This is a genomic window from Pseudomonas sp. S3_C06 (genome assembly GCF_054667675.1).
The window spans coordinates 518,413-749,098 of the sequence record NZ_CP162747.1; the positions used below are offsets into that span (position 1 = coordinate 518,413).

195 protein-coding genes and 11 pseudogenes (2 of these 206 running past the window's edge) are annotated in these 230,686 nt (G+C 53.5%); 117 read left to right on the forward strand and 89 right to left on the reverse strand.

All coding sequences use genetic code 11. The annotated features are described in order from the left end of the window. Window positions 1-532: the 5' portion of a mandelate racemase/muconate lactonizing enzyme family protein gene (locus tag AB4N44_RS02170; protein ID WP_053123197.1), read on the reverse strand. The gene continues 638 nt to the left of window position 1, outside the view; the window shows 532 of its 1,170 coding nt (coding positions 1-532); it begins with the start codon at window positions 530-532; the stop codon falls past the left edge of the window. Window positions 533-631: 99 nt separating this feature from the next. Between AB4N44_RS02170 and AB4N44_RS02175 the strand changes: the two genes are divergently transcribed. The 4 genes from AB4N44_RS02175 (at window position 632) to AB4N44_RS02190 (ending at window position 4,341) form a co-directional block, all read left to right on the forward strand. Continuing rightward, complete coding sequence (locus AB4N44_RS02175) at window positions 632-1,525, forward strand: LysR family transcriptional regulator (RefSeq protein ID WP_137217014.1); 894 nt, start codon at window positions 632-634, stop codon at window positions 1,523-1,525. Between the two features lie 1,508 nt (window positions 1,526-3,033). Further along, window positions 3,034-3,270, forward strand: coding sequence for a hypothetical protein (locus tag AB4N44_RS02180; RefSeq protein WP_150792786.1), 237 nt, complete (start codon window positions 3,034-3,036; stop codon window positions 3,268-3,270). Between the two features lie 295 nt (window positions 3,271-3,565). Next, entirely contained in the window at window positions 3,566-3,910 is a 345-nt protein-coding gene (locus AB4N44_RS02185) for a hypothetical protein (protein ID WP_150792785.1), read from the forward strand. A 35-nt stretch (window positions 3,911-3,945) separates the two neighbouring features. Then, complete coding sequence (locus AB4N44_RS02190) at window positions 3,946-4,341, forward strand: histone-like nucleoid-structuring protein, MvaT/MvaU family (protein ID WP_150792784.1); 396 nt, start codon at window positions 3,946-3,948, stop codon at window positions 4,339-4,341. Window positions 4,342-4,435: 94 nt separating this feature from the next. Here AB4N44_RS02190 and AB4N44_RS02195 read toward each other — a convergent pair whose 3' ends face one another. Continuing rightward, complete coding sequence (locus AB4N44_RS02195) at window positions 4,436-4,912, reverse strand: helix-turn-helix domain-containing protein (protein ID WP_191622600.1); 477 nt, start codon at window positions 4,910-4,912, stop codon at window positions 4,436-4,438. Window positions 4,913-5,255: 343 nt separating this feature from the next. On the opposite strand from AB4N44_RS02195, the gene AB4N44_RS02200 reads away from it, so the two are divergent. Both AB4N44_RS02200 and AB4N44_RS02205 read left to right on the forward strand, forming a co-directional pair. Further along, window positions 5,256-5,705 carry a hypothetical protein gene (locus AB4N44_RS02200; RefSeq protein WP_460110466.1) on the forward strand — a complete coding sequence of 150 codons (450 nt, stop codon included), beginning with the start codon at window positions 5,256-5,258 and terminating at the stop codon, window positions 5,703-5,705. A 21-nt stretch (window positions 5,706-5,726) separates the two neighbouring features. Then, entirely contained in the window at window positions 5,727-6,122 is a 396-nt protein-coding gene (locus AB4N44_RS02205; protein ID WP_460110464.1) for a DUF6957 family protein, read from the forward strand. A 1,115-nt stretch (window positions 6,123-7,237) separates the two neighbouring features. Here the strand turns inward: AB4N44_RS02205 and AB4N44_RS02210 are convergent. From AB4N44_RS02210 to AB4N44_RS02230, 5 genes are all read right to left on the reverse strand, one after another. Then, a complete protein-coding gene (locus AB4N44_RS02210) occupies window positions 7,238-9,526 on the reverse strand; it encodes a DEAD/DEAH box helicase (RefSeq protein WP_460110463.1) in 2,289 nt (762 codons plus the stop codon). After that, window positions 9,501-10,796: an ATP-binding protein gene (locus AB4N44_RS02215; RefSeq protein WP_460110462.1), complete on the reverse strand. Its 1,296-nt coding sequence runs from the start codon at window positions 10,794-10,796 to the stop codon at window positions 9,501-9,503. Before AB4N44_RS02215 ends, AB4N44_RS02210 begins: the two co-directional genes overlap by 26 nt. After that, complete coding sequence (locus AB4N44_RS02220) at window positions 10,793-13,231, reverse strand: tellurite resistance TerB family protein (RefSeq protein WP_460110460.1); 2,439 nt, start codon at window positions 13,229-13,231, stop codon at window positions 10,793-10,795. The genes AB4N44_RS02215 and AB4N44_RS02220 overlap by 4 nt, the downstream gene beginning before the upstream one ends. 364 nt (window positions 13,232-13,595) lie before the next feature. Continuing rightward, window positions 13,596-14,876 carry a translesion error-prone DNA polymerase V subunit UmuC gene (gene umuC, locus AB4N44_RS02225; protein WP_460110459.1) on the reverse strand — a complete coding sequence of 427 codons (1,281 nt, stop codon included), beginning with the start codon at window positions 14,874-14,876 and terminating at the stop codon, window positions 13,596-13,598. Beyond that, window positions 14,863-15,294, reverse strand: a complete 432-nt coding sequence (locus tag AB4N44_RS02230) for a LexA family protein (RefSeq protein ID WP_460110458.1) — start codon at window positions 15,292-15,294, stop codon at window positions 14,863-14,865. Before AB4N44_RS02230 ends, umuC (AB4N44_RS02225) begins: the two co-directional genes overlap by 14 nt. A gap of 128 nt (window positions 15,295-15,422) precedes the next feature. On the opposite strand from AB4N44_RS02230, the gene AB4N44_RS02235 reads away from it, so the two are divergent. Both AB4N44_RS02235 and AB4N44_RS02240 read left to right on the forward strand, forming a co-directional pair. Next, window positions 15,423-16,103 (forward strand): SOS response-associated peptidase family protein, encoded by a 681-nt coding sequence (locus AB4N44_RS02235; protein WP_460110456.1) that lies wholly within the window; start codon window positions 15,423-15,425, stop codon window positions 16,101-16,103. Window positions 16,104-16,281: 178 nt separating this feature from the next. After that, window positions 16,282-16,647 (forward strand): histone-like nucleoid-structuring protein, MvaT/MvaU family, encoded by a 366-nt coding sequence (locus tag AB4N44_RS02240; protein ID WP_460110454.1) that lies wholly within the window; start codon window positions 16,282-16,284, stop codon window positions 16,645-16,647. A gap of 121 nt (window positions 16,648-16,768) precedes the next feature. On the opposite strand, the gene AB4N44_RS02245 is transcribed toward AB4N44_RS02240, so the two are convergent. Continuing rightward, on the reverse strand, window positions 16,769-17,731 hold the full coding sequence (locus AB4N44_RS02245) for a GlxA family transcriptional regulator (protein ID WP_460110453.1): 963 nt from the start codon (window positions 17,729-17,731) through the stop codon (window positions 16,769-16,771). A gap of 381 nt (window positions 17,732-18,112) precedes the next feature. Here AB4N44_RS02245 and AB4N44_RS02250 point away from each other — a divergent pair, with 381 nt between their 5' ends. From AB4N44_RS02250 to AB4N44_RS02265, 4 genes and pseudogenes are all read left to right on the forward strand, one after another. Further along, window positions 18,113-18,520, forward strand: a complete 408-nt coding sequence (locus tag AB4N44_RS02250) for a hypothetical protein (RefSeq protein ID WP_460110451.1) — start codon at window positions 18,113-18,115, stop codon at window positions 18,518-18,520. Window positions 18,521-18,662: 142 nt separating this feature from the next. Beyond that, window positions 18,663-19,385: pseudogene (locus AB4N44_RS02255) on the forward strand (MCP four helix bundle domain-containing protein); the annotation flags it as partial. Window positions 19,386-19,691: 306 nt separating this feature from the next. Then, a pseudogene (locus tag AB4N44_RS02260) lies at window positions 19,692-20,291 on the forward strand (methyl-accepting chemotaxis protein); the annotation flags it as partial. 80 nt (window positions 20,292-20,371) lie between these two features. Next, window positions 20,372-22,510: a methyl-accepting chemotaxis protein gene (locus tag AB4N44_RS02265; protein ID WP_460158165.1), complete on the forward strand. Its 2,139-nt coding sequence runs from the start codon at window positions 20,372-20,374 to the stop codon at window positions 22,508-22,510. A gap of 132 nt (window positions 22,511-22,642) precedes the next feature. Here AB4N44_RS02265 and AB4N44_RS02270 read toward each other — a convergent pair whose 3' ends face one another. Further along, a complete protein-coding gene (locus tag AB4N44_RS02270; protein WP_460110448.1) occupies window positions 22,643-23,983 on the reverse strand; it encodes an aspartate aminotransferase family protein in 1,341 nt (446 codons plus the stop codon). Window positions 23,984-24,731: 748 nt separating this feature from the next. On the opposite strand from AB4N44_RS02270, the gene AB4N44_RS02275 reads away from it, so the two are divergent. Next, window positions 24,732-25,655, forward strand: coding sequence for a LysR family transcriptional regulator (locus AB4N44_RS02275; protein ID WP_460110447.1), 924 nt, complete (start codon window positions 24,732-24,734; stop codon window positions 25,653-25,655). Window positions 25,656-25,720: 65 nt separating this feature from the next. Here the strand turns inward: AB4N44_RS02275 and AB4N44_RS02280 are convergent, their stop codons facing one another. After that, entirely contained in the window at window positions 25,721-27,193 is a 1,473-nt protein-coding gene (locus tag AB4N44_RS02280; protein ID WP_460110445.1) for an aldehyde dehydrogenase family protein, read from the reverse strand. 128 nt (window positions 27,194-27,321) lie between these two features. Next, the gene (locus AB4N44_RS02285; RefSeq protein WP_460158166.1) at window positions 27,322-28,731 is read right to left on the reverse strand and encodes an APC family permease; all 1,410 of its coding nucleotides are present in this window, start codon (window positions 28,729-28,731) and stop codon (window positions 27,322-27,324) included. Between the two features lie 415 nt (window positions 28,732-29,146). Between AB4N44_RS02285 and AB4N44_RS02290 the strand changes: the two genes are divergently transcribed. Together AB4N44_RS02290 and pobA are read left to right on the forward strand one after the other, a co-directional pair. Then, on the forward strand, window positions 29,147-30,487 hold the full coding sequence (locus tag AB4N44_RS02290) for an alginate export family protein (RefSeq protein ID WP_460110442.1): 1,341 nt from the start codon (window positions 29,147-29,149) through the stop codon (window positions 30,485-30,487). Between the two features lie 122 nt (window positions 30,488-30,609). Then, complete coding sequence (gene pobA, locus AB4N44_RS02295) at window positions 30,610-31,794, forward strand: 4-hydroxybenzoate 3-monooxygenase (RefSeq protein WP_460110440.1); 1,185 nt, start codon at window positions 30,610-30,612, stop codon at window positions 31,792-31,794. 122 nt (window positions 31,795-31,916) lie between these two features. Here the strand turns inward: pobA and AB4N44_RS02300 are convergent, their stop codons facing one another. The 3 genes from AB4N44_RS02300 to AB4N44_RS02310 all read right to left on the reverse strand — a co-directional run bounded on the left by AB4N44_RS02300 (window position 31,917) and on the right by AB4N44_RS02310 (window position 34,551). Then, window positions 31,917-32,819, reverse strand: a complete 903-nt coding sequence (locus AB4N44_RS02300) for a DMT family transporter (RefSeq protein ID WP_460158167.1) — start codon at window positions 32,817-32,819, stop codon at window positions 31,917-31,919. Window positions 32,820-33,029: 210 nt separating this feature from the next. Then, window positions 33,030-33,572, reverse strand: a complete 543-nt coding sequence (locus tag AB4N44_RS02305) for a cysteine hydrolase family protein (RefSeq protein ID WP_460110439.1) — start codon at window positions 33,570-33,572, stop codon at window positions 33,030-33,032. A gap of 88 nt (window positions 33,573-33,660) precedes the next feature. Continuing rightward, a complete protein-coding gene (locus AB4N44_RS02310) occupies window positions 33,661-34,551 on the reverse strand; it encodes an MBL fold metallo-hydrolase (RefSeq protein ID WP_460110437.1) in 891 nt (296 codons plus the stop codon). Between the two features lie 186 nt (window positions 34,552-34,737). Here AB4N44_RS02310 and AB4N44_RS02315 point away from each other — a divergent pair, with 186 nt between their 5' ends. Next, on the forward strand, window positions 34,738-35,748 hold the full coding sequence (locus AB4N44_RS02315) for a GlxA family transcriptional regulator (RefSeq protein WP_460110436.1): 1,011 nt from the start codon (window positions 34,738-34,740) through the stop codon (window positions 35,746-35,748). 31 nt (window positions 35,749-35,779) lie between these two features. Here the strand turns inward: AB4N44_RS02315 and ydiJ are convergent. The 4 genes and pseudogenes from ydiJ to AB4N44_RS02335 all read right to left on the reverse strand — a co-directional run bounded on the left by ydiJ (window position 35,780) and on the right by AB4N44_RS02335 (window position 41,970). Further along, a pseudogene (ydiJ, locus tag AB4N44_RS02320) lies at window positions 35,780-38,832 on the reverse strand (D-2-hydroxyglutarate dehydrogenase YdiJ). 131 nt (window positions 38,833-38,963) lie between these two features. Further along, entirely contained in the window at window positions 38,964-39,602 is a 639-nt protein-coding gene (locus tag AB4N44_RS02325) for an RraA family protein (RefSeq protein WP_460110434.1), read from the reverse strand. Window positions 39,603-39,635: 33 nt separating this feature from the next. Continuing rightward, window positions 39,636-40,610 (reverse strand): hydroxyacid dehydrogenase, encoded by a 975-nt coding sequence (locus AB4N44_RS02330; RefSeq protein ID WP_258638187.1) that lies wholly within the window; start codon window positions 40,608-40,610, stop codon window positions 39,636-39,638. 10 nt (window positions 40,611-40,620) lie between these two features. Continuing rightward, the gene (locus tag AB4N44_RS02335) at window positions 40,621-41,970 is read right to left on the reverse strand and encodes an MFS transporter (RefSeq protein WP_460110432.1); all 1,350 of its coding nucleotides are present in this window, start codon (window positions 41,968-41,970) and stop codon (window positions 40,621-40,623) included. Between the two features lie 170 nt (window positions 41,971-42,140). On the opposite strand from AB4N44_RS02335, the pseudogene AB4N44_RS02340 reads away from it, so the two are divergent. Together AB4N44_RS02340 and AB4N44_RS02345 are read left to right on the forward strand one after the other, a co-directional pair. Further along, window positions 42,141-42,287: pseudogene (locus tag AB4N44_RS02340) on the forward strand (hypothetical protein); the annotation flags it as partial. Between the two features lie 159 nt (window positions 42,288-42,446). Beyond that, on the forward strand, window positions 42,447-43,685 hold the full coding sequence (locus AB4N44_RS02345; RefSeq protein ID WP_460111638.1) for an IclR family transcriptional regulator: 1,239 nt from the start codon (window positions 42,447-42,449) through the stop codon (window positions 43,683-43,685). Window positions 43,686-43,858: 173 nt separating this feature from the next. Here AB4N44_RS02345 and AB4N44_RS02350 read toward each other — a convergent pair whose 3' ends face one another. Then, window positions 43,859-44,890 carry a helix-turn-helix domain-containing protein gene (locus tag AB4N44_RS02350; RefSeq protein WP_460110431.1) on the reverse strand — a complete coding sequence of 344 codons (1,032 nt, stop codon included), beginning with the start codon at window positions 44,888-44,890 and terminating at the stop codon, window positions 43,859-43,861. Window positions 44,891-45,150: 260 nt separating this feature from the next. Here AB4N44_RS02350 and AB4N44_RS02355 point away from each other — a divergent pair, with 260 nt between their 5' ends. Next, window positions 45,151-46,464, forward strand: coding sequence for a methyl-accepting chemotaxis protein (locus tag AB4N44_RS02355; protein WP_258638183.1), 1,314 nt, complete (start codon window positions 45,151-45,153; stop codon window positions 46,462-46,464). A gap of 63 nt (window positions 46,465-46,527) precedes the next feature. Further along, window positions 46,528-46,785: a DUF1652 domain-containing protein gene (locus AB4N44_RS02360; protein WP_460110429.1), complete on the forward strand. Its 258-nt coding sequence runs from the start codon at window positions 46,528-46,530 to the stop codon at window positions 46,783-46,785. A 512-nt stretch (window positions 46,786-47,297) separates the two neighbouring features. Here AB4N44_RS02360 and AB4N44_RS02365 read toward each other — a convergent pair. The 5 genes and pseudogenes from AB4N44_RS02365 to AB4N44_RS02385 form a co-directional block, all read right to left on the reverse strand. Beyond that, window positions 47,298-47,534, reverse strand: a complete 237-nt coding sequence (locus AB4N44_RS02365) for a carboxymuconolactone decarboxylase family protein (RefSeq protein WP_460158168.1) — start codon at window positions 47,532-47,534, stop codon at window positions 47,298-47,300. A gap of 21 nt (window positions 47,535-47,555) precedes the next feature. Then, window positions 47,556-49,261 (reverse strand): annotated as a pseudogene (locus AB4N44_RS02370) (FUSC family protein). Further along, on the reverse strand, window positions 49,258-49,785 hold the full coding sequence (locus tag AB4N44_RS02375; protein WP_258638178.1) for an HlyD family efflux transporter periplasmic adaptor subunit: 528 nt from the start codon (window positions 49,783-49,785) through the stop codon (window positions 49,258-49,260). The pseudogene AB4N44_RS02370 and the gene AB4N44_RS02375 overlap by 4 nt, the downstream one beginning before the upstream one ends. 464 nt (window positions 49,786-50,249) lie before the next feature. Further along, entirely contained in the window at window positions 50,250-52,331 is a 2,082-nt protein-coding gene (locus tag AB4N44_RS02380; protein ID WP_258638176.1) for a TonB-dependent receptor, read from the reverse strand. A gap of 109 nt (window positions 52,332-52,440) precedes the next feature. Further along, complete coding sequence (locus AB4N44_RS02385) at window positions 52,441-52,830, reverse strand: DUF2946 domain-containing protein (RefSeq protein ID WP_258638175.1); 390 nt, start codon at window positions 52,828-52,830, stop codon at window positions 52,441-52,443. A 176-nt stretch (window positions 52,831-53,006) separates the two neighbouring features. Here AB4N44_RS02385 and AB4N44_RS02390 point away from each other — a divergent pair, with 176 nt between their 5' ends. From AB4N44_RS02390 to hutH, 10 genes are all read left to right on the forward strand, one after another. Next, window positions 53,007-53,891: a LysR family transcriptional regulator gene (locus tag AB4N44_RS02390; protein ID WP_258638174.1), complete on the forward strand. Its 885-nt coding sequence runs from the start codon at window positions 53,007-53,009 to the stop codon at window positions 53,889-53,891. Between the two features lie 94 nt (window positions 53,892-53,985). After that, on the forward strand, window positions 53,986-55,152 hold the full coding sequence (locus AB4N44_RS02395; RefSeq protein WP_460110425.1) for a pyridoxal phosphate-dependent aminotransferase: 1,167 nt from the start codon (window positions 53,986-53,988) through the stop codon (window positions 55,150-55,152). Continuing rightward, window positions 55,149-56,081 carry an AEC family transporter gene (locus AB4N44_RS02400; protein ID WP_460158169.1) on the forward strand — a complete coding sequence of 311 codons (933 nt, stop codon included), beginning with the start codon at window positions 55,149-55,151 and terminating at the stop codon, window positions 56,079-56,081. The genes AB4N44_RS02395 and AB4N44_RS02400 overlap by 4 nt, the downstream gene beginning before the upstream one ends. 547 nt (window positions 56,082-56,628) lie before the next feature. Next, window positions 56,629-57,411 carry a transporter substrate-binding domain-containing protein gene (locus AB4N44_RS02405; RefSeq protein WP_068933322.1) on the forward strand — a complete coding sequence of 261 codons (783 nt, stop codon included), beginning with the start codon at window positions 56,629-56,631 and terminating at the stop codon, window positions 57,409-57,411. A 55-nt stretch (window positions 57,412-57,466) separates the two neighbouring features. Continuing rightward, window positions 57,467-58,195: an ABC transporter permease gene (locus tag AB4N44_RS02410; RefSeq protein WP_068933320.1), complete on the forward strand. Its 729-nt coding sequence runs from the start codon at window positions 57,467-57,469 to the stop codon at window positions 58,193-58,195. After that, window positions 58,192-58,902 (forward strand): ABC transporter permease, encoded by a 711-nt coding sequence (locus tag AB4N44_RS02415; RefSeq protein ID WP_460110421.1) that lies wholly within the window; start codon window positions 58,192-58,194, stop codon window positions 58,900-58,902. The genes AB4N44_RS02410 and AB4N44_RS02415 overlap by 4 nt, the downstream gene beginning before the upstream one ends. A 16-nt stretch (window positions 58,903-58,918) precedes the next feature. Beyond that, window positions 58,919-59,683 (forward strand): ABC transporter ATP-binding protein, encoded by a 765-nt coding sequence (locus AB4N44_RS02420; RefSeq protein ID WP_460090903.1) that lies wholly within the window; start codon window positions 58,919-58,921, stop codon window positions 59,681-59,683. A 202-nt stretch (window positions 59,684-59,885) separates the two neighbouring features. Beyond that, window positions 59,886-60,554: a histidine utilization repressor gene (gene hutC / locus AB4N44_RS02425; RefSeq protein ID WP_194733394.1), complete on the forward strand. Its 669-nt coding sequence runs from the start codon at window positions 59,886-59,888 to the stop codon at window positions 60,552-60,554. A gap of 303 nt (window positions 60,555-60,857) precedes the next feature. Beyond that, window positions 60,858-62,549 carry a urocanate hydratase gene (gene hutU, locus AB4N44_RS02430; protein ID WP_460110420.1) on the forward strand — a complete coding sequence of 564 codons (1,692 nt, stop codon included), beginning with the start codon at window positions 60,858-60,860 and terminating at the stop codon, window positions 62,547-62,549. After that, window positions 62,546-64,078, forward strand: coding sequence for a histidine ammonia-lyase (gene hutH, locus AB4N44_RS02435; protein WP_192097912.1), 1,533 nt, complete (start codon window positions 62,546-62,548; stop codon window positions 64,076-64,078). The genes hutU and hutH overlap by 4 nt, the downstream gene beginning before the upstream one ends. Window positions 64,079-64,520: 442 nt before the next feature. On the opposite strand, the gene AB4N44_RS02440 is transcribed toward hutH, so the two are convergent. The 4 genes from AB4N44_RS02440 to AB4N44_RS02455 all read right to left on the reverse strand — a co-directional run bounded on the left by AB4N44_RS02440 (window position 64,521) and on the right by AB4N44_RS02455 (window position 67,146). Continuing rightward, the gene (locus AB4N44_RS02440) at window positions 64,521-64,754 is read right to left on the reverse strand and encodes a hypothetical protein (RefSeq protein ID WP_244653397.1); all 234 of its coding nucleotides are present in this window, start codon (window positions 64,752-64,754) and stop codon (window positions 64,521-64,523) included. A gap of 532 nt (window positions 64,755-65,286) precedes the next feature. Further along, the gene (hutC, locus tag AB4N44_RS02445) at window positions 65,287-66,024 is read right to left on the reverse strand and encodes a histidine utilization repressor (protein ID WP_460110418.1); all 738 of its coding nucleotides are present in this window, start codon (window positions 66,022-66,024) and stop codon (window positions 65,287-65,289) included. Further along, window positions 66,024-66,362, reverse strand: coding sequence for an aminotransferase class I/II-fold pyridoxal phosphate-dependent enzyme (locus tag AB4N44_RS02450; protein ID WP_460158170.1), 339 nt, complete (start codon window positions 66,360-66,362; stop codon window positions 66,024-66,026). The genes hutC (AB4N44_RS02445) and AB4N44_RS02450 overlap by 1 nt, the downstream gene beginning before the upstream one ends. 31 nt (window positions 66,363-66,393) lie before the next feature. Continuing rightward, window positions 66,394-67,146 carry an aminotransferase class I/II-fold pyridoxal phosphate-dependent enzyme gene (locus tag AB4N44_RS02455; protein ID WP_460158171.1) on the reverse strand — a complete coding sequence of 251 codons (753 nt, stop codon included), beginning with the start codon at window positions 67,144-67,146 and terminating at the stop codon, window positions 66,394-66,396. A 755-nt stretch (window positions 67,147-67,901) separates the two neighbouring features. On the opposite strand from AB4N44_RS02455, the gene AB4N44_RS02460 reads away from it, so the two are divergent. The 4 genes and pseudogenes from AB4N44_RS02460 to AB4N44_RS02475 all read left to right on the forward strand — a co-directional run bounded on the left by AB4N44_RS02460 (window position 67,902) and on the right by AB4N44_RS02475 (window position 71,652). Continuing rightward, window positions 67,902-68,249 carry a RidA family protein gene (locus AB4N44_RS02460; RefSeq protein ID WP_137201191.1) on the forward strand — a complete coding sequence of 116 codons (348 nt, stop codon included), beginning with the start codon at window positions 67,902-67,904 and terminating at the stop codon, window positions 68,247-68,249. A gap of 12 nt (window positions 68,250-68,261) precedes the next feature. Continuing rightward, complete coding sequence (locus AB4N44_RS02465) at window positions 68,262-69,497, forward strand: NAD(P)/FAD-dependent oxidoreductase (RefSeq protein WP_137201192.1); 1,236 nt, start codon at window positions 68,262-68,264, stop codon at window positions 69,495-69,497. 208 nt (window positions 69,498-69,705) lie between these two features. Continuing rightward, window positions 69,706-70,791 (forward strand): annotated as a pseudogene (locus AB4N44_RS02470) (cache domain-containing protein); the annotation flags it as partial. Between the two features lie 93 nt (window positions 70,792-70,884). Further along, on the forward strand, window positions 70,885-71,652 hold the full coding sequence (locus AB4N44_RS02475; protein ID WP_460158223.1) for a methyl-accepting chemotaxis protein: 768 nt from the start codon (window positions 70,885-70,887) through the stop codon (window positions 71,650-71,652). A 773-nt stretch (window positions 71,653-72,425) separates the two neighbouring features. Here AB4N44_RS02475 and AB4N44_RS02480 read toward each other — a convergent pair. From AB4N44_RS02480 to AB4N44_RS02490, 3 genes are all read right to left on the reverse strand, one after another. Continuing rightward, window positions 72,426-73,250 (reverse strand): inositol monophosphatase family protein, encoded by an 825-nt coding sequence (locus AB4N44_RS02480; protein WP_150792763.1) that lies wholly within the window; start codon window positions 73,248-73,250, stop codon window positions 72,426-72,428. 80 nt (window positions 73,251-73,330) lie between these two features. Continuing rightward, on the reverse strand, window positions 73,331-73,801 hold the full coding sequence (locus tag AB4N44_RS02485; RefSeq protein WP_460110415.1) for a hypothetical protein: 471 nt from the start codon (window positions 73,799-73,801) through the stop codon (window positions 73,331-73,333). 80 nt (window positions 73,802-73,881) lie between these two features. Beyond that, the gene (locus AB4N44_RS02490; RefSeq protein ID WP_224793206.1) at window positions 73,882-74,340 is read right to left on the reverse strand and encodes a helix-turn-helix domain-containing protein; all 459 of its coding nucleotides are present in this window, start codon (window positions 74,338-74,340) and stop codon (window positions 73,882-73,884) included. A 600-nt stretch (window positions 74,341-74,940) separates the two neighbouring features. On the opposite strand from AB4N44_RS02490, the gene AB4N44_RS02495 reads away from it, so the two are divergent. From AB4N44_RS02495 to AB4N44_RS02505, 3 genes are all read left to right on the forward strand, one after another. After that, complete coding sequence (locus AB4N44_RS02495) at window positions 74,941-75,159, forward strand: hypothetical protein (protein WP_460110413.1); 219 nt, start codon at window positions 74,941-74,943, stop codon at window positions 75,157-75,159. Between the two features lie 181 nt (window positions 75,160-75,340). Continuing rightward, entirely contained in the window at window positions 75,341-75,640 is a 300-nt protein-coding gene (locus tag AB4N44_RS02500) for a hypothetical protein (RefSeq protein WP_460110411.1), read from the forward strand. A gap of 68 nt (window positions 75,641-75,708) precedes the next feature. Continuing rightward, complete coding sequence (locus tag AB4N44_RS02505) at window positions 75,709-76,230, forward strand: hypothetical protein (RefSeq protein ID WP_460110409.1); 522 nt, start codon at window positions 75,709-75,711, stop codon at window positions 76,228-76,230. A 336-nt stretch (window positions 76,231-76,566) separates the two neighbouring features. Here the strand turns inward: AB4N44_RS02505 and AB4N44_RS02510 are convergent, their stop codons facing one another. The 3 genes from AB4N44_RS02510 to AB4N44_RS02520 all read right to left on the reverse strand — a co-directional run bounded on the left by AB4N44_RS02510 (window position 76,567) and on the right by AB4N44_RS02520 (window position 77,896). Continuing rightward, on the reverse strand, window positions 76,567-76,758 hold the full coding sequence (locus AB4N44_RS02510; protein ID WP_460110407.1) for a hypothetical protein: 192 nt from the start codon (window positions 76,756-76,758) through the stop codon (window positions 76,567-76,569). Window positions 76,759-76,979: 221 nt separating this feature from the next. Then, entirely contained in the window at window positions 76,980-77,579 is a 600-nt protein-coding gene (locus AB4N44_RS02515; protein ID WP_460110405.1) for a hypothetical protein, read from the reverse strand. After that, entirely contained in the window at window positions 77,576-77,896 is a 321-nt protein-coding gene (locus AB4N44_RS02520; RefSeq protein ID WP_150792756.1) for a hypothetical protein, read from the reverse strand. The genes AB4N44_RS02515 and AB4N44_RS02520 overlap by 4 nt, the downstream gene beginning before the upstream one ends. Before the next feature lie 198 nt (window positions 77,897-78,094). Between AB4N44_RS02520 and AB4N44_RS02525 the strand changes: the two genes are divergently transcribed. From AB4N44_RS02525 to AB4N44_RS02565, 9 genes are all read left to right on the forward strand, one after another. Beyond that, a complete protein-coding gene (locus AB4N44_RS02525) occupies window positions 78,095-79,261 on the forward strand; it encodes a restriction endonuclease (protein WP_150792755.1) in 1,167 nt (388 codons plus the stop codon). Between the two features lie 2,607 nt (window positions 79,262-81,868). Beyond that, on the forward strand, window positions 81,869-82,225 hold the full coding sequence (locus AB4N44_RS02530; protein ID WP_150792753.1) for a hypothetical protein: 357 nt from the start codon (window positions 81,869-81,871) through the stop codon (window positions 82,223-82,225). A gap of 340 nt (window positions 82,226-82,565) precedes the next feature. Beyond that, a complete protein-coding gene (locus AB4N44_RS02535; RefSeq protein ID WP_460110404.1) occupies window positions 82,566-84,293 on the forward strand; it encodes an ATP-binding protein in 1,728 nt (575 codons plus the stop codon). Window positions 84,294-85,143: 850 nt separating this feature from the next. Next, entirely contained in the window at window positions 85,144-85,698 is a 555-nt protein-coding gene (locus tag AB4N44_RS02540) for a hypothetical protein (RefSeq protein WP_186622317.1), read from the forward strand. Window positions 85,699-85,877: 179 nt separating this feature from the next. Further along, window positions 85,878-87,524 carry an ATP-dependent nuclease gene (locus AB4N44_RS02545; protein ID WP_186622319.1) on the forward strand — a complete coding sequence of 549 codons (1,647 nt, stop codon included), beginning with the start codon at window positions 85,878-85,880 and terminating at the stop codon, window positions 87,522-87,524. A gap of 1,378 nt (window positions 87,525-88,902) precedes the next feature. Further along, on the forward strand, window positions 88,903-91,125 hold the full coding sequence (locus AB4N44_RS02550; RefSeq protein WP_186622320.1) for an AAA family ATPase: 2,223 nt from the start codon (window positions 88,903-88,905) through the stop codon (window positions 91,123-91,125). Then, window positions 91,122-91,955 carry an HNH endonuclease family protein gene (locus AB4N44_RS02555; protein ID WP_186622322.1) on the forward strand — a complete coding sequence of 278 codons (834 nt, stop codon included), beginning with the start codon at window positions 91,122-91,124 and terminating at the stop codon, window positions 91,953-91,955. Before AB4N44_RS02550 ends, AB4N44_RS02555 begins: the two co-directional genes overlap by 4 nt. Window positions 91,956-93,498: 1,543 nt before the next feature. Beyond that, window positions 93,499-94,152, forward strand: coding sequence for an LLM class flavin-dependent oxidoreductase (locus AB4N44_RS02560; RefSeq protein ID WP_460110399.1), 654 nt, complete (start codon window positions 93,499-93,501; stop codon window positions 94,150-94,152). A 132-nt stretch (window positions 94,153-94,284) separates the two neighbouring features. Next, window positions 94,285-94,431: a hypothetical protein gene (locus AB4N44_RS02565; RefSeq protein WP_460110397.1), complete on the forward strand. Its 147-nt coding sequence runs from the start codon at window positions 94,285-94,287 to the stop codon at window positions 94,429-94,431. 15 nt (window positions 94,432-94,446) lie between these two features. Here the strand turns inward: AB4N44_RS02565 and AB4N44_RS02570 are convergent. Both AB4N44_RS02570 and AB4N44_RS02575 read right to left on the reverse strand, forming a co-directional pair. Then, a pseudogene (locus tag AB4N44_RS02570) lies at window positions 94,447-94,518 on the reverse strand (methyl-accepting chemotaxis protein); the annotation flags it as partial. 489 nt (window positions 94,519-95,007) lie between these two features. Further along, a pseudogene (locus AB4N44_RS02575) lies at window positions 95,008-95,671 on the reverse strand (DNA-binding protein); the annotation flags it as partial. Window positions 95,672-96,882: 1,211 nt separating this feature from the next. On the opposite strand from AB4N44_RS02575, the gene AB4N44_RS02580 reads away from it, so the two are divergent. The 22 genes from AB4N44_RS02580 to AB4N44_RS02685 all read left to right on the forward strand — a co-directional run bounded on the left by AB4N44_RS02580 (window position 96,883) and on the right by AB4N44_RS02685 (window position 116,042). Then, a complete protein-coding gene (locus tag AB4N44_RS02580) occupies window positions 96,883-97,137 on the forward strand; it encodes a hypothetical protein (protein ID WP_186622328.1) in 255 nt (84 codons plus the stop codon). A 53-nt stretch (window positions 97,138-97,190) separates the two neighbouring features. After that, the gene (locus tag AB4N44_RS02585) at window positions 97,191-98,144 is read left to right on the forward strand and encodes a LysR family transcriptional regulator (RefSeq protein WP_460110396.1); all 954 of its coding nucleotides are present in this window, start codon (window positions 97,191-97,193) and stop codon (window positions 98,142-98,144) included. Between the two features lie 217 nt (window positions 98,145-98,361). Beyond that, the gene (locus AB4N44_RS02590; RefSeq protein ID WP_460110395.1) at window positions 98,362-99,057 is read left to right on the forward strand and encodes a hypothetical protein; all 696 of its coding nucleotides are present in this window, start codon (window positions 98,362-98,364) and stop codon (window positions 99,055-99,057) included. A 110-nt stretch (window positions 99,058-99,167) separates the two neighbouring features. Then, a complete protein-coding gene (locus AB4N44_RS02595) occupies window positions 99,168-99,383 on the forward strand; it encodes an AlpA family transcriptional regulator (protein ID WP_460110393.1) in 216 nt (71 codons plus the stop codon). A gap of 8 nt (window positions 99,384-99,391) precedes the next feature. After that, on the forward strand, window positions 99,392-100,945 hold the full coding sequence (locus tag AB4N44_RS02600) for a ParB family protein (protein WP_460110391.1): 1,554 nt from the start codon (window positions 99,392-99,394) through the stop codon (window positions 100,943-100,945). Next, the gene (locus AB4N44_RS02605) at window positions 100,942-101,502 is read left to right on the forward strand and encodes a DUF2857 domain-containing protein (protein WP_110718416.1); all 561 of its coding nucleotides are present in this window, start codon (window positions 100,942-100,944) and stop codon (window positions 101,500-101,502) included. Before AB4N44_RS02600 ends, AB4N44_RS02605 begins: the two co-directional genes overlap by 4 nt. Next, the gene (locus AB4N44_RS02610; protein ID WP_460111634.1) at window positions 101,486-102,652 is read left to right on the forward strand and encodes an STY4528 family pathogenicity island replication protein; all 1,167 of its coding nucleotides are present in this window, start codon (window positions 101,486-101,488) and stop codon (window positions 102,650-102,652) included. Before AB4N44_RS02605 ends, AB4N44_RS02610 begins: the two co-directional genes overlap by 17 nt. A gap of 130 nt (window positions 102,653-102,782) precedes the next feature. Further along, window positions 102,783-103,574 (forward strand): PFL_4669 family integrating conjugative element protein, encoded by a 792-nt coding sequence (locus tag AB4N44_RS02615; RefSeq protein ID WP_460110389.1) that lies wholly within the window; start codon window positions 102,783-102,785, stop codon window positions 103,572-103,574. Continuing rightward, window positions 103,574-104,089 carry a DUF3158 family protein gene (locus AB4N44_RS02620; protein ID WP_460110387.1) on the forward strand — a complete coding sequence of 172 codons (516 nt, stop codon included), beginning with the start codon at window positions 103,574-103,576 and terminating at the stop codon, window positions 104,087-104,089. Before AB4N44_RS02615 ends, AB4N44_RS02620 begins: the two co-directional genes overlap by 1 nt. After that, on the forward strand, window positions 104,086-104,484 hold the full coding sequence (locus tag AB4N44_RS02625; RefSeq protein WP_460110385.1) for a single-stranded DNA-binding protein: 399 nt from the start codon (window positions 104,086-104,088) through the stop codon (window positions 104,482-104,484). Before AB4N44_RS02620 ends, AB4N44_RS02625 begins: the two co-directional genes overlap by 4 nt. A gap of 270 nt (window positions 104,485-104,754) precedes the next feature. Next, window positions 104,755-106,767, forward strand: a complete 2,013-nt coding sequence (locus tag AB4N44_RS02630) for a DNA topoisomerase III (RefSeq protein ID WP_460111631.1) — start codon at window positions 104,755-104,757, stop codon at window positions 106,765-106,767. Window positions 106,768-107,225: 458 nt separating this feature from the next. Continuing rightward, window positions 107,226-108,461, forward strand: coding sequence for a DNA cytosine methyltransferase (locus AB4N44_RS02635; RefSeq protein ID WP_460110383.1), 1,236 nt, complete (start codon window positions 107,226-107,228; stop codon window positions 108,459-108,461). Window positions 108,462-108,690: 229 nt separating this feature from the next. Then, window positions 108,691-109,098: a hypothetical protein gene (locus AB4N44_RS02640; RefSeq protein ID WP_191630180.1), complete on the forward strand. Its 408-nt coding sequence runs from the start codon at window positions 108,691-108,693 to the stop codon at window positions 109,096-109,098. A 105-nt stretch (window positions 109,099-109,203) separates the two neighbouring features. Continuing rightward, window positions 109,204-109,689: an STY4534 family ICE replication protein gene (locus AB4N44_RS02645; RefSeq protein ID WP_186622356.1), complete on the forward strand. Its 486-nt coding sequence runs from the start codon at window positions 109,204-109,206 to the stop codon at window positions 109,687-109,689. 130 nt (window positions 109,690-109,819) lie between these two features. Continuing rightward, window positions 109,820-110,122 carry a hypothetical protein gene (locus tag AB4N44_RS02650; protein WP_110718424.1) on the forward strand — a complete coding sequence of 101 codons (303 nt, stop codon included), beginning with the start codon at window positions 109,820-109,822 and terminating at the stop codon, window positions 110,120-110,122. A 165-nt stretch (window positions 110,123-110,287) separates the two neighbouring features. Beyond that, complete coding sequence (pilL2, locus tag AB4N44_RS02655) at window positions 110,288-110,815, forward strand: PFGI-1 class ICE element type IV pilus protein PilL2 (RefSeq protein WP_460158172.1); 528 nt, start codon at window positions 110,288-110,290, stop codon at window positions 110,813-110,815. Further along, window positions 110,812-111,450: a hypothetical protein gene (locus tag AB4N44_RS02660; protein ID WP_186622360.1), complete on the forward strand. Its 639-nt coding sequence runs from the start codon at window positions 110,812-110,814 to the stop codon at window positions 111,448-111,450. Before pilL2 ends, AB4N44_RS02660 begins: the two co-directional genes overlap by 4 nt. An 8-nt stretch (window positions 111,451-111,458) precedes the next feature. Beyond that, the gene (locus AB4N44_RS02665; protein ID WP_460110380.1) at window positions 111,459-112,178 is read left to right on the forward strand and encodes a TIGR03759 family integrating conjugative element protein; all 720 of its coding nucleotides are present in this window, start codon (window positions 111,459-111,461) and stop codon (window positions 112,176-112,178) included. Between the two features lie 38 nt (window positions 112,179-112,216). Next, a complete protein-coding gene (locus tag AB4N44_RS02670; RefSeq protein ID WP_258380080.1) occupies window positions 112,217-112,738 on the forward strand; it encodes a transglycosylase SLT domain-containing protein in 522 nt (173 codons plus the stop codon). Continuing rightward, window positions 112,735-113,163: an integrating conjugative element protein gene (locus AB4N44_RS02675; protein WP_460110377.1), complete on the forward strand. Its 429-nt coding sequence runs from the start codon at window positions 112,735-112,737 to the stop codon at window positions 113,161-113,163. Before AB4N44_RS02670 ends, AB4N44_RS02675 begins: the two co-directional genes overlap by 4 nt. Window positions 113,164-113,165: 2 nt before the next feature. After that, on the forward strand, window positions 113,166-115,289 hold the full coding sequence (gene traD, locus AB4N44_RS02680) for a type IV conjugative transfer system coupling protein TraD (protein ID WP_460110376.1): 2,124 nt from the start codon (window positions 113,166-113,168) through the stop codon (window positions 115,287-115,289). A gap of 3 nt (window positions 115,290-115,292) precedes the next feature. Continuing rightward, window positions 115,293-116,042, forward strand: a complete 750-nt coding sequence (locus AB4N44_RS02685; RefSeq protein WP_460110374.1) for a TIGR03747 family integrating conjugative element membrane protein — start codon at window positions 115,293-115,295, stop codon at window positions 116,040-116,042. A 29-nt stretch (window positions 116,043-116,071) separates the two neighbouring features. Here AB4N44_RS02685 and AB4N44_RS02690 read toward each other — a convergent pair whose 3' ends face one another. Then, window positions 116,072-116,830 carry a hypothetical protein gene (locus tag AB4N44_RS02690; RefSeq protein WP_460110372.1) on the reverse strand — a complete coding sequence of 253 codons (759 nt, stop codon included), beginning with the start codon at window positions 116,828-116,830 and terminating at the stop codon, window positions 116,072-116,074. Window positions 116,831-116,991: 161 nt separating this feature from the next. Here AB4N44_RS02690 and AB4N44_RS02695 point away from each other — a divergent pair, with 161 nt between their 5' ends. Genes AB4N44_RS02695 through AB4N44_RS02735 form a run of 9 tightly spaced genes read left to right on the forward strand, consistent with a single transcriptional unit; the run spans window position 116,992 to window position 124,586 of the window. Further along, window positions 116,992-117,330 carry an integrative conjugative element protein, RAQPRD family gene (locus AB4N44_RS02695; protein ID WP_460110370.1) on the forward strand — a complete coding sequence of 113 codons (339 nt, stop codon included), beginning with the start codon at window positions 116,992-116,994 and terminating at the stop codon, window positions 117,328-117,330. Then, entirely contained in the window at window positions 117,327-117,557 is a 231-nt protein-coding gene (locus AB4N44_RS02700) for a TIGR03758 family integrating conjugative element protein (protein ID WP_460110369.1), read from the forward strand. Before AB4N44_RS02695 ends, AB4N44_RS02700 begins: the two co-directional genes overlap by 4 nt. 19 nt (window positions 117,558-117,576) lie before the next feature. Continuing rightward, window positions 117,577-117,936 (forward strand): TIGR03745 family integrating conjugative element membrane protein, encoded by a 360-nt coding sequence (locus AB4N44_RS02705; protein ID WP_460110367.1) that lies wholly within the window; start codon window positions 117,577-117,579, stop codon window positions 117,934-117,936. A 12-nt stretch (window positions 117,937-117,948) separates the two neighbouring features. Next, window positions 117,949-118,347, forward strand: a complete 399-nt coding sequence (locus AB4N44_RS02710) for a TIGR03750 family conjugal transfer protein (protein WP_186622380.1) — start codon at window positions 117,949-117,951, stop codon at window positions 118,345-118,347. Next, window positions 118,344-119,027 (forward strand): PFL_4703 family integrating conjugative element protein, encoded by a 684-nt coding sequence (locus AB4N44_RS02715; protein ID WP_460110365.1) that lies wholly within the window; start codon window positions 118,344-118,346, stop codon window positions 119,025-119,027. Before AB4N44_RS02710 ends, AB4N44_RS02715 begins: the two co-directional genes overlap by 4 nt. Then, window positions 119,024-119,911 carry a TIGR03749 family integrating conjugative element protein gene (locus AB4N44_RS02720; protein WP_460110364.1) on the forward strand — a complete coding sequence of 296 codons (888 nt, stop codon included), beginning with the start codon at window positions 119,024-119,026 and terminating at the stop codon, window positions 119,909-119,911. The genes AB4N44_RS02715 and AB4N44_RS02720 overlap by 4 nt, the downstream gene beginning before the upstream one ends. Further along, a complete protein-coding gene (locus AB4N44_RS02725) occupies window positions 119,901-121,331 on the forward strand; it encodes a TIGR03752 family integrating conjugative element protein (protein WP_460110362.1) in 1,431 nt (476 codons plus the stop codon). The genes AB4N44_RS02720 and AB4N44_RS02725 overlap by 11 nt, the downstream gene beginning before the upstream one ends. After that, window positions 121,309-121,734, forward strand: coding sequence for a TIGR03751 family conjugal transfer lipoprotein (locus tag AB4N44_RS02730; protein WP_460110361.1), 426 nt, complete (start codon window positions 121,309-121,311; stop codon window positions 121,732-121,734). Before AB4N44_RS02725 ends, AB4N44_RS02730 begins: the two co-directional genes overlap by 23 nt. Beyond that, window positions 121,734-124,586, forward strand: a complete 2,853-nt coding sequence (locus AB4N44_RS02735; RefSeq protein ID WP_460110359.1) for a conjugative transfer ATPase — start codon at window positions 121,734-121,736, stop codon at window positions 124,584-124,586. The genes AB4N44_RS02730 and AB4N44_RS02735 overlap by 1 nt, the downstream gene beginning before the upstream one ends. A 141-nt stretch (window positions 124,587-124,727) precedes the next feature. Here the strand turns inward: AB4N44_RS02735 and AB4N44_RS02740 are convergent, their stop codons facing one another. Continuing rightward, entirely contained in the window at window positions 124,728-125,399 is a 672-nt protein-coding gene (locus AB4N44_RS02740) for a hypothetical protein (RefSeq protein ID WP_460110358.1), read from the reverse strand. Between the two features lie 466 nt (window positions 125,400-125,865). On the opposite strand from AB4N44_RS02740, the gene AB4N44_RS02745 reads away from it, so the two are divergent. The 7 genes and pseudogenes from AB4N44_RS02745 (at window position 125,866) to AB4N44_RS02775 (ending at window position 131,514) form a co-directional block, all read left to right on the forward strand. Further along, window positions 125,866-126,360 (forward strand): JAB domain-containing protein, encoded by a 495-nt coding sequence (locus AB4N44_RS02745; RefSeq protein WP_460110356.1) that lies wholly within the window; start codon window positions 125,866-125,868, stop codon window positions 126,358-126,360. A 133-nt stretch (window positions 126,361-126,493) separates the two neighbouring features. Next, the gene (locus AB4N44_RS02750) at window positions 126,494-126,787 is read left to right on the forward strand and encodes a hypothetical protein (protein WP_460110355.1); all 294 of its coding nucleotides are present in this window, start codon (window positions 126,494-126,496) and stop codon (window positions 126,785-126,787) included. After that, window positions 126,787-127,137 (forward strand): hypothetical protein, encoded by a 351-nt coding sequence (locus AB4N44_RS02755; RefSeq protein WP_460110353.1) that lies wholly within the window; start codon window positions 126,787-126,789, stop codon window positions 127,135-127,137. Before AB4N44_RS02750 ends, AB4N44_RS02755 begins: the two co-directional genes overlap by 1 nt. Before the next feature lie 163 nt (window positions 127,138-127,300). Then, complete coding sequence (locus AB4N44_RS02760) at window positions 127,301-128,254, forward strand: TIGR03756 family integrating conjugative element protein (protein WP_460110351.1); 954 nt, start codon at window positions 127,301-127,303, stop codon at window positions 128,252-128,254. After that, window positions 128,254-129,662, forward strand: a pseudogene (locus tag AB4N44_RS02765) (integrating conjugative element protein). Before AB4N44_RS02760 ends, AB4N44_RS02765 begins: the two are co-directional and overlap by 1 nt. Before the next feature lie 23 nt (window positions 129,663-129,685). Beyond that, entirely contained in the window at window positions 129,686-129,991 is a 306-nt protein-coding gene (locus tag AB4N44_RS02770; RefSeq protein ID WP_460110348.1) for a hypothetical protein, read from the forward strand. Window positions 129,992-130,008: 17 nt separating this feature from the next. Continuing rightward, window positions 130,009-131,514: a conjugal transfer protein TraG N-terminal domain-containing protein gene (locus AB4N44_RS02775; protein WP_460110347.1), complete on the forward strand. Its 1,506-nt coding sequence runs from the start codon at window positions 130,009-130,011 to the stop codon at window positions 131,512-131,514. A 1-nt stretch (window position 131,515) separates the two neighbouring features. Here the strand turns inward: AB4N44_RS02775 and AB4N44_RS02780 are convergent, their stop codons facing one another. Continuing rightward, the gene (locus AB4N44_RS02780; RefSeq protein WP_460110345.1) at window positions 131,516-131,869 is read right to left on the reverse strand and encodes a DUF3742 family protein; all 354 of its coding nucleotides are present in this window, start codon (window positions 131,867-131,869) and stop codon (window positions 131,516-131,518) included. Between the two features lie 197 nt (window positions 131,870-132,066). Between AB4N44_RS02780 and mobH the strand changes: the two genes are divergently transcribed. From mobH to AB4N44_RS02825, 9 genes are all read left to right on the forward strand, one after another. After that, window positions 132,067-133,908 carry a MobH family relaxase gene (gene mobH, locus AB4N44_RS02785; protein ID WP_460158173.1) on the forward strand — a complete coding sequence of 614 codons (1,842 nt, stop codon included), beginning with the start codon at window positions 132,067-132,069 and terminating at the stop codon, window positions 133,906-133,908. A gap of 252 nt (window positions 133,909-134,160) precedes the next feature. Beyond that, a complete protein-coding gene (locus AB4N44_RS02790) occupies window positions 134,161-134,412 on the forward strand; it encodes a hypothetical protein (protein ID WP_460110344.1) in 252 nt (83 codons plus the stop codon). Between the two features lie 613 nt (window positions 134,413-135,025). Next, window positions 135,026-135,556 carry a hypothetical protein gene (locus AB4N44_RS02795; RefSeq protein WP_460110343.1) on the forward strand — a complete coding sequence of 177 codons (531 nt, stop codon included), beginning with the start codon at window positions 135,026-135,028 and terminating at the stop codon, window positions 135,554-135,556. Beyond that, entirely contained in the window at window positions 135,553-136,806 is a 1,254-nt protein-coding gene (locus AB4N44_RS02800; RefSeq protein ID WP_460110341.1) for a DGQHR domain-containing protein, read from the forward strand. The genes AB4N44_RS02795 and AB4N44_RS02800 overlap by 4 nt, the downstream gene beginning before the upstream one ends. 26 nt (window positions 136,807-136,832) lie before the next feature. Further along, window positions 136,833-137,948: a hypothetical protein gene (locus AB4N44_RS02805; RefSeq protein ID WP_460110340.1), complete on the forward strand. Its 1,116-nt coding sequence runs from the start codon at window positions 136,833-136,835 to the stop codon at window positions 137,946-137,948. 468 nt (window positions 137,949-138,416) lie between these two features. Beyond that, window positions 138,417-139,460, forward strand: coding sequence for a DNA sulfur modification protein DndB (dndB, locus tag AB4N44_RS02810; protein WP_460158174.1), 1,044 nt, complete (start codon window positions 138,417-138,419; stop codon window positions 139,458-139,460). Continuing rightward, the gene (dndC, locus tag AB4N44_RS02815; RefSeq protein ID WP_460110337.1) at window positions 139,457-140,983 is read left to right on the forward strand and encodes a DNA phosphorothioation system sulfurtransferase DndC; all 1,527 of its coding nucleotides are present in this window, start codon (window positions 139,457-139,459) and stop codon (window positions 140,981-140,983) included. The genes dndB and dndC overlap by 4 nt, the downstream gene beginning before the upstream one ends. Further along, entirely contained in the window at window positions 140,980-142,992 is a 2,013-nt protein-coding gene (gene dndD / locus AB4N44_RS02820) for a DNA sulfur modification protein DndD (protein ID WP_460110335.1), read from the forward strand. The genes dndC and dndD overlap by 4 nt, the downstream gene beginning before the upstream one ends. 47 nt (window positions 142,993-143,039) lie before the next feature. Beyond that, the gene (locus AB4N44_RS02825) at window positions 143,040-143,354 is read left to right on the forward strand and encodes a DndE family protein (RefSeq protein WP_460158224.1); all 315 of its coding nucleotides are present in this window, start codon (window positions 143,040-143,042) and stop codon (window positions 143,352-143,354) included. 99 nt (window positions 143,355-143,453) lie between these two features. Here the strand turns inward: AB4N44_RS02825 and AB4N44_RS02830 are convergent, their stop codons facing one another. The 14 genes from AB4N44_RS02830 to AB4N44_RS02895 all read right to left on the reverse strand — a co-directional run bounded on the left by AB4N44_RS02830 (window position 143,454) and on the right by AB4N44_RS02895 (window position 160,198). Continuing rightward, window positions 143,454-144,053 (reverse strand): class I SAM-dependent methyltransferase, encoded by a 600-nt coding sequence (locus AB4N44_RS02830; RefSeq protein ID WP_460158175.1) that lies wholly within the window; start codon window positions 144,051-144,053, stop codon window positions 143,454-143,456. Continuing rightward, window positions 144,046-145,035, reverse strand: a complete 990-nt coding sequence (locus AB4N44_RS02835) for a hypothetical protein (protein ID WP_460110330.1) — start codon at window positions 145,033-145,035, stop codon at window positions 144,046-144,048. Before AB4N44_RS02835 ends, AB4N44_RS02830 begins: the two co-directional genes overlap by 8 nt. A gap of 485 nt (window positions 145,036-145,520) precedes the next feature. Next, entirely contained in the window at window positions 145,521-146,381 is an 861-nt protein-coding gene (locus tag AB4N44_RS02840; RefSeq protein WP_146232718.1) for a restriction endonuclease, read from the reverse strand. A 54-nt stretch (window positions 146,382-146,435) separates the two neighbouring features. Then, window positions 146,436-147,884 (reverse strand): DGQHR domain-containing protein, encoded by a 1,449-nt coding sequence (locus AB4N44_RS02845; RefSeq protein WP_110718461.1) that lies wholly within the window; start codon window positions 147,882-147,884, stop codon window positions 146,436-146,438. After that, window positions 147,881-148,393, reverse strand: coding sequence for a hypothetical protein (locus tag AB4N44_RS02850; RefSeq protein WP_110718462.1), 513 nt, complete (start codon window positions 148,391-148,393; stop codon window positions 147,881-147,883). Before AB4N44_RS02850 ends, AB4N44_RS02845 begins: the two co-directional genes overlap by 4 nt. A gap of 112 nt (window positions 148,394-148,505) precedes the next feature. Beyond that, window positions 148,506-151,871 carry a DEAD/DEAH box helicase gene (locus AB4N44_RS02855; RefSeq protein WP_460110326.1) on the reverse strand — a complete coding sequence of 1,122 codons (3,366 nt, stop codon included), beginning with the start codon at window positions 151,869-151,871 and terminating at the stop codon, window positions 148,506-148,508. Between the two features lie 4 nt (window positions 151,872-151,875). Further along, on the reverse strand, window positions 151,876-152,319 hold the full coding sequence (locus AB4N44_RS02860) for a hypothetical protein (RefSeq protein ID WP_460110324.1): 444 nt from the start codon (window positions 152,317-152,319) through the stop codon (window positions 151,876-151,878). After that, the gene (locus AB4N44_RS02865; protein ID WP_339508652.1) at window positions 152,316-152,852 is read right to left on the reverse strand and encodes a hypothetical protein; all 537 of its coding nucleotides are present in this window, start codon (window positions 152,850-152,852) and stop codon (window positions 152,316-152,318) included. Before AB4N44_RS02865 ends, AB4N44_RS02860 begins: the two co-directional genes overlap by 4 nt. Beyond that, window positions 152,849-153,919 carry a hypothetical protein gene (locus tag AB4N44_RS02870; RefSeq protein WP_460158176.1) on the reverse strand — a complete coding sequence of 357 codons (1,071 nt, stop codon included), beginning with the start codon at window positions 153,917-153,919 and terminating at the stop codon, window positions 152,849-152,851. The genes AB4N44_RS02865 and AB4N44_RS02870 overlap by 4 nt, the downstream gene beginning before the upstream one ends. Window positions 153,920-154,149: 230 nt before the next feature. Then, window positions 154,150-155,265: an HNH endonuclease gene (locus AB4N44_RS02875; protein ID WP_460110321.1), complete on the reverse strand. Its 1,116-nt coding sequence runs from the start codon at window positions 155,263-155,265 to the stop codon at window positions 154,150-154,152. 108 nt (window positions 155,266-155,373) lie between these two features. Continuing rightward, window positions 155,374-156,546 carry a PDDEXK-like family protein gene (locus tag AB4N44_RS02880; protein ID WP_460110319.1) on the reverse strand — a complete coding sequence of 391 codons (1,173 nt, stop codon included), beginning with the start codon at window positions 156,544-156,546 and terminating at the stop codon, window positions 155,374-155,376. 229 nt (window positions 156,547-156,775) lie between these two features. Then, complete coding sequence (locus AB4N44_RS02885) at window positions 156,776-157,741, reverse strand: HNH endonuclease (RefSeq protein WP_460110317.1); 966 nt, start codon at window positions 157,739-157,741, stop codon at window positions 156,776-156,778. Window positions 157,742-158,128: 387 nt separating this feature from the next. Further along, the gene (locus AB4N44_RS02890; RefSeq protein WP_460110315.1) at window positions 158,129-159,484 is read right to left on the reverse strand and encodes a hypothetical protein; all 1,356 of its coding nucleotides are present in this window, start codon (window positions 159,482-159,484) and stop codon (window positions 158,129-158,131) included. Window positions 159,485-159,832: 348 nt separating this feature from the next. Next, window positions 159,833-160,198, reverse strand: coding sequence for a histone-like nucleoid-structuring protein, MvaT/MvaU family (locus AB4N44_RS02895; protein WP_186623174.1), 366 nt, complete (start codon window positions 160,196-160,198; stop codon window positions 159,833-159,835). Between the two features lie 395 nt (window positions 160,199-160,593). On the opposite strand from AB4N44_RS02895, the gene AB4N44_RS02900 reads away from it, so the two are divergent. From AB4N44_RS02900 to AB4N44_RS02910, 3 genes are all read left to right on the forward strand, one after another. Then, the gene (locus AB4N44_RS02900; RefSeq protein WP_110718470.1) at window positions 160,594-160,770 is read left to right on the forward strand and encodes a DUF3606 domain-containing protein; all 177 of its coding nucleotides are present in this window, start codon (window positions 160,594-160,596) and stop codon (window positions 160,768-160,770) included. A gap of 84 nt (window positions 160,771-160,854) precedes the next feature. After that, a complete protein-coding gene (locus tag AB4N44_RS02905; RefSeq protein ID WP_460110313.1) occupies window positions 160,855-161,070 on the forward strand; it encodes a hypothetical protein in 216 nt (71 codons plus the stop codon). A gap of 314 nt (window positions 161,071-161,384) precedes the next feature. After that, complete coding sequence (locus AB4N44_RS02910) at window positions 161,385-162,956, forward strand: hypothetical protein (protein ID WP_460110311.1); 1,572 nt, start codon at window positions 161,385-161,387, stop codon at window positions 162,954-162,956. A gap of 99 nt (window positions 162,957-163,055) precedes the next feature. On the opposite strand, the gene AB4N44_RS02915 is transcribed toward AB4N44_RS02910, so the two are convergent. Beyond that, a complete protein-coding gene (locus tag AB4N44_RS02915; RefSeq protein ID WP_460110310.1) occupies window positions 163,056-163,916 on the reverse strand; it encodes a DNA/RNA non-specific endonuclease in 861 nt (286 codons plus the stop codon). Window positions 163,917-164,141: 225 nt separating this feature from the next. Here AB4N44_RS02915 and AB4N44_RS02920 point away from each other — a divergent pair, with 225 nt between their 5' ends. Then, a complete protein-coding gene (locus AB4N44_RS02920; RefSeq protein WP_460110308.1) occupies window positions 164,142-166,034 on the forward strand; it encodes a patatin-like phospholipase family protein in 1,893 nt (630 codons plus the stop codon). Between the two features lie 141 nt (window positions 166,035-166,175). Here the strand turns inward: AB4N44_RS02920 and AB4N44_RS02925 are convergent, their stop codons facing one another. From AB4N44_RS02925 to AB4N44_RS02960, 8 genes and pseudogenes are all read right to left on the reverse strand, one after another. Next, a complete protein-coding gene (locus AB4N44_RS02925) occupies window positions 166,176-166,430 on the reverse strand; it encodes an Imm32 family immunity protein (protein WP_460110307.1) in 255 nt (84 codons plus the stop codon). Next, the gene (locus AB4N44_RS02930) at window positions 166,427-170,980 is read right to left on the reverse strand and encodes an RHS repeat-associated core domain-containing protein (RefSeq protein WP_460110306.1); all 4,554 of its coding nucleotides are present in this window, start codon (window positions 170,978-170,980) and stop codon (window positions 166,427-166,429) included. The genes AB4N44_RS02925 and AB4N44_RS02930 overlap by 4 nt, the downstream gene beginning before the upstream one ends. 118 nt (window positions 170,981-171,098) lie before the next feature. Then, window positions 171,099-171,362, reverse strand: a complete 264-nt coding sequence (locus AB4N44_RS02935) for a PAAR domain-containing protein (RefSeq protein WP_130902052.1) — start codon at window positions 171,360-171,362, stop codon at window positions 171,099-171,101. An 85-nt stretch (window positions 171,363-171,447) separates the two neighbouring features. Beyond that, window positions 171,448-171,813, reverse strand: coding sequence for an immunity protein Imm33 domain-containing protein (locus AB4N44_RS02940; RefSeq protein WP_224794567.1), 366 nt, complete (start codon window positions 171,811-171,813; stop codon window positions 171,448-171,450). Between the two features lie 163 nt (window positions 171,814-171,976). Then, window positions 171,977-172,459: a DUF4265 domain-containing protein gene (locus AB4N44_RS02945; protein WP_110718478.1), complete on the reverse strand. Its 483-nt coding sequence runs from the start codon at window positions 172,457-172,459 to the stop codon at window positions 171,977-171,979. Continuing rightward, a pseudogene (locus AB4N44_RS02950) lies at window positions 172,449-177,133 on the reverse strand (RHS repeat-associated core domain-containing protein). The gene AB4N44_RS02945 and the pseudogene AB4N44_RS02950 overlap by 11 nt, the downstream one beginning before the upstream one ends. Beyond that, window positions 177,130-180,036 carry a type VI secretion system Vgr family protein gene (locus AB4N44_RS02955; protein ID WP_150774161.1) on the reverse strand — a complete coding sequence of 969 codons (2,907 nt, stop codon included), beginning with the start codon at window positions 180,034-180,036 and terminating at the stop codon, window positions 177,130-177,132. The pseudogene AB4N44_RS02950 and the gene AB4N44_RS02955 overlap by 4 nt, the downstream one beginning before the upstream one ends. A gap of 127 nt (window positions 180,037-180,163) precedes the next feature. Further along, entirely contained in the window at window positions 180,164-180,679 is a 516-nt protein-coding gene (locus AB4N44_RS02960; protein WP_007918282.1) for an Hcp family type VI secretion system effector, read from the reverse strand. Window positions 180,680-181,140: 461 nt separating this feature from the next. Between AB4N44_RS02960 and AB4N44_RS02965 the strand changes: the two genes are divergently transcribed. Beyond that, a complete protein-coding gene (locus AB4N44_RS02965; protein ID WP_110718481.1) occupies window positions 181,141-181,566 on the forward strand; it encodes a LexA family protein in 426 nt (141 codons plus the stop codon). Continuing rightward, window positions 181,559-182,836 (forward strand): translesion error-prone DNA polymerase V subunit UmuC, encoded by a 1,278-nt coding sequence (gene umuC, locus AB4N44_RS02970; RefSeq protein ID WP_150776175.1) that lies wholly within the window; start codon window positions 181,559-181,561, stop codon window positions 182,834-182,836. Before AB4N44_RS02965 ends, umuC (AB4N44_RS02970) begins: the two co-directional genes overlap by 8 nt. A gap of 79 nt (window positions 182,837-182,915) precedes the next feature. Here umuC (AB4N44_RS02970) and AB4N44_RS02975 read toward each other — a convergent pair whose 3' ends face one another. Next, window positions 182,916-183,572 carry a hypothetical protein gene (locus tag AB4N44_RS02975; RefSeq protein ID WP_150776174.1) on the reverse strand — a complete coding sequence of 219 codons (657 nt, stop codon included), beginning with the start codon at window positions 183,570-183,572 and terminating at the stop codon, window positions 182,916-182,918. 361 nt (window positions 183,573-183,933) lie between these two features. Between AB4N44_RS02975 and AB4N44_RS02980 the strand changes: the two genes are divergently transcribed. After that, window positions 183,934-184,119 (forward strand): hypothetical protein, encoded by a 186-nt coding sequence (locus tag AB4N44_RS02980; RefSeq protein ID WP_224794677.1) that lies wholly within the window; start codon window positions 183,934-183,936, stop codon window positions 184,117-184,119. A 139-nt stretch (window positions 184,120-184,258) separates the two neighbouring features. Here AB4N44_RS02980 and AB4N44_RS02985 read toward each other — a convergent pair whose 3' ends face one another. Beyond that, window positions 184,259-185,125, reverse strand: coding sequence for a LysR family transcriptional regulator (locus AB4N44_RS02985; protein WP_150776173.1), 867 nt, complete (start codon window positions 185,123-185,125; stop codon window positions 184,259-184,261). Between the two features lie 110 nt (window positions 185,126-185,235). Here AB4N44_RS02985 and AB4N44_RS02990 point away from each other — a divergent pair, with 110 nt between their 5' ends. Further along, complete coding sequence (locus AB4N44_RS02990) at window positions 185,236-185,628, forward strand: tautomerase family protein (RefSeq protein ID WP_460110303.1); 393 nt, start codon at window positions 185,236-185,238, stop codon at window positions 185,626-185,628. A gap of 147 nt (window positions 185,629-185,775) precedes the next feature. Here AB4N44_RS02990 and AB4N44_RS02995 read toward each other — a convergent pair whose 3' ends face one another. Together AB4N44_RS02995 and AB4N44_RS03000 are read right to left on the reverse strand one after the other, a co-directional pair. Beyond that, the gene (locus AB4N44_RS02995; protein WP_122843999.1) at window positions 185,776-186,675 is read right to left on the reverse strand and encodes an EamA family transporter; all 900 of its coding nucleotides are present in this window, start codon (window positions 186,673-186,675) and stop codon (window positions 185,776-185,778) included. 128 nt (window positions 186,676-186,803) lie between these two features. Beyond that, entirely contained in the window at window positions 186,804-187,883 is a 1,080-nt protein-coding gene (locus tag AB4N44_RS03000; RefSeq protein ID WP_460110301.1) for an SDR family oxidoreductase, read from the reverse strand. Window positions 187,884-187,957: 74 nt separating this feature from the next. Between AB4N44_RS03000 and AB4N44_RS03005 the strand changes: the two genes are divergently transcribed. Then, window positions 187,958-188,350: a MerR family transcriptional regulator gene (locus tag AB4N44_RS03005; protein WP_460110299.1), complete on the forward strand. Its 393-nt coding sequence runs from the start codon at window positions 187,958-187,960 to the stop codon at window positions 188,348-188,350. Between the two features lie 53 nt (window positions 188,351-188,403). Here AB4N44_RS03005 and AB4N44_RS03010 read toward each other — a convergent pair whose 3' ends face one another. Next, complete coding sequence (locus AB4N44_RS03010) at window positions 188,404-189,144, reverse strand: NAD-dependent epimerase/dehydratase family protein (RefSeq protein ID WP_460110298.1); 741 nt, start codon at window positions 189,142-189,144, stop codon at window positions 188,404-188,406. 152 nt (window positions 189,145-189,296) lie between these two features. Further along, a complete protein-coding gene (locus tag AB4N44_RS03015) occupies window positions 189,297-189,767 on the reverse strand; it encodes a MarR family winged helix-turn-helix transcriptional regulator (protein ID WP_007910265.1) in 471 nt (156 codons plus the stop codon). Between the two features lie 292 nt (window positions 189,768-190,059). On the opposite strand from AB4N44_RS03015, the gene AB4N44_RS03020 reads away from it, so the two are divergent. Next, window positions 190,060-191,013: a PDR/VanB family oxidoreductase gene (locus AB4N44_RS03020; RefSeq protein WP_460110296.1), complete on the forward strand. Its 954-nt coding sequence runs from the start codon at window positions 190,060-190,062 to the stop codon at window positions 191,011-191,013. A gap of 36 nt (window positions 191,014-191,049) precedes the next feature. After that, on the forward strand, window positions 191,050-192,123 hold the full coding sequence (locus AB4N44_RS03025; RefSeq protein WP_460110294.1) for a Rieske 2Fe-2S domain-containing protein: 1,074 nt from the start codon (window positions 191,050-191,052) through the stop codon (window positions 192,121-192,123). A 95-nt stretch (window positions 192,124-192,218) separates the two neighbouring features. On the opposite strand, the gene AB4N44_RS03030 is transcribed toward AB4N44_RS03025, so the two are convergent. From AB4N44_RS03030 to AB4N44_RS03085, 12 genes are all read right to left on the reverse strand, one after another. Further along, window positions 192,219-193,013 (reverse strand): cyclase family protein, encoded by a 795-nt coding sequence (locus tag AB4N44_RS03030; RefSeq protein ID WP_460110292.1) that lies wholly within the window; start codon window positions 193,011-193,013, stop codon window positions 192,219-192,221. Further along, the gene (locus AB4N44_RS03035) at window positions 192,991-193,992 is read right to left on the reverse strand and encodes an NAD-dependent epimerase/dehydratase family protein (protein WP_460110290.1); all 1,002 of its coding nucleotides are present in this window, start codon (window positions 193,990-193,992) and stop codon (window positions 192,991-192,993) included. Before AB4N44_RS03035 ends, AB4N44_RS03030 begins: the two co-directional genes overlap by 23 nt. A 9-nt stretch (window positions 193,993-194,001) precedes the next feature. Beyond that, window positions 194,002-194,985 carry a fumarylacetoacetate hydrolase family protein gene (locus tag AB4N44_RS03040; protein WP_460110289.1) on the reverse strand — a complete coding sequence of 328 codons (984 nt, stop codon included), beginning with the start codon at window positions 194,983-194,985 and terminating at the stop codon, window positions 194,002-194,004. Further along, on the reverse strand, window positions 194,982-195,563 hold the full coding sequence (locus AB4N44_RS03045) for a cupin domain-containing protein (RefSeq protein WP_460110287.1): 582 nt from the start codon (window positions 195,561-195,563) through the stop codon (window positions 194,982-194,984). Before AB4N44_RS03045 ends, AB4N44_RS03040 begins: the two co-directional genes overlap by 4 nt. Before the next feature lie 13 nt (window positions 195,564-195,576). Next, entirely contained in the window at window positions 195,577-196,824 is a 1,248-nt protein-coding gene (locus AB4N44_RS03050) for an MFS transporter (protein WP_460110286.1), read from the reverse strand. Further along, window positions 196,814-199,288: an efflux RND transporter permease subunit gene (locus AB4N44_RS03055; protein WP_460110285.1), complete on the reverse strand. Its 2,475-nt coding sequence runs from the start codon at window positions 199,286-199,288 to the stop codon at window positions 196,814-196,816. Before AB4N44_RS03055 ends, AB4N44_RS03050 begins: the two co-directional genes overlap by 11 nt. 4 nt (window positions 199,289-199,292) lie before the next feature. Next, window positions 199,293-200,396: a WD40/YVTN/BNR-like repeat-containing protein gene (locus AB4N44_RS03060; protein ID WP_460110283.1), complete on the reverse strand. Its 1,104-nt coding sequence runs from the start codon at window positions 200,394-200,396 to the stop codon at window positions 199,293-199,295. Window positions 200,397-200,455: 59 nt separating this feature from the next. Next, complete coding sequence (locus AB4N44_RS03065) at window positions 200,456-201,844, reverse strand: DUF1329 domain-containing protein (RefSeq protein ID WP_460110282.1); 1,389 nt, start codon at window positions 201,842-201,844, stop codon at window positions 200,456-200,458. Window positions 201,845-201,856: 12 nt separating this feature from the next. Continuing rightward, window positions 201,857-203,554, reverse strand: a complete 1,698-nt coding sequence (locus tag AB4N44_RS03070) for a DUF1302 domain-containing protein (RefSeq protein WP_460110281.1) — start codon at window positions 203,552-203,554, stop codon at window positions 201,857-201,859. Window positions 203,555-203,611: 57 nt separating this feature from the next. After that, a complete protein-coding gene (locus tag AB4N44_RS03075; protein ID WP_460110279.1) occupies window positions 203,612-204,748 on the reverse strand; it encodes an FAD-dependent oxidoreductase in 1,137 nt (378 codons plus the stop codon). A 134-nt stretch (window positions 204,749-204,882) separates the two neighbouring features. Next, window positions 204,883-205,245 (reverse strand): Rieske (2Fe-2S) protein, encoded by a 363-nt coding sequence (locus tag AB4N44_RS03080; protein WP_095049092.1) that lies wholly within the window; start codon window positions 205,243-205,245, stop codon window positions 204,883-204,885. A 14-nt stretch (window positions 205,246-205,259) separates the two neighbouring features. Further along, window positions 205,260-206,201, reverse strand: a complete 942-nt coding sequence (locus AB4N44_RS03085; RefSeq protein ID WP_460158177.1) for a VOC family protein — start codon at window positions 206,199-206,201, stop codon at window positions 205,260-205,262. A gap of 257 nt (window positions 206,202-206,458) precedes the next feature. Here AB4N44_RS03085 and AB4N44_RS03090 point away from each other — a divergent pair, with 257 nt between their 5' ends. The 4 genes from AB4N44_RS03090 (at window position 206,459) to AB4N44_RS03105 (ending at window position 210,635) form a co-directional block, all read left to right on the forward strand. Beyond that, entirely contained in the window at window positions 206,459-207,421 is a 963-nt protein-coding gene (locus AB4N44_RS03090) for a LysR family transcriptional regulator (RefSeq protein WP_127927701.1), read from the forward strand. Window positions 207,422-207,480: 59 nt separating this feature from the next. Further along, complete coding sequence (locus AB4N44_RS03095; RefSeq protein ID WP_460110277.1) at window positions 207,481-208,638, forward strand: alpha/beta hydrolase family protein; 1,158 nt, start codon at window positions 207,481-207,483, stop codon at window positions 208,636-208,638. Window positions 208,639-208,827: 189 nt separating this feature from the next. After that, window positions 208,828-210,177: a metal-dependent hydrolase family protein gene (locus AB4N44_RS03100; RefSeq protein ID WP_273914702.1), complete on the forward strand. Its 1,350-nt coding sequence runs from the start codon at window positions 208,828-208,830 to the stop codon at window positions 210,175-210,177. Between the two features lie 11 nt (window positions 210,178-210,188). Next, the gene (locus AB4N44_RS03105; RefSeq protein ID WP_460110275.1) at window positions 210,189-210,635 is read left to right on the forward strand and encodes a GlcG/HbpS family heme-binding protein; all 447 of its coding nucleotides are present in this window, start codon (window positions 210,189-210,191) and stop codon (window positions 210,633-210,635) included. On the opposite strand, the gene AB4N44_RS03110 is transcribed toward AB4N44_RS03105, so the two are convergent. Then, window positions 210,620-211,555, reverse strand: coding sequence for a LysR family transcriptional regulator (locus AB4N44_RS03110; protein ID WP_460111628.1), 936 nt, complete (start codon window positions 211,553-211,555; stop codon window positions 210,620-210,622). The two genes, AB4N44_RS03105 and AB4N44_RS03110, sit on opposite strands and share 16 nt — an antisense overlap. A gap of 421 nt (window positions 211,556-211,976) precedes the next feature. Between AB4N44_RS03110 and AB4N44_RS03115 the strand changes: the two genes are divergently transcribed. Both AB4N44_RS03115 and AB4N44_RS03120 read left to right on the forward strand, forming a co-directional pair. Next, window positions 211,977-212,291 carry a DUF6966 domain-containing protein gene (locus AB4N44_RS03115; RefSeq protein ID WP_108224652.1) on the forward strand — a complete coding sequence of 105 codons (315 nt, stop codon included), beginning with the start codon at window positions 211,977-211,979 and terminating at the stop codon, window positions 212,289-212,291. Between the two features lie 736 nt (window positions 212,292-213,027). Beyond that, entirely contained in the window at window positions 213,028-213,954 is a 927-nt protein-coding gene (locus AB4N44_RS03120) for an FRG domain-containing protein (protein WP_460110273.1), read from the forward strand. 734 nt (window positions 213,955-214,688) lie between these two features. On the opposite strand, the gene AB4N44_RS03125 is transcribed toward AB4N44_RS03120, so the two are convergent. From AB4N44_RS03125 to AB4N44_RS03140, 4 genes and pseudogenes are all read right to left on the reverse strand, one after another. Then, the gene (locus AB4N44_RS03125; RefSeq protein ID WP_218278926.1) at window positions 214,689-215,126 is read right to left on the reverse strand and encodes a GNAT family N-acetyltransferase; all 438 of its coding nucleotides are present in this window, start codon (window positions 215,124-215,126) and stop codon (window positions 214,689-214,691) included. A gap of 305 nt (window positions 215,127-215,431) precedes the next feature. Then, window positions 215,432-215,836: an acyl-CoA thioesterase gene (locus AB4N44_RS03130; protein WP_150776686.1), complete on the reverse strand. Its 405-nt coding sequence runs from the start codon at window positions 215,834-215,836 to the stop codon at window positions 215,432-215,434. A gap of 127 nt (window positions 215,837-215,963) precedes the next feature. After that, on the reverse strand, window positions 215,964-216,713 hold the full coding sequence (locus AB4N44_RS03135; protein ID WP_460110267.1) for a hydroxypyruvate isomerase family protein: 750 nt from the start codon (window positions 216,711-216,713) through the stop codon (window positions 215,964-215,966). 92 nt (window positions 216,714-216,805) lie between these two features. Continuing rightward, window positions 216,806-218,370, reverse strand: a pseudogene (locus AB4N44_RS03140) (carbohydrate porin). Between the two features lie 168 nt (window positions 218,371-218,538). Here AB4N44_RS03140 and AB4N44_RS03145 point away from each other — a divergent pair. The 6 genes from AB4N44_RS03145 (at window position 218,539) to AB4N44_RS03170 (ending at window position 225,376) form a co-directional block, all read left to right on the forward strand. Further along, window positions 218,539-219,813: an ABC transporter substrate-binding protein gene (locus AB4N44_RS03145; RefSeq protein WP_160040140.1), complete on the forward strand. Its 1,275-nt coding sequence runs from the start codon at window positions 218,539-218,541 to the stop codon at window positions 219,811-219,813. Window positions 219,814-219,834: 21 nt separating this feature from the next. Beyond that, window positions 219,835-220,797, forward strand: coding sequence for a carbohydrate ABC transporter permease (locus AB4N44_RS03150; RefSeq protein ID WP_460110265.1), 963 nt, complete (start codon window positions 219,835-219,837; stop codon window positions 220,795-220,797). Further along, window positions 220,794-221,636 carry a carbohydrate ABC transporter permease gene (locus AB4N44_RS03155; protein ID WP_160040144.1) on the forward strand — a complete coding sequence of 281 codons (843 nt, stop codon included), beginning with the start codon at window positions 220,794-220,796 and terminating at the stop codon, window positions 221,634-221,636. Before AB4N44_RS03150 ends, AB4N44_RS03155 begins: the two co-directional genes overlap by 4 nt. A 27-nt stretch (window positions 221,637-221,663) precedes the next feature. Beyond that, the gene (locus AB4N44_RS03160; protein WP_460110263.1) at window positions 221,664-222,809 is read left to right on the forward strand and encodes an ABC transporter ATP-binding protein; all 1,146 of its coding nucleotides are present in this window, start codon (window positions 221,664-221,666) and stop codon (window positions 222,807-222,809) included. Then, complete coding sequence (locus AB4N44_RS03165; protein WP_460110261.1) at window positions 222,806-224,308, forward strand: glycoside hydrolase family 32 protein; 1,503 nt, start codon at window positions 222,806-222,808, stop codon at window positions 224,306-224,308. The genes AB4N44_RS03160 and AB4N44_RS03165 overlap by 4 nt, the downstream gene beginning before the upstream one ends. A gap of 75 nt (window positions 224,309-224,383) precedes the next feature. Further along, window positions 224,384-225,376 (forward strand): LacI family DNA-binding transcriptional regulator, encoded by a 993-nt coding sequence (locus AB4N44_RS03170; RefSeq protein ID WP_150775974.1) that lies wholly within the window; start codon window positions 224,384-224,386, stop codon window positions 225,374-225,376. A 57-nt stretch (window positions 225,377-225,433) separates the two neighbouring features. Here the strand turns inward: AB4N44_RS03170 and AB4N44_RS03175 are convergent, their stop codons facing one another. The 4 genes from AB4N44_RS03175 to AB4N44_RS03190 form a co-directional block, all read right to left on the reverse strand. Beyond that, window positions 225,434-227,836, reverse strand: coding sequence for a TonB-dependent receptor (locus AB4N44_RS03175; protein WP_460110259.1), 2,403 nt, complete (start codon window positions 227,834-227,836; stop codon window positions 225,434-225,436). 67 nt (window positions 227,837-227,903) lie between these two features. After that, complete coding sequence (locus AB4N44_RS03180; protein ID WP_460110257.1) at window positions 227,904-228,851, reverse strand: FecR domain-containing protein; 948 nt, start codon at window positions 228,849-228,851, stop codon at window positions 227,904-227,906. After that, the gene (locus tag AB4N44_RS03185; RefSeq protein WP_038361341.1) at window positions 228,851-229,360 is read right to left on the reverse strand and encodes a sigma-70 family RNA polymerase sigma factor; all 510 of its coding nucleotides are present in this window, start codon (window positions 229,358-229,360) and stop codon (window positions 228,851-228,853) included. The genes AB4N44_RS03180 and AB4N44_RS03185 overlap by 1 nt, the downstream gene beginning before the upstream one ends. Before the next feature lie 87 nt (window positions 229,361-229,447). Further along, complete coding sequence (locus tag AB4N44_RS03190) at window positions 229,448-230,347, reverse strand: helix-turn-helix domain-containing protein (RefSeq protein ID WP_460110255.1); 900 nt, start codon at window positions 230,345-230,347, stop codon at window positions 229,448-229,450. A 162-nt stretch (window positions 230,348-230,509) separates the two neighbouring features. Here AB4N44_RS03190 and AB4N44_RS03195 point away from each other — a divergent pair, with 162 nt between their 5' ends. Further along, window positions 230,510-230,686, forward strand: partial view of a glutamine synthetase family protein gene (locus AB4N44_RS03195; RefSeq protein WP_460110254.1) — the start only. The gene runs 1,182 nt beyond the window's last position; only the first 177 of its 1,359 coding nucleotides appear in the window; its start codon is at window positions 230,510-230,512; its stop codon lies off the right edge, out of view.

Below are 230,686 nucleotides of genomic sequence, written 5' to 3' on the forward strand. Positions count from 1 at the left end.
CGTAGCCACGATCCAGGTAGCTCTGCATTTCTGCTTTGAGTTTGGTCTGGTCTTTACCTGGGTAGTAGTAGCCACCCGCCGCATAGACCCAGACCTTGTCATCGGCCACGCCGTTACGGTAACGATCAGCCAGCAGACGATAGAGAGGTTTGCCTTCGATCTTGGCGACGGCATCCCATACCGCCATGTCGATAGTGCCAACTGCTACTGAGCGCTCACCGTGACCGCCAGGCTTCTCGTTGGTCATCAGGGCTTTCCAGATGGCAAACGGATCCAGGTTATTGTTTTCATGGTCGACAAGCGTGTCTGGATCAGCTTCGGTGATACGCGCCAGGAAGCGATCACGCATCAGAGCGCCTTGGCCATAACGACCGTTGGAGTTGAAACCGTAGCCGATGACAGGTTTACCATCGCGAATCACATCCGTGATAACAGCGACGACCGAGCAGGTCATTTTGGAAAAATCGATATAGGCGTTGGCAATTGGGGAGGCAATGGAAACAGTTTTTTCACGGATGTCTACGATACGCATAACGGGTTCCTCTTGTTGTTTGTGGCCCCACGTTATGCTTTGCGATGTGACCCGCCCAATGCTATTAATGCCGCGCCCTATGCACAGGAGGCATTGCCCTTGGAACTCGTTTGGCTTGAGGATTTTTCAGCGCTTGCGGAATACGGCAGCTTTGTACGGGCGGCTGAAGCGCGCCACGTAACTCAGCCCGCATTCAGTCGCAGAGTCCGGTCTCTGGAGAACTGGATGGGCGTCGAATTGTTCGTGCGCACCCCCCAAGGAGCGACCCTGACCGAGGCTGGAAGACAGATTTTGCCTAGCGCTCAAGAGGCAGCCAGACGTTTGTACCGGATGCGATCTGAGGCTCAGGAAGTGGCGGGGATGGCCGCAAAAACACTGCAATTCGCAGCTACTCACTCCTTGTCATTCACCTTCTTCCCAAGATGGCTGAGAAGTGCAGAAAATGGCGCACCGATAGATGCGGTACGCCTGCATTCAGACAGCATGGCTGTTTGCGAACAGATGCTAATTCACGGCCAGGTTCAGTTTCTGCTTTGCCACCGCCACCCAGATGTGCCGCCTTTGCTAGCCCCTGATCAGTTCACTGGAAAGAAGATTGGCGAGGATGTACTCGTGCCACTGGCGAGTCCCTCTGCCAATTTTGGTTCCTCCCCTGAAACACTGCCTTACTTGGCCTATACGCACGAATCGGGTCTTGGCCGAATCGTCGCTCACCGACTCCACGGCAAAGAAGATTATCTTCATCTGAAACCTCTTTTCAGCAGCCATCTTGCTGCCGTCCTGATGTCTATGGCACTGGAGAGCAAAGGGGTTGCCTGGTTACCAAAAAGCCTGACTGAACAGGAAATGATTGATGGCCGTCTCGTTCGGGCGCTCGACGAAAGTTGGGATATTCCTCTGGAAATTCACCTCACGCGTCCGACTGCCCCCATTAGTCCGTCAGCAGAGGAATTCTGGGCCCGAGTGGGCAACGATAAACCGCGTTCTATATGACATGTTGCGTTGCTCAATAGAAATACGCGCGGCGAGGCAAAGACAGGTGCGGCAGCGAAGAACTTTCTGTGCACGCGATCTCCGGCCCAGGCAGCAGCCTGCGCGGTGTCCAGGATGAAATTGGGCCGCACACCTAGAGGTGGCTCGAGTTGTCTGGCGCGGCGAGGAGGGCGGTAGCATCGAGTTTCTGTTCGGAAGATTCGCTGTCTTCATGCAAATGCACGTGGCAGGTAAAAGGCGCTTGCCGCTGGTATCGGATAAACGCGGCGAGTTCGCTGGATCGAAAGCTGTAGTGCAGCTGAAATCGGCCCCTTGATGATGGAGTTCATGGGCCATCGCCAGCATTGGCGTAATGTCAATTCCGCCGCCAAACAACAGGTGGCGTTTGGCTGAGTCCGCGCACAGCGAATATTGTTGAGTGAGGCCGCAGGCAATGTGGATGTCGATGTGAGCAACGGCGTTGAACGGTGGTAACGGGCTACCGGTGCCAATTTGGCGCAGGTCATGGCGCATCAGCGGGGCAGCCGTGTGTATGAACCATCCCCGCCCAGTCCTTCTTTCTAGATTAATCCAATGCCCTACGGATCTGAGGGACAGAGGCTGGCAAGGATTCAAAGAATACCTGGAAAGCCCTGCATCGAGGTTGCGTGCCAATTTTCCGATCATGAACTCCTCATCGGATAAGGGCGCCGCCCAAAATGAGAAACTTCTGCAATTGGTGAAGAGGGTTCAGCGCTGGTATCAAGCTCATACCAGCGATCACCGGAGTAAGAGGCTTTCACGCAACTCACTGCGTTTTCTTCTAGGGATTTGGCTGCACCAAGCTGACACACCAAAACTGAGTCCTGGCATAGCGCGGACTTGTTTTCAGAGCCCGCTTAGACAGAGCCGCCCAAATGCTGGAAGACTGACCGCACCTGAAGCATCCATTGATACCGCGACACCTCGTGAGCTAGCGGTTGCTTATTGGCTAATGGGGGTTGCGTATGAGTTGATAACCCGTGAAGAGGCGGTGTTTATCCGCGAAACTATACGCACAGCCTTCTCACCTTTCCCTACGACTAAAATGCAGATTGCTGCGTCAACCACCGCCAATTACTTGGATGAAGGTTTGAGTCGCTTAATTCATGAAGCGAAAAGCGCTTTGACCTTAGACGAGTTTCGCGAAGTGTCCTGGGTACTTATCCGATTGATACAGTCTGAAAGTTGACGGAGCGTCGTGGTCATGCTTGAAATAAATCCTCAAAGTTATTGTCCTGAATAAAACATACCATCCTTTCAATTCTTCTGCTCTTGATAATACATACCGCTGCGGTTTGACTTGTGAAGCTCTGCCTTGGCAAAAACCTTGGTATTAAGTTGCTTGGTGTTAAGTTGTTTGCTGCTACTCTAGTTCCTTGAAAAGTTACTACTATGTAGCGCTCAGAATAAACCACTCTGCCTTGAGTCGAACCAAACCCGATCCCGGTTCGACTGCTGATTCGATGGATGCAGCAAGCGGAAGGGGCATGGATGATGATCACGCGATCGCGGAAGGAAAAAACCTTAGGCACCCTGCACGGCTAGCGCCTAGCGACGCCCATTACGTCTGCGGTTGGAATATTCCATATATTGACGATTTGGTGGGTCAAATAAGAATTTCTTGCAGGCAGGAAAAATCCAAAAACTGTTTTGGCATTTTGTCGAAAAATGCCGGTTTAGGCGCTTTTGAGCGGAGCGACGAGATCTCACGTAATTTAATCTGATCTGATTTAATGTGTAATTGACATGAGGATTCCGCGTATTTCTGATTGGGCTTTTTTCTGACCAATAGTCCCACGCTATCAACTATTTACCGCGATTCAGAGGTGGCTTACGGGTAACCGACCGTCTTCGCCCCTGGGAGAGTTTTGTTTGTAAGATTACCAACATCTCTAGGTTTTTGGCGCCACCATACGCTTGCTTACGAAGCGGTTGGCGGCAATAATTTTTGGTTTATTACTCTTTTCGCATGGGCTACACTCGGCACAGAAGCTCACTCGACGCGGCGTGGTGAATGACATGAGCAGACCCCATACCTTGGTAGAATTCCGCTTGGCGGAGTTTCAATTGGCCAAAACCTTACTAGCCTTGTCCAAGAAAAAAGACCAACCAGATTACGTCCTGGATGTTGAGTTCCATACGCAGCTTAAAGAGCTCCTTCAAGAGTTTGGATTAAATTCAAAGCAAGTTGTCAGTATTCTGTTAGCTAGAGAGAAGTTTTCATCTCACCATTTGAATCCACTCTTGGATTTAATCCCTGTGACTCGTAATGATCAGCCTCCATCCATTGGGAGCTCGTCGTCAGACGATAGAGCAATTGAATCCGCGGTTCGTCCTCGCGCTCGCGAAAGCACGCCGGCCTGATTCTTTCCTGCGCGGTGATGATACGGGAGGATAACTTGGAAAAATTTACTGAATTCCTCGCTGCGAATGATCGTATTGCCAATGATTGCAAGGCGGCTTTACCTCTGGCTCACGATCCAGAGGTCGTAAAAATATTTCAGTTTTTGAGTAGGCTAGATGTTCTCGCCAAAAAATATCAGTTTGAATCCAATGATATCATTTTACTTCTGGATCCCAGTTACGCTGCTGAAACACCCAAACAAGAAAGGAACAGCGCTACCACTTTGAAGCGAAAGCAACGGCAACTGAAGTGCTACCGAAATCCTCATACTGGCGAGTCAATAGAAACCAGAGGGGCTAATCATAAACTTCTAAAACAATGGAAAGAGGAATATGGAGCTGAAGTGGTAGAAAGTTGGCGCGACCCACTTTATTCGACTCATAAAAGATAGCTGTGCGGTCGAGACCTAGGGTCTATAGTGTGATCTGCACACGCTCTCATCCTTATTATTAGTCGTCTTCGTTGGTACCGGTAGCAGGCAGGTTTTACTCTAAATCTATTTTCCAGTTTCGGCTCACGGTCGCTGTTGAAAGACCGAGCTCCTTTGCCGTTTCTTTCTGATTCATGCCGCGCTGTCGACACGCTCTAATCGCCTGTATTTTGGGTAGGGGAGTTCTTCTCCCTGCCGGCATCCCGACTAGAAGGCCCTCGTGAAACTCGCCAGGCCATTGCTTCATGATGCCCAGTGCATCGAGCTCACTTCCTTCCTCACCGAGATGCTTGAGCAACTGGTCATGCGACTGTCCACGGTCAAGGCTCGCCGCCACAGTGAGCAGGGTGAGAAGGTCAATTCCAAGCGCCGAGGCCAATTCCTCTAGGGTGTCGAGAGTCACGCTGCTACGAGCATTCTCTAGGTTGTAGATATGCTTTTGATCAAGCACACCCTGGAGGTCATCCTTATTCAGGCCTCGCGACCTTCTCACGAGCCGCACCACGGCCGCTAATGACTGTTTCAGTGGCATGGAAGCTCCCCAAAGCTGAGGATAGAGCCACATTGATTAATTTCAATCCATGGAATATATTCCCTGCAAATGCAATTTCGGGTGCGTGACGCTCATCCATCGATGCAGCGCGACCTGAAAGGGCACTCCGCCAATTTACGAAAATGTTTAAGGCTGGGAAGTCGATCCTTAAGGGCTAGGCAGTCGCAGTGACTCGAATTTTCGAAATCTGTTTTGGCGGCTGACCTCCCTAGCGGCAGCCTCTCGTTGAATGAGGCTGCTGTAATGCTTACCGCCTGAAGCGGCAGACCATTCACTACAACCTCCAGTGCATTGCCTTCGCGATGGATACAACGAGAAACCGATGTTTAGAACAGACGATAATGATTTGGCAGGCGTTCCAGGAGTTTTCGGGGAGGGCCTTGCGCACTGGCATGCAGTTTCCAGGATGCTCAGGAAGCACTGGTTCCACCTCACCGTAAAAATGATCGTGAAGGGTAGGGCGCAAGAGTTTGAATTGATGGTCAATGACGAGCCAAAGCTTCAGCAAGTGCTCCAGTCACAAGACGATGAAGTCTTCGTCAAAGAGATTCAGATTGTCACCCCAGCCAACATGAATGGTGGCGACGCTTGGCGGATGGAGAAGGTCGAGAGCTTGGCTCTAGGGCACGATTCGGATGGTGACGCCGTCTGTGTAGTGACAGTTGAGGGTGGCGCGATCTACCACGACTCGTATCGTTCCAGCCTGGATGTGACGACGTTGACCAATATGCGACCTCTTTACGATCGCCGCGCTGGGAAGGGCGTGCACTGACTCGTCTGAGGAGTAGCGGGAATGGCTAGCACGGATGGTAACGAGCTGTTGAATGATGACCATACTTTTATAGACGGTGTATCGCTGAGCCTGGACGAGGCTTGTGCACTTGTGTCCGAGCGCTTTCCCAGGAAAGCTTATTGCGTGGTCGAGCAATGGACTCTTTTCCAGGCAGACGTATCCGCTGATGATCAGGCCAAGATTCACGCCGCTGGGCATCTTCCATTGGTGGTCTTTGCCCATCGAGTAATAGAAGATAGCCGTGGTCGCTTTCAGCTTGGTGATTGGGTGCGGTCGAGTATGTGCACATCATTCGACGGTAGCATCCTGGCTGAGACGAAGAACACCGTGTATGTGTTGGTCGGCCCCGGTCGACGCCAAACGGCAAGTCTCAAAACGATTTTCTCTTTTTTCTGATCGCGTATAGCAGTGGTCAGTCCATCTGGTAAGGACACTTAATGCCCGGCTCCATCGATGTAGATTTTCACAGCAAACAGCATTCTGACTTTGATCTCCAGTGCATAGCCGGAGCCGTTTCCCAAGGCTTCGCTGAACCGGTTACTGCATACCTCACTGAAGCGTTCATCAAGTCTCGGACATGTGTTGGAGTCATATTCGGACATCAACGGGACGACCCTCACGGAAGGTTCGAAGACGGCCGGGTTATACAAACCGGTGTTGTGGTGATGGCTCAGAAGGAAGGGGGTATTGGGTCTTATCAGATAAGGCGGGCAGCAGGTACGTGCTTGTTACATTTCGACCGGATGGTGGAAGCGAGAGTCTGCTGAATTACCTAAGAACGGCAGAACCGCAACCAGAGCTACCTTGCTGAGCTGAACATAAACGATATTCCCACGAACGGCCAGGCTCTACCTGAAATCGAGATTGAAGAGTTCAGAGCGCGTTATCCGCAGCTTTTCTCGGATCCTAGAGTGGATGAGATCTACTGCAATTTAGGCTGGCGCGGTCTTCTCTTTACTCTCTGCGATACGCTGCAGGCACATTTAACGCGGCATCCTGGTGTTGCGCCGGTGACTATCGGGCAGATCAAATCTAAGTTTGGCGAGCTCCATTTCTTTTACGACGGTGGTGAATCGTACTGTCGTGGAGCGGTAGATCTGGCGGAAAGGCTCTCTTTAAAAACTTGTGAGAGGTGCGGGGCTCCTGGCAGCCTTGTCGGAGGGCAGTGGGTTAACACTCTGTGTTCGACCCACGACGGTAGCAGTACTGAATAAAGCCGAAGGATCCGACTGATATAACTGGCGTGGCGTGCCGCTTTCGCGGACGGCTGTTGTAAACCGAGCCACTACGCGTCTCGGCCCTGCCGGGCTTCCATCCTCACGTCTTCGGCCGAAGGCCTACGCGCTCCGCTTGCGGGTAGATGAGCCACGCTCCGGTCAATGCTCCATGACGCGGAGTGCATTTTGATCAGACGGCTGAACCTCATTGGCCTGATCGACAGGTTTCGCCCTTGCTGACGACAGTATTCTGAATTCACGCGCGGACACGAACTCGGCTACGTGAACTCAGTGTCAATGGACGGTAGTGCTTTCAAAGGCGCCTCCACTGGGTAGCCACCGAGTAGTGAAGAACTTTGCAAACTCCACCGCTCCTTTGAAATTCAACTGAGATGACGCATAGGATTTCATGAGTAGTGAGCGGGGGAGCGTCCAATCCCATTTTTCCCTGATGAGATTCTCGACTCCTTCTAGTAAGGCTTCGATGTCGTCAGGGTCTAGCTCAGCGATCTTAGCGAGGGCGTCAGCGACATTTTTTTGTGACCCTCCGATGGACAACGCAAGGCCTGAGCTCTCACAACTCATTCCTACATGATTGAACATGAGTAACAGAGCGTCATTGGTTTGGTCACCACGCCAAGTCACTAGATGAGTTTTCGAGTCAGACCCATAGGTGAAGTTGTCTGCCAGTCCGAGTGATGAGAATGACTTTCGGGCTTCTCTGAGCAATTCCTGCGCTTTGCTATCAATGAACGGGCAGGGGGCTGTTTCGGTTAGCACCGCGCGCATTTCCTCTCTGACCTGGTCGTGCACCATAGCGCCCATTCCGTCGAACTGGGGTGGCTGGCCACCCTTCGCGGCAGTGACCACAATCACCTTTTTTTCGATATCAACATCCAGTACCCGCCAGCGGCGACCACCAAAGATAATCCGCTGGCCCTTCATCAAAGGTCGGCTTACCGGTATTGATCCAAGCGGCTTACCTTCTCGTACCAGTCTGAACTCTTCGTCGCTGGTGAAAGCACTGTAGAACTCGTAGTGGTTGATCAGCCGTTCCCCGAGTTCCCCTGGAAGCAACAAACCTGAGCTGTCTTGCACAATCAATTTCTTCTCGCCGAGACCTTTCAGTAGGGAGAAGAAATCAGTCTTGGAAATACTTTTGAATGTCCCGCTTCCAACAAGACCACCCCACAGTTGAGCAGCGCTGGCGCCTCCTTGCTGTGCAATCACTGACAGAATCTGTTGCACCAGAGTTGAAGCGTGTAAACCCTCAGCCCTAGGTGGCTCGAACCAGTTGCCAATCAGCAACCTGATCATCGCGATGGTTTGGACGAGGTTCTGGCGTAGCAGGTCTGACAACAGCGATTGGTCAGTTAGCTCTCGTTCCTGACAGTAGGCTCGGAGCGTGGCAGGTTCGTCGTTGCGGCGGCCTGACCTTCCCAGGCGTTGGCGCAGGCTTGCAACCGATGGAGGCGAACCTATCTGGACAACTGTCTTGATGTTGCCGATGTCTATGCCAAGCTCCAGGGTGGTGGTGCACACGGCGGTTGCTGGCGGTGTGCCTGCTTTGAGCGCACGCTCCGTGTCTTCTCGAAGGTCTTTCGAAAGGCTGCCGTGATGAGGCAGGAATTCGTTGGGCATACCGCTGACTTCACACAGGCGACGCAGGCGGTCTGCGTACCACTCCACCTCCTGCCGACTGTTTGGGAAAACCAAGTTGTTACTGCCGCGCAGCACCTTGTACATGTGTGCGGCGATGGCATGCCTGGAGCCGGACTCGTCTTCTTTCTCTTCTTCGTCAGGGTTCTGGTCAGGGTCGTGATTTGGTACTTCGACAGCACGCAACTTTTGCATCGGCGGCATCATATAGCCGCGCACTTGCACCTGAAGATTCTGGCCAGATGATTTCGACTCAATCACCTGCACCCGTTCTGGATGCCCGGGCCTGAGAAACTCGCTCGCCAGCGACATGTCTCCCAGCGTGGCGGACAAGCCGACTCTCGGCAGGGTTTTTCCGGCTACAAGCTCGACTCGCTGCATTAATGACTGGAGCTGCTTGCCACGCTCGCTGCCAATGAAGGCATGCAGCTCGTCGATGACGATGTAACGCAGGTACTGGAACAGCCCCATCAGGCTTGAACCTCTGTTGACGAACAGCGCCTCTAGCGACTCTGGGGTGATCAGCAACACACCCTTAGGAGACTTGAGAAACTTGTGTTTTTTGCTGGCAGACACATCCCCGTGCCAGGCGACGACGGGAAGATCCAGTTGCTCGCAGAGTTGGCCAAGCCTATCCCATTGATCGTTGATGAGTGCCTTTAGTGGGCTGATATAGAGGACGGCCCCAGCTGGGTCTTGGTGCTCCATCAGGTTAGTGAGGATGGGCAGGAATGCGGCCTCAGTTTTCCCGGCAGCTGTTGAGGCGGCGATAATCACATCCCGATCAGCATCGACCAGCGCGGAAATTGCCCATTCCTGAGCGTCCCTCAATGCTGTCCATCCCTGGGCCCAGACCCACTGCTGAACGTCGGGGTGCAGGCGCTCGAAAGACGAGGATTCAGAGTTTGAAACTTGTGAGCTCATCGTCCGCCTCGATGCTTAAATCATGCTTGCCACCATCATCCTGGGCAACCTGAACGGCGCCTACCAATGCACGCCAGTCCGCTCCAGGGTTCTGCTCCAGCACTGCGAGCAGATTGATGAAGGCCGTGATGGTTGTGCGTGGAGTGCGGAAGTAGGCTTCACCCAACCGTTGGTTACAGTGCGCCATGAACGCAGGGATTGCCTCATCAGGCATCAGGTATTTGCCCGGGTCACCGTAGGCATAAACGTTACGCAGCTTTTGAAGCAGTACGTAGAAGTCTTCTGGAGTCAGGCTGCTTAAGCGGATGACCGGCCCCGACAGGTCGATCAATCCAGATTTGGCAAATGTGTTTTCGGCAAGCCGAGATTGCAACGCGGGGTAGCTGTACAGTCCGCGCCGGGTGTCCATCAGAAACTCAGGCGTACCGCCTAGGACAAAACCAAGGCCCTCGGTCGAGCCTTGCAAGGAGTCATTCAGAATCCGCAAGATCTGCTCGTAGTTGGCGTTGCGTGCTTGAGTGTTAGCGAGCTTGTATAGATTCACGAGCTCGTCCAGGCAAATCATGAGGCCGCTAAACCCCGCCAGGCGTACAAACCGCGACAGCAACTTCAACTGATCGTAGACCGATGCGTCATCAATGATGGTTCGGACACCGAGCGCCGCACGTGCATCTGTCCTGGTAGTGAACTCGCCTCGAAGCCATCGGATGGCGTCCGCCTTGAGCTGCTCGTTGCCTTGTTCAAACCCTTGGCAATACTTGGCAATGACGTCAGCAAAGTCGTAGCCGTTCACCATCTCAGTGAGATCGGCCAAGAATTCCTGAATGACGACTTCACTCTCGACGGCCCGAGTTTTCGCTTCCGATTTTGCCTGAGAAATGAATTTTTCAACGATACCCAGCAGCGCGCCACCATCCGGTTTCGTCCGGGTGGACGTGTTTTTAGCAAGCTCTGCATAGAGGGAGCGTGCTTGTCCGCCTGAGGCATGCAGCCGGCGGTCTGGGTTTAAATCGGCGTGCATCGTGACCAGCTTTCGCTCCATCGCAATGCCCCGCACAAGGTTGAGGAAAAAGGTTTTCCCAGCCCCATATTCGCCTACAACGATCCTGAAGGCGGAGCCGCCGTCAGCGAGTCGATCTATATCTTTGAGAAGGGCGTCGAGCTCACCCGCTCGACCCACCTGGATAAGATGCTGGCCCGCACGAGGGACTACACCGGCTCGCAACGACTGAATGACCGCATCGCGATCCTTTGGGCGTATCGCGCTCATAGGGCTAACTCTTCCAGGATATCCGGGTTGATCTCGATGGGGTCATCCCCCTCAGAGACGGGCATGTCGAACCGCTCAAACGCCATGTCGTTGATGTGCTCAAGCGCGCCGTCGAGCATGAGCTCCATATCTGTGGCAACATCTTCCAGCTCTTGGCGGCTCCATTCTCGGCGTGACACGATCATTCGTAGAAACGCTGAGTGTTCTGTGTCGAGCCCATGTACCGTAGCCGCATGATCAGTTGGCTGATCCCGGATACTCACTTTTACGATAGGTGGTTCAGGAGACTCATCATTGAACACCTCTGCCAGCAGTGCTGACACCGCTGCCGTTTCGCGTTGAAGCTGCGCAATTTTGTCCATGTCCAAATTGAAGCCTCGGGAAGCGTCATTAATGCTTGGCGTACCACCGGCCTGGTTAGGACTAGATTCGGCACCAAGTGCGGGCGTAGAGGACAAGTCCCTAGGAGGGTTGATGGCCGCGCCGTGTAAGTCCCCGTAAAGCATCTGTGGATCCAGCTCAAGTGTTTTATATACACGTTCCAGCAGCCTGACTTCCTGAGGCGAAACGTGTCCGTCAGCTTGAGCGAGATGAACGAGGAATCCAGCTATGGTGCGTTTGGCATCGGCATTCAGAGGGCTTAACTTTTTCTTTAGACTCGCCAGAGTAGGCGGCTGCAGAGTTTGGATTTGCAGGTGGGCTTTGAGCCGTTTCCGATGAGATACGCAAAGATGACTCCAGGAATCGATATGCCGCCCTAGCTGGGTCATCTCATCGCTTGAGCTTTCACCATCTATGGCCGCAACAGCGCTTGCCAAATCCAGTGTTACCACAGCAGCGTGATAGTCCGAAGTTGTCCGCAGGCTTCCATCATCGTCACCCGTCGCGAACAAAACGATCGTGTCCGAATTTTTGGGAGTACGGCTACCGGATAGTACATCTGGCTCAAAGCCGATATTCAAAGATTCGAGGGCTCTTGCCAAGGCTACGGTTGTTCCGCGAGGCAAAGCTCCTGAAGATCCAAAGCGCCCTGCCAGATCCCCGAAAGTCATGACCAACTGCTCATCACCGACTTGGAGTTGCAATTCAGCGATTACATCCTTCGCCGCTGCCGGCCATAGGGCAACCGGCAGTTGCAGAATACCCTCCAGATTTGAGGCTCCCTCAGGGTTTCGACCCAGGTATCTGCTGTATGGGTCGAGCACTATCGTGCATTCATCCACTATAGCTTGCAGCTTGTTGCGCGTTGCTGACGTAGCGGAAACATCCGGTATATCACCCAACGCAATTTCGGGAGCGCTTAAGCGGGAAGAGGCGGAACGATAGGCGATCTTTAGTAGAGTCTTATTTTGGGTAAGCACAAGGCCGTTCGGATAGCGGGCGGAATATTGGGCCGCGAACAGTGAAGCAAACTGATCCGCGCATCTGCTCACGGCAGTGCGGCGGCTGATGTTAGGGTCTGAATGTACCCATGCCATTGCCCACGCCGCGTTCAAGGGATGTTTGTCCAGAGCCATTTGGCCTAATGCCAGTCGTAGCGCAATCGGCAGTTCAAAGCCATTCGACTCAAATCGAGGCGGTGCATTCAAGTACATCTGCGGTTCCACATCCATGAGCTGTATGTGGTTGAGCAGATTCGACGCGTAGTTTCGAAACGATGAGTTGTCCCCGTAGAGGTTTTTGAGACGCCCAATCTCATCAGCGATGGTCGGCAGTTCCGAGCGCGCGGCCTCATCTGTAATTGAATCAACGATTACCCGACGCTCGAGGCCGTAAAAGAAGATGAAGACATACCCTATATCCACACTGGGGGCACAGCGGCCCTCGGACAGCCATTGCAGGTACCCACGTCGTGCTGCAGGAGAAATTCCGCTGTAACTCGGCCAGTAGCCGGTGAGCTTTTCAGTAAGATCCACGTGCGTAATTTGCACGGGCAGTTGCCCGTCAATCAGCGAGGGCTCATGGTTGAATGTGCGATCTGTTTTCTCAGCAAAATAGACCATGCGAACCGTCAGAGCCTTACCACCGATATTGATGGTTTCGTCATTTCCAATCCATCGCGCTTTCGAGGATAGATTTTTAGGCTTGGGGATCGTGAATTGCTGCTCAGGCGAGCCAGCCCTGATCGTATGGAAATCTGAGTCAGAGCAGTGTCCGCTGATCACATCAAGGCTGATTTCAGATTTTTGCTCGTGATTTGACAAGGAGGCGGTCTGACCTATTGAGTCGGCAAGGATATTCGTTTTCAAGCGAGTAGGGCGCTTCAGTGACTCTACGGAAGACTTCTTGATCAGCCAGATGATGCCAGCGATCCCGACCAAAAAAGCAACCGTGAACCGCAGATTAGATGGAGCAGCTGCGATGGCCACGACCAATATCAGTATCAAGGTCACGACGGTCGAAATGCCAAGGCTGCTTTTTTGCTTCCGTGCCATCAAGTGCTCCATGAGGTTCGGCTGGCTTATTGGCAGTATCTGCATTTTTTCGATTGGCGCCAAGCGTGGCATACGCTGTCAGATCGCGCCGACGGAGGTTGAATTCCTCGGGCTACGGGCGTTTTCTGCCTCTCATGATGGGGCAAAGACTGCCAGTCCGAGATCCACCAAGACCTTTTCATCTCATTGGGTTTAGCTAGAAGCTCTCCGTGCTGATATTCCGACTAGCTTCTCCAACGAGCGATGCTTTCAATTTGCGGCTGACTGTTTCCGTTCTTGGGGCTGCCCGCAACGGCTGCTCATAACTGTAAGCAGCGGTCACGATATCCCGCTGTGCATATGAGCGTAAGCTTTTGCCAGCCTGCTACCTAGCCTTGACCGTCCACAACTGATCTACCTTCGTCGTGTAGCTTTGGCTCATTAGGTCTCGACGCATCGCCCATTCAGGCGCCGCAGGCACGCTAGCCAACCGGACGACTCCCTTTCCCCACCGGCCATTGATCTCATCCAGGACGCTCATGACCTTGTCCGCCATCACGGGCTGGGACTGCGCAAACAGGTCATCAGTGAATTCGCCAGGCTGTCGCAAATCCATCAGCAAAACCTCTGCCTTGCTGTATTTAAAGCCCGGTTGGAAGAGGCGATTGACGGCTTCGGTCGCAGCCTTGGTCATGAGTCGAACGTCGTTTGTCGGGTAAGGGAGTTCGACGAGTGCGCCGTTCGCGTACTTCGCTTCTTCGGGATTGAACATGCCCGTCCTGATACTCACGCGGATCTTCTTGCACAGCGAGTTTTGCGCTCTGAGCTTTTCCGCCGCGCGTTGCGTGTAGGTGGCGACGGCCTCCTTGATCGGCTCGATCTGCGTCAACCGGGTGCCGAACATCCTGCTACAGCAAATCTCTTGCTTGGGTGGGTCAGCTTCACCCAGTTCCAGACAGGAGGTGCCGGCAAGCTCGCGAGCAGTTTTCTCGATCACCACACTGAATTTCTGCCGAAGCATCCACGGATCGGCTTTTGCCAAGTCCATTGCGGTCTTGATGCCCATCGTTTCCAGGTGTGCCTTCATGCGCCTACCGATGCCCCAAACCTCGCCGACATCGGTGTTGCGCAGCGTCCAGTCTCGTTTGAACGGGTCGCACAGATCCACCATACCACCAGTGATATCTAACAGGCGCTTGGCGGTATGATTTGCGAGCTTCGCTAGGGTCTTGGTGCGGGCAATACCCACCCCGACTGGAATTCCCGTGCGCTTGAGAAGGGTGGTGCGCACGTGCCGTCCAAAAGCAGACACATCACCTGGGAGGCCCGTGAGATCGGCGAACGCCTCATCAATGCTGTAAACCTCTAACGCTGGCACCATCGATTCGATGATCGTCATGACGCGTTCGCTCATGTCGCCGTATAAAGCGTAATTACTGCTGAAGGCCACGATTCCATGCCGGCATAGATGATCTTTGATCTGGAAGTACGGCTGGCCCATTTTCACAAAAGGCTTGGCGTCGTAGCTGCGCGCAATCACACAGCCATCGTTGTTGGACAGCACCACGATAGGTGTCTTTGCTAGGTCGGGTCTAAAGACGCGCTCGCAGCTCGCGTAAAACGAGTTGCAGTCGATCAGGGCGAAGACAGGCTCACGTGTTGTCATGATCGCGCACGCTGTATTTCACAACGCCCCAGATCACAAGCTCATCGCCTTCCATGACATGTCTCGCCGGGTATTTTGGGTTCTCTGACACAAGCAACACGGCGTTCTCGCGCAGAAGCAGGCGCTTGCAGAAGGGCTCCGAATTCAACGCGGCGATAACGATATCGCCACTGACCGCTTCGATGCTTCGATCGACGATCACCACATCCCCGGAATAGATGCCCGCGCCCTGCATGCTATCCCCATCAATCCTCACCAGATAAACGTGCGGCGCCCTGATATCGAACAGCTCATCCAGGGAAATGTGCTTTTCGATGTGATCAGCCGCAGGAGAGGGGAAGCCCGCCGGTACCTTGGATGAATAAAGGGGCAGCTTCTTACCGCCGGTAGCGAGTGCGCCGAGGAGGGTGATGCTCATGATGCAAGCCTTAGAAGGTTAACTGTACATACATACAGTTAACGATTTGGTTGGCTTGCGGTCAATCTCATAGGCACGACAATTCGACGGGTGACAGCATGTGCGGACGCTAATCGATCTACGAGTCCATGGATCACTATCTTAAAGAGCTTGCGCCAAAGCAGTTGGTGATCAATGGCTATGACCTATGGCCAGTGGAGCGGTACAACGTCGCACCGTCGACGCGGGTAGAAATCATCCGGCCGGTTCGAGAGGGCTTGAGCATTGATAAGGTCAGATGGGGATGGGCGCCATTCTGGGCGAAGGGTAAGCGTCCTGATCCAATAAATGCGAGAGTCGAAACCGTCATCACCGGCAAATTTTTCAATCAGCTCTGGCCAAACGGACGCGTACTCGCGCCGACGAACGGCTGGTTCGAGTGGGTCAAGGACGAAGAAGATCCGAAGAAAAAACAGCCGTATTTCATTACGCTGAAAGAGCAAATTCCGATGTTCTTCGCGGGGTTGGCCGAGGTGCACGGAGGTATGGAGCCGGATGACCGCGACGGCTTTGTCATCATCACTGCTGCGAGTGATGAAGGCATGGTTGATATCCACGATCGCAAACCCTTGGTCTTATCGCCTGAGCACGCCCGTGAATGGGTCGATCCCGACACTTCACCTGAACGAGCTCGCGAACTCGCAATGAAGCACTGCAGGCCTGCTACGGATTTTCATTGGTACAAGGTTGGCAAGGATGTGGGGAATGTTCGTAATCAGGGTTCGCACCTGATTCAGCCACTATCTCTGGCTACGGATGTTGACGACTGACTAAAACCGAGAGTCGACAGTATTTGTCGGCGGAACGACGAGCTCTCCACAATTATTTGGAATTACGGCCGAGCCATAATTATCGCTAATTGATAATTTTCCCTAGCTCGTTTACGAAGCGGGCACGAAATGCAGAACTGCAATACACTCTTAGTTACCAATCTAATCGAGACCTGTCATGTCCAAACTCGCAGAATTTCGCCAGCTTGAAAAACACCTCGCCGAGCAGCTTCAGGCACTGGAAGCCCTCAAGGGCGATGCAGGCCTCAAGAAAGAAATTGAATTCGAAACGAAGCTGCGCGATTTGCTCGCAAAATACGGCTACAGCTTGAAGGACGTGATCAATCTGCTGGATCCGCAAGCTGGTCGTCGAGCTCCAGCTGTCGAGTCCAAAGCAGGCAGCCGCAAGCCTCGCCAATTGAAGGTTTATAAAAATCCTGAAACGGGCGAAGTCGTAGAGACCAAGGGCGGGAATCACAAAACGCTCAAGGAATGGAAAACAAAGCACGGCGCCGCGAAAGTTGAGTCTTGGCTGAGTAACTAATTACCTTCGAGAGAAGGCCCTTATAGGGCCTTTTTGCTCACCTTGATACGTGCGGAACAGCTTTATCGCTCGCTGGATAGTCAGAGTAGTCAGCCTGATACGGTTATAGAAGACCTGAAAATCAAATGGTTGACTTAAATCTTTGGCGATACTCATTTGGGGTCACGCCAAAAAACTTCCAAAATTTCCGTATCAAGCTTGCTTCATGTCCTAAACCGGTCAGGTACGCGATTTCCTTAAGAGGGCATTCCGTGCTCACAAGTAGGTGACGCACCGCATCAATTCTTAATTTTTCGACCATCTTGCTCGGAGTCTGGCCTGTAGTAGTCCTGTACCTTCTTACGAATGTACGCTCGCTCATGTTCATTCTCTTAGCGAGCGTCGGAATTGACAGATCTTCTACAAGATTTTCATTCATCCACGCGTGCAGATCTGAAAAAGTTGAGCTTCTGGTTTGCATATCTAAGCTAGAACTGAATTGATTTTGATCGCCGGGCCTCTTCAAGAAAACAACCAGGTGCTTGGCCACTTTCAGAGCAATGGCGTGCCCCAAATCAGCTTCAACGAGTGCTAATGCTAAGTCGATACCTGAGGTGACGCCGGCTGATGTCCAGATACGTCCGTCGTTGACAAATATTGGCCCACGATTGAGTAAAACATCGGGATGGTTTCGCTCAAGCTCATCATACGCAGACCAGTGCGTCGTCACCTCACAGCCTGAAAGCCCTCCCGCTGCCGCTAAGGCGAACACCCCGGTGCATACGGAGACCAGTCGTGTAGCTCTTCCAGCGTGTCTCTTAAATACCGTATCGAAGCGCGGATTTTTGCAGAAGTCATATATCCCTAACCCACCTGGGACAATCAATGTGTGCGGGGCGGGTGTGTTCTGATCTAAAGGTATCGAATGAATGTGCGTGCCAGGAAGGACAGTCGAGACACTATCGAGCGAAGCTATCGATAGATTGTAAGGCAGAGCTTTCGGATCCGAAAAATAGTTCGCTGTTAAAAATACTTCAAGGGGCCCTGCAAGGTCGATTAGGTTCGCATTAGAAAATGTCATCAACTGAACCGTTTTAGTCAGCATTCAGCGTCCCCTGCGCGCACCAATGTAGAGCATATGTATTCATTTTTGGCGTGAATCGTCAACCTATTGTCATTTATTTTAGACGAAATGATAGCGTAATATCATCACGTCGGCGATTTATCGATACCGATTAAACATCGGAATCTCTGATGGTTTTGACAGTGTCGATTCATTTTGGCATCCGCAGTCCTGGATCGAACGTAGGTATATCTCGGAAGCGAAGGAAACTAGGCAAAGCAGTTCTGGCTCAGCTTTAGTGTGCTCATCGTAATGGAATACAAAAACAATAATTCCATAACAGCTAACGAACATTGCTGGTCTACTATTATGTCAAAATTATATAATTATGTGGAAGCAACCAAGAGGTGCGAAGAGCTCACCATGCAAATGGTGGAAGATGTTGGCGGCATTGTTTTCTCAGTGAGAGCGCTGGAACACACCTTCTTGCTTGCTAACCTTGAGGTTGAAAAAGCCGCGCAAATTGATGTTAGTGACTCCGGTAAAGCTACATCTCTGCCGTCTTATATGCTTGCTAGGGAATTAAAAAAACTTAACTTTTCTCTAGAGGCTTTGAAGACCACAATCAAGCGTAACATTGGCGAAAGTCTCAGTTATCTAAACTCCGTCACAATTAGTCTCGAAATTGATATCCATGAAGATCCGAATGATCCTCTTTCAGAGGCGTTTTGTGAGTATAAGAGGGTGTTGATTAAAAGTATTCGTACTTTGAAGAGGCTTGATGATGAATTGTTCAATGCAGAGATTGGTCTCGTAGATAATAAGCAGTGATCAGTTTGTAGGCTTTATCCGTGTTGAGCAGATATCAGCTTTAGAAAAAGTTGTGCTTCGCATTACCAAATAATATTTCTATGAGAAGTCATCCACATCCTGAGTGCTTCACTCGCGATGAAAAACGACTGTCGGAGTCACTATGTATTTCAGAAATCTAAGTATTTCTAAAAAAGCTACTCTATGTTTTGGGATTATCACCGCTATTCTAATCGCGCTGGGTGGGTTTTCCTATATTCAGTTATCACATCTGCGGGCCGCTGGACAGCAGTTGGCAGAGAATGCGCTTCCAAGCACGCAAACTATTGATGATATCCAAATCTCTTTGCTAAATGCTCGCCTGGAAAGCATCAGAATGCTCGCGAATTCAACGAACGTAGCGGGAAAGCTAGCCGCAGAGTCTAAAGTCCAACATGCTGTGCAAACTTTGGAGGTTCGAAGTGAATATTATCGAAAGAACCTAATTTCCGACGATCAAGACTTGGCTCGTTTTGACGCCGCAGACCAAGCAATGAGGATTTACATTGCAGGACTCGAACAATTAACTAAGCTTGATTCATCTGAGCATGAGCGCGCGCTAGCTTTCGCCAATACTACTCAGGCGGATAATGCCAATTTTTTTCAGGATAAACTAAACGTAATAAGGCAGTCCAATGCAGAGCAAGCTAAAGCCCTGGGTGTCGAAGCTGGCGAGGTTTATGAAAAGAGTGTTGAAGTGCTTGCTGCTGTTGTTCTTGTATCTCTGTTGCTCACGGTCGTATTAGCTATAGGGTTGACACGTAGCATTGTAAGACCAATAGGAGATTCGCTCAGGCTGGCAGAAGAAATTGCATCAGGAGATCTTACCCGTCGCCTTGAGATTTCAGGATCGGATGAAGTGTCCAGACTTATGGTCGCACTCAATTTAATGTCAAAAAATCTCCAAGGGACAGTTTTGGAAATTTCGGAAGCCTCCATGCAGTTAAGTTCAGCCGCCGTCGAAATGACATCTATAACCGAGGCTGCGGATCGACTTCTTCAACAACAAAATAGCGAAATCGAACAGGCTGCTACGGCTGTCACAGAAATGACTTCAGCGGTGGAAGAAGTTGCTCGTAATGCCACCTCAACCTCACAAGCTGCCCAAGAGTCTAGTGAGTCGGCTAGGCGCGGTAACCTCCGTGTTTCTGAGACCTTGAGCGCCGTTGAAACCCTGACAGATCTCGTAGAAAGTTCGTCTTCTCAGGTGGTTAAGCTGGCAGGGCAGGCGGAAGATATAAGTCAGGTTGTGGGAGTTATCCGAAGTATAGCGGAGCAAACCAACTTATTGGCCTTGAATGCAGCTATCGAAGCCGCGCGCGCAGGCGAACAGGGGAGGGGGTTCGCTGTTGTCGCTGATGAAGTCAGAGCACTTGCTCATCGAACTCAAATTTCCACTTTGGAAATTGAAAAAATGATAGCAGCCATCCAGAGTGGGTCATCAATTACTGTCGAGTCTATCCGCAAAAGCACTGAGGAGGTTTATAACACCAAACGGACGGCTGAGGGCGCGGGCCAGTCTCTGCAGCAAATCACTGACTCCGTTCTTCAAATCAACGAGCGTAATTTGCAGATCGCGGTGGCGTCAGAGCAACAAGCTAATGTCGCTAGGGACGTTGATAGGAGTTTGATCAGCATTCGATCTTTAGCCATCCAAAGCAGCGAGGGTGCGAATCAAACAATCACCGCAAGTAATGAACTAAGTCGGCTTGCGGTTAACTTGAATAGCCTCGTTCAAAAATTCAAAGTTTGACATGAGTGCCGATAGATACATCAACCGGCCTTGGCTTCCCTTCACAGCTTGCTTTTTGTAATGCGCAGAGGATTGTACGGATGCTGATCAAAAATTCGATCAAGTCTCGCATGCTTCTAATGATGGGGGCGTGCCTTGGCTTGATAGTCGTATCTCTCGTTGCGATTGCTATTTATAGAGCTGACGCTAATACACGCTTAGTAAGCGCGGAGGCCCAAGGTCTTCTAAAGGACGCAGCCGACAAAATATTGGTAGCCGAAGCTGGGCTTCAAAGCGCAGCTGTTCAGAAATATTTCCAGGGCGCGTATCAGAGCGGGCTCGACATTTCGACCAGCGCGATTCAAGTCCGCAAAATGATAAGGGATGGAAGTCTGGAGTCGCTAACGGGAAGGATTGAACTGTTAAATTTAGTTTCGGATAATCTAAAATCGCATCCTGAACTGCTCAGTCTTTATATCATTTTCGAGCCTAACTCACTCGATGGGAATGACAAGTTATTTATGGGAAGGGATGACCTTGGGAGCAACGAGGTCGGTCGATTTTCGTTCTATGCGGCGCAGCAGGACGGACGCCTTGTTGTTCAGGCGACACCTGAGTCTGTTATCTCTGATACGGCCCTGACACTTGATGGTACTGAGTTCAATCGTTGGTATACCTGTCCCCAAACATCCGCTAATCCGTGTTTGTTATCTCCTTATTTTGACGACTCGTCGGGTCGGAAAACATTGATCACCACGCTTTCGTTTCCTCTTTTGGATGGTCAAAAGGAACTGGGAGTGGTTGGTATGGATATTAGCTTGGAGTCGGTGCAACAGTTGGTACAGGAAGGTAACACGAAGCTTTTCGGAGGAACGGGGCAAGTGAGTATATTCAGCCCAACCGGACTCTTGGCGGGCCACAGTGCAGATTCAAAAAAACTGGGATTGCCCTTAGTTAAGGCCGGCATTGATGATGCGATGGAGCTACTGAACTCCGTTAGGGGCGGCTCGACGTCTGTCTCTTTGCTGCATGGCAACCAGCGAGTGTCTCTCCCGGTGCAGCCTATACCAGACTCCGCTAATTGGGGCGTTGTGCTAGACGTTCCTACTCACGTTGTAATGCAGCCAGCCCATGCTTTGACGGCGAAATTGGATGAGCGCAATTTCTCTGATGCAGTTTGGTCAACATTTTATGGGGCTGTCGCTCTAAGTTTGGGATTATTGATAGTTTTCTTGATTGCTCGAAGAATCGTTACTCCGATCCACCAGGTTTCGGAAACGCTTAAAGATGTTGCAGGTAGGGGGGGCGATCTTACAAAACGACTGCACTATTCCCGTAAAGATGAACTAGGCGTTCTGGTGATGTGGTTCAACACATTCCTCGATAAGCTTCAGCCAATGATGTCCGATTTGAAGCGACTGGTATTGGAGGCGCACAGCAATGCCGATAGATCAGCAACCATCTCGGATAAAATCAGCGCTGAAATGCAGCAGCAATACCGGGAGATTGACCAAGCGGCTACCGCGTCGAATGAAATGAGCTCTTCAGCTCAAGAAGTAGCACATAGCGCAACCAGGGCAGCCAATGCTACAGGTGAAGCTGGAGTCGCAACGCAGGATGGGCAGCGAATTATCAAGGCGACATGTGACACGATTGAGGGGCTGGCGAAGGAAATATCGACGGCCATGTTAAAGATCGAAGGGCTAGCCGGCAGTAGCGATCGTATCGGCAGCGTACTTGAGGTGATCCAGGCAGTAGCTGAGCAGACTAACCTTCTCGCTTTGAATGCGGCTATTGAGGCTGCAAGGGCGGGAGAGGCGGGCCGGGGCTTCGCGGTCGTGGCTGAGGAGGTTCGCAACCTCGCGAGCAATACCAGTCATTCCATTGAAGAAATTCGCGACGTGATCCAGCAATTGCAGAGAATTACTCTCGAAACGGTCAGCGCGATGAAAAAGGGAGTAGCTCAGGCAGGCGTGGCTGTAAAATATGTAGGCCATGCCTCAGAAGCATTTGATCGGATCAATGAGTCTGTCGGGATAATTAACGACATGAATTTTCAGATCGCGGCTGCGGTTGAGGAGCAGAGCATAGAGGCGGGAGAGGTTAGCCAAAATGTGGTCACCATTCGGGATGTTACTGAATCGCTTTCAACGCATGCGCGAGAGTCCCAAGAAGTCAGCAGAGCAATTAATTCGTTGGCCATTCAGCAACAGGCACTGGCCAACCAGTTTCTTACGTAACTAGCTAGGGTGGCAACTAGCGACGCCGATAATGTTGTCGTTTCGTCTCACAATACAATTAGAACTGTCTCTTTTGATGCTAATAACAAGACGGCTTGCGTGTCTACACTGTTCACGCAAGCCGTTATTTTTTTAAGCGTAAATCAGACGAATGATGTCCTTGGTGGTTTCAATGTAGCCGTTGACGTCCTCGTCTGTCATCGGGAGTGTGAGACCCACTTGGCCCCGGTGTACCGGGTAGTAGCCCCGAGTCGCCATTTCGAGTGCGTAGATACCCATGCTGTTTTCATCGATTTTATGCCAATAGTCACGATGTGTGTTGATAGTCTGGCCAAGCTCTTTTGTGAATGCATATGCGAATACCGAAAAGGAGCCGAAAACGGTAAATGGATATTCGGACTCTTTGGCCCAATCATTCAGTTCGGATTTGATCTTCGCTGCCATTTCGTTGAGTCGTCGATAAGCATGCTCATCCATGGCTTTAAGGCAGGCAATGCCAGCAGCACAGGCCAATGGATGCCCATGGTGGGTGCCAGAAATCATAACCTGGTTTTCCTCGATAACGCGGAAGACCTCTTTGCTGCCGCCAACTGCCCCGATGGGTAGGCCACCACCGATCATTTTCCCAAGGACTGTCAAGTCCGGCTTGATTTGATACTCGCTTTGCAGCCCTTTCAAATTCGCACGGAGTGTAATCGTCTCATCAGCGATGAGCAGAATGCCCAGCTCTTTAGTAAGAGCCCTAAGCTTTTGTACGAAGTTTTTATCCAGCTCTACAATTCCGCCCGCGCATGTTTGTAATTCCATGATCAAACATGCAATTTCGTCCGCGTTGCCACGAAGGACTTTTTCGCAAGACTCAAAATCATTTTGGGTCAGAACGATGACGTTGTCGCTTTTGTACGCAGGAATCCCGTCGGAATCTGGAAGTGCTTTTGGATTTGAGTCGGGGCCGGGAAAATTATTTGGGTTGGGGTGGGCGGAAATGGCCAAGTCATCGGAAAAACCGTGATACCCACCCTCGAACTTGGCAATCTTTTTACGGGCTGTATAGCCTCTGGCGATACGAACGGCACTCAAACATGCCTCACTAGCGGAGCAAAAAAACTTTACCTGCTCAACTGAGTCGATGCGCTCACAAATCAGCTTGGCCAGATCGAGTTCGTGATTGGTAGGATTACCGAATGAGAAACCATTGGGTAGCGTTTCCTGAATCGCATTTATTATCGCTGGGTGATTATGGCCCAGTACATTGGTAGCAAAATTGTTATTGAGGTCGAGAAGTTTTTTACCTTCGATGGTATGAAGGTATTGAGCTTCGCCTTTCTCGACGAAAATCGCATGCGGGCCATAGCCAAATGTGCGCCTGCTAAAACCTCCTGGAATATATTCCTTTCCTTTCGAGGTTTCTTCCTTGGAAAGAGAAAAGGCTTCAGAGAAATTTTTTAGCGATTGCGGGTAATTAAGCTTCATGGCTTTTTCCAAATTTACTAAAATTATGGTTGTTTTAAATGCTTTTCAGACTTTGCCAATAGGTTATGCACATTACTATTTAGGACATCAACACCAGAATTGAAGGTCTTGAGCGTTCTTGGACTCCTCATTGATGCGGCTTCTGCATCTGTGCACTTGACGAAAGCTTAGGTCATAGTATTTTCACAATAAGTATGTGAGCAACGGAGATTTATAGATCGCTTAATCAGCTTTTGTGATCGCTGCTTGCTATGCAAAAACCAGCTGAATCTCTGGAGGTTGGCCGTTCAAATCCATCAGCCATTGGGATCCATTGTTCAGACTCAAATGGAATATCGCCGGCGAATGAAAAGTATGGCGCCATCGCGGGGGGAATAGCTCAGGGCTGGAATTGCAATTTTTTAAAGTGTTACCCCTCAGTACGATTTGTTACGGTCTGCTTCCTAGCTGCCCATACGGTGAACCAGCAAGGGAGCTTTCGTTGAAATCGCCAAGAAGTCGCAGTTAATGGATTATGAGCAAGACGTCGCTGGGTGCATTGTGAGGGGCGATTCAAGCTTCATCGAGATGCCTAATTAAGAGAAATTTTGAGCGAATGGCCCTGATTGGGTGCATTATTCGATTGGCAAAGCGACGCGGGGTTTCGCAGGTCGGGTAGAACTTCGCTGCTTTGCGCGAATGCAGTGATTTGCATGAATTTTGCTAGGGATAGCTCTCCACACGCTTCGTGAGTAGCAGGTACCCCGCAATGGACACAAGACAGCTTCTCTTAGCAACAAGGCTTGCTGAGACCCTCCATTTTGGTAAAGCAGCCGAGATCGAGAACATTGCGCAATCTGGCTTGAGCGCTCAGATCGCTAAGCTTGAGAGCGAGCTGGGCTTCAGATTATTTGAACGTACCAGTCATCGTGTTTCATTGACTGAGGCAGGTCAGGCTTTCATAGACCAAGCTCGCACGCTTCTAGGGAGCATGAACAATACGATCCTGGAATGCCGTGCCCTAGCTGAAAACAGTCGTGGTGTTCTAAAGTTAGGCTTTTTTGGTGATGCTGCGGGTGAACTCACCCACCTTATTTTTACACTCTTTCAGCAGAGCAATCCTGGTATCCGGTTGGTGTTTACTGAGCTGTCCATGACAAATCAGGTGCAAGCGCTCATCTCTGGTAAAGTTGATGCTGCGCTCGTTAGGCTACCGATTTGCGATCCGCGTCTTGAGCTCGATGTGATGTTTGATGAGCCGCGAGTCGCTGCCGTACCGGCCAATCATGAAATGGCACATGCCTCGATCCTTACTATTTCAGACTTGATCGAGCAACCATTCGCGGTAGCTGGTGAGGGAGCTCCCACCGAATGGGCTGCTTACTGGAGTTTGGGGTCGGAGCGGCATGAAGCCTGCCGGATTGGAGCTTATGTCCAATCGATTCCTGAGAGCTTGGCTGCTGTAGCCTATGGTGGGGCGTTTGATACGTTCCCTCTGACAGCCACACGCTTATTCAGCCACCCAGGCGTGCGTTACGTACCTCTGGCTGACGCTCCACGTAGCTCATTGGCTTTGGCAACACTTGCTGGTAACAGGTCGCCATCAGTTAGATCGCTTCGTCGCTGTGTTGCAGAGACTCTTGAAAGCTCTCTGTCCTGCATTCCTGAGGCTCGTCGCAGCGATGTGGCGTAATTGCTCCGAGCCCCAAGAGTGTATGCACCTATCCTCCAATCAGTTCGTAAACTGATGGAGCTTACTCAGAAGGGATAGTGGCGTGGTTCCCGCTGAACAGATACCCATTGAGTAGTTGTGAACTCATCAATTGCCCAGTCGCCATTGAATCTGCCTAGGCCTGAGTTCTTCTCCCCACCAAATGGGACGTTAGGTGCATCTGCAACCGGCATGTCGTTCACATGAGCCATACCGGAATGGATCCGTCGAGCAAATTGCACCCCGCGTTCGATGTCTCCCGAAAAGACCGCAGCTGAGAGTCCAAAACGTGTAGCGTTCGCCAGCTCCAGTGCGTGATCGGCATCCCGCGCACGCATTATCCCGGCGATAGGCCCGAAAATTTCTTCGTAGGCTAACTCCATGTCGGACGTCACTTCAGTGAAAACGTGCGGTGCAAATACGAGCCCTGCGGATTCGCCAGCGTACGCTAAGGTTGCGCCATCGGCTTTTGCCTGGTCGACCTTGTGAGCTAACCCGGCGAACTGTTTGCGGTTGATTACGGGCCCAACCGAGGTCGCCGGGTTCTTAGGATCACCCATGACCAGGTTACTAACGCGCTGAATGAACAGGGAAACAAATGAGTCGTAAATCGGCTCTTCCACAATGATTCTGTTGATAGCCATACAAATTTGGCCCTGATGCAGGAATTTGCCTACAACAGCCGCGTGAACAGCTTGCTTGAGATCCGCATCAGCTAGCACTACGAAAGGGTTGTTGCCGCCTAACTCCAACGCCACATGTTTCAAATAGTCGCCGCTACCAGCTTGGCGGGCGATGTTTTGCCCAATGGGGGTTGATCCTGTGAAGGAAATAAAGCTTGGTGCAGGATGGAGAACGAAGTCATCGCCGATCTCTGATCCCGCTCCTACCACCACGCTGAGAACTCCTTCTGGGAGCCCTGCTTCTTCGAAGATGCGCGCAAGCAGTAGGCCTCCGGTGACGGGAGTGTCACTGGCCGGTTTCACCACTACAGCGTTGCCGAGAGCCAATGCTGGTGCCAGAGATCGCTGGGTAAGATGGAAAGGGAAGTTCCAAGGACTGATTACCCCAACGACGCCAAGTGGGCGTCGATAAACGCGGCTTTCTTTATTGGGGACATCGGATTCCACGATGCGGCCATGAACCCTGCTTGGAAATGAAGCAGCCTCTAAAGTGATAGCTTTAGCTGATGCCCATTCGATCTCAGCTTTTATCCGCGTGCTCCCTGATTCAGAGATGATCCATTCAACCAATTCGTCATGGCGCTCATCAAAAATCTGAGCAGCTTGTAGAAGCACTGCCGCTCGTGTAGACGGGCCCTTTGCCGCCCAACCGGGTTGTGCCGCTGTGGCTTTAGCATAGGCTTCATTCAAGTCGTCCTTGTTAGCCAAGGCAATCTCAAGCAGCGTTTGCTGGGTAAACGGGTCGCTAACAGTCATGGAACGGCCCGTCCGGCCTTCGCGCCAAACTCCTCCGATCAACTGCAGATTTAGGTCGCTGTAAGGATGATTATTGTTCACGTTATTCTCCGAATTTGATGACGACCGTAGCTTTGGATTCTGGGTCGATTGCCTTACTAGGGTGGCCCCACAACTAGAGCACCACCCGTTGATATTTTTTCAATGTTGCTATTGGGGAGGTAGTCGCTTCAGGAAATCGCCGGTGTTACAGGGAAATCCCGTTTGGCTCGGAGTCCATTAATAACCCCTAGTAAAGCTGCTACGACAACCAGCCAGGGCAGAAGCGTTGCGATACCTTCCTTAGCACCGGTCAGTTCGTCGAAATTCGCTACGGCAAGAATAACGGCAGATGCCAGTCCACACCCCCCCAGAGTTGGAGCGATTACACCCTGCCATTTACTGCACTTTTGAGTCTTGAAAGTAAATCCAACGACAGCTGCAGCACCTAGCGTCTGTAGGGCCAGGACTGCGAGGGTGCCAAGCCCAACCATCCACAGATAGAGATGCTGTATCGGGTCTGCATTGGTGACCATGAAGACCCCGACCGCGATGACGGTCGTGACCGAAAGCACAACGCTTGCAACATGTGGGCTAGCGTGTTTCGGATGTACTTGGCTGAGCTTTCGCGGTAGGAAGCTGCTGCGAGCCAGTGCGAAAAGATAACGGCTCAGGGCATTGTGGAAAGAAAGTAAAACCGCGAATACGCTTGTGACTACCAAGATTTTCATGATTTCTGTGGAAAGGGCGCCGACATACTGCGTATTCGCACTGAATACGAAGTTGATCATGTCAGCGCCGGCGACACTCTGAACATCGCTATTCGCATATGCCAGGCCAAGGCACCACGTCGTAAGCGTGTAAAAAATACCAATGATGGCAATGGCTACGTATGTAGCAAGGGGAACGGTGCGACTTGGGTTCTTCGCTTCTTCCCCATAAATGGTTGTGGACTCAAACCCAACAAAGCAACAAAACGCGAACATCAATGCCACCCCGAGACCAGGTGTGAATATCTGAGAGGGCATGAAGCCATTCCATGAGAAATTCTTTGCATCCGTTTGGGCGATGACCGCAATGTCAAAGACAAGGAGGATTAGGATCTCGAAAATCATCAGCACGCCTAACACCTTGGCTGACACTTTTACGTCCATATATCCGAAGATCCCTACCAGTCCGATGATGAGAAGAGCTACCACGCGCCAGTCGACATGCAGTCCCGCCATAGACTGTGCAAGGTCTGCCCCGAAGGCAGCGAATTGACCGTAGATGCCGGTCAACATAGCGATATAGGCAAGTATCGCGATTCCGCCAGCCGCATTGCCTACTGCTCGGCCTAATCCGTGGGTAACAAGTTCCGCGAAACCACCAGCGCTGATCACATGGCGACTCATCGCTGCGAATCCAATTGCGAAAAGGAGCAGGACAAGCGATGCGATCAGATAGATACCCGGGGCACCTGCACCTCCCATAGCGAAAACTACAGGGCCGGCGCCAAGGGTAGCGCCGAGCGGGGCCGCAGCTGCAATTACGAAAAAGACGATGTCGGAGACACCTAACGATTTGGGCTTAAGCCCTGGTTGTGACGGCTCACTTTTCATACAGGCCTCCCCTACATCAAGACGGGATTTGAATTGTTATTGGTAGCCTGATTTTTCGCTCAGTGAATCGGGCTGGCAATCCGCAAACGCTGATCGTTCGATCTTAGTCGGTGATTGAACTGACGCTTGGTCGTAATCAAGTGTAGGTATGCATTGACCTTGGTTGCTCGGTTGGGCGATTGCATCATCGCGCTTTGATCTTAAGTTGAGATCATTCGATCAGCAAAACACCATTGCCAAATACACCTCAAGGCTTAAAAAATCAGTCCGCCTGATGCCGCATTTTTTTGGGGTGGTTGGGTTTGATTTTTGTGCACATGAAATCATTAGACCTTGCTGGAGAATGTCGGTTTTCGTTGTAACTAAATTCTGCCAAATTAATTCCTGATAAATATAATAAATAGAAGGGCGCATTATGCCGTTTAATTCTGAAAGTAAAAAATTTGGTTGTGCTTCGGTGGCATTGGCGATAGGCGCTTTAGCCTTGCCCATAGAGTCCCGAGCTTATGAATTATATAGTCAGGACGGTAATGTACTTAACTCCAAAGTCGAGGCGGTCTTCGCTGTGATGCACAGTGACGAAAATTACGCCACAACTGGTACGAAAGATTCAGGTTCTTCAAACTGGCGAGAGGGCTTCATCAAATATGGGCTGAATGGAAGCAGCAAATTTCAAAACCAATCGAGTCTATACGGTGCCTTTAGCCTCCTGAGTTCAGGGACGTGGGGTGATGGCGATGCAGCGGGCTTTACAAAAGGCTCCGAGCGGCGGACTGCAGTTGAAGATGCCTATCTTGGCTGGCGCTCTGGAAGCCTTTTTTCTAGTCTTGGCGAAAACGGTATTGAAATTTCAGCCGGTCGCCAAGAGGTAATCGTTGGGGATGGTTTTTTAATTAAAGGTGATGCGCTTAGTCTAGGCGATGTCGATCTTGGTAATAACTTTGATCGGGGCGGCGCTTATTATTTAGCTCCTCGCAAAGCATTTGATGGAACTGCCGTGCTCCGTATTGGTGGAGAAAAAGGGTGGAGGGGTGACCTGATGTGGCTGGGCTCAGATAATCGAGCTCAAGCCGAAACAAAGTTAGCTGTCGCTACTTTAGAGAATGTGGCCGATGAGGGGACTTTAGGCCTCACATATATTAAAGGCCTGGATGTAAATGAACGTTTTGCTACTCCATTCCAATCAGAGCGTGACGGTATGCAAACCGTTAGCCTACGAGGAGCAGGTTCTTTAGGAATCGAGAATTTGAATCTAGCTGTCGAGTACGCGACCCAAGACACAGACAGTGGTCGAGAAAATGCTTGGTATATGGAGGGCAGTTGGACTTTTGCATCTGTTCCATGGTCGCCCAAAGCCACATATCGTTATAGTCGCTTTTCTGAATCTTTTGACCCGCTGTTTTATGGCAATAGTCGAGGATATGGCACTTGGTTTCAGGGCGAAGTGGCATCTAATTATGCAGGCCCTTTCAATAGTAATACCCGTGTTCACCACGTCGGATTGAAGGTCACTCCACGCGAAAATCTCACAATAGGAGCGCTTTACTTCGACTTTGATCCAATTGATCGCAGCCTAGCTAACCTCGGTGGAAGAGAATTCGATATATATGCTGAGGTGGCGGTTTCGGATCATGTCTTCATCAGTCCTGTATTGGGGTTGTATAAGCCAGATAAAGCTGCGAGCCAGGGAGGTTCGCAGTTAGGTAGTGAAAATACTAATACTTACGTACAGCTCATCGTAGGAACTTCCTTCTAGATTGTCTCGTTCAAACGCGTCTAGCTTGATGAGTTGCTTTGTGTGAGTTCGGCATAAAGCATTCTACAGAACGGAAATAAGAAGAATCGCCATGGTGGCATTCACCCGCTTAGGACAAAAAAATGAGAACAAAAGTTGCAATTATCGGTGCTGGCCCTTCTGGTCTCTTGCTTGGTCAACTGCTCCTAAAGGCTGGCATTGATAATGTCATTATCGAACGGCAGAATCCTGACTATGTCCTGGGGCGTATCCGTGCGGGCGTGCTTGAGCAAGGGACTGTCGATTTGCTGCGACAAGCGGGTGTTGCCGAACGAATGGATCGCGAAGGTCTCGTTCATGACGGATTTGAATTAGCGTTCGATGGGCGTAGTGAGCATATAGACCTTAAAGGTTTGACCAATGGTAAAACTGTAATGGTTTACGGTCAGACCGAAGTTACTAGGGATCTAATGGAGGCTAGAAGCTCCAGCGCAGGCATTACTTACTACAACGCCACGAACGTACAGCCGAAAGATATAAAATCCACGGCGCCTTACATCACCTTCGATCATGATGGATCGACTGTTCGCTTGGACTGTGACTACATCGCAGGCTGCGATGGATTCCATGGTGTGTCGCGAAAGACTATCCCGGATGGGGTTCTTAAGGAGTTTGAGCGTGTCTATCCATTCGGCTGGTTAGGGGTGTTAGCGGATACACCTCCCGTGAGTGCTGAACTCATCTATGCCAGCCATGAACTCGGTTTCGCTTTATGCAGTATGCGGTCACCTACGCGCACCCGCTATTACATTCAGGTACCTAGCGATGAAAAAGTCGAAGCTTGGTCTGACGATCGTTTCTGGCAGGAGTTGAAAAAACGGCTCCCTGCAGAAACCGCTGACAGGCTCATAACTGGCCCGTCCATTGAAAAGAGTATCGCTCCACTTCGCAGTTTTGTCGTTGAGCCTATGCAGTACGGAGCCCTTTTTCTGCTGGGTGATGCGGCGCATATTGTGCCTCCAACCGGTGCAAAAGGCCTTAACCTTGCGGCCAGCGATGTGAGCACACTCAGCCGCATTCTTTTGAAGGTTTATCAAGAAGGCCGTACAGATCTTCTCGAACGCTATTCTGAAGTTTGTTTGCGTCGAATCTGGAAGGCTGTGCGTTTCTCATGGTGGATGACTTCAATACTGCATCGCTTCCCAGGTAATGATGATTTTGGGCAGCGAATTAAGCAGGCCGAGCTCGACTATTTTGTGCGCTCTGAAGCGGGGCGTCGGACTATCGCAGAAAACTACGTGGGACTCCCTTACGAGACGATTGAGTAAGTAAAGAAAGTCTGAGGTATCTCAAGTTACTCGCGTCATTTCTTGGGATAAGATGGGCGATCGCGAACTACCCTGGTGGGCTTGGAGTGTGTAAGGCATCAAAGTGAGTTGAGAATCGGTTCTCATTGCTTTTGACCAGATTCGCTGCGCTCACGTTTTGGCAGTAGCGCCATCGCGACACCCCCCAGTACGATGCCTGAGATCAACAATAGGTGCAGCGATATAGGCTCATTCAAAACCAGTATACCTCCAAGCGAAGCGATTATCGGAACGCTTAGCTGGAGAGTGGCGGCCTGTTGAGAGCTAATGTGCTTAATTGTGCTGTACCAGAGCGCATAACCGCAGCCTGATGCCAAGACACCTGAAGCAAGCGCATACATCACTCCAGGAGCGCTGATCTGAAGAGCGTTTCCGTACAACATGGCTGTACCAAGTATGAGCATGAATGGAAGACACCTCACAAAGTTGCCGGTGGTCTGGGCAAGTGGATTCGCAGCGCCGTTTCCGAGCAGCGAATAGGCACCCCATGCCACACCGGAAATTGTCATTAGCAGCGCACCATCCCAAGGAGGGGAGCTGGTGCCAGGTAGCAACAACATGAACAAGCCGGAAGAAGCAATCAGCATGCCGATCACCATCCTCTTATGAAAGCGTTCTCCTTGAACCCACGAGAAAATAAACATTGTTACCTGCACTGCACCGAACAAAATCAGAGCGCCCATGCCTGCACCTAGCTGAACGTAAGCGATTGAGAAGAGATAGGCATATACGAAAAGGAAAAGGCCTCCCTTCCAACTGCCACCGACAGTTAATCTGGAATTGCGAATCTTGGTTAGCATCAGCAAAAAAAGCCCACCGCTGAGCAATCGAATCATCGTAAATGACTCAGGGTCAATCTGCCCCTCCATCAACGCTTGTCTGCAGAATACTGAGTTTGCCGCGAATGCCACTAAGCACAATATCACTTGAATCACCAAGCGAGGATGACTTACACGGTCTTCTATTTTTTTTCTAGTTACTTTCATTGCGTCAGACCTGCACGACAGTAAATCGGAAATGACTTGGAATGCCATTAGATAGGGGGGTGAGCGCTGCGCAGTGTTAGAACTCGTTGCTTGCTCCATACGCGTCTGGGCCCATTCCAAAACCGATAGGGAGAGGATTCGTTTACTTTCACGCAATACTGTATGGAAACGACAAGGGGCCCTAGGGCCCCAAGACTTACAGTCGCTTAGTCAGGCCGATAGATACTCGTCCACAGACTGAACAGTGGCGTAGCCGAACTCGAACGCGGCCATTATTGCCGCATGCGCCTGAGTGGCAGGTACGGAAACACCACGAAAGGTGAGATCCAATGTGGCGCACGCATCATGCAACACAGTCACCGGATAACCCATGTCCGCTGCTGCACGTACCACGGCGTCAATGCACATGTGGCTCATTGCACCTATGACCACGATTTCATTGACATCAGCGGCTTCTAATTGCTGCTTCAGATTCGTTTCCCTGAATGCGTTGATATGTTTTTTTACGATTACGACTTCATTACCTTGCGGAACTGCGTCTGGTTGAGTTTCCGCACCACTCGATCCCTTTGCGAAGATCGGAGCATCTTCAGCGGACTCATGCCGAATGTGAAAAACAGGAACACCCGTATCGCGCGCGTGGCTGATGACCCGGATAGCATTCTCTACAGCTGCGTCGATGCCGGTTAAAGGCAACTTTCCGGTTGGTAGATATTCGTTTTGTAGGTCAACTACTACAAGACCTCGTTTCATGAGGGTCTCCCGTCGATTATCCAATGATTTGAATATTGAGCTGGGATCGCGCTTAAAGAGCTTTAATCCCGACCCAAGAAGGTTTAAGTCAAAATTCCAGTGAAGCGCCGTCCTCTGGAATATCTACGCGATTTTCGATTCCTTGCTCCTTGACGTAGGTTCGTAGTGCTTCACGTGTCAGCGAGGTATGGTTGATTGCATTCATATGCACGGCGACTATCTTCGCCATTGCCGCCGCCTGGGACGCATGCAGGACGTCGTCTTCACCCATGATGATCGCACTATCGAATCCATTCACCTTTGCTTTACCTGTATTGAGCACGATGACTTCTGGATGGTATTTCTGAATGGTCTGATCAACCTCCTTACGCCAAATGGTGTCACCGGCAAGGTAGACGGTCTTGTAGCCAGGGGCTTGAAAAACAACGCCCATGGCCTCACCCAAAAGCTTTGCGAGTGGGGGCACAGCATACATTTCGTCTGTACCGTGCTGTCCGCCTGCCTTGGTGAGTTTCACTCCACCGAATTCAGTTTCATCCTTCAGTACCTTCACATTTGTGAAGCCTTGGGAACGAACCAGCTTGGCATCGTCTTCGTGTTGCGTGAACAGCGGGATGTCTTTAGGCAGCGCTTTCTGCGCAGCTTCATCCCAATGATCGAGATGGGTATGGGTGAGGATGACCGCATCTACACCAGCGATAACTTCGGCTGGCGATTCGGTGAGATCGACCATTGGATTACGGAGATTGCTACGGTAGGTATTTTCAAATCCTGGGTAGGCTCCTTTTTTTGCAAGCATCGGATCGACTAGAAACGTGGTGTCCCCATAAGTGATTTTGACCGTTGCGTTACGAATTTGCTGCAAGTCCACTTTGTGGGCGGTGATTGGTGCTGACGAGACATCAGTATTGGCAAACGCCCATGTGCTGGCGGTAGCGCAAGCGAGGCTGAGGACAAGACGAAGTTTTCTTAAAGTCATTGGATTGATCCTATTAATGCATCGAGAGATTCATTCTTGCCGACTGCGTAGCACCACGACAGTGGCCTGAATGACATATTTCGATATAATTGGGCCAGCCGATCATTGTAGATGTGAGATACGGCGAATGAAGCCCTTGCTGCTCGAATGCGCGCTTATTTAGGCGATCAACCTGAGGCATATTTTATGCAATCCATACGCGTTGCCGTTCTGGCTTTTGAAGGCGTCAGTCTGTTTCATCTTTCCGTTCCTGGAATGGTGCTGGGGACTGCTCAATCCGCACCTGGCAAGCCTCAGTACGTAGTGAGTTATTTTGCAGAGAGCACGGGAATGGTGACTAGCGACCAAGGCATTGACCTCGCTGTCACTCATGGATTGGAACTGATGGAGGAATCTGACGTAATCGTCGTTCCCGCGTGGGGCGATCAATTAGAACCTGCATCCGCGCAACTGGTGACGGCGCTCCAGCGCGCCAATTCCCGAGGCAAGCTGATAGTCGGGTTATGTTTGGGCTCGTTCGTCCTTGGAGATGCTGGGTTGCTTGATGGCAAGGAAGCAACCACCCACTGGGCCGCCCGAGAAGAGTTTGCGCGACGGTTCCCTGAAGTGCGCTTTAGACCCGAGGTTCTATATGTCTGTGCCGGTAACATCATCACCTCGGCGGGTACTGTGGCGGCAATTGATTGTTGCCTTCACTTGGTACGCCAGCGTCTTGGCGCTGATGTTGCGAACCGCACCGCGAAAATGCTCGTAACGCCACCACACAGGCAAGGTGGGCAAGCGCAATATGTTGAACATCCTGTACCGCAGCTATCTAGCGAAACTTATCTGTCTGATGTAATGGCATGGGCTCGAGTAAACCTGACCAACGATCTGTCGCTGGATGTGCTTGCGGACATGGCGAAAATGAGCAGGCGCACATTTACGCGGCGATTCAAAGAGGCGACAGGGAGTACCGTTTCGAAATGGCTAAATGCGCAACGCGTTGCTAGAGCTCAAGAACTATTGGAAACAACTGACCTGCCAATCGAATGTGTTGCCGGGGAGGCGGGGTTCGGAACGCCTTTATCGCTGAGACAACAATTCGGCGTTCACCTAGGCACGTCGCCTTCTGAATATCGACGTACTTTTTTTCGCGAAGTGAATCCAAGCCGTAAGGCGGGCGTCAGCGAGACTAAAAGCCGAGCTGTCGACTAAATCTCCTGCCGAGGCTTAATGCTCTTGGCGTTCATGCAGCCGCACTCCTGACAAGATCCAGCAGCGCTTGCAATGGATGTAAAACGGTTACTCCGTCCTGTCGTTTCACTTGGCTTCGACATGAATATCCGTCTGCGAGTAATCGGCCAGAAGTATTATATTTTTTAACAAGAGGCGCCCAGGATTGCTTGTAGATCACTATAGAAGTGCCTGCGTTCTTCGTCTCATGCCCATAGGTGCCGGACATGCCGCAGCACCCGCTGGCTTGAACGCTCAGCTTGAGCCCCATTCGCTCATAGATTTGCTGCCAAAGGCAGATACTGCTCGGCTCATTTGTCTTTTCAGTACAGTGAGGAAGGAAGTAATACGGGGCAGCATCTTTGACGCTTTGAGCCTGTGGAAGCGCGCCGGCGAGCCACTCCTGAGGTAGTAATACGGTGGGTGTTTTGTCGCTGCCCAGCGTCTTCGAATATTCCTGGCGATACACCAGCGTCATCGCGGGATCGAGTCCTACAAGCGGTATTTCGTAGCGCTGAAGCTGACCAAGAGCTTCACTGCTGAAATGAGCGGCTTTTTCAAACGCTTTTATGAAACCTTGCACCTTCAGTGGTTTGCCATTGGGCGCGAAAGGGGCAATGTAAACTTGGTAGCCAAGCCTTGAGACCAGTTCGATCCAATCCGATAGCACAGGGGTTTCGAAGTAACGGGTAAAAGCATCTTGGACGAGGATTACGCTGCGAGCGCGCTGTTCTTTCTCCAGTGTCAATAGAAGCTCAGGGGTGGCGATTTCAACACCCCATCGACGGCATACAGCGTCAAAGTCGGTCATGCTGAGCAAAGGGGTATCGACCATTCCGGCCACATGCTCAAGGATGAAGCGAACGGGGCGAGCGCCCATGACAAAGTTGTATAGGCGTGGGACACGAGCGATGTAGGGAATCGTGTATTCCAACGAGCCGATCAGGTAGTCCTTGAGTGGACGAAGGTACCGACTGTGATACAGCTCCAGAAACCGGGAGCGGAACTCGGGCACGTTGACCTTGACCGGGCACTGCGCGGCGCAGGATTTACACGCCAGGCAGCCAGCCATTTCCTCATAGACTTCGTGGGAGAAGTCTTGCTGCCCCATTTTTTGGGCGACTGTGTTGATGGCACGTTTGGCGATGCTGGTGAAATTGTTGGTTGATCGTAGGTGATCACTGACCGCCACTACATCAACGTCTTGCTGGCCCTGCAGCCTAAGCCATTCGCGAATAAGCGACGCACGTCCTTTAGGTGAATGCACTCGATTCCGGGTGCCTTTCCAAGATGGACACATCGCGTCATCAGGATCGAAGTTATAGCAGGCTCCGTTTCCATTGCAGTGAAGTGCGGTGTTGTAGCTGCGCCAAACCCTTTCATCAATGGTGCGGTCGAGTTCACCGCGTAACGTAACCTCGTCAACCCGTGTCAGCCGAGTGTCAGGCCGCGTTTTCGGCGTTGCGATTTTACCGGGGTTGAGTTGATTCCACGGGTCGAACGCCGCCTTTAAATCCTGCAGTGCCGGGTAAAGCTCGCCGAAGTATTCAGGCACATATTGGGATCTCAATCCCTTCCCGTGCTCACCCCACAGCAAGCCGCCGTGTTTTGGGTCAAGGCGGCGACAGCGTCGGAAATAGGACGGATCAGTGCTGCCTGGGCCAGGTCTTTCATATCGAGGATCGGTCGAACATGCAGTACGCCTGCGTCGACATGGCCGAACATGCCGTACTGCAATTCATAGCTGTCCAGCAGCGCTCGAAACTCTTGAATGAAGTCAGCAAGATTTTCCGGCGGTACAGCAGTGTCCTCAACGAAGGGCTGCGGCCTGGCTTCGCCCTTGACGTTGCCCAACAACCCAACCGCGCGTTTACGCATCGCGTAAAAGCGCTTGAGTGCATCGACGCCAATGGCGAGCGTATGGCCCAGCCGCGCTACTGACGTATCGCGCTGCAGGTGCAAGACAAAGTCATGAACGCTCTGCTGGACGGCGGCTTCGTCGTCGCCACTGAACTCAATGAGGTTGATGCCCAAGGTCGGTGTGCCTGGATCTTCCGGGAAGTATTCAGCGACGCCGTGCCAGACAATGTCCTTCATCGCCAGCATCAGGACTTTTGAGTCCACTGTCTCAATCGACAAAGGCTTGAGAAGCATCAATGCCTTTGCATCACGCAAAGCGTCCATGAAGCCTGCATAGCGGACGTTGACCAAGATCGAATACTTCGGGATCGGCAAGACGCTGAGTTTGGCTTCAACAATGAAACCCAGAGACCCTTCGGAGCCGCACAGCACACTGTTGAGGTTGAACCGGTCACCCTGCTCGCGAAGATGTGCCAGGTCGTAGCCGGTAAGGCAACGATTCAATTTCGGAAAGGTTCGTTCGATCAGATCGGCCTGATTATCCGCAATGCCGACAGCGCATCGATAAACTTCACCGATCCGATCCTGACGCGCAGTTTCTTGCATCAGAGCGCTTTTACCCACCACGCCGCTGAGGAGTAAATCACCGCCAAGCAATACCGTAGAAAGCTCCAGCACGTGATCACGGGTTTTGCCGTAGGTGCAACTTCCTTGGCCGCTGGCATCGGTGTTAATCATGCCGCCAATCGTTGCGCGGTTGGAGGTGGACAGTTCCGGTGCGAAAAACAGTCCGTAAGGTTTCAGCGCGGCATTCAACTGATCCTTGACCACGCCACTCTGAACGCGCACCCAGCGCTCTTTAGCATTGATTTCAAGAATGCTGTTCATGTGACGTGACAGGTCGACGACGATCCCATCGGTCAACGACTGACCATTGGTTCCCGTTCCGCCACCTCGAGCGGTCAGGACGACAGCTCTATGCTCGGGATCAGCTGCAAGTTTCGCGAGAGTCTCGACGTCCTTAGCATCTACGGGGAATACTGCTGCTCGAGGTACACGTTGGTAAATCGAGTTGTCAGTTGCAAGTACCGTCCGCTGGCCATAGCTATAGGCGACTTCTCCTCGGAAGCCCGCTTTAGCGAGCTGCTTCACAAAATCGTCGTAGTTCACGTTTTGATTTTTGGACGGTAGCAACCGTGCGATCATGATAAAACTCCAACCGGCATGCGGCTACCTTGACCCGCCTTAAAGTGCGCATGCTCTTGACGGTCAGTTTGAATGTTTTAGCGTTACTCAGGGGACGTTAATAATACCGCCCTGGTAATCACCGACGACTCTCAGCGAATGCTCGCTCGTACTTTCTCTCTAAAACTATTCTCGATCCCATCTTGGATCTTGAGTTTCTCGGCGAGCGATGGAACCAAGTTGCGACTGATTACGATGATTCCGTCTTTGTCCCCCAAAATTGCGTCGCCCGGATTGCAAACAACATTGCCGCACGCGACAGGCGCACCGACCTGTCCAGGGCCGTACTTGGATGGGCCGGCTGGATTCACAGCGCGCGCATAGGTCGGCAGACCCATGACGCTCAGCTCCTCCACATCTCGAACTGCTCCGTCGATGACCACAGCTGAGACTTCGCGGGCTAGACAGACCTCACCCAGCAAATCACCAAAAACAGCACGGTTGGTTTCACCATTGCCATTGATCACGAGAACATCACCTGGCTTTGCATCATCCAATGCCCTGTGGATGGCCAAGTTGTCACCCTCCCAAGTGAGGATAGGCAGCACCGTTCCGTAGAACGAAGCTTTACCTGCCACATGGTGGATAGCGGAGGCCATCATTCCTAGGCGCTGCAAGACATCGCCGATCAATGCGACTGGGTAATGCGATATCTCTTCAATTTGTTTAAGGGACGCGCGCTCCCAATCTTCGCTCACGGTGATGCTTTCATCAGATACATTGATAAACATGGTGACCTCGGCGTGATTCCGTTTAAAGCGCTATTAGTTGAACGTCTTGGATGCAGGTTTGTTGACTGGGTGCAGTGGGGCTTCGCCGCGCAAAACTGCGGAGATCGCCTCTACCGCGCTCATACCAACGCGCAGCAACGACTCATTGGTTTGACCGGCAACATGGGGCGTCACGAGCAGGTTAGGTAAGTCGGAAACAGGGAATGTGTTGCAACTGAAAGGTGTGATCATGTCGATGTTTTCTGCAGCCAGCACGTCGACACCTGCACCACCCAGCTTGCCGCTGCGAAGCGCATCAGCAACCGCAGCTTCATCGATCACTCCACCACGGCTGGTGTTAACCAGGATGGCCCCGGTTTTCATTTTCTCGATTTCGGCACCGCCAATGAGGTTCTCAGTGCCTGCCTGCAGTGGAACGTGGAGGCTCACCACGTCTGCTTGAGCCAGCAAGGTATCGAGATCGACCAAGCGTTTATCGAAGCTCGAATCATAAGCAGGGTCAGTCGCCAGAACCTTCATTCCGAAAGCTTCAGCAACAGGCGCAACATGTCGACCAATGTCGCCAAATCCAATCAAGCCCAAAGTGCGACCCTCGAGCTCGATACCTGTAAGGGACAGTCGATCTGCCGCCCAAATATTGTCGCGTGTCTGATCTGTGGCCAGTTGAATCTTGCGACTAATACCCAGCAGCAGAGCAAATACGTGCTCCACAACACTTCTTCTGTTTGCGCCAGGCGTGTTGGTGACCCAGACCCCCAGCTCAGCTGCTGCTTTGTAGTCGACATTGTCATAGCCCGCGCCGTGCCGGGCGACGATCCGAAGCTTCGGGGAGTCGGCAATCATCTCCGCAGAGATGTGGCCACCGCGCAGAAATACGGCATCTACCTGTTGTTGGATGTCGGCATAGGAAACTGCATTCGGGCCGTAGCCGAGTCGAACTTCACCCAGAGGTGAAAGGGCTTCCAGTACGTCTGGATGGATCGGGCTTGTCACATAAATCAAAGGCATGATCATCACCTTAGGAGAATTGATGGGTGTTGGCGTCATCGCCCGCCGCCGGTGCATTTTTACGAACGGTCGAGATAACGATCAGCCCCAAGAGACCTGAAGCGCACAAAATGAATGCGGGCGTGGATTGATTACCGGTTGCGCCAATCAGCCAGGTGGCTAGGAACGGGCCCGAACCCCCGCCAATGACAGCGCCTACGCTGTGGCCAAATGCGACGCCGGTGTGGCGAATATGCATCGGGAAAAATTCCGGCATCACCGAATAGGTACCCGCCTGGCAAAATGCGTACGGGATCATGCCGAGGGCGAGACCTGCCATTGCCAGGTTTACCGAGCCTTGTTGCATCAGCATGAAGGACGGTATCGACAATACGGCGTAGGCCAGGTAGGAGTAACGCAGGATGGACTTACCGCCGCGATAAGAGCCGAGTTGGCCGGCGAGAGGAATCAGGAACGCGGCAAGAATCACGGCAATTAGAACGATGGTGGATGCTTCACCTTTCGAGTACCCCAGGATGGAGCTGAAGTAGGCGGCGATGAATACGGTACCGATGTAGGTACCGATATTCTGAACCATCGCGATCATGATCACTTTGATTAGTGGCTTGCGAAAGTCGCGGATCAGCTCAGCGAAAGGCTGGCCTTTCTTGACTTCAGCATCGTTTTTCTTGGACGCGAACTCAGGGCTGTCTTCAATGCTGAGTCGCATGTAAAGGCCGATGATTCCCAGCGGCAGAGCCAGCAGGAACGGAATACGCCAGCCCCACGAAAGCATCTCCGGATCTGTGAGTGTCGCCGCAGCCAGACCTGCAATTGCAGCTGCCAGGCCTTTACCGAACTGAGCAATCGAGGGCAGGAAGGAAATGTACAAGGCGCGACGTTTGGGCGGAGCCCACTCGCGGATGTAGCTTGCAGCGCCACCGATTTCGCCACCAGCGGAGAAGCCCTGCAACATGCGCAGCACGACCAGAAGACTCGGTGCCCAGACACCAATCTGCGCATAGCCGGGCAACAGGCCAATTAACGTGGCCGCAGCCCCCATCAAGGTGATGCTGGCGATAAGACTGAAGCGTCTGCCTACCTTGTCGCCGAGCCAGCCGAAGGCGATAGCGCCGAGCGGCCTCACCAAGAAAGCAGAGCCGAACACGAGGAAAGTGTTCAGCAGGCCGGTCGTTGCATCATCTGAAGGAAAGAAAACCATGGCGAGGGTTGCAGCGACATACCCGTAGACGCTGAAGTCGTAATACTCGACAAAGGTTCCAAATACAGCGGCCCTCGTGGCCTTCTTGGCTTTCCTCGTCTGCTCCGTCTCTTCAACGGTCTCAACGATAGGCTCGGCCATTACGTTATTGTTGTTCATGGGCACCTCGGGTTGGCGGACGTTCGCCTCCTCAAAAAATGGGACGACGTCCTGCTTTTGTTTTTTCTAGATTCTAGAAGCGGGACACGCTTGTCAACAGGCAGGTGCGATTTGCGGTTGGGCAGCTTTTGCCCCCAGAATGGGGCTCCAAAACCTCGATTTCTCTAAAGATGGCTCAAGCAAAACGCTCTATTACCTCATCTACGCCGGCGCACCCTGCATCGAGCCATACCAGGCTGATAGATGTAGTGGACGCACTTGTCAGGAGAACGGGCGGAGAGCCTTGGGGGGTTCGAGAGCTTGCGGCAGAGCTTTCGGAGAGTCGGAGTACCGTTAATCGGATTTTAGTCTCCTTGGTTGAAGTGGGCCTTGCGAGTGAGCTTGGAGTTGGTAAGTACGGCATAGGGCCTCGGATCGACGTCCTTACCAAGACGCTCAGTGATTCAAGTGTGCTTCTTGGACGGAGCGGAGGATTGTTGAGTGAGCTGGCAGATTCATCACAAGGCACTGCGCTCGTCTCGATCTACTGCCCCTCTAGTAACGGCTATTTCGTAGCTGCATGCCGCGAGGCTAAAGTTACTCTTACGTTCAAGCCAGAATTGGGTGTTGTATTTCCGCTTACATTCGGAGATATCGGTCGGCAGTTTGCTGAATTTATCGAAAGCAACTCTTCAGATTCAAATGTGCTGAGCAATTCACGAGAGTCTGACCATAGTGCGTGTCACCACCTTGGATTGCTATCTGAGGCCGAATTTCCCAGCGCGTTGTCGATTGCTACAAAGAGTCTTGCGAATGGATTAGTCGTGTCCATCTCCGTCCATTCTGTCGGTAGCGCCGGGGCAAAAAAGAATTCGAATATTGATTCAGATGTGCAACGAGTGGCTGAAGAAATACATGCGACTGTAAATTCTCGAATTTTGGGCAGCCTTCAGCGAGCGCCTAGCTTATTGATTGAGGAGACTAAGTCCACCGTTACTCGTCTCGAAAGACTCTTGCTACTGGCATGCGCTTTTCCGGACGGTCTGAAAAAATCTGCGGGATTGCCTGAGCAACTCTTGTGCAATGAGGTTACTGCCAAACGGCTGATACAGTCTGGAGTTCAAGCGGGGATTGTTACATTATCTGACTCCACTTTGTTCCCGGGTTCAAAGCTATATCGATGGGCCTCTAGGATCGGCAGCGACTTCCGCACATTTGCGGATCTCACTCGGTCAATTTTGTCAGATTTAGTCCAAGAAACTGGTGAGACAATCGCGTTCCTCGCCTACGACGACACATCTAAGAAAGCTGAGTTTCTTGATGTAATTCAAGGATGGCGCCCGATTCAATACAAGCTACAGGTAAATGTGGAAGTACCACTTTATGCCGGTGCAGCTGGTAAGGCGGTTTTGGCTTTTTGTGGAGAAGATTTAGCCGATTCGATTGAACTAATAAAAATCACTGAAGCAACTATTACTTCGCGTGAAGTTCTCAAGCAAGAGCTCAAGGTTATTCATGAAAGAGGCTGGGCCACTGGTGAGGGGGAGCGAGTGCTCGGAGCCTTCGGCTTGGCAGTACCATATTTTATCGATGGCAAAATTCGAGGGTCGGTTTCAGCCACTATTCCTCAATATCGCAAAAGTGAGCGTGACCTTCCTATGCTGACCTTATTGATGCGCGAGGCTACTAAAAAGATCGAGAGACTTCTTTCTTTAGGTCTCAACCTTGAGCGTTGATTAGTGCAGTGCTTGCGGGTCATAACTGGTCAAACTTTGGCAAGACCTACCAGGCGCCACGCGCTTTTATCAGCCGCAGTATAGCCCCGGGGCGAGCATCTTGTGCTTGCTGATCCTCCAGCCGTAACCAAAATGGTTCCCAACTTGCTGACTCCTTACGGAGCAATCTTGCTTCACGATTCTTTGCTGTAGACGGGCCGTCCTATGAACGAAGGATGAACGAAATATTTAAGGCTATAGTATTTACAGAAAGACTGGTAATTAGTAAAGCCACAGGCGTAAGCAATTTCTTTTGGTTTGAGCGTATTTTCTTCCATGCTGAGCAAACACCTTGCTTTTTCTAGCCTTTGCTCGCGCAAAAAAACAATAGGGGTCATGTTCTTGAACTGCCTAAAGCCCATTTGTAGAGAGCGAACGCTAAGGCCCGCATGGGCAGCGACTTCGCACACGGTTAAATGAGGATCTACACTGGATGCCATGTATTCCGCGGCCCTGTTGATTGAATGAGGGGTAGGCGTTATGCTCTTTTCGGGGGCGAGAATATTCATTGTATAATTATGGTGAAAGTTCGAAAGACAGAAGCCTATTAAACTCTCTTTTAAACTGTCAGCTACTTTTCTGACAAAAATCGGCGACCTCTCAGCAAAATCCATAATGGTTTCCACAAGCTTTTGAATGGAGTTAATTTGCCAGCGTTCGCAGAGTTTCTTGTCAAAAAATATGCGCGTTCTAGGCGGGTAGCCTAAAATTAAGGTAAGTTGTTTAACTATATCTGCATTGGAAAGATATATCGTTGTATAGCTTATGTCTGCGGCATAATTTGCAAAAAATATTTCTCTCTGATCAGCTACAACAATGGCCCCTCGTTCAGCCCTGTGAGTGCCGTTATAGTTTCGCCATTGCATAAAGCCGGAATGTGGCATTGTAATTAAGAAGCCGTCCATCTCGTTAGATGTCCTATATCCCCATCCAGACGGGCTATAAGAAAGGCTTACGAATGACGTACCCAATACACAAAACCTTTTTTCGTAATCTAGCATTCCGCTCGAGCCTGGAACTATCGACATGAAGTTGTCGTAGCTTTTGAAGTGCTCTGACGCCTCATCTATGTCATAAAAGTGTAGTTTTTGTGCCCCGTAGATATCCATGGTTTCGATCGTGATTGTGGGCGATGTGAGGATTATAGCTGTCGCTTCGTCAAGCATTCAACTACCTATTATTGCGTTTTTATTGACAATCCAAAAAAAACGCAGAGTTAAAGAAAAGCGCATGTTTATTTAGGCACGTTGCTGGTATTCATGAGGCAAGATAATTAATCTACTTGCGCACTGAAGGTAGCAATTCTGTTTTTATCACTTTGGTGTAGTGATGTGCACCCGCAGAGCGCATTTGAGACTAACAAATAATTTTTTAAGCCTGCATGGAATTAACCACCCATCTCGCTACGATCTTTCAAGGTGTGACCATGTTCAACAAAGCCCTTAAATTAAAATTAGCCGATATGGAAGCTCAAAACAGCGAGCTCAACGAGTTATTTGCGGTACTCGATCGATCAGCAGCTATCATCGAATTCAACCTAGCTAAGAAGGTGGTGCGCGCAAATAATAATATTTCGCGATTGCTAGGGTATAGTGTTAATGAAGTTCTTAATAAAACGCATAAAGACTTTTGTTCAGAAAGCTTTACTCAAAGTGCGGAGTATTCTTCCTTTTGGCAAAAGCTATCATTAGGAGAATCTATTTCTGGAACGTTTCCGAGAATCGCAAAAGGCGGCGAGGTGATATGGCTTGAAGCCACCTATAGCCCACTGATAAGTGCATCTGGTAAAGTGGAAAAAATAATTAAGTTTGCTTTTGATGTAACGGATAAAGTCACTCGGGATGCAGAGTTGCGAGCAAAGCTGCACGCTATCGATAGGGCAATGGCAATTATTGAATTCGATGTGCTAGGAAATATAATATGTGCGAATCAAAATTTTCTAGATGTTCTGGGCTATCAGTTTTCTGCTTTGTACGGAAAGCATCATAGTTTGCTTTGTGAGCCAGAGTTGGTAAGCAGTCAAGGATACAATGATTTTTGGCGACGCCTGAACGCAGGCGAATTTTTTAGTGGTCAGTTCAAAAGAATAAGCAAGGACGGAAAAACGGTATGGTTAGAAGCAAGTTATAATCCTGTTTACGATAATGGAGGGCAATTAATAAAAATCATAAAGTTTGCAAGCGACATCACCGCTCGTATTGAGAAAATTGACAAAGATGCTCAAGGCGCATTACGTGCATATCACATCTCAGCTGAAACTGAACGAGTAGCCCAGCAAGGTGCGCAAGTGATTCATGAGACAGCAACAGAGATGCGCTCAATAGCGGAGAGCATTGGAGAGTCTGCCCGATTAATTGGACAGTTAGGAGACAGATCCGAGCAAATAACGGCGATCGTAAATACTATTCGTGGCATTGCTGAACAGACCAATTTACTTGCGCTGAATGCTGCAATCGAGGCAGCACGCGCGGGCGATCAAGGCCGAGGTTTTGCGGTAGTAGCGGATGAGGTTAGACAGCTTGCGGGACGAACGAGTCGCTCAACAGCAGAAATTGCGGAAATGATTGGAAAAATCCTAACAGAGACGCGCGATGCGGTTGCGAGTATGGGAAAGACGCGCGACGGCGCACAGCGCGGTGTGATGCTGGCTGATCAAGCGGGAGAGGTTATATCCCAAATCCAAACGGGAACAAGCGATGCGGTTGAGGCGGTGAGCATGTTTGCTTCTAAATGTGACTGAAAGCAATCTATTCATAGGTTGAGTTTAGTAGACCCTCTGATAGGGCGTCTCCGGGTGTCAAAAATGCTAGCAGGAATTTCTGCGCTTCAGTTGCGAAAGGCTCTTGAGTTGGCTTTTCGACCACTTTCGTGCGATTGTACATTGAGCGCAGATGGCACCCTTACTGTCAAACTTTACGAACCTTGTTCTGGCCGTGTGGATCTTCTTGTTACCGCTGTCCGTGGTGATATCCTTGCGTCCAGTTCCGCACTTTCGACGCTGATCGAAGAGCTGAGCTTTGAGATCGCCACTTGCCGACGTTCGTTTCTCTCAAATCGGTAGGAGATAAGTCTTTTTCCATACCCCAACATTTTTTCCGCTCGTGTGCCTTCATTCTGCTCACGGTAAAATATTCATGCCGACTCTTACCCGGAGCAACCGAAATTGTTTGCTAAAAGGCGATAAAGTCGGGTGGGAGACATCCCGTGCTATACTTATGCATGCCCACCGTGTGTTTGGCACCCATTACTTTCGGGGGAAGGGATTAGATGAGAGTGACCTCTTTTGGTAAACTCTAACTTGCATTAATGGACTGGTTGAATGCCTCACATATGTTCTTCCAGACTCGAAGGGTCGGGCACGCCAAGCAAGTCCACATCACGTTTTATTTCTGTGCAAAGATCGGATTGCCGCGATGCGCAGCTTCGATCCGATAGCGTTTTTTTGAAACGTACCCAGACGAATACTGCTTTAGCGTCGTGACTCATCACTTTGATGGGCAGCTTTCATCGCTTGCCATCCATGGGTAATCCCACCACCCGCTCGAAGCGCTGTCGCTACCATGATCGCCTCGGCTACATCTTGCTTCGACCCCCCGCGCTGATGGCTCGCTTCGCATGGTCGGTAATGCAATAAGAACACTGTGTAGTCACTGCTACGCCAACAGCGATTAATTCCCGCGTGGCTAAATTCAGGCTACCGACATCCTTGTTGAATACAGCTTTGTCAAAGTTGAAAAATGCCGCGACCATTTCGGGGGCAGCCTCTTGGAGATCTCGCATGAAGTTAGCATCAGCCTGATGGTTGTGCATTTTTGTATACCTTTAAATTCATTATTGGAGCGTGGAATTTGATCCTTGGTGCTGCTTGATTGAGTTCACGCTCATGCGGTGGCCAGACTCAAATACTTTAAGCCCACGCTGTGTCAGCTTCCTACCGACCTGCGATGGCGGCTCGTATGCAGCGAGAAAGGCGAGACGCTCAGCCGCACGTTGTGTAAGCCAGTTGGCTGACAATCGCTTTTTCCGCATTTTTTCCAAGTCGGAATTGAGTGTTCTGATAATCCGTTGCTGCTGCCATATGGCTTTGGGCGGCCCTAGCAGATCAAAAGCTGCGTAAAGCATTCCTAGGCCCGCTGCGATCCCCAGTCCAGTGAACAGGCATTGATGGATTGCAAAGGTCATGTAGTTGCTTGGCTGAACAAGCACCGCCAGGGTCAGACAGAAACCTAGACCGTAAGGGGTGAGTAACGGTGAAGTCATGCTCATCAGCCCCAGAAAAAGAGGCGCAGAAAGCACCAGGATCAACGTCTCGAAATCGCCCGAACCCTGCGCTAGCGAACTGAGTACGAGCAGGGTGGCGACAGGGATGGCGATCAAGGCTCCACCGAGTAACTTTGCGGTGGACAGGCGTGGAGCCGGGTGTGAGGACAATATCTGGGAGAGGAGAACAGGTAGTGCGATCATCATGATGAGTGCGGCTCGTTCGCCTGACAGAATCCATACCCCGATAGCGCTCAGGAAAACAAGTGAGCTTCGCAGCGCCGTTCTTAGTCCGACGAGCCAGTCACGATGTCGATTGAAACGTGGAAAGCGTTGCGTTTCGCGCGAGCCTTCAGCCGCTGAATCGCAGGTTCCATGAATAGCTGAGAGTGCCTCGGATACTTTGTCCAAGCACACTGCCTCAAGCGAGCTGCAGCCATGAGCGTCTTGATCGACGAAGCGAGCTAACATACACGCCAACCGCTTAGGGTTATCACTCAATATGTGCTCGATGGTTTGCCCCCATGCAACGATGGTCAAGGCGTTGCTAGCGGTGAGTAGGGCTGCATCGACATTGCTTGCCAGCTCATAGCGTCCCGCATTGGCGTCATCGTTATGGATGTGGACAAGGCGATGATGCCTATGCGCTGTTGATGGACAGCTGTTGGATTTGATTGCGCCTGAAGAATCGCCGAGACATGGGTGAGGCTCAAATCCCGTAGGCGATTCATACCCGCCTCCAGCACCTTCTTCACCTTGAAGGGATAAAGCAGGACGCTGGCCAGGATGGCACTGGTGGCTCCGACCAGAACTTCGCTCAACCGAGCGCGAACCACTATAAAGATCGATCCGCTGCTGGTGTTTGCAGGATCGGCCATGGCGAAAAGTACAATCAGAATCGCTGTGACACTCACTAATGACATTGCGAATATAAAATTGACATGCCGCATGGTTGAGGCGATTGCCGACGTGACGGCAACGCACAGCGCGAGTGCTCCAATAGCTAAGACAGGGTATGGCGTCAAATTGTCCAGGATCAGTACCGCTATAACGGCGCCGACCGTTGATCCAAGAACAAGGCATGCCGCTTTTTCGATGACCAATCCGGCCTCGGGGCGAGCCTGGAGCATCATCGACGCCACCATCGCCCAGAATGGCTTGTCCAGATCCAGGCTCATTGAAATCGCTAGAGCGAGCGCAACGGCAGAAAGCCCCTTGCAAGCGAACACTATGCTGCGAAGGTCAGGTGCCAGGTAGTGCATCAGGGCGGCTCTCATTGGCTGCCCACCTCAGCGGCTTGTTCGTGGACTCTCACGGATGCGCTCATGCCAGCAATCAAGCGAGTGCCTGCAGAGCTCTCATCCAGCTTTATGTCGACCGGTATGCGTTGCGCCAATCGCACCCAGTTGAACGCCTGTTGCACTTGAGGCAGCAGCATTGGATCTGCTTGCGTGTTGGTGTTGGCGACACCTTTGGCGATGCTCAGGACACGGCCAGTGATGGACGGCCCTCCGGTCATGAGTGAGACATCGGCCAAATCCCCCTCACGGATGTCGAGGAGCTTGGTTTCTTCGAAGTAAGCAGTCACGTAGAACGAATCATTTTTGACGAGTGAGAAGGCGGGAGAACCTTGGGCTATGTAGTTGCCTTCCTGCAGTCTGACGTTAGTGATCGTACCGTCAGCTGGCGCTGTAATGGTTGTTCGGGCCAAGTTGATCCTGGCAGTTTCCCACTGCGCCTTGTTGACCTCATATTGGGATTTGGCCAGCAAGACTTGGGCATGTGCGTTATCCAGATCCATGTATTGGCAATTCGCACGGCCTAATTATTTTTTCGACTTGGAGATTGGTTTTATGTCGGGGTTTATGAAGAGCGCTTTGGGGTTCGAAGTGAACATGGATGATGAATTTGCAGATAAGGATTGTAATATTCTTGGGCTGTTGGAGAGTGGTTCTTCAGGTGTTGCAGGATGTGAATTGAGGAAGGTCGCGGAATTGAATAGTTGGATAATCGAATTTATTTGGCGCGACGAACAATCTATGCATGCTCATTTTCGATCATGTCAACTGCAAGAACTGATTAAGCTGTTGGCTTCTAGATCGCGTAAGATTGTATTCGAATGCGACAGTGAGTGAGCCTAATACATATAGATTTCTCAGGCGATTAGTTGCCAACCAGCTATATCTTAGTTAATCGGATTGCGGTGAGGAAGGCGCGCATTCCTTGGAGCTGATGAGGCATAATAGGCCTCAACAGAATTACTCCTCAAAACTCCAAAGTCACTCCGGTGTAAAGCGCACGGCCATCACCCGGGGAATGTAGGGATGCCTGGGCACCGTCCGGGTCATACCAAACGTATTCATAATAGCGGTTGGTGAGGTTTTTCAACTGTAGATCGACGCTCACTGACTCGGTCACTTTGTAGGTCGCGCCGAGGTTCATCAGAGCGTATCCGCCATAAGTCCCTTTGGTGTTTTCTCGCTCCAGGTAGTAGTTAGTCTGGCCATTCATCCAGGCCGTCAGCAGTAGCGCAGGTGTCGCTTCATAGCTGATCCCGGCGTTGTAAAGGTGATGGGGGATATGGTCGATTTCCTGACCTTTGCTGTTGGGCAAAGTGGCGCTTGGCTGGAGTATTTTCGAATACTGCCAAGAGTAGGCCATCCATATTTCCGTGCGTTTGTTTGGGTGTAGGTTCATCTGCAAGTCATAACCCCACCGTCGCGTTTCACCGACGTTGTCCGACTCGCCGCTCGGGTCGTTGAGGCGGCGACTGACTTCACCCGAGGCTTCTTGCTGCCAGTATGCGACGCGACCATCAATCCAGTCCGCCGGGGTGAACTTGATGCCTGTTTCCCAGCCTTCATTGATTGAAGGTGCCAGATCGGTATCTCTTGGCGGGATTTTGTAGGCTGCCGCGCCGGTGCCAACTTGGAAGGTACGGCCCCAGTTGGCATAGAAACTGGCTACGTCCCAGGGCGAATAGACCACGCTAAGCTTAGGTTGTTTGATCAGGCCATAATCGTTGATATCGTAATCCAGGCCGGTCATTTCGTTGGTGAAATCCCCCTGGATTTTATCGACCCGATACGCCGGTACGATCTTCAGCGACTCGAAAGGTTTGATCTCAGCCTGGACGTAGGCGCCGTAGGTGTCGAAGTCGAACTGCTGATCTCGGGTAGTTGCCAGACGAGCACGGTCTTTGGTGCGATAGCGCTCACTCTTGTTTTGCTGCTGCTGTACGTCTGCACCACCTTCCAAGGCGAAGTCATACAGCCAGCTGACCTCCGGTCGCCATGTCAGAGATGTGAGAGCGCCATATTGAGTTTCATAGGCATCACGCTCCTGTTGGGAGCTAGTGCGCCAATATTGCGTCCAGCGTCGATCATCGAAGGTGTTGACGTAGGTCTTCGCCGACCATGCGAGGTTCTCAGCCAAGTCTGTATCGAAATGCAGGCTGACCTGATTCATACGCCGAGTGCCCTTGTCGGTGGCGTTGAAACTGTTGGTCATGGTCGGATGATGGCGGGCATCATCTTCGGTCAAATAGCCAGGCTCCTGAGCCTCTGCTTCGTAGTGACGGGCGATCAAACCGATTCGGTAGCTGTCGTCATCCGGTGTATAAAACCACTTACCCGACATAGAAAACCGGTCTGCTTGGGAATGATCCCTGTAGCCATCGGATTTTTGATAGGCAAAGAAGTAGTTCTGAGTCCAGTTGCTGCTTTCGATGCCCTTGGCGAGCTGGGTTTCCTGAGTGTTGAAACTGCCGTAACGAATCCGCGCCTTGGCGTAGTCACCACCGGTGCGGGTCAGCATGTTGACGTTACCCGCGATGTTGTTCAAACCATAACGCGCATCACTGGTGCCTCGGACAACCTCGATGCTGTCCAGCTCCATGGGGAAAATCATGTCCATGAACGGCATATTGCCGTCGTTGCTGTTGCTCGGAATGCCATCGATCAAAAGCTTTACGGCATTCACTTCGCCTTCACCGTTAAAGCCACGGAAGGAAATTTTCCCTGAGGTCGTGCCTTGGTTGAACTCGGTGAGCATGACACCCGGTGCGCGAGTGAACAGTTCCCAGCTGTAATTTACTGGCATTTTTTCGAGGATGTCTCCTCCGAGAATATCCACCGAGCTGAGAACGTTTCTGGTACTCAAAGGGCCGCTTGCCGAGCCCTGAATGCTGACCGCACCCAGGGTCAGGGTGGAATTTTCGATTCTGCTGGCTTCAGCTAATGCCACTGGCAGTGGGCTCAATGCGAGCACCCCTATTGAAAGCAGGGGCCAGAGGGGGCGGAATACAGACAATGCCTTTGCATGGCACAAAGTGGTTGAAGCAGGCATAGCACGCACTTCCTGATGATCAAGAAACTTTAAGGGCGTTCAGCGTCCATCGCAGGCCGCTGAAATGATTTAAAGAGAGCAGCACCGCACGAGGTCAGCGGTGTTGTGATCAGGCGAAAGGGGATGCCCGTGGACTTAGGCTTGGCCAACGAATTCTCGGATGTAGCGTGGGCAACTCAGGATTTTCGAGGACGGTATTGGAGGGGTACGGCGGTAGGTAGTGCCGGTAGTAGTTGGACGGTAACGCTGCAAGTCCCGCATGACCACAACAGCAGTCGCCGTGCTGCATGACAGGTTTCGATTGCGGCAGCTGCAGGGCATCAATTACTTTGCCGAGGTCTGCAGGAAGGGCGCTCAAGTTCCCACCTGAACAAAAACCACCCCAAAGCATCAGGCGCACGTCTGGCGCCTGCATCGCACGACTCATCGGCATGGCGAACAGATTGAGCAGAACAGCCAGACAGGCAATCCAGGGACGGATACGTTTCAACGGGCTCATAAATGAAATCGCCGCGAAGGGGCAGCTATTTAGCCCGCTTTAAAGAGTGAAGTAAATTTTTCCTGGGTGCGCTATTTCGCCACAGGTCATATTGGATCGTAGGGAAGATGTCTGCGTCCAAACAAGACGCCTGCACCAGCTGGTAAGCTCGCTCATCAACTTGTTGGATGATGGCTATGTCTCTACGCGCACTTCGAACACTGCTTGCTATTGCCCAACACGGTTCTTTCGTCAGAGCAGCGGACGCCGTTCATCTCACCCAGTCAGCGGTCAGCCTTCATGTTCGGTCGTTGGAGGAGGATTTCAACGCGCTCCTGTTTGACCGTTCACGACGGTTGCCGGTACTGACGGATGCGGGCCATATCGCCGTGGAGCGCGCGAGAGAAATTCTAGCTTTGTACGACGGCATCTCCTCTGAGCTTGGCGGCGACAGCGAGTTACGGGGCAGGCTTAGAATCGGCGCCATCCAAACAGCACTGGCAAGCGTTTTGCCCCTCGCACTGTCTGCATTGCGCGCCCAGCATCCGCACCTGCGCATCACTGTTGCGTCGGGCATGTCTGCTGAGTTGGCCACGCGCGTAGAAGCGGGCGAACTAGATGTTGCGATCACCACAGAGCCGGTGAAACCACACCCTTATGGCCTGGTGAGCACGGTGCTTTACGAGGAAGGTTTCTGGATCATCGCGCCTGTGTCACTCGCGCATGAGGACTTGCAGCTTCTTCTCAAAAATCAGCCGTTTATTCGCTTTGATCGTCGTGCCTGGGCGGGTCGAACCATTGAGCGGGAGCTTCGCACTATGCGGATGCGGGTGCAGACCAGCATGGAGCTTGATAGTCAAGATGCGATTATCCAGATGGTTTCAAGCGGACTTGGAGTATCCATCATTCCTCTCGCCCAGCAACAAGTCGAAAGCCTGACCACACTCGCCTTTGAGCCGTTCGGCACGCCTCAAAAAACCAGGCGCGTTGTATTACTGGAGCGCGAAGACCGTCCGCTTAGGCGATTGGCTTCAGCCCTGGCGAACGCCGTGAAAGCTTATTCTCCGCACACCGACCCATGAGTGATACTTGTTGTTTGCTGAATTTTAAATCGTTTTTATTTTAGAGTCCGACTTCTTATCGTGGTGCCCATCCAGACGCATTCTTGAGGGCTACATGAGCACTCCACCTACCGCAGACAATATCCTGCAGTCTCCTATCCTGATCATGGCAAAGCGAGCGGCGTTGATGCGAGCGCAGGGCAGGGATGTCATCGACCTGACATTGGGCGAGCCAGACTTCAACGCGCCGCCACACGTTCTTGAAGCTGCGCACGCTGCGCTCAGCGGGCGCCTGACTTACTCACCGTCTAACGGTATTGAACCACTTCGTCGCGCGATCCGAATGCGCATGAAAGAAATTCGAAACCTCGATTACGCCGATGATCAAGTGGCCGTCGGCTGTGGCGCCAAACAAATCATCTACAACGCTTTTCAAGCGACCCTCAAAAGTGGCGACGAGGTGATCGTGCCCGCGCCCTATTGGGCGAGTTATCCCGCCATGATCAAGATGTGCGGCGCGCGACCGTTGATTGTTTCGACTACAAGAGAACAAGGTTTTCGCCTCACTGCAGAGCATTTGGAGGCAGCGCTTAGCCTGGCAACGTCGCCCAAGTGGATCGTCTTGAATGCGCCGGGCAACCCGTCAGGAGCGCTTTACTCACGTGAGCAACTGTTGGCCATCGCCCAAGTGCTGCGTCGATACCCACGGGTGATGGTGCTATCAGATGACATTTATTCAGAAATTCGTTACACGGATGATCCCTACCAAACGTTGGCGACGGTGGCGCCTGATTTGAGAGACCGTATCCTGATCGTGGATGGCGTATCTAAAGTTTACGCAATGACCGGCTGGCGAGTGGGGTGGGGGTGTGGGCCAACGCAATTGATCACGACGATCAGCTCGGTTCAATCACAGAACTGTACTCAGACCAGCACCCTGAGCCAGTTGGCGGCGGTTTCCGCATTGACTGGGCCTCAAGCGTTGGTGGGCGAGCGAAATGCAATTTATCGACAGCGACGTGATGCCGCGCTCCAAATCCTGCGGGCCTGCGAAGCTATTGATGTCGCATGTCCAGAAGGCGCGTTTTACCTTATTCCTAGGATCAAAACTATCAACGATGATCAGGCCTTCGCGCTCGAGCTACTTGAGGCGGGCATAGCAACTGTTCCAGGTAGCGCTTTTGGGATGCCAGGACATCTCAGGCTTTCCTTTGCTACCGATGAGTCCATCCTGACTGCGGGCTGTGAACGTTTGGTGCAAAAAATCAAGGCGGGCGCATGACCCTTTCTTTGTTGATTGCCTTGTTACCCATCGCTTTTTTGATCGCGCTGGGCGCATGCCTCAAGCATCGTCAATTTCTAGCGGATACCTTCTGGGCGCAGGCAGAGCGCTTGGCATATTACGTATTGCTTCCTTGTCTTTTCTTTCACGGACTGGCGACCGCCAAGCTTGATGGAGTGCCCATTCAAAGCATGGTCTCGGTGCTTTTATTGTCGACTGTCGTCGTGTCGCTAATGCTATTGGGAGCAAGAGTGCTGATCACTCGGGACAATGCGGCATTCACGTCAGTTTTTCAGGGTGGCATACGCTTCAACAATTACGTTGGCGTTTCTGCAGCGGCGGGTTTGTTTGGTGTGCAAGGCGTAGCGCTGGCAGCCGTCGCGAACGCTGCGATAGTGCCTACAGTTAACATCCTGTGCGTACTTGTTTTCGCAAGGTTCGGATCTAGCGGCAGAATGACATTTAGCAAAGTGCTCAAGCAGTTGGCACTGAACCCGCTTGTACTCGCTTGCTTCGCCGGCGGGTTGATCCAGGTCTTTGGCTGGGGGTTACCAGTTGGTATCGAGCCGATGCTCAAAGCCTTGGGTCAAGCGTCACTGCCGCTCGGTTTAATCTGCGTGGGTGCCGCGCTTGAGTTCGGGAGCATTAAGCAATGGCTACGCCCGGTCGGCTATTCGTCTCTGGTGAAGTTCTTAGTCATGCCGCTCGTCACGCTTGGAGCTTGCCATCTGTTCAGGCTTGAAGGGAAAGCTGCCATTGCAGCACTCCTGTTCCAGGCGCTGCCGACCGCTTCATCCTCCTACATCATGGCTCGTCAGTTGGGCGGAGATGCGCCACTAATGGCTGGGATCATCGCTTGCCAAACCCTTCTCGCAGGCGTCGCTCTTCCCATTGTCATAGTGGTAATGACCCAATGGATTGCCTTTTAGGCATTTACGAAAAGCGTTCAACGATGCCGTCCTGATGCGGGATGTTTCGCGCACCACTTTTGAGCCGTATCCGTTTTTTTCTTCTATTACGCCGGGATTGTGGCAGTAGTACGAATTCAGATTCTATCTCGAGATTGGAGTCATCCGGGTCGCCGAGGAGGCTTCAGGATCATGTCCGCGTTAGGTCGATGCTGATCCGCCTCCTACATCCGACCGCCTACACCATCTCCCGAACCAGCCACATGGCGCATATCGAGATTAAAGAGGTTGACTGTCCTCCTTAGGTCTTGAGAAAAAAACACCGAGACCCCTATTTACAGGCAATTTTAGCGTCGTCTAAATTCCCAGAAAGGAATCGATCAGATCAAAGGACGATTGATTGGCTATGCCTGTCTGTACAAGTATGTATTTGCGCGCTAGAGTCGACCATGTGTCTCGACACGTTTGTCCGTAGCCTGGAGGCTGTGTGTTCTGCGTAACGCCACACGCGCTCCATAACTGTACTCGTGCGCCCAAGCGCTTCTGTTGGTTATTAGGAATAAAAACAATGAAAAAATCTATTTTGACCTTATCAGTATTGGCTCTGTGCGCGGCGGCTGGTACTGCCGTGGCCAAGGAGTACAAAGAGTTGCGCTTTGGAGTCGACCCATCCTATGCACCCTTCGAATCCAAGGCAGCCGACGGCAGCCTTGTGGGCTTTGATATTGATCTGGGTAACGCGATTTGCGCTGAACTGAAGGTCAAGTGCAAATGGGTAGAAAGTGATTTCGACGGGATGATTCCCGGCCTCAGGGCCAATAAATTCGACGGCGTGATTTCTGCCATGACCGTGACTTCTTCGCGGGAAAAAGTCATTGATTTCTCCAACGAATTGTTCTCGGTGCCAACATCCTTTGTCTTTAAGAAAGGCTCGGCATTGAGCGAAGACATCACGACGCTGGCTGGCAAAACCGTTGGCTATGAACAAGGCACCACCGAGGAGGCCTACGCCAAGGCCGTGCTGAACAAGGCCGGGGTAAAAACCCAGGCCTACGCCAACCAGGATCAGGTTTATGCTGACCTGGTCACGGGTCGCCTCGATGCCTCGATTCAGAACATGCTGCAAGCTGAAATGGGTTTCCTGAAGTCCCCGCAAGGCGCTGACTTTGAAGTGAGCAAGCCAGTCCATCACGAACTGCTGCCAGCAAAAACGGCGATCGGTCTGCTCAAAGGCAATACCGAGCTTAAAGCCTTAGTGAACAAAGGCATACAGGCGCTCCACGACGACGGCACCTACGTGGCCATCCAAAAGAAACACTTCGGTGATCAGAATATTTACAGCGGCAAATAACGACGCTGCGCCCATTCACGGATGGGCGTTTTCCTGATTGACGAAGGACTTCCCCATGTTAGAAAACCTATTGCAGATGCTGGGGCTGTCGGGCTTCAGCCTCAAGGGCTTTGGCCCACTGTTGCTGCAAGGCACCTGGATGACGGTCAAGTTATCCTTCCTTTGCTTGCTGCTAAGCGTGGTTTTGGGCCTGATAGGTGCCAGTGCCAAGCTTTCAACGTCGGCGCTGTTTCGCGTCCCTGCACAGGCCTACACCACGCTGATTCGTGGAGTGCCGGATCTGGTTCTGATGCTGCTGATCTTCTACAGCTTACAGACCTGGCTCACCCAGCTGACCTCAGCCTTAGGGTGGGATTACATCGAGATCAATCCATTCAGTGCCGGCGTGATCACCCTGGGCTTTATCTATGGTGCGTATTTCACTGAGACTTTCCGAGGCGCCATCCTTGCCGTGCCGCGTGGCCAGATGGAAGCGGCCACTGCTTACGGCCTTACCCGCGCGCAGCGTTTCCGCTTCGTACTGTTCCCGCAGATGATGCGTTTTGCCTTACCGGGTATCGGCAATAACTGGATGGTCATCCTCAAAGCCACCGCGTTGGTCTCGATTATTGGGCTGGCTGACCTGGTGAAAGTGGCTCAGGACGCCGGCAAGACCACCTATCAGCTGTTCTTTTTCCTGGTGCTGGCGGCCTTGATCTATCTGGTCATCACCACTGCATCGAACTACGTCTTGCGCCGGCTGGAAATCCTCTATGCCGCAGGCACCCGGGAGGCCGTGCGATGATCGAACTTCTGCAGGAATACTGGAAGCCTTTTCTCTACAGCGATGGCTATTACATCACCGGGTTGGCGATGACCCTGTGGCTGCTAAGTGCTTCGCTTTTCCTGGGCTTTTTGATGGCACTCCCGCTGTCGATTGCCAGGGTCTCAAGCAACGTATGGGTGCGCTGGCCGGTACAGTTCTACACTTATCTGTTTCGCGGTACGCCACTGTATATACAGCTACTGATCTGCTACACCGGTATCTACAGCCTTGCAGCGGTGCGCGCGCAACCCATGCTCGACGCATTCTTCCGCGATGCAATCAACTGCACCATTCTTGCCTTCGCTTTGAGCACTTGCGCCTACACCACGGAAATTTTCGCCGGAGCGATCCGTAACATGAATCACGGCGAGGTCGAAGCGGCCAAGGCATTCGGACTGCGCGGTTGGAAGTTGTATGCCTACATCATCATGCCGTCTGCGCTACGCCGATCGCTGCCGAACTACAGCAACGAAGTAATACTGATGCTGCACTCGACCACGGTCGCGTTCACCGCGACTGTGCCAGACATTCTCAAGGTTGCCCGGGATGCCAATTCAGCAACGTTCCTGACATTCCAATCGTTCGGTATCGCCGCCGCGATTTACCTCGCAGTCACTTTCTCTCTGGTTGGCCTGTTCCGTCTGGCTGAACGCCGTTGGCTGTCTTTCCTCGGCCCGGCTCATTAATTCAGGATGTTAGAGCATGTACAAATTGACCGTTGAAAACCTGCATAAAAGCTATGGCAATCACGAAGTACTTAAGGGTGTTTCGCTTAATGCCAAGACAGGCGATGTGATCAGCCTGATCGGCGCCAGTGGGTCGGGCAAGAGCACCTTCTTGCGTTGTATCAACTTTTTGGAAACTCCCAACGACGGCGCCATGGGCCTGGATAACCAGCTGATCCGGATGAGGCATGACCGCCACGGCATGCATGTGGCCGACGCAGATGAACTTCAGCGTCTGCGCACAAGGCTTGCGATGGTGTTTCAGCATTTCAACCTGTGGAGCCACATGACAGTGCTCGACAACATTACGATGGCCCCTCGCCGGGTACTGGGTGTTAGTAAAAAGGATGCGGAGGAGCGAGCCCGACGTTATCTGGACAAGGTAGGTTTGCCGCCGCGTGTCGCCGATCAATACCCGGCCTTTCTCTCCGGAGGGCAGCAACAGCGCGTTGCTATTGCCCGAGCCCTGGCCATGGAGCCGGAGATTATGTTGTTTGACGAGCCGACTTCGGCGCTGGATCCGGAGTTGGTGGGCGAGGTGCTTAAGGTTATCCAAGGTCTGGCCGAAGAAGGCCGAACCATGATTATGGTGACCCATGAGATGAGCTTCGCGCGCAAGGTGTCGAGCCAGGTCTTGTTCCTCCATCAAGGGCTCGTGGAAGAGCAGGGTTTCCCTGAAGATGTCCTGGGCAATCCCAAAAGCGAGCGCCTTCAGCAGTTCCTCAGTGGCAATCTGAAGTAACCGAAATGCTTTCGAGCGACTGCTCGGTCGCTCGGATGCTCCTTCGCGCGCTCTCTACCCGCTCGGTCGAGCGTTTAAAGTGGGATAGGGCCGCTGTCCAGTTGACGAGGAGAGCCACGTGTCGAATAAATCGCGGAATTTTTCTCCGTGGGTCGATCAGCCCAGTGATTCGCCCGCGCCACTCTATGCGCAAGTCAAACATATGATCACCCAATTGATCTTGAGTGGCACATGGTCGGCTCACGAACGTATACCTTCGGAAAGCGAGCTGGCTCAGGAGCTTGGATTGAGTCGCATGACTATAAGCCGTGCTCTTAGTGAGCTCACCGCCAATGGTGTGTTAGTGCGCATGCAAGGGGTGGGGACGTTCGTAGCCGAGCGCAAAGGTCAATCGGCTTTATTTGCCGTCAACAATATTGCTGATGAGATCAGCGAGCGTGACCATCGCCACCACTGCACGGTGATTCTCCTATGTGAGGAGGGGGTTAGCGCTGAACAAGCCTTGTCGCTGGAAATGCGCGAAGGGCAGCGGGTGTTTCATTCTCTGATCGCGCACTACGAGAATAATGTGGCGGTGCAATTGGAGGATCGCTACGTAAACGCGGCAGTGGCTCCGGATTATCTGCGGCAGAATTTCGTGACTCAGACGCCTTATGCGTATCTTTCCAAGGTCGCTCCTCTGACCGAAGGTGAGCATGTAGTCGAGGCGATCCTGGCCGACGAGGAGGAGTGCAGGCTGTTGCAGATCGCGCCTCATGATGCGTGCTTGTTGATTCGTCGGCGGACTTGGTCTGGCTATCTGTCTGTCACGTCTACGCGCCTGATTCTGCCAGGTTCACGGCACCGTCTGGAGGGGCGATTCGGTGCATAACTTGGGGCTGAGCCTGTCGCGCTTACGGGGCCGGCCGCCTCGGTTGCCTGCAATAACCTGCGACAGCGCAGGGCTGTCGAATTGCTGAATCCCATCACTTCGCTGTCATGACCATCTCTTCAAGTAGCCTTGCCCTTGATCTGCAATAGGCGCAGCTCCGCTGAATGAACGAGTCACAAAAGACAAATAACAGGTGAGCAAAATTTCGCTTGATCATGGTTGTATATACATGATTATATTTATGTGCGATCTGTAGTGCTAAACCAATAAATAGGCTGAGAAAGTCATTCAAGAGGATTACCGGTGAGCAAGCCATCCCATTTCCGTAATGTCGAAATCCGCGCCGCGCGTGGTAATAAGCTGACGGCCAAAAGCTGGCTGACTGAAGCTCCACTGCGCATGTTGATGAACAACCTCGACCCGGAAGTGGCCGAGAACCCTAAAGAACTGGTGGTTTACGGTGGTATCGGTCGTGCGGCGCGTAACTGGGAGTGCTACGACAAGATCGTCGAGAGCCTGACCAATCTGAACGACGACGAGACCCTGCTGGTGCAATCCGGCAAGCCGGTCGGCGTGTTCAAGACCCACAGCAACGCTCCGCGCGTACTGATCGCCAACTCCAACCTGGTGCCGCACTGGGCGAACTGGGAGCACTTCAACGAACTCGACGCCAAAGGCCTGGCCATGTACGGCCAGATGACCGCCGGCAGCTGGATATACATTGGCAGCCAGGGCATCGTCCAGGGCACCTACGAAACCTTCGTCGAAGCCGGTCGCCAGCACTATAACGATGACCTCAAGGGTCGTTGGGTGCTGACCGCAGGCCTCGGCGGTATGGGTGGGGCCCAGCCGTTAGCCGCGACCCTGGCCGGCGCTTGCTCGCTGAACATCGAATGCCAGCAAGTCAGCATCGATTTCCGTTTGAATAGTCGCTATGTCGACGAGCAAGCCACTGACCTAGACGACGCTCTGGCCCGCATCGCCAAATACACTAAAGAAGGCAAGGCGATTTCCATCGCGCTGCTGGGCAACGCGGCGGAGATCCTGCCGGAACTGGTCAAGCGTGGCGTGCGCCCGGACATGGTCACCGACCAGACCAGCGCCCACGACCCGCTCAACGGTTATTTGCCAGCCGGCTGGAGTTGGGAAGATTACCGCGCTCGCGCCAAGACGGAACCTACTGCCGTGGTGAAAGCCGCCAAGCAATCGATGGCCGTGCACGTTAAAGCGATGCTCGAATTCCAGAAAATGGGCATTCCGACCTTCGACTACGGCAACAACATCCGTCAGATGGCGCAGGAAGAAGGCGTGGAAAATGCCTTCGACTTCCCGGGTTTCGTACCGGCCTACATCCGGCCGCTGTTCTGCCGAGGCATCGGCCCATTCCGTTGGGCTGCACTGTCGGGCGATCCGCAAGACATCTACAAAACCGACGCCAAGGTCAAAGAACTCATTCCGGACGACGCGCACCTGCACAACTGGCTGGACATGGCCCGCGAACGCATCAGCTTCCAGGGTCTGCCGGCACGTATCTGCTGGGTTGGCCTGGGCCTGCGTGCCAAGCTCGGCCTGGCATTTAACGAAATGGTGCGTAGCGGTGAATTGTCGGCGCCAATCGTCATCGGTCGCGACCACCTGGATTCCGGCTCTGTTGCCAGCCCAAACCGCGAAACCGAATCGATGCAGGACGGTTCCGACGCCGTGTCCGACTGGCCACTGCTAAACGCTCTGCTGAACACCGCGAGCGGCGCGACCTGGGTTTCCCTGCACCACGGCGGCGGCGTCGGCATGGGCTTCTCCCAGCACGCGGGCATGGTGATTGTCTGCGACGGTACTGACGAGGCGGCTGAGCGAATTGCACGCGTGCTGCACAACGACCCGGCAACCGGGGTCATGCGTCACGCCGATGCGGGTTACCAGATCGCAATAGATTGCGCCAAAGAGCAAGGCTTGAACCTGCCAATGATCACCCCTGTTAAAGGAGCCAAAGCATGAACACACTCAATATCATCCCAGGCCAACTGAGCCTTGCCCAACTGCGTGATGTCTACCAGCACCCGGTGAAAATTACCCTCGACAACAGCGCTTCGGCCCAGATTGAAGCCAGCGTTGCCTGCGTGGAACAGATCCTCGCCGAGAACCGCACCGCCTACGGTATCAATACCGGTTTCGGCCTGCTGGCCTCGACCCGCATCGCCACCCATGACCTGGAGAACCTCCAGCGCTCGTTGGTTCTGTCCCACGCTGCCGGTGTTGGCGAGCCGATCAGCGATGCGCTAGTCCGACTGGTTATGGTGCTCAAGGTCAACAGTCTGAGCCGTGGCTTCTCCGGCATTCGCCGCGTCGTTATCGAAGCGCTGATCGCATTGATCAACGCCGAGGTTTATCCGCACATTCCGTTGAAAGGTTCGGTCGGCGCATCCGGCGACCTGGCGCCTTTGGCCCACATGTCGCTGGTGCTGCTGGGCGAAGGCAAGGCTCGTTACAAAGGCGAATGGCTGGAGGCGACCGAGGCCCTGAAAATCGCCGGTCTGACTCCACTGACACTGGCTGCCAAAGAAGGTCTGGCGTTGCTCAATGGCACACAGGTGTCTACCGCATACGCATTGCGTGGTTTGTTCGAGGGCGAAGATCTGTTCGCTGGCGCACTGGTCATTGGTGGTTTGACAGTTGAAGCAGTCTTGGGCTCGCGCTCGCCGTTCGACGCTCGCATCCATGCCGCTCGTGGACAAAAAAGCCAGATCGACACCGCTAGCGCTTACCGTGACTTGCTGGGCGAACGCAGTGAAGTTTCTGATTCGCACCAGAACTGCGGCAAGGTTCAGGATCCGTACTCCCTGCGTTGCCAGCCGCAAGTCATGGGAGCGTGTCTGACCCAGTTCCGTCAAGCCGCCGAAGTGTTAGTCGTCGAAGCTAACGCCGTCTCCGACAACCCGTTAGTCTTCGCTGCCGAAGGCGATGTAATCTCCGGTGGTAACTTCCACGCCGAGCCTGTGGCCATGGCTGCGGACAACATGGCATTGGCCATCGCTGAAATCGGTTCCCTGAGCGAGCGTCGCATTTCGCTGATGATGGACAAGCATATGTCTCAACTGCCGCCGTTCCTGGTGGCTAATGGCGGCGTGAACTCCGGTTTCATGATCTCCCAAGTTACCGCAGCGGCGCTGGCAAGTGAGAACAAGGCGCTGGCGCATCCGCATTCGGTAGATAGCCTGCCGACTTCCGCGAATCAGGAAGACCACGTGTCCATGGCTCCAGCAGCCGGCAAGCGGTTGTGGGAAATGGCTGAAAACACCCGTGGCGTGCTCGCCGTAGAGTGGCTAGCTGCCTGCCAGGGCCTAGACTTGCGCGAAGGTCTGAAGACCTCGGCGAAGCTGGAGCTTGCTCGCACCAGTCTTCGCAGCAAAGTGGCCTACTACGAGAAAGATCGCTTCTTCGCGCCGGATATCAACGCGGCGAGCGAGCTGTTGGCCTCCCGTCTCTTGAGCGAACTGGTGTTGCCGAAGTTGCTACCTAGCTTGTAATCGGAGGAGGGGCCTATGGCCCCTGACTCGGGTGAGCTGAATTGGCCGAGTAATCCCGCACATTAGCTACAGTATTTATGCAGTTTTTTGCTCTACAGCTATTGGCGGCAGGCAGTCGTTGTAGCTGTGGAGCTTTTTCGCGTTTGTAGTACATGAAAATTCACGACAGCCACCGCCTGAGAGTTTGAGTCTCAGGGCGATGTCTATGACCGCTGCATTTTCGCTGAAGCGATGTTACAGAATATCTAAACGCCCGCCCTTTCCGCCGGCAAACTTTGCGTCGGAGTGTCCGGCAGCACAATCGGAGCTGTTAGCATTCGATTCATCTACCTGCTTGCCAAGCCTCCATCCCAGACAGCCCCGGAGCGGTGCGCGCACAGTACCGACAACCGCAAGCTAGTCGCCACCTTGGCCCAACATATCAAGCGCACTTTTGACCCCGCTAAATGGCATCGCCTGCGCGATAAACGACGGTATCGTTGACGTTTTTGGCCTTGTATTTACTCTTGTCGTCGAGTGGCGCGAAGAGCATCTCCCGACTTGGGCGGGCGAAGACATATTCGCCGATGCGGCTTACGGTTATTAGGGCAGCGAGGATGATGAAACTTGGTGTCAGCGCGAGCCCAATCAAGTCAATGCACATCAGCAGCGGCGCGATCGCCAGAAGCATGCGCATCCCAGCCTCCCGCCAAGCGGCCTGTCATGAATAGCTGCGAGAATGGGGCGCCAGCCGGGACAATGAAATTAATGATTCCGAATACGCGAATCTGAGGCAGACGATCACGAAAATATTAACGCAGCAAGCGTGCTTGTTCTAAGTGAAGATTTGCGAGCAGCACCACAGAGCTTGATATACAGATTAGGTAGGGCGACTTCAGGACTCGCGTCAAGCCGCTGAAAGGGTTGCGCGTACAGGATTGCTCAGACTATCCATCGAAGTGGCGCTGGGGCGTCCTGCACCGCTGATCTCATGCCAGCGTATCAGCGGGCAGCCATTGCAAACTCTCCACGCCCGCCGTTATGCCCGTGTACTCGCGGATCGGACGCAGCATGAAGCAGCCGGTGAACAAGCAAAAAATAGCAGGTAGCCTGACTTCAAGGGGAGTAACTCCTGAGATTCGGCGTTGATCCTCGGCTCAAACGAAGCTGCGGAAATTACGTGTTCATCCCAAATCATGATGGTTCAATTCATCAAGTGCCTTCAGGCCTCAACTGTCTCTATGCGTCCCATTTACTGGCAGGCGACTGCCTAGGCGATAGCGTGAGGACGGGTGTACTAAGCGAACATAGGTGACGATTTTGCTCTGACTCCAGGTTCGGCGTATGAGCACCAGGCAAGGTTCATTACCATCGATTTGCATGTGCTTGCTTTCTTCGTTGCTGGGATGACAGGCTTCGACGATGTGTTCCATCTCGTCGGGCTTGATGACCCGCAACAGGTACTTTGCCGGTTGCAGGTGCTCACCAAAGTCTTGCTTCAGAAATTCTGGCACCAGCTCGGGATTGACGTAACGATCCTCGAGTTGCACGGGCACGCCTTCTTCGCTGTGAACACAGACTAGATGAAAAACTGAAGAACCGGTGGTCAGGCCCAATGCGGAGGCCACCGGCATTGAGGCCGATTCGCGCCCCAAGTGCAGCACACGGCAGGTGTAACTGTGACCTCTGGCGAGGATTTCGTCGGCAATGTTCGTGATACGCAGCAAGTTTGATTGCGGTTTGCTTTCGGCTACGAACGTGCCAACGCCTGAAATCCTGACCAGATGACCTTCTTCGGTCAGTTCGCGTAAGGCCCGGTTGACGGTCATGCGCGAAATGCCCAGTTCTTGCACCAGTTGGTTTTCTGAAGAAATCAGGTCACCAGGTTTCCAAACGCCCGCGCGAAGTTGGTCTTGCACATAATCCTTTGCACGCCGGTAGAGCGCTTGTGGTGCATTTTTGATCATTAGTCAGTCCGTGTTTCAAGTGCGGCAAGGACGCTTGCCAGTGCTTGGAGGAAAAGGTCGTTATCCTCACAGCTTCCGACAGAGACGCGCAAGTACTCAGTGTATCCAACTTCGCGCCACGGTTTTATGATAACCCCTTCACGCAGCAGTGCTTGGTTGATTACTTCGGCCGGATAAGGCGTGCTAAAAAACAGGAAGTTGGCCAAGGACGGTGCGGTCGTAATGCCTTGCTCGTGCAGCGCTACTTCCAGCCGCTGGCGTTCGCTGGCGACATGGGATAGGCAGGCGTTTAGATGACCATCATCTGCCAGTGCCGCAATCGCTGCAGCTTGTGCCACGCTGTTGACGTTGAACGGGGTGCGCAGGCGGTTAATCAGATCTCGCCAGCAGTGGATCGCTGACGATACCGTAGCCGATGCGCAAACCTGCCAGGGAATAAGCCTTGGAGAAAGTCCGCAGCAGGATAAACGGTTTGCCGCTGGCCTGAATCAAACCGAGGCAATCTGGGTACTCGGCCTCCCACTGCGCGTATTCGTAATAGGCCTCATCAAACACCAGCAGACACTTCGAGGGCAATGCGTCGAGCAGTTGCTGCAACTCGTCGGCGCTTAAGGTGCAGCCGACCGGATTTGACGGGCATGAAAACATCAGCACATGGGTGTGGGGGGTGAGTGCAGCGATCATTGCCGCTACATCGAAGGTGCCTCTGTCGGTCATGGGAACACCTACCACCCGGGCACCGGCTGCCATTGGGTATATGAAGTGCAACCCGAAAGATGGCACCACGGTAACTACTTCGTCATCGTGGTCTAAAAACACGCGGCTGATGACGCTCAGCAAATCTTCCGAGCCGTTGCCGAACACCAATTGATTCTCGGGTACGTCGAGCTTTTTCGAGAGTGCAGAGCGTAATGCCTGGCAGCCAGCATCGGGGTATAGCGCAATTTCGCTGCAAGCTCGAGCCGTTGCGGCGCTAACGGCGGGTGCTGTGCCCATCGGGTTTTCGTTGCTGCCTAGTTTGGCGACGCGAGTCAGGCCGAAACGCTTGCGCACAGCATCCGAGGCGAGGCCGGCGTTGTAACTGGCCAATTCGCGCACTTCTGCGCGGGCAAGCAGGTTCAAGTCATTGGCATTCATACAGGGTTAACCTCATTAGTGTCTTGCTGGTAGGCATTACGATCTAGGCAGTTCTGCAAGAGTTGCTGCAGACGCGGCTATTCGGCGTTATGGCTGATCTCGTACGGCTGGTCGTTGAATGGGGCTGAGCGGTATCAGTACATTCATGAGTAACATCCTTGGGGAGCAGGATGATCACGCAGCAGACATCTGTATGTGCCTGTATATACCGGTAAGGCAAGATGCAGGCCAATATGTCTGAGCTGCTTTTGATTCCGCAGTTCAGGCTTGTTTCTAGCGAAGTTGACCAGGCTGATGATCGCTACTTTTTAGCCTTATGTAACCGCTGGTTGCGCTTGGAGTGTTACCCATGATGCCTGGTGGGAAAAAACGAAACCTTTAGTGTCGGGGCACCTAAAGCGTTCTAATCGCGAGAGGAGGGTAAGTCGCTCTACCTTAGGCTTATGGCGCATTTTTTGATCGAGCGGCATGATAAATGCTTAATCTTGTATATACATGATTGGTGTTTCAGGCTAAAACATATGTTTCACCCCTCCTGAACCTATTAAGCAACGAGTCGACATGATCTCAAGCCGCTGTTCGCTCCGGATCTATGTGTCCGGTGTCCGCGAGGGGGAACACGTGCTCAAGCGTATGCATGACTCAATGGCCTACCGTAAAAACCGCTGAAGTCGAATCGATGATTCACAACCGGTGCTCGTTGATGGGCGCCTCCTTGAATTACCCAAGAGAGAACTGCCATGACCGTTAGTAATCTGCCCTTTTCCAAAGTCCGCCACAGCCAGGGCCTGGTTTTTTTGTCTGGCGAATTGCCTTTTGGTGAGGACGGTAGCTTTCCTGAAGGTATCGAAGCGCAAACACGTTTGACCTTGATGCGTATTGCCCAGACGCTGGAAGCCGAATCGCTGTCGCTGGACGATGTTGTCAGCGTTACCGTGTACCTGACCGACCGGAGTAATTTCGCCGAATTCAATCGGGCTTATGCATCATTCTTCACGGCCAACCTGCCAGTGCGCGCGACCGTCTGCGCCGGCCTTGTGGTCGATGCATTGGTCGAGATCAGTGTCATCGCGCAACAGCGTGCTTGATTCGGAGGCAGCGTGAACGAAAAACAAGTGGTGGTACTGGGTGCCGGCATTGTCGGCGTATGCACGGCGTTGCATTTGCAACGCCGTGGCTGCGCGGTGACGCTGGTGGACAAAGGTTTGCCGGGGCGTGAAACGTCGTTCGGCAACGCAGGCATCATTCAGCGTGAGGCCATTGAGCCTTATGCGTTCCCGAGGGATCTTGCCAGCCTGATAAACGTGGCAGCCAAGCGTGACATTGGCGTCAATTACCATTTGCGCGCGATGCCTGAATACGTGCCTGCCTTGGTCAGGTATTGGGCCAACTCCGCGCCTAGGCATTACCAGGCCATTGCAGATGCCTTTCGCACGCTGATTGAGCACTCGATCAGCGAGCATTCGGAGTTGATTGATCAAAGCGGTTCGCAAAACCTGATCGTGCGCAAAGGGTGGATCCAGGCTTTTCGTAGCCCACAGCAATTCGATGAGGCGGTGGAGCGCGCGGTACGCGTGAGTGCACACGGCGTGTTGTCTGAGCATCTGGACGGTGTCGCGCTCAGAACGGCGGAACCAGCGTTGAGCGATGCATTGGTGGGGGGCATTCATTGGCTGCAACCCTGGACGTGCATTGAGCCGGGTGAGTTGGTGCAGCGTTATGCCGATCTGTTCGTTCGTGAAGGTGGGGATATTTTGCGTGGCGATGCGCGATCGTTGCGTCAGTCGGGAGCCGGTTGGAGCGTAGACACCGATTCTGGATCAGTCGGCGCGTCGCAGGTGGTCGTGGCGTTGGGCCCTTGGGCTCACGAACTGCTTGGCGAGTTGGGCTACCGCATTCCGTTGTTCGTTAAGCGTGGTTACCACGCTCACTTTGCCGATGGCGCGACATTGAGCCGCCCGGTGCTGGATACCGAACAAGGCTACATGCTGGCGCCGATGAAGCGCGGTATTCGCCTGTCAACGGGGGCGGAATTCGCCAGCTTGAGTGCACCTCCAACACCGGTGCAACTGGGCAAGGCCGAGCGGGCCGCACGGCAGGTATTAGCCTTAGGCCCCCAGGTGGAGCGCACGCCTTGGAGCGGCGCCAGACCCTGCACTGTAGACATGAAGCCGGTGATCGGCGCGGCGCCCTTGCATAAAGGGCTCTGGTTCAATTTCGGCCACGCCCATCAAGGATTTACGCTAGGCCCGGTCAGCGGTCGACTGCTCGCAGAAGTGATGATGGGCGAGGCGCCTGTGGTCGATCCGGCACCCTTTGCTCCCGGACGTTTCTGAGCTGAGCAGCAGTGCATGAACTTTCTCGCCCATCTCCGTCGGACTAACGGGCGAGAACCTGCCTGACAGGAAAACAACACTGATTTTTATCTACGGACGCTGCCTTGCAGATTTCGTGGCAGTCGTCGTGGGCGCTGTTCTGATTTCAGGCGGTATATCCGTTCCATCGGCTCGCCCTAACTCCTCATAAATACCCGCTGGAGAAGTCATGAACATCAAACAGAAGCTGACATGGGTATTTGCCGCCATCGCCTGCCTTCCGGTGATTCTGGTTGCGGTGCTTGTCGTATTGAACTTGCGGAGCGCGGCACAGGCCAATTTCCTGGATAGCAGCGGTCGTGAAATTCGCCAGATCGATAACGGTATGAAGCAGTTCTTTGAAAGCATCCGCCAAAACGTCGAATACCTGGCCAAGGATCCTCGAATCGCCACCGTCAAGGGATTGAAAAACTATACCGCGGCCAATGCTGAGCAAACGCCTGTGACCGAAGCGGATCAGCGACTCCAGGCTATTTTCGATAGATTTGCCGAGACCCATCCGACCACTGCGTCTATTTCCCTGGGGCTCAAAGACGGCGGCTTTGCCGGTTGGCCCGACGACCCGAAAATGGCCAGCTACGACCCCCGAGTACGTCCTTGGTACAAGACCGCCGTGGCGGCCGCGCCAGGCTCAACCGTGCGCACGAGCGCTTACTATTGGGCACCGGATGACATGGTGCTGGTCAGCACGGTTCGCGCTTTCGCCGACCCCAGCGGCAACCCTGTGGGTGTCGTCGGCGTGGACGTCTCGCTCAAGCAACTGACTGAACTGGTTAAAACCATCAAGCTGGGCGACAGCGGGTACCTGATGATGGTCGAAGCCAACGGCAACGTTCTGGTCGATCCGGCGAATGCCAAAAATAGTTTCAAGCCCCTAGCCGATCTGGGCCCCGGCTATACCGAGCTGGCAAAGAGTGGCGATGGCGTGACCCAGGTTGAGATCGATGGCGTGCCCTACATGGTCAATGTGGTCAGTTCTGAAAGCCTGGGCTGGCGCTTCATCGGGCTGATCAAACGCGACGAAGTCATGGCTCAGGCCACCAATCTGACAGGGTTGATCGCACTGATCGCCGCCGTGTTGGCAATCATCTTTGCCATCGTCGGCGCGAGCTTCGCCGGTGTGATCGTTAGACCGATTCGCGGCGTTGCCGATGGCCTGCAGGAAATCGCCGAAGGGGAGGGCGACCTGACCCGCGAACTGGAAGTGCGGGGCAAGGACGAAACCGCCACTTTGGCTGGTTGGTTCAACCAGTTCCTTGGCATGATCGCGCAACTGATGCGGCGCATTGGCAGCGCTTCCTCCGATTTGCAAGAGGTCGCTGCGGACACCAGTCAAGTGGCCAGTAACATGAACAGCGCCGCAGTGCGCCAGCGCGAAGCAGTTGAGTTGGTGAGCACAGCTTTCAACGAGATGGTCGCTACCTCTAACGAAGTGGCCCGCTCTTGCAGTCATGCCGCTTCCAGCGCGGACGTCGGTTATCGGGAGGTGCACGACGGGCAACGGCAGATTGGTGAGGCCACGGGCAGCGTTCTTAAATTGAGTGACGACCTGCAGCAGTCGGCAGTTACCATGCAGATGCTCGACCAGGACAGTAAGAACATCAACACCATCCTCGATACCATTCGCTCGATCGCGGAGCAGACCAATCTGTTGGCGCTTAATGCCGCGATTGAAGCCGCACGCGCTGGTGACCAAGGCCGTGGATTTGCGGTGGTGGCCGACGAAGTACGTGCCTTGGCACGACGTACTGCAGACTCAACCGGCGAGATCGACATCTTGCTCGGCAACTTCGCGCGGCGAACTAAGGAGGTCACCCAGCAGATGCAACGGAGCCTGGAGGTTTCGCAAACCAGCGTTGAATGTATCCAGCAGGCGCGCGACAGTTTTGACAAGATCCGCGACTCGGTGGACTCGATTCGCGATCAGAACGCTCAGATCGCCACTGCGGCAGAGGAGCAGCATCAGGTTGCCGAAGATATCAACCGACACATTTCACAAATCCATGCCGATGCCCAGTTGGTTGAAAGGTTTGCGCAGTCGGCGCACACCGGTTCGGCTCGCCTGACGGATATTTCTGGTCAACTGAAAGGGCTGGTGGGGCGCTTCAAGTTCTAGCTTGTGTTGATTTTTGACGCGGCCACGATAAGTCATGTAAGCGGAGATGCTCAGGTGACGATTCTCCGCTGCATGATTGATCAGGGCCTTGAGTGTCGTGTGTTAGTGGCGGTTGATCAGCTCCAGAGTATTTTCTAGTGTACTAAGCGAGTCAGATCAGAAAATCACCATGTGGCAGGATGCTCGTAACGATGTATCCACTTACTTCGAGTTGCTTTAAAGATTAAAACGTCTGGATAGGTTCAAGATAGAGAAGTCGCTCCAAGGTTTGAACAGCGCTCGCAAGTGGAACGCAGACGGAGCAGCTGCTTCAGCGGCTTTTCGGCGCCTGATTTACTGCTCTAGACTTCACAAAATGGTTCTTCAAGACGCTTTCGCCACACAAACCGAAAATATATTTTCCCCGCCCCCTTGAAAGTAAAATTTCAAACCGGAGGCCTTATATTTGAAAACAAACAAAAAGCGACGTTCTCCAAAAATCCCCCTTTTTTTCGGCCTGCCTTGAGCTGTGGGGCAATCGACCCGATTGCCTTGATGTTGCTCTATGGGTTTGCGCTCCTTGTGCTTTTCATCTTTTGGCTTCTGATTTCCGGTTTCTCTGCGTTGGAATGCTTGATGGAGGGCGGCGAAGCCAGTGTTGTGTATGCTGATCGCACCTTTGCGACGTCAGTCGCGGCTACTTTTTGATTCCAAAAGACATCAATTTTTGTCGAAAAAAACCGGCCATGTGCCATCTCCAATGTGTAAGTGATGATCCCGCTTTTCAAAGCGACTTAGTTCGCCGACGTCTCAAAGACTTTAGCCCAGTCGCGACTCGCTAGTTCCGAGCAAACATTGGGCGCACCCCCGAAGCATCGTTGGCAAACCTTCAGCATTTCTACCTCAGTACGGTATTGAATGGGATCACCGTATTCGTCGACCAAAACGCCTTTGGCACCAATCAGCAATGCGTGCCCCGCGACTACGTCATGGGCTGACACCGGATATAGAGACAGTCCGCAAACTCCATCCCCAGCAGCGACCTTAGCCAGTCTGTACGCAATCGATGGCATGGGGTAAAAACCTGCCGGCGCACAGAGCTCGCGATTGGTCTGCGATTTGTTGCCAGCAGCAGCGCTCACCATCACCATGCACTCCTTCGAAAGCACCTGTTTCGAAAGGTCGACATAGATCGGGGCTCCATTCCTAACCAAGTGATCCATACCTGCGGCCCAGCTGATGCTATCTGCCTTCCCATCCGGAGTTAATGGCGCATGCACCACACCCAAGACAGGTTGAAGGTCATGAAGTAGTCCTACCGAGACAGCCGAGCCCGACAGTCCCTTCAGAAAATCACTTGTACCGTCATTCGGGTCAACTACCCAGCAGAAGGAGTTGCCGGAAAGTACGTGGCCGGTCTCTTCACCCCACCAATCGCATTGCAAAATTTTTAGCAACTTCTCACGGAGAAATACCTCAATTTCGACGTCGATTTCAGCTTTATCACCGTAGCCCCTACGGCCTTCCGGACGGACACATTCCTCGGCCAATAACACACCTGACCGCTCCACAACTTTGATCACCTGGGGAAGAATCTGCTGCAGTTGTGTATTGATCATGGCGACCTGACGAGCTAACGGGCGGAGGAATGAAGGGTGATGCCTTGTCCCTAAGCAAATAAACAAGGCTCGTACTCATCTTACAGGAGCTGCGAACCAAGCCATCGACTAAGACGACCACCTTGAACGTTTTCCAGCTTGTTGATGACACCTCTGAGCATTCCGACCATGGCATCTAAATCATGATCGTCCGGAAACCATTCTGACAGCTCGACGTTGCAAAACTCTGAGCGGCCGAGCACCCACTTGAGAACCAAATCTCCGGTCGCGCGGAAGTGATCGGCCATATAGATCTGGTGATCGGTCTTCCACCCCCTCCGCTCTAGTTCATCGGTGGCGTTCATAATGCCCGTGTCACCAAAGCAAAATGCCGTGTCGGGGTAGTGGATACCAGCAAGCGACACCTTCGCCTCACCGACCTCGCTGTTCCAATATGTTAGGTAGTGCCATCCACCCGAAGTGATGTGAGGCCTCGGGAAATTTATGGCTGCCTTGCCCGTGATGAAGTGCTCGTAGGTAACCCTACTAAGGTCAAGATCGAAATTACGCATTACTCGACCTCTTGGATTCTCCAAAGGTAGGCCACGACGCAGCCCTGTCTGCCGTCTGATTAGATGGCAATGAAAAGCGTCTATTCAGCGAAACAAAATTCAACTTGCTGGGAGTTCGTCACTGAGCGATGACTTTGGGGCTTTGGAGAGCGAGGTCGCGCTGGCAACTCGTCACACGACGAAATCGCCAGATTTTTGAGAACTCCCTCATGGCCTAGGCTCGCCAATTCCTCTTGGGTGCGACGCAGCAAAGCGTCAACGGACTCTCCCGACTCAGCGCACAGAGTAATGGCGACCAGGGTCATAGGACTTACTCTGAGCGGGCCGCTCAAAGCCGTTATCATCTCCAGCGTGGGGCTTGACTGGGCGCGCTCTAGTTTCGAAACGTATGTTCGACTGCTGACTTCCGCAAGATTTTTCTGGGTCAATCCTTTGCCCGCGCGCATCGCTTTTAGCACGGCAGCAAAAGCATTTTTGAGCGTCATGAACACGTTCCTAATCAGCCAGTCTTTTTGAGCGTGGTTGCGCATTTTAGCCATGTGGAGCCAATCACGGTATGTCGATTGGAGTGACTTCGCTCACCAGACAAGGTTGGGGTTCCCGCGCCGCATCTCTAGCCTCGCGCAGTCTTTGCTCAGCGTATATCGCGGGGTCATCCTCAGGCAGCGGGTAGCCGGCCGCTGATAGCGCCTCTGCTCGCTCTTCGATCAGCACCCGCTCAGGATCTCCGAGCGGATTGGTAAGCCCTCCCTTTTACCCGTTTAGTTTCATCCATTTGCGACTCCTCAAAGGCTGAGTAGAAACCAGAGCAAGTTTTACCAAGGATAGGCGAAGAGAAGTATCAAATTCTTCACGGGCTGTGACACCACAAATCAGCTGTGAGTGTGGTGGCAAGCGGAGCGCGCAGGCCGAGAGGCCGAGGCGCGAGGATGGAAGCCCTTTGGGCCAAGACACCGCCCTGGCGGATGGCTTGGTTTACGACAGCCATCCCTGGCAGGGCGCGCACAAAAAAATAACTTCAATCAATCGCCGATCCACTGCTGCATTCGGATCGTAAGACATAGCGCTCCCAACGAGGCTTGATTGCAGCACCGGTACATACCAACATCAGGGCTTCAGCTTCCTAGTTTGGAGTACTTATGAGTCGTGATGACAAAGACACGGTGTACTGCAATGTTCAAATGCCGATGGCCAAAGGCAGGGAGCTTTCGCGGTTAGTAGCGGAGCTTAGAAAGTCAGGTGCTCATCCCCAGCCAGACTCAGTCTTTGAAGAAATAGAGCACGAGCTGAGCTCGTCAATTGAGTTCGTGGAAGAGCAACTGTCCGGCGCTGGCGGATTTGGCCGGCGGTCACATTAAAATAGCTCAGCCACGAAGCCCGCGACCTTAAGAAGAGGTCAGGGTGTTCGCATTAAGGAGGAGAATCTAATGTCTAGCGGTGCTGTTGATCAGAATCTGCGTGATCGAGAGAAGATCAGGAGGAAAGCTTTGTGGGACGCTATTTGATCTTCTGCCAGGCGATCCCAAGGCCACTCCAGTCGTGTCTATGCTCGACGAAATCGCACACCAGGATGAAGCCGACAGGTTGCTGAGAGATGTGGCGAAACTAGAGGATCTTCGCGACCTTGTGGTTATCGAACCTCGCTCGAGCGGCCTCCAAATTGTTCGTGAAGGGAGCATTCCGGAACCGTGGCGAGAGCGATTCCTCCAAGCGAGCATCGGATCGACTCGGGTTGAAACAGGCCCTTTCCTTAATGATTTTGAAAAATTTATTAATCTTTGGAAGCAGGAAAATCAGCGCCTAGAAGCGTACCGATCAGCTATCGACGAAAAAATCTAGGAAAGCATCTCAAGTTTCTCGAAACGCATCCGTTTGTATTTACAAGAGCAAATATTTAAGGCGTTTCCATGAAGCTTTATCCGACTTCAAAAGCATCTTCTGATTTTCGTCTTTGTCGAGAGTTCGACTGCTGGCGCGGCCTAGATTTTGACGAAAAATATAAATGCGCAATCGAAGTGCTACCGTCGGCGCGGATCATGATCGAGCTAGACATCGTGAGGCTCAGTGTCACTCCTGACGTCGCACAAGAGATTTCATCATGCCTGAGAGAAGCACTGGCTATTGATGGTGATGAAGAAGGTGATCATGCCGCAGGCGAAAATCGTCCGACTGGATTGTTCAAGGTTCGCAGATTGATTGGAATACGCGGCCCTCAATACTCGGCTTCTGGCGAGATTGCGTTTGAAGATGCGAGCGGAGACGTCTGTGAGGAATCACCTTCAGGCACCACGTCAATCGTGGTCTGCACAATTGAGGGCGGGGGTTATGAGTTGGTATTTCCTTGTATGTGTTACTCGTTCACTGAAGATGATGCGTTCTGGCTGAGCGAGTGCTTGCTTAGGGCCTGCCAAAAAATCGCGAAGCCTTAAATCGAGAGATTTTCCGCATAAAATGACTGCAATGACAACGTAAAGAGGCCGAGCAGCCAGGAACAAACTTCATCCATGTCGGCCGGACGATATCCAGGCAGATTGTATGCGTCCGGCGCAGCGGTTAGGAAAATGCTCAGCAGTTGTTATGGAGCCTCCATTTCATGGAAGTCGGTGCGAGCTACATAGAGGTGTTCGACTGCCTCGTACGCCAGAGTGTCAGCTCGTGAGGTAAATACGAACCTCGCTGGCGTTTGTTCGGTGGCGCAGGCGAGGATGAAAAGCAGGTCAGCCTACTCTCGATGAGGCTCCAAACTGGCTGGCCACCCGGCATCCCTATTTCTTAACCAGATCTTTGTACTTTTCTCGAGAGGCGAGAATCTGGTCTCTGAGCTCTTCAGGATCAATCCTTATCCCACCGCCAGGTGTTGTCTGGAGAGTTTTCAAACCGTTGGCAGCCTTGATGAAGGCTCGCTCCTCTGCCTGAATCCATTCAGGACGTTTGTCTTTCCAAAATGACCATGCCATTCGCTGAGCCTCGTTCCTGAGCGGATGAGACCAGTATGTGGCAGCAGAAAGAAATGTCCAAGCTAGGTGGTGACCTTGGTCATTATGCAAGCGGAGCGCGCAGACCTGGAAGGTCGAAGGCATGAGGATGGAAGCCCGCAGGGCCAAGACCCATCGATAGACGGGGCTTGGTTTACGACAGCCATCCCCCAGAGGGGCATGCCCGGAAAATAAAATCTAGGTTATCGAACCGTACGCTGTTCGTTCGTACGAGGAGCTACACCCATGGCGTAAAGATCATAAGTCTTTCGTAACAGCACTTCGTCATCAGATGCTACATGCGCGTGCGTGAAGACGGTCGACAAGAACCGCCTCCGTTCGCCGTTGCCAATCTCAGACCAAACCCTTGGTTGCCCTTGAGCATCTGGGACTGCCAAGCGATCAAGAAGATACTCCTCAAGGCTATGCAACCGCTGCAAGCCATCGATCAAAATATCGCTGCTCTCAGCCATTGCTCGCCCCGCAACCGAATCACACCACTCATTAGTGAGATAGCTTCCGAGATCCCCTCCAGTCCACACAGAAATGATGAACCGAGACTTTTGCCCCAGATTCCATACTACTGGGCGATGCCAAGACGGAACAGGAATGCCCATTACAAACTCCGCAGCCCAAGGGTACTTCTCGTGAGCAACAGATGGCTCGACCAAGTGTTTTTCCCAGCGAGAAACGAGGATATCAATCGGATATTGGTTGGTGCTGGTTGCCAAAATTTGACGTGGCATTCGGAGGCTGGGATCTGAAATTTCGTCGTCCGCGTAGCGCTGAAATTTGGAAGTCATGAATGTCCTTGGAGGAGGGGAGTGCTAAAGGTGGACGAACCAATGGTGCGGATGAAGTTTCGCCGCCACTCATCAACGATTGAGATGATCAGTAAGTCACGCTCTGTTGAGATTTCGATCTGCTCTCCGTCGACCAGCGCTTGCGCATAGCCCTCAGCGAAGGCTGCAGCTCTGTCAAAGTCGGAAGGGGAGTCAGAGGACGCGATGTAGCTGACCAAGCGCTCCCACGCCCTGCGTTGACGATGACCCTGGATGGTCTCGGCAAACGGCACGGCGCCTTTCAGGGAGCGTGCAAATACGATCGTTGGTAGGTTCAAAACCGGTTTCTCTAGATGTCATAGATATGAAAAACGGTTCGTTTTGAGAAACCTTGAGCCGTATAGGAAGTTTTTTTGTGCCGACGCAAACAGGCGCTAACCGGACGCGAATGCGTGGACGTGCTAATGGCACTCAGATATTGTCGCAAGCGTGATTACGCGCTAGCCGCGTGACGACTCATGAAAGGGATAGACGCGATGATTTACCAATGCAACGGATGCAACAGGACTACCTTCGAGATCGCATGCCCGTGGTGCATGGGCTCTCAGGTCTCGCCGTCATCAGAGCTCACGTTGCGACACCTTACGCCGCTGGATCCTTCGTTTTATCCCGACTTTCAATACAGATCCAAAGGTTTGATTCAGGACTTCTTCGGGAAAAAGAAGGAGCAAGCCCAACTCAACGATCTTTTGAATAACGTCTTGAGAAAGTACGCGGAGCTGAAGCAGCCATACTTCACGAACTTCATTCACACAACTCGTGAAAGCGCAGGTAGCAGCGATGACGCAGGCGTGCCCGGCCCACGTTTGGATGGTGTGTACAGCGAGAGAGAGCTGTTCAGGGAGGTCTTGATTCGCAAAGGCTTTGACGAGCTAGAAGGGCTTCCATCTCTTTTGGACAAGCTGCTGCAAACCACAGCATTCAACTCTGCCTACTTGGGCTTCTCGAGAGAGTTGACCCGCCACATCCGAACTGATCTTGCCGACACCTTACGTTCTTGGATTGAAGAGGCAGGAACGACGTTCAGGTCTGACTTGGCTTTGTTCTATTACTACCTATGGGAAAATGACGTTGCCTTCCCCAATGTTCAATTCAATCCCCAAGCGGCTTCTACGTCTGGTGTTCCACTCCTCCCGATACAGGTTTTCCGTAATGGCCTGAGCCTTTGCGAGGAGATTTATTTCGATATTCTCGTCGAGCGCCTGGGATCTCAGCTGGAGCATTTCAATCCAAACCAGTTCATCACCATGTACCTAGTGGACGCTATGGACGGATTTCAGTTTGAAGCCTTCCTGGTTGAGATATTCCAAACCATTGGATACGACGTTAAAGAGACCAAGAAGACGGCTGACCAAGGCGCTGATCTTTTCGTCAGCCGCTTCGGCAAAAACATGGTGATCCAGGCAAAGAACTACTCGGGCTCCGTAGGCAATGCGGCTGTGCAGCAAGCCATCTCCGCAAAAGCCTTTTATGGGTGCGACGAGGCCATGGTAGTCACGAACTCCTACTACACGAAATCAGCTAAAGAGCTGGCCAGCACAGCAGGCGTCCGGCTGATCGACCGGGACGGGCTTCAGAGCTATCTGGATGACTACAACCAGAAGCTCATCGAGGTTTTCCAGGCCGAGGAAGAGAGTGCTTAGGTCTGTGTCCGTTAACGTTCGTGAGCACAATCGCTAGGGCTGCATCTTGCGTAGAGTTCAAAAATAGAAAGCGACATGTCACCGGCACAAATCAGTGAATAGTCGTTTCCAGCCACCGGAGGAAGCGTGGGGAATCTAATAGCATTAACGCGGGATAACCTGCATGAGCTCGAATCCATCGAGCGACTCGCCGCTTTTCTTGGTGCCGCCCGCTTTGGTGCTCTAGCTTTGCAGTTAGCGTACGAATATCCAGTCAAAACCGACGAGCCCTATCTATCTATACGGAGAATGCATCCAAGCTCCGTCATAGGCGCGAGTGAGGCGCTGTTTGAGGCGCTATGCGTCGTGTGTGAGGTCGTCATTGGCCGAATGCCCGAACTGCTGCGGGTACTTTCATATCGTTGTCGACACGAGAACCGTACGACCGTCCCCTATGGGCTTTGGTTAACTCTTCTAGAGTGGGCCAATACCGATATGTCTCTGGTCGATTCTACTAGCCCGTGTGCAACCGATGGGCGCTCGCATCCGGATACCGCCCCTGAATTCCAAGAGTTGGTCGCTAACAGCCAAGCAATGCTTGACCAGGAATTTGTACTCTCACGTAAGCGCGAAGGATTATCCGTCTGCGAGGCCGTGGAGATCTTGATCGCACATAGACGGGGCATCCACGATAGCTGGCAGGATGGAAAGTTGGATAACTAGCCTCGGGCGCCGAAGGTACTGCATTTGTATAGCTGCAATGCCCTGCAGATCACCTAAGCCTAAAGCCTATTTGATACGTTAAGCTTTGACGGCAGGGCTTTACGAAGCACAGGTACGGCTAGGGCACGGGTCAGGGGCGCTAGGCCTGTAGGCAGGCGGAGCGCGCAGGCGTTAAGGATGGACGCCCGGTAGGGCCGAGACACGATGTGGCTCGGTGCACGACAGCCATCCCCCGTAGGGGCACGCACAGACCTATGTTGGTAATCCCTGCATACGGTATCTCCTCACAGTAGCCTTCGCACAGATTTTGCCCCGGAAATGATCACCTCTCGATTATGAATATCTGCTGTCTCACTGCGCCATGCCCGCAAAGGGAAGGCGGAAAGTCATCCTTCAGCTCTCGATAATTCAGTGAGTACTGAGGCTAGCGCCGTCGCCTGCTTAGGCGTGAACCTAAAGCGCGACTCATCAATTTTGATAGAAATTACGCCATTGGATTCTGTATCCAGGAGAACTGCGTAGCTGTTGTCATCGTCTATGACTTCACCCTCGGCAATGCCGGGCCGAGTGAAGATAGCGAGCCTAATTTCGTCTGAGTCACCCTCGGGCGAACCATCCTTGAACGTGAAGAATCTGTTCGGGGGCAGCTTTGTACTCATGGTCTCGATATTCCTCAGAAAATAAGTCGCATGACTATTTAAACGGAGGCGAAATTCAAAACTTGAGTGGTGGGTTTAAAAAGACACCTGCCTGAAAAAGTAATTTTGCGCAGCGCTAAAGTTTTGCTCGAAAAAATCCGTTTAAGTTTGTATTTCACGGAAAAGGGCTGAGTGGGCAATTTTGAAAGAGCATGATTCTGCAGAAATTATTAGATTCAGGGCCGAGCGCGCATTTCTATCTCATGAAGATGAGGGTGAGGGTGAGGGTGAGGAAGCTAGGTGGTTCGAGGCATCTGTTGAACTCGCAAATAGGCACATAAGCCTCGTCCTAGACGGGTCTGAATATGACTTCACTGCTCAGCAATGCGGGGAGCTGGCTGATGGTCTGTCGACCCTGGTCAAAACGCTCTATCAACGGAGCGCAATCCTCACTGGTATCCCTAATCCGCAGAAATTAGATTTTGGAAAGCTATTTCACCAACTGATTCTGTCTCGTACTCAGTCCACACAGCAGGATTGGTTATGCAACCACGGGTACGACTTGGACGGAATGTTCTTTGGAGCATCTGGATCGTTTCGCTATCCAGATTCGCAAAGCTATTTTCAGCTTTTCCTAGGGGTGAATGACGAGCTATTCGTCCCGATCTTGGGCATCGAAGATAGGGTATTCACGTTCAGCGTGGAGGACGCTTCGTGGTTGATTGAGCAGCTGTGCGTAGGAGGATACTTGCTAGCTCGGATTGAGAAGCCCTAGGAAGAGCACGCTTCTTCATGGATAACTGAGGGTGGCCAGTTCCTTTTGAGAAGACACTCAACCCTGAATGGAGCAGTGCAGTTGCAACGGTCAGCTAAACCCGTCCAGGTAGGTTCAACCTCCAACTCGAATGCTGCGGGCCATGGGGTCAAGCGGAGTGAGCAGGCGTTTAGGATGGACGCCCGCAGCCCAAGTCGCCGGCGAAGCGAAAGCCGGGGTGTCCACTGAGTGCCTCCCAATTCTTGCCTAAAACAGTGCATCACTGGCCCCTAGATTCGCTGAGATGATGAGCTTCGATTTGAGTACACGTGCCGCCTTCTGTTTTCCGGTCAAAGCTGGAAGCCAATGGCTTACGTAGCCGATTTAGCCACCGGTTGCTTGCAATCCAGTTCGTTTCCGCAAGTGAGAAATTAGACGTCATATAGGTTGATTTTCGGTTTCTAGCCACCATATTGATATCGCCCACCAACGGGTATGACGAGTTATCCAACCATGGCGAAGCTTCTTAAAAGTGATCTGCGGTATGAGTACAGCTGGAAAGCAACCGAAGGGGATAACCCTCATCTCATTCATGAGGATGCAAAACACCTGAGCCGAAATGAAGGCTATGAGATGCTCAGCTACTTGAATCATCTCGGTCTGTCCTCCGACAAAAAGGGTGTGGTATACGGTGAAGGGCCCGATTTGACGAAGGAAACCCGCCTGTACGCTGAGTGGATGCTCAAAGAGCATTTTAAATCGACCGCACCTGGGCGTGGAAAGGTCACTGAGTGGCTCAATGCCAACTGGTGGGAGCTAAAGAAAAAGTTCACGACGCTGAAGCCTGAACGAAGAGCAACCAAGGCCTAATTGCAGCAGGGTAGCCCGCTCTCCACCCGGGCTACCTGATCCTGTATACCCAATCTTTGGCACCGAAGCGTCAGGTGCATACTCATGGTAGGTAACGGCCTAGACTTTTGGTGGCGGCATTCTGGCCGGCGATTTGGTGTGGGCTATGGATGTTGGACGAGGATGACCGACTTTCTTCGGTGAATCGCCTACTTGATAGATAGCGAGCTTCAAGAAGATTGGGTCTGTGGTAGGAGGTTGCTCTGTCCATATTCAGGTAAGCAAGCCAATCGGGTAGGATTGCCGCAATACTCTGAGACCGTGCCAATGGCCAGGAAGCACCACTCCATGGAGGGAACTGATGTCCGACCAAACCCGTCACCTCTCGTTGTTTGAAGAGGACTACCTTCTGCGCGAGTTGGGCCCCGTCGCTCATGTTCCGCAGGTGGCTCTTACTGAGCTTGTCGCAAACGCGTGGGATGCCGGCGCCAGCAAGGTTGACTTGTTCCTACCCTCTGAGCCTGGTGGAACGCTGACAGTAGTTGATGACGGTCACGGCATGTCGGCCCAACAGTTCAGCAAACGATGGATGACGCTTCGGTACAATCGCCTAAAGCATCAAAGCTTCAAGGTCGAATTTCCCAAGGGCAAGAGCGGTAAATTCAGGAAGGCCTATGGTCGCAATGGGGTGGGCCGGCATGGACTTCTTTGCTTCGGTGATGAATACCAAGTGGAAACCTGGCGCGATGGCAGGCTCAGTACCTTCATCGTGGGTACCGAGTCCGGGCCCAGTCCTTTTGTGGTGCGCTCCGAGGAATTCGCCGAGCGAGAAGGCTCAGGTACGCGGTTGTCGGTGTCAGTCACCCGCAAGATGCCAGATGCGAATGAAATCATTACAGTCCTTGCAGCGCGATTCATCCATGACCCGAGCTTCCAGATTCGAGTCAATGGCACACCTCTGACCCTGGCAAAGCTTGAGCAGCATGCTCGCACGCACACCCTGCAACTGAGTGATGACCGGACAGCAAAAGTCATTGTCATCGATTCCACACAGCAGAACCATTCGTCCATCCACCAAGGCGTGGCCTTTTGGGTTCAGCACCGACTTGTCGGCACCCCCTCGTGGGTCATCGGCCAGGTCGCGAACTTCGACGGCCGCACACGGTTCGCTAAACGCTACAAGGTCATCGTAGACACCCAGGGTTTTGAAGATCAGGTGATCCAGGACTGGACTGGATTTCAGTCGACGCCTGCCGTTGAGGAGCTGTTCAAGGCCGCTGCAGAATGCATCAACCACGTGGCTGATGAGTTATCGGCCGAGGTTGTGGAGGCCGCCTCAGAAGATGCTTTGGTACAGAATAGGTCAGAGCTCAAATTGTTGGGGCAGGGCGCTCAACTCGAAGTCACAGCCTTCACGAAGGCTGTGGCCCAAGCGCACCCTATGGTCTCTCCGGAGTTTCTCGCCACGGCCGTAAAGGCGGTGATCAACTTGGAGAAATCCAAGAGCGGGGCATCGTTGCTTCAAAAGCTGGCCAATCTGCCAGCGACAGACATCGAGGGTTTGGACTCCCTCCTGGCGGACTGGTCAGTCAAAGACGCACTGCGCGTGCTCGATGAGATTGATGGCCGGCTCTGTGTTATCGAAGCCATCACCAGGTTGGCGGAGGATCGAGAGACAGATGAGCTCCACACGCTGCATCCGCTGATCCTGCGATCCCGCTGGTTGTTCGGGCCAGAGTTCGAGTCCATGGAGTATTGCTCGAACATGACCTTGAAAAGCGTAGCGAAGCAGCTCTGGGGAGATGGTGACGCCTCGTTCATTAACGAACGCAAACGGCCTGACATTGTAGTGCTGCCAGACCGATCCACTGTGCAACTGGTGGGCATCGAACAGTTCGACCCCCAGGATACAACAGTCGCCCAGATGCAAAATATTCTGCTGATCGAGCTCAAGAAAGGTGGCTTCAAACTCAATCGGCAGGAGGTCAACCAGGCAGACGGGTATGTTCAGGACATCGCAGGCTCTGGCTTCGTTAATGGCTCTCCGTTCATTACGGCTTGGGTCGTGGGACAGTCGATCGCGGTATGAGGTAATAGGTGTCGACATATATCTGGTATGGGGTGATTCAGAACACCAAGCATTAGGAGGTTGCTTTAAAAAAATTAAGAATTTGCTGAAATTGTCGTGATCCCAGTCCAGTAGACACATGCCGTTCAGGAAAGACCAATTAAGCATTTTTTCACAAACTCTGCTCGTAAGACCATATCGAGATTCGGCCTGACCGGACGACCAACTGTGAGCCGCCGTTTCCAAGAAGCTTGTGCAATACCAAACGCTCGTAAATGGAAGGCAATCGACTCCAAGGGCTTCCAGCCTACGGCGAACGCTATGATTCTCTGGAAACTCTTCCGAGGCGTTAGGGTGCCAACGATCGTAAGGCGGGAAGATAGGAAATGGGCGAAACGGCACAGCCATGAATTTTTCCCCGCGGGCTATAATCCGCAACGGTCTGATGTTCGGTCACGACATTCATGTAGTTATAGCCCATGCTCAGATCAGATGGTGGCTGTAGGCGGAATCTTCTGGGAGGAGTCAGTGATCGTAGTTTTGTGAAACTCAATCTCGGCCAGCTGATTAAGAAGTGGAGTCAAACCTATGATTTCGAACGTTTCGGGGTTTTGTGAAATTTCGTTCGTAGGTAACTGGAAACAGACAGCTCTGCAAGGGCGCATAGCGTAATACATGATTTAACATAATATACATTATGCGAATCGCCATATAGAGGACTGGGGGCTCTGGAGGCCAGTTTTGAAGCCAGCCCGTGGCTGCGGCCACTGCGCAACAGTCCTGCCAAGCATTGCTTGGCGTTGATTCTCTTGCATGCTTGAATGCCGGCCTTTAGCAACGCTGTTGCTTCACTCATCACCGGAGAAACGGAATGTGGCTCTGTACAGACTGGAAAATTGACTGGAATGCAATCAGCGCCGTGGCTACTGCCATAGCCGCAATTATCGCACTGTTCGTTTGGCTATATGACAAACACCAAAGAAGTCGCGAGCGCAATGCCAGCGCTAGACTTCTAGCGCAGATCATGACGACACCTGTCGGAGCTGCACATGTCCAGATTTCTAAATTCAAGAGCGATCTCTTTCCAACTGGCAGTGAGCCCTTGATCGGCAGTTTGCTGCAGGACAAAAATGCGCGAAAGCAGCTGGTCGAAAAGGCATCAGCAATTACGATTGAGCTTCCATCCCAGTTTTTGGACAAAGCTGACTTCTTCAGTGAGGCTGTCAACAGCAGCCTGGCAAATGCATTTTCTGAAGTAAATCGTTTAAAACAGTTTGTCGGCTTATTCGGTGACTTGGCAGATAACGAGCGGCAAGACTTGATTGACCTCCACTTAGCGACGGTTCTCAACCAAATCAAAACGGCTGAGACAGCCGCTGAAGCTGCTTTTCAGGCTCTTTTGGTGGTTGGGCGAACCAGCCGGTAAACTGAACTCCCCTCCTTCGTTATGCATTAAGATTATAACTAAACTAAACATCTATTTAGTTGAGTTATATATTGATTAACCGCACGGGCAATTATTAAGGATCAAGGGATGATCCATTAAGTGGTTGCCCTCCTCCAAACGGCGTTCACGACACCCACACAGCCTGTAGGCCCTCATTCATGAAGCTTCAAAGTATTAGTTATCGCGGTATTCGTGCGCTCAATGCTAGCATCAATCCTTACAAAGCCGATATCCCAAAAGATACCGTTAATTTCGTGATTCCTTTTGCCGAGTTTGAAGTTGGTGATGTGAATGTGTTTATTGGCGAAAACGGTTCTGGAAAATCCTCGGTCATCGATATGATCCGGGCTTCCGCCTTTCCCGAGATACTCGCCACCCTTGTTAGGGAAAATCCTATCGGATATTGCCCGCCCGCCTATTGCCTGAGCTTTAAAAATGGCCATCGTGCCATTTATAGTTTTCCGTTTGCCCCATTCGATTTGAATCTGCCTGTCGATTTTGCTGGCTGTGAGACCTATTTTGTTCGAGGGTCGTTAATTGAGCAAACCGCACAGGATTTGCACAAGTATGATCCCGCCAAGCACAAGAAACTCCCTCCTCCTTTTCTACGCGAGGACCAACTGCACTATCGACACTGTGGGCAAGTTACACCGGTTATCGATACGCATTGCGTAGAAGAGCTCAATCGAGCCCGGGCCGACTTGGCGGGGCTAGCAGACCGAAGCAAAGATTTCAACGATCCCGGACTGCGTTATGTGGATGAAAACTCCTTGATCGACTGTGGTGACGGTACGGTAAAGGTATGCTTGGGTGACGACAGCGATGTCTTCAATCGCATCCCTGTGCAGTGTTTCCCTTCGGGATGGCAATCTTACGCCGCAACGGCCGCTTGGTTGGTTACGCGCCCTAAGGACTCCATCTGCCTGATCGAAGAGCCAGAAGTTCATCTCCACCCCAAACTGCAACGCCTGCTTTTACGTCGTCTGTTGGCCATTGCCGAGCAAAACGTGCTTCAACTGTTTATTAGCACGCATTCCGCAGCGCTCATCAATAGCCTTGGCGCCAACGCTGATCGTAAGGTTGGCGTGAAATTATTCCAAACTACAAATGGTTTCGTTGATCCGGCACTTGATTTGGCACCTACGCTCGACGCCTTGGGCTATAAGGCCTCGGACATTCTGCAGAGCAACTGTGTAATTTGGGTTGAAGGTCCTTCCGACCGGATTTACCTTAATTATTGGATCAAAGGGCACAATGTTGACCTGTTCGAAGGTGTCCACTACACGATCATGTTCTACGGCGGGCGGCTTTTCAGCCACGTTTCTGGGGCTGAAGCTTCCGAGGAAACGCTAGATGACGGAGAAGCGGTCGACGACTTCATTTCGCTCAGATGCATAAACCGGCATTCAGCTATTGTGTTTGACAGTGACAAGGCAAGCTCCAACTCGCCTCTTTCGGAGACAAAGCTCCGATTGCAGAAAGAGTTCGGGAGCCAAGCATGGGTTACCCAGGGACGAGAAATAGAAAATTATCTGGACGAAGGGTTACTGTTCAATAGCATCAAAGCGGCCCACAAGCACGCAACGAACATACTTCAGACCGGTCAGTGGGCGAATCTGCTGAAGTATGAGATAGCCCCTGAACCGAATCAGGCCCGCCAGAAACCACGCACTGCCACCAAAGTAAAAGTTGCTCGGGATTACGTTAAAACCAATCCAAAGGTGGATTTTACTCCACTAGACTTACGTAAGCGCATCACCCACCTCTGTGATTTTATTGTACGGTCCAATCATTACGACCTATGAAAAACCGGCATGGGGAGCTGATCCAAAGGGCACTGCAATCAGTGCCCTGCCCTCACCTACCGATTAACAGTCAATACTGTTATTTCTGAGATTCAAGCGGACAGCGCGAGATTTCAGTCATAAGCGATTTGGGCAACTGTTGCCGCGTCAGTCCATGCAACCATGCCCGCTCTCCCCTTTTGAATGGCATCATAATGCTTTATCCGCACCTCAGCGTAAATCGAAGAGGTAGGGATCGCTCTTCCAGTTTTCGCTTACGCAGAGTGCCATTGGATAGCCAATGGCTCTGCTGTTTCGAGAAGCAGAGTGCGTATTTCGGCATGCACTCCGGCTTTGCTCCATTTAACAAGCAAAGGCGCCGTTAATTCGCCAATGCACCAATGCGCTGGCTGTATTCTCGTCCAATCAATATTGCTCCGCCTCTTAACGAAGTAGTGGAGAATGCCATTTCTCGTCTGTCCAACCCACCTTGGGCAAAGATCCTACCTCGGCCGTTGACGGACTCCAGCGCAAAGACAAACTCGGCATCTGCATTCACAGGGAGATTGGCGTTATGCGTTGCGAGAATAATCTGGCGACTGGATTTTGCCTGCCGTAGCAACGGGACTAGGTCCTTTTAGATGAAGCTGAGGCCTGGCCACATGCTGATTGGATAACGAAGCACACTGGCGCCGCTACAGCGTTACGCGAGCGCAGCAGAGAAAAGCTCATGGGATTGCTAGAGGAGCTGGTGACGGGGTCTGAACTGCTCTTTGGACAGAGCGCTCAGAGAAATGAGGTGATCCGCGATCTTGATGCTGCCCACTCGGCACGCTTGCAGGTTTCGGGGTTGCAGTGCCCGTTGTTATCGCTACGCAGCACCGGGCGTCGTCCGCCAAAGGATCGTATTGGCCGAGTTGCCTGCTCATCTGGTACAGGGGCGGGGCACCAGCACTGCCGAGTACGGCCATCGGACGAGTATTGCGACCAGAAGCGTTTTTTCCCACGCGCCCCACACCGCAAGTCGATGTGGCATCACGGTCGGCCAATGGTCGGAGGTGAAAACTACGGGAAAGCGGTACAAGCGCCGCTCGCCGTCGTCCCGCGCTTCGCCGTAGGTGTCGAGGATTTGCCGCGCTAGTAAAGGATTGGCAAAGTCCTGGGCGCGTACGGTAACTCACGACAGATAATCCCGCCTGTGAGTTCATGGTGGTGTCTTGCATGACGCTCTAACCGTTCTGCGTGATGCTTGCATCGAATCTGCGCTGGCCCCCCTCAAGCGCTTCTTTTAGTGGCAAAATGACACAATTAACGAGCCACTTTTCTCGCACAACGGCGCGGGCACAACACAAACTCCGCCAAATTTTGTGTTGTGCCCCCAAGATCAAGGAAGAAAAAAATGATCCGATTAAAGCGGGGTCCCGTCCCGGATATCCTAAATTCCGAACGCGCTAACATGCTGCGAAAGGAAGCTGCCGATTTCTTCTCTCAACCGCGAGAACAACGGAGGCAGAAACGCTTTGAGTTTCAGAAGTATGCAGCGCAGTTAAACAGTGACATACGAAAGGCGCTGGCCGAATGTTTCCCTAGCAAGTGCGCCTACTGTGAGACCCCGGTCGAGAAACCTGAAATAGAGTTGTTTCGCCCCCGGCAGAGTGCCAGCAATCTGGACGGTTCTGTAGACGACGACTGCTATTGGTGGCTCGCGCATGACTGGTCGAACTACCTGCTCGCCTGCTCTCCCTGCAACACCTTAAAAGGGGCGCGCTTCCCCGTCGAAGGACTGCGTGCTGGGCCATATCCGACCAGCCTAGGCTTGACTGAAGAAGAAAGGCTGCTGCTCGATCCTTGCGAAGATGAGCCGTCTTCGTTACTGCTTTTTCTAGAGGATGGTCGTGTCACAAGTGACGACTTTCAGGGCTCGGCGACGATCGATGTACTCGGGCTCAATCGGGAGGCGTTGGTGCACGCACGTCGTCGTGATCTAGTAAACCTGAAACGGATTTTATCGGTACAAAAGATAGCCTTCGATTCGCCCTATTTGGTGGATGACCTACTGAGCGCAATGATTACGGATGACAGTCCGTATGCCGCCATGCGCAGACAGTTCGTAGCTACCTGGGCCGCTGAGGAGGCCCCTGCTGGTCCGCAAACGAGCAAGCTACTGCAACAACTGCAGCACCACCGCGGCGCAGTGACTGGGAGTCTTGTTGCAAGTCTGGATGACTTGAAGCTAGCGGCAGAACGTCTCACTAATACAACTGTGGGGATGGAGTCTTTTTCTGTATTGGAAGAGCGAATATCGAATGACTTCTACCGTAAAAGCCGTTTTATCGAACACTTCCAGTTGACCAATATCCGGTCATGCGAAAACGTAAGCCTACAGACCTCACTGGGAGCAGGAGGATCTGGGAAGTGGTTAGTGTTGCTGGGCGAAAATGGCACAGGCAAGAGCACAACCCTTCAAGCCCTTGCTTGCGCACTGGCGGGACAGGATGCCGTTGACGATCTCGATATCAAAGCGTCTGACCTGCTACGCAGCGGCTGCGAAACCGGTACAGTCAGCGTGCAATTGTCTAGCTTCTCCAGACCCATCGTCATGACGCTTAACGCAGCAAATAACAGCATCACTATTGATCCGCCTGAGCCCAAAGTCATGGTCCTGGCATATGGCGCAACTCGGTTATTAACACCGCATAAAAACAAGGCCCTGCCTCGCGCATCCGTTCACATTGCCAACCTCTTCAACCCGCTCGAACGTCTAAGTAACGGTCGCCCTTGGCTTTACGACACGGATGATCAAGAATTCGACCGGATAGCACGTGCATTGTCCGCCCTACTACCTCGTCCGGATGGCGCTCAGTTCTTTCGTTACAATAACGAAATCGTTGTAAAGTCCGCCGGAGTGATCGATACCCTGGAGGCACTTAGCAGCGGCTACCAGGCTGTACTTGCGTTGGCATTAGACATCATGAGCGTGCTGCGACGGGGCTGGCAAGATGCGGCCTCCGCTGAAGGGATAGTGTTGATCGATGAGATTGATGCCCATCTCCATCCGCGGTGGAAGATGCGCATTATTCAGCGCCTGCGTGAGGTCTTCCCTCGCCTGCAATTCATCGCCACAAGCCACGAGCCACTGACACTACGGGGTATAGAACGAGATGAAGTAGCGGTGTTGAAACGGACACTGAGTGGCGCAGTGAAGGTCATAACCGCAGAAACCGACGATCTGCCGTCACCTCGAAATATGACAGTGGGTCAATTGCTGACCTCTGACTTCTTTGGCCTGAACTCGGCCGAAGACCTCGAAATCGATACCCTGTTTGAGGAGTACTATCGACTGCTTGCCTCAAGGGAGCGAACTGTCGCAGATGAATTGCGTCTTGAGGAACTCCGTGAAGAGCTTGAATCAGGCCGCCAGTTAGGTTTGACTGAACGTGAACGCTTGGTTTTCGAAGCAGCCGATGCATACATTGCTGAACGAATGGCCAGGCGGCAGGCGTTACCGGAACAAATAAAGTTGGGAGCCCAACATCGTCTGCAACAGATATGGGCAACCCTGGACGAGCCTGACACGGTCCCCCCCCCACAACTGGGAACTGACAGGAAGTCACCCTTATGATCAGGGTAGAACGGGCGGAATGCCCACCTAGTTTGAATGGTCCTGATTCAAAAGGTAGCCGAGAGCGAGCAGCCGCACTTGTCGCGCAAGCGGCAGGTAGAAAAACAAAGTTCAAAGCGTATAGAGAGTCTGATGTCGTTCTCACTCTACGCGAGATGTTCAATAAGAAATGCGCTTACTGCGAGTTCAACTATGCAGCAGGCTCCCCCGAGGATATTGAGCATTTTCGTCCCAAAGGTGCCGTAGTCATCAACGGCCAACTTACCAAGCCAGGGTATTATTGGTTAGCCGCAGAGTGGAGCAATCTGTTGCCATCCTGCATCGATTGTAATCGCAAACGCTCCAAGGAGTTTGTGGTACCCAATCAAGCGTCCTCGGGAAAAGCCAACCTATTTCCCGTAGTGGACGAAGCACACCGATGGCGTAGCCATACCGCTCCCAACGTGAACGAGCAACCGTTGTTACTCAACCCCTGTGATGACTATCCCGACCAACACCTCGAGTTTCTAAATGACGGTTTGGTACGGGCAGTAGCCGATACCGCTGGAAATCCCAGCCCCAAAGGCGAAACCTCGATAGAGGTCTTCGGTCTGTTACGCCATGACCTTGTCGAACAGCGGGCCGCCAAGCAACTCATGATCAGAGCAGCCATCGAACGCGCCCTTGAGGCCGCCGAGATAGCCGAGGATACGGACGACATCACACGTAGAGAGAAATGGCTAAACCTTTCTGCAAATCTTCTAATGGACGCTCGGGCTCACTTAGACCCGCGACAACCGTATAGGGCAGCAAGCGAGGCGATTTTCCGCGAATATGGCATTCCGCTCTAGCCTAACTTGATCGCTCAAAAAATTGCCCAAACTGAATTGGTAAAGCAATGAGCACAACGATCAGCTACGCCCGGTGAGCGCGGCCTCGTTGCTGGGCCGAGGATGGGATGTAGGCGCATACCACTACGTCGCGTGCCCACGCTCGGCCTTCGCGTTTACAACAAGCACCGGATCAAACCAGCCAACGACGGACGCGGCCTTAACAACAGCGCCGGCACCGCACTGTTGTCACGAATGCCCAGAAGCAGCCCCACTTGCGACTCGTCCGCCCCGCCCCTATACAGCAATCCTGCCACAGTACGCCGAGCATCCCGGCCGCTCAGCGCCGGCGATCCTCTGCCTATGAAAAGGGGGAGTCAATTTCAATCGACATGGCTCGGGATCCACACAACATGGAAATGTTCACGCGGTATGCGCAGCAATACGGTGGGAATAGCGCGTCAGCACGCGTGATGATAACCCTCATTGAGTAGCTCGCTACCTGGGTGTGAGGGCAAACGCTAGCGCCTAGATTAACAGACATTTTCAACGTGCTAACGAGCTTCGCTCTCCCCATACCCACTAGGGGTGAAATGCCCCGCCCAAACGATTTTCTCTCTGATAAAGTCAAATTCACGGATTTCGATTTTGGCTCAACATCCAGCGACCTGAGCTTTGAGGATTTCAAAGAAAATGCGCCATCGAGTAAAAGCTCATATGGAACAAGGCTTATTGGATATCGGCCCGGACAATTCGTTGCTCATTTGTCTCGAATGCCTTGGGGATCCCATGCTCAAGTAGTTTAAGTCGCTGCCAACTTCCGAAGTCACCTGTGCAGCCTGCAGATGCTCAACGCGCAGAGCAGTCCGTCCGCTTCTTATTGCCCGCTTCATTCGCAGGCATCTTCCGACACATTTCAGCATCGATGATGGGCTCTACGATGGCTACGAGATGACCTTGTCCGAAATCGTTGGCAAAGCAATCCGATGCGACTACAAACCCGTCTGTGACGCTATTGCGCTCGAATTGAGTGATCCTGACTCAGATGAGGACGACTTTTACTGGCATGGCATGGGCAAGTGTATTGCCACCAGCACAGCCCATTAGATGACGAGGAGCATGATCGCTGGTGGCTGGTGGGTGGTGGGTGGTGGGTGGTGGGTGGTGGGTGGTGGGTGATTGGGAGAGAGTTGCGTACGAGTTAACTTATGAACGACGTTTTTTCAATGAAAGGGCAAGCAAGCTATTCGAGGCCCTTCTCCACGAGGCGCTAACTGCAAAGAATCCCGAGTGTTTGGAAGCGCCAGCGGTTATCAAAATCCTACCCACCGGAACGGAGCTTTATCGAGCGCGACGCCGCTCGATGAGTGGCGTTTTTCTGTCCCGTCACTCTGATCACCAGCGATCGCTGGGGGCTACCAGCATAAGGAAAAACGGCTCTCAATTGTGCTTTTTCTCAAGACTGTTGTGCGCGTTGACGCATTTTTCTCCCGGGTGGAGCCGCAGATACTGACGGTATTCACACAGTGCGTTGCCTTGTTTCACACGAGGCGCAGGAGATTTGATGAACTCACATTTTCAACGATTGCTTGGCCCGGAAAACTTCTCCATCGGCCTGGAACTGCCACTGGACAATGACTGGTCCACAACTGGCCAACGCGTACGTATAGCGGAGAATCGTCCCTTCGGCGTCCCTGACCTCAAGCAACATGCGCAACTGGCGCGATTGGCCGACAGCGGCGGCTTTCGAGCACTCTGGGTGCGTGATGTACCGATGTACGACCCGCATTTCGGAGATGCAGCTCAAGTATTCGAGACTTTCTCCTACCTCGGTTATCTGGCTGGTATCACCAATAACATCATGCTCGGCACCGCGGCGGTCGTGTTGCCGCTTCGACAACCGTGGCTGACCCTTAAGGCTGCCAACAGCATCGACGAACTGAGCGATGGCCGTCTGCTACTGGGAGTGGCCAGTGGCGACCGCCCGATGGAGTATCCGCTGTTCGGCGTCGATTACGACCAGCGAGGAGCACACTTTCGTAGCGCTGTTGAACTGCTCAAGAGCCAGGGCAGCGGACGCTTGCCTGAAGGCGCCCAACTCCTGCCGCAGCGCGAAGAACACGCTCTCCTGCTCGTCGCCGGTCTTGGCCAGCAATCACCTGTGTGGATAGGACAACACATGGACGGCTGGCTCGCTTACCCCGGAACAGAACAGTAACATCGCCGGCGTGTCGGGCTGTGGCGAGAAGTCGGCGGTGACAAGCCTTACATCACGTTCCTGCACCTGCATCTTGAAGCCGATCCTCATTCACCAATGAAACCCGTGCGCTTCGGCGGACGAGGCGGAAGGATGGCGCTCATTGACGAACTGGAAGCACTGCGTGAAGCGGGTGTGCAACATGTCGGCCTGCATCTGCGTCACAACACACGCCCGGTTGCTGAGGTGATTGAAGAAATTGCCGAGTACGTGTTGCCCAGGTTTCACGGCACCGAGTAAACCGAGACCAGGCAGCTCACTCACACGTGCCGCCTCGATGGCGGCATTGAGTGCGAGCAGGTTAGTCTGCTCGGAAACACTCTTGATGAGTCCTACCGCTTTCGAGATGGCCTGACTTTAGCTTACCACCGCACTTATAGAAACCATTGAGTCGTTCAGTTCCCAGATCAGGTTATTGATTCCTGGCATTGCCCGGCCAACCTGCATCCGATACCCAATATGCAAGTCTAAAACGACAACTTTACGGCGCCGCTGTTGGGCGTTTTTGGACGAGGGTACTCCTGTTTATTCTTGGTCAAGCTGCTCTTGAAATCATCATTAGTTAGTTGGAAGTCTAGGGTGATGATGCTTGGGAAACAGTGGCATAAACGGCAGCCTGACTGTCCATAGTGACCGGCGATGTTTGCCGTCGTTATCCGATACGAAACGAACCTTGGGCGGAAGCTCACTGATGAGCATTCAGCAACGGCGGAAGCAGACTCAAGCTTGGCGGGAGCTACGTAGGCTGAGAGCTTGCGGACTAACAAACAATAGAACGGACGTCCACACCACGAAGACAGGCAAGATTGCTCACTACAGCGTACGCGCTACAGTTTTGCCCTCCTCTAGGCCGCGATCAATCTCGCGGTGTGTCCGATCTTCAACCCCGCGCAGACAGCTTTGCTAAGTGGCTCGCTCCTGCTCGTTTTTGAGTCGCAACGCTTGGAGATCCTACTGAAGTATCTGTTTCTGCTGCTAAATCACATAGAGTTCGTGCAATAGGCCGTCACGCTGCTGCAAATCCTCGATTTGCGCCTGCCGTTGTACCAGCAGCAGCTCCATGTCAGCCAAGCGAGATTCGGCCGCCTGACGCCCTGCTTTGGCATCGGTCATCTGTTGGCGAAGCTAAGCCAAATCCTGACGTGCCTAATCCTCGATCTCGGCGACACGCTCGCGCTCTGCGATCAGCACCTTGCGTTGCTCCACCAACGCTCGTTCGGCAACATCCTGCGTCAAGTGAATCGCCTGCTGCCATACCGCGACGAACGCGTGCGACACCTCACCAAGTAATGCCGGCAATCGTGTTTCGCCATTTAGACGTTCGGCCAAACGTGACCATCATTGATCGATCAGCCCACCGACTCGCTCCGGGCTCCCACGCCCCAGCTCCAGCCGGACGAGCTTCACCGTCGGCCGATCACCGCGAGCCAACACCGCGTCTGCGCGACGAAGACATCGTTTCCGGCCCTCCTACTGCCACGGTTCACCTGGGCGTATATTAGGTCTATTAATTGAGTGTTTTCAGATGCAATTTTCGACCACTTCATATGTGGTTTTCCTAAAATACTTTTTATCTTGCCTAGAAATTCTAGAAAACTCGAAATACTCCCTCAATGAGTTGAGCTACAGACAAGCAGCTTCTCAACTCAGAGTTTAGATCCGGATCATCAATCTTATACTCACGAATACTCCGAAATGTCTCTGAATAGCATATCTCCTTACCCAGTAAGGTCCATATAACCTGCGAGCATACAGGGGCACGGCGATCGCACGGCGTAACGCTCATTTTCATTCCATTGAGACGTTCATTTTTTCTCTTGAGATTTGGAATCAAAATGGTCAGATTGATTTCACTCGACGCCATTGATTCATAGTCGACTAAAAACAGCCGATCACCCAGATAGTAAACAACCCCTTCGTATCGATAGTGTGCTATGTCGCCCATGGACGCGTAGCTAGGCGATGATCGCTCCTCCCGGGTATAGACAAAATGGCCCTCGGCTTCGTGAATTTTCACGAGCGTGCAAAGAATACTTCCGGGGTTAGAAACCGAATGGCTGTACTCATGGTAGTAACCCACCATGTTCTGTAATCGTTGCGAAGAACACTCTCTCAAGTGTTCGACAGCTCGTTGGGGCGCAGTAAGTGCCGTCAAGGATATCTTTCGCTGCCTGTCGCTGATCAGTAGCGTGAACTGATCAGCGGGCAGTGCGATTTCGTAGCCCTCAACGCCAAAGAAATCACAAATTCGCTTGAGGTTGAACGAGGTAGGAAAGCTGGCTCCGTTCAAGTATTTATTGAACTGTCCACGATGCATTCCCAGTTTTCGACACACTTCTGAAATTGATCGGTAATGACTGCAAAGATGTTTGAGGTTCAGAGAAAAATTATGACGCATTCCATCAGCACTAAGTCGCGATATCGCTGGATGACGCCAAAGTAGCAGCAAGTCGCGACGATTTCGACTAACTCGCGCAATTGAACTGAGTTAGACAATGACCAAATATTACGCCTGAAAAAATGGCATGAGCCACTTTCCACCTGCTCGCGAATGGGTACTACATCCTTCACAGAAAAGTACTACGCAGGAGAGAGCCCCTTCCCCCTTTCCAATCAGGCGTCAACCAGAAGAAATTTGACTGACAAACCACCTGAACGGATTTCAAGTAAACACCTTGGAGCTGCTGAAACATGGATCGTTACCGTCCCTTGAAAACAAACGCTACGACTGCGTCGGTACTTCTGATAGACACCAACGCGCAGACATCCCAATTGTTGGAAAATGCGTTGTTACGTATACGCACTGGAACAGGACTTCTGGAACTCCTCGCTTCAGCGTCCATTCAATGCTCCACCGATAAAGATTTATCCCGCCTGCTACTGTCCGCTTATCTGCCCCTCCAGGATGGATTGGATTTGCTTGAGCATTTTCAATCTCAAACGTAAAAGCCCCCTCACACCGTCGACAAACAAGTCATCAGATACGCCTCTGCGCCGCCGTGTCCCCACATCGGTGCAGTTTGGTAAAGGAACCTCTATTGGAACTTCGACATTTGCGCGGCTTTATAGCCTTAGCGGAAGAGCTTCATTTCGCCCGAGCAGCTGAGCGTCTACACATTGAACAGTCGCCGCTCTCCAGAACCATTAAGGAGCTTGAGTTGGAGTTCGGCGCTCAACTTTTTGACAGAAGCTCGCGTGGTACTCGTCTCACGTGGCCAGGAGAAGTATTAGTCAACGACGTACGGAGGATCTTTCAGGCTGTCGAGCAAGCACGGAGCAATGTTCAGGCAGCGGTCGCTGGCTATCGGGGAACTGTAAGAGTCGCACTCTCTGATGGGGTCCTACCTCAGCGATTGTCAGCGATTCTTGCTCGCTGCAGAGAGCAAGAGCCCGAAGTGGAGATTCGTCTGTATGAAGTCTCCCTATCTCAACAACTGAGGGGACTGCGTGAAAACTGCTTTGACGTCGGATTTGCAAGATCCTGCGCAGTTGGCCGTGGGCTGGTTGCGACTCCCGTGTGGCGTACACCGTTGACCGTCGCCATGCCTGCCCGTCATCCACTTCTGGCGTTAAAACATGTGCCAATGCTCGAGGTTTTACGTTATCCACTCGTTCTTTTTGATCCCAAAACCCATACCGGGCTGTCCGAGCAGATTGAGCAACTGCTGCGAGATACGCAGGCCAATGTTTCTGTAGTTGAACGGGTCTCGAGTCCGGAAGTCATGCTTTCGCTAGTCGCTGCTGGCTACGGGATCGGACTGGCATGCGAAGCTCAGATGGCGCTTTGTCAGAGCCAGGAAATTATTACTCGACCGCTAGCAGGAGAACCTCCTTTGTTGACGAGCTATCTACTGCACGGTGAAGCCATTCTGAGTGAACACCTTCAACGCTTCGTTAACAGAGTCACAGAGTGCGGCATTGCGAGTGATGGCCTGAAGCGCGGCGCGGCGTGACTATTTACGTCTGATTTCAGACCGGTTGGGTACCAACTGTAAGTATTTCAGGGGCTCGGGGGCATGTGGCTGCACGGCTGGCAGGCTCTATCACCCAGACCTAGGATGTCTAAGCTTTTCCACTGTCAATACGAGTATCCGCCATGACGCATTGAGTCTTTCCAGGTTGGGCCGTCGAGGTTTCCATAGACGAGCATTACAAGCCATGGAATGACTCATGAACCCACACTTTCAACGATATAACAGCAAGGTTTATTACAGCCCTCTAGAGGCTGCCATCCGTTGGAGCGGACTGCTGGAGCAAGAGGCTGAAATTCTCAGTAAGACAACATCACTGCTCAGCCTGATAGAGGATCAGGTTCAGGACTGGCCCACGTTGCACCTTAACGTGCAGCGACTGTTCGATGCGATGCGGCATCGGGAGCTTCCATTTGGAAAGTCCGGCATCACTCACTGTGATCCTTCGTTACTGATGAGCTCCGAATTGTCTATCAGACACATTGATCTTAAGCGGTGGATGGCAGCAGCGTATCCGGCTCATAAACCTTCGTTCTTGTTCGATGAAACAGAACGTCAACTGCCTACCAGCCTCGCTTGCCAGATGTACCAGAGCCTGTTTTGGCATTACCCATCGGCTTGTTTCATACCCGAGGACAGAAACCAGTCTTCTATCGGTGATAAGCCAGCACGTTTGAGCGGCAGGGCCGAGACCACTTATCTCAATATTATTGGAGCGTTATTAACGCTGCTGCTAGGCCACTCACCAGGTGGAAATCGTTACTCGGCTTTTAACACGCTCGAGTCAGTCATCCAGGCTTTGATTGCTCACCATAGCGGGCGTCCAGGAATTACCGAACGCACCCTATGGGCAAAGTTTGCAGAAGCCAAACGCCAACTGAACGCGGAGCCATGACAGGTTAATTGCAGAAACGGTGACTGCAATTGCAGTGACTCGCTGGACCTTAGTCCGTTGAATGCCAGCCAGCATTGACCAGCGCTACCAAGCCATTAGGAGTACCCATCATGCCCTTGCAAACTGAACCGTCCACTCAACGCGAGCGGCGCATTTTGCGCCGCTCAGATGTTGAGCAGAAGACTGGGTTAAAACGCGCTTTTATCTACAACCTTATGAGCCAGGGAAAATTCCCGAAATCCGTGCGAATAGGTGTTCGTGCGGTCGGCTGGGATGCAACGGAAGTGGATCAATGGATTGCCGATCGCTTGAAAGATCGTGACTAAGGAGAGTCATGAACGTGACATCGACCCCAGCCTTTCATAGCGACAATTTTAATCACACCGTCGAAGGGAAGCTGAGAAGCGCCTCCCCCGAAATGGTTGATCCGCTAATCGATACCCCAATGATCGTTACGCTCGACCAACTGAAACCCTATGATCTGAATCCTAGGGTTACACGTAACCCCAAATACGAGGAAATCAAGGCATCGATTCGTCAGCGAGGACTAGATGCACCCCCCTCCATCACTCGCCGTCCTGGTGAAGATCACTATCGAATCCGCAACGGCGGCAACACCCGCCTCGCCATCCTGCGCGAACTTTGGTCGGAAACCAAAAAAGACCAGTTCTTCCATTTGGCCTGCATGTTTCGCCCTTGGCCTAAGCGTGGCGAGATAGTCGCGCTCACCGGACACTTGGCAGAAAACGAATTACGTGGAGGACTCACGTTCATTGAACGAGCTCTGGGTGTGGAAAAAGCCAGGGAACTGTACGAGTTGGAGTGCGGTGGTCCCCTGTCCCAATCCGAACTTTCAAAGCGACTGACCACAGATGGGTATCCCGTCCATCAGTCACATATCAGTCGAATGCGTGATGCAGTTCAGTATCTATTGCCGGCGATCCCCAACCTGCTATATGGCGGGATTGGACGACACCAGGTTGAACGACTGGCTGTCATGCGCCGCTCACTTGCAAATATCTGGAAGGAATACACAAAAGGGAAAACCCTTGAGGTCGACTTCCCTTCGTTATTCCATGACGCGTTGGCGACCTTTGATGTTCACCCCTCCGAGTTCAGCGCGGTACGAGTGCGAGATGAAATGGTGGGCCAGATGGCCCAGCACCTAGATGTCGATTACGACACGTTGTTCCTGTTCTTGGAGACGGGCGAAAAACGTGAAATGGCGTTAACCGCGCCTCACCTACACACAACTCCCTCACAGGGTTTGAAAGATGTTCCCACCCCCATTGCACCGGAAGTTATGGCCCCGTGCCGGAGTACTGACTCTCAGGGTAAGAAAGCCTCTGCCCGTGTCGAGGCGACTGAACCAGATCGACTTCAATCCATTCAGGCGTTGGTTGCCAAACATGCTGGGGATCAGCCAGCGCTGTCATCAGATGTGCTTCCTTTCACTCAAGGTAGCCTTTTTCCGATTTCAGACATTTGGAACATAGAACCAGGTTTGGACGAGCCACAGCGGCTGCGGATACACATCAGCCAGTTTGCCCGTGAAATCTGCCAAGACGTCGCGAACGTAGATCTCATCACCGAAGTCGATGAAGGAATCGGATTTCACTGCAGTCTCGAGGACTCGCCCGATCATTTGTCGTCCTCCAGTCTAATTAGTTTTCTGGAAACACTGACCACAGGCACCGCAAGTCCAACGTCGACGATGGAGATTGGTTCTCTGTTACTAGGTTCCAATCAATCAGCCCAGGATTCGAGTCGTTTGAGTGATGCGAGCCTGGTGAAACTGTTTCGGCTGATTCGATTGGCACGGCGACTGATTGACCTCAAAGCTCAGGGGCATTCGAACCCGGTGATATCGCAAAAGGAGTCACTGTGACCACACCTCATCCAATCAATCAGGCTGTGATTGCACAAGCGCTGCATGATTTGCGCAATGGACAGCTAAGACGTTGCAAGACGATGGGTTTCGCGGATGAAGATCTAGCGGCTCTAAAAGAGCCGGCGTTACTCAGCGTCCTGCTTAATGCACGCGTGCCTTGGTGCACCGTTCAGATCAACCGAAACGTTTTGCAGCGAATTCTGAACCAGATGGACGATGTCACCATAGAAATTACGAGGGTGGATCGAATGCTGCGCTTGGGGGCAAGCACCGAGATGGTGAGCAAGTTCTACGGGCTGACTCACCAAGAGGTAGCCCTGCGCCGCGACGTTCTGGGCCTTCCCAAGCGCAGAGGCAGACATCCAGTACTCAGTGAGGAGCAAGACACGTTGCTGTGGAAGCGCTGGCACCCACAGCTCAAGTCTCGCAACGTCGATTCAGGTAACGAAGCTGCAATGCTGGAGTTGACACTCGATCTAGCTGAAGAGCTTTGTCTCCCTGCCTCCGTCATCTGGGCCACGCTCAACAGCTGGATCGATCAAGGGTTGGTCTAATGCCGTGAAAACTCCAGGCCCCGTTTCGCTCTCCACGGTACTTGATAACGCCTTGAAACGGCTGGGAGGCCAAGACGCGTACGGAAACGGGGATGCCTTTCTTTTCAGTGGCAACCGTCACGAAACTGTACCGAGGTCTTTGTTGCTCGACATTCGTTTGACTCCACTTGAGCGTAATGCCTGGCAGGTCTTTCGTTTGCTGCTCAATGAGGATGGTGTTACGGCCTTCCCGACGTACGAGCAATTACGCAATTACTTGGCTTCAGTGCCTTGCGGTGCACAAGCATCTCACGAGACTGTCGCCAAAACCCTGACGATGCTGCGCCTCACTCGATGGCTAAGTCTTGCTCGCCGGCGTCGAGACGCGCGTACCGGTCGCGTTCTCGGCAACCTGTATGTCCTTCATGATCGGCCGCTGTCTCCCTTTGAGGCCATGCAGATCGACCCGGAATACATGTCTCTTGTTAGCCACACACTCAAACATGCCAACAAAGGCATCCAGCGTGTCGGCTTAGCCGTCCTCGAGGAGATTAGCCGGGATCCTAGTGTTCAAACGCAATTACTGCCTAGCCACCTGCAGGTTTTAACGCATCGTCTGCAGGATCAATCAACCAATAATCAGCAATCAAAAGCGGTTTCCGAAGAGCCTGTTTTTTCTTCTCTTCGGAAGGCGAAAGCCCAGGCTTCGGAATCCGAATCAGGACTCAACTGCCCAGAAACCCACTCTCTACGGCATCCGAAGTCAGCGCGTACTTTAAATACAAAAGCGTTAAAAACACTACGTACTGACGAGGGGCTTCACGAAGTTTGCGAGCTGAGTTTGCCCACGCGTTTCAACGCTCTGACACCCAGCCAGCAGGCCGGAGCGAGGGTCGCGTTACTGCAACTGGGACCAGACGTCAGGCAGGCCGTGTTGAATGAATGGGCCACGCGCTGCCGAGATAACCATGTGCGTAATCCCGCCGGCTACCTGTTCGGAATTATCCAGAAAGCCTTGCAGGGGCACTTCACCGTTTGGGCCGCCAAAGAGCCAGTCAGTGAGTCTTCACCAAACCCACAGCCTTCAAAGCCTCAGCGTCCGGCTGAACGCGATCCGTCAGTCGCTCATGCTCACCTCGACGAATTGAAAGGAATATTGCGCTTACGTTGACGCTATTGGCAGCTATCCCCAGGGGATAACGATCAGGAAATCAGGCTTGCTGCACCTGCGCTTTGTTCGCTGACAGGCTTGCGCGGCGGCTCAAAGCTGCGCACTCATTCTCCAATCATGAGTGCTTCCTATGGCGGCCGAACTTCAACTGAATCTGGGTACATTACGCAGCAGTATGCAGCTAACGCTGCACACCCATCATGCATCGCGCATATGGCATGGTCGAGACGCTTCTGAGGGGCGCGCAACGATCATTGGCCTTAATGGTTTCATTTCTGTCATGAACAAAATGAAGCGCAATGCAGAACTGGACGATCCCTACGCTGATGCATGGATGCTGAAAATCGAAGACAAGTTGTGTGACACCAAGCGATGTCTAAGCGAGCTGCGCGATCAGGTTGATCTAGCATTGTCGGAGATACCCAGTGCCATGAGTCTGGGCGAAAATCTTAACGTTCAGCCGGTCATTCTGCCTCTGTTCGTTAATGCTCAGCTCGGGTTCATGGCCGTGTATCTACTGGCGGATTATGACGATCTGGCCCGGCGCTTGATACTTGCACACCACACTGCGTTGATTGACCGGCGGACCCTTGAGCGTTGGCTTAACGATGGTGCTCACGCCCTTCGCAGTCTTTTCAGCCTCGCCCAGCAGTACAAACCCTCTGGATTGAAACGTCACGACTACGCGTCGAATTCCCCCGCTGCACTTCGAGCCAGAGAGCGGTTCGGTGACATCCCGCCAGACGTGCTTGATGGCTCACATCGCTCTCGTTTCGCCCCAACTCTTGCACATCGCCCCACCCCGCGTGATCACTCACACAAAGACAACAGCATCATTGATGTCCCGATTGATCGGGCCGAGTCTGACCCCGGCAATGGTTCGCCCTCCGAGAGCTCACAGGCTGCAGAGGATGATCGCTGATGGGACTTCATTATTTCAAACCGTTGGAGTATCACGATTTTGAGCAGTTAGAGCATGTCGCCTACCTAAAAGGCCTTTTCCAGCCTTTTAAAGGTAAGGGAGCCTTGGAAGAGTGGGCCAGCCAATGCCTGACACTGCGTGATGGATTAATTGATCTGGCGCAAACACGAATACTGACGCAGGCGCGTCACTACCCTTTCAACCTGTTACCCGCGCAGTTAACCCCGCACATCACGGGCGCCGGGACGACATTCTTGCGTTGGCGCAATCCAGAACGCACGACGATGGGCGTCGCATTGTGGCAGCGATGTATTGAAAGCGCGGAAACGCCCAACCTGTTGATGGACGATCTGTTAGCGCTCGAGCAGCAACGGATCGTGTTGAACATGCAAGTCAGCCTGAGCCATGCACTGGCCAAACATGCATCGGAATGCGCCAGGAAGATGGCACAAGCCGAACTGATCCACCAAAGCTGTATTTCGCAACGCATCATTCCCTCGGAGACCCCCATATGAGTACCCATTTTTTTGGCGAGGGCAACATCGGTTCACCGCCCGAATTTCGTGAGTTCAACAATAGAAACGACGAGCCACGGCGCTTACTTCGCCTGAATGTTTATTTTGATAATCCGGTGCCCATTAAAGACGGCTTCGAGGATCGCGGAGGTTTTTGGGCGCCTGTCGAGATATGGCACCGGGATGCCGAACGCTGGAGTGGGCTGTATCAGAAAGGAATGAGGGTGATGGTCGAGGGTCGATCCGTAAAGGAAGAATGGGCAGATGCTGATGAGAATCAGCGGGTGACATTCAAGATCGAAGCGCGACGGGTGGGAATACTGCCCTACCGACTCGAAACCGTGACGTTGAGTGGCAAACAGAGTTCAACCGATCGGGATGAACAAACCCATTAGAGTGATGCCAAGAGCGGCTGGCCCAGAGGTTAGCCGCTCTCTTGCGTCATCTTCCGCCACACTCACAAGTCCACTGGCGTCCATACTGAACCGACCGCCGAACATGACGATTTTGCGGTAGCAATGCCTGCTGCCCCCTACACTCGCTTATCGCTGAAATCAGACAGCGGACGTTGAATAAGCCACCGTTAAAATCGCTTTTACGCTCGTAAACGAACCACTCCGAGCGTGAACTTCGCATGTCCTTTAACGGCGAATTCGGGTCATGAGATGCGACTCTATCTGTGTGAAAAACCTTCCCAAGGCAAAGACATTGCGCGTGTTCTCGGTGCCAGCCAACGAGGCACAGGCTGCTACAAGGGTGCGGACATCGGGGTGACCTGGTGTATTGGCCATTTAGTTGAAGCTGCACCTCCTGAAGCTTACGGCCAACGCTACAAGATCTGGTCGTTAGATCACTTGCCGATCATCCCGGAGAAATGGCGCGTCGAGGTGAAGGAAGAAACGGCCACCCAATACTCAATTGTCAAAGCGTTGCTGGCTCAGTCAACCGAACTGGTGATTGCCACGGATGCCGATCGGGAAGGTGAAATGATCGCCCGCGAACTGCTTGACCTGTGCAGTTATCGTGGCTCAATCCAGCGTTTGTGGCTTTCGGCGCTTAATGAGGCTTCGATTCGCAAAGCGCTTGGTTGCTTACGGCCCGCCAGTGAAACCGAACGACTCTATCACTCTGCCCTCGCCCGCTCTCGGGCTGATTGGTTGATCGGCATGAACATGACTCGTCTGTTCACCGCGCTTGGCCGGCAAAGCGGTCACAGTGGGGTGTTGTCCGTCGGCCGTGTACAGACACCCACACTGCGCCTCGTCGTAGACCGCGACAGAGAAATCCAGCGCTTTGTGCCAGCACCTTACTGGACGGTCGAAGTCGAACTGTTGTTCCTTGGGCAGACCTTTTCAGCCCAGTGGACCGTGCCTGAAAACGCGTCTGATCAAGCGGGTCGCTGTAATCGTCAAACCGTTGCTCAGAGTGCTCTGCGTGACCTTCAACAGGCTCATCAAGCGCAAGTTGTTAGCGTGGAGAAGCAGCGCATCCGCGAAGCACCTCCATTGCCCTTCAACCTGAGCACGCTGCAGGAAGTCTGTTCGAAGCAACTGGGTTTCGATGTTCAGCAGACGCTGAATATTGCCCAGTCACTCTACGAAACACACAAAGCTACAACCTATCCTCGTACTGACACAGGCTATCTGCCTGAAAACATGTTGGCTGAAGCACCAACCGTTCTGAACGCACTGGTAACCAGCGATCCTGGCTTGCTGAACTTGGTAAACAACGCTGACCCTCAGCAACGCTCACGCGCCTGGAACGACGATTTTGTCACTTCCCACCACGGCATTATCCCAACATTGGAACCGTTTAGATTGGTAAACCTGAACGAAGCTGAGCGTGCAGTCTATGAACTGATTCGTGGTCATTATCTGGCTCAGTTCCTTCCCCATCATGAATATGACCGGACCTGCGTGAAGCTCACGTGTGCCGGAAGCATGTTGCAAACCAGTGGTAAAAGCATCGCGATCGTGGGATGGCACAGCGTTTTCAGTACGCATAGATCCACTGTCGAGGATGAGACGTCAACACGCACTCAAGATCTGCCTGCATTGACCATTGAAGACCATTGCGATGTGCGAGAAGTGAAACTCAAATCCCTCAAAACAAAGCCACCCAAGGCCTACACCCAGGGTGAGCTGATCAAGTCCATGAGGGATGTTGCGAAAAGGGTGACTGATCCGCGTTTGAAACAGACGCTCAAGAACACCTCAGGCATTGGTACGGAAGCGACGAGAGCGAACATCATCAGTGGACTGCTGAACCGCGGTTACTTGTACAAGAAAGGTCGGTCGGTACACGCCTCTGAGTCAGCGTTTTCGATTATCGATGCCGTCCCGGCCGCCATCGCTGATCCGGCAACCACCGCGATCTGGGAGCAAGCATTCGACGCGATCGAAAGCGGCCAAATGACCCTTGAATGTTTTATCGCCAAACAATGCAAATGGATTAGCCAGCTAGTCGAACATTATCGGACGACGTCTCTGGCCATGCATACCCCGGGAGGTCCCAATTGCCCGCTGTGCGGTGCATCAATGCGGCGACGAACAGGCAAGCACGGTGCTTTCTGGTCCTGTACTCGCTACCCCGAATGCCTGGGTGTATTGCCTGTGGAAGCCAAGATGGCAACTGCCAATCATCATCGAAAGCGCCGTCGCTCGCCCCCTAAAGGTTAATGAGCGGCTTAGCCCAAGCATCTGTCTCCTTCTGCAACAGCAGATGCGCCCGACTCACGAGGACCGGGACGAAGGATCAATGTTTCAACGCTGCGCATCAGTGCGGTTTCAATGATCAAAAAAACCACGTTGAAGGGTCCCCTGATTACCTTTTGGGTCATGACGAGACCCTTCAGGGTGGACGTAATCGGTGCCGGCGCCCGCCGGCCAAATAACGGGTTCCTTTTGTACGCGGATGTGTGCCCCACGATGCCGACCCACGCCACGATGCGGGTCGGGTGTGATGACTGCAACGGTGTCTGGCAATGACACGTGCCAGTTGCTGGCGCAGCCCATGGTGGCTCCTTTGTTCAAGCCGAGAGCTTAGTCTCGGCGCCTCTGTCCCCTCCCCCAATCACGCGCTTCTTTCAGCACTTCAGATGCGGTCGTTTGCGTGTGCCCCAGAGAAGGACACCCCCATGGAACACCCTGTAAATCTCTACCAATACGCCAGTGTCTGTAGCGGCATTGAGGCGGTAAGCGTGGCTTGGAAACCGCTGGATATGACGCCAGCCTGGTTCTCGGAAATCGAACCCTTCCCCTGTGCGGTGCTGGCGCATCATTACCCTCGAGTTCCCAATCACGGCGACATGACACTCCTGGCCGATCAAGTGCTTGATGAGGCTGTACCGGCACCTCCAATTCTCGTTGGCGGGACCCCTTGCCAGGATTTCAGTGTCGCAGGATTCCGTGCCGGCCTCACAGCACCGCGCGGAGCGCTGAGCCTCAACTTTGTGGAGCTGGCCAATGCCATCGATCACGTCAGAACCCTGCGTAATGAACCCCAAGCTGTCATCGTCTGGGAGAACGTCCCCGGCGTCCTCAGCGACAAAAGAAACGCCTTCGGATGCCTTCTCGCAGCATTGGCTGGCGAAGACAGCGAACTTCATCCCCCAAGGAAAGCATGGTCGCACGCGGGTATTGTGTTTGGTCCCCAAAGAACAATCGCTTGGCGCGTCCTGGATGCCCAATATTTCGGCGTTCCCCAACGACGCCGTCGTGTCTTTCTTGTCGCAAGTGCTAGAACAGGGTTCGATCCCGCCGCGGTACTTTTTGAGTCCGAAAGCCCGCGCCGGGATACTGCGCCGGACCGCACGACGCAAACGCATTCTGCCTCTTCTTCTGGAGCAGGCACTCAAGCAGTGAACGGCCAGGTACGCACTCGTGCTTTTACCAACTCCTACGGCATGTCGAGTGGTCAAGGAGGTGCTGAAGCGAACTTGGAGTGCTGCCCTACCCTGACCTGCAATCATGATGTCGCCATTGTCGTCTGTACAGAAACGCAGGCTACAGACTCAGCCCCCCACGAAGATGGCCAACCTGAACGCTTGCGGTCTGAGGATGCCTCCCTCAAGGCGCGGATCAGTCACAAAGCCCGCCGATTGCTTCCGCACGAGTGCGAGCAGTTGCAAGGCTTACCCAAGGGCTACACGCGTATTCCTCGACGTCATTATGCGAGCCGGAAAATCAGCCGTGCTCGCCCCATTGATCTATGGGAGCAGACAGAAAACGGTTGGATGTTGATGGCCGCTGACGGGCCTCGTTACAACGCTATCGGCAACACGATGGCGGTGCCGTGCCTGGTATGGATCGGCAAGAGATTGCGCCTGGAAATATCAAAATCCGGAGGTGTTCCTGAAGGTATTGATCGCTGACATGAGAGTGTCGGCAAACCATTCTTTGGGCACGCAACGCTGATCTCCGATCAGTGACTGCCCAGGCAGCCAAGGTCTTTAAGGCTGCGTCGTGAAGGGTTCACGCTGACCACGCCCCGTCCGCTCAGCATCGTTTTGCGGACACATGCCTTGAATGGCATGGGTGCCTGTCATTCAACGTGCGCGTTCTTTCGGACAGCACTCAAATTCAATCTTCAGGAGTCATCCAATGAAAAGCTCTGCTGCATCACAACTTGCTCGAAAGCCGTTGCAACGGCCCGTCGATAAACCCTCTTCTGAGGTCTGCAATCCTGCAGTCGCATTCTTTTTCGCTTGGAAAAAAGGCGTGGAACTCGCTGGCTCTCGTTACTTCGGTGATGGCAGCCAAGAGGGATTCCAAAAAGCCAATTGCAGGTGGGATCTTCGTCCCATCATCCGTGTGATCAAAAGCAGTTTTGAAGTTCTGACTGAGCAAGAAAGAGTATTCCTAGCTGCACTAGTCAGCTTCTTTGACACTGAGGAAGGCAGCGATCTCCTCAAACAGTCGGGGGTCAGAGGTTTATCAGACCTCGGGCTTTTAAACATAGAACAGAGAGATGTCATCGCCGGGCTGATCATGCACAACCATGATTGGTAATACCGTAAGCACTCTCAAGATTCATTAATCCACTCACCCACTTGGGGGCCAACGCTCCTTTGGGAGGTCAGCCTCCAACTGCTTTCTCAAGCCTGGAGGCATGTCATGAGCACCGCATTTTCCAACGAAACTTACTTTGACCTTCACATCAACGGCCTTGGGTATCTCAATCGCATCCGCGAAGTGAAGCCCAGGAAAGGCGACGCGTTCCTAGCTTGCGACATCGTTGCGCTCAACGGTCCGACCGACAATCCGGAATACCGCCGATTTGACGTGAGAGTGACCGGCGCGGAGGCGCAATGCCTGGTCCGTCGTTGTGTCAAAGCCGTGGAGTTAGAGCAGAAGGTTTTGGTTGGTTTTCGCCTCGGTGATCCGTGGGTGGACACATTCACCTACACCAAAGGCATCAATGTCGGGCAACCGGGTTTAAGTCTTAAAGCGCGACTGCTTCTTCTGAACTGGATAAAGATCGATGGGGTTTTAGTGCACAAGCGCGAGCCGAATATCAAAGACGAGGAGAAACCCAGTGTTTTAACGCCGCCGGTTGACTTGCAACCTGAGGCTATAGGTGAGTCTCCCGTCATCCACTGACTTTAGATCCGCGATCGGGTTTTGGTTTTTCCCAACGTCGTCGTAAGACGGTCGTTCAATTTTCTTCCCTTATGGGCCATGACGCCCTTAAGGGAAATGTCATGGCCCGATTTTGAATAGGCAGCAGACCATGATTGTTATCCAATTTGATGAGGCATTGACACCTATGTCCGAGCATGGCGCGTTGGTTATCACGCAAGGCGTCGACGCACTCATGAGAGCGCAGCGATTAGAGCCTTTCCAGTTTTTTGGCCGGCACATACAGGGCGATTGGGGTGACATCTGCGATGAAGATCGTGGGTTGAACGAAGAAGCGCTGATGTCGGGCAACCGATTGATGTCGGTGTACAACATCAATGATGAGTTGAAAATCTGGATCATTACGGAGGCTGATCGCAGCGTTACTACCATTCTCCTTCCTGAAGAGTACTGAGGTCTGTGGTCAGGTCGCAGTAAGCACTTCAAACACTATTCGCAACGGCCTCCTAAGAGGCCGTTTCTTTTGATCAAAATACGGAGTTACGGGATACCAGTTAGGTCGCTGCACCTTACCTGCAGGGTTGAGATCTTGTGAGGGTCACCTTCAGGAATCCTTTCCATGCCAGTCATCAATCATTATTTCTTACCCTGCATGCTGCTGGGAGGTCTTTCACTCGCCGCATGCCATACCCCAGAGATGCGCGTCACCAATCAACCTGTCAAACCCGCGTTGAATTCGACTCCAGCAAGCATCATCCCCGTGCAACGGTACGGACGCTACACGTTGGTCGAGATGCAGCCGGACCTGGCCAAGCAAAACCTCCTGCTGCAAGTCATCGACGTCGACATTCCCGGTGCTTGGAATAGCACTGTCGCAGATGCAATGAAATATGTGCTGATTCGGTCCGGATACAGACTCTGCGCAAGCACGCCAGAGAACGCCGCAATGTTCGCGCTTCCCCTCCCCGCGGCTCACATAAAACTCGGCCCCATCGTCCTACGCGACGCTCTCCAAGTCCTTGCGGGATCTGCATGGTCAATGCAAGTCGATGAGCAACTGAGGCAGATCTGTTTCGTTTCCGCCTCCAATGGTGTCGCTCGCGATATCCCGCTTCAGAAAACCGCAATTCTGGAGATCAGTCGATGATCTACGCCATCCCTGCGGGGTCGTACATACGCGGCCGTCTGACTCGCTGGAGCAGCCCCCTTCTATTCTCCATCACGTTCTGCTCGCTCCTTTCACATCAATTTGCACTTTCCGGGCTAACCCAAAATCAGGTCATGGACTCGAAAGACCTTCAGCACATCGATGAGCGTGTGTTGGTGCTGGAGAAGTCAGCAGTCGTCGCATCGTCAGAACAGTCAGGCGTCAGCTACTCAGACCTCAACGCATTGAACGACAGCTTTAACGAGCGAATCACGGAACTCGCAACGGCGATGACAGCTGTAGCGAGCCAAGCCGACCTACAAGCTCTGGAGCAACAAGTTCAGAAGATAGAAAAAAACCGAGTGCAAGTACTTACCGCACCTGCTTCGACCAAACCCCATAAACCCCGCTCAAAGCCAAGAATAGTGGTCGAGTTTCCCCTCCAGATACTGGGCCAGGAAATTAGAGGTGGTGAGCACTTTTTATCGGTTGGCGCGATTGGCGCAGAGTCTTTGGATCAATGCCAGTTGATACGCGTTGGCGAGACCTATCTGGGCTGGAAGCTGGACGGTGTTGAAGGTCAAAGCGCGGTATTTACTGCCAACGGTGTAATTCACCGTCTGAAAATTCGATAGGAGTGGCCATGTCACGTCTCAGGTTTCTCCCCTCGTTGATGATGCCCATGTGTTTCGTTGTTCATGCACTCGACTCAGCTTCCCACGTCTCTATCGAAACCCGCTCTAAACCTTTGTCTGATGCAGTCATCACTGACCAAAAAAAGAGGTTGGCTCAACAATGGGGATTGGAAGAGGAAGAATTAGAGCGTTATAGAACGCTCATGCAAGGGCCACTGGGTACTTACTCCCCTAACCTGGATCCTTTGAGCGCTTTAGGGATCGAGGCACGTACAGAAGCTGAACGACACCGCTATGCGTTACTTCAAGTCGACGCTGAGGCGGCCCGTGTCGAAAAGCTGCTCGTCTATCAGCGGGCCTATGACCAGGCTTGGAAAGAAAGACACCCCAAGCTTGAGCTGGTCTCACTACCTCCCGTGAGCAGCCCCCTCTTGACCAAGCCCACTGAACGGAAGGCCGTGTTTGTTCGTTACGACTGCCCTGAATGCGTGGCCAAGGTTAGGCAGCTACAAGGTTCAGGGGGCATGTTTGACCTCTACATTGTCGACAGTCAGCACGATGACAGGCGCATTCGTCAGTGGGCTCAGAACGCAGGCATCGCACCGGACAAAGTGCGCAGCGGGGTCATCACCATCAATCATGACAACGGCCGATGGGGATCAATTGCAGTCCAGGGAGACCTGCCGGCAGTCGTGCACAGGGTAAACGGCACATGGATACGACAGTGAACGTGCATTACAAGCTATGGTGCCTCTGGAGTTGCGTCATGACTTGGAGCCCAGCCTCGCTATGTTTTGCGCAAACCATCACCGCTCCACCGCCGGCCTACAGCATTGCCGCGCGCCGAAGTGGTGTTCCTTCAAACGTACTGTTTGCGGTGGCGCTACAGGAAAGTGGTATGACCTTGCGGGGCAAGCGTCTTCCTTGGCCCTGGACACTGAACCTTGCAGGCAACGCTCAATATTTCGCAACCCATGCGGATGCCTGCCGGGCATTGCGAGCTGGCCTCATGCGTTTGCCAGCATTTCGAATAGATGTTGGTCTGACTCAAATCAATCTGGGCCATCAACGACGGTTCTATCAGGATCCGTGCGAGGTGTTATCGCCGAATAAAAATCTGACGATAGCCGCAACCATCTTGCGCGAGCAGTATCGCGTGGACGAAGACTGGCTGATGGCTGCAGGACGTTACCACCGCCCCGCCGGTGGCCGACCTGCAGCTCGCTATCGACGCAGCGTCGCTAGACACCTCAATGATTTGGCTTTGACAGAGGGTGGCCGACCATGAAAATCAAGTGTCGATGGATGCTATTGGCATGGGTTACCTACTGCAACGTCAGTGTGGCTGACACTGCCATTCCAAGATTTGCGGATGTCCGTTACAGCGAAGAGGAGTTTCTGCCGGTTCGTTCGACGGCTCTTTCTCCAGGTTCGGTGCAACGACGATCACTGAGTGCTTCAGGCTTACCCGCTTTCTTTCTGGTGGGTGATGATCTTCTGTCGCGGTCATGGTTAAAGCGGCGCCTTTCAACGCTTGCCAACATCAACGCGGTCGGACTGGTTGTTAACGTCGAATCTCAAGCGGCCCTGAAGGGGCTGCGCGACATTGCGACAGGTGTGACGCTCTCCCCTGTCTCGGCTGATGATCTGGCCCAGCGTTTGAATCTCCAACATTATCCCGTCTTGATCACCGCTGATCGTATTGAGCAATAACGATGGCGCAACATCATGCGGTCGAAACACTGCTGCGGCCGGCGGTGGAACTGTACAGCGCGACTGCTTGCAGTTCGGCTGCCGTGTTGTGTCTTGTAGCACCCTGGTCTCTGGCGTTGACGCCCTCCATCGGCGTGGGCGGTGCATGCTGCTGCGCAACGCTTGCCGCAATCCGTTTGAAGCAGGCCAGTGTGGTCCTGCGTTATCGACGGCAGATGAGGCGACTACCACGCTACGTGATGACCAGCCGGGAAATCCCGGTGAGTCATGAGCGCCTGTTTATCGGGAAGGGATTTCGTTGGGATCAACGCCATACCCATCGATTGATGCAGACCTATCGTCCCGAGTTCCGACGCTACGTTGAACCCTCGTTGATCTATCAACAGGCGCGACGGCTTGAAGCGCGGCTGGAATTTGCACCCTACCCTCTGAACCAGTTGCGGCAGTTCACACGCTGGGATCATTGGTTAAACCCCGCCAGACCGCTGCCCCCCGTTGGCGGTTTGCCAAGGCTCCACGCCGTTGAGCCGAACGAGGTCGATGTCACTCTCCCATTGGGTGAAAGGGTCGGCCATTCTCTGGTGCTAGGCACTACCCGAGTAGGAAAGACTCGCCTCGCAGAATTGTTCATCACCCAAGATATTCGCCGCGATGAAATCTGCATCGTTTTCGATCCCAAGGGAGACGCGGATCTTCTAAAGCGCATGTACGTCGAGGCCAAGCGTGCGGGGCGTGAGGGTGAGTTTTACGTGTTTCATTTGGGCCAGCCCTCAATTTCTGCACGTTACAACGCGATCGGTCGTTTCGGGCGTATCACAGAGGTGGCCTCCCGTATCGCAGGACAGCTGTCTGGGGAAGGAAACTCGGCCGCGTTTAGGGAGTTTGCCTGGCGCTTCGTCAATATCATTGCCCGAGCCTTGGTTGAACTGGGGCAACGTCCTGACTACCTTCTGATCCAGCGTCATGTGATCAATATCGATGCGCTGTTCATTGAGTACGCGGCTTATTTCTTTGCTCAACATGATCGCAAGGCGTGGGATGTCATCGTTCAACTGGAAGCCAAAATCAATGAGAAGAACACTCCACGGCACATGATGGGACGAGAAAAACGGGTGGTGGCAATCGAGCAGTACCTGCAACACGCAAGATTGTACGACCCGGTTCTGGATGGATTACGTTCCGCGGTGCGCTACGACAGAACCTACTTCGACAAGATTGTGGCTTCTCTTCTGCCACTCTTGGAGAAGCTGACCACCGGTGACATTGCGCAGCTTTTGGCGCCTGATTACATGGATCTTGAAGACCCAAGACCCATCTTTGATTGGATGCAGGTGATCCGAAAACGAGCGATCGTTTATGTCGGGCTGGATGCACTGTCCGACTCTGAGGTGGCATCCGCGGTGGGCAACTCCATGTTTGCTGATCTGGTGTCTGTAGCAGGCCATATCTATAAATTTGGGGTCGAGGATGGGTTACCAGGTGAGGCGGCAAACCAAAAAATACCCATCAATGTCCATGCTGATGAATTCAATGAGCTGATGGGTGATGAGTTCATACCGATGATTAACAAAGGCGGTGGCGCCGGCATCCAGGTCACGGCTTACACGCAGACATTGAGTGACATTGAAGCGCGTATTGGTAATCGGGCGAAGGCTGGCCAGGTCATTGGTAACTTCAACAACCTGTTCATGCTGCGGGTTCGTGAAACGGCCACAGCTGAATTGCTGACGAAGCAACTGCCCAACGTTGATGTGTACGCGACGTCAGTGATGAGTGCTGCAACGGACAGCTCGGATCCTCATGGCAACACCGCTTTCACGTCAAACACCCAAGACCGAATCACAACGACCAGCGTTCCGATGATTGAACCGGCTCATGTGGTGGCATTACCCAAAGGCCAAGCCTTCGCCCTGATCGAGGGAGGTCAACTTTGGAAGGTGCGTATGCCCTTGCCCGCTCCGGACCCTGACGAGATTATGCCAAAAGATCTGCAAGCCATGGCTGGATACATGCGCACACGCTACGTGCCGGCGGAAGATTGGTGGTGTGCGGTTTCAGATCAGGATCAGAACGCACCACTACCGCCAGATTTACTTGATGATGCAGACCTCAGAGAGCGTGCTTAATACATGAGCGATCTGGCCTCGACGGCACAACGTCAGCAGCAAAGACAACAAGGAGTGCTGATCACCCTGCTGACATTACCTTTTCGGTTTGTAGCAGTGCTACTCGGGTCGTTGCTATTGAGCATCCTCATAGAGTGCATCGGAATGTATACCCTCTGGCCTGAGGAAGGCTGGCGTCATTCCCAGCAGATGTTCGAATTTGAGCTGGGACAGCTATCCAATAATTTCAAACGCAGTGCATTGGTTCAGGAACCGGAACGAATGGCAAAGGAGCTGATCCAGACTGTCCATCACGCGATCATTGCGAAGACAGGCTTGGAAGGAGCGGTTCATAACACGTCACGCAAGGTGCACAGTTTCAGAACAGAGGAGGCTCGCAAGGCGCGTGTTTACCTGAGGACCTTCTACACCCATTTAGAAAGCAATCTAATCGCCGCCGCCTATACCGTTCTGGTCTTCATCACTCGATTGGTGGTGCTGTTTCTTTCTCTGCCACTGTTTGTTATTGCGGCCTTTCTTGGCTTGATAGACGGGCTTGTTTCCAGGGATATCAGGCGCTTTGGCGCGGGCAGAGAATCGAGCTACCTCTACCATCGCGCCAAGACCTGTGTGATTCCCTTGGCAACGTTACCGTGGGTCATCTACCTGACCATCCCTCTAAGTGTGGAGGCCTCATTCATACTGGTGCCCAGTGCAGCGTGCCTTGCAATAGCGCTCGGTATCACCGTCAGCAGCTTCAAAAAATATCTTTGAGCCCAGCAATTCAGATCGAGGCTGTTGAATTACTTCGCGCCGTTTCGAGCCCACCAGTAGTAGGCCGCCATTTCCACATCTGCCGGGGTCCAGCTTTTCTTTTGATTGGCAACAGGACAGTGGAAATGATTCTTACGATTCAAAAAATTGGCGATGTCGCTCAGCAAGGGAAGATAAGCGTTTACGTACTCATCCAAATTAGTGAGAAGCCGAGAGTTGGAGTACGTGGCCAAGCGGCTCGTTCTCCGTGACTTATTTGGCCACTCCCGAATAAACGCGGTACCGCGGCCCGTCACTGCCAGTGAGTTAAAAAAATAGGAGGCATGGCGATCGACAGCGGCACCCTCCTTGGGTCTGACAAACCTATAAATCTTGGAAGCGATGACCAAGCTGATACCAGGCAATCGGCTCAATGCATTCAGAGCTGCATGACTGCCACCTGGCACTAAACAGAGTTGAATCGCGGCAAGCATCTCCAGTTGCTCTGATGCAGATGCATTCAGAATTCGCCTGTGAGAAGGCTTATAGTTCCCTGCCCACGATGAAACCTCAGCAATTATCTGTTGTGCAGATGAAGTCGTGAGGCCCTTTAGCAAGCGTTTAACCGTAGCTTCCAGATCCGTAATTTTCTGCTGACTCTTTACCCTCCCGGTATTAAAGGGCCAGTCATAGCTTTCTCGCGCGGTGGTCAGCAACGTCACCAGCGATTGACTAGGCAATACGGAGCCTGATGCGTAGGTGAGACTGATGCCGGCGGGGAAACTTGGGGCATCATTTGGCATGGCCATTGAGTCGTCCTTTCTCTAAAAACCGAATACAGGCATTTTGCCATGCTTTGAAAAAGCCTTAAATGCCTATCCGGACTTTCTCAAGTTCCGATTGTTAGCTGCCCCACGTTTTTCCCCCTAGCAATATCGAGCCGTCTGACAGGATCAAACGAGCTCCCCACATGATCAACCGCTTTCGTAAAAACTTCCTTCCGCGCATCGCTCTGCTGTTTATGGCCGCGGATTCGACTGCATCGTCAGCCAATTCATTCGTCGACGAACATACCCTTCTGGCAACGCTGCTACGCGAACTAAACACCATTGACCGTCTGACGACTTCACCTGTTGCAGTGCCCGATCAAGAATCGCAGCGTTTCCATTTCGATTACGTCCGACTACGTGCTGACATTCATCGCGTCAGTTACGGCATCCAGCAATACCTGACTCCCAAGCGCGCGACACCTCGCGATGACATTGCGCTACATGGCGACTACCGCAATGAACCGGTAACGGACCAATGAATGCTGCGCAGATCGCAGCATTTCAAGCAAACGGCGGCTTCTCCCCTTCGATTACGGCCTCAGTACTGACATCCCTCGTTTTTGCGACGTTGTTGCTCTGGGGCGCCTGGGCGATTCGTACCGCTTATTCGGGTTGGGCTGAACACCGGCTAAATCAAAGACAGTTTTTGGGCGTCGTTATCCGATTCACCGCGATGTACTTGGCTTTGACACTTTTCCTCCTTTAATCCTCCAAAGGAACTCCCAATGCGAACGCAATTCCCCGCGTCAAAACGAACAGCAGGAACGCTCGTCCTCTATGCCACAACACTGCCCTTATTTGCTCAAGCCAAGGGCAAGTTACCAACGATGGAGGATCCATCCCGCGGTGCCGGCAATGGCATCATGCAAACGATGCAGAACTACGGCTACGACATCATCATGCTTGTGGCGCTGCTGGTCGTCGCCTCGATGTTTATCGGTGTCTGCTATCACGCTTACACACGCTATTCCGAAATCCATACCGGCCGCTCCACTTGGGGGCAATTTGGTCTCAGTGTTGCCGTGGGCGCAATCATGCTTGTCGTGGGCATCTGGTTGCTGACCAAAGCCACCGGCATTTTGTGAGCGAGACACCCCATGGACTCCCTACAACACACAACATCTGACGGTACCGTCGCTTTCCTTCCCCATCGACTGAACCGGCAGCCAATCGTCGTTCGCGGACTCACCGCAAACGAACTCTGGATATGTACAGCAATGGCTGCGGCATCAGGACTGTTACTGGGCATACCCGGTGCGTGGGCTGTCAGCAGCATTGCGGTGATACCCACCACCATTGTGGTTTCCATTGCATCGGGCTTGTTCATTGGTGGTGGTCTGTTGCGTCGTCAAAAACGCGGCCGACCTGAGACCTGGCTTTACAGGCAGCTTCAATGGTGGCTGGCAAACCACTCTCCTCGCTTTGCTGCCCTGATGGGTACGAGTGAACTCATTACACGAACTGGTTTCTGGGCAACTCGACGGGGTGGCGCATGAGCCGATTCAAGAATGAGGTATTGCACCTGCAATCGCATGTGAAGACTTTACGAATGGGGGCTGCAGCCCTGCTTGCTATGGCCATCGGCATGGGCGCTGGCTGGTGGAATGCACCACGAGATCTCACTATCCATGTACCTCCCGACCTGCGCTCTGGCAGTACGCGTCAATGGTGGGAGGTTCCACCCGAATCCGTCTATGCCTTCACTTTCTACATCTTTCAGCAGCTCAATCGTTGGCCCACTGATGGTGAGGAAGATTACACCCGCAACCTCCAATCTCTCACCGCATACATTACTCCACAGTGCCGCGCGTTCTTCGAGAAAGACTATGACCAACGACGTCGCTCGGGAGAACTCCGAAATCGCGTCCGTGGCATCTACGAGATACCTGGGCGAGGCTACGGTGATGACCCACAGGCTCGGGTCAAGGTGGTCTCCGATCGAGATTGGCTGGTCACGCTCGACATTAATGCCGACGAGTATCACGGCGCTGAGCAAATCAAGCGTGCACTGGTCCGCTACCCCATCAAGGTCGTACGTCTAGACGTTGATCCTGAACTTAACCCCTTTGGTCTTGCATTGGACTGCTACGACGGCGCACCGCAACGCATCGTCCTGCCTGCTGGCCCTGCCTCAGGCACTCGAAAATCAGAGCGATCGCTGGGAGATACGCCATGAAACCTTTGCAGATAGCGGCCTGCCTAGGCCTCACACTGTCATTCGTCACTACCTCAAGCCAAGCCGTCGAAGTGATGCGCTGGGAGCGACTTCCACTGGCCATCTCCCTGATTGTTGGCCAAGAACGCGTAGTCTTCATCGACCGTAATGTTCGTGTCGGCGTACCAGGCCACTTAGGTGATCGGTTGAGGATCCAAAGCGCTGCCGGTGCGGTGTATCTGAGGGCTAACGAACCGATTGATCCAGTGCGGCTGCAACTTCAAGACGCAATGACGGGAGAATTGGTTTTGATCGATGTCGTGGCTGAAAACCCCGCGCCCGATCAAGCGCGTCTGGAGGATGTCAGAATCATCGAAGAGCCCGTCCGAAGGCAGCGATCAGTACCCGATGCGCTTGAGCAATCCGTCCTCAGTAAAGAGCATTCGAAATCAACGCCCGTTCCCGTGTTACTGACACGCTACGCCGCTCAAAACCTATACGCACCACTGAGAACGGTCGAGCCTTTGCCAGGCGTGCGCCGAGTCAATCTGGCGGGTGATCTCTCGCTAGACCTGTTGATGCCGAGCTTACCCATCAAAGCCAAGGCTCTGGCAGCGTGGCGCATGGATGAGTATTGGCTGACGGCCGTCCGATTAAGTAACCACACCGATGCACTCGTCGAGTTGGACCCACGGTTGCTGTTGGGCGATTTTTCAACCGCGACGTTCCAACATCAACAGCTGGGTCCTAAGGGTACGTCATTGGATACCTCCGTGGTTTACCTAACCACGCGTGGGCAAGGCCTGGCGCAATCAATTCTCCCAACCATCAGTCCTGTCGACGCGGCGCTTAATGTGCCCCCTGCCAATCCCGACTTCACCCGGGAGAGAAACCATGAAGAGTAATGGTTTACTCAAGTGGTTGATGATTCCGATCGTTCTACTTGTGGTGCTCGTGCTTATAAAACTACTGCCTGCCAGCAAGCCCACTCCTTCTGAAACTGCCAACGGCGAGAGCCAACTCACCCCTGACGAAATGAAGGCATTGGGTCTGGAAGGCGACACGCCGAGCGACACGGTGGCCACTTTGGTGGCTCAGGTCAGACTGTTGCGGGCAGAGGTGAAAAACACTCAGGGGGTAAATCAACAGAACTCATCCCCCGAGTCACTGCATCAGTTTGAAGAAAAGCTGGAAGCGCGTATTCAGCAGGCATTGGAACAAGAGCGACTGCGCGTTCAGGAGGATCGGCAGGCTTCGGATTCAACGACTGAAACCCAAGGCCTTCTACAGGATATCCAGCACCGCCTCGATAGCCTGAGTCAGAGGGACAACGTTATAGATATCCCGGTGGGGTTTGGACTTGAACAAGGGGATGGTCAAAGCTTTAAAAATGGTGTGCGATGGATTGAGCCTGAAGACGCCAAACCCAAAGATCCTTCAGCATCTAACGAGCAAGACATGAGCTTTCCAGCTCGCTTTGGCCCAGCACAAAAGACGCTGGAAAATGTGGCCGACACATTTACCTCAAACGCATCGCGGACCGTTGAAGGTCACTCGCTCAAACCAACCTATACCATCCCACCCAACGCTACGTTGATGGGCTCGGTTGCCATGACGGCACTCATAGGCCGAGTCCCTATCGATGGGACTGTGAACGATCCCTACCCATTCAAAGTGCTCATTGGGGCTGACAACCTTATTGCCAATGGGATTGATCTGCCTGAGGTCGCCGGCGCAGTGGTCAGTGGCACCGCCTCAGGTGACTGGACACTGTCCTGCGTCAGAGGACAGATCCGCTCAATCACCTTCGTGTTCTCAGACGGCACCATCCGTACATTGCCGAGTGACAGTGCCAAAGAATCCCAAGGCAACAGACAGAACTCGTCGGGCAGTGAGGCTTCCCAAGAAGGTTTGGGTTGGATCAGCGACAGCCACGGCATCCCTTGTGTGGCTGGAAAACGGCGTAGCAACGCGCAACAGTATTTGGGCTCCCAAGCCCTCATCACAGCCGCCGGCGTAGGTGTCGCGTCGATGATCAAGTCAGATGGCAACAGCACGGTTTATGCCGGCAACAATGCAGGCTCAATGGGGACTGTGGGGATATCAGGAAGCGAGGCCATGAACCGAATGCTCGCCAGTGGTGTGCAGGACATTTCGCAGTGGGTCAGCAAACTTTACGGCCAAGCGTTCGCGGCAGTGTATGTCGAGCCCGGAGCTCAAGTGGCCGTGCATATAGAAGCCCCTCTCACCCTCGACTACGACACTGACGGACGCAAAGTCGATCACACCCTCGGAGGTCGTCATGCTACGACGGATCTGGACTGAATCAATGGCCGCAATCCTGGTTGCGACTGTCATCGTTGGCTGCACGACCAACACAGAAGAACTGCTCACTCACGACGGCCGCACGATGATGGACGTCTGGAACCGACAAACCAGTGGCTCGCAAAGCGGCCGAGTGGCCCAGCAACTGCTGGATGCTCGACAGGCGTTGAGGCGGCCCTTGATTGAACCGCTTGTTTCTTCGGCGTCCCAGCCTTACACACGAACAGCGCAAAACGAAATCTACCGTCAGTTTCATCGACTGCCCAATCCGGATCTGGTGATGTACGTCTTCCCTCACCGGGCTGGGACAGAAGCTGTGCCGGTACCTGGTTACAGCACGGTCTTTCCACTGCATCAACGTGTGCAATACGCCATGCCTGGCGAACGACTGGAGGATTACTGATGCCGTGGTTCAAGCAAGGCAACAACGAGAACACAGCGCAAGACTCCCCTGAGCCCAATTTCTGGTACCGATACATCAACAAACTGGCAGAAAACGGTGTGCATTCACTTGGATTGCGGCAGAGCAAACCTGTGACCGAGGCCGACGACTACGCTTTCTACGCCACGACGCCCTCCTTTGTAGACCGATTACCCTGGGTGGAATATTTGCCGCAGCATCGATGTATGCTGCTGGAAGATGGCGTATCAGTTGCTGCATTTTTCGAAGTGATACCGCTGGGTACTGAAGGCCGTGAAAGCGCTTGGCTGAACCAGGCCCGGGACACGTTGGAAAACGTGCTTCAGGACAGTTTCGACGAGTTGGACAACAACCCTTGGGTCGTACAGCTCTACGCCCAGGATGAGACAAACTGGGATAGCTACATGTCGACGCTGCGGCAGTATCTTCAGCCGCGTGCACAGGACACGGCCTTCAGTGAGTTTTACTTGCGCTTCTTCGCCCATCATCTGAACGCGATCGCCAAACCAGGCGGCCTTTTTGATGACACGGCTCTCACCCGCCTGCCATGGCGTGGTCAGAATCGACGCGTCCGCATGGTTGTTTACCGCCGTGCACCCGATACCCCTTCACTCAAACGAGGTCAGACAGCCGAACAGGCATTGGACGTTGTGTGTGAACGGCTAACGGGAGGGCTAACCAGTACAGGTATTAAAACCCAACGCATGGAGGCCGCCGATATCCACAGTTGGCTACTGCGCTGGTTCAACCCCAATCCTACGATACTCGGCAGCACCGCTGAGGCTCGTGATCGCTTCTATCATCTCAGCGCGTACCCGAAAGAAACCGAAGCGGGCGAAATCGAGTTAGCCAGCGGAACTGACTTCGCTCAACGCCTGTTCTTCAGTCAACCACGCTCCGACACAGAACAAGGCGTCTGGTACTTAGACGGCATGCCTCATCGCGTCATGTTGATGGATCGCCTGCGTAATGTGCCTCGCACCGGTCACTTGACTGGCGAGACTCGCAAAGGAGACGCCATCAACACCTACTTCGACCAGATGCCCGAAGACACCCTCATGTGTCTGACGCTGATTGCTACCCCCCAAGACGTGCTGGAAGCGCATCTCAATCACTTGAGCAAAAAGTCGGTGGGGGAAACCTTAGATTCGGAACAAACACGCCATGACGTGAACCAGGCGCGCTCGATCATTGGGAGCTCTCACAAGCTGTATCGCGGCTCATTAGCCTTCTACCTGCGCGGAAAAGACATACAAGAGCTTGATGCTCGCGGCATGCAATTGGCCAACGTCATGCTAAACGCAGGCTTGCAGCCGGTGCGAGAAAATGACGAAGTTGCACCGCTGAACAGTTACCTGCGTTGGTTGCCGTGTGTTTTTGATCCGGCCAAAGACAAGCGCCAGTGGTACAGCCAACTGATGTTTGCTCAACATGCTGCCAATCTCGCTCCGGTTTGGGGGCGAAGTCAGGGCACTGGCCATCCCGGTATTACGTTCTTCAACCGCGGCGGTGCCCCCTTGTCCTTCGATCCGCTTAACCGGCTGGACCGACAGATGAATGCTCACTTGTTTCTGTTCGGCCCAACCGGCTCGGGCAAATCAGCCACCCTGAACAACATCCTCAACCAGATCACAGCTACCTACCGACCTCGACTGTTCATCGTCGAGGCAGGCAACTCCTTCGGGCTATTTGCACAGTTTGCGAAACGATTGGGACTGACGGTTCACCACGTGAAGCTATCGCCGGGTGCAGGCGTCAGCCTGGCGCCCTTTGCGGATGCGCGTCGCTTGGTCGAAACACCTGATGAGATCGAAACACTGGATGCTGACCAGCTCGATGACACCGCGACGGCCTTTGAAGGTGACGAGCAACGCGATGTCTTGGGTGAGCTGGAAATTACCGCACGGTTGATGATCACCGGTGGTGAAGACAAGGAAGAAGCTCGGTTGACCCGAGCTGATCGGAGTCTGATTCGACAAAGCATTTTGGATGCTGCGCAGCGCTGCGCCCATCAAGACCGTGCGGTACTGACGCAAGACGTGCGGGACGCATTGCGCGACCGCGGTGTTGATCCAGCCTTGCCAGAGGGGCGACGCATTCGAGTTTTGGAAATGGCTGAGGCAATGGATTTATTTTGCCAAGGTCTGGACGGCGAACTCTTCAATCGCCCTGGAACACCTTGGCCTGAGGCAGATATCACCATTGTCGACTTGGCCACCTTCGCTCGCGAAGGCTACAACGCACAGCTCTCGATCGCTTATCTGTCGCTGCTCAATACCGTGAACAACATCGCTGAGCGCGATCAGTTTCTGGGGCGGCCGATCATCAATGTCACCGATGAAGGCCACATCATCACCAAGAATCCCCTCCTCGCGCCTTATGTGGTCAAGATCACGAAAATGTGGCGAAAGCTCGGAGCCTGGTTCTGGTTAGCAACACAAAACCTGGATGACCTACCCAAAGCAGCAGAGCCAATGTTGAACATGATCGAGTGGTGGATCTGCTTGAGCATGCCCCCCGATGAAGTGGAGAAGATCGCCAGGTTTCGAGAGCTGAGCCCCGCGCAGAAAACCTTGATGATGTCCGCACGCAAGGAGGCGGGAAAATACTGCGAAGGTGTCGTGCTGTCGAAATCCATGGAAGCACTATTTCGCGCCGTTCCTCCAAGCCTCTACCTTGCCATGGCAATGACCGAGCCGGAGGAGAAAGCTGCACGATTCAAGCTGATGCAGCAGTACGGCATCGGCGAGCTGGATGCGGCATTTAGAATGGCCGAGAGTATCGACTGTTCGCGAGGTATTGAGTCATTGCCTTTCTCGCACGACACCCGCTAGCTGTTTCCAAATGCAAAATGAAATAATTACTCAACACTAAAGAATCTACGGCAACTTAATCTCGAATACAGAAACCCCCTCACCTATTTTTAAAGAGATAAATACCCCAAGCGCTAGCGTCGGGGTATTTTAACCAAGCCCCTACACTTCATTAATTTTCGATATTTTTTCCACGAGGTCATTTATGTGATCTTGCTCGGCATTCATCTTCCGCACAAGATTTAGCCTGTAGTCATCAGCTTTAACGTTATCATAGAACCACGACAAACTTTGTATTTTGAAAATATCGATTGCCTGCCTGTGAGCGTTATAGGTTTCAGTGCTGCGATCAAGCTCTCTATGCAAAAACGCCATCGTATTTTGTCTTGAGTTTACTTCGGCAGCCAATATACTTACCTCAAGATTTTTTTGAGTCATAAGGCTTTGTGCGATATTGCAATCGACAAGGTCTTTTTGGGCGCTGGCAGAAGCCGCGCTGTGTTCGGCCGTATCACGAAGCGCTTGCCTTGTCTCTTTTAGTTCTTCTTTCTGTGTATGATATGCCTTTGCTAAAAAAATCAAAGCGATAGTAGATATTATAGGATTTGTTATTCCGCCCAAATAATCCCCTAGCGCACCCCAATCTCCAGGATCAGATGAGACGTCATGAGAGTTAAAGTTAATCGTATATGCAATTATGCATATGGCAAATACGGATGCCACCAGTATCCATGGCCAATTAAATGCAATGCCATTACTCTCTATGCTTGATGGGCTGCTATTCTTGCGAAGAATACACTGCTCAGAATCCAGTTGCGCTTGTTCTGTATCCATACCAACCCGCCAAAAAGTTATTTACTCTTGAAAGACAAACCTACGTGCCTTTTGATGTGCTCACTAAATCACTATAACATTTCAGGTGGTGGAATTTAAACTCCAACACCATTATTACAGCTGACCTATTCCGCACCTGAAGCGTATGCCCCTAGAGAAGTCGATATGAATGCGGAACAATGGCATTTCGGTTTTCTGCAAGACATCGAGCGGAAGTCATCCAAGAATAGATCCTGAAATAATTGACTGCTGACTCAGCAGCCTGCCCAGGTGGCCAAGATCTTCAAGGTTACGACGCAGTTTTACTGTGTTGATCAATACGATTGCCCCGCATCCCCGAATAAGCGGCCCTCAGCATCTGAGGGTGGATGCCCACTTAAATCCCTGCTCGCTACGAGCCAACTATCACTAATCCCTTGGGGCCCTCCCCTAAGGGCGGGACTCCAGTTTCATCAAGGAAACTTCGATGCTCTCGACTAATTCGCAAAGCCAGAAAACCGTTAACGAGGAATGCCCGCGGTATAGAGAAGACCAATTGATTCAGGAGGCCATTTCAATTCTTGAGCAACGAATCTTCAAAGGAGCCCCTTGCATTAATGATCCAAAGGACATCAAAGACTATCTGCGGCTCAAGCTCACCAACGAGGTGAGAGAAGTCTTTGCTTGTGTTTTTCTCGATTCTAAACATCGTGTCATAGGGTACGAACCGTTGTTTTTTGGAACGATTGATGCTGTATCGGCACATCCTAGAGTCATCCTGCAGCGAGCATTGGCGCTGAATAGCGCAGCTGTGATCATGGCCCATAATCATCCTTCGGGAATTGTTGATCCTAGTGAGCGCGACCGCATGATAACTGTGCTTCTGCGTGATCTACTTTCAAAAATTGATGTGCGATTGCTTGACCACGTCATCGTTGGCACAGGCGACCCTTACTCATTCGCGGAGGCCGGTTTCATCTGAGTTTTATTCAATTTCTATCTAGTAGGCGCCCTTGCGGGCGCTTTTTTTATCACCAAGATCCTACAGCAAGCAACGCGCCGCAGTTCACAAGCGAGTAAAATGCCGCCATTCTTTTTTTAGTGAGGCAGCTTTGATGAATAAATTTGGCGTAAGCGTGTTCCCTTTTTTGGCGTTGCTGATGGTGGCGGTTGTTCTCTATCCCTACCACCAACAGTTTGGTTTCTTATCCGGAGACAGGTCTGATTGGGGAGCATTTGGCGATTTTTTCGGGGGTGTGCTAAACCCTATATTCGCTTTGTTTGCTTTCTTTGCTGTGCTGCACTCACTCCGAATCCAAATGAAGCAGATCGACCAGCTTTCTATAGATAAAAAGGTGAAGAGATACTCACTGTCATTAAGGACATTGATGCAAGACTTGATCGTCTGATGATGTCTCCGGTAGGCAAATCGGGCGCTGACAAGCTTTACATTCACCATATGATTGCCGAGGCGGAGCGGGGTTTAGGGCCAGTAGAGGGCTCTGATGCCTATGCCCAGTTCGTGTCTATCGCACGCCAAACCGGCTCAATGGTTGAAGCGACTGTTCGTGAGATGCGGTCGTGTGTGATTACGATGCATGACTTTAAGCTACGGTATCCGCGTAAGGTCAAAGGAAAGTATGCTCCGATTATTGATTACTACATCCTCAAGACAAGCCGGATAGTGACGATGCTGCGAGACGTCGGTGGCCTGCCCCAAGCCGTGAGTAGCTTTTATCCTGTATCTAAAGCCGCTTGACGCTTCTGCGCCCATCGCGAAAATTACAAATGGCGCCTGGAGACTGTTTGCTGGTCGCAACGACTATCAAATGGAATATGGGTGCCCGTCCTTTCCTATTCACTAAGGCCAATCAAGATTCGCACTGATTCACTGCGCACCTCGTCTCGCGCAGGATCGAAACATGAAACTTCGATATTCAAAGGGCTTGCGATTAATTACTGTCGCAACCGCCATGGTTACACCGCTCGCTGCTTCAGCCCTTAATACCGCTGAAATCGTAGCCTCTAGCCTTTCACCTGACTGCATGGCTTACCGAGTTGTGGGTGTGTGCTATTGGCTGTTCTGCACCAATTTTGGCTGCAAGGTCAAGGAGTCCGCCAAGGTCCGGCACTACGTGCCAGACGCAGTTGTTTCGAGCTACGCCAATACAGGTGAAAACCCATGGTCGGAACTGCGAATGTTGAGCTCGAGCAACTCAACGGCTCGCGGTGGTGGTGACGGCACTACCGGCATCGCGTTTGAAAACGATCTCGCCAAATTCAAGAACGCTGATGTCATTGGCCATCCCGGCGGTGCAGTCTTCAGTCAATTTGCCGGGCAATCCGGCTACGCCTGCTCGGGCGCTGGGCAATTACTCATGCCCTACTTCCTCAGCACACTCGACAGCCTAGCTTGGCGTCGCAACATCCCAGAGCTCGTCTTTCCAGAAGCCCTGACGCCGGGCATGCGTGAAATCGGTAGTCGTACTAAAGGCAATCTGTGGGGCGCGATCTATCCGCGGGGAGGATTCCTGCACGGCGTTGATGACCACAAGTGTGCCGCGGTGATCGCGCAACGCGCTGCAGACATCGTCACGCGTCGGGGCCAGATTCATGTTTATCAGCCTCTACTGGCGAAGGCTAAAGCGGGCTATTGGCCCGCAGGTGCAGTGATGGAAAGCGACCCGCTGACCGGAAAATGGCAGGAGCTGACACCCACTCAATCCAAGACCTGCACGACCTTTCCGAATAACGGACCTCACGTGCAATCACCTCGTGGCGATTACGCCTGGGCACTGTGGCGCCCCTACACCTGCTGCAAACGCAAAGGCCAAACCTTCCTGGGTAGCACAGACTTCTCCGGTGGTGATCAATGATGTATTCGCATAAACCCGCTGCGAACAAACATAGAGCAATCCTCGCTTATGGACTGCTAAGCGTCCTGCTTGTCTCGCACACCCAACTCCAAGCCGCCCAGACGCAAGTGAATAAAGATGGCATCCATCACAACGGCACCGTCATCGGCGATGACGTGCTCTACAGCATTGGCGGAGGCAGGGCCGTGTCCATGGGCGGCGCTGCCAGCATGGACAGCATCAGCGTCGGTGCTGGGTGGGACACCAACCTGATCTGCGGAGACATGAGCCTTAATACAACGCTGCAGAACCAGCTCAATGGTGCCACTCAAGGCTTCAAGTCGATCATGAGCAACGTGATCAAGAACGCAACCAGCGCAGTCGCCTCCTCCCCGCCCTGATCATCCAGCGCGCCGACCCTGGCCTTTACAACCTGCTTACCAACGGCATCCTGCAAGCACGGCTCGACTTCGATCGTTCCAAATCAACGTGTAAGTCGATTGCTGATCGCATGGCCGATATTGCCGGTGGGCAGATGAGTTGGGGGCAATTGGCTGAAGGCGTGGCGCTCTCGAAAGCTGTTGGGAGCAAAGACGCTGTGGCAGCCATTGAGCAGGCAGAAACACGTCGAGGTAACCATGGCGTTCCGTGGGTGGGCGGGAACGCAGCCGGCGGTTCCGGACAAGCCCCGATTAGGGTTGTGTCAGACGTCACCCGGTCGGGATATAACCTGCTCAATGGCAGAGATGTGAATGACCGTTCCGCTATACCCAAAAACAGCTGCGGCAACCGCCTGAGCTGCCAGACCTGGTCCTCTCCCCAAGAAGCCGAGGCGTGGGCAACAAAGGTCCTGGGCGAGCGCGAACACCAAACGTGCGATCGCTGCACCAAGACTCAAACCAAGCCGGGTGTTGGACTCACGCCTCTCATTCAGGAAGAGTTTGATACCAAGTTGCACGCACTGGCTGCATTGATTAAAGGCACCAAGCCAACCACCACGGAACATCTACTGGCAGCCAGTAGCCAATCACTGACTGTCACGCGCGGTGTCATCGAGGCACTGAGGGACGAACCCGATCAAGATTTGCTGGCTCAGCGTTTGGCGTCCGAAGTGGCGCTGTCCAGCGTCCTCGAAAAAGCACTGCTGCTGCAACGTACCCTGCTCACGGGGCGCAAAGAACCCAACGTGGCATCCAATGAGTTGGCTCAGCAAGCCATCAGCACCGAGAGCGACATCCTGTCTCTGGAAATCAACAACCTCAAAACCGAACTCGAACTGCGCCGTACCCTCGCTGGTAATTCCCCAATGATGCTGATCCAGCGTCAGAACGATCGAGCGACTGGTTCGCTGGGCGTCTATCAAGGTGACCCGGTACGTAATCGTCTTGACCTCATCCAACAAGCCACACCTGAGGGCCAGCCACGATGAAGCGGCACCCTAGAGCCAGAACCGTGCTGGCGCACCTGCTTTTCTGGGGTGTGCTACTCAGCCTATTAGCGATCGTTCTCACACTGGCCGCCTTCGAAGGATCAAGCAACATTCAAGAGTGGAATACCTGGAGGCAATCAAATCAGTCAGCCCTATTGATCTGGCGCGCGCCCCTGTACGCCGTCACGGTTTATGGCTGGTACCGCATGCGACTTAGCTTGATCAAACGGGGCCTCACCCGTCACCAACATCGGCGCCTTCTGTACGCCGAAGTAGCAGCTATTGCAGCACTGGCGCTGCTTGAACTGCTGAACTTCCGGCCGGCCTGACGAACAAGGACGACCTCATGACGCTCTATACAAACGACTACCTTGAGTTCTACTTGACGCTAGTTGGCTGGATCATCAATAACGGCATTTGGGAAATGCTGGTCGCTAGTGGTGTTTTCGCTCTGCCGTTTCTGGCGATCATCATCCAGGAATGGCTCAGAGCTCGTGCTGAAGGCGCGGATGAGGGCAACAAGGGTGTGCTGTCGTCACTGCGAATCGAGAACCGAGTCTGGGTTGCAATCATCGTCATCATGTTTGCCGGCATTCCCTTCATTGACGTGGACCTCAACACCATCGAGTTCAACACCACCCGCTCCACTCAGTGCCAAATCAACGTGGCCAACCCGCAAGACACTCGCTGGTCCAACACCTTCACAACGCTCAACAACCAAAGCGCAAAAGTCCCGGTGTGGTGGTTTTTCATGCACTCACTGTCCAAAGCGCTCACCGGTGGCGCTACTGCAGCAATCCCCTGTGGTACTGATCTGCGGCAGATCCGAATGGACATCGATGCAGCAAGAATCGACGACCCTATCCTGGCTCAGGAAGTCGCCGAGTTCAGCCACGACTGTTACGGGCCTGCTCGGGCCAAACTGTTTATGAACCGCCCAACCCTGAACGACACGCTGTTGGACGATATTAACTGGATTGGCTCAAGGTACCTGCTCAATACCGCTGGTTTCTATGACACCTATCATTCCAAGACACCGCGCAGCAGTTGGCCTTATAACCCACGGCGAGATGCTGGTCTGACCCAAGTACCCGGCGGTGGTGGATATCCCACCTGCAAGCAATGGTGGTCAGAAGCCCACCAAGGATTGCGTGCCCGGGTACTCAAGCAAGTGGACCCAGCCCTACTGTTTCGCATTACCAAATGGACACGCTTCCTCAACATGCAGCAAGCGGAAGACGCCGTCGTCCGCTCCGTCGTATCCCCACGTCAGCAAACACTCAACCAAGGTCAGGTCTACACAAGCTACGGCGGCCAGATCGACATGACCGCATCCAACATCACGGCACGCGTAGCCTCAAACCTCGGAATGACAGCAGGCTCAATGGCGTACTTCCCCGCAATGGATGTCGTTCGCCAAGCCCTGCCCATGGTGCTGTCATTCCTAAAAATGGCGCTGACAATCTGCATCCCACTGATCCTGGTCGTCGGCACCTACGATCTCAAATCCTTGATCACCATCAGCTGCGTGCAGTTCGCCCTATTTTTCGTCGACTTCTGGTTCCAACTCGCCCGCTGGCTCGACAGCACCATCCTCGACGCCCTCTACGGCTGGCACTCCCCACACAGCAATTTCAACATCCTCCTCGGAGCAAACAACTCCTTTGGGGACATGCTGTTGAATTACGTAATGGGCTCACTATTTGTCGTACTGCCAGCATTTTGGGTTGCCAGTCTGGCTTGGGTTGGAGTGAACGCAGGTACTGCCTTACGTGGACTAAGTGATGCAACTGGCGATGCAAAACAGGCAGGGCGCTCTGGAACAGAAAAAGTTATAGGAAAGTTCGTTTAATTCACTGATCGTCCTCGAACGAACGGCCACAATCCGTACGTACACCATTTTCGTATATTCCAGGCCCCTCGGGGCCGTCTCGCCAGCTTGCCGGCTCAGGCTCTGAGCTGAAGAGACCACAACTTCCGACTAGCGCCACAATAAAAACCACCGTCACCCAAAATGCGATGTACAGCAAAACCATTACGGTAACAGTGTGCAAAAGCAAGGCGCAGAAACTGGCTAGCTTCCGAGGCACTCCCACTTTCCTTAACCACCCAGACACTCTTGTTAAATTACGTAGGTATCCTTTCCAGCAACGTCCAAGGTATTCCCCTACGCGCGATGCTTTTGAAGCTCGATCTTTCTCAGTCACCTAACAGCTCCCCAGTCTTAGATCGTTCATCCTTGAGTTCCTAATTGCTCTGCCCAGACTCTGGTTCCGATGATCTGCCGAGCACCCAAAAGGTAAATGGAAAAAGGGATCAAACCAAGGGAATGGTGCCGAAGAGGAAAGGCCCTACCCAAGAAACAGAAAAGGCCTTCCTACAAACCCTTCTGACAGGATCAAACATGTTTTCACTGTTCCATCGCAAGGCCAGATCTACACCTGGTCGGCCTGCTCCAATGGAGTCAACATCGCCTGCGGGGTTGACCTCACCCCAATCTGCCAAATCGCTCTTGGCCACACCCCGTAGACAAAAACTACTGGAGCAGATTTGGCAGCGCACTGCAGTCTCGCGACCTCAATTTGAAAAGCTCTACCTCGGCCCCATCAGCCGATTCGCTGAGCTCGTCCAGTTACTACCCGCATCCGAGAGCCACCATCATGCCTATCCTGGTGGAATGCTTGACCATGGCCTGGAAGTCGTCACCTACGCCCTTAAGCTGCGACAAACCCACTTACTCCCCTCCGGTGCCCAACCTGAAGTGCAGATAGCACAAGCCGAAGCTTGGACCGCAGCCCTCGCCTACGCCTCGCTCAGTCATGACGTGGGTAAAATCGCAGTTGATGTGCACGTTGAATACGCAGATGGCAGCATCTGGCATCCGTGGCATGGCCCACTCAAATCCCCTTACCGCCTGAGATATCGAAAAGACCGACAATACCGCCTCCATGGTGCAGCATCCGGCTTGCTGATCGCCCATCTGCTGAACAGAGAAATTCTCGACTGGCTTTCAAGCTTCCCTGAGCTATGGACCTCTCTGATATTCAATTGGGCAGGCCAAAGCGAACACGCTGGTGAACTTGGTACGCTCATCACACAAGCAGACCAAGCTTCTGTAGCTCAGGCACTTGGTGGCGATCCAGCCAAAGCAAAATATGCCCCCAAACACGCACTGCAACGTAAGCTGCTCGAAGGGCTGCGCTACCTGCTGAAATGCGAGTTAAAACTCAATCAACCTCAAGCCTCAGACGGCTGGCTTACCCAAGAGGCGCTCTGGCTGGTAAGTAAAACCGTCTCAGACAAACTTCGCGCTCACCTGCTCTCCCAAGGCGTCGACGGAATTCCAGAAAGAAATATCGCCGTCTTCAACGTACTACAGGAACACGGGATAGCCCTCCCCGGTGCCGACGGTAAAGCCATCTGGAAAGCAACAGTTACAAGCGAATTAGGCTGGTCCCATAGCTTCACCTTCCTAAAGCTATCGCCGGCATTGATCTGGGAAGCGATTGAGCGCCCAAACGCTTACACAGGCACTGTCATCCCCGATACGCCTGATGTGTCACTCGCAACATCAAGCACACCCAGATCTCTATCAAACGCGACTCCATCCGCCCCGCCATCGAAAGGCGCATCGGGTTTTGGCTCTCCAAATCCGCAGTCATTGATGGAGCCACAGCACACCGCGCCTGACTCGCTCGAAATGCTGTTTGATTTATTTGGAGGCCCCCCAACCCTACCGGAAGACATTGAGACCCTCCCGTTTGACGACGAATCTAGCTCCATTGAGCTACCGACAACCAAAGAGGAGCCAGCGGAGCTTTCAGGAGAACACTTCATGGAGTGGTTCACACAAGGCGTCCTGTCTCATCGCATCATCATGAATGACACAAAAGCGCTGGTTCACACCGTCGAAGACACGATCTTTCTCGTCACGCCTGGCGTCTTTCATCGCTACGGGCAGGAGCACCCACACCTTGCCCGTATCGCAAAGAAAGAAAACCAATATGACTGGCAATGGATTCAGAAACGTTTTGAAGAAATGAAGCTGCACCGCAAGCAACCAAACGGACTGAACATCTGGACATGCGAGGTAAGCGGCGGGCGCAGAACACGGCGCCTTCACGGCTACTTACTCAAATCCCCCGCTGGAATGATGAATGACTTGGCCCTCAACAATCCCTACCTGAAGCTGGTCGAGTCAGTGCAGAAAAAGGCCCTCAGGCCATCATTAGGAAATACTCGGTAACCGGATTATGGATTGACACCAAACGCCCAGAGAAGCAATTTAGGGCTGTGTCTTGCTGACGTGTTCAGCTACATGCCAGCCGCCAGGATCTTCTAGGCGGTGCTGCGAATATTCGCAGGATCCACCCAATGACCGTATCGCTTCCGGAAGCACGGTCAGTCGACCACGTGTCGAAGGAAGTACGATTTTCCCACCCACGACGGGCCTACCCCGTCGTGGGGATAGGCCTTTTTAGTTTTTCTGGAGGCCTTAATGAAAATGGACCTGGCTCTATATCAGGCACTGATTGCAATCAATGTACCTGAGCCAAAAGCTCACGCAGTTATCGAAGCATTGGAGAATGACATGCATACATTACTAGCAACAAAAAATGACTTGGCCATTCTTACCAATCAAATCCATAAAGATTTGGCGAATCTCGAAATAAAGCTGACTATGCGTATGGGCGTGATGCTATCCGCAGCCGTCACCATCATGATCGCTGCGATGAAGCTCATCAATTGACTAAAATCGTTTTATAGATAAAAACTCGCCCTTTCAAGTGAAGGGCGTTTTTTATCGTCGACGTTAAAGAAAACATTTTTTCTAAAAAACAATAATTGAACAGCATTCGCCAGTTATTTTTAGCTAAGCTGACTTTTCCCTGCGTCATTAATATGACCCAGAAAAATAAAACAAAAACCTAATAACACCAAGAGGTATCAAAGTTAAATTGCAAGCTTACTAGCTCTTACCTTTGTCCGACACCTATTATTAACCCGAAAAGACAAGGTAAAAGAACACGCCCTGCACATCGCCCCAGCAGCCCTGCGCCCTGCGCCCTGTAAGCATCCACACTTAGCAAGGCTTTAGTTCAGCAAGCTTTATTCCCCGCCCTCCCCAAAAAAAACCAAAAACAAAAACACCTGCAACTATCAAAGCAGTATTTTTGCCAAGAAAAAAACCTGAGTCCCACCTGGTAAAAACAATCGCCAGACTAAAATCAACAAAAAGACCAATTAGCACCGCTACACTTACTAGGGGAATTAGCAGCCACCATCAAAGTTATTTACTTTTGAACCATATAAAAATCAGACTTCTCAATGACGCAACAATATAGTAATATGCGGAAAATTGCATGCAGAAGGGAATGCTTAAAGTGGCTAAAGGAAAGCTCAACGACTTAATTGCAGATACTGATCGCTACAAGGCAAGCTTGTATCAGTTCTATTTAGATCTAGAAGCTTGGCGCTGCTTCAAAAGCAAATTTCCACTATCGTGGAGCAAAGTGAAATTTAACAATTCAGCCCGAACAACCATCCCTAAGGAAAGAGGAATATACGCCTTCACTTTATCTTGGGATACATCCGACTTACCTAATCATGGTTATATTTTGTATCTAGGGATAACGGGTGATGACTCTACTGCAAACTTGCATAGCAGGTTTGGGCAATACTTAAGTGAATTGCGGCGGGCAGATAAAAGGCCTCGTGTGTACTATATGCTTGAGAAATGGAAAGACGACCTATTTTTCAACTTTGTCCCAATACCCGATAAGCGTATGAGTTTAAAAAAAATTGAAACTGAGTTTCTTTCAGCTATTCAACCCCCTATAAATATACGAGACATGACTATCAATGTTTCAAATGCTCGGAGGGCAGCATTTTGAACAATAAAAAACTTATACTTCCAGCATTGCGTGGTCGCATTGGGGATTGGATTTATTACTCATGCCTCATTCCAATTCCCGAGCTCGCTAAAAGAGCTGACTACGCGAAAAATATTCACTCAGATAAATCTTTGTCAAGGCTCATTCAGCGTAGCTTGGAGGGAGAAAGAGCTGAGCACATTGCGAATTATCTTGAGAAAACTAAAGAGCGTTTTTTTAACTCTCTCGTGTTAGCAACATACGATGGAAATCCAGAGTGGATTGATATTGGCGCTTCTAACTCAAGCTCCAACGAAGCATTGCTAAATGATATTGGAAATGAAGCGTTTGACACCATAGGATTTCTTTGCCTTTCCGGCACTGAAAAGATATTCGCCGTAGATGGTCAACACCGCCTTGCCGGGATCAAACGTGCCATAACAGATAAAGCCGATTTCACCGGCGAGCGAATGTCAGTGATTTTTATTGGTCATAATGATGCAGAGAGGGAGCGCACGAGACGTCTTTTCACTACGCTTAATAAAACAGCTAAACCAGTAAAAAAGCGTGACATCATTGCTCTTGATGAAGACGATACAATGGCGATCATTACGAGACGACTGATTGAGCAAAACGATTGGTTTACCTCCCCCAAGATACTCGTGGATGCCAGTGAAAATATACCTGCGACTAACAGAGTAGCTTTGACCACAATATCAAGCCTTTACGACACATTGAAAATCATCTTTAAGCATCGCTCGGGAAACAAGAGCGATGAACATTTACGGTTTTATCGCCCGAGTGACTCGGAGCTTGATAAGTATCAAAGTTATGCTGTCCGCTTTTTTGAAGCTATGGCTGAGTCATTTGAACCCGTTCAAAAACTCTTCGTTTCCTCTACTCCTGCTCGGATAACGCAAAAATATAGAGGGGATCATGGAGGACATTTGTTGTTTCGCCCAGTCGGGTTGTCAGCATTTACCAATGTCGCCGTTAGGTTTTCCAAATACCATGACATCCCCCTTCACGAAGCTGTCGTAAAACTAAAAATATTACCGACCGACCTATCCGAGTCACCATTCGCGGGAATCATCTGGGACACGGCGCGAAATAAAATAATCACGACTGGAAAACGTTTGACAATCGACCTGCTTAGTCATATTGCAGGGCTGCCAGTTGAAATCAATAAACTTAAGCTCAGTTACTCTAAAGCTCTTGGCGAAGAGAATGGGATCGAACTCCCACAATTAATTATTGAACAAGACCGCTAAATTCTAAGCAAGGACTCAACATGTACATGGATCAACTCTTTCCAAAGAAAATAGAATTTGACAACATCATGCTGGACCCGAACAACCCTCGATTTTGGACGCAATCTAATCGACCAATTGTTTTGGATAAAAATATAGCAGATGAAAAAAAACAGATTAGAGCGCGTCAAGAAATCGACCAGCATGGTATATCTGATTTATATAACAGCATTTTAAGAAATGGCTTTCTGCTACTTGACCGAATAGTTGTTCGCCCTATTGCTGGCGTGCCGGGCAAGTTCGTGGTAGTGGAAGGTAATCGTCGCTTTAGGTCATTGGGCAAGCTTCGTACTGACATAAAAAATGACGAAGTTGTAGCTGATGACCTTGATCTTTCTCAATTAGAAAAGCTTCTACAAGCGACTAACGAAATCGAAGTACTAGTTTACAACGGATCAGATGGTCAAGACATTTCCTGGATGTTTCAAGGCATCCGGCATATCAGCGGAATACGGCAGTGGGACCCTGCTCAGAGAGCAAAGCTTGTTGCCGAACAAGTTGATCAAGAGCATAAAAAGCTTGGGGTAGTAGGTCAGCAATTCGGACTTTCCGCTCAAGCTACCGGGCGCTTATATAGAACTTATCGTGCTCTGTCACAAATGAGGGAAGACGAGGAGTTCGGTTCGAAAGCGCGAAATGACTATTTCTCACTGTTCGAAGAAGCTCTCCGAAATAGCGTGCTTAAGGAATGGTTGGAATGGGACGAAAGTCAGAAAAGATTTGATAACATTGACAATGTTCGCCGATTTTATTCATGGATATCACCTGATGAAGACAAAGAAAACATCAGAAGACTACATGACCCCAAGCAAGTCAAAAGCCTAGCTTACTTAATTGAAAATCATCATACCGATTTAATTGATGATTTCGAAACGCACCTTATATCTGCCGAAGAAGCTCGAATTAAGGCCACAGCGGAAGATCCAAAACCAAAAGATTGGCGAAAAATTGTTGCAGTCGCTATTTCTATACTTGCAGATCTACCTCAGTCCGCGCTTACAGATGACGCAGAAGAGTTCTTGGGCCAGCTCGATGCGATGGTGAAAATTATAGATCAACGTCGCAAGATGGCACGTATTTCGATCAATGGGGGAAACGATTAGACATTTAGACCTTATAACTAGGACAGATGCTCTGAACTATATCCGAGCATCTTTTTGCAACTTGACCAAACAGATAGCATTCATTAGTCCCGCCCAATTGCTGGTGGGTATTTGTTGCTCTATATCAATCGGATACTACACGCTATCGATAGCCAATTTCTCCAATTTCGAACTACCTCAACCTACATAATTAAGCTGCTGTGCATCGATCATCTTTGATGACGAAAATCGTGTTTCGATGCTGATTATTTAGAGCCATCGAACGATAAAATTCATTATTTGCGATATCGAGCCATTTACAAACCTTACCGATTTTGCCGCCGACAGAGGCTTGACAACGCTCCAAAGACAAGTTATTCGACCTGGATTCTTGCTTGTACGTTAAAAATATGCAAAATAACGTACCGGATCAAATTAAACATGCACGCTATGAACAGCTTCCTACATTCCTTCCCATGTGTCAGGGGCATGCAAGCAGGCAGGCCCTGCTACATAGCGATGTGCCCGATGCGCTTGGTGCCAAAAATCTTCATGTTCAATGAGGAAAATGTTCCGCCGGATCTGCGTGCCCAGCGTACGCTAAATCTAGCAAGAGTCCCCGAAATTGCGGCTTATCTCGTTGATAATCGTGATGATTACACGTTGTCCGCCATCACCGCTTCTGTTGATGGAGTGGTCCAGTTTAATCCTGCATCCGATACGGGTCTTGGCCAGAGCATTGGCACATTGACCATACCGATGGAGGCTCAGATTCTGATCAATGATGGCCAGCACCGACGCGCTGCCATTGAGCAGGCTATTCGTGAAAATCCAGAACTTGGCTACGACAATATTCCTGTGCTCTTCTTCATAGATGAGGGTCTCAATCGTAGTCAGCAAATGTTCGCTGACCTCAATAAGCATGCCGTGAGGCCGAGCAGCTCCATCAGCACGCTTTACGATCATCGGGACCTGATTTCCGATCTAGCCCGTTATCTGGCCAAAAACGTAGATGTTTTCTCAAGGATGACAGAGCTAGAGAAATCGAGTCTCTCCCCTCGCAGCTCCAAGCTCTTTACCCTCAGCGCCATAAAAAACGCATCCCGAGTCTTATTGAAAAAAGGGAAAGGCGATCTCATCGCACAGAATGAACGGGAGCTCGCAAAATCGTTTTGGGAAGAGGTGTCCTTGCAGATGCCCGACTGGATCAGAGCGAAAAATAAAGAGCTGTCGACGTCCGAATTACGGGACAATTACATTCATGCCCACGGCGTTATGCTCCAAGCAATGGGACTTGTGGGAGCTGAACTGATTATCCGCAAGGAGGCCGAGTGGAAAGCAACCCTTAGCCAACTCCGCCAAATCGATTGGTCAAGGGCCAACCCTGAATGGGAGGGTCGCGCGATGGTCCACGGCCGGATCTCAAAAGCAACAACGAACGTGGCGCTCACCGCTAGTCTTATCAAGAAAAAACTTGGCGTCCCGCTGTCCACGGCCGAACGAGAGTTAGAAAACAGGTTTCCTCAACAATGAGCAATGATCAATTCCTCTACCCATCGCACGATGATTTCGTTCAAGAAGCGATCATTTCTGGGAGACCGCTCGCGGACGCTGTCCGCGAGCTTCAAAGCATATACAAGGCCGATAATCGCCCCTGGGTAGTGGGGTTCAGCGGCGGAAAGGACTCAACAGTCATCCTTTCGCTCACCTACTACGCCTTAAAGATGTTGCCACCTGAGGAGCGCCACAAGCATGTGTACGTAGTCTCCTCCGATACTCGAGTGGAAACACCTGTTGTAGTCGACATGATCCGCCAAGTGCTTGATTCGGTGAACGCTCAAGCAGTTGAAGATCATATTCCGATGACAGCCCACTCTGTCACTCCCGAAGTTGGCGAGACCTTCTGGGCCAACCTTCTAGGCAAGGGCTACCCCGCTCCAACCAAGGCATTCCGTTGGTGCACAGAGCGGATGAAGATCGACCCAGTGAGCGAGTTCATCAAAGACAAGGTGGCACGTTTTGGTGAGGTCGTGGTGGTACTTGGCTCAAGACGGGAGGAAAGCTCCACGCGCGCCCAAGTAATCACACGTCACAAGATCGATGGCTCAGCATTGGGTCGGCATACCACGCTGCCGAATGCATATACCTACATGCCAATTGAGCTATGGCACGCTGATGATGTCTGGGAATATCTCATGAGCGCTGCCAGGCCTTGGGGTGGCTCCAATCGAGTGCTGTTTGAGCTGTACAAAGACTCCAACGCTGGCGAGTGTCCACTGGTGATCGACACCAATACCCCATCCTGCGGTAACTCCCGCTTCGGATGCTGGACGTGCACTGTGGTGACTCATGACAAGGCGATCGAAGGTCTCGTGAATAGTGGCGAGGATTGGATGCTGCCGTTGCTCCAGTTCCGCAATCAGTTGCATGCCAGCTCACTGCCTGAGAACAAAACTGAGTACCGAAACTACAAACGCCGTACAGGGAAGGTCACCTTCGCAAGAGGGGCAATCGACGACGACACAAATGCAGCCACCAAGCACGTTCCTGGCCCGTATTGGATGAAATATCGCAAAGAGTGGCTCAAGCTGCTTTTAGAAATTGAGAAAGGCATTCGAGAGACCGATCGTGATATTGAATTGATCGGCCGCGATGAGCTGCAAGTGATCCGGCAGCAATGGCTAAAAGATCCGAATGAGCCGGACTGGATTGATTCGCTCCCAAAAATTTATGCCGAGGTCTATCCCACGGATACGGTGGAGTGGATCAAGAATGATGCCGGCGCGTTCACTGAGCCTGATGCCGCCATCCTCAATGCACTGGAAGCGGAACATGGCGTGCCAGCTGTATTGATCATGAAGCTGATAGATACAGAGCTTTCGTTCTCCGGCCTATCACGCCGCAAAGGGATTCTGGAGGAACTGCAGAAGATCCTGGAGCAGGACTGGGGTGGGCTTGATGAGGCTATGGAGCGGCGCGCCGCTCCTAAAGTTAACGACACATATAAAACCGCTTTCGAATCCCTGAAAGCAGAAATAGATGGTTTGCTGCAATGATTATTGACTCCCTTTCAGTACTAGATTTCCGTGTGTTTAGCGGCGCACACAACTTTGACTTGGTACCCAAGATCAAAAGAGGTAAAAACGCTCCTATCGTTTTGTTTGGCGGCTTAAATGGCGGCGGCAAGACAACCATTCTGAGCGCGCTGAAGCTTGCCTTGTATGGCAAAGGCGTGCTCGGGTCTGGCGCTACGATCGCGGACTACCACCAATATCTTCGTGATTGCATTCATAGAGCGCACAATAGCATTGCCAAACCTACACGAGCGTCCGTCGATCTAACATTCCGCTATGCGCAATACGGAATTATTTCGAGCTATCAATTGACTCGAGACTGGTTTGTTGATCACAGCGGCAAGATCAAGGAAGGCCTTATTATTTCAAAGGACGGTCAGCATCTGACCGAACTCTCCTATGAGCAAGCCCAGGCTTTCCTGAACGAGTTGATCCCAATTGGTGTTTCCGAATTGTTCTTCTTCGACGGTGAAAAAATCGCGAGCCTCGCCGAAGAAACATCTGGAGACGCCTTGCGAGACTCTATTAACAAGCTTCTTGGTTTGGATCTGATCGACAGACTGCATTCGGATCTATCGGTGATTATCAGGGGGCGCTCAGTAAAAAAAGCCTCCGATGATCGCAAGCAGAAGATAGCTACGGCCGAGCGCACATATGAGGATCTAAAAAAGCAACTCGCAGAGACACGCGAAAAGCTTGTCTATATGCGCGTCAGTACCGTAGAGGCTAATAAAAATCTAGCCAATATTGAGGCGAAGATTAATGCGCGAGGTGGTGCTTGGAGCGCCACAAGAGAGCAAGAAGCAGCTAGTCTCGACTCATTGGTTAGTGAGAAAAAGGCGATAGAACATACCTTGCATGAGATGCTGAGTGGCTTATTGCCCTTTTCTATTACTCGTAAACTCAACGAAAAACTTCTTGCGCAATTGGACTCTGAACAGCGCACGGAAAAAGCGCAGGTACTTTCTGAGTATCTGGAACGCCAGCAAACCAATTTTCTTGCAGAGCTTGAGTCGACGCTAAAAATCAGCAAGGAGCAACGCCCTGCCCTTCAAGATATTTTCCTTAGGACATTCGGTTCAGAAGTCGCGAACAATGCTGAACAAAAATCTCCAGTTCACGAACTCTCGGACACCCAACGTTTCAGTATCTCCCATCGACTGTTAAATGATGTCGGGCCACTACAACAACGCGCCTCTCGTTTGGTGATGACGCTTCAGGAAACCGATAGCCAAATCGAATCCGCCCGAGAAAATATCGCTAGAGCCCCCGACGAAAAAGTACTGGTCCCGTTGTTTAACGAACAAGGTCAGCTACAGGGACGGCTGTCCGCTTTTGAGGAGCAGAGATCAGTAATAGCAGATGAAGCAAAGGCCCTCCTCGCCCGTTTGTCGGTGGTTGCGCGCCATTTAGACGATCTCTACACAGAAATTGCCGATTCCCAGGAAGAGGAACGTCTAACTGAGCTCGCACAAAACGCCAGAGAGGTACTGAAGGAATTCTCTACGCGCGCCCGAGTTGAAAAACTCATAGAGCTTGAGTCGCAGTTTTACACCTCATTCAATGGTCTTGCGCGCAAGGAAGATCGGAACCTCAGCATTCAGATCAATCCAAACTCCTTCGAAGTCGTCCTGATCGACGATGAAGGCGTAATACTCCGCAAAGAAGAGCTGTCTGCTGGCGAGAAGCAGATCTTTGCGATCTCTATTTTGGAAGCGCTGGCTCGTACTTCAGGGCGAAGCTTGCCAGTAGTGATCGACACGCCACTTGGACGGTTGGACTCGATTCATCGGAAAAAACTCGTAGAAAACTATTTCCCAAAAACGAGTCACCAAGTCATCATTCTCTCGACGGATACAGAAATTGACTACGCCTTCTATGAAGGTCTGCAAGGAAGCATTTCGCACTCTTATCATCTTGTATACAACCCAGAAACTCGCTCTACTCAAGCAGAGGAAGGCTATTTCTGGCGATGGGCACAAAACGCATGAACGTATTTCCGCACAAATTCAAAATATCCACTTCGTCCACTGCGAAGATGAAGTATCTAAAGTCAAAGACTGGGCTTACGCCTAACATTTTGAGTAGGTATGCGATCGCACTTGCGCTAGCTGACGAGAGTGGTCTTGGCAATGCCAGTGTGTCGGACTTGGATGGGCAAGAATTTAATGCTCCTACTCTATTTGGCGAGCACTTGGATATCTACGAAGCATTGCTCAGGCAGTTCACGCATCAAAATGCTCTAAACTGGGATCCCGTCAGGCACGTCGCGTCTCTTATCGAGGTAGGCCTGCATAAAATGGGGCATATTCGCTCTCTGAAAGACGTAGTATTACTGATAATAAACAAATAAAAAAGTGCCCACCTTCAAAAGTGGGCTCAGCCTGCATGGCATTAAGTCTAATTTAAAAATACTACGAATAGATTCGAACGAAAACTTTCCAGATATCATTTATAATTCTGACTTTTTGATTATAGTATTTAACCACTGAGTTTCACTTCGCCCAGCCAGATCTTTCGAAACCCATTGCTTAACAATCTGCGTACTCGCAATGCTCGACAGAAGATCTGTAATCTCGTCTGTTTTATAGAAGCTGAACAACCTACCGTCAACATTGCGAGCTTCGCCAACACCCTCCTTCAGCGAAAAATAAAAATACCCACCAGGCTTGAGTGATTTCACGATTTTAGGCAAAGTATCAAAGAACGCATGTTTGTGCATATGCATTAAGGACGCACAGGCCCAGATGCCGTCATACTCCTCTACAAATGCAATTTGCTCTGCAGCAAGATCAAATATCTTAACGCCTGTCTTCAAACGTGCGTAATTAGCCATGGCAAGTGAAGGCTCTACACCTTCCACAATAAAGCCCATTTGGAGAAAATGTTTTATATCTCGTCCGGTCCCACAGCCCAAATCTAGAACTCTGCCTCCAGAAGGCAGCATGCTTTCAAATGACTTCCACTGCTCGCTCATGTCAATTGAGGAGCTAAATCTATCATATTCCCGACAAGTATCTTCATAGTACTTAAGCGTCGCAATATCAGGCATTAGTATTTCCAACTCCACTTCCGGCAGGAGCTTTCGCTTCTGACTCCCAATCTTGGATCTGTTTATTGATCTCATCATAGTCTGCTTTGACCAATTCTTGAATCCTTCTCGGGAAAACAGCCGTATGGATCCGCGTAGAACCACCCTGGTTTTCTTGATCTGCTTGCCTGTATGCGTCCGTAAGCGCGGTGAGATGAGCAAGGTATTTCCCCAAGCAACCACTCAATTCGGAGTTTTTAGGATTCGCTAGCCCTGAGGACTTTTCAATGAGTGCAGCCATTCGTACACCCACTTCAATAATAACTAAAACCTGGGGAAGCACGTCCTTTACATTTTGACCGAGATAAGGAAGCTCTTCAATAAGACGTAATGGGCGTTTATCAGATTGCTCATGAATGTATAGCGTTGATTTAACAACCCCCGAGCTACAATCGTCTTCAAATATATAGCGAGAGGGGTCAAAATTCGATAATTGCTCATGCAATTGATTGCTTAGCTCCTTGCTTTGAGCAAGCAAAACTAACAATGGGCCGTAGAACTCATTATTTTGCTTGTTACGATACTCAAATATTTTCTGTCTGACATCGAAAGAAAATTTTTCTTTACGCTCACTTTCATTGTGCGTAATCTGGCGAGCTTGCAGAAAATAGTTTACCAACGCGGCAATCCCCACTCCCAAAGCACCAAAAAATGCTGGAATAAGCCGCTCCCAAAAGGACTGCTTCAACGTGGTTACTTGCGAGCTAATACTCGTTAAGCTCTCATTAACATTATCGACTTTCTGGCTTATACCTAAAATTTTATCATTTTGGTCTAACACATATGCTGGAAAAACCGCGCCAGCTGCAGACATAGGCACATCCGAGTGAGTCATCGCTTCCGGCATAACCACAGCCGCCGAATCCGTAGAGCCCGCGGCAATCGCGTTCACGGACAGGGTGCTGAAAAAGATCAGCAATAGAGTTACTGGGATCTGCCTCATGAGAGCCTCCTATGAATTCATAAGATACTCCCGTATTTTAGGCACAACCGCAACAAATTATTCGACCAACACACTGTAAGTATTGAAACGCTGAAAAACATCTGATTGGTTTTGCATGTAACTATGCAAGAAGCTCTCGAGTGATGGGCTTTTGGCTTTTAGGGCTCAACTAAGAATTCTGTTTGGCTTAGGTGACCATATTTTAACCTCCTGAAAGTCATCAATAAATATTGACGACCGAGGTAATGCTTGCGTGCCCCTAACAGGTCCCGTGTTAAAGGGAATGTTCTTTCGCTAAACCGAGGGTATTTGTCAGGCTGGATCAGCGCTCTGGTTAAGCAAGCATAAATACAATCTTCACCCAACGGAATAATTGCATTTTACTTACAAGCTTTGCCTTTTATTCAAGGCTGAAAAAATCGCCTTCTAGATCAAATCTCTCATCTAAAGTGACCGAGTTAACTGCAATAATAACACTAATCAAATCACGACCTACCGCCTCCTTTTTGTAAATCCCAGTTTTGTACACTCTCGTATTCACCCAGAGCAAGATCAAGTGCATAAGACGGAATAGAAATCATATCGACCTGAACTCCAAATCCTTTTTCAATCATCAGCTCAACAATTGATTCTCCGTCAACGAGAATAATGGGGACTGCCCCACGCTTAATAGATGCAGACACAGCGCCTGATGAAAATGATGCTGTGGTGAAAAATAATCCTTGCTCAAAGTCTCCTTGAGCTGCCCCACGAAACCTGTCTATTTCTGGACGTTGTATGTTGCCCTTCGTCCAACGCTTACACTGGAATGCAACATTTAAATTTGCCAATCCGACCTTTAACTTCCCGTGACCATCAATACCGCCATCACTTGATACTTTTGTGACGGCGGTATCATGAAAGCCGTATATATCCATTAACCTTTTAGCAAACAGTTCAAACCCTGAAGGTGACATCGACTTTAGATCATTAAGAATCTTTTTCTTAAATTCAACGATATATTTTTCATGCAAAAGCTGTAGCTCGCGCAGGCTCGCAGCGTGAGAGTCTGTAATGTTTTTGACCTTTGGCTGTTTCGACAGCTGCTCTCTTGGAGAACCAGGTAATCGTTCGCCCACTGGCATGTAACGATTCCCGTCAACGAGCACAAAATGTTTGGTGGCAGAAGAGCTAGGAAATACTATACCTTCGCAGTGACGTCGAATTTGGCTACGAACAACATGACGGGGATTGTCGGCATGAAATGTATATAGGCCGGCGTTAACTATTGCATAATAAGCCTCGTCAGCAGTCATAGGTGAGCCTTTCTTCATCATTACAAGACGAATAGCTTCTGTTATTGTCACTTATAACCCTCCAAGATTTCCCGCCACTTCCTCATACAAGATCCGCTGCACCAATCAGTCATCAAATGAAGCCCCCACCAAAAGCGAACGATAAATGTATGACAAATAACTGTAGCCTAGGTCTTCATTCCTGAGTGCAATATCTTTATTTTCTAGTTTGAAGTGAAACACTGGATAGTTCGACTCAAAAGCAATTTCATCTAATTCCACCCAAAAGCTTTCTGAAACAGCACTAACCTCTCCAACAAAATTAGAATAAATTACATCCTTGCTTCGAGCGGGGATAATGGCTTTATTACTCCCTCCTGAGCCATCTGAAAACTCGACGGAATAAAACTTGGCTTTGGGTGGCTGTATGGCCTTATAAATAAGTCCGGATGTTTTAGAGACCGCATCCAATTCAGAGAAAAAACTATCCTTAATTCTAGATCTACTCAAAATTTTGATGTATTCACTTTCATCTATCACATCTCCGTACTCAGCCACTCCCGCCTTTACTGCTTTATTGTAAGCATCTCTCAACGCTCGCATTAGAGCAATGAGACCAACTGTTTTGTTTAAGGCGGAAGCTTTATTCTCAACCCGCCAACTTTCCGGCCATAATTCGGATACTGCGGAGAAATAATTGTACACATTAGCCGCTATAACCGAGTCATCTCCGCCCGCGAAATTTTTTCGAAAAGGCAACCGCACAAAATCTGCATCTTCCATGTCCGGAAGCTTCTTATCTTTCATTCCAAAGAATTTCTTCTTACGCCCTAGCAAAATATCACGATCTAAACTAGGTTTCTTGGAAATTAGCTTTACCAAGTTCTCGACAAATGCCGCCTGAGTAATCAGTTCGGTACTAACTCCAGGTGTTTTTAGCCCAAGTCTTTTTATACGCTGATAAAAAGGTGAACCCTTTTTCCCATTAAGCAAAGATGCTATCTGATGCGCTGACTTGGTAGGGCTTCTTGCGAGAGCTAGTGACTCAAGATCATATACCAAACTTCGATTTACTTTTGTCTGATTTTGGTTAACCATCGTAAAAACTTGAGCTTGCGTATGAAGATCAGCCTCTACAAAAATAGTAACTAGCAGTTCGAAATCTAGCCTTTCGCCGCTAGGCGAGCTATAACAAAAATCAGTTCCTTCGAATCCAGCTAGACGATGTTGTCCATCTAGAATTTTTGCAACTTTTCCTTTCTGATCATCATGATATTTGATGGATAATACATTCCCCTCTAAAGTCACATACTTTTCCCCAATAGCCACAATGATGGAGTTTGGAAAAGTCGCATCCACAGCAGTAATGTATTCTCCGATTTGTTTCACTCGAAATGCACTTAATTCTCGCTGAATCCCAAGATAGGTGTCCAAGCCCTCACCATCTTGCTCGTCCTCCAAACGTCTCACATCTGAGTACGATATGTTGTAGAGATCCCGTGCTTTGAATACGCTGCAATAAAAATCGCCTATTGGCTGAGAAACACGAATGCAACTACCTTTGATCACATTCATTCCCCAGACTCCTTATTGATTAGATCGTTAAATCTGGCAAACAACTTCTTTTCTTGATCGCTTTGAACCTTATTAGGATCAATCAATGCTCTATAACTTGGCCATATACTTGAGTACCACAGAAGGAGAGTTGCGATAACAATTGTATAACCAAAGAAGGCCACACCATCTTCGTGCACACTCATTTTGATCGGAATCAAAGTCTCTAACCGAACTGATACAAAAAGAAAAGCACCTGCTATTAGCGCATATAAAAACAGTAAAAACCGAAGATCCTGCAGCATAGCTGTGCCGCTCTCCTTATATCGAATCAAAATGTAAGGAGTCAAAAAAGCTGACGTGTATATAAACACCTCGCCGCTGCTAAAGTTTTTCGAAAATGCGGATCCGAATTCAATGTCTGTCCACGTCGATGAAACAGAGGAGCCGAACAATATTGGAAATAAAGAAAACAGAAGCGTAAAAAACAACTCTCTCGAAACCTTTGCAAACTGAACTAATATCTCCATAACCCCACCCTCAAATGAACAATCACGGCGGACAGGCTACAAGCTGCAATCCTGCCAATATGCTTATAAAAATTAAAATCACCTCACCAACGCTTAGCCAGGCTTTCTATATCTACGGGCTTAGCACCTTACTAATCCGCATATTATCACTGTACGCACAACTTTTTAACCCACCAGCATAAACAACAGGCACATTCCAAGCATGCTGCATTAACCTCGGAAACAAGTTTTCCTCAGCACCTTTCTTTGAATTCCAACGTCGAAGAAAGTCACGATGACCAAAAAACAGAAGGTGAAGCTTCGCTCTAGAACAAGCCACATTGAGACGTTTCCGGTCGAGGATAAAGTTAAGATTTCCCTCGGTGCGAACAGTGGAATAACAAACGATGTCCGCCTCACTCCCCTGAAACGCATCCACGGTATCAACAGCTATCGACAATTGACCAAGCTTCCCTTCCACCCATCCAATCTTGCGCAAGCTCGCACGCACACATTCTTTCTGCGCTCCATACGGCGTAATGACAGCCACCGAAATACGCTTCGTTGTACTCTCTGCAAGATTAGCCAAAAACTGAGTTATCTCCTTCGCCTCCTCCCGATTTTCCTTGCTTTGCGAACCTTTCGGCTGAGATTGACGTCCTTTCACGTCGACCCAGTAAATAGATTTTTCAAGTATGTATCGCTCCTCGAAATACGCGTCATCTCGGCCATTGTGAAGCACGCGTTTACCTTCACGCATGTAGAAGAGTTCTGCCACCAAATCCCCGATCGCCGGCGCCATTCGATACTGCAAACTCAACGTCTCGCGGCACTGTGGCGGAAGGCGCTCAAACATCAATTCAAAGAAGCTGGTATCCAAGAAATTTTCACGTAAGAACCCAAGTTCTTCTACGGCTTCATCTTCTCGGAGCAACGGAGCGATGCTTGGTGGAAGCTGGTAGTGATCGCCTACAAGAATCACCTTGTTCGATCGCAAGATGGGAATGAGGATTTCCGGGATGGTGGCTCTGCCCGCCTCATCAATGATTGCTACGTCGAACTGGAGTTGATCTATACCTCCCTTGTTGGTAGCCAAGCCCACACAGGTGGCACCGACCAGGTTGCGGTCGGCCAGGAGCGTAATAAAAAATTCGTCCTGGTTGGCGCGCGACTGTGAGGCTTGCTTGATCGAGGAGAGCCACATGTGACACAACGCGGCTTCATTATCCGGTAGGCTGACGGCACCGGCGATTGCGAGATCTTCGAGATCTGTAAGGTATTCACTGAATTGACTGTCGAATCCTAGCGGTTTGATGACGCTACTCATCTTCTCAGGATTACCTATCCGAATAGTGCGAATCGCGTGATCGAAGCCATGGGCATGTTCGGCGAGAAACTTCTCCAGGGCGTTGTCCACCGCAGAGTTTTGTTGCGATACCACGAGAATTCGAAGATCAGAGCGCTGACGGTAAAGCTGATACAAAATCTCAACAATAGCCGTTGTCTTACCAGCGCCAGGTGGCCCCTGAATCAACGCGATATTTCGCTCACTCAGCGCTAACTCCACTACTCGTTTCTGACTCTCATCCAGAGGCCCGGACCACGCTATGTCCCTACTCCGTTCTGCCGGTTCGGCGAGATAATGCTCTGGCGCAAGCAAGATGCTCTTGAGCGCTGGATTAACCAGTTGATCGTTGAAAAAGTCTTCTAACGCTTGCGCCTGACGCTTGAGTGCTGCACTGGGTACAGTGACAACCAAACGCAGCATTGCATTTGACTCTTCTGGCAACGAGAAAGCGCTCTCGATGCTAATACTGCTCTTAGTGCAAATGTACAAAGGACGCCGGCGGCGATCGCGGGAGACAGCAGGCACAAACTCACAACGGTCTGCATCCCATAGCAAGAGTCGGACACAGTGGTCAGGATTGAGGAAGTTTTTGTCTGACAGCACCTCGCGAAGCTTCTCGGCTAAGCCTTCGAAAGCCTCGTGATCTGACGGAGGGAGACTGTCTCGTTGGAGTACAAGCACATCGTCTTCCTGAACAAGGAGCATGCTTGCTGAAAAATCCAGTGCCGAAACTTCTTCCTGGCTGCGTTGATACGCAATTACCTGCTCCCAGCGCTGGTAGAAACGACTGTGAGCCAAGCGCTCAGGTGAGTCTTTCATATCCATTGCAGTTTGAGAGCAGAAGCGAAGGAACTCTTCGACTCCGCTTCGCCATCCAACCTGCGACACCGCCGCAAGCTTCTGATTTAGAAGCGTGAACCGAAATGGGGTATCGAGACCAATCTGCAGAGTCCCCGTCTGAATAACCTGATGGACTTCGAGCAAGCTAAAATTGGTCGTTGGCGCACACTCCACCCTCACTGAAGCTTTGCCCAGAGAAATCATTCCCGTCGCGCTAGAGTAGCCGAGCAGTGTCCAAGGCTCGTCCTCTTCGAAAAACTGTTGGTCGGTCACACCCTCTAGATACTTCTCATCTACGGTCAAATAAAGCTGCTGATAGGACTGAACACCACGAGCGCGATAGTTGAACTCGCTGACCTCTATATTGGTGCGTCCTTGCTCAAATGGATTACGTAGCAGACACAGATCGTACTGCGTCGGATGCACCAAGATCTTCTGGCCAGAGAGCAGTCGCACGCCAGGATGCTTTAGCTGGCTCACAGGAAGCGTGGCGCGGATCAGACCATCAAACAACGTCCCGATCATCGATTGCTTTTGCTTTCGTTCAACAATGAAAGGTACGGGTTCACCGGTAATGATGTGGTTATAGTAGAGCGCGCCTCGGGCGACACAGCCATAGAACGATCCATTGTCCCACTTGGTAGCAGATTTGATCAGTACGGGTATCTCATCGTTAAACGGCAGTGCCAACGCCTTTTGAGACACGTCGTCAGTACCGAACGAAATTCGATGCCCGAAGCGCGGGAGTGGCCTACTAATTTCTTCCATCGCCACCAATACGAGCTTTCCTGGGTAAAGCCATTCCAGAGGAAGAAGCTTGTCTGCCGGGTCAAGCGCTAGCAGCAGCGCGTAATGTTCACCCACAAGCAAGGCGTCGACTTCATTCTCCGCGAATGTCAGATAGCGCTCGTACTCTTTCATGCGTACTACAGCATCTTCGACACGTGCGTACTCTCGACGAAGTGCTGACTTACGGTAGGGGCTGGAGGTCTTATCAGAAATTTCCCGAGCAACCATCTGCTCGAGCTTATGCAGCTCCTCTGGAATGCCAACTATCGCCTCGCGGTTTTCCCGGATCACTCTACGTAAAAGTTGAACGTGCTCAAGAACCATCTCCCGATATTCTTCCCACGCCCTTTGCTCTTGACGTGCCTGAGCGGCAGCTGCCCGACGTCGAATCTCCTCCGTACGGGCGTGCTCCTGCGCATGTTTTCGCTCTTCTTCCTCAGTCATGCTGTTAGCTAGCCAGCTGAAGACTTTAGCAACCGCGATAATCGCAACGCCAATACCGACAAAGAGTGGAGCTGCCATAAACTTATTCCTGTCCGCCACCTAGCAACATGGCAGCGTCCTCTGCCGTGATTTTTCCAGACTCGAGCTGCTTGAGTACCCGGTCCTCTCTATCAGCCTTAGTCTCGAGCGTGGTCATTGCTATGTCGTACTGCTGATCGGACTCTCGGCTCTGGTTTGAAAGCTCTTGCATTCTTGCCCAATGATCGCGCTTGTGTTGATCATCCTCGAGCTCGGCTTCTTTCAGCTGCTGCTCCCCAAGCAGAATTTGTCGCTGCCCTTCAATCACGGTCCGTTTGGTGACTTCTTCTTCTTTCTTGTAATCAACAAACGACTTGAATGCATCAATCGATGTGTTGGCCATCTGCATCGCTTGATTCACATTGAATCCACCTCCACCTCCACCTTTTTTAGGAGCGGATTTGCCAGGAGTGGGCTTGGGGGGCGTAGGTTTGCGAGGAGCTTTCATGCGTTCTCTCCGGTTGGGGTGAGCAGTAATGCCAACGTCGCGTCAATGCACTGATCAAGGCATACCTGTAGGCCGATCAACTGCTGGAAATTACCTAGATCCTGTCGTTCCTTTTGAAGCAGCACATGCACTCGTTTCAAGGAATCGAGTTGCTGGCGAACTTTCTTGAGGGTCAACGATTTTTGTTGATTGGAGTGCTTCAACATCTGAGCGATCTGTTCTTTACGACCAGAGCGTTCGCGCTGCAGCTGTTGGAGTTGCTTTTCCCCAATGCGCAGGTCTTGTGCGAGCGTTACCTCAAGTGTTTTGTTGAACTCCCTCAGCTGTGCTGTGACCTCACGAGCCGCGCAGAAACGCAGGTAGCTGGCTGTCGCCTCGAGGACGGCGATTGCAGCGTCAACCCACACGACCGTGGGATTCAGCTTCCCCAGTCCTCTTGCGCCTTGCGTGAGCAAAATGGTTCCGTAACGGCGAACCTGGGCGTCATCCACCATTTGCTCAGCCATATTGGCGAACACATCAACGACCTTCATTGATCATCCTCAATCGGATACACGCCATCTAAATTCAGGCTTTCTTGAATCATGGCCCAGTTGAAGCCTAGATGCTGCCAACGCTCCTCTAGGGCATGGTGACGATTGAAAACCGATGAGACGTTTTCCTCAGCCAACGCCAGCTCTTGGAAGAGGTGCTCGATGACTCGGTCTTTGGTCGCTCGCTCGACAACTGGCCACACCCAGGAAGCTTTGGGATCATCAGTAAGCTCAAGCTCTCCTACAGACCCATCATCGTGATCAACAAACGTGGTGAACCTGCAATGGTTAGCGGGGAGTAAACTGCTCAGATGCTCAGGCGCGCCTTCAGGCATATTGAATCGAGTCGAAAGGCACACGACGGGGCTAGCAAACGTGAAATCGTTGGGTCTCGCATGACGCAAAGAGTCAGTTCTGAGTTCAACTTCAATAGCACGGACGTCGCGTGATATTTCCGCTGCCACCCATACGGACAGAGCCCAGTCTGACCTGACAAATTTCTGGTCTCGAAAACATTCGTTGAAACTCTCGAAAGCCACTGGCAGATACTGCTCGGGAACATCCCAGATTCGGTTTTTCTGCCGCTCACAATCCTCCCCCCAGTCACTGCTCGGCCATAAACGTGGCTTACCTTCCCCACGATGCCATGGCCGAATCACAAACTGAGTTTCGTCATTCAGCTCTGACGTCTCCAGCGTGTGTACTCCGCAAAACGAGTGGCGCCTGTAGTCTCCGTCGAGCCACAGGTATTTTGTTTGCGCATGCAGCAACCGCTTAGCCTTGAGAAGAGGCTTGGCGCGAGCTGTCAGATTGAAATTCTCCACCAACCCAAGCCCTTCGAGTCGGCGAATAATAGGATGCAGTTGCTGGGGATTGAGGGCTGTCCGTTCTAAAACCCACTCGATACCCCTGTCAGGCATCACATCGAGCGCTTCCAAAATCAAATGCGAAAAACCACCCAACTGGTCAAGTAGGCGGTGCTTGAGTGTTAGCTCATAAAGCCGAACTGGGACATGCACACGTAGACTGCCTTCAATGGCGCACGTGTATTGGCTATGGATCGTCAACCGTCGTACCTGACTATGCTCATGAGAACAATGACATTTTGACATCATGTTAACGCCGGTTGGCGTTCTTTGCAGCCCCAACTGCGATCAAATTTTCGCTGCCAGTCAGATTAGCTGCAGATCACTGGAGTTCTCGATTACGATTCAGTCGCGTGAAGCGCTTCGCTAAATCGGGCAAATTCGAAACCCCATCTCCGCGTTCAGCCCGTCACGAGCAACGACGTTAATCACTAGGTGATCCAGCTTCTGCTATCTTGAAAGACTTCTTCCTCATGGTATTTCAGGTAAGGCACAAGTTCCTTCGGGACAAAACGTAGCGCCTTCGGCAGGCCTAGAGCCTCCCTGTGTTTTCCATCAAGACGTTTTGAAACGTGCATTTGGCCCAAGCTATCGAATGTGATCAGTCCCTTATCAAACAAAGCGTCTAAATTCGCAGACAATAGAAGGCCGTTGTGGCGGTCAAGGCGTTGTTTGGCAGTAGAGTCGATCCAAGGTTTCACATGTGAAGCACGAAGAACCTCCCTGCACGCCAACCCCGTTACAGAGCAAGCGCCGCCCCAAATCTGCATCAGGTCCTCACGAAACCTACCCTGTCCGCGTCGGGCATTAACTCGAGTAAGCACCTCTGTGATGGGTTCACTTCCCTCGTTGATGTCCTCGGCCGGCAATGGCTCGGAAGGAGCACATTGAATGGCGTCAATCAGGCGATCCCATTTTTCATGTCGCTGGGCTGCAGGTATGGCGTCCAGAATTCGCCCTACCGTCGGAAGATCCAGATCGGTGTAGGTACTGTACATTCCAAGCAACCTCTCCTTTCCCGTGATCATCCTGGGATCCAGAGTAATTGGCTTTTCAAACCACCAGAAATAATCCTCTGGGCAGATCCAGTTTGGAATCCAGTGCAGGTCCCTCTCCCAAGCTTTCAGGAATTTCTTCTGGTTACCAGCGAACCGCTTTCGGACATTTTCAACATTCCAGGCGTCCTCCCAAAGCTCACCCAGCGATAACTCGCGAACAATTTCTTCACGCTGAGCAAGATGATGGTCATCGAACAGACCGACTGCATTCCCTGCGATGCCAACTAACTGTTGAACGCGGTCATGCGACGTCGTCAAAAACACGAATGTCTGCCCCGCGTTTTGGTCAACTGGTGCCGCGCCCAGCCCCTCTGTATGAAACACTCTAAAACGATTCTTTCCACACGAAAGGACCATTTTTGAAGAGTTATTCCACTCCTCATGGCCGTATCCGTTTGCTTCAGGGAAGCCACTTGTTCCAAGGACCCCGGAAGGCGCAAGGTACTGGTTAGTGTTCCAAAAGATGGGTTTCTGAATGAACAGCGCCATGTTCTTGCTCGTCCTTTGCCAATTGATAAAAGTGGGGCGTTTGATTCGATCTTAAGGTGTTTCGCAACGCATCCGAACCGGAGAAAACGTTTTAGCTTGTTACTGCCTTTAATAGCCACTGATTTTTAGGCTGTTCAACACACCATTTATTTCCACTACGCAGTCATTTACGCGCGTCAGCACCTCATCAATATGAGCGTCTGTCACACGATCTCCCTCTTCCAATACGCACCGCTGCTTCTTGATGAAGAAGCGAGTGGATGCAAAGTATAGGCCTTCCCAATCATGAACGGCATAAGCGGGTTGAGTGAATGAGGGCAGCCGTGATATCAGATGCTCAAGATCATCTGCGCGAAAGAATGGAAACACCCCAAACCAAGTGTGCTTGTAGACCTTTACCCATACGCCTTCAGGCCAACTGCGTAGCCGTATATCCAAATCGTATTTTTGCTTGTCTGGATTAGATGCGAACTTGACTACCATTTCGCTCTTAAACGGTTCAAATAGGCAATCAGTGGCAAGGCGCTCACGCAAGCGAGCAAATAGCTCAGTCAGCTTACGAGTTTTGCAGTATTGATAGTGATCCACCAGATGCGCATAAGCGTCTTCGCTTTCTTGGAACACATTCCAGCAAAGTTCATTCAGCTCAGAGTTTCCTGACATTGTCTTTTCCACATGGGAGGTGAATTGATCTATAAAGTACGACGCCGTTGCTGTGGCATGAATTTGTTGCTGACGAAGGAGCCGGGCTAACTGACCATAGGATTGGTTATAAACCGGTACACTGGATTCTGGATCTTGAGTTGGAGACCCCCTGCCCTTCGGCGTCAGGTAGACAAGAGCCTTATACGCATAGTGTGGGTACAGATCAGATAACGTTTTTTGATAGCGTGCGACTTGGTTTTTTCGATCCGCAGCCCAAATCTTATTTTCAATCGCGATGACAAGACGTAGATCCGGGTAGTCGAGCAAAATATCGATGTGGGCTAACTCCCTGGCAATGTTTGCCCTGGCGCCTCTAGCCCTATCAAGAACCTCCAATGTAAGCGCCTTTCCGCTGCATGGCATATAAGCAAGAGAATACACATAGGCATCTCTAAATAATGAACCCATGCCATGGGTCTCTTCCTCGCATAGTAATGCCGCAAGAATGTTAGAATGAACCAGCTCCTTGGAGCTCACGCCCATCACTTTGAACATATCGAAGGTCTTCGTGTAACGGCCAAGCGAAATAAAAGCGGCACCCGTGTGAAGGGCTGCCAATTGAGCGGAGGCTTCCATACTTAATGTCCTATTGAGCAATCGAAACGGGCGCTGTCCTCAATATTAACGCAAGATCAACACTTTACGCCGTCACTGTGAGGATTATAGTGATCCAAGGTTGCGATCTTCGCAGGATTGCAGCGCACCTTGCCACCTTGATCTTCGGCTCTAGAAGCCATAGTGAGAACATGCTAATACGTCAGAGAATTTCCCGACCAGAAATAAATTTTTTAGTTTCACTCGAGTATCAGATGCTCAGGCCAGCAAGCTTCTGTATAAATAGGGTCTTCAGTACCTCACGTTCAATACCATAATGGGCTTCTCTATGGTGCTCAGGGCATAAGGCAATGACATTTTCAGGAGTATCTGCGCCCACTTCACTCAGCGACACAACATGATGAGTTTCGAGATAGATATCACCGTTAGTTTTGCGAAAACCAATCCGCCCACAGTACTCACAACACCCCTTAGAGCGCGCCAGTACGCTTTGCCTGACTTTTGCATTTCGCACCCAGACAAATTTGGAAAGCGCCTCGCGATCGGGATGCTCATTTCCAGTAAATTGATCAGCTACACCTACACCGTATGAGTCGATTGTGATCTCCGGAAATGCTTGGGCGTCGGCCAATGATCCTGCTGCGCCCACAACGTCTATTGCCTTAGGCTCGCTGGCTTCGCTTGAAGGTTTAGCGCCACGACGCAGTAGGAATGACCCCGTTTCCATTTCGTACATCACGAGATGCCATGGCTCTGGATCCAACAATCTATAGTCAGCAGATGCACGTTCATCATCTTGCCGAACAGGACTTTTGCTTTTGATCAATGCCACTCGGATCGTACATCCTTTCCAATGAGCTATTTTGATAACTTCATCCATCTGCAGCGCTCTAGAAGCCCAGATTTTCAATCGCTGCCTGAGCGATGGGGTGCGCTGATCATTGGCTCTTTCATCATATGTACTGTACTCAGCCCTTAAATTTCCGATGTATTGGATACCATTGTTCAAAAAATCCAACTCGTCATACCAGAGACAAAGAAGTACACGATCGTTCCCCTCAAACGCCCATCGATAGCAGTATGTTGGATTCTGTGCCGGTGACCTGCTAGAGGAATTGTTATGCCAATCGCCTACGTCTATTCCTGCCTCAGACACAGCATTGTAGACACGCATCTTTGATGTCGGCTTAAGCTGTTCGCGTAGAGTTTCGAGCATGACGTCCCCGTTGAAATGTCAGTCATAGTGGATCGGATTAATGACATGCCGCGAACCGTCGGTTACGGGAAGACATTGACCGAGATCGAAACCTACCTTTGGCAGAGCGACAGTCAGAAGCATGGCACTAAATTTACAACGACGCTTTGGCGCTGTGAATCCTATCTCGTATTGATACCCCATGAGACGTGGTTACTTTCTTCGGGAGATGCCTCATTCATGAGGTAACAACCGCAGTTTCGTCCTAAAAGCGCTCAACAGACACGTCAGGATCAGGTTTGCCATTTCGGCACTACCCCTCCCGGCAGATATTGAACAATTTTTGCGTCTACCGTCACTGAAGTTTCTTTCCCTTACCCGACGATTAGTGTTCTTTCCTAAGAATGTTCATTCCTGTTTTTTGGGGCGACGGTTAGGATCAACAGGGAGATTTTCGACACCTCGATCAAGCAACTCAGCCAGAACCATTTCCCGTGTATTCCCCTGCTGAGCCAGCACGATCAACGAATTCGCTGCTTCTCGCGCCAGCTTGCGCGCCACAACACGTTGTTCAGTCGAAATCACTCGATCATCTGCACGCCCATGGATATAGGTGCATCTCAACTCGTATAACGCCAAGTACTGTTTCGCTGACATGGGCTGCCCCGTTGCGGCGCTAAGCCTTGCAGCAACTCGACGCGTTGCCGATTCCTTGTGTAGATCTGTTTTCAACCGTAACTTATGTTTGTGATCGCTCTCTGCTCCAAACGCTGCCTCAATCAGGATGAGATGCGCCATCACTTCATCAATACCATCGGAAAGAAAGGCGCGCACCATGAAGTGCTCAACCGGGGTTGAGAAGAGGTCTGACCTCTGGGCATCCTTAAAATCAGTCCACTTCGATAGACTTAGAGCTTCGAGTATATCGGCTCCTTCTGCAAAGCTCTGAAGGCGCAGTGGACGCTCACTTTCGTCCCACTCATCATGTCCAATCTGAATGAAATGGGGCTCCCACGAAAGTCTTTCCGGGTTTGGAGGCGGGCTCGGGAAGGAGCACAAATCATCGTCGAGGGTATAAATCCAAGGGAGTCTGAAGCCTCGCCAATCCACCTCTTTCATCTGAGCCCATTCCTCCCACGGGGCTAAAAGAAGGAAAAACAGCGCTTGCTCGACCACCGCGGGGAAACGGCCGCCGTAAGGGGTAATTTCACCTAGATCCTTATCGATGCGAAAGTCCAAAAACGAAAAGCCTCTGCTCTGCGAAGCTTGCCCAATCGACACCTCTTCTTCCACGACCAACCAATGAAATTCCGAAAGGCGTGCCGAATCCAGTTGATCGCTTGGGAAGAAACGGGTCAACCGCGGCTTTTGGAATATTGTCTCCAACTCTACAGAAGTAAAACATCTCACTCGGGCATTTCCGAACTGAAGCTCAGGAATATCATCAGCCAAATCAAGTGGGCAGAGATATCTGCGCTTGATCGTGGTTCGCTCAAACTCGCGTGATAACAGTACTGCCATCTCCTGAAAGTCTGGCAGCGGGTTGTCAGGAGCGAAGGTGTTGCAGCATGGTAGGCCGAGCGACTTCAACGCATGGCCGATAGAGGTTTCCACTAGGAAGTTAGCTTTCCCATTAGGAAGGCGCTGTATTAACAGCGCCTTCAGCGCAAGAAACTCTGAGCTGGACCGAAAATTATTTGGCTTGGGAGGCGGAATTTTCCATAGGGTCTTCAATGCGGCGGCGAGTGAATGCTCATGGTTCATGAAGTTCTGGTGACCTAAATTAACGAACGTTTCAAGGGATAAAACTGGCCTAAAAGCTTTGGTTTCCGCTACGTAATGATATGGACTTACTACGTTCGGCCAACTCTTTGCTCCTGACTATTGGGAAATTGCAGAAACTCCCGTTCTGATATCTACGCCCTGGGATGTGGATACATCGACGATTGCTATCCCGAACTCATAGCGCAGAGGTTAGCACCTCTCCCCCGCTCGTCGTTTTTTGCGCATAACGGCTAGAGTATGGGGTCGGACGTGCTGTTAGGATGCAACTCGTAAGCCCAGAGAGCAGAAAAAAGAGCCCATCAGGGCTCTTTATTGTTCAGCCTCTCATCAGTTGCCGAGCCATGACTCCACTGTGTCAGAGCCATACTGCTCCTTCCAAGCCTTCAGCCCACGATGATTACCGCCTTTTGTTTCGATAGTCTCTCCGTTGTGCGGATTTTTATAGACCTTGACCTGGCGCGCCTTACGACTGCCCTTTTTGGCGGGAGCTGTTGAAGCGCGGCTGCCCGTTTGGGGATCCAAAATGTTGATGACGTCCTTGAGGCTGAAGCCGTACTTGGCCAGCAAATCACGAATCTTCGTTTCGAACTCAATTTCCTTCTTTAGCCCGGCATCCCCCTTCAGTGCCTCCAGTGCCTGCAACTGTTCAGCGAGATGTTTTTCGAGCTGGCGAAATTCTGCGAGTCTGGACATGGAAACCTCGTGGGTGGGTAGAGATCACAACTAAATTGAAATCAAATCTAACAGATTGGTTCCCATCAAACGTAGCTCGATATTCAAATCGCTCTACTTATCTGCCTGAGCCCCACAAGCGTTAAGTTCTTCTACGGTGATCTCTCCAGCCCCCCTTTCTCGTCTAACACTAAACAAATAACCCTAGTAAGCAGGTGCGCGGTAACCGGTTCGCCATCCATAGATCGTCAGCAGTCTCACCAGAGCACTCGCATCAATCCTTCAGCATCCTTATCAGAGCGGACCACCCGTTGCGGCCGGCCGCTCCTACCGTAACCACATCGCGACTCCAAATCTCAGTTATGACCTATGCTCAAGCCTTCTATGAATCCCCAAGTACAACCAAGGAGATCGACATGGCTGATGATCTGCACAACCGCGGGCCGCAAGACAGAAAACGAGTGAACACTTCCGAAGAATGGGAGTTGAAGTATTGGTCCAAGGAGTTTGGTGTCACTGTTGACCAGCTCAAGGCCGCAGTTAAAGCAGTTGGCCCGATGGTCGATGATGTACGCAAAAAACTCGGGAAATAACGCTCGTAAGTGCCCTACGTCACGGTAGGGCTTTTTCTCGATGTGAACATGGCCTAACCGCCTTCAATCCGGACGGAGTCAAATATGCCGAATTCAGACTTGATGGCACCGCTCCTCTCCAAGATCCACGAGAACCAACTCGCACTGGAGGCAGCCATCATGGAGTTGTCGAATTGGGTTGAGCAGCAAGGTTCATCAGACACTGCGGAGAATGTCCGAGAAGCCCTCGCAGCGATCGACCGAAATGAAGACTTCATCAAGATGACGTTGGCGCTGATCGATACATCCATCGAAAAATGAGGGCTGTGGGAGCCTCCCAATCACCTACAGAAAAAGTTCGTCGCCAATTTTCCTAGATCATCATCCGAATCCGGTGGATAGCATTCAACTGCCCTACCTACTCATTCGGAGAAACACATGTCCAAGAAAAGCACGCCAGCCGATTCATCACGCCAGCAGCGTAACGATAGAGCTGACGCTCTGAATAGCAACCGCGGAACTTCGGGTACAAACCCGACGAATGCCCATGTTCACGGTAACCGTGGCAAGCAGTTGAACCCTAACCAACGCTAGGACGGCGCCCCCGGTTTCGACCGGGGGATTGAGGATTCAAGATGAGCTCAAAAGTTTGTTTCGCAAGTCAGGGAGAATTGATCAGGCTCGCTTTCGATGCGTTTGGCGTGCTTCCTCGCAAGGAGGCGGATCGTGATGAATTCGATGAAACAGCCAAAAAAAACATTCAGAAGCAGCTGGAGCGACTTGCCAAAGAGGAAGGTCACCTGGCTTCGAACTTTGGCGAAGCTGTCCGACTGCTCGGCGGCATACTAATGGGTTACCTACCCAGTACACGGATGGTGCAAGCCATAGGTGATCCACTGTCTGCCCTGCATTACGGCTACAACCAAATCGTCCGTACTGAGGGCACATTTCTGAGCAAGGCTCAGACCCTTCGATACTTTATCTCGATCAAGGCAGTCCCACTGCTAGTGATCTCGCTGAACCAGAGCCTGCTGCGGCACAAAATCGCGGACTTTCAACTGGAAACGCCCGAGGACGAATTCTGGTATCTACCGTCGATAACCAGCGCCGGCGAGATGACGATGCCTTTGGCTAAAGTCATGCGCTTGGCTTACGCTCGCTGTGGCATTTCGCAGACGCAGTTTCATTATCCTGGAAAGAACGCAGCCTCCGATGATTACGCGCTTCAGCACAACCTTGATAACGCCATCAACTGGATCAGAAACCCCTCGCCTCCGGCCCTTCCAGCACTGATAAAGAACTTCACAAACTCCTTCAAGACGCTCGCTGAGTGCGGACGAGAGATTCCTCCTCCCGTTCAAGCGAGCGTTCTGACAAGCCTGGTGTTGGCCAGGGTAACGAGCTACATCGCAGAGCTGATTTCCCAAGCGTACGACGTTAAGTATCTGGAGGATGTTTGCAATCAGTTCCGAGACTACTCGCGATGGATAGCGGAGGACGTCAACGAATTCAAAACCGAGATACAACCGGTGATGCAAAGACAAGCGTCGCCTGAGATGGCTTGGGTGACATGGCAACATGCGTGCAGTGATTTCTGGGGCTTTTTCGATGCAAAAGTTGATCACGTAGCAGATACGCTGCAGCAGATTGAAAGTGCAAATGTTGGCACCCCAATCCCGGATGAAATCATCGCTGCACTGACCATCGAATACGGTCGCTTTGCAGTATGCACCCGCATGGACCTCTATGAGCGCACGCTACTATTGAGCCCGCCTGAGGGTTTTTTCGACATGCTAAACCAAGGCTTCACCCTCAAGCATGACCCATGCACTCACTGGTCGACCATCGACGAATACGCTGAGCGCATTAACTCGCTTCGCCTTGAAGACCACCTATGCTGGATGGCACCTTGGCTACGGGCGGTCTACCACTACCGCCAAGGTGAATTCGTAGCAGCCCTGGACCACTATCAGGTCGCGTTTGAGTACGCCAAATACCGTGCCGGCAAGTATCAGTACGACCTGGTAAATCAATTCATCGAAGTGGCCGCCAAGAACGACAGTCGACGCAGATTCAAGAAAGGGATTGAGTGGGCACAGTATCTAGACATCAAGGTTCGATGGCTGCGCAACGACGAGCCAACGGAAGAAAAACTGAACTACGTTTATGGCATGTTGAAAATAGCTCGATACGATCACCAGCTATAAAGAACCCATTGCCGGCCAGCCAGTAATACTGCTGGTTGGCTCGGCCCGGAGCAGTGTGGATCGAAGATCCACACCTTTCCTTTATCAGTTCGTGACTCTCTACCTGGCGGAAGTCTGCTGAGAGACTTCACAACCTATTCTTGATGGCAGAAGCCCTCTCTTCACCTTCAAATCCGCCTGTACATCTGAAGGCAATCTGCTCCACAGATTCAATCCGGATCGCATCTCGACCTCCTTAACGGTGGCCTGGTAATCACAAAAATTGGCCGTACGCGGAGTGCCCTGGTCCATGATGAAGGCGGCGTAGAAACCGGTAGCAGGCGTACTACCAATGAAGATCACCTTCCAGTAACCACTTGGAATTATGTGTGCCTTCGTGGTGCCAGGCAGCGAACCAATCGCTCGTTCATAAAGCGGGCCGGTGGCCACGAAAACCGCATCAACATCCACGGCTTTGCTGAGATTGCGTTCCTGGTCCTCAAGCCGAGCCCACGCGCCCTGATTGAGATCCGCCTTCTGCGGAGTGATGTTCGTCAGGTAATTGAGCGCCTGCCAATCAGACGTCCCGCCCAAGGATGCCAAGTTCGCCTGATGCCCGCGATCGATCTTCAAAGCAGCGCTGGCCCCGTTATAGTCGCTGGGGGTGAGTGTTTCACTTGAGGGTACGTCTGGATCGGTCTTCCAATTACGAGGTCGCCCACTGGCGGGTGTTGTTTTCGTAATCTTGTAAGCCACCCAGTTCGCGAACTTGGTGGTTCCGTTGTTGTTCAGGGTATACGCCTGACGATACAAGGTCCTCTCGCTACCGCCCGTTGGACACCCCACCAAGCAGTTGTCAGTCGCATCACCCGACGACGGCTTGAGTCGCTCAGATGTAGTGGCAGTATCTAGCATCCGCGGTGCTGTGCAGGCACCTATCAACGGGATGAGGAGCAGTGAGAGCAGTCTTACTTTTAGCATTCCTTGCACTTGGTTGGCCTTTCAAAAGGCGGCAAGTCTAAGGTCGTTCTTACGTACGACAAAGCGTCATTTCCGAATATGTTTTTCAAGAAATGGCCGGGGATTTGTCCCCCACCAATCCCTCCTGATCAAGCCAACGTGTATGTGACTACTCGCAGCTATACTTCAACTGCTGCGCCACCCGATCGCGGCACTTACCCAGGATCTGAGATCATGACAAGGACTGTGGCCACTTTCGCCGGGCATTTTCTAGTGCTTGGCCTCGTCGGTGTACTTGCTAACTGCAGCTCCATTCCCGAGAAGTGGGACGAAGGTCGAAAGGGACAAGCTCCAGACGTCAAACCTCTGCGTCCGCTGGCGCAGATCACGGCAAAAACCTTAAGTGCTGACTACGCGACCGAACCTCAGTCCGGCGCCCCAATCGCCGTGGGACTTTCCCTCTCTGGAGGTGGAACGCGCGCAGCGATGTTTGCGCATGGCGTTCTCCAGGGATTGAATGACAGCGGTGTTCTCGCCCAACTCGACGCCATGTCCACCGTTTCGGGAGGAAGCTATACCGCGCTGTGGTATTACACCCAACGCTTAGAGGCGCGAAGAGCAGGCACGTCATACAGCGACATGTTCAACGATTGCGTCCCACTGTGGTGGCAGGAGCCACCCACCGCCGGCGAAGACAGCTTCAAGACTAAGCAGCAAATACGAAAAGCATTGGAGCTCGCAGGCCAGGGCACCGATGGATTCAAGACCATGGAGCAATGCACGCAGAATAGGCACTTTCGGGAAGGCGACCCATACAGACGCCAGGTTCACCTCTCGCGTTGGCCGGACGTATTCAGATATTCAGAGACTATTCCTACTGGCAATGCTCAAGGCGCCCCGTGGTGGGAAACGATCCGCCTAGCGATCACCAGTGTAGGCGAAGTCTTCTTCTCACCTCTCATCAAAACCGGGGACGTCCCTTCTGCCTACCAGTACGGTATCGAACGAGCTTGGGCGCTAAACCCCAACCCCCGAACCAGCCCTTATCAGGACTTCAGCTACACGAACGATACCGGCAAACCGCAAACATCAGGCTGGCATCTGGACCCCACCAAAGCCACATGGCAGCAACTGAGGGTACTGTACGAGGACAAATCAACAGGCAAGATTCCCCTGTGGATTTTGAATGCCAGCAATGCCCCACGGGGTGCTGGCACTGACCAAAGTCGGATCTTCGAAATCACACCCTTTGGTCAAGGTTCAGAGCTCACCGGATACCTGCGCGGTGGGGTGCCCAGCATTGCTGATCTCGGCACCTCAGTTCGCGCCTCGGCCGCAGCGCTGGATGCACAAGGTGCTGGTGAGAAGTACGCGCAATCCCTCTCACCACGCAACTTCATGTTTCCATTAGCCGAATGGGGCGAGACGGTAAAGAACCCGTTTCAAGATTCGCCGAAACGCTTCCACCTCAGCGATGGTGGTCACTCAGAGAACCTGGGGGTCTACAGCTTGCTGCGTCGGGGAGCACGCGACGTGATCGTGGTAGATGCTGCTGCCGATGTTGAAGGACGCATGGCGGATCTCTGCGCTCTGCGCAGCATGCTGGCGAAAGAAAAAGTCACCTTGAAGTTCTCAAGTGAACTGACGCAACTCGACACAGTGTGCGAGGGTGCGATTGGCAATCCACACTCAAAATTACTGGGGTACAACACATCTGCCTGGTTGAATCCCGTGGTGCCCGGACAAGTCATCTGGCCGCCGGAGAGCGGCCTACCACCGAGCCGCATTTGGCTGATTAAACTGGGTTGGGACCAGCAGGCAGTAAGACGTGCATTCAATGACAAAAAATGCGAAACACTTGAATATCCGGTTAGTTGTATCGTGACTGCTTACTATGGCCACAACACCAATACGATACGGCCGAAGGATCAGTATCTGTTTTTCCCTCAACTGACCACTCCAGGGGCAGGTTTCAGCAGCAGTTCCTATATGTTTTGGGCGTACCGGGAGTTGGGAAGAACCGCGGCATCTGCCTTGAAACTGCAACCCGATGGCACGCTAGCTTTGCAGCCGCGAATCACACTCAAGCCCCAGCGAGCGGATTGTGTTCGTCCAGATTTGCGTCCTGATCCTTGTTGAGGAGGGAAGGCTTCTGGCCTCCCACCTCTGGGATGCAGATTGTAAACGTGTGCCATAACTCGACTTATAATCACCAAATTTTGTATAGAGCAGAAACACTTTTCTTCCACCCTATACTTTATTTAAAAGCCACTCCAAGCATTAAATGATTTTCACGATTTTGCCATTCAATGCTATAAAATCAACGTTATTTTCATAATCGAAATCATCAATAATATCTTGAAGATGCATGTGCTCCAACCCGTTATCTGACATTTCTTCTGATGCCCTGATCAAGAATCTACCAATTTCCATCAAAGTTTCAGGGTCAGCCAAGATAGATATTTCATCCAGTTTTATTTCTTGGTCACTATTCACAGCAGTGCCGTGAACTGTAAATTTGGCAAGCTTTTTCATAGATTGAATCCTTGTTCTCGAAGATAATCTTTTTCTTTCCGCGTAAGCTCCGAAACGCTCCCCCTGGTTCCATGGCTCTGTGATCCGTCCTTGTTGACCACTACTTCAGCACGCCTCGCTTTGCACTGACAATGAGCGTGTACTTGCTGGTTGGTATTTTCCACATGAGGAGGGTCTATGCGGATGCGACCATTTCCGACCTGCTCCCAACGACCAGACTTAGCAAGCCCAAACGGGTCGATCCATCCAGTCGGGTTCGGAGCATATTCGTAGAGATGTATTCCTCCTGCGTAGCCAATGGGATCTTGGCAGATAAAGCGACCTATCGTAGGGTCATAGTAGCGATGTCTGTTGTAGTGCAGCCCCGTCTCATGATCATGGTACTGCCCTTGGAATCGGATAGGGTTAGCAATACCCTGCTGCTTCGCCCATTGCGACCGCTCCTCCCGTATCTCACCCCAAGCCTTGTACTGAGCACTCCACACCACATCACCGTTCTGATCGGTCAACTCCTGAGGCGTGCCCAAGTGATCGCATTGATACCAAGTCAATACATCAATAGGGGGCGACACTGCGGAATGATTCCAGAGCGGATCATCCTCCAGGCTGTAATCCTCGTCGTATTCAGGCAGCCCCAACAGATTAATGGAATGATTCGTCATCGCCTGAGCGACAGGAATGAACGTTCCGGGCTCAAACACGTAGTGAATGGTGCGCCCCGCCTCCCCATCTTGCTGAGCAGCACGACTTTCCCAAGCCAGGTTATCGCCATCCCAACCGTACAGCGTAAAACCACAGCCATGGTCCCGCTGCAAACGTGCGTGTTCTGCACTATTCCAGAGTGAGCCGGCTGCCGGCCGCTGCTTGTAGTGGACCTTCGAGTTTTTGAATAGACGCCGCCCAAGGGCGTCGTAGGCAAACTCCACCGAAAGCCTGGCGTCCTCGAAATGCACCAGTCGATCGAACAGATCCCAACGCATCTGGCTGTATGCACCATCGCGCCAACGCTTGATTTGGTTACCACGCTCATCGTATTCGTAGTGAGTCCCTGCATACTCGCGCAGCAGGTTATCGACCAACTTACTGCGCGGGGGAGTCAACTCCAAAGGCCGCCGACTCTCTGCAGCCTTCTCATCGAGCAGGTTACCCGCCGGGTCAAAGTCGAAGGTTTCAACACCCAAACGACTCACTGCGCTTAGCAGCCTGTTCACCGGATCATAGCGATAGGACAACTGGCCACGGCGCGTATCGTTGATTTCGTTTAGCTGGCCTGCGGCGTCATAGGCGTACTCCCGCTTAAGCAAAACCGACTTGTCATCACTACGCCCCAACAGTTGTTCTTGCAGGCGCCCGGCCGGGTCCCACTTCTGCGTCTGCAAAAGACGATTGCCTTGATGCCGAGCCACTTCGCGATGCATGTCGTCACGCTCATAGCCCAGCAACTCATGCTCGTTCAGGCGCAACGCCAAGAGATGACCGCTGCCGTAGGTCAACCAACTGACCCGATGACCGTCAGGACGAATCGTGGCCACGCGTTGGTTAAGCACGTCGTATTCATGCTGCCACACAGCAACCAGTGGTTTCTCCAAACCAAGGTAATGCTGATGCTCGCGCACCATATTGCCGGCAAGGTCATGGAACCACTGCACTCGGCTGTCTGCGTTACTGGCAAGAATCATGTTGCCCCTGCCGTCATAGGCGTAACGCTCCGCTTGAGACTGATCGCCAAGCGAAGCAAGACGCTCCGTTACACGGCCCATCTCGTCGTACGCTACCGTCACAATGCGGTCACCGGTAGCGACCTTTGAAAGGCGTCCAGAAGCGATGTCGTACTGGTAGCGAGTCAGGCGCCCGTCAAAGCCTGTTTCTGTCAACAAGCGTCCTACTGGGTCGTAGAGAAATTGCGCCGAGCGCTCGTTCTGGTTCTCCAGCGCTTGCAAACGTCCCAGCCGATCCCACCGATACCGCAAAGTCTGTTCCGCAGCATCCACTCGTTCTTCAACGAAGCCCGCCGCCGTGTAGCTCCAGGTCGTGCAGCGATCCAACCCATCGACATGAGCCAGAAGCCTACCCTCAGCATCGCGCTCAAAACGCTCCTCTGTTTTGTCCGGGTGCCTGATAAGCGCTACCTGCCCAGCCTTGTATTCGTACTCGGTGCTCTGCCCTGCTGCATCCGTTGCACAGATCATCAAGCCGCGATCGTCATATTCCCACGCACTGGTCTTGCCCGAGCAATCCACATATTTGAGTAATTGACCCGCGTCGTTGTATTCGAGGGTCTTCTCATTGCCATTGGCATCCTTGATGGCAATCGGCAGACCTTTTTTGTCATAGGCGTATTCAGTCTTGTTGCCGAGCGGATCGACCGTTTCAACGAGGTTGCCAGCATCGTCATAGGCGCGCAGCCAGAGCCCGCCTTCTGCGTCCATGATTTTGATCAATTGATCATGGTCGTCATAGGCAAAGTGCACCACGCTATTGTCAGCGCGAATATGCTCAAGCCGATTGCCGCGCTCGTCGTAGCTATAGCGATCAGTGGCCCCATCCGGATGCACATGCCGGACTACGTTTTTCGCCTCATCTCGGAACAACCACTCCGACAAGCCATCGGCGTGTCGAATCCGATACGTGTAGCCCAGGCTGTCGTAGTAGTGCCACGTTTCGTTGCCGTGAGCATCCGTGACGTACGTCAGACGAATGTTCTCGTCCCATTCCAAACGGGTGTCGAAACTGCCGTCATCAGCCCATTCGCGCACAGCTTTGGCATCAGCGCCTGTGCCATCCCATTGCAGATTCATGCCGCGCCCGGTCCGGTCGCTGTAGCGAGTAATCAGGTGATACTCATACTGATACGACCAAGCCGCACCGTTCTCATCCTGGGCGAGAACCAGGTCGCTCTGTGCATCGTATTCATAAGCACATAGCTGACGCTGTGGGACGCCATCACAGATCTCCCACAGCCCAATCAACCTGCCATAGCCATCAACCATGGTGCCGATGTGGCGGTGAACCTTGGTGATGTCATGTTCCTGATAGGTGATCAGGTCCGACAAGACCGGCACATCGCCGTGACGATGCTCATGATGCAACATGATTCCGGCGCCATTGCGTAACTCGACACTGACCAGCACGTAACTGCGCCCATGACGGCTGTAGGTTTCCTTGCGCTCGAAACCACGGCATAGGAGTAACTGACCCTCGCTAACGTGCAGCAGGGTAATGTTCTCTATCGCGTCGTAATGGAATTGGCCGATCTTGGGTAGCGGATAGGTATGACTTCGACCGTCTGCATCGTGGAACACCAGGCCCTCGTCCTGCTCATCGATGCGGGTCGTAAACGATGTGATCCAGCGCGCTCCCAAGATGCCCGCATCATAGGCGACAAGGTCTGAGCAATACGTGCGTGTCCAATCAATGGGAAATGCGCCGGGAAGGCTGAAATCCGAGTGATCAAACGTCTCTGTACCCATGGCAAAGTTGATGCGCTTACAGGTCGCAGGACACACTTCGTTTTTCTCGTCATTAGGGCGCGACTTCGGCTTTGATTCACCCCGGCTGACTTCAACCTTGCCGTCGCTAGCAACGCGTCGGGACTGACTGGTCATGCCTGGTTTGACGTTGCCGCCCTGCCCGTGCGCATTGCGCATACGCCACGCTGCAACGGCGCTGGCCAGCACTACCAACAGCGCACCAATCGAGCTTTGAACGGCCGGGTCACTCAACTTGTTCAACTGCGTACGCAACTCAGGTCCCATCGCGCGCAGCGATTTCGTATGAACAAGAACTTTCTTCTTCGCTTGCTCAGGCAGGAGATGCTCAGCCGCACTGTTGGCAACACCTTTGCCGGCCGCGGTGTAAACGTTCGCCGCGGCGCCAAAAATGTTGCTGATTGCGCTCATCGGATCATGGAGCAACTGGCTGCTGGCAGCACTTGCCATCTGCTGTGCGGCTTTCAAATTACCTTTGGCGTCGAGTTGTCCGTTTACAACTCTCTCCAAGCCGACGGCAATTTCGTTGAGAATTTTCTCGCCCAGTTCTCCTGCATCACTGAGCAACTCTTTGAGTTTGGCTTGTGCCTGCTTAACGAAATCATCGATCACGCCCACGATGTCAGCGTTCAGATGACCAACCACCACGTTGATCAACGCATCACCCAAGACCAGCTTTCCGACCTTGGCGACTTCCTGTCGAACAAGGAACAGCGTCGGTCGCAAGCTCATGCGCGCGGCGGCCATGTTCGGCGGCATGGGCAAAACACCGATCAGGTTGATCCCCAAGCTGACCCAATTGAGAGGGTCTTGTCTCGGACTGTTGGAAAGCGTTACGACATCATTCAGCGCATCGACCAATGCCATGATGTTGCCGACAACAGGTAGAGCCCCTGCCACCGTTTTAATGCGCTCCAAGGTGACAAGATCACCACTGATCTCTCGCAACCAGGCATCGAATTGAGCCGCACTGCGCCCGACGTCTTCGACCATGATCAAATTCAGGGGAACAACGGCGACTTGGGGTTCACGTTTGGTTGCGACAGCGGTATTGGTCGTCATGGGAGCGTCTTCAGCGAGCAGGCTTGGAAATTCGGAATGTCACGAGGCCTATCGCCTTTGAGGAGCCGACAGAAAGTCGCCTCTCGTTAGCAATTGAGCCCGGGTCTAGTTAGATGGATCAGCTGATCACTGCGCCCTTCGGACCGCTCGCAATGAGCGCAGCTCCGCAAGCGGTTTTCATGCCGTCCAGAGCGATGGGCGTGCCATCAACGGTGTAGGTGCTGCTGCCTTCAGCAATAGGGAAAACCCCCTTGCAAAGTGGACAGCTCACCTTGTGACCGACACCTGCAATGGGCTTGCCGTTGAGGTCGGTTCGAGAGAATGCTTCGAGCACTTTGCCACCGTGAGTGGTGGAGTCGCCCAAGCGGATTACATCTTTCATGGTGTCACTCCTTTGACTAAATCTTGGTTACATGTCGGCCGTCGAACAATGAAATCAGGTTGGCCATCGCTGAACCTCTTAACACTTACTCGGCTTTCCAAACATCTTCATACCCTGAGTCATCGATGATGAATTTGGCCCCGACCGGTAGGCATAAATAATTCAACACTTGGGGCAACGTTTCGATGACATGGCTGATGTGAACCGGTTTATAGAAGTCGTCTGCTTCCAAGTATTCACCGCAATGTATGAACCAGCTGACATTGGATCCCTCGGGTATCTGCACTCGAGTGCCGTAGATCGGTGATTGACCTACTGACTCTGTGGCCAAGGCCACGATCGGTTCAGGCATCTGCGCAGGCATACCGAACTTATCGCAGACCTCTTTCTGAGAGGCGCTGGGAAAAATCGCATCAACCTTCGGCATTTTGACCCACGATTTCTCACTCATGACTTGAATATCCGAGATAGCACACCATGCCCAACGCTGATCGACCATGCACCTACCGACTTCACACATTGGTTCGCGAGTTCATGGTCGATCGAGTACCGTTGACTGAAAGCTCACCTTCCCAAGCGTTGATCACAGCCGACCAAAACTCCCCTCAAACCAGTCAGCTCTGCAGCCACCAATTCAGAAGCGTTTCATCATCTTCGTCATCAATATTTTTATAGATATTGGCGTAATACCATTCGAGTCCTGTTTTCTTGCGAAACCGATCAAAAAACTCATTGATGTTGTCCATGCCGTTGCTTGAAGGCACAGCCAACGAGAGATTGCCTTCGAAGACGCCATCAAGCGTTCCACCCAACTCACGGCCAACATCAGTTTCGAGTTGTGCAATGACCTCCTCGGGAATGTAGTCAGCGTAGATATGAATACAAAAATTCCCTCCGCGCTTCAGGACTTCGGCGTGGGTGTTTTTGTTCTTGATCGAGATGACGTCACCTCGAGCCAAATTCAACGCAAGACCAGGTGAAGACAGCAGCTCATAAGTATCCGACCCCATCGCAATAGCAGGGAGTTCCTCGAATACAGGGCTATCGTCATTTGACACAAACACCTGAATCAGAACAGGCAATTCTTTATCGTCCATATGGCGCTCCACAACTTCCACGTTCGACACACGACATGCCTTCTTTCACATAACCGCTATTTCCCGCACTCAGGTTACACGATGCGCCCTCAAGATCTACGTTGACATCAGCCAGGTTGCCGCCATTTGAGGTGGCCACATTTTTATGCCCCAAGTGCATGTCATCAGGATTATTAGAGGTATGCCCACACCGCCAGCACTTGTAAACGCCCACCGGCTTACTTTTATCGATGAGTTTTTTGCGACATGCCGCCTGCCCTTTTCGACTGCCTCCGCCGACTTTACTCGCAGCAATATCTTGAGGCGAGGCTCCAGCGCCGTCTTTCAGCGCGCGCTTAGATGGCGGTTTCTTCACCAATCCTAAAGGGTCTACCCATTGGATTGGGTTGGGCGCGTATTGATGAAGGTTTATGCCCCCCATCAGACCTATCGGGTCCTTTGAAATGAAGCGACCTACCTGGGGGTCGTAGTACCTGTATCGGTTGTAGTGCAAGCCTGTTTCGTGATCGTGGTACTGACCTTGGAAACGAATTGGATTGCTCAGCCCCTGCTGTACTGCTGAGGCTGATGTATGTTCTTTAACCTGGCCCCAAGCCTTGTACTGGGCGCTCCAGGCGACCTGACCATCCTGATCGGTTAGCTCTAACGGTGTGCCTAAATGGTCACACTGATACCAGGCCAAGACATCAACCGGCTGTGCTTTAGGGACGTGACTCCAAAGCGGATCATCTTCGAGACTCTCGCCACCGACATATTCAGGCTGATTTAACAGATCAATCGAGGCGTGCCTGATCGCTTGAGCCACCGGAACAAACGTGCCGGGTTCATAAACGTAATGGACTGTGCGCCCAGTCCCCCCATCGCCTGGCGCAGGACTGCTTTCCCAAGAGAGATTATCTCCGTCCCACCCGTACAAAGTCAGGCCACAGCCAAGCAAACGCTGAACACGCCCCTGCTCATTTTTATTCCAGTGGGAACCTGCTTCAGGACGATTTGTATAATGGGCGGTTGAATGCTTATACAGCCGGCGACCCAAGGCGTCGTAGGCATATTTGACCGAGAGACGATCATCCTCGAAATGAACCAACCTATCGAACAGGTCCCATTGCAATCGACTGCGTTTACCATTGTGCCAACGCAGCGTCTGATTGCCACGATCGTCGTACTCGTAATGGGTGCCGACATATTCACGTAGAAGATTGTCTACCAACCGGCTACGTATTGGGGCCTGATCAAGAGGCCGGCGTACTTCTGTCACCTTTTCATCGAGCAGGTTACTGGCAGGATCGAAAGCGAATTTTTCAACCCCGAGCCGGCTTGCTGCACTGATCAGCCGTCCTACCGGATCGTAACGATAGGTCAGCGGTCCGCGACGCGTGTCGTTTAGCTCGGTCAACTGGCCGACCGCATCGTATTTGTATTCGCGCTTCAGCAAAGTGGAGTTGTCATCACTTCGGCTTAGCAATTGCTCCTGCAGGCGACCTGCCGGGTCCCACTTTTGAGTCTGGCGCAGCCGATTGCCTTGATGACGAACGACCTCACGATGTAAATCATCTCGTTCATAACCGACCAATTCGTGATCATCCAGTTTTAACGCAAGCAAATGCCCACTGCCGTACGTCAACCAGCTCACCCGGTGACCATCCGGGCGGGTCGTAGCGACACACTGGTTGAGGGGGTCGTACTCATGCCTCCAGATTGCTACGAGCGGTGCATCCAGACTCTGATAATGCTGATGCTCTTTGATCAGATTACCGGCCAAATCATAGAACCACAGCAATCGGCTTTGGTCATTCGTGGCCAAAACCATGTTGCCGTTACCGTCATACGCAAAGGATTCACTCTGAGACATATTGCCCAAGCTCGCATGGCGTTCGACAAGCCGTCCCATGGGGTCAAACGACATCGAAATGACGCGCTCACCGCTGATGGCTCTCGCCAAACGTCCGCTTTCAGAATCGTACTGATAGCGCGTAACAACGCCATCGAATCCTTTTTCCTCAAGCAACCTTCCGACGGGATCATAGTGAAATTGGGTGCGCTGCTCGTTTTCGTTTTCCAGCGCGATAAGATGGCCTAGACGATCCCAACGGTAACGAAGCGTTTGCTCGCAGGCGTCTACGCGCTCTGCAACCAACCCGGCAGCGTTATAGCTCCATGTCGTGCAGCGATCCAGACCGTCAATATGAGCAAGCAGACGCCCTTCGGCATCACGCTCGAATCGCTCCTCGGTTTTATCTGGATGCGTAATCAAGGCGATATGTCCAGCCTTGTACTCATACTCGGTGCTTTGTCCTGCTGCATCGGTAAAACACATCATCTGACCGCGATCGTTGTATTCCCATTCGCTGGTCTTGCCAGAGCAATCGGTATATTTCAGAAGCTGACCAGCATCGTTGTACTCAAGCGCTTTCTCGTTGCCGATTGCATCCTTGATAGCGATCAACTGACCTGCTTTGTCGTAGGCATACTCCGTCTTGTTTCCAAGAGGATCGCCCGACTCCACCAAATTGCCGGCATCATCGTAAGCTCGCTGCCACTGCCCGCCTTCTGCATCACTAACCTTGATCAGTTGATTAAGATCATCGTAGGCGTAGTGAGCGACACTGCCGTCGGGACTGATGTGTTCGAGCAAATTACCGCGCTCGTCATAGCTGTATCGATCGGAGGTACCGTCTGTATGAACGTGACGAATGATGTTTTTCGCGTCATCGCGAAAGAACCACTCTGAACGTTCATCGGCATACCGAATCCGGTAGGTGTAACCCTTGATGTCGTAGTAATGCCAAGTCTCATTGCCATGGGCATCAGTGACGTATGTCAGACGGATGTTTTCGTCCCATTCCAGGCGAGTATCGAAGCTGCCGTCATCCGCCCACTCGCGCACAGCCTTGGCGTGCGACGTGTGGCCATCCCACTCCAGATTCAAACCTCGGCCGGTGCGATCGGTATATCGAGTCAATAAGTGATGCTGATACTGATAACTCCAGGCAGCACCGTTTTCATCCTGTGCCTGGATCAGATCGCCGTGGATGTTGTATTGGTAATTACACAATTGCCGTACGGGCGCGCCGTCACGGATCTCCCAAAGACCGGCCAACCGTCCTTGATCATCAAGCAGGGTTCCAACGTGCAAGTGGACCTGCGTGATATCCCCTTGATAGGTGATCAGGTCAGACAATACCAAGGCATCCCCGTGCCGATGCTCGTAGTGCAGCATCAGCCCCGCACCACTGCGCATTTTGACATCCGTCAGCCAGAAGGAACGACCACGACGGACATAGGTTTCTTTGCGCTCAAAACCGAAGCAAACGAGCAGTTGATCCTCACCGGATCGAACCAGCGTGAGATTTTCAACGGCGTCATAGTGAAAGAGGCCTACCTTGGGCAAAGGGAAATCGATGCCACGACCGTCGGCTCCAAAAAAACCAGCCCATCGCCCTTGCAGTCGAATCGGGTGGTGAACTCTGTCACCCACCGAGCGCCCAGTTCGCCCTTGTCAAAAGCATCGAACCGGGAGCTGTAGGTACGTACCCATTCAATAGGAAATGGACCTGGCAGGCTGAAATCGGTATGGCTTAGCGACTCGGAGCCCAACGCAAAGCTAATACTGTTGCAAGTACCCGCGCATGCACCATTTTTCTGGCCATTGGCGTTGGCATTCGCAGGAGCCTGACGGCTGCTGGCTTCGAGCCGCCCTTCACCTGCTTTGTTCTGCGCCTTACTGGTGGCGTTGGGTTTAACGCTAGCGCTCTGTCCATGCCCACGACGCTTGCGCCACGTCACCACAGCACCACTGAGCATTTGCAACAACCAACCGATGGAGTGGCGCGTTCCCGGGTCACCCAACTTACTCAGTTGGGTTTTGATCTCCGGCCCCATGGCTCTCAATGTGCCGGTGTGCGTCATCACCAGTTTTTTAGCCTGGTCCGGCAGAAGATTCCTCGCCGCGCTGTTGGCAACTCCTTTACCTACGGCTTTGTAGGCACTGAATGCAGCCCCAAAGATATTGCTGATCGCCGCCTTGGGGTCGCTGAGGAGCTGATTGCCCGCCGCCGTGATCTTCTGTCCCGCCGCGCGCGCATCGCCTTTTGAATCGAGCTTGCCATTTACAACGGCCTCGAGACCCTTTGCGATTTCGGTGACTGCACTCTCGCCGAGTTTTCCAGCATCGGCGAGAATGCCCGAGAGCTTGCCTTGAGCCTGTTTCACGAAGTCATCGATCGTGCCGACAATGGTGGCGTTCAAGTGCCCGACCAGCACTTCGATCATTGAATCGCCCAACAGCATCTTGGCGCTATTACGCAATTCCTGACGTACCAAAAACAAGGTCGGACGCAAACTCATACGAGCAGCAGCCATGGTAGGAGGGGCTGGCAAAACACCGATCAGGTTGATCCCCAGGCTGACCCAATCAAGCAACTCCCGCTGCTTGCTTTTGGTAAGCGTGACGATGTCGCCAAGCGCGTCGACTAGCGCCATGATGTTGCCTACAACCGGCAATGATCCGGCGACCCCTTTGATTCGATCGAGCGTGACCACATCACCGCTGATGGATCGCAACCAAGCATCAAAGCGAGCAGCACCACGACCTACGTCCTGCACGTCCAGCGTGTTGAGCGGAACGACGGCTACCTGCGGCTCGCGCTTCTTGGCAACGGCAGCTTCAGTCATGACAGCACCTCTCCATTCAACAGGCCAGGTGCTTTGAGCGAAGGTTTCGGCAAGGATGGGGCCGGCAGGCTTGGCAGCTTGCCCGCCTTGCTTGCTGCACCAAGGATGCTCGATGCACTAGGCATTGCCGCACTCGCCAGTTTTGGCAGGCCAGCCACTCCGCCCTGTACAGCACCTTTGACCTGTTGCGCCGTTTGCATTGCACCTTGTGCCGTCTGAACAGCACTCATCCCTGTCTGAGCCATATCCTTGCCCTTCTCCAGCACATCCCAACTCTTGCTCGGCAACACTTGAGCAACCATTGCTTGCACTTGGCTTGGAGCTTCGTCCGCACCCGGCGGATTCAACGGCCACTCCGGCTTGCCGATGTAACTGCCATCGCTCCAGGTGTCCGCCGGATCCTTGCCAAACAGCACGCGCGCAGGCCCGGGTGCGGCGCCGGCGACACTGGCGAAACCCTTGCCGTCGAGCTTGCCTTTGATGCTTTTGCCCAGCGCATCGATGACTTCGTAATCGCCCTCTTTGATGCCCTGACGCCCGGCGTACTGGTTGAACAATTCCAGATTGCCCTTGCCCGGTTTCGGTGGTTCCGGGAATACCCCGGCCAAAGATTTCGCCCCGGTGTAGGCGAAGTTCGCCGCGTGCGCGGTGTATGGGCCGCTGGTGGCGTGGGTGATGCCGCCGGCGTTGTAGGTCGTCGCGCTGCCGCCGCCCTGAATCACCAGTTCAGTTTTCGCGGTGATGGTGATGCGGTCGGCGTTGGCGGTAATGTTGAGTTTGGCCAGCAGGTTGATACTGTCCTTCAGAGCGCGCACATCGATGTCGCCGGAGGCTGCCACCAGTCGCCAACCCATACTTTGCACGAACAGGCGCATGCCACGACTGGCACTGGCCAGCAGGCGTTTGCCGATCGACAGACTGGTGTGCCCGGTGCTGCTCAGTGCCAAGTGTTCGCCAGTGGCGATGTGGCTGGAACGCGGCGTGGTCAGGGCAATGCCGGCCGGGCTGGCGAGGACCAGATGCGGTTCGGTGAACTCGGGGAACTCGTTGGCGGAGAGGTTCGCCGGACCACTGCCGAGCACGCCTTGATGCTGAGCGTGCAGCGCCTTAGCCACGTCGTCCTGATCGCCGGCTTCCTGAGCTTGCAACTCTTTGGCCTGCACCGCAAAACCGTCTTGCTGATCGCTGGCCGTCGCTAGGCGCTCGGCGGTTTCCGGCAAGTCCTTGTGGTGTTTGGATTCGTTCGGCCGCGGCTCGGTGGTGATGAGCAGACCGGCACCGGCACGCACGGCACCGTGGCGGTCGGTTCTTAGCTCAAAACCTTCGCCACGCGGCTGACCACCGCTCGGACGCGGATGGGTCAGGTACCCGAGGTTGATCGCGCTCGCGCCGTGGTCACTGCGCAGCGCAATGCTGATCTCGCTGGTGGTGTCGTCGATGCGCAGTTCGTTGGCGCGGCTGCCCTTGTATTCCTTGCTCTTGACCGTGGCCAGGGTCTTGAAGTCCGGCAGTTTGTACGGCGGCAGATTCGCGCCGTGGTACAGGCAACCGGTGATCAGCGGCTGATCGGGATCGCCTTCCAAGAAGGTGATCAACACCTCCATGCCGACCCGCGGAATGTTGATCGAACCAAAGGTTTCCGCGGCCCAGCTCGACGCCACGCGCATCCAGCAACTGGTCATGTCGTCGTGTTTGCCTTCGCGGTCCCAGAAGAACTGCACCTTCACCCGGCCGTACTGGTCGCAGTAGATCTCTTCACCTTCAGGGCCGCAGACCACCGCGCTCTGGGTGCCGAGGACTTTCGGTTTCGGGTGGTCGAGCGGCGGACGGTACGGCACATCCCACGGGATCGCGCTGAAGCGGTTGCGATAGCCCTGGTGGAAATCGTCCTTGTTGTCGCTGGTGTCGCTGGTCACCGACTCTTCCAGCACCTGCGGTTGCTTGCCTTCGTGGAAGATTTCGGTGAGCAGCCACAGGTCATTCCACGTCGGGTTGGCGTGGTCGGTCAGGGCGAGGAAATGCCCGCTGACCAGAATCGGCTGATCGCTATTACCCTCGGCCAGACGGTAGTCGCTGCGATGGCGTTCCAGCGCGCGATTGGCCAAGTGTTTGCCACGCTCGCGATCGACGAAACGGCCCGGGTAATCGTAGTCTTCGAGGTCTGGCTGAGCCGAACTCTTGGCGTCGCTTTCCAGCTCGATCTTCGGTTTGACGAAGTCGTAATCGCGGCGCGTGGTGCGGCTGGTGCGGGTGGCCAGACGCAGGCCGAAGCGCTTGACCACCGGTTTGTCGGCGACCAGCCCGGAATCCTGCTGATAGGCCACTGGCGCCAGTTTCGGGAACACCGTCTGGTCATCGCCGAAGGTCAGCTTGTGGCCGCTGGACGTGTGCTGGAAGTGGTAGTGAATCCCCTCCTCCTCGCACAGGCGCTGGATGAAATCCAGGTCAGACTCATCGTACTGCACGCAGTAGATGCGCTCGGGGTAGATCGCGCTGAGCTGGAAGTGGTAATCGCTGGCGAGGATGCCGTGTTCTTCCAGGACCTGACTGATGATCTGCTGCACGGTCATCTGCTGGAAGATGCGCTGATTGACCCGATGCGCGAGGTACGCCAGTTGCGGGCGCAAGGAGATTTTGTAACGGGTCAGGCGCTTGCCCGCCTCGCCCTGGGCGATGCTGTAGACCAGCCCGTGGATCCCCGTGCCAGTTGGCGACAGCTGAAGAAACGCCAGTTTGTGCAGCACGCTTTCGAGGTTGATCGAAGCCTTTTCGCTGACCAGTTCCAGCTCGAATTCGAATGGCGTGTTGAGTGCCTCACGACCGGTAAACGACAGCACCTGGAAATCGCTGTCGACTCCATCGACGGTCAGATTGAAATGAGGCTGGTTGGCCGGTGAGAACATTCCCTTGTCCCTCGCGCAGTGCTGCGACGCGCAATAGCCCGTTAAAGGGCAATTGTCGAAAATTCTTTAGAAGTGAGTCCGCCCCGACCGGCCATGCCGGCTGGGGCGGTACAACCATCAGCCGTAATTAAACGACTGGAGCACGCCAGTCATCGGAACCCGAAGTACCGGATACTTCGTGGGTCCAGGTGATTTTACGGTAGGTGAACTGCACTTCTTCCAGGTGGGTGAAGTGCGAGTTGCCTGGATCCTGGCAGTTGTGCATTTTGTTGTTAATGGCGACGATGATCGCGTCTTCCAGTTTGGTGGTGTAGTAGTGCTCTTGGGTGCCTTGAGCAGAAGTACGGTACCACTGGATAACGATTTCGCTCATGCGCTCGCCGGAGGTCAGAGCAGCTTGCAGCAGAGGCGAAGCCTTGTCGTAGACCTTGGTGATCACAACTGGCTTGTGAACGCGCTGACCGGTTGGCTGACCGGATTGTGGGTCACGCGGGATGATCACGTCGTGGGTGAAAGCCTGAACCATAACCTGGTCTTCGTGGCCTTCCTGGTAGGTGTTGCCTACGGAGTCAGCGGTGAAAGCGCCTGCAGTGATCAGGCCTTGTTTTTCGCCGGTAACCGACATGTACGCTGGTGTTGCCATGGGGATGCTCTCCTTGCTCAAAATGACGTACCCGGCGGGCACCATTGCCCACCAGAGTGGCTATGAGCCATCAAAATACGTGCCAACTTCAATTTAAGCCTTATAAAACAAGGCTTTCAGTGAATCGACCTCGATCTTTTAGCCATCGAGCCAAGGAAAATTTGAAAGAAGTGCGCAACTTCTTGCGCAGTGGTGTGCAAGAAGTTGCGCACTCGGCTGTAGCCCTTTAAATACATGGGCTTCAAAGGATTTAACAGTCGAAAATCGAGCAGGCACTGCGCAACTTCTTGCGCACTCCAAAAAATGGAAGATTTCAAAACCCAATCACCCAAGTGTTGGTAATAATGCGGATCCCCGCTCACCATCGCTCTTCCGGCTGTCAGATTTTTCCTGGTTCAAATTGACCAAAATGCCTCAAACCCGTTAACTGTATATTCGTACAGTATCGGAAGTCGTGCGTCATGAGCTTTTCAGTCCTAGGCCCCATCGCCGTGGGCGGTCGAAAACTGCCCCTTTGTCTCTCGAGTGTTCCTGCGGGATTTCCTTCGCCCGCAGCAGATCACATCGAAGCCCACATCTCGTTGGACGAGGTCCTGAACATCCGCGCACCGCATGTTTATCTTGTCTCTATTTCTGGAGACAGCATGCAGGGTGCAGGTATTTTTGAGGGCGACCTCGCGATTGTGGATCGCTCTATTGAACCTGTTCACGGGAATATCGTGGTTGCCCTGTTGAACAACGATCCCGTGTGCAAACGACTGTGTCTGCGCGGCAAGGAAATCATCTTGCTGTCTGAAAACCCGAAATTCCCCCCACGCTACGTCCTTGAAAGCGATGAGTTGACCATTTGGGGAGTCATTACCGGCAGCGTACGCAGCCATGTCTAACACCCCGCCTGTATTTGCCCTCATCGACTGCAACAGCTTTTACGCTAGCTGTGAGCGTGTATTCCGTCCGGATTTGGCGAAAGTACCGATCGTGGTTTTGTCCAACAACGATGGTTGCGTGATCGCTCGATCGGCCGACGCTAAGCCTTTTGTGAAAATGGGTGAGCCGTACTTTCAAATCAAAGCGAAGCTTAGTCAGCACGGTATTGTCCCCTTCTCGTCCAACTATGCGCTCTATGGCGATATGAGCGAACGGGTCATGACCGTTATTGAGTCTTTGGTGCCCGCTGTGGAGGTTTACAGCATTGATGAAGCGTTCGCAGACCTCACCGGCATTACGAATCTTGATGGACTCGGCCGTCAGATCCGTAGCCAAGTTCTGCGCTCAACCGGTATTCCCGTTGGCGTCGGTATCGCCCACACGAAAACCCTGTCCAAGCTGGCTAATCACACGGCCAAACGATTGCAGGCACAAACGGGTGGCGTCGTGAACATTTGTGATTCCACCAAGCGGGATTGGGTACTGCGCAATACCGATGTATCGGAAGTATGGGGTGTCGGTCGACGAATGAAGCTTCACCTGGATGCGATGGGCATCAAAACCGCCATGGATCTCGCCAAAGCCGATCCTTGGACGTTGCGCAAAAACTTCAGCGTAGTGATTGAGAAAACTGCCCGTGAATTGGCGGGTACACCCTGCTTGGAACTCGATGAACCGGATCCACCTAAACAGGAGATTTGCTGCAGTCGAATGTTCGGACAACGACTGAAAGAGCTTCCACCGATTAAGGAAGCCGTCGCCACCTACACGCAAAGAGCTGCAGAAAAACTGAGGGCTCAGCAGTCACTGTGCAAAAAAATTCGAGTCAGCATTCGCACAGGCATGTTCAATCCAGAGGAGGCCAAATACGCAAATGGGGTTGTGGTGGATTTGCCCTACCCCACAGACGATGTGAGATTGTTGACGAAAGCGGCTGTTGACGCACTTGATCATCTGTTCCGCCCTGGCTTCAACTACAGCAAGGCTGAGGTCCTCTTGCTCAACCTCTGTCAGCCGGGTGAGTACACCGATGACCTTTTCGCTGTATCTCAACATGCGGACGCTACCAAGGTCATGAACGTCCTTGATCAGATCAATCAACGCTGGGGCAGAGGAACACTTCGAACGGCAAGCGTTCCAGCCAATCCGGCCTGGGCAATGCGCAGGGAAATGATGAGTCAGAGCTACACAACACGACTCGATCAGTTATGGAGAGTCTCGTGCCACTAGACCAAAGGCATGTATGGGCTTGCGTCTACGAAATCGTCTCTTGTGCATTAGAGCTTTTAATTCAAAAAGAAAAAATAAACTACTCATGAATCGGGGAGCAGATGGCCAGTGCAGCCAATGTCCGGCACACCGGGTTCCAGATTGTTAAACATCGGCCATGTTGATGCAGTGACCCTCGGCAAAAAAAACCTGTCCATGTCGTACTGAACCCGAATGCGGTGTCATTCGACGCAGGAAGCTCAAATGCGTCGGTCCAGTCCAATACAACAATACCGCTCTGATCTCTGATTCCCAGTCCATCTAACCAATCAGAGAATAGCGACTGAATTTCAGCCCTCTCGATCCTTTGCTTCCCCAAGTACAGAGAGTTACAAAAATCTTCGTAGAGCGACGGCCTTGCATCGGACAGGGACTCAGTCTGATGGAAACTAAAAATCGCATCCGAACTCAGGGCATGACCAGACGCGCGCACAACATTCCAAAGCATGGTGGGTTCTGAGTAATTTGCTGGTGGTAAAGCTTCGAAGACCTTTCTGTGCCACTTACGCTGATCATCTATGATCCGGTCATAGAGTTCAGAAAGGATCCGTCGATGCAATGTCTCATCCACTGAGACATGGCTAGCGACGTCCATGACCAAAAACTCAACCGAACAGCCTAAATCATCCAGCCGCGTGCGTAGCGCTTCATACCCCTTCGAATCTTTGATCCCTGAAGTGCTCAAGTGATCCTTCAATCCCATCTCCTACCCTACGAGTCCCAGTCCGAATGCTTTGCTGTCGTGAATCCAACAAATGCGACAGCTACGCTAGCAAAGACATGGCCAAAAAAAAGTAGGAAGAGTCAGCGAATTGGGTAGGAGTGCACGTAACTTCGTATTGGCCAGCCCAAGCGACGCAGTGTTGGGAGCACAATGACAGAATCTTCGTCATCAACAGCCACTTGGTTCCGTTTCTCGGCGACAAGCTCATAATCCATGTCGGGATTAAGAATACTTTTAGGAGTTCTGCGGGGCAGCAGAAAGCCGATACGACTAATCGGCTTATCTGAGTGGCATGCTCGGCAATCTACCTGAATGAATTTGATGGAGTCGACAAATGATCGAGCGATCTCATCATAAGTTGCGCAAGGCGTTTGGTGATTTACTCCAGGGAGCCGTCTGCAAATTCGCCGCTAACGTATTAGACCCCATATCGGTGATATTTGAAGTTGCCATCCAGAGAGGTTCCTTCGCCTCGCTTCAAGTATTAGGGGTACCCGATATCGCGCTACTGACGCTGTGAGGTCAGCGTGAGTGTGGACATGAGAACTCCCCTGCTTGATTTTTGCTTGGCGGTAAGGGAAGCAATCGGCCAAAAGCAGCCTCTTCACTGTGCCCCCATTGCGTCCAAAAACGGCGTTTTCACTTCAGGGATTTGTCACTCATCCCCCAAATTTGCTGGCAAGCATTTCCCGAACAGCACCGACCAAATCAGACTCGCCAGTACGCGCAGGCAACAGGCTGAACTCAACGTCGGGCAAAGCCGGTAACGGGAAGGCTGGCCGGCAAATCTCTGCGCCCACCGGCACAGCCGAGGCATTCAGGCAAGCGACGCCCAGACCCGCCATCAGTGCTGATTGCAGCCCTGCTACTCCGGACGCGGAATGGGCAATCACATAAGGCACCTTATGTGCGTCCAGCGTCTCTCGGGTAAAACGTTGAAGACTGCATCCCTGCGGTAGCACCAATAGCGGCAACGCGCCATCTTCTTCGTTCCTCGGCTCAGACCCCATGGCTGATACCCAATGCAATGCTTCCCGACGTACCGGAATGCCCTCGGGAAGGCTGCGGCCATCAAGTATGCGCATTGAAAGGCCGATATCGAAGTCGCCTGCATCTGCCCCGCTTTCTATCTGCATACTCTTTCGCACCGACACATGCAGTCGAAGGCGTGGATATCTCAGGCGCAGTTGTTTCAACAACTCAGCAATCGAAACGGGCAAGAAGTAGTCGGTGATCGCCAATCTCAATTCGCCGGCAAACGTCACTCCGCGTACGTCTTCAAGAGCGCGATCACTCATGGCCAACAGTTCTCGTGCATGCACCATCAATCGCTCCCCCGCGGGCGTAGGCCGGACACCTTTTTTGCCCCGCTCCAGCAGCGTTACACCGGCGAATGCTTCCAGCTTGCGTAATTGTTCGCTCAACGCTGATTGCGACCGGCACAGGTGTGGCGCGGCCTCCGAAAGACTACCGGAAGCCATGGCAACGGTGAAGGAACGCAAGAGATCCAGGTCAAAGGGGCGCATGTTGATCCTGCCGTTTTTCCGATAGATGAATGCATATCTTCCGGCTTTTCAGCATCAACGCAACTTCTTACTCTTCGCTTGACATTCATTGCCCGCAAAAGGAGTTCAACATGCCCGGTATTACACTCAAAATTTCTGGCGATCCGAACCTTGAACTGGTCCATAGCATCGTCCCCAAACTCACCGCCTTGACCTGTGAGGTACTGGAAAAGCGACCGGAACAGACACTGGTGATGGTGCAATTCCTGCCTCATGAACTTTGGTTCATCAATAACCTTTCACTGGCCGAACAAGGACGCAACTCGTTCCGTCTGGAGGTCACCATCACGGATGAAAGCAATACCAAGGCCCAGAAAGCGAGCTATCAACATGAGGCTTTCGAGTTGCTGGCCAAAGAAATAGGAAATGTACACCCGCACTCAAACATACATGTGATCGACTGCCGCGCCAGCGCCTACGGCTATGGCGGTTTGAGCCAGGAGTACAAGCTCCACCACCCTTGAGAGTCCGCCCGCCACGTTGGTGTTGTTAGACTTCACATAGGTATCGAACCAGCGTGGCGACTTCAGTGGGATGACCGCTATGGATCGGAAGCGGTCGTCATGAGCGTCGGCTCTTATTGGGCCGCACGTATAAGGATCCGAAATAACTCACTCGGTCGAAGGGACGGAAGCTTTGCTGCCCAAGCGTATGAGTTCATTGGAGAAACACAGGCCGACTATGATCAGCACCGCTCCCGCATAGAGGCTTTCGCGCGGTATTTCATTGAGCGCCACAAACGCCAGCAGCGCGGCGAACAGTGGCTCGGTCAATTCCAGCGCCTGCACTTGGGATGGCTTGAGGTACTCGATGGCCTTGGTCGTGCAGAAGAAGCCCAGGATTGTCGGCAGCGTGGCCAACGCCAGCAGCGCGGCGATCGCCATCGGCGACAACTTGCCTATTACAAAACCATCGGCGGCAGCCGGCATCAGCAAGTACAGGCTGCCAAAGAACAGCAATTGCCGGGTGAAGTGCAGTCCCCCCGACACCCCCATACGCTTCATGGCCACCGAAAAGGCGCCATAGCCGGAACCGGCCACGGCGGCAAGCGCAGCACCTTGCAATGTAAAGCCCTGCTGCAAGTCGCCGCCGAAGATCACCGAGATTCCGGCGATAGCCAGTGTCGCGCCAACAGTAGCGTTCGCGGTGATCGCATCCTTTAGAAAAATGCGCCCCAGAATGATCGAGGAAATTGACGCGCTGGCCATCAGCACTACCACCACACCTGCCGCAGCGTAGTGTCGATAGGCGGACGTTTCGAAATGAAACAGCACAAAGATGCCAAGAAACGCGCAGACAGCTGCCTGCGTCCATCTGGTCGACGCCGCCGGGCGCTTGAGGAAAAACAACAGGATCGAGAGAAGCACGCAACCCAGTACGGTCTTGATGACAGCAACACTGGTAGAGGTGAAACCATTACTCATGAGTATTTTGCTGAGTACACCGATCGTTGCGTTCAGTGCCGCAGCGGAGAGTGCAAATATGACGCCTTTCCTGAAAGTCGATTGCATGGATGACGATCCCTGTCGCTGAATGGTCGTTCGATAGAAAGCCGCCCTGTATCGACGGCGCAAAGTTTGAGCACCCGAGCAGCCGACTAATCCCGATAGAGTGCTATTCGCCTTCGTGTCGCCAAAGGTCAGAGGGCCTGGCCCTTGGCTATGCAGTGCGATTTGACGAACATGGCAGTGTGCTGCAGAGACTGACGTATATCCGGTTTGGCTATTCCGTGCCTGTTGGCAAATTGCTCAACCGCCGCCGTATTAAAACGAGTGGTCTGGATAAAATCCAGGGCTTCGGGTTTTGTATTCAAGAACCGCGCGACGGGAGGAATACTCAGTAGCAGCTTCAACAATCGAAGTGAAATGTGATGCTTGGGAGACTTTAATCCCAAAGGTTGTGCAACCTGTATCAAGAGCTCGCGCAGGTTTGGCGTCTGGTCATCAAGCGCCAGCAGTTCCTGACCCACCATGGCAGGATCAAACGCACAAACTGCCACCAGTTCAACCAGGTAATCCACGGTCACCAGTGGCAGCCAGTGCCTGGCGGTGCCAGGCACCGCAGTCAACTTGCCCTGCACAAGGTTGCGTATCAGCTCCACCAGCGGCTGACCGTCAAGGATATGCCCCGTGCGGCTGTGGCCACAGACCGTCGCAGGGTGGACAACTGTAATCTGCCCGCCGTTGGCTGACATGACCTCCAGGGTCGCAAAATGCGCCTCCAGCTTGCTTCCTTCGTAACCACCGACACGCCGGTAGACGGCAGGCCAATTCGTCCGCTCCGGATAACGAGCGTCAATTCCGATGCGTTGTAGGTGTTCATGATTTTTCAGCATGTAGCCGCCGATCATCACTAAACGGCTTTTTTGCTCAGCCGCCAACAGCGCCACGCGCTTTGCCCCTTCGACGTTCACCGCACGAGAGTGCTCCACTGAAAGCCCCCATGCGAAGTGCGCGCCCAAGTGGAACATGACGCTGGCGCGCCTCAGCACTTCTCGGTCAGCAACGCTCAGCCCGAGGTTGTTTTGTTCCAGATCGCCAGCGACGGCGAATACCCGGGTTGCGCACCCGCCCAGATTATCGACTTGCTCGCGCAAGGCCGCCAGTCGCTCAGGGCGACGCATCAACACCCGAACGGTGTGACCTTTTGCACTCAGGTTCGCCACTAAATGTTGACCGACGAAACCAGTCCCGCCTGTGACAAAGCACTCCACGCTCATTTCCATGTTCCTTGTTGAAGGTCAGAAATCAAGCGTAAAGTATCGACCCCACTCTACAGTCAAGCGGTGTTTTCATGAAAATCGGCGAACTCGAAGCGCGCAGCGGCGCCAGCCGCCATACGTTGCGTTACTACGAGCAAATCGGCCTGATCTCATCGCTGCGGCAAACCAACAACTATCGCGTTTACAACGAGCAAACTCTGCTGGATCTGGACTTTATCCAGCGCGCGCAAAGCATGGGGTTTTCTCTGGGGGAAATAGGCGAGATTCTGGATGCGCAGCGCAACAGGCTGATCGATTGTGCTGAAGGCGCGAAGCTGATTGAAAAGAAGATGGCCGACATCAAACAGAAAATCGCCAACCTCCAAAGCGTTTATCGGTATCTGGATGAAGAGCGTGCAACCCTGGAAGCCAGTGCCGCCAGGCAACTTGAGCTTCAGCAACAGAGCAACTCTGCCAATCATTAAACCAGCCCGTTTTCCCGGCGCATCACGGTGACCTTCTCAGAGGAAGTTTGCGTTCAATCAGATTGAGCGCCTCCTTCCAGAATCTCAAACCCATCATCAATGGGAGCATATCCGACAACTTTTCTACTCTGATCAATAGAGAGGCGCTTATAGCGGTTATCTGAGACACCATGGATAACGTGGAATCCCTTTAGCTCGGCTTCAACGCAACTATTGAGTAGCGCGACAACATCTCTAAAACTGATGAAGGCCGCGACGTCTCTGGGACTGTGGGTCTCCCCTTGTTGAAATTTGGCTACGTTGGCAATACGGACAGCGATAGTTGTCATTTGTCCATCGTTTGCATACATCGAAGCCAAAGCTTCTCCAAATGCCTTGCTGACGCCGTAAAGATTGCCTGGTTTAGGTGCCATGCATTCCTGTATCTGAACATCCGTTGGATATCCTTCGATCACTTGGGCACTGCTCGCAAATATGAAGCGCTTGCAGCCTTGTGCCTTTGCGGCGAACAGCATGTTGTAAGTGCCCACGATGTTCACTGGAAGCAGGGATGTCATGAAATCGGCGTCTGGGTCAGGGTCAGCAGCAAGATGGATGACGGTATGGATACCTTCGCAAGCTCGAAGGCAACTGGCTTGATCCGTGACATCCAGAGCGAAACGCTGTGCCGAGTCAGGAAGTCGTGTTACGTCTAAATCAGCTAAACGCAAATCAGATTTATCGTCGCGCTCTTCCCAAAACGCATTGCCGATCTTTCCTGCCGCACCTGTGACGAGGATTGTTCCTGAGCTCATTCCGGCATGTCCTTATGGTAAATGTCACGCTAGCCTCCCAGCCTTTTGGACGGTCGACAATCTCTGATCCAATGCACCCAATATCAGCAGCCCGCCAACTCGCGTCGGGCAGCAACCCTCAACGCCAATTTCACGCTGCAGTCTGCCGCGACTTACTCCTCACTCGGGTCGTAACTGTTCACATTGGGCACTTGCAGATGCAGGCGCCCAAGCAAGTCAATCAACGTATCGACCTCGGCCGGGGTCAATCCGCTGAGCAGACGCGACTCGCGCTCCAGTGCGACTTTAAGCACACGGTCATGCAGTTCTTTACCGCTGGCCGTCAATCGCACGGTGTAACGCCGCGCGTCCTTGGGATCCAGCTGACTGGTGATGCGCCCCGCCGCTTCCAATGTCTGCAATGAACGACTGACCGCGCTCTTGTCGAGACCGATCGCCTGGCAGATTCGATTGGCAGTGATGTCGGATTCAACCGCCAGCATTGAAAGCATCCGCCATTCAACCACGCCGATTCCGAAGTGTTTGCGGTAGCACTGCGAGGCTCCCGTGGCGAGTTTGTTCGCCAGGAAAGTCACCAGGCCAGGTACATAACGCGACAGGTTCAGTTGTGTATCGGTAGGCATCAAGAAACACCGTAGATCGAAGATCCTGCAATTTGGTTGACACCGCAACTAAATTATCTGAGGATTCACTCAGCCTGACATTGCGGACGATGCGCCGCATGATACGCCGTAGCACAACCTCAAAAAAATAATTAACAGGTCTTGCTTATGAACCCTCGCCAACCGTGCCCTTCCGTGGCGCCCATGATTTCCCACCGTTTCTACTTCTTCGCGCCCGGCTGATTCGTCACCCGCTCGCACCCTTTTTTGCCGTTCGTTTTTCAGCAGCCACTTCAATGTGGAGGGAGAAGTCATGCTTCAAGTCAACGTCACCCGCAAAGTCGTCGAGGCCGAGGGCATCTGCAGTTTCGAGCTGTGCGCAGCGGACGATCAGCCGTTACCACCGTTCAATGCCGGTGCCCATATCGACATCCACATTGCCGGCGGCCTCACCCGGCAATACTCGCTGTGCAATGACTCAAAAGAACGTCATCGCTACGTAATCAGTGTGCTGAAGGATCCCGCCTCACGCGGCGGTTCCACTGCGATGCACGACACCATCAGCCAAGGCCAGACACTCAGCATCAGCGAACCACGCAACCTCTTTCCACTCGCGGACTCAGCCAAGCGCCACCTGCTGTTTGGCGGCGGTATTGGCATTACGCCGATGCTGGCAATGGCCCATGAGCTTCATCATCAAGGCGCGGATTTCGAGCTGCATTACAGCTTCCGATCCAGCGAACGCGCCGCGTTTATCCAATACCTGCGACAAGCGCCCTTCGCCAGCCACGCGCATTTGCATGACGACAGCGGATCGCCCGAACAGAAACTCGATGCAACCGCCCTCCTCGCCGCGCCAGACAACGCGACTCACCTTTACGTATGCGGCCCGGTCGGTTTCATGAATTTCATCCTCGACACCGCGAACGCCGCGGGCTGGCCGGAAGAACGCGTGCACAGAGAGTTCTTCGCCGCCGCACCTGTCGATGCGAGCGCTGATTCGCCTTTCGAAGTTCAGTTGGCGAGCACAGGGCAGATTTTTTACATCCCCGCCGATCGCACCGTTTTCGAAGTGCTCGATGAGGCCGGAATTGCCATCGAATCATCGTGCGAGCAAGGCGTCTGCGGCACCTGTATCACGGGCTTGCTCGAAGGCATTGCCGATCATCGTGATCAGTTCATGACGGCTGCAGAACACGCTGCCAATGACCGTTTCACCCCGTGCTGCTCACGTGCCAAATCACCCCGCCTGGTATTGGATCTTTGACCTGAACCGAGCATCGACCGCTCGCCGGAGAACATCATGACTACCGCTGCCCAACCCCTCGCACATGAAATTGCCCCGGCCACTGCGCCGAGCTTTCCCCTCGATCAATGGTATGTCGCGGCCTTGAGCCGGGAACTGAAAGACCAACCCCTTGGCCGTACGTTGCTGAACAAACCGGTGGTGCTTTTTCGCACGGCAGATAACCAGGTCGCCGCGCTGGAAGACCGCTGCTGCCATCGTGCATTGCCGCTGTCCGGCGGCACAGTGGAGGAACGCGGTTTGCGCTGCGGTTACCACGGCCTGCTGTTCGATGAAGGCGGTAAATGCATCGAAATTCCGGGCCAGGACAAGATCCCCAGCAAAGCCAAAGTCCCTTCCTACCCCGTCCAGGAACAGGATCAGATCATCTGGATCTGGTTTGGCAGCGCCGAGCATCCTGAGCCGACATTCGCGCCACCGGTCTACGACGTGCACAGCAGCGGTAAATACCTGTTCGACGGTGATGTTTATCACTACGACGCGCCCTATCAACTCATCCACGACAACCTCATGGATCTCAGCCATCTGGGCTACGTCCATCTGCACACCATTGGCGGCAACGCCAGCATTCATATGAACGCGAAGATGAACGTCGATGGTGATGACTCAATGGTTCGCGTGGTTCGCCACATGCCCGATTCCGTTCCGCCGCCGACCTACACCGCGGCCTACCCGTTCAAAGGCAACATCGACCGCTGGCAGGAAATCGAATTCCACTTCAATCACCTGCGCATCTGGACCGGCGCGATAGACGCGGGCACGGACGATCTGAACAACCCGGATCGAGGCGGTTTTCATATGCGCGGTTTTCACGGCGTAACGCCGGAAACAGACACCACAAGCCACTATTTCTGGACCATGGCCACCAACCCTGAACATGATCCCGAGGCCGTCACAGCCAAAGTTCTGCATCAGACGCGATTGACGTTCGACGAAGACAAAGTGGTGATCGAAGCGCAGTACCAGAACATCTGCCGGTTCGGTACACGTCCGATGATTGATATTCATGTCGACGTCGGGGCCAATCGTGCTCGTAGAATCATCGAGCGACTGCGCAATCCAACGGGTTGATTGCTTCAGAACAGTGGCGGCGGCAAACGCCGTCCACTGTGTTCAAAGCCTGCCGTTCTCTTACTGTCGTTAAAGGAATGCCTCAAACAGCCCGATCACTCTTCGAAAATAGCCACCGCACGCACAAAACCTGCCGACGCATGGCGGATCTTGTAAGGAAAGCACGACACCGTGAAGCCACTCGCTGGCAGGGATTCGAGGTTGGCCAGTTTTTCCATTTGCCCGTAGCCGATATCGCGCCCGGCCTTATGCCCTTCCCAGATGATCGAGGCATCGCCGCTGGCAGCAAAACGTTCACGGGTGTATTTGAACGGCGCGTCCCAGCTCCAGGCGTCAGTGCCGACCACGCGCACGCCGCGTTCCAGCAGATACATCGTGGCTTCGCGCCCCATGCCAATGCCAGCATCGAGGTAACCCGGCTGACCGAACAGCGCACCGGCGCGTGTGTTGATCAGCACGATATCCAGTGGTTGCAACGCGTGCTCGATACGCGCCAACTCCGCTTCGACCTCTTCTGCCGTGACTACGTGACCGTCGGGCAAATGGCGAAAGTCCAGTTTGACCCCCGGCTGCAAACACCAGTCGAGCGGCAACTCATCAATGCCAAACGCCGGCTCGCCGCCATCGGTGGTCGAGGCGTAATGCCACGGCGCGTCCATGTGGGTGCCGCTGTGGGTGGTGATCTGCAAGCGCTCGGCGGCCCACGATTCATTGCCGGGCATCTGCTCAAGCTGCAAGCCCGGGAACATCGCGGCCATTTCCGGCCAGCCTTGCTGGTGATCCATGTAATCGATCTTCGGCAACAGCGGTGGCGGGTCTGTGTACGGGTTGTTATCGAGGGTCACCGAAAGGTCGACCAGACGACGTTTACGCTGGATGGGCTGTGACATGAGGCGTATCTCCGTTCAACGGCAGAGGCCGATAAGGGGCTGGGTTGAGGGCGTTGCGAATAAGCGTGGCGACGTTGCCGTCATGGCAGAAACCGGCAGCGCGGGCCAGCGGGGTTTTCAAGGGCGGCATGCGCCCGAACAGGGTTTCGAGGTCAAGGTCAGCGGCGAAACTGATCAGCCCACGGCGTTGTTCGCCGTAAGTTGCCGCCAGTGCATCAATGACCTGGGCGATGGACAAATGCAGCACCGGCAGTTGCCAGACCCGCTGTTGCGCGGCGGCGTCATCCAGCTCGGCGGCGTGGATCAGGTTGTTCACGCAACAGCGCGCCGACATCCACCACGCAGTCGCTTGCGGTGATACCGGGCAGCAATACTCAGCGCCCTCGGCAAAAGCACGCATCAAGTCGCTCATGAAGGCCGAGCGCAAACCGTTGGGTTCACGCGGGCGCGCGACAATGCCCGGCAGGCGCACCGCGCGTCCATCGACTTCAGCGCGCCGCCCCAGATCGATCAGCGCGCGCTCGACCATCAACTTGTGTGTGCCGTACGACAGTTGCGGGTGCAGTTCAGCCTGCTCGTTCATCTTTGCCGGCAGATCAGCGCCATACACCGCAACGCTGCTGGCATACACCAGCACCGGAGGTCGCGCCTTGTTGCGCAGTTGATCAAGCAGTTCGAGGCTGGCCAGCAGATTGACCTGATAACCCGATTCGTAATGCGCCTCCGCTGCTCCGCCGGGGACGCTGACCAGGTGAAACACCACATCGATGCCATCAGCCAAGACCCGGCGCATCAACGCCGCATCCGTCACGCTGCCGCTGTGCCGACGCAGGCGCGAATCGTCTGGCAAGCCTTGGACGTCAGTGTCCAGCACCAGCAGCGAACGAATGACTTGCCCGCGCAAACTGCCGCGCGCGAGCAGACAACGCAGCAGTTCGCGACCGACGAAGCCATTGGCTCCGGTAATCAGTACACGCATGGGCGTTCCTTAGCCGTGGGCCTTGACGACGCGTTGATCGATCGCGCCAAACAGTGACTGAGCATCGCTGCCGGTGACGTCCATGCGCACGCGATCGCCGAAACGCATGAAGCCTGTCACCGGCGCGCCCTGCTCGATCATCTCGATGGCCCGACGTTCGGCGATGCACGCCGAGCCGACGTTGCGCTCGGCGTTCGACACCGTGCCGGAACCGATCAGGGTGCCGGCGCGCAAGCGCCGGGTTAAGGCCGCGTGGGCGATCAGTTGGCCAAAATGAAAGTTCATCTGCGCGCCGTGCGGCTGGCCAAACCACTCGCCGTTCCACTGCACTTGCAGGGGCAAATTGACGCGGCCGTCTCGCCAGGCTTCGCCGAGTTCATCCGGGGTAATCGCCAGTGGGGCAAAACTGGAGGACGGTTTGGCTTGCAGAAAACCGAACCCGGTGCGCATTTCCCGCGGTGCCAGCGCACGCAGGCTGACATCGTTGATCTGCAGGATCAGTTTGATGTGCTGCAACGCGTTTTCGGCTGAACAGCCCATCGGCACATCATCGACCAGCACGACAAATTCGCCTTCGAAATCGATGCCCTGGCTTTCGCTCGGCAGTTCGATGTCATCGTGTGCGCCGATGAAGTCATCACCGGCGCCCTGGTACATCAACGGCGTACGGTCGGCGCCTTCGATCGGGTCGAGGTTGAACGCCTTCTGCATCAGTGCACCGTGACTGAGAAACGCCGAGCCATCGCACCATTGATAAGCACGCGGCAACGGCGCCATCGCCTGCGCGGGGTCGAAGGCAAAGGCCTCGCGGCAATCTTGGTTTTCAAGCTCACGCGCTAGGGCTTGCAAACGCGGCTCGGCTTCAGCCCAGTTTTCGATGGCTTGCTGCAAGGTCAGCGCTACCGAACGGGCGTCCAGCGCCCGGGCCATGTCGCGTGAAACCACCACCAACTGGCCGTCACGGCTACCGTTTTTCAAGGTTGCGAGCTTCATGCTTTTTCTCCCGGGCAGTCTTGCAATTCAGCGGCGAAACGCCCGTCCAGCAGAATAAACACCATGCGTGCCATGGCCTCGGTACGGTTGCTCCACGCGTGATTGGTGCCGCGCTGAACCACCACGTCGCCGCGTTTGAGGTGGACCTCTTCATCGTCGAGCACCAGCCAGACTTCGCCTTCGGTGACGATGCCGTAATCGAGAGTTTCGGTGCGGTGCATCAGTTTGTGCCGCGAGTTCGCCTGACCGGTGCCGGCATGCGCCTGGCCAATCTCGGCAAACGCGGCCGCTGCAGCGGCAGCGCTGACCTGGTTCTGCACGCTGTCTGGCGGGATATCGACGACGCGAATCACACTGCCCAGCGGGCCGGGGCTCAGTTGTAAGGGTTTGCTGGTTGGATCATCGGCATTGTCGAGCAGGACCGGACTGCCGCTGCTGTTCCATATTTCATGAAACACCGTGCCCGGCACCGATTGCAGTGCGAAGACGTTGGCCGTTGCTCCGAGACTGGCGACGACCGCGCGGCCTTGAGCATCATGCCCGGTGACCACGCGTTTGAATGGGGGAAGCGCTTGCATGGAAAATCCTCGTTCAATGGCCGTTGCCGATGGAGTCGTGCCCGCCGACATGGGTGCGGGTCAACAGTCCACCGAGCCTCGGCACGGACAGACAAAACAGCGCCACGACCAGTTGCAGCCAACCGATCATGGCCAGTGCTTGCGGCAACGCCGTGTAAGCCCCGGAAGTGATGGCGAGTACCACCAGCGGACTGATGAATTCGCCAGCGAAAATCGCAGCGGTGAAACACCCCGCCGCTCGCCCACGCTGAGCAAACCCGACTTGCGCCATGATCCAGGTGATCAACGTCGGCAACATCAGGCCGATGCCCAGACCATTAACCAGTACCGCGACCACCACCTGCGCGTGGCTGCCGGCAGCGGCCATCAACAGCCCGCCGATGCCAGCCAGGCCAAAGGCAATCAGCAACACATGCTGGCTGCGCAGACCGCTCAACAGGCGAAAACTCAAGGCCCCGACGAGCACACCGAGTTGATTGGCGCCCATGGTCATGCCGATCTGCTGCGGCGCATCCACGTGCAACAAGTTGAGCAAGTAGCCGGCCTGCACCGGCACGATGAACAGGCTCAGGCCCGCGAGCAGCGACAATGCATACATGGGTGTTAGTGCCCGCCATGGAAATGCGCGCGGGGCTGGCACCGGCAATGTTGCTGCCGGTTGCACGCGGGGTTGCGGTTCCCAGAGTTTCCACGCCATCAGCGGCAGGAAAATCAGCCCGACCGCGTACAGCGCAAACGGTGTGCGCCAGTCGTCCTGGCCAAGAAAACCACCCAGCGCGATAAACACCGCAGCAGACAGTGAGGTCGCGACCATCTGCAACGCGAACAAGCGCTCGCGTCGGGCGCCGCTGTAGTAGTCGCCCATCAGCGTCGTGCAGCAGGTCATGATCCCCGCCTCCGCCAGACCGATCCCGGCGCGGCAGGCGACAATGGCCGGCAGCGAATCGAGCCACAGCGGCAACACACCGCAGAGCGTGTACAGGGCCATGCTCGCCAACAACAGCGGTTTGCGTCCAAGTCGATCGGCGATGACCCCGGCAAACGGTGCCAGCAATGCAATCATCAATGCCGGCAAGGTCAGCACGATCGGCACCAGCACCGTGCTGCCCGCGACATCGACAAAATGGGCCTGCATGCGCGGCAATACCGGTGCAAGCAGTACCGCGCCAAGCACTGGCAGACAGCTGCCGAGCAGCAACAGCAACGATTGCGTTAAACCAGCGCGACGGCCGCTGTTTTCCAATGAAGACTCAACGGCCATGACAGGTCTCCCGATGACGCGATTGAACAACATCTACCGCCACGGCTCGCGACGGCAGGGCCAGATTGATCGCCTCCTCCGGCGTTTCTGCGTCGGTGTTCGTGCGCCGTGCAGGCAGCAGAAAGTACGCCAGCGCTGGCAACAGCAGCAGCGCGCCGACCATGTTCCAGACGAACATGAACGCCAGCAGCACGCCCATGTCAGCCTGGAATTTGATCGGCGAGAAGATCCACGTGGCCACGCCGATGGCGAGCGTGATGCCGGTGAGCATTACCACTTTGCCGGTGGACACCAGGGCGCGGTAATAGGCTTCTGACAGGCTCGCACCCTGGCGCAAATGACCGAGCAGGATGCTCATCACATACAACGCATAGTCGACACCAATGCCGACACCCAACGCGATGACCGGCAACGTCGCGACCTTCACGCCGATGTTCAGCCATACCATCAATGCTTCGCAGAGGATCGAGGTGACCATCAGTGGAATCACCGCGCACAGCGTGGCGCGCCACGAACGGAAGGTGATCAGGCACAGGACGATCACCGCGCCGTAGACCCAGAACAGCATCTCGCGATTGGCTTGTTTGACCACGATATTGGTCGCCGCCTCGATGCCGGCATTGCCCGCTGCCAGCAGGAACTGCACATCATCGTTGTTATTGGCGGCGGCGAATTGCTCGACATGATCGACCAGCCGCGTCAGGGTTTCAGCCTTGTGATCGGTGAGGTAGGCGTACAGCGTGAGCAGGCTGCAATCCTCGTTGTACAAGCCGCGTGGCGCACTGGCGGTGATCATGTTGAGCATCGCCTGATTGTTCTGCAGCTCGTACCACTTGGCGCTGCCTTCGCTGAGGCCAACCAGCATGCGCCGGTTGAGCAAGGCCAGCGAGTTGGTCGAATCCACCCCCGGCAATGCGCGCAGTTGCCAGTCCAGCGCATCGACTTTGGCAAGGATGTCGTAACGCGCACACTGCCCGGCCGGAGTTTTGACCATCACCGCGAACAAATCACTGCTGGCACCGTAATGCCGGGTCAGAAACGCGTCATCCTGGTTGTAGCGTGAGTCGGCCCGCAGCTCCGGTGCGCCGGCATCCAGATCACCGATCTTCAATTGCAGGCTGACCACAAAACCCAATGCCGCCAACGCCAGGCTGATGGCAATGCACAGGCTGGCCCAGCGACGTCGGGTAAACAGATCGAGAAAACGCCAGAAGCCATGACGCCGCGCGCCAGCCTGATCGTTCTGCTCGCTCTTCAGGCTCAATTGCGCCGCACGTGGCGTTACGCCGACGTAGGACAGCAACACCGGCAGCAGAATCAGGTTGGTGAAAATCAGCACCGCCACACCGATACTGGCGATCACGGCCAGATCCTGAATCACCTGGATCTTGATCAGCATCAGCACGGCGAAACCCACTGCGTCGCAGAGCAATGCCGTCAGCCCGGCCAGAAACAGCCGTCGAAAGGTGAAGCGCGCGGCCACCACCCGGTGCATGCCGCGACCGATGTCCTGCATGATGCCGTTCATTTTCTGCGCGCCGTGGCTCATGCCGATGGCGAACACCAGAAACGGCACCAGCACCGAGTACGGATCCAGTTGATAGTCGAGCAACGGCAACAGACCCAACTGCCAGACCACCGCCACCAGCGAACAGAACACCACCAGCAACGTGCTGCGCAGGCAGCGTGTGTACCAGAACAGCACGGCGGTGGTGATCAGAATCGCGACGGCGAAGAACAACAGGATCTGCTTGAGCCCGGCGATCAGGTCGCCGACCTTTTTCGCGAAACCGGTGATGTGAATGTCGATCCTGGCGTTCTGGTACTCGCTGCGCAACGCCTCCAGTTGCTCCGACAGCACCGAGTAATTCAGCGCCTGGCCGTCTGCAGTCGTGGCCAGTAACGGCACGTAAATGATGCTCGAGGTTTGATCGAACGCTACCAGTTGGCCGAGCTCGTTGGAGCGCTGCACGTTGCGGCGCAAGGCCTCGAGACTGGCCGGGGTGCCCGCGTAATCGTCCGGAATCACCGGACCGCCATCCAGTCCGTCTTCAGTCACTGCGACCCAACGCGTTGCCGGCGTCCACAGCGACTTCATGTAGGCACGGTCGACGCCGGGCAGCAGGTAAAGCTTGTCGCTCAAGGCCTGCAAGGTTTTCAGATACTCAGCGTCGTAGATATCGCCCTGGCGATTGGCGACAACGATGCGCAAGGAGTTGCCTAGACCGCTGAGCTGCTTTTGATGTTGCAGATAATTGGCGATGTAGGGTTGTTGCGTGGGAATCATCTTTTCGAAACTGGCGTTCAGCTCGACGCGCGTGGCCTGATAGCCCAGGAAAAGCGTGGTCACCAGGCACACCAGCAACACCCACAACCGGTGATTGAACAAAGTGCGTTCCACGACCGAGCCGGAACGCGGGTCGAAACTCGCCAGGCTGGCCGTGGCGTTGTCGAATGGTTTCATAACCTCACTCCGAAGCTGTAGCGGTGGGCGACGCCAGGCGCGTCACCCCGGTGAAACCGGCCAGCACCAGGCTGCCATCGGCGGCCTGCACGACACTGGAAATCGGTTTGCCCAGCGGTTTGCCGAAAGGCTGCAGGGTGGGTGCGTCGCCCGTGGTGCGAAACATTGCGCCCGCCTGATTGACCAACAACAGCTGGCCGTCAGCGCTGCGAATCGCTTCACTGAAGGACACGGGCATCGGTACGGGCGCGGGCACGAAGCTGTTGCCGTCGTCGGTGGAAATGAACGCGTTGCCTTTCAGGCCTGCCGCCAGTAGCGTGCCGTCATCGCGTACTTGCAGGGCGAAAAAGCTGCCGCTGTACGGGCTGTCGAGCGCGACGAAGGATTGTCCGCCGTCCTCTGAACGCGCCACATAACCTTGCTCGCCAGCCACGAACCAACGCTCGCCTTGTTGCGCGATGGCATACAAGTGCGCGCCCACCGGATTGTCGATCTGGCCCATCAGCGACTGCCAGCTCACGCCGCCGTCCTCGGTGGTAAACGCGAGGCCGTAGGCGCCGACGATCAGGCCGTGACGCGCATCGGTGAACTTGAGGCTCAGAAACGGTTTGTCCGCGCCTTCGCTGACCATCCGTTCGGCAGTTTGCACACGTGCCGCCGCTGCGTCGGGGTCAGTCGCTGTCGGCAATTGCTCGCGTGCGCCCTGCAATTCCAGTTGCGCAGCGCGATCGCCGTCCAGTTGCAACGCCCAGTTTTCACCGCCGTCGTGGGAGACCAGCACCGCACCGGCATGGCCGACCGCCCAGCCCGTGTTCGCATCGACAAACTGCACCGCCGTAAGGCTGACGGAGACCGGCACCTGCGCCTGCCGCCAATTGATACCGTTGTCATCGGAGAGCAAGACGATGCCGCGTTCGCCGACCGCCACCAACCGCGCACCTGCCCGCGCCAGATCAAGCAAAACCGCTTGCCGGGCCTGCGGCGCGCGCATCGCCGGGGTGTGCAATACATCACCGACGGCGGCAGCCTGAGCCTGGCTCATGGGTAATACGCAAGGCAGCGCCAGCAGCGCTAACAACCGCCCGAGCACCTGACAGATTCTGTTCATACCGACCTCGAAACCACCTGTGAAACCGGATCGCCACACCTGTCGCGATCCGGCCCGATTCAACGAACCCCGGCACCCGCCATCGCCGCCGGCGAGAATTCAGACGCCTTGTAGCGATCGACCACGCCGTATTGCTCAGGCAGACCGGTGTAGACGTTCTGGATAAACCAGGCGCCGGAGGTCAGGTCGTAGAAACCCGAAGATAGCTGCGCTTGCGCTGGCAGATCCGGCAGCACGGCCGGTAGCGACCACAAGGTTTTGGCGAGTTGGCCGTTGGCGTCCCAGCGATCGCCGAGCATCGCTTGCCAAGTGTCTTCGTCGAGGTAGTAGCGGCCCTTCGGCAACTGGTGACGCTTGCCCGGCGCGAGTTCGGCGTCTACCACCCACACGCGATGCAATTCCCAGCGCACGTAATCAGGATTCATGTGATGGGCCAGAAACAGGTCTTCCGGTTTGCCGGCGGTCAGGACTTTGTTGGTGTTGTAAGGGATATACATTTCCTGCTTGCCGACCAGTTTCCAGTCGAAGCGATCGATGCGCCCCTGGAACACGCTCAACTCATCGAACGACATCACCCCGGCGGTGGCCGGCGTCGGTGTGTCGCAGCAGGCATTCGGCAATTTGCGCACGCGGCGCTGGCCGGTCAGATAGACGTGAGCCTGGGACTTGTCGCCGTTGATATTGGTGCGCCCCATGATTTGCTCACCGGCACGCAATGGCGGGCCGACATTAAGCAGGCGGAACAGCCAGTAATCACCGGCGAAACTTTCCGGCGTGCCGTCCTGGTAGTAATACGGCATGTCCTGGATCGCCTGGCCGTCGGTGGTCATCACCTGTTTGCCGTCTGCAGTCATCAGGTAATGGCGAAAGTGCATGGCCAGTGACGTGCCGCGCCAGTTGAGGATGTGGTTCCACATGGCTTCGGCGCCGTTATGCGGAATCGGGAATGGAATACCGCCAAACGCACCTTCGGGCACAGGTCCGGCGCTGCTGTCGACCAGCTTGGCACGGGTGGCATTTTTCAGGGTGTTGTCGTACACCCATTGCGGCGCAGCGGCCGAGCGACGGGTCGGATAGACGTCAATGCGATAGGTGTCAGGAAAACGCTTGAACATCTCCTTGGTGCCATCGCTGAGCTTGGCGGCGTATTGCGCAAGATTCTTCGAGGTGATGCTGAACAGCGGCTTGTCGGCCGCAAACGGATCGTTGCGTTTGCCGCCGGGTTTGTACGCCGGGTCAACTTTGGTGTAACCGCCCTGCCACGCCGGAATGCTGCCGTCGGCATTACCTGCGCGCTCGGCCCCCATTGGCGTGAGACTGCTCGACAGTTTGGCCGCCTCTTCTGCGGTGGCCGCAGTCGCAACCTGGCTCAGGACGGTAAGCGTTCCGAGCAAGGCAAAGCACAGAGCCTTCAGGCGCGGGAGACGATTGTGGTGGTGAGAAGTCATGCGCAAGTCCTCTTAAAACGTGGTCTTGACGGAGAAAGCCAGGTAATCCCGATCTTTCAGCGATTGCTGGAAATTGAATTGGCTGGCCGCGTTGAGGTTGGTGTTCTCGGGGCCGTAGTAATGCGTGTACGTCAGGCCGGCGGTCACACGGTCGAGGTAGGTCGCGGTAATACCGATATTCATGTCACCGCCGTTATTCGCGCCGAACGAACTGACAACCGCCGATTTGCCAAGCGGGAAATAGCTCAGGCCAACCGGAATGCTGATATCCACGCCGGGGAAAAACTGCCGATAAGTCGGGGTGTAAACCATCTTGAAGCCGAGACCGTCATCGGTGGCGTTGGGGTCTAGTGCGGCACGGTTTTTCGTGACGCTGAGCAGACGGTTCCAGGCGACCTCACCGACGAATCCGGACTCCTTGGCAATGAAGTTCGGCCCGAACGATGCGATCACGTTGAGGTTGATGTGCGCGGTGCGCCCGACGGCATAAAGCGCGTCATCATCGTTGTCGGCAGCAACCCCCGGTAGCACCGTGACGCCGTTGGACACCAGCGGCATGTTCCAGCGCATCGAGGCTTCACCGGCAAAGCTGTAGGCATCGACCGTGGTGGAGAAACTCGCGCCCAGCGCGCGGATGTCTTCTGGGTAAACCCAATAGTAATCGCCGATTTGGCCCGTGCTGAAGTTCGGTGCGCCAGTGGAAGGTCTGAGGTACAGCTTGGGGGTCTTGTCGTGGTACTGAATGGCATAGAGACCGTACTCCACGGTCTCGGCGCTGTATTTCAGTTGCAGTCCACCCTGCCCCGAATCTCTGGCATCTTTGTCTTTGCCATGGAAAAACGCCGCCGGACTGCTGGCGTTACCACCCAGAAACGCCGGAAACGGTGCGCCGACAATCAGGCGTTCATTGCCTTCACCGATGGTGTCGCTGGTAGAAAAGTAGCTGCCTGCGCCAGGCAAGCGTGTTTCTTCCCACTCCAGTTGGTAAAACGCACCGAGGGACACGTTGTCCGTCAGTTGGAAGGTGCCCGACAGTTGATTGACCGGACGGGTGATTTCCTTGAACTGCGTATTAGGCACCGACTGCGCCTTGACCACGTCAACCGGGGCCATGCCACCGGCAATGCCGTTGGCGCCGAAGAACAGGCTCTCGCCCCAGATCAGACCATGACGGCCGGCGCGCACCGACGTTGCACGGTCGGCCAGTTCACCGTTCCAGTAGACGAACGCGTCGAGGATTTCGCCGTCACCACCGTGCAAATGACGGGTGTCATCGGTGAACTCGTCGTAGCCCACGGAGCGCGCGTTGGCGCGGGACGGATCGTTATTGTCGTTGTTGCCCTGGTACTCGCTGTCGTACCACGCTGCACCGCTCAAACGTGCGCCGAAATCCTGAAACGACAGATCCAGCTCCGAGAGGATGTCGGTGCGATTGGAGATCAGGCCTTTTTTGAACGCGCGATCGCCATCGTCCTGATTGAGCGCCACCTGACCCTCGGTCAACTTGCTGCTCGGATTCTGCGTGCGCCAGGCAGCGCTGTACTTGATCGTGTTGTCCCAGCGCAGCTTGAAATCCGGGTTGCCGGTATCGATGTCGAAAGCGTGAGCGGCCTGGCTGCACAGCACCAGCAGCGCAGCAACGCTCAAACCAAAGGGTGCAGACGAGCAGACCGGGCGACGCGCGAGCGCCGCAGTCGTAGAACTAACCATCGCGTTAACCTCTTGTTTTTATAGTGGTAACTGCTGTGGATGAGTCGCAGGTGGGGCTTAGATTGGCTCGGCTGTGCGCGCGAGCATTTGCTTGACCAGGCCAATGCGATCGAAGTCGCGGTCGTGTTGCATCTCCTTGTCTCCGGCCAGCACCGAGCTTTCGCTGATGTATTTGCAACGTTCGAAACGCCGCGCCATAAAGCGCTGCAACTGCTGCTCGACGCTGGTGGCGGCGGACTGCTCGCGAGTCAGTTCTTCGCTGAGCACAATCGCGTCTTCGATGGCCATGCCGGCGCCTTGGCCGAGGTGCGGCGTGGTCGCATGGGCCGCATCGCCGATCAGCAGGACGCGTCCGCGATGCCACGGCTCATCGACGAACACCACTTCCATCGGCTTGTAGACGACCTGGCTGTTGTCGGTGATTTGCTCACGCAGCTCGCCGATCAGCCCGGTAAAGCCTTGCAGGCGCTGGCGCATCTGCGCAGCCAGATCGGCAGGATCCATCCACGGATTGGACGGTTCGTGGGACGTCAGAAACAGGTACATCAAATCGCCGGCCAGCGGCACCAGCCCGGCGTTGCCGTCAGCGCTTTGATAGTTGGCCAGATGATCGATTTGGGGCGCGCGGGGAAAGTTGTAGCGCCACACCGACTGACCAGTGAAACGCGGGGTGTAGGCATCGCCGAAGACCAGGCTGCGCACTTTCGAGAACAGTCCGTCGGCACCGACCACCAGGTCGTAGTGGCCGCGATTGCCGTCGGTAAACAACACGTCGACCTCTGTGCCGTTGTCGTCCAGCGCTTCCACACTCAGGCCCAAACGGACGTTGGCACCGAGTTGCAAGGCGGTTTCGCTGAGGACCTTGTGCAGCGCCAAGCGGGAAATGCCGACGTTGGCTGGGTACTGCGGACCAGCGAGGCGTTGACCCGGAATGCGCGCCAGTTGTTGTCCGCCGGGGCCGTAGATGGCGACGTCTTCGAAGGCATACGCGGCGTCCAGATAACCGTCGAGAACGCCCAGCTTGGCCATTTCACGGACGACGTTGCTCTGCTGAATAATCCCGACGCCGTAGACTGTCCATTCGGACTTGAGCTCGATCAGGTCGACCTCGATACCTTTACGCCGCAAGGCGATGGCCGCACACAAGCCGCCGATACCACCGCCCACGATCAGAACGTTGTTCACTGCACTCATGGTGTTCTCTCTTTTTATTCTTGTGATCGATGCTGCGTCGGGCACGGCATCGTTGGATGAAGCTTCCCGGCAAAGCAGGGATTTGACTAATCGCGAGTAGGGATGCGATGTATCGCCGTACGCGATACCTCGATTTATCCTGGCAGCGGCAAGCCTTCAGGCATTTGCACCAGCAGCCAGCCATCCTTCTCGCAGCTCGGCAGCGTCTCCAGCGTCTGGCCCAGGCACGGGCCGTAAATGCACTCGCCCGTCGCAGGCAGAAATTGCGCACCGTGGGCGTAGCAGACGATCAGCTGGCCATCGGCGGACAGGAAACGGTCCTTGCGATACTCCAGGCGCACGTCCAGATGCGGGCAACGGTTGCGATAGACCCGCACCTGATTGTCATGACGCAGGGCAAACACGCTGTCGCGTCCCTGCGCCAACGGATCGAACCCGCGCGCCCGGCCCTCCTCCAATTCGTCCAGCCGACACAATGGCTGCGCAATAGCGCTCATGATCAGCGCGGCCCTCAACCGAGCTTCGGCGGCGGACCGCCCGGCGCCCATTTTTCTTTCGCGCTGAACAGGAACAGCTGCGAGTTATCCGCCGACAGCGGCGCGCGACGGGCCTCCCAGGCGTCATCGTGCTTGTCCATGTCGGCGTCGTATTCGATGTGGCAGCCCAACGGACTGTTGAAGTACCAGAACCAATTGGAGCCAAACAGGTGACGGCCCGGGCCCCAGAAGCTGGTCCAGCCTTTTTGCTCGAAACGCGTCCCGGCCAGCAGCACTTCGGTGCCACTGCCCATGTGGAAGGTGAAGTGTTCGCAGCCTTTCATGTGCGGCGGGGTCTGGATCATGAACAGGCAATGGTGATCATCAGAGCCTGCCGGTCGCATGAACGGCCCGGCGCCAATGAAGGTGTCGGTGGTGCGAAAACCCAGACGCTCGGCGTAAAAGGCTTCAGCCTTTGCCGCATCAGGGACGAAATACACCACGTGGGACAAAGTGCGCGGAACAGCGCCCATATCGAGGGTAATGCCCGGCTGGTTAAGTGGCCGCTGTGGCGCATGACCGGCGGCATTGGTCAGGTCATCCGGTGCGCTGTAAGGCCTGCGTACGCTGACCTGAAAAGCGATCGCGAAACCCATATCGTCAACGCTGTGCAGCACGCCGTGCTGATCACGACGGACACTACGATCACGGGCCAGCTCATCTTCGATGGCATCCAGATCGCTGATCGCGCCGACCCCGTAGACCGTCTCGCGAATGGACGGCGCCGGGCCGATTGCCGCCGGCAAATCAGGATCGTCGGCTCGACGGATAATCACCGCGGTGCCGTCCAGCGCTTCGAAACGCCCGCCTTCGCTGTCAACGCCGACCGGCGCAAGGCCGTAGTCGCGCAGGCAATCGGTGCAGGCTTGAATGTCATCGACGCCAAAAATCAGGGCATCAAGGCCAATGATGTTCATGGCTTACCACTCCATTGAAATTATGATCCGGTGACGGTCGCCATGGACGCCTTGCAGCGCGCCGGGCCTGACTGGAAACCGGTGGTGGTGTCGGCAGCAGGGCCGACTGCGGCGAAGATTGGCGTAAGGGCTGAGCGCTGACTAATCGCGAGTCGGGATGCGACCTATCGGCAAACGCGATACCTGCGACGAAGGTTGACGCGCCAATGGATTCGTTCGAATGTATTGCGAAAATAAATACAAGAACGGACCTGCCCATGCGTTTCAACCATCTGGATCTGAACCTGCTGGTCGCGCTCGATGTGTTGCTCGAGGAGCAGAACATCACCCGCGCTGCCGAACGCCTGCACATGACCCAATCCGCCACCAGCGGCGTGCTCGCGCGTTTGCGCACCTACTTTGAGGATGAGTTGCTGGTCCAGGTCGGACGCAAGATGCAGCCCACGCCCTATGCCACGGAACTGGCCAAACCGGTGCGTGAAGTCCTGCTGACGATCCAGTCATCAATCACCGCCAAACCGGTGTTCGACCCGGCCACCAGCAAACGTCATTTTCGCTTGGTGACCTCGGACTATCTGATCAGCGTGCTGTTCGCCCAAGTGATCCAGAACATTCATCAGCAAGCGCCCAACATCACTTTCGAAATGCTTGGCCCCAGCGACAATTCCGGCGAGTTGCTGATGCGTGGCGAGGTCGACCTGATGATCGTTCCCGAGCGCTACATCATTGACGGCCACCCTTCGCGCCTGCTGTTCGAGGAAGAACACGTGTGCGTGGTGTGGCAAGGCAATACGCATGTCGGCGACAGCCTTACTCTTGAGGAGTACATGGAGATGGGCCATGTCTCGGTGGGCTTTGGCCGTACCCGACACATGAGCATCGAAGAATGGTTCATGAATCAATACGGTTTCAATCGGCGCATTGAAGTGATCACGAACGACTTCAATACCCTGCCGCAATTGATTGTCGGCACGCAGCGCATCGCCACGATGCACCAGCGCCTGGCGAACCTCTACGCGCACTATCTGCCGCTGCGCATCCTGCCGCCGCCGGTGAAGATTCCGGTCATGCGCGAGTACATGTTGTGGCACCGCAGCGTTGACGGCGACCCGATGCACCGCTGGCTGCGCGAACGCATCAGCGAATCCATCCAGCATCTGCAACACGTGCCCATCGTATCTCGCGATACCTCGTATCCGCCGTCACGATTGGCCAATTAGTCGGGTGATCCTTAACGTGCCTTGGGAATGCCAAGGCAACCATAAGGACAACAATAATCATGTTTCGCTATTTCCCGACCAACTACGTTTGGAATCTCTCTGTCGACCTGGCCATTGAAATGGGCGCCCGCATGGGCGAAATCGAAGAGATGTGCGCCCCGCTGCAAGAGGCGGCCAAGCAGCCAGACGCGGCCGGCACCCGCGCCTTTCGCGAAACCTGGGCGAAAATGGCTGACAAGCTTTGCGGTCTGGCCGAAGAAGACGAAGGCAATGGCCGGATGCTCTCGGCTGGCGAAAAATACAACCGCGCCGCCACTTACTATTTGACCTGCGAGCGTCTGCAAGCTCATGGTGCGCCAGGCCGTACCGAGCTGTATCAGCGTTTTCTGCAGACCTTCAAGCGCGGCATCGAATTGTCGCGGGAAAACTGTGAACGGGTGGAAATCCCTTACGAGGGCAAACATCTTTCCGGCTTGCTCGTGCGTGCCGAAGGCGTCGAGGGGCCGGCGCCGATTCTGGTGCAGGTCAATGGTCTGGACTCGACCAAAGAAATGAAATACCGCGTGGGCTTGCCCGCCTGGCTGGCGAAACGCGGCATCTCTTCGCTGATCATCGACCAGCCCGGCACCGGCGAAGCGCTGCGCCTGCATGGCCTGACCGCACGATTCGACAGTGAACACTGGGCCAGTCCTGTGGTGGATTGGCTGGAAACCCGAAGCGACATCGATGCCAAACGTATCGGGCTCGAAGGTGTCTCCCTTGGAGGGTATTACTGCCCGCGCGCGGTTGCATTCGAACCACGCTTCGCCTGCGGCGTAGTCTGGGGCGCCAACCATGACTGGCGTGATGTGCAAAAGCGTCGACTGGAAAAGGAAGGCAGCTTCCCGGTACCGCATTACTGGGCGCATGTCTGCTGGGTCTGGGGGGCCAAGGACGTCGAAGAGTTCATGACCATCGCCGAAAACGTCCACCTCGATGGCGTGCTCGACCGGATCAAAGTGCCGTTCCTGGTGACCCATGGTGAGCAGGATTCGCAGATACCGTTGAAGTGGGCGCATCGCACCTACGAACAACTGGTCAACAGTCCAAAATGCGAACTGAAAATCTTCACCGAACGTGAAGGTGGTGTGCAGCATTCGAGCTTCGACAACAGCATCAATGCAGGGCAATACATTGCTGACTGGGTTGCTGAAACCCTCGGCGGTCGCACCGCTTGATCCACTGAAAAACACGCCAAAAAAAAACGCCGGACAATCTTTCGATTGTCCGGCGTTTTGCATTACCGGATTCAAGCGCTGGCGCAGCTATTGATGCCGTCAATACGCCGCCATCGATGCAATCTGCTGGTCGTCCCCTCGCCTGCTCTCTAGCCTCTCTTTGCATAACAATCACATAGCGAAGGCGACATGACTGCCCTGCACCTGAAATGCCAGACCCTGTTTGACGGCACCGGACTGCAAACCCGCCAACAACAGACATTGATCGTCGAAAACGGCTTGCTCAGTTACGTCGGACCCACCGCGTTGGCACCCGCTCCCAAGCCAGGCGATACCCAGGTGGATGCGGGGGATAATTTCGTCATGCCGGGGCTGGTGGATGTGCACACCCATCTGGCCTTCGGTAACGCGCAGAGCGAGGAAGACATTGATCTGTGGACCAGCGACGAATTTCGCGCGTTGCGCGGGATGTTCTTCGCGCAACACGTGCTGGCTGCCGGCGTCACCAGCATGGTCTGCCCCGGCGACAGCGGCCAGCTCAGCATCGCCGTGCGCAATGCCGTCACCGCAGGTTTATTCGAAGGTCCGAGGATCGCGGCCAGCAGCCGCGTCATCACCAACCGCCAGAGTCTCAATGACTGGTTCCCGAGTCGGGTCGGCGCTCCGGAGTACTTCACCGCGCAGTTGGTCACCAGCCGTAGCGACGCCCTCGCGGAGATCCGCAAGCAGGCCAAGGATGGCGTTGACCTGATCAAGATCGCCATGGACGGCACGCACCGCCGTCCCAACGGCGAAATCATTGCGGCCTTCACCGCCGACGAAACCTTCGAAATGGTCGAGGAAGCGCATCGTCTGGGCTGCAAGGTCGCCACCCATGCCTACGGTCGCGAAGCCGTGATGTACGCGGCGCGCGCAGGCGTTGATCTGGTTTTCCACGCCTTTTACATGGACGACGCGTGCATCGAGGCGCTGCTTGAAGCCGGCAGCATTCTTGCCCCGACCATGACGTTCCCGCAGAACACCGTGGATTTCTGCCAGCCCCATGATCCGGCGATCAGCACCGGTTACGCCGGTTATTGTGCTCGCACATTGGAGGTCGGTTCGGCGGTGCTCAAACGCGCCAAAGCGGCCGGCGTACCGTTTGCCTGCGGCAGTGACAGCGGTTTTGCGGTGACGCCCTATGGCGAATGGCATGCGCGCGAACTGGAGCTGTTGGTCACGCGTCTGGGATTCACTCCGGCCGAAGCGTTATACGCAGCGACGGCTGTCGGTGCGCGCTGTATGCCGCGCGGTGAAACCCTCGGCTCGCTGCAAGTGGGCAAGCAGGCAGACTTCCTCGTGCTCGACGGTTCACCGCTGGATGATATTCGCATCCTTCAGGATCGTTCGCGCCTGAAGGCCGTTTACAAGGCAGGCCAACCGGTGCGTATGGATCGCAGCCCCTACAACCCCAAGCAAGTGTCCGATTTCAACTCGCTGAAATGGACCGATCTTTACACCCGCGACCGCGTGGCCCAACTGGGCAAGTGGGCCGTATGAGGACAGAGGCCATGCAACGACTTGATCTACTGACTGCGACGAACATGGCCAGCGATGCCATCCGCATCGCTCGGGAAACCGGGATCAAACCGCTGGGCGTCGCGGTACTGGATGCCGCCGCCCATCCCTTGGCGGTTTTGCGCGACGAAGACGCCAGCTTCCTCCGCCCGCAAATCGCTATCGGCAAGGCGCGCGGTTGCCTTGGAATGGGTTTTGGAGGACGTGAACTGGCAAGACGCGCGCAGGCCATGCCGGCGTTTTTCGACGCGATCAACAGTTTGACCGGCGGCGAGGTGATTCCCGTGGCGGGAGGTGTATTGATCCGTAATGCCGAGGGCTTGGTGCTCGGGGCTATCGGCATCAGTGGCGATACCTCGGACAACGACGAACGCTGCGCATTGCTGGCCATCGCCAAGGCCGGATTGGTCGCCGACAGCGGCGATCAGGCAGAGGGTTGATTGAGCAACGCGGCCTGTTCCAGAAGCAGGCCGCGAAACCACTGCATGACCGGGTCATGTTCTTGATAGGGATGCCATTGCAAGACTTGAACGGCCTCTGGGAAAGCCAGCGGTGCCGGGTGGACGCGCAACGGATAACGCTGGGCGAAGCGCTGCGCCTGTCGTTGAAACACCGTGGCAATGCGCGCGGTGCCAATGATGTACTCCGGCATCAGCACAAAGCTTTCAACGGTCACCGCCACTTGCCGTTCAATCCCGAGTTCATGCAGATGCATGGCATCCATCGCCAGGTTGTGCCCGTCGGCAAACTCGCGCACCACATGCGCTGCCGCGCGATAGTCAGCCATGCTCAGTTGCTCGGCAAACTGTGGCTGTTGCGCGCAGACGATACAACAGAGCTGGTCAGTCATGAGCCGCACATGGGGATAGGCCGGATTCAACCGTCGCTGCGGCACGATCACGCAATCACTGCGCCGATAATCGAGCGCTTCGCTGACGACATCACCGTCGCGCGGGACAGGCATGTCGCGCAGGCTCAAGCGAACACCCGGAGCGATACGCGCCAAAACACGGCTGACAGCCGGAAGCAGCACGTCGGCGACGTAATCGGAGGCTACGAGGGTGATGTGCCGGTCGCAGTTCGCCGGGTCAAAACTTAGTGGCGCGTCGACGACTTCCCGTGTCAGCGCCAACGCTGCACGCACTTTTGGCAGCAACTCCAGGCCCAGCGCCGTGGGTTCCAGGCGGCGCCCCACTTGCAACAGTAACGGGTCGTTGAAATGTTCACGCAAGCGGCCCAATGCCGAGCTGGCAGCTGACTGCCCCAGACACAGACGCTCCGCGGCCCTACTCACACTGCATTCGCTCAACAAGGCGTCCAGCGCAACCAAGAGATTAAGGTCGAGGCGTCGATATCGCATGTGGGTTCCGCTGAAGGTGATGGTGACGTTTTTGCCACTGTTTACGGGCAGGATCAAAAACGAATCATGACCTTAGCGAGCTGTGTATCAATGCGCCAATCGCGTGTTTGGTTGGGAGGTATCGTTTACGGAGATACCAAGCGCCACTGCGCGTGAATTAGTTACTCAAGGGAAGCCAATAATAGAAAGGTCAACGCGCACCATCGAGGATCCAGCAGGTAAGCAAAGGCCCTGCGATCACTTTTGATCGAGAGTAACTTATAGGTTGCTCGAAAATTGATGCTCGTGGACGGCAATCGGCCAAAAGCGGCCCTTGGACAACCTGATTGCGAAACAGTAGCTTATGTAGCGAGACTGACGAAAAATACTCGGCGGTGGGGTTCCTTCCCATACCGTGATTCACCTTGGACGATGTCAAGAAATGGGACCTAAAACCGAAGAGCTGATCTGCGTTCTTGATCAGCTTGCAGCAATGCTTGAGAGCGATGGAGATACTCACTGGAGCCTGTGGATGCGTAAGGCAAGAGCACGCTTAATGGATTCTGATTACTCCGGAATTGAGTACCTACAGTCAGCCTATGGTGGAATGGGCTCATTCAATGATCTCATTCTTGGTCAAAGTGATGAGAATGGCGTCCCTTGCTGGAAGCCGGGTCATGTTGAGCTAAACGAAAGATTCGATGAATTGCGCAATGAAGCCGCGAAGCTCGTCGAGCTCATAAAGCGAACTACATAAAGGGGCGCAGTTATCAAACTACGGTATTCAAAGGGGTTAGGCCTGCCACCGACGCATCTCACTTTGATCAGCTCCGTCGACTCCGTTTCCGGCAGCCTGGTGTTTGCCTACACAGAAGTCGGGGATTACAGAGTGCATTACACATCACGTGCCGAGTTGTTGAGCATGCTCAACAGCCTTTTGCATCAGCGCGTGCCCATTGCTGTCGGAGGCATGCTCCCGGGACCTGCCGACGAAGTCGACATGTTAATAGCGAACGAAGTACTTGAAGGCCCCTACATAGAACTGTCCTGGTCCGGCCCCCAGCAATGGACTCTGCGCGAAATCGACTCCACCACTGCTGAATGGCAACCAGTACCTGACACTCGAAGTATGGCCAATATGTCATTCGATCCGAAGTCCCTGAAATGCTCTGGCTGAACTGGCTAAGAAATTAATACAAGTTCAGGCGGTTCTTCGTATCTAGCACCAATCACCTACGGTCGCGACCAGCAGCAATCGGCCAATTGTTGCCGGTCGCGACAGTCTGAGAACGGCCAAAAGCAGACTGTTCAGCAATGGCCTAACAACAGGCCTACGTTGAGGCTTGGAGGTTTCTTCGAAATCCGTAGCGCTTCAAAGGCCCGCAGTTAACGTCCGTTCAAGGGCGGCCATAGCCCTGAGTGAACTGCAATAGCCTGCCTATCAAAAGGCCATTACACTGAAACTCGCCAAACGGAAGCGGAGTCAAGGAACGATGGCAAATCCAACAGAGATACCTTTCCACACTGCACGCCAGTTGCTTGACCACTTGTCCCCTCTAAACCCTATTTGGGGTGCTGGAAGATTCATCTTTAGAGGTCAGCCAAGTGATGAGTACAAGCTGACACCATCAGTGTGCAGGCGTGGAACAGGCTCATTCGCCTATGGCTCGCCAAGGAGGATGTTTGATGCCTCAACGGCTGGGCAAGTGGCCTTTGAGCTGGAGATATTGAGGAGATTTCTGATTGGCTGTGATCGCTCAGGGCTAAATGTTCCGGGTTACACCGAACAGTTGAGCGGAACACTTGCCGATGGTTGGGGGTCGTTCCAAAGTCCACATATCCCTTGGCCGTCTACCCAACTATACGAAATCATGGCCGTAGCTCAACACTACGATGTGCCCACTCGCCTCCTAGACTGGACCGAGAGAAGCTTTGTCGCCTGTTACTTCGCTGCGTCATCGGCAAACCTTGAGATTGATAGCAGAGAGATGCCGAGGCTGGCAATCTGGGCTCTGGACACCACTTATGCGATGCACTGGAAAACAGTGAAGGTGATTAGGACTCCAGGGGGAACGAGCAAAAATCAGGCGGCTCAGTCTGGTTTATTCACCACACATGAGGTTAAAGGATATAACCCAGACGACTTGTATCAGGTAGAAGCGCTAGAGGATGTTGAAGAGATTTACAGCATGACAGGGAGCCACACACCTCTTGTTAAAATGACCTTGCCGATTGAGGAAGCCCCCGCCTTACTAGACCTTTGCTCGCGACTTGGCGTTGATGGCTCAACGCTCTTTCCCGGCTTCCATGGTGTGGCAAAAAGCGTAAGAGATTGGGCTAACGTTGAGGTTGGCGTGAGGCCGTCTCAGTCACTCATTCAGGAATACAATGAAGACGGCTACGATCCAGACTTCCATTAAATAGTAGTCGCCTGCGGTGCATTCGACGCAAAAAACTGAATCGCCCCTGATTTTCTGGACGCCTTCGACTGGCTCCTTTTGGCCGATCTCTGCCTTCCACGACCGGCTGAAACCGACCCTAGGTAGTCATTCGGTTATTGGGCTGTTGAACAAGATGCGCCAACGTTGATCCAGACCTCGACGAAGCTGTTAGCGCTACAGCCATTGGTAGGAAGCCCCGTTGACAAGCTGCCGTCGGGCCTTGTTCGAAAGCCATGGAAATCCAGACGCAAGACGAGCATCTGCAAGTGAGCAGCCATCGGCAAAGTCCTTGCTCGCAAGCCAGCCTCCTCTCTCTATTGCTGCACCCCAGGCGCGTCGCAGTTTTTCGAGGTCATTTGCGTCGAGTGATGGTGCAGATGATACAGACTCATAAAACTCCCAAGGCTGCTCCCAGCGATCAAACGCCTCTATTGCTGAAACCAGCTTGCGATACGAGTCCATAGCGGCACCTAAAGGTTAGCGAAGTGGGCATACGTGGGCGCCCGATTGAATGATTCGCTGCCGACCATTTCTCGCCAGCCTTGTCGCACAAATTACTGTTTCGCCATTAGCCTGTCCACGGGCCGCTTCTGGCCGATTGCTGCCTTTCGTGAGAGGCTGAAATCGACTCAATGCAGACGCTGACCAGAATTTGGCTAAGGGGCGGGCTTTAGCCCGGCCCAGTGAGCAAAGCGACCGGTTAGAATCAGTTGCTATGCATGTTTTACTAGCCGTTTCTTTAAATGATACAGGTTAGTTCCGATTGGGCGATCCTCAAGAACACCATAAATCTCATACCCATGCCGCTCATAGAACTGCTTCGCATCAACGGTTTTTAAGAATGCAACTACTGCCCCATTGTCGGCACCAATCGCTTCTGCTTTCTCCAAAAGCATAGATCCTACTTTTTTACCGCGATGAGATTCCTTTACCCAAAAGGTGTCAATCTCTAAGCCATCCCAGTAACAATTACAACTTATTGCACCGATGTAGTCGCCCACTTCATCGTGTGCAACCACCATAAATATTTTATCTTCTGATTCTGGTGGTAGATTTGGATATTGAATTCGAAGATATTCTGAAAACCTATTATTCAGAACTCCTTTATCCTTTTCTGTTGGAGAACCCAATATATCAATCCTGATTTCCACTTTATTGCTCCTTAAATTCAATCTTTAAGTGCCGAACCGCTTTTTGCATACATTCCATGTTCATGCGTAATCCCTTGAGCAATCAAAAATCGCGTCTGTAAACGCGACATCAAGAAGGGGGGAAGCGAAATAATACTTTGCACATTACTGACGTATTAGCTGCGTGTCGATGGTCCGCTTTTGGCCGATTACTGCCAGTCACCAACGCTGCAATTGCCCCATAACTGCCGGTGAGGAACGGTAGATTTTGGCCACAACCGGACACTCGACAGCCCCCCGAAACTTTGTTGAGTCCGTCTGATCGTCTACGAAAGAAGCGCTCGCAACGGAGCTGGAATGGGTACAACTTCCTTACTTTCCGGTGAGACACAAACGTGTGTGACATTCGCGGTAAATGACAGCACGCCTTCGCCTACAACCCCCTCAACCAAAAAAGTAAAAGAGTGCTCGCCCAACCTGGCCACGCCAACTTTAATAGTCATTTCGTCATCCCACGTCAGCGGAGACAGCAACTCGATCGACATCGCACGCACCGGCGGCAATATATTAAAACTCATCACCGCTCTAAGCCCCGGCCCCCCTACCCATCTGTCGAGTGCTACACCAATGGCCTCTACAGCAAAATGTGAGAATCGCGGGGTGTAAACCACCCCTGCCGGATCACAATCTCCGAACAAAATAGTTCGACTTACAAAAACCGCATCAGGCATTAACTCCCCCCTACTCGCCAGCGTCAGGCCGATATCGATGAGTTCTTCTCGCTCGGCCATCAAGGGCTTCTGCCTTTGATGGCGGCGATTTACCTATATCTGCGATTCAAAGATTTCTGTCTAGAACCTAAGCACTTAGCTGCTTAAACCAGTCAAGACTCGCAACAGTAGTTCCAGAAGGACGGTATTCACACCCGATCCATCCGGCGTAGCCGCGTTGCTCCAGCGCCGCGAACAAGGCAGCAAAGTCGATATTCCCCGTTCCCGGCTCGTGACGCCCCGGGTAATCGGCTATTTGCACATGCACGGTTCTGTCATAGAAACGCGCCAGCACATCGGCTGCGTCTCCGGTCAAAAGCTGGGCATGGTAAAGATCAAGAATCAGCCCGACACTCGGGAAGGTCTCCAGTACCTGTTGCGCCTTGCTGAAGTCAGACATGTAATAGCCCGGCATCGCCTCCGCGCTGATCACTTCGATCAGCGGCCGCAGCCCCTGGTCTTCCAAGTACTTGACCGCATATTCCAGGTTGCCCGCGTAGGTTCGCTCAGCGTCATTCTGCGTGGTAACGCCCGACATGATGTGGACATCCGCACACGCCAAGGTCTTTGCGTAGCGGGCGGCCTGGAGCAACCCGTCACGAAATTCCTCTCCCCTGCCCTGTAACGCGGCGATGCCTTTGGTAACGCCAGCCGGGGCGGCGAACTGAATCAACGGCAAACTGTATTGGGCTAGATGGTCGGCAAGCAGACTGGCGTCGAATTCGTACGGCGACGGGAACTCCACTGCCCGGAAACCGGCGACTGCGGCGGCTTCGATGCGCTGCAGAAAAGGCAATTCATTGAATTGGAAGCCGAGATGAGCATTGAACTTGAGCATTGGTAATTATCCATCCTGGGAAGAAACGACATCATCAGCCTGGAGCATCCTTCGCCGCTCCAGCACTGCACTATCGCAAGTACGTTCAACGATTAAAACCAGGTTTCCATCTGTATGCCGTATTGCCACACCCCTCCCGCCTGGAAGTCGGACATGCCAAAGGCGTCTGTAGTACTGAACCTGTCCAGATCCGAAGACCAGTTCATGTAGCTGGCGAACACTCGCAACTCTGGACGCGTGAGTAGATCACCAACATCAAGCTTGAATGTCGGTGCGACCGTGAATTTCCAGAAGTTACCATCGACCGCATTACGTTGTAGATAGCCCTTGGGATCGAGATTCATGGTTTGCCAGCTCATTTCGTAGGCCATTTCGAAGTTGCTGTTGATTTTGTTGGCCAAGCGCACGTTCAGGGTCAGCCAGCGATAGTCGTCACCTTTGACGTATCTGTCCTTGCTCTGTTCGGCCAGCAAGCTGGGCCCGATGCGCCAGTCAGAGGTCAGCGGGGTCTCACCGTAGAGCGCCAGACGCAGCGCGCGGGCGTCGTCGATCAGTTCACCGTCCGAGCCAACGTTCTTGACCTCTGCCCCCAGACCTTGCCCATAGAGCAGCGCCGTTTTGAAGAAGCCTTCCCTGCCGAAAAAGGTTTTCTGGTGATTGGCCAGCATGCTGTGCAAACCGCTATCCGCAGGCGTCAAACCGGCCTTGTTGGTGTGGGTGCCGACATCGTTTTTCTTGGCACCGATGGCGTTGTACATCCACTGCCACTGGCCATCCTCAAAGAACTGGTTGGAGGTCAGGATGTAGCTTTCCATGTCGGCATTAATTCCGCCTTGACTGAAATCTCCGTAGCTACGCCCAATCAACGAGTAATTGGAGCGCCAATCCTTGTTCATCTGCACATCGTAAATCCCACCGCCGGTGCCGGCCAGGTAAACGACGTCGGAGTCCAGCCAGTGGATATCGAAATTATCTCTATCGAAGCGCTTGCCCGCCCCAGCGTAGCGTTCTCGAAGACTGAATTGCCTTTGAACGCAGCGACATGGTCGAGCGTTGTGAATACCTGGCGTACGTTGAGTTTGCTTTCGTCGGCCGTCCAGTCATTGGAGCTTTCCACACCGTCGGCGATAGAGACCGTGAACTTGGAACGGGTGCCGTTTTGCGCATAGAGCTCTTTCGACAGGTCGATGCGCATGTAGGTGTCGTCTTCGTTACCGAGTCGCCCGACTGCACCACCCACCGAGCCGGCCGGCGTTGTGTAAGGGCCGCCACGCCCGCCACCCAGCCCCTCGTCGACCAACAATCCGGAGCGCGCATAGCCGTTGAAGCTGAATCCATCGGTGAGGTTCCCGGTACTGCCCTCCTTGTCCAGGCTTTGCTGACGGGCTTCGAGTTTTGCCAGTCGGGTGTCCAGAGCCGGTGCGGAAATGGCTGTTGCGTTAGATGCGACGGGTTGCAAGGGCGGCGTCGCGCGTTTGACCTGCTGCAATTCCCGGGCAAGTGCCTGGGTCTGCTGCTCGGCCGTGGCCGCACGCTTTTCCGCTGCGCTGGCACGCGCTTCAAGTGCGGCCATGCGCTCTTCCAGCGTCGCGGCCTGAGAGGTCGCCGCAGAGGTGCCGAGCACACCTGCCAATAGCCAGCCTGTTGCTTTGTGCATATGAAATCCCTGTTTTGTTTTTATTGTTGGTTGACGCAAACGGCCGTTTTTTGCGTGCGTTGCGAGTTGCCGCAATCGACGAAAAAAAGGATGCCTCCTCGCAAATACGCTGCTACATTTGGCGATGTTAACGTTAACTTTTCTAAAAACAAAAATAAAGGACGCTCGATGAAACACCTGAAATCGCTCCTGCCAGTCGCATTGATCACCCTGTCTGCCGCACTTCCATCCGTGTCGAACGCAACCGATCTGACGATCTCCTGCGGTGCGGTGGGTGCGGAGTTGCAACTGTGCAAAGAGGCCGTCGAGACATGGTCGAAACAGACTGGCAACAACGTCGAGGTGGTCTCCACGCCTAACTCGGCAACCGAGAGGTTGTCGTTCTACCAGCAGATCCTCAGTGCGCAGTCCACCGACATCGACATCATTCAAATCGATATGGTGTGGCCGGGGATGCTGGCCAAACACCTGATGGATCTGCGTGAAGTGCTTCCCGCCAACGCGACCCAAGGCTACTTCCCGGCACAGGTCGATAACGCCACGGTCAACGGACGGCTGGTGACGATGCCGTGGTTCACCGACTCGGGGCTGCTGTATTACCGCAAAGACTTGCTTGAGAAATACAACAAGCCGGTTCCCCATACGTGGGAGGAAATGACCGCTACCGCCAGGGACGTGCAACAGGCTGAGCGCAGCGCTGGCAACGCAAATCTGTGGGGTTATATCTTTCAGGGACGTGCCTACGAGGGGCTGACGTGTAATGCGCTGGAGTGGATCAGCAGCCAGCCGCAAGGCGGACTGATCAATCAACGCGGCGACATCGTGGTCAACAGTCAGGCCTCGAGAGCGGCGTTGACCCTGGCGAAAAGCTGGGTCGGCGACATCTCCCCGCGTGGCGTGCTCAATTACACCGAGGAAGAAGGACGTGGCGTATTCCAGTCGGGCAATGCGCTGTTCATGCGTAACTGGCCTTATGTCTGGGCTCTGGTGCAAAGCCAGGACAGCGCCGTAAAAGACCAGGTCGGCGTCGCTCCCCTGCCCCGCGGCGGCGAAACCGGCGAGCATGCCTCCACCCTCGGTGGCTGGGGCCTGGCGGTCTCGCGTTATAGCGCCCATCCCAAACTTGCCGCCGAACTGGTGAGCTACCTGAGCAGTGCCCAAGAGCAAAAACGTCGAGCGCTGAAAGGCGCCTACAACCCGGTAATCGAGTCGCTGTATCAAGATCCCGAGTTGCTCGCGGCCATGCCTTATTACGCTCAGCTGCACAGCATTCTCAACGCTGGGGTCATGCGCCCCGCCGCCATCACCGCCGATCGCTATCCACGGGTCTCCAATGCCTTCTTCGATCGGGTGCATGGCGTGCTGGCGGGCGAGTTGCCCGTCGATCAGGCACTCGCCGAACTGGAAAGCGAACTCACGCGCATCAAACGCCGGAACTGGTAAGCCACAAGGAAGGAAATCACCATGTCTGTCTCTACGACCCATGCCCCCTTTGACGAGCTGCTGCTCACGAGGGAAACGCCTGTACAACGTCGCCGGGTGCGCGCTGCCTGGCTGTTTCTGACGCCAATGCTGGTCTGCCTGGCCCTGGTGGCTGCGTGGCCGCTGCTGCGCACATTCTGGTTCAGCCTGACCGACGCCAGCCTGGCGGACACCGGTGGCGCAACCTTCATTGGCCTGAGCAATTATCTGCTGTTCAGCGGTTCCGGCTGGTCGGGCATCCTCGTCGATCCACAGTGGTGGAATGCGGTGCGCAACACGTTGTATTTCACGGTGGTCTCGGTGGGACTGGAAGTCGTCCTGGGGCTGTTGGTGGCGTTGCTGCTGAACATCAAGTTCACCGGCCGTTCGCTGGTGCGTGCGTTGATTCTGATTCCGTGGGCGATTCCGACGATTGTCTCGGCGAAGATCTGGTCATGGATGCTCAACGACCAGTTCGGCATCATCAATCACCTGATGCTCAGCCTCGGCCTGATTGACGCCCCGTTGGCGTGGACGGCAGATGCGGACCTGTCGATGTGGGCGGTGATCATCGTTGACGTCTGGAAGACCGTGCCCTTTGTCACGCTGCTGATGCTGGCGGCCTTGCAGATGTTGCCGAGCGATTGCTACGAAGCGGCCAGGGTCGATGGCATTCACCCGCTGAACGTGTTCTGGCGTGTCACGCTGCCACTGTTGATGCCTGCACTGCTGGTGGCGGCGATCTTCCGCATCCTCGATTCCCTGCGGGTCTTCGACGTCATCTATGTGCTGACCTCGAACTCGTCGAGCACCATGAGCATGTCGGTGTATGCCCGCCAGCACCTGGTGGAGTTCCAGGACGTCGGTTACGGCAGCGCGGCGTCGACGCTGTTGTTTCTGGTGGTCGCGGTGATCGCCATGCTTTATCTCTACCTCGGACGCCGTCAAATGGAGGTCCGCGCATGAGCCCGCGCCTGCTGAAAAAAGCGCTGTTGCGCCTCGGCTTCTGGTGCCTGATCGGGGTGTTGCTGCTGTATGCGGTTTTCCCGTTCTACTACGCCATCGTGACGTCGCTGAAGCCCTCCAGCGCGTTGTTCGAGGTGAGCTACTGGATCGAACATCCCGACTTCTCCAATTACGCGGCGATCCTTCACCAGGCTTCATTCCTGCGAGCGATCGGTAATTCGCTGGTGGTTGCGCTGTGCGTGGTGACGCTGGCGCTGTTCCTCAGCCTGACCGCTGCCTATGCCTTGGGCCGGGTGAAATTCCGTGGGCGTGGCACGGTGTTGATGATGGTGCTTGGCGTGTCGATGTTTCCTCAGGTCGCGGTGCTGTCGGGACTGTTCGAAGTGATCCGCGCCTTGGGTCTGTACAACACGTCGTGGGCGTTGATCCTCAGCTACACGATTTTCACCCTGCCCTTCACTGTCTGGGTGCTGACCACGTTCATGGGACAACTGCCCCATGAACTGGAGGAAGCGGCAATCATGGATGGTGCGTCCCCTTGGGTAACGCTGACCCGCGTGCTGTTGCCGCTGCTCTGGCCCGCCCTGGTCACCACCGGTTTGTTGGCCTTCATCGCCGCGTGGAACGAGTTTCTGTTTGCCCTGACGTTCACCCTCACCGACAGCCAACGCACCGTGCCGGTCGCCATCGCCTTGATTTCCGGCGGCAGCCCCCATGAGTTGCCTTGGGGCTTGTTGATGGCTGCCTCGGTGCTGGTCACCGTCCCACTGGTGATTCTGGTGCTGATCTTCCAGCGCCGAATCGTATCCGGTCTCACTGCCGGCGCGTTAAAGGGTTGATGCCCAACAAAGACAAGGAACCGCATCGTGATGAAATTGAAACTGGACAACGTGAACAAACAATTGGGCGGCGCGCGGATTCTTCGCGACATCAACCTGGAGATCGCTGCAGGTGAATTCGTGGTGTTCGTCGGCCCTTCGGGCTGCGGAAAGTCGACGCTGCTGCGCCTGATCGCCGGACTGGATTCGATCTGTGCCGGCGACCTGCTGATCGACGGGCGGCGGGTCAACGACCTGGAACCGCGCGAGCGTGGCGTCGGCATGGTGTTTCAGTCCTATGCGCTGTACCCGCACATGAGCGTCTACGACAACATCAGTTTCGGTCTCAAACTGGCCAAGACTGAAAAGAGCAGCTTGCGCGAGCGCGTACTGAAAACTGCACAAATCCTGCAATTGGACAAACTGCTGCAACGCAAACCGAAAGAACTGTCTGGCGGGCAACGTCAGCGTGTGGCCATGGGCAGGGCCATGGCGCGGGAGCCGGACATTCTGTTGTTCGATGAGCCGCTGTCCAACCTGGATGCTTCATTGCGGGTGCAGATGCGCAACGAAATCGCCCGACTGCATGCCCGATTGGGCTCGACCGTGATCTACGTCACTCACGACCAGGTGGAAGCGATGACCCTGGCCGACAAAATTGTCGTGCTCAATGGCGGCCATATCGAACAGGTCGGCTCACCGCGCGAACTCTATGAGCGCCCCGCGAGCAGCTTTGTCGCCGGTTTTCTCGGTTCGCCGAGAATGAATTTCCTGCCGGCACGCCTGCATGCGCCGGGCGAAACCAGCCTGGTCGATACTCCCGTTTTGGGGATGGCCACCCTGCCCTTCGACAGCTCGAAGCTGGCGGCGGACGCCTCGCTGAGCCTGGGCGTTCGCCCGGAACACTTGTCGCTCAAAGCGGCGCCGGGAAGCGCTGGCGTCGTCGTGACCGGGGTCGAATACCTCGGCAGTGAAACCTATGTGCACCTCGATACAGGTCAAGACGAGCCATTGATCTGTCGTTGTGAAGTCAACGCCGGATGGCAGACAGGCGATCGGGTCGAGCTGCAACTGGACATCGACAAGATCCACCTGTTCGACACCGACGGCACGGCATTGAAGCGCCACCCGCACGCCATTGAATCCGTGGCGGATGACCTCTCTCGGCGCTCAATCCGAGCACACGCGCTATGACCTTGTCTTTGAATACCCAGAGCGATCCCATGTCTTCGACCCTTGACCTTGCGCAGCGCGCACTGGCTGACAGCCAGTCTCGCGTCATCGAGGATTATCGACCCGGTTATCATATTGCCCCGCCGGCAGGCTGGATGAACGACCCGAACGGTGTCGTGTACTTCCGTGGCGAATATCACGTGTTCTATCAGCATCACCCCTTCGACGCGAAATGGGGCCCGATGTATTGGGGCCACGCCAAGAGTGCCGATCTGGTGCATTGGCAACACCTGCCCATTGCGCTGGCACCCGGCGATGACTGCGACCGCGACGGCTGCTTTTCCGGTAGCGCCGTGGTCTGTGGCGATACCCTGGCGCTGATCTACACCGGGCACACCTGGCTGGGGGAAGTGGGTGACGAGCGCTTGATCAAACAGGTCCAGTGCCTGGCCACCAGCAACGACGGCATCCGCTTCATCAAGCATGGCGCTGTCATCGACAGCGCGCCGCAAGACACCATCATGCACTTCCGTGACCCCAAGGTCTGGCAGGCGGATGGCTATTGGTACCTGATTGCAGGCGCACGTCTGGGCGACAGGCCGCTGCTGCCGCTGTACCGCTCCACGGATCTGCACGTCTGGGAATTCCTCGACTATGTGTCCGCCGGCAGCGAGGGCGATGGCTATATGTGGGAATGCCCGGATCTGTTTCGCCTGAATGGACGCGATGTGCTGCTGTACTCACCACAAGGCATGCAAGCCGACGGTTACGATCGGCTCAACAAGTACCAGACCGGTTATCGAGTGGGCCAGCTCGATAACCAATGGCACTTCACGGGCGGGCCTTTTATCGAGCTGGATAACGGCCACGATTTCTATGCGGCGCAAACGCTGTTGGCCGCCGATGGTCGGCGCCTCGTCTGGGCGTGGCTGGACATGTGGGAAAGCCCGATGCCGAGCCAGGCCCATCACTGGTGCGGCATGCTCGGATTGCCACGCGAACTTGAGCTGTGCGCCGAGCGCCTTTGCATGTATCCGGCCCGGGAGCTCAGCGCGCTGCGAATGACGCAATTGCCGGGGGCGCCGTGGTGGGAAGCGTCGGGAACCCGCTGGGTGCCGGAGGTAAACGGCGACATGCTGGAAATCCATGTGCATCTCGATTTGCTCGGCTGCACTGACGGCCACCTGGGAGTCGCCCTCCGTTGCAGCGACGATGGCCGTGAAGAAACCCTGCTCTATTACGATGCGTCACTGCAGCGCCTGGTGCTTGATCGCAGCCGCTCGTGTGCGCAAGTCACCGGCCAGCGCAGCGTCTCGATAGACCCGACACAAGAGCGACTGGAACTGCGCGTGTTTCTTGATCGCTCGTCCATCGAGGTGTTCGACGAAAACGGCCGCTTCAGTCTCAGCAGTCGCCTCTATCCGCGCACCGACAGTCTGGGTGTGAAGCTGTTGGCAAGTGGGTGTGGCGGCCGCGTCTCGATTGCCAAGGCATGGCCGCTCGGTTCTGCATGGTCATGAGCGGCGTCATTCGGGTCGCGAGAAGCCCGGGCCCTGTGTCATGATTCTGCGTCAACCTGACCGGCCGCACTTCGCATGACTTCAGTGAAAGACGTTGCACAACTGGCCGGCGTGTCCCTGATGACGGTGTCTCGAGCGCTCAATAGTCCGGAAAAACTGAGCCCCGAAACCCTTCTACGGGTGCGTCGTGCCATTGATGAACTGCAATTCGTACCCAGCCTGTCAGCGCGCAAGATGCGCGGTGACAACCTGCAGTCGCGCACCATCGGTGTGTTCGCGCTGGACACTGCGACCACGCCCTTCGCGGTCGAGTTGCTGCTGTCCATTGAGCAGACCGCGCAACAGGCCGGCTGGAATGTCTTTATCCTCAACCTGCTAAGCAACCCGCCCACCGACCAGAACATCGACCTGATGCTGTCGCACCGTCCGGACGGTCTGATCTTCAGCGCCATGGGGTTTCGCCAGGTCAGCATTCCCGAGCGCTTGAAGAGCAAGCCTCTGGTGCTCGCCAATTGTCTGGCAGATGACAGCCGCCTCGTCAGCTATGTACCCGACGACGAAATGGGCCAGTATCGCGCCGTACACCACGCGTTGAGCCTCGGCTACAAGCGTCCTCTGTGTATCAATCTGCCGAAACAGAGTCTGGCATGGGGGCTGCGACAGAAAGGCCTGCAGCGTGCCTGTAAGGCATTCGGCCTGGCGCCGGACACGCTCCTGCAATACGACCTTTCCGATCATGATGCCTACAGTGAAACAGCCGCTATCCTCGACCGACATGTCATTGATGGTCGTCCCCAATTCGATATTTTGATTTGTGGCAACGACCGCATTGCCTTCTGTGCCTATCAACTGTTGTTGGGGCGTGGGCTGAAAATTCCGGACGATGTTGCTGTGCTCGGCTACGACAACATGATCGGCATTGCCGAGTTGTTCATCCCGCCGCTGACCACGGTGCAACTGCCGTACTACGAGATTGGGCGCCAGGCTGCACGGCATCTGATCGAGACCCTTGAGCTATCGGGAACTCAGCGAGTTGACTGTCCATTGGTGGTCAGGACATCACTCTGAGAGTGGTGTTGTTCGCTGATTGCATTCCCGATTGCTTTTTTGATTTGCCGAGTGAAATCAGAAGTCCACTGTCGCTGAAAGTAGATAGGTTCTCGGTGTCGACAACGTCAACCCCGGCTCACTGTCATCCGAAGCGCCTGCCGAACTCCAGTAGCGCTTGTCCAGCACGTTCTCGACATTGGCGCGCAGGGTGACGGTTTTCTCATCGACCTTGAAGGCGTACCGCGTACCTACGTCGAAGCGCTCCCAAGCGTCGATTTCCTTGTCGTTCGACTGATCCAGATACTGCGAACTCGAATAGATGCCCCGCGTTGTCAGCGTCAGCCCCTGCACAGTCGGCACGTCCCACTCTGCGCCCAGATTGACGTTGTATTTCGGCGTCGCCGGCGCGCGATTGCCGTCGAAGGTGCCATTGGTGGTCTTGGTCAATTCGCTGTCGATGTACATCACGCCGCCGAGCAAGCGGAAGCCTTTGAGCGGTTCGCCGAACACGCTCAGCTCCACGCCATTGTTCTCGCGCTTGCCATTGGGCCCGAAGACTCGCGTGGTGGCGTTGGTTTCGTAAGCCGGTTGCTTGATGCGAAACACCGCAGCGGTCAACGCGTAGGCGCCGGCATCGTACTTGGCACCGACTTCAACCTGACGGCTGATAAACGGCGGGAAGATTTCGTCTTCGTTTATGGACGTCGACGGCGCGATCTTGCCTTGGCTCAAGCCTTCCATGTAGTTGGCGTACAACGACAGCTTGTCAGTTGCCTTGAACAGAATCCCACCCGAAGGCGAAACCTTTTCTTCGTCGTAAGCGGTGTCACCTTTGACGTCATCGCTCCAGTCGTCGACTTTCACCCGCTGCCAGCGCGCACCGAGGGTCAGCAGCAATCGATCGTCGAAAAAGCCCAGGGTGTCGGACAGTGCTACGCCGCTGAAGCGGTTTTCCGTGTAGACCTTGGCGTCATTACGTGTCGGCGTACCGGGTTTGGCGGTTTCCACCGGGTCATACAGGTTGCTGCGCCCTGCCGCGTAACGCGCGCCGCCGTTCTCGAAATCCATGTAGAAGTAGCTGGCCGCGAGGTTGACCTCATGGCTCACTGGCCCGGTGTGGAACCAGTTGCGCACGCCTGCCGTGGCCGTGCGCACGTTTTCGTCGCGGGTGAAGTCGCGCGGTTGCACGCTGAAATCACCGGCATCGTTGGTAACGGAAACGGCGTGGCGCAAGAAGTCATGATTACTTTTGCGCGCGCCGACGCCGCCGTACAGCATCACCGAGTCATTGACGTCGAACTCGGCGTTGACTGTGCCGAAGGTGTCCTCGGTTTTCGCCTGAGTCCACGGTTGCGCGTAGTTGCGATGCACCTTGTTCGCGCTCGGAACCTTGGCATTGGCCGCGACCTGCACGCGCTCCTGCGGCGCGTCGGTGTCGCGTTCGGTGTGGCCGATATCGGTCGAAAGTCGCAAGCGCTCACCGCGAAAATCCAGGCCGAGCACGGCCATGTCACGGTCGACGCTCTGGTGATCCCACTCGGTATCACCGGATTGTTTGACGCCGTTGAAACGCAGGCCGAACTGGTTGTCCTCACCGAACCGCCGGCCGACATCCACCGCGCCACCCACCTGATTATTCGACGCGTAATTGGCCGTCAGCGAAGTGATCGGTTTGTCGGTGGCTCGCTTGGGCACCACGTTGATCCCCCCGCCTACGCTGCCCCGCGGCGAGATGCCGTTGATGAGCTGGCTCGGGCCTTTGATGATATCCACACGATCGGCCATTTCCATGTCAATGGTGTACGTCGGCAGCACGCCATAGAGCCCGTTGTACGCCACGTCGCTGTTGAACAGGCTGAAACCACGGATGGTGAACTGCTCGTAGCGACCACCGGCCGGGTTGGTCGCGCGCACCGACGGATCGCTGGAAATCAGATCGCCCAAGGTGCGCGCCTGCTGATTCTTCACGGCTTCGCTGGTGTAGGTGGTCATGCTGAACGGGGTTTCCATGAAGTCTTTCGACCCCAGCAAACCCTGCGAGCCACGGCGCGCGACTTGGCCGCCGGCAAACACATCGGCATCGCTGGAACCGGTGGCACCGAGAATCGACGTCGGCGCCAGTTGCAGGCTGCCGGCCTCCGGTGCAGGCACCAGGGTGTAAGCCTGATCGCCCACCGGTTGCAGTTGCAAACCAGAACCCAGCAACAACCGGGTAAACCCCTCCTCCACGCCAAACTCGCCGGACAAACCATTGCTGCTGCGCCCGCTGACCAGCGCCGGATCCACCGACAGATTGATCCCGGCCAACCCGGCAAAGCGGGTCAGTGCGGCGCTCAAACTACCGGCCGGCACCTGGTAACTGCGCCGAGCGGCGTCTTCGGCCCAACTGGACTGGATCAACACAGGGCTGGCACTCAGGCTCAGCAGGAGGCTCAACTGCAACAACGGACGCAAACGACTTGGGAATACTGCGGGCATTGGAAGAAGCTCTCGATTTTGTTCACTTACCTGCAATGACCGGTGAGGCGAAAAAAAGGGACAGGCTTCAGACGATATTTTTTCGCGGCGCCAGCGTTACCCAGAAACGCGTGCGCGAATGAACCTCCAATGGCAGGCTCGCCGCCAGCAGCGCCAGCACTTTATCGGTGTCGTCGAGACGGAAACTGCCGGTGACACGCAGACTTTCAAGTGCTGGCTCCCAGCGCAGAAGCCCCGAGCGATAACGGCTCAACTCGCGCAGGAAATCCCCCAACGGCTGGTTTTGCGCCATCAACACACCGTCACGCCAACCCGGCAGTTGGGCGTCGAACAGCGCGATCGGTCCGGCGCCGGAGGCCTGCAAATTGACCTGTTGCCCGGCGTTCAACTGCAGCGCCGGCCCGTGCAACGGCTGCAATTGCACCGAGCCGCTGACCACCGACACGTTGCAGTCACGCTCGTTGAGGCGCACGCAGACTTCGCTGCGGCTGACAATGATCCGACCGTACGGCGCGTTGACCGTCAATGCCGTGCTACCCGGAACGTTGAGCGCCATTTCGCCACGCACCAACGTCAACTGACGGCTGGCCAGATCGACGTTTACCGCACTGGCAGTGTTCAGTAGCAAGGTGCTGCCGTCGGCCAGCCGTGTTCGCGTGTGCTCGCCGGTAGAAGTCTGCAAATCCGCGCGCCAGACGTCGAGTGGCAACTGGCGACTGATCAACCACGCCGCAGGCACCAAAGCCGCCAGCCCCAGCGCCCTTTTCAATGCTGCCCGCCGCGCCAGATCCGGGCGATCGAGTGTGGCCATGGCCAATTCTGCTGGCAGACTGGAAAAGCGCTGGCGCAGTAATTGAATCTTCTGCCAGGCGTTTTCATGGCGGCTATCGCTGTCGCGCCAGTGCTTCAGTCGCATGTGATCGGCTTCACTGGCCTCGCCGGATTCGAGCAATGCCAACCACTGTGCAGCGGCACGCGCCACTTCACGCGCTTCGGTGTTGGGTGCGACACGCATCATAGATCCAGCATCAAACAATGCTCGTAAGCCATTGCCATATAACGTTTTATACTGCGTTCAGAAACCTGCAAACGTTCGGCGATTTCACGGTAACCGAGGCCTTCGAGCTGACTCAGGAGAAAGGCCCGACGCACCGCTCGCGGCAAACCATCGAGCAGCTCATCCAGCGCTTGCAGGGTTTCCAGCAGCAGCCAGCGCTGCTCGGGCGACGGCACGCATTCTTCGGGCAATTGCGCGAGGGCTTCGAGATAGGCCTTTTCCAGACTGCGGCGGGTGTAGAAATTGCTCAGCAGGCGTTTGCCGACTGTCAGCAAATACGCCCGCGGCTCACGCATATCGGCAATCGGCTGAGCGCTGCACAGCACGCGCAAGAAGGTATCCTGGCTCAGGTCCGCCGCATCCCAGGCATTGCCCATGCGCCGCCGCAGCCAGGTTTCCAGCCAGCCTCGGTGATCGCGATAGAGTTCGTGCAGGTGCTGCGGCGATGGCGTCGCTGCTTCAGTCATCTCAAGAGTCCTGCGCGAAGTCAGTTTCAAATGAGAGTGATTCTATTTAACTTGCGCGCCGACACAAAGCCTTTTTATCCACGGCATTCATGAGCGCTTCAGCGTCTCGCTCGGCAACTCCTTGAACAACGCCCGGTAACTGCTGGAAAACCTTCCCAAATGCCAGAACGACCACTGCATCGCCACCTCGGCCACAGTGGTTTCCGTGGGCCGGCGCTTGAGCAATTCACGGTGTGCACTGTTCAACCGACGCAAGCGCAGCCAGTGACTTGGCGTCATGCCGGTGTAGGCCTTGAAGGCTTGTTGCAATTGCCGCAAAGGCACCCCCGCCACGTGCGACAGTTCGAGCAGATTGACCGTGTCTTCCGGCGAATCCGCTGCCCACTCTCCAACCCGTTTCATGATCATTCGTTCTTCGGTACGACGCTGTAAGCCACCGCGATCGAGGCTGGCATGAGCGTTGTCGAGAATGAACAAACAGTCTTCGAGCAGTTGCTTTGTCAGCGCATCTTTATCGAGAAGATCAACAGCTTGCGACACCTTCGTGAGAGTCGAGCTTAACCAGCGACTGAACAAAGCGTTCTGCCCGCAATTGAGTTGCGTCATGAACAACCCTTCGAGTTTCGCCACATTCAGACCGTGCTGACGGACAAACTCCGGGCCGAACACGACGGCGATTTCCTGGTAGTTCTCCGGGGTGATCCAGATATTGCGGCTCTCTTCATTGAGCAAATAAAGCGCGTTGTCGCTGCGATCAAAACAGAACGCCAGAGCACCCGATGGCGCGCTGAAATTCTGCTCGACGCGGGTGTTCATCTGCTCTTCATAGACCTCGACACCCTGCAGATCCAGATAGCGGATCTGCCCGGCGAAGTGCCCCGGCGACATCTGTTGGTAATGCTGGACCCAGCCCGGTGTGGCGCGGACTTGCTCGGCCACATCGGCGGTGTTGAAAGCTTGAACCTGGAGCGGATTGCACGTTGTCATGGGGTGACCTTACGCACTCTTTTGGTGCGCTTTGGTGCTGCTTAAAGTGGATAGATGGAACTGCAAGGCTCGCCCAAGATAGTCGTCAACGCGCCACAGGGGAAGGGGCGGAAGATGAAACCCGCCCTCCCCGGCGTCTATAAAACCAATAACGAGGTCTTTATGAATGCCCCTTTCGATCAGCTGTTCACGTGGCTGAAAGATCACAAGATTACCGAAGTCGAATGTGTGGTCAGCGACCTGACCGGCATTGCCCGCGGCAAGATCGCACCGACCAACAAGTTCCTGCATGAGCGAGGCATGCGCCTGCCGGAAAGTGTGCTGCTGCAAACGGTAACC

Excerpts from the sequence above, each read along its gene's own strand:
- AB4N44_RS02180 (WP_150792786.1), top strand. The coding sequence starts at position 3,034 with ATGGATGATGATCACGCGATCGCGGAAGGAAAAAACCTTAGGCACCCT.
- AB4N44_RS02185 (WP_150792785.1), top strand. The coding sequence starts at position 3,566 with ATGAGCAGACCCCATACCTTGGTAGAATTCCGCTTGGCGGAGTTTCAA.
- AB4N44_RS02195 (WP_191622600.1), bottom strand. The coding sequence starts at position 4,912 with ATGCCACTGAAACAGTCATTAGCGGCCGTGGTGCGGCTCGTGAGAAGG.
- AB4N44_RS02200 (WP_460110466.1), top strand. The coding sequence starts at position 5,256 with ATGTTTAGAACAGACGATAATGATTTGGCAGGCGTTCCAGGAGTTTTC.
- AB4N44_RS02205 (WP_460110464.1), top strand. The coding sequence starts at position 5,727 with ATGGCTAGCACGGATGGTAACGAGCTGTTGAATGATGACCATACTTTT.
- AB4N44_RS02210 (WP_460110463.1), bottom strand. The coding sequence starts at position 9,526 with ATGAGCTCACAAGTTTCAAACTCTGAATCCTCGTCTTTCGAGCGCCTG.
- AB4N44_RS02215 (WP_460110462.1), bottom strand. The coding sequence starts at position 10,796 with ATGAGCGCGATACGCCCAAAGGATCGCGATGCGGTCATTCAGTCGTTG.
- AB4N44_RS02220 (WP_460110460.1), bottom strand. The coding sequence starts at position 13,231 with ATGGCACGGAAGCAAAAAAGCAGCCTTGGCATTTCGACCGTCGTGACC.
- umuC (WP_460110459.1), bottom strand. The coding sequence starts at position 14,876 with ATGACAACACGTGAGCCTGTCTTCGCCCTGATCGACTGCAACTCGTTT.
- AB4N44_RS02230 (WP_460110458.1), bottom strand. The coding sequence starts at position 15,294 with ATGAGCATCACCCTCCTCGGCGCACTCGCTACCGGCGGTAAGAAGCTG.
- AB4N44_RS02235 (WP_460110456.1), top strand. The coding sequence starts at position 15,423 with ATGGATCACTATCTTAAAGAGCTTGCGCCAAAGCAGTTGGTGATCAAT.
- AB4N44_RS02240 (WP_460110454.1), top strand. The coding sequence starts at position 16,282 with ATGTCCAAACTCGCAGAATTTCGCCAGCTTGAAAAACACCTCGCCGAG.
- AB4N44_RS02245 (WP_460110453.1), bottom strand. The coding sequence starts at position 17,731 with ATGCTGACTAAAACGGTTCAGTTGATGACATTTTCTAATGCGAACCTA.
- AB4N44_RS02250 (WP_460110451.1), top strand. The coding sequence starts at position 18,113 with ATGCAAATGGTGGAAGATGTTGGCGGCATTGTTTTCTCAGTGAGAGCG.
- AB4N44_RS02265 (WP_460158165.1), top strand. The coding sequence starts at position 20,372 with ATGCTGATCAAAAATTCGATCAAGTCTCGCATGCTTCTAATGATGGGG.
- AB4N44_RS02270 (WP_460110448.1), bottom strand. The coding sequence starts at position 23,983 with ATGAAGCTTAATTACCCGCAATCGCTAAAAAATTTCTCTGAAGCCTTT.
- AB4N44_RS02275 (WP_460110447.1), top strand. The coding sequence starts at position 24,732 with ATGGACACAAGACAGCTTCTCTTAGCAACAAGGCTTGCTGAGACCCTC.
- AB4N44_RS02285 (WP_460158166.1), bottom strand. The coding sequence starts at position 28,731 with ATGAAAAGTGAGCCGTCACAACCAGGGCTTAAGCCCAAATCGTTAGGT.
- AB4N44_RS02290 (WP_460110442.1), top strand. The coding sequence starts at position 29,147 with ATGCCGTTTAATTCTGAAAGTAAAAAATTTGGTTGTGCTTCGGTGGCA.
- pobA (WP_460110440.1), top strand. The coding sequence starts at position 30,610 with ATGAGAACAAAAGTTGCAATTATCGGTGCTGGCCCTTCTGGTCTCTTG.
- AB4N44_RS02300 (WP_460158167.1), bottom strand. The coding sequence starts at position 32,819 with ATGAAAGTAACTAGAAAAAAAATAGAAGACCGTGTAAGTCATCCTCGC.
- AB4N44_RS02305 (WP_460110439.1), bottom strand. The coding sequence starts at position 33,572 with ATGAAACGAGGTCTTGTAGTAGTTGACCTACAAAACGAATATCTACCA.
- AB4N44_RS02310 (WP_460110437.1), bottom strand. The coding sequence starts at position 34,551 with ATGACTTTAAGAAAACTTCGTCTTGTCCTCAGCCTCGCTTGCGCTACC.
- AB4N44_RS02315 (WP_460110436.1), top strand. The coding sequence starts at position 34,738 with ATGCAATCCATACGCGTTGCCGTTCTGGCTTTTGAAGGCGTCAGTCTG.
- AB4N44_RS02325 (WP_460110434.1), bottom strand. The coding sequence starts at position 39,602 with ATGTTTATCAATGTATCTGATGAAAGCATCACCGTGAGCGAAGATTGG.
- AB4N44_RS02330 (WP_258638187.1), bottom strand. The coding sequence starts at position 40,610 with ATGCCTTTGATTTATGTGACAAGCCCGATCCATCCAGACGTACTGGAA.
- AB4N44_RS02335 (WP_460110432.1), bottom strand. The coding sequence starts at position 41,970 with ATGAACAACAATAACGTAATGGCCGAGCCTATCGTTGAGACCGTTGAA.
- AB4N44_RS02350 (WP_460110431.1), bottom strand. The coding sequence starts at position 44,890 with ATGCTTGACGAAGCGACAGCTATAATCCTCACATCGCCCACAATCACG.
- AB4N44_RS02355 (WP_258638183.1), top strand. The coding sequence starts at position 45,151 with ATGTTCAACAAAGCCCTTAAATTAAAATTAGCCGATATGGAAGCTCAA.
- AB4N44_RS02360 (WP_460110429.1), top strand. The coding sequence starts at position 46,528 with ATGCTAGCAGGAATTTCTGCGCTTCAGTTGCGAAAGGCTCTTGAGTTG.
- AB4N44_RS02365 (WP_460158168.1), bottom strand. The coding sequence starts at position 47,534 with ATGCACAACCATCAGGCTGATGCTAACTTCATGCGAGATCTCCAAGAG.
- AB4N44_RS02375 (WP_258638178.1), bottom strand. The coding sequence starts at position 49,785 with ATGGATCTGGATAACGCACATGCCCAAGTCTTGCTGGCCAAATCCCAA.
- AB4N44_RS02380 (WP_258638176.1), bottom strand. The coding sequence starts at position 52,331 with ATGCCTGCTTCAACCACTTTGTGCCATGCAAAGGCATTGTCTGTATTC.
- AB4N44_RS02385 (WP_258638175.1), bottom strand. The coding sequence starts at position 52,830 with ATGAGCCCGTTGAAACGTATCCGTCCCTGGATTGCCTGTCTGGCTGTT.
- AB4N44_RS02390 (WP_258638174.1), top strand. The coding sequence starts at position 53,007 with ATGTCTCTACGCGCACTTCGAACACTGCTTGCTATTGCCCAACACGGT.
- AB4N44_RS02395 (WP_460110425.1), top strand. The coding sequence starts at position 53,986 with ATGAGCACTCCACCTACCGCAGACAATATCCTGCAGTCTCCTATCCTG.
- AB4N44_RS02400 (WP_460158169.1), top strand. The coding sequence starts at position 55,149 with ATGACCCTTTCTTTGTTGATTGCCTTGTTACCCATCGCTTTTTTGATC.
- AB4N44_RS02405 (WP_068933322.1), top strand. The coding sequence starts at position 56,629 with ATGAAAAAATCTATTTTGACCTTATCAGTATTGGCTCTGTGCGCGGCG.
- AB4N44_RS02410 (WP_068933320.1), top strand. The coding sequence starts at position 57,467 with ATGTTAGAAAACCTATTGCAGATGCTGGGGCTGTCGGGCTTCAGCCTC.
- AB4N44_RS02415 (WP_460110421.1), top strand. The coding sequence starts at position 58,192 with ATGATCGAACTTCTGCAGGAATACTGGAAGCCTTTTCTCTACAGCGAT.
- AB4N44_RS02420 (WP_460090903.1), top strand. The coding sequence starts at position 58,919 with ATGTACAAATTGACCGTTGAAAACCTGCATAAAAGCTATGGCAATCAC.
- hutC (WP_194733394.1), top strand. The coding sequence starts at position 59,886 with ATGATCACCCAATTGATCTTGAGTGGCACATGGTCGGCTCACGAACGT.
- hutH (WP_192097912.1), top strand. The coding sequence starts at position 62,546 with ATGAACACACTCAATATCATCCCAGGCCAACTGAGCCTTGCCCAACTG.
- AB4N44_RS02440 (WP_244653397.1), bottom strand. The coding sequence starts at position 64,754 with ATGCGCATGCTTCTGGCGATCGCGCCGCTGCTGATGTGCATTGACTTG.
- hutC (WP_460110418.1), bottom strand. The coding sequence starts at position 66,024 with ATGATCAAAAATGCACCACAAGCGCTCTACCGGCGTGCAAAGGATTAT.
- AB4N44_RS02460 (WP_137201191.1), top strand. The coding sequence starts at position 67,902 with ATGACCGTTAGTAATCTGCCCTTTTCCAAAGTCCGCCACAGCCAGGGC.
- AB4N44_RS02475 (WP_460158223.1), top strand. The coding sequence starts at position 70,885 with ATGAACAGCGCCGCAGTGCGCCAGCGCGAAGCAGTTGAGTTGGTGAGC.
- AB4N44_RS02480 (WP_150792763.1), bottom strand. The coding sequence starts at position 73,250 with ATGATCAATACACAACTGCAGCAGATTCTTCCCCAGGTGATCAAAGTT.
- AB4N44_RS02485 (WP_460110415.1), bottom strand. The coding sequence starts at position 73,801 with ATGCGTAATTTCGATCTTGACCTTAGTAGGGTTACCTACGAGCACTTC.
- AB4N44_RS02490 (WP_224793206.1), bottom strand. The coding sequence starts at position 74,340 with ATGGCTAAAATGCGCAACCACGCTCAAAAAGACTGGCTGATTAGGAAC.
- AB4N44_RS02495 (WP_460110413.1), top strand. The coding sequence starts at position 74,941 with ATGAGTCGTGATGACAAAGACACGGTGTACTGCAATGTTCAAATGCCG.
- AB4N44_RS02505 (WP_460110409.1), top strand. The coding sequence starts at position 75,709 with ATGAAGCTTTATCCGACTTCAAAAGCATCTTCTGATTTTCGTCTTTGT.
- AB4N44_RS02510 (WP_460110407.1), bottom strand. The coding sequence starts at position 76,758 with ATGGCATGGTCATTTTGGAAAGACAAACGTCCTGAATGGATTCAGGCA.
- AB4N44_RS02515 (WP_460110405.1), bottom strand. The coding sequence starts at position 77,579 with ATGACTTCCAAATTTCAGCGCTACGCGGACGACGAAATTTCAGATCCC.
- AB4N44_RS02525 (WP_150792755.1), top strand. The coding sequence starts at position 78,095 with ATGATTTACCAATGCAACGGATGCAACAGGACTACCTTCGAGATCGCA.
- AB4N44_RS02530 (WP_150792753.1), top strand. The coding sequence starts at position 81,869 with ATGGCGAAGCTTCTTAAAAGTGATCTGCGGTATGAGTACAGCTGGAAA.
- AB4N44_RS02535 (WP_460110404.1), top strand. The coding sequence starts at position 82,566 with ATGTCCGACCAAACCCGTCACCTCTCGTTGTTTGAAGAGGACTACCTT.
- AB4N44_RS02540 (WP_186622317.1), top strand. The coding sequence starts at position 85,144 with ATGTGGCTCTGTACAGACTGGAAAATTGACTGGAATGCAATCAGCGCC.
- AB4N44_RS02545 (WP_186622319.1), top strand. The coding sequence starts at position 85,878 with ATGAAGCTTCAAAGTATTAGTTATCGCGGTATTCGTGCGCTCAATGCT.
- AB4N44_RS02550 (WP_186622320.1), top strand. The coding sequence starts at position 88,903 with ATGATCCGATTAAAGCGGGGTCCCGTCCCGGATATCCTAAATTCCGAA.
- AB4N44_RS02555 (WP_186622322.1), top strand. The coding sequence starts at position 91,122 with ATGATCAGGGTAGAACGGGCGGAATGCCCACCTAGTTTGAATGGTCCT.
- AB4N44_RS02560 (WP_460110399.1), top strand. The coding sequence starts at position 93,499 with ATGAACTCACATTTTCAACGATTGCTTGGCCCGGAAAACTTCTCCATC.
- AB4N44_RS02565 (WP_460110397.1), top strand. The coding sequence starts at position 94,285 with ATGGCGCTCATTGACGAACTGGAAGCACTGCGTGAAGCGGGTGTGCAA.
- AB4N44_RS02580 (WP_186622328.1), top strand. The coding sequence starts at position 96,883 with ATGGATCGTTACCGTCCCTTGAAAACAAACGCTACGACTGCGTCGGTA.
- AB4N44_RS02590 (WP_460110395.1), top strand. The coding sequence starts at position 98,362 with ATGAACCCACACTTTCAACGATATAACAGCAAGGTTTATTACAGCCCT.
- AB4N44_RS02595 (WP_460110393.1), top strand. The coding sequence starts at position 99,168 with ATGCCCTTGCAAACTGAACCGTCCACTCAACGCGAGCGGCGCATTTTG.
- AB4N44_RS02600 (WP_460110391.1), top strand. The coding sequence starts at position 99,392 with ATGAACGTGACATCGACCCCAGCCTTTCATAGCGACAATTTTAATCAC.
- AB4N44_RS02615 (WP_460110389.1), top strand. The coding sequence starts at position 102,783 with ATGGCGGCCGAACTTCAACTGAATCTGGGTACATTACGCAGCAGTATG.
- AB4N44_RS02620 (WP_460110387.1), top strand. The coding sequence starts at position 103,574 with ATGGGACTTCATTATTTCAAACCGTTGGAGTATCACGATTTTGAGCAG.
- AB4N44_RS02625 (WP_460110385.1), top strand. The coding sequence starts at position 104,086 with ATGAGTACCCATTTTTTTGGCGAGGGCAACATCGGTTCACCGCCCGAA.
- AB4N44_RS02630 (WP_460111631.1), top strand. The coding sequence starts at position 104,755 with ATGCGACTCTATCTGTGTGAAAAACCTTCCCAAGGCAAAGACATTGCG.
- AB4N44_RS02635 (WP_460110383.1), top strand. The coding sequence starts at position 107,226 with ATGGAACACCCTGTAAATCTCTACCAATACGCCAGTGTCTGTAGCGGC.
- AB4N44_RS02640 (WP_191630180.1), top strand. The coding sequence starts at position 108,691 with ATGAAAAGCTCTGCTGCATCACAACTTGCTCGAAAGCCGTTGCAACGG.
- AB4N44_RS02645 (WP_186622356.1), top strand. The coding sequence starts at position 109,204 with ATGAGCACCGCATTTTCCAACGAAACTTACTTTGACCTTCACATCAAC.
- AB4N44_RS02650 (WP_110718424.1), top strand. The coding sequence starts at position 109,820 with ATGATTGTTATCCAATTTGATGAGGCATTGACACCTATGTCCGAGCAT.
- pilL2 (WP_460158172.1), top strand. The coding sequence starts at position 110,288 with ATGCCAGTCATCAATCATTATTTCTTACCCTGCATGCTGCTGGGAGGT.
- AB4N44_RS02660 (WP_186622360.1), top strand. The coding sequence starts at position 110,812 with ATGATCTACGCCATCCCTGCGGGGTCGTACATACGCGGCCGTCTGACT.
- AB4N44_RS02665 (WP_460110380.1), top strand. The coding sequence starts at position 111,459 with ATGTCACGTCTCAGGTTTCTCCCCTCGTTGATGATGCCCATGTGTTTC.
- AB4N44_RS02670 (WP_258380080.1), top strand. The coding sequence starts at position 112,217 with ATGACTTGGAGCCCAGCCTCGCTATGTTTTGCGCAAACCATCACCGCT.
- AB4N44_RS02675 (WP_460110377.1), top strand. The coding sequence starts at position 112,735 with ATGAAAATCAAGTGTCGATGGATGCTATTGGCATGGGTTACCTACTGC.
- traD (WP_460110376.1), top strand. The coding sequence starts at position 113,166 with ATGGCGCAACATCATGCGGTCGAAACACTGCTGCGGCCGGCGGTGGAA.
- AB4N44_RS02685 (WP_460110374.1), top strand. The coding sequence starts at position 115,293 with ATGAGCGATCTGGCCTCGACGGCACAACGTCAGCAGCAAAGACAACAA.
- AB4N44_RS02690 (WP_460110372.1), bottom strand. The coding sequence starts at position 116,830 with ATGGCCATGCCAAATGATGCCCCAAGTTTCCCCGCCGGCATCAGTCTC.
- AB4N44_RS02695 (WP_460110370.1), top strand. The coding sequence starts at position 116,992 with ATGATCAACCGCTTTCGTAAAAACTTCCTTCCGCGCATCGCTCTGCTG.
- AB4N44_RS02700 (WP_460110369.1), top strand. The coding sequence starts at position 117,327 with ATGAATGCTGCGCAGATCGCAGCATTTCAAGCAAACGGCGGCTTCTCC.
- AB4N44_RS02705 (WP_460110367.1), top strand. The coding sequence starts at position 117,577 with ATGCGAACGCAATTCCCCGCGTCAAAACGAACAGCAGGAACGCTCGTC.
- AB4N44_RS02710 (WP_186622380.1), top strand. The coding sequence starts at position 117,949 with ATGGACTCCCTACAACACACAACATCTGACGGTACCGTCGCTTTCCTT.
- AB4N44_RS02715 (WP_460110365.1), top strand. The coding sequence starts at position 118,344 with ATGAGCCGATTCAAGAATGAGGTATTGCACCTGCAATCGCATGTGAAG.
- AB4N44_RS02720 (WP_460110364.1), top strand. The coding sequence starts at position 119,024 with ATGAAACCTTTGCAGATAGCGGCCTGCCTAGGCCTCACACTGTCATTC.
- AB4N44_RS02725 (WP_460110362.1), top strand. The coding sequence starts at position 119,901 with ATGAAGAGTAATGGTTTACTCAAGTGGTTGATGATTCCGATCGTTCTA.
- AB4N44_RS02730 (WP_460110361.1), top strand. The coding sequence starts at position 121,309 with ATGCTACGACGGATCTGGACTGAATCAATGGCCGCAATCCTGGTTGCG.
- AB4N44_RS02735 (WP_460110359.1), top strand. The coding sequence starts at position 121,734 with ATGCCGTGGTTCAAGCAAGGCAACAACGAGAACACAGCGCAAGACTCC.
- AB4N44_RS02740 (WP_460110358.1), bottom strand. The coding sequence starts at position 125,399 with ATGGATACAGAACAAGCGCAACTGGATTCTGAGCAGTGTATTCTTCGC.
- AB4N44_RS02745 (WP_460110356.1), top strand. The coding sequence starts at position 125,866 with ATGCTCTCGACTAATTCGCAAAGCCAGAAAACCGTTAACGAGGAATGC.
- AB4N44_RS02750 (WP_460110355.1), top strand. The coding sequence starts at position 126,494 with ATGAATAAATTTGGCGTAAGCGTGTTCCCTTTTTTGGCGTTGCTGATG.
- AB4N44_RS02755 (WP_460110353.1), top strand. The coding sequence starts at position 126,787 with ATGATGTCTCCGGTAGGCAAATCGGGCGCTGACAAGCTTTACATTCAC.
- AB4N44_RS02760 (WP_460110351.1), top strand. The coding sequence starts at position 127,301 with ATGAAACTTCGATATTCAAAGGGCTTGCGATTAATTACTGTCGCAACC.
- AB4N44_RS02775 (WP_460110347.1), top strand. The coding sequence starts at position 130,009 with ATGACGCTCTATACAAACGACTACCTTGAGTTCTACTTGACGCTAGTT.
- mobH (WP_460158173.1), top strand. The coding sequence starts at position 132,067 with ATGTTTTCACTGTTCCATCGCAAGGCCAGATCTACACCTGGTCGGCCT.
- AB4N44_RS02790 (WP_460110344.1), top strand. The coding sequence starts at position 134,161 with ATGAAAATGGACCTGGCTCTATATCAGGCACTGATTGCAATCAATGTA.
- AB4N44_RS02795 (WP_460110343.1), top strand. The coding sequence starts at position 135,026 with ATGCAGAAGGGAATGCTTAAAGTGGCTAAAGGAAAGCTCAACGACTTA.
- AB4N44_RS02805 (WP_460110340.1), top strand. The coding sequence starts at position 136,833 with ATGGATCAACTCTTTCCAAAGAAAATAGAATTTGACAACATCATGCTG.
- dndB (WP_460158174.1), top strand. The coding sequence starts at position 138,417 with ATGCAAGCAGGCAGGCCCTGCTACATAGCGATGTGCCCGATGCGCTTG.
- dndC (WP_460110337.1), top strand. The coding sequence starts at position 139,457 with ATGAGCAATGATCAATTCCTCTACCCATCGCACGATGATTTCGTTCAA.
- dndD (WP_460110335.1), top strand. The coding sequence starts at position 140,980 with ATGATTATTGACTCCCTTTCAGTACTAGATTTCCGTGTGTTTAGCGGC.
- AB4N44_RS02825 (WP_460158224.1), top strand. The coding sequence starts at position 143,040 with ATGAAGTATCTAAAGTCAAAGACTGGGCTTACGCCTAACATTTTGAGT.
- AB4N44_RS02830 (WP_460158175.1), bottom strand. The coding sequence starts at position 144,053 with ATGCCTGATATTGCGACGCTTAAGTACTATGAAGATACTTGTCGGGAA.
- AB4N44_RS02835 (WP_460110330.1), bottom strand. The coding sequence starts at position 145,035 with ATGAGGCAGATCCCAGTAACTCTATTGCTGATCTTTTTCAGCACCCTG.
- AB4N44_RS02845 (WP_110718461.1), bottom strand. The coding sequence starts at position 147,884 with ATGAATGTGATCAAAGGTAGTTGCATTCGTGTTTCTCAGCCAATAGGC.
- AB4N44_RS02850 (WP_110718462.1), bottom strand. The coding sequence starts at position 148,393 with ATGGAGATATTAGTTCAGTTTGCAAAGGTTTCGAGAGAGTTGTTTTTT.
- AB4N44_RS02855 (WP_460110326.1), bottom strand. The coding sequence starts at position 151,871 with ATGGCAGCTCCACTCTTTGTCGGTATTGGCGTTGCGATTATCGCGGTT.
- AB4N44_RS02860 (WP_460110324.1), bottom strand. The coding sequence starts at position 152,319 with ATGAAAGCTCCTCGCAAACCTACGCCCCCCAAGCCCACTCCTGGCAAA.
- AB4N44_RS02865 (WP_339508652.1), bottom strand. The coding sequence starts at position 152,852 with ATGAAGGTCGTTGATGTGTTCGCCAATATGGCTGAGCAAATGGTGGAT.
- AB4N44_RS02875 (WP_460110321.1), bottom strand. The coding sequence starts at position 155,265 with ATGGCGCTGTTCATTCAGAAACCCATCTTTTGGAACACTAACCAGTAC.
- AB4N44_RS02880 (WP_460110319.1), bottom strand. The coding sequence starts at position 156,546 with ATGGAAGCCTCCGCTCAATTGGCAGCCCTTCACACGGGTGCCGCTTTT.
- AB4N44_RS02885 (WP_460110317.1), bottom strand. The coding sequence starts at position 157,741 with ATGCTCGAAACTCTACGCGAACAGCTTAAGCCGACATCAAAGATGCGT.
- AB4N44_RS02890 (WP_460110315.1), bottom strand. The coding sequence starts at position 159,484 with ATGAACCATGAGCATTCACTCGCCGCCGCATTGAAGACCCTATGGAAA.
- AB4N44_RS02895 (WP_186623174.1), bottom strand. The coding sequence starts at position 160,198 with ATGTCCAGACTCGCAGAATTTCGCCAGCTCGAAAAACATCTCGCTGAA.
- AB4N44_RS02900 (WP_110718470.1), top strand. The coding sequence starts at position 160,594 with ATGGCTGATGATCTGCACAACCGCGGGCCGCAAGACAGAAAACGAGTG.
- AB4N44_RS02905 (WP_460110313.1), top strand. The coding sequence starts at position 160,855 with ATGCCGAATTCAGACTTGATGGCACCGCTCCTCTCCAAGATCCACGAG.
- AB4N44_RS02910 (WP_460110311.1), top strand. The coding sequence starts at position 161,385 with ATGAGCTCAAAAGTTTGTTTCGCAAGTCAGGGAGAATTGATCAGGCTC.
- AB4N44_RS02915 (WP_460110310.1), bottom strand. The coding sequence starts at position 163,916 with ATGCTAAAAGTAAGACTGCTCTCACTGCTCCTCATCCCGTTGATAGGT.
- AB4N44_RS02925 (WP_460110307.1), bottom strand. The coding sequence starts at position 166,430 with ATGAAAAAGCTTGCCAAATTTACAGTTCACGGCACTGCTGTGAATAGT.
- AB4N44_RS02930 (WP_460110306.1), bottom strand. The coding sequence starts at position 170,980 with ATGACGACCAATACCGCTGTCGCAACCAAACGTGAACCCCAAGTCGCC.
- AB4N44_RS02935 (WP_130902052.1), bottom strand. The coding sequence starts at position 171,362 with ATGAAAGATGTAATCCGCTTGGGCGACTCCACCACTCACGGTGGCAAA.
- AB4N44_RS02940 (WP_224794567.1), bottom strand. The coding sequence starts at position 171,813 with ATGAGTGAGAAATCGTGGGTCAAAATGCCGAAGGTTGATGCGATTTTT.
- AB4N44_RS02945 (WP_110718478.1), bottom strand. The coding sequence starts at position 172,459 with ATGGACGATAAAGAATTGCCTGTTCTGATTCAGGTGTTTGTGTCAAAT.
- AB4N44_RS02955 (WP_150774161.1), bottom strand. The coding sequence starts at position 180,036 with ATGTTCTCACCGGCCAACCAGCCTCATTTCAATCTGACCGTCGATGGA.
- AB4N44_RS02960 (WP_007918282.1), bottom strand. The coding sequence starts at position 180,679 with ATGGCAACACCAGCGTACATGTCGGTTACCGGCGAAAAACAAGGCCTG.
- AB4N44_RS02965 (WP_110718481.1), top strand. The coding sequence starts at position 181,141 with ATGAGCTTTTCAGTCCTAGGCCCCATCGCCGTGGGCGGTCGAAAACTG.
- umuC (WP_150776175.1), top strand. The coding sequence starts at position 181,559 with ATGTCTAACACCCCGCCTGTATTTGCCCTCATCGACTGCAACAGCTTT.
- AB4N44_RS02980 (WP_224794677.1), top strand. The coding sequence starts at position 183,934 with ATGATCGAGCGATCTCATCATAAGTTGCGCAAGGCGTTTGGTGATTTA.
- AB4N44_RS02985 (WP_150776173.1), bottom strand. The coding sequence starts at position 185,125 with ATGCGCCCCTTTGACCTGGATCTCTTGCGTTCCTTCACCGTTGCCATG.
- AB4N44_RS02990 (WP_460110303.1), top strand. The coding sequence starts at position 185,236 with ATGCCCGGTATTACACTCAAAATTTCTGGCGATCCGAACCTTGAACTG.
- AB4N44_RS02995 (WP_122843999.1), bottom strand. The coding sequence starts at position 186,675 with ATGCAATCGACTTTCAGGAAAGGCGTCATATTTGCACTCTCCGCTGCG.
- AB4N44_RS03000 (WP_460110301.1), bottom strand. The coding sequence starts at position 187,883 with ATGAGCGTGGAGTGCTTTGTCACAGGCGGGACTGGTTTCGTCGGTCAA.
- AB4N44_RS03005 (WP_460110299.1), top strand. The coding sequence starts at position 187,958 with ATGAAAATCGGCGAACTCGAAGCGCGCAGCGGCGCCAGCCGCCATACG.
- AB4N44_RS03010 (WP_460110298.1), bottom strand. The coding sequence starts at position 189,144 with ATGAGCTCAGGAACAATCCTCGTCACAGGTGCGGCAGGAAAGATCGGC.
- AB4N44_RS03015 (WP_007910265.1), bottom strand. The coding sequence starts at position 189,767 with ATGCCTACCGATACACAACTGAACCTGTCGCGTTATGTACCTGGCCTG.
- AB4N44_RS03020 (WP_460110296.1), top strand. The coding sequence starts at position 190,060 with ATGCTTCAAGTCAACGTCACCCGCAAAGTCGTCGAGGCCGAGGGCATC.
- AB4N44_RS03025 (WP_460110294.1), top strand. The coding sequence starts at position 191,050 with ATGACTACCGCTGCCCAACCCCTCGCACATGAAATTGCCCCGGCCACT.
- AB4N44_RS03030 (WP_460110292.1), bottom strand. The coding sequence starts at position 193,013 with ATGTCACAGCCCATCCAGCGTAAACGTCGTCTGGTCGACCTTTCGGTG.
- AB4N44_RS03035 (WP_460110290.1), bottom strand. The coding sequence starts at position 193,992 with ATGCGTGTACTGATTACCGGAGCCAATGGCTTCGTCGGTCGCGAACTG.
- AB4N44_RS03040 (WP_460110289.1), bottom strand. The coding sequence starts at position 194,985 with ATGAAGCTCGCAACCTTGAAAAACGGTAGCCGTGACGGCCAGTTGGTG.
- AB4N44_RS03045 (WP_460110287.1), bottom strand. The coding sequence starts at position 195,563 with ATGCAAGCGCTTCCCCCATTCAAACGCGTGGTCACCGGGCATGATGCT.
- AB4N44_RS03050 (WP_460110286.1), bottom strand. The coding sequence starts at position 196,824 with ATGGCCGTTGAGTCTTCATTGGAAAACAGCGGCCGTCGCGCTGGTTTA.
- AB4N44_RS03055 (WP_460110285.1), bottom strand. The coding sequence starts at position 199,288 with ATGAAACCATTCGACAACGCCACGGCCAGCCTGGCGAGTTTCGACCCG.
- AB4N44_RS03060 (WP_460110283.1), bottom strand. The coding sequence starts at position 200,396 with ATGAACAGAATCTGTCAGGTGCTCGGGCGGTTGTTAGCGCTGCTGGCG.
- AB4N44_RS03065 (WP_460110282.1), bottom strand. The coding sequence starts at position 201,844 with ATGACTTCTCACCACCACAATCGTCTCCCGCGCCTGAAGGCTCTGTGC.
- AB4N44_RS03070 (WP_460110281.1), bottom strand. The coding sequence starts at position 203,554 with ATGGTTAGTTCTACGACTGCGGCGCTCGCGCGTCGCCCGGTCTGCTCG.
- AB4N44_RS03075 (WP_460110279.1), bottom strand. The coding sequence starts at position 204,748 with ATGAGTGCAGTGAACAACGTTCTGATCGTGGGCGGTGGTATCGGCGGC.
- AB4N44_RS03080 (WP_095049092.1), bottom strand. The coding sequence starts at position 205,245 with ATGAGCGCTATTGCGCAGCCATTGTGTCGGCTGGACGAATTGGAGGAG.
- AB4N44_RS03085 (WP_460158177.1), bottom strand. The coding sequence starts at position 206,201 with ATGAACATCATTGGCCTTGATGCCCTGATTTTTGGCGTCGATGACATT.
- AB4N44_RS03090 (WP_127927701.1), top strand. The coding sequence starts at position 206,459 with ATGCGTTTCAACCATCTGGATCTGAACCTGCTGGTCGCGCTCGATGTG.
- AB4N44_RS03095 (WP_460110277.1), top strand. The coding sequence starts at position 207,481 with ATGTTTCGCTATTTCCCGACCAACTACGTTTGGAATCTCTCTGTCGAC.
- AB4N44_RS03100 (WP_273914702.1), top strand. The coding sequence starts at position 208,828 with ATGACTGCCCTGCACCTGAAATGCCAGACCCTGTTTGACGGCACCGGA.
- AB4N44_RS03105 (WP_460110275.1), top strand. The coding sequence starts at position 210,189 with ATGCAACGACTTGATCTACTGACTGCGACGAACATGGCCAGCGATGCC.
- AB4N44_RS03110 (WP_460111628.1), bottom strand. The coding sequence starts at position 211,555 with ATGCGATATCGACGCCTCGACCTTAATCTCTTGGTTGCGCTGGACGCC.
- AB4N44_RS03115 (WP_108224652.1), top strand. The coding sequence starts at position 211,977 with ATGGGACCTAAAACCGAAGAGCTGATCTGCGTTCTTGATCAGCTTGCA.
- AB4N44_RS03120 (WP_460110273.1), top strand. The coding sequence starts at position 213,028 with ATGGCAAATCCAACAGAGATACCTTTCCACACTGCACGCCAGTTGCTT.
- AB4N44_RS03130 (WP_150776686.1), bottom strand. The coding sequence starts at position 215,836 with ATGCCTGATGCGGTTTTTGTAAGTCGAACTATTTTGTTCGGAGATTGT.
- AB4N44_RS03135 (WP_460110267.1), bottom strand. The coding sequence starts at position 216,713 with ATGCTCAAGTTCAATGCTCATCTCGGCTTCCAATTCAATGAATTGCCT.
- AB4N44_RS03145 (WP_160040140.1), top strand. The coding sequence starts at position 218,539 with ATGAAACACCTGAAATCGCTCCTGCCAGTCGCATTGATCACCCTGTCT.
- AB4N44_RS03150 (WP_460110265.1), top strand. The coding sequence starts at position 219,835 with ATGTCTGTCTCTACGACCCATGCCCCCTTTGACGAGCTGCTGCTCACG.
- AB4N44_RS03155 (WP_160040144.1), top strand. The coding sequence starts at position 220,794 with ATGAGCCCGCGCCTGCTGAAAAAAGCGCTGTTGCGCCTCGGCTTCTGG.
- AB4N44_RS03165 (WP_460110261.1), top strand. The coding sequence starts at position 222,806 with ATGACCTTGTCTTTGAATACCCAGAGCGATCCCATGTCTTCGACCCTT.
- AB4N44_RS03170 (WP_150775974.1), top strand. The coding sequence starts at position 224,384 with ATGACTTCAGTGAAAGACGTTGCACAACTGGCCGGCGTGTCCCTGATG.
- AB4N44_RS03175 (WP_460110259.1), bottom strand. The coding sequence starts at position 227,836 with ATGCCCGCAGTATTCCCAAGTCGTTTGCGTCCGTTGTTGCAGTTGAGC.
- AB4N44_RS03180 (WP_460110257.1), bottom strand. The coding sequence starts at position 228,851 with ATGCGTGTCGCACCCAACACCGAAGCGCGTGAAGTGGCGCGTGCCGCT.
- AB4N44_RS03185 (WP_038361341.1), bottom strand. The coding sequence starts at position 229,360 with ATGACTGAAGCAGCGACGCCATCGCCGCAGCACCTGCACGAACTCTAT.
- AB4N44_RS03190 (WP_460110255.1), bottom strand. The coding sequence starts at position 230,347 with ATGACAACGTGCAATCCGCTCCAGGTTCAAGCTTTCAACACCGCCGAT.